Origin of the sequence: Carnobacterium sp. CS13 (assembly GCF_016653495.1) — a bacterium.
Taxonomy (GTDB): Bacteria; Bacillota; Bacilli; order Lactobacillales; family Carnobacteriaceae; genus Carnobacterium_A; species Carnobacterium_A antarcticum.
This window is the reverse complement of record NZ_CP067364.1, coordinates 498,529-729,214: the sequence shown is the minus strand read 5'-3', so window position 1 is coordinate 729,214 and position 230,686 is coordinate 498,529. Positions and strand designations below refer to the sequence as shown.

Sequence of the window (230,686 nt, the reverse complement as noted above, 5' to 3'; positions counted from 1 at the left end):
ACCGCTCATCGCTGATTCTTGGCCGATTAGCTGTATCTGTCACGATGACTAAAGCATCTTGGTAATCTTTATCCATTACGTCATCCATTGTCGCTAAGAACGCTAAATCTCCGACTGGCCCACCAGCTTTCAAGATCTTTTTAGCAGGAAAACTAGCTTTCAAGATTTCTACTAGCCCTCCTTGTGATCCAAGAGCATCTGGGTCAGGACGCATATGGCGGTGAACAATAATGGTTTCATAGGTTTTAATAACCTCTAGGACTTCTTCATAAGGTAAACGTGTCATAACTGCTTGCTCCTTTTAATTTCTTTGCATCATTTGGCAAATAACGATTGCTTTTGCAACCAATACATTTTCAACATAGACTTCAATATCAAACTTTGACGAACGTCTGCCTATTTCAAAGACTTTGGGTTTGATTTCTAAAACACTCTCTAATTGAATCATTTTAAAATAATGCAAATCCATTTGTTCAATCAACGCGTTCCGTTTCTGATAAACCAGCAACGAACGTTTCGCACAACTGGTTATGATTTCACTTAACACACCAAATGAAATGGTTCCAACGGAGTCCGTCATTTGCGGCGTTACACTAAACTTGTAAGATGGGATGGCTGAAGCCCAGTCATCGGGATCTTCACTGCTTAGTTCTATTTGTTCTTCGATTTGATCTGCGATCGTATCGCCAACTTGAGGTTGACGTTGTGCCGACTGCATAGCTTTCATAACGTCTTGTCTAGAAATAATCCCCATAAGAGTCAAATTATCTTCAACTACCGGCATGACTTCTAATTCGTCCCAAATCATCAAGTGCCCCACACTGGCGACACTCATATGTGTTTTTACAAGTGTCGGATCTTTGGTCATCACTCGTTCAATACTTATTTGATCAGCTTTTCCAATCATATCTTTAGCAGCCACAATGCCCACTAAACGTAAGTTTTTACTGACTACCGGGAAACGAGTATGACCGCTTTTTTCGTTTAATTTACGGTAATCCAATACAGTATCTTCTACATTCAAATACATTGTTTGCTCTAATTTCGTATAAATGTCTCCAACGACAATGATCTCTTTTTTTATCAGCTGATCCGTCATTGCTCGATTGATCATTGTCGCTACAGTAAATGTATCATAAGTAGTACTGATCAAAGGCAATGCTAATTCGTTGGCTAAATTGATAATTTTATCACTTGTATCAAAACCACCTGTGATCAAAACAGCGGCGCCTTTTTTCAAAGCCAGTTCCTGAACGCTTTCACGGTTGCCGACTATCATTAAAGAGCCAGGAGTGATGTAGCGGACGATGGCATCGTCTGTCATTGCACCAATGATAAATTTATTCAAATCATTATTTAAGCCTTTTTCACCGCCTAAAATATCTCCTTCGATAATCTTCACAACTTCTCCATAACTGAGGGTTTCAATACTTTCCTTCATTTTCCGTTCAATTCGAATGGTCCCCACTCTTTGAATAGTAGAAACCAATCCGCTATTTTGTGCATCTTTGATCGCACGATAGGCCGTTCCTTCACTGACTCGCAAATTTTTGGCAATGATACGGACAGAGATTTTTTCTCCAACAGGTAAAGTTTCTATATAAGCTAATATTTGATCGTGCTTCGTGGCCATTTGCTACCCTCCAAAAACTTTTGCTCTTTTAAACCTCTAAAATTTCTCCTACAGCTAATACACGACCTTGATTCCCTGCTAATTTTTGACAAAAAGCCTCCGGGTCTTGTTCAATCAAAGGGAATGTATTGTAATGAATCGGAACAACCGTTTTAGCCTTTAAATAAGATGCTGCTAGTGTAGCATCTTCAATGCCCATTGTATAATTGTCCCCAATCGGTAAAAAGGCTATATCGAGAGGTCTGTAGGCTCCAATCAACTGCATATCAGAAAAGAGAGCGGTGTCTCCTGCATGATAGAGCGTCTTTCCATCAGCATGAAAAATAATACCCGCAGCTAGTCCCAGTGTCGTTGGTTTTCCGTCTATTTCGTAAGACGAACCATGAATAGCAGGTGTCATTTTAATTTCTCCAAAATCAAAGGCATGTTTCCCACCCATCTGCATTCCATGTGTTTTCAATTTTTTTGATTCGAAAAATTCTGCGATTTCCACATTTGCAACAATCAAAGCATCTGTTCTGTGAGCAATAGCTTCTGTATCGCCGATATGATCAGCATGTGCATGCGTAATAATAATAACATCTGCTGCTACTGTTTCTGGATTCAAGTCACTCTTAGAATTACCTGTGATAAACGGATCGATTAAAATAGTATACCCTGTATCTGTCAAAACTTGTACACACGATTGTCCATGCCATGATACCTTCATTCTTGAGCTCCCCTTTCAATAGAACACTCCAGTAAAACTGTATTAATGTCTTTATTATACCCTTGTGAAAAAGAGATTGCAATTTAGCACTATGGGTCGCTTAGCTAACCCTACATTCTGATGTCATTTTCCCAAAGCGGCAAAACAATATTTTCAAATGTCAGCGGATCTAGGGTCGTAACTGTAATCCCTAGAAGCCTAATTCCTTTTTGAAGCTCTCCGATATCATCCCATAAACTTTGAATCTGGAAAAAAATTTCTTCAGCATCTTTGATCGAATTAGGCAGCGTGATTCGTTTCGTTACGGTTTCAAAGTTTGAATAACGAATTTTTAATACAACGGTTTTTCCATGTTTTTGTTCCTTCAGCAACGAACGTTCGACTTTTTTTGCTAAAAATCTTAATTCTGCCATTATTTCATTTTCTGTGGTCAAGTTTTTTTCATACGTATTTTCTCTACCGACCGATTTTCTTTCACGACTCGTGCGTACCGGTGAATCATCAATTCCTCTAACTTTACGGTACAAAGAATACCCCATCTTGCCAAAAAGATGGATCAATTCCATTTCATCTTTTTGGTATAAATCTTCTCCTGTAAAAATCTTCAATTCGTGCATCCGTTCCACAGTTTTTTTACCGACTCCATAAAACTTTTCAATCGGCAATTCTTTTAAAAAGAGTAAGGCTTGATCCGGTGGTATCACTGTAACACCAGCTGGTTTTTTATAATCCGAGGCTAATTTAGCAATAAACTTATTGTAAGACACTCCAGCTGAACAAGTTAGGCGGACACTTTCCCAGACTTCTTTTTGTATAGCGTAAGCCATATGCGTCGCACTCTTAAAGCCTTGCTTATTTTCAGTCACATCCAGGTAAGCTTCATCTAAAGATAGTGGTTCAATAATATCTGTATACCGCTTAAAAACCGCACGGACTTTTTCTGATACTTCTCGGTATAACTCATAATTTCCTTGGATAAAGACTCCATCGGGGCACAATTCAAAAGCTTTTTGAGCACTCATAGCAGAATGGACACCATATGTTCTTGCAACATAATTAGCGGTAGAAACGACACCTTTTCCGCTCGTTAATCTCGGATGTTTCGCAATAATAATAGGCTGTCCTTTTAATTCGGGATGTTCCCTTTCTTCAACAGAGGCAAAGAAGGCATCCATATCTACGTGAATAATTTTTCTTGATGTATCTCTGATCGGTTCGTCAAATTGCACTACCCCTATTTTCACCTTCTTCGCCTCCTTTCCTCTTTATTATACGCGAACGTACATTCTTGTTCAAGATACTCAAAAAAACTGCCAGATTACTTTCTTCCAAAAACCAAAAAAGCCTCCATAAGTTAGATGTTGAAATCCAATTTACGGGGGCGCTTCATTCCTTAATAGAAAATACTCTTCCTTATAGGATAGGCGCTACTTAGATTGCTTCTACATAAATGCTCGTAGCTGCCTTAAAACTAATCGGAATGCTTGCTTGTCCTTTTTCAATTGTAATGGGGCCTTCGTAAGCACCAATGTCGCTAATCGTGTATTCGTCATTGACTTTTACTCCTACTGATACTAAGTAATCAAGCAGATCTTTTTGGTCCGCTACGCGCTTGATCACAATTTTTTCATTTACCTTCTTTTCAGCTAGAGTTTGCAAAGGAGGTTCATTTAAAACACCCTCTTTGTTCGGTATCATCCCCCCATGAGGACAAACTGTTGGATAATCTAAATAAGCTTCCAAGCGATTGGTTAGTTCAGTGGATGAAACGTGTTCCAAAATTTCTGCTTCTTCATGAACTTGATTCCACGAATAGCATAAATGCTCCACTAAAAACACTTCCCATAAGCGATGTTTTCTCACCAGTATACTGGCTTTGCGCAGTCCTTCTGCTGTTAACTGTACGCCTTGGTAAGGGATTCGTTCAATAAATCCTTCTTTCAATAGTTTTGTCATCATTTCGCTAACGGATGCTGCTGAAACTTCCAACCCTTTCACTATTTCTTTGTTATTTATTTTAGTATCCGTCCCACCAAGTTCATATATTTTTTTTAAATAATCTTCCTTATTGGGTGTCATTTGTATCACCTGCTTTTCCTTTTTTTACCCTTGCTGAACTCCTTTTAATTATAGCTTTTCCTTCTTTTTAAAGCAACACATCCATAAATTAAGTTTAGGAAAGCCTAAAATTATTTTATGGACCATAAATCAAGATGTAAAGAGCCAGAACAAAAGTTGATTTTGTTCTGGCTCTTTCATTTATAAAAACGCTGAATTTTTATTCGCCTTCGTAGGCTTCAATAATAATTTGACGCAGTTCACTAATCAAAGGTTGTTTTGGATTAGCTGTCGTACATTGATCTAAGAACGCTAATTCAGCCATATGATCAACAGTAGCATCTAATACTTCTTGCGTTACTCCTTGAGATTTCAAGCTCATTTCAATGCCGACATCTTTTCCTAATTGAACGATTTCAGCAATCAACGATTCAACTAACTCTTGAGTCGTTGTGCCTTTGAATCCCATAAATCGTGCTATTTCCGCATAATCTTCATCCGCACGGAAATACTCGTATTTGGGAAATAGTGCATGTTTTGAAGGATCTTTTGCATTGTAACGAATGACATGAGGCAGTAAAATGGCATTCGTCCGACCATGAGGAATGTTGTATTCACCGCCTATTTTGTGAGCTATTGAATGATTGATTCCTAAGAATGCATTTGCAAAAGCCATACCAGCCAAGGTAGAGGCATTGTGCATCTTTTCTCGTGATTCTTCATTCGCGTACTCATAAGAATCCCTTAAATGTTCAAATACTAATTTGACTGCTTGTAAACTCAACCCTTTTGTATAGTCGCTTGCCATAACAGAAACATAGGATTCAATTGCATGAGTCAGCACATCCATTCCGGTATCGGCTGTCACTGATTTAGGAACACTCATTACAAATTGGGGATCAATAATCGCAACATCTGGCGTTAAAGCATAATCAGCTAACGGATATTTCACATGTGTTTTGCTATCCGTGATCACCGCAAAAGGAGTAACTTCCGAACCTGTACCAGAAGTTGTCGGAATACAAATAAATCGGGTTTTATCTAAAGTCGGAATTTTGTAAGTCCGTTTTCGAATGTCTAAAAATTTTTGTTTCGCCCCAAAAAATTCTGTTTCTGGTTTTTCATAAAATAGCCACATGCCTTTTGCAGCATCCATCGCTGATCCACCGCCGATAGCAATAATGGTGTCCGGTTGGAACTGGATCATTGCCTCTGTCCCTGCCATAACGGTATTGGTTGATGGATTAGCTTCAACCGCTGAAAAAACTTCTACTTGCACGCGATTTTTACGCTTGTAGAGTTCATTGATAATTTTGTCTGCATAACCGAATTCAACCATACCTGGGTCACAAACCAAGAAGACTCTTTCAACATTTTCCATTTCTTGCAAATAATGAATCGAGTTTTTTTCAAAGTAAATTTTTGACGGTAGTTTAAACCACTGCATATTATTTCTCCGTTTCGCAATTGTCTTGATATTCAATAAATCAATAGTGGAAACATTTTTAGATACAGAGTTTTTCCCATATGAACCGCAACCTAACGTTAAGGATGGAATCATATTATTGTACAAATCTCCTATGCCGCCTTGTGCTGTTGGTGAATTCACTAAAATACGGCAAGCTTTCATTTGTTCCCCGTATTTTCTCGCTAGCTTGTCATTTAACGTATGAATAGCAGCAGAATGCCCTAATCCGCCTAATTCCAACATCTTTTGAGCTAAGTCAAAGCCATGTTCAGTAGATTCTGCTTTTAACATTGCTAGTACTGGGGAAAGTTTTTCGCGTGATAATGGATAATCTTTTCCGACTCCAGCTAATTCAGCTACAATTATCTTCGTTTCTTTAGGTATTTTCAGCCCTGCAAGTTCAGCGATTTCCCAAGCCGATTGCCCGACAATAGCAGGATTTACAGCTGTTTTATCTTGATTCATCACTGCATTTTCTAATTTTTCTAGTTCATTAACTTTAACAAAATAAACTTGATGCTTTTCAAATTCTGATTTTACTGCTCCATAAATTTCTTGGTCCACGATAACAGCTTGTTCAGAAGCACAGATCATACCATTATCAAATGACTTAGAAGCAATGATATCATTGACAGCTCGTTTGATTTTAGCTGATTTTTCGATATAACTCGGTACATTTCCAGGACCGACCCCTAAAGCAGGTTTCCCTGTTGAATAAGCTGCTTTAACCATACCGGAACCTCCAGTAGCTAAAACGATTGCAACATCAGGATGATTCATTAATGCATTAGTTGCCTCGAGAGAAGGTTGCTTGATCCATTGAATGCAATCTTCAGGTGCTCCAGCTTCAACAGCGGCAGTTAAAACCGCTTGTGCTGCTGCTGCGGAGCATTTTTGTGCACTAGGATGAAAAGCAAAGACGATCGGGTTTCTTGTTTTGATGGAAATCAAAGCTTTGAATAAAGTCGTTGAAGTTGGATTCGTTACTGGAGTTACCCCACAGACTATTCCCACTGGTGTAGCTATTTCGATTAACTGTGATTGATCGTCATCACTGATAACTCCTACTGTTTTATTATCTTTAATCGAATTCCAAATAGATTCTGTTGAAAACATATTTTTAATGCACTTATCTTCATAAATACCGCGACCAGTTTCTTCAACAGCCATTTTTGCTAATGTCATGTGTTCACTTAATCCTGCCAAAGCCATTTGATGGACAATATGATCAATTTTTTCTTGATCAAATGTTTCTAACATAGTTAAAGACTTTTTCCCTTTACAAATCATTTCATCGATTTGAGTGCGAACCGTTCTTTCTTTTCCATTGGTCTTTTTTTCAGTTTTCGCAATCTTTTCTAGCGTGTTTGTAGAAGCTGTATTTGTAGAAGTCATCATTTACTCCCCCTATTTCTTATTGTTATCTTTTTCACAATACAAGCATAAGCTATTATTCAAAAATTGTAAAGCTTTTAATGGAAAGTTTTTAACATTTTACAAAAAACCTTTAAAACCCTAACGTATAAAGGTTATAATTGATTTTCGTCTATCTGAATTAGTTTGATTTCTAAACAACTCTTGTCGACAAGAATAGAACTTTATTCACAATTGAATATAAAAAAAAGGCCTTAGCCTTTTTCTTAAAATAAACTTTTTAAATCCATATCGTCTAATGAACTAGCTGGAGAAATCAGCGCTTCTACAGAGGCAAAATCTAAATAATCATTAGGAGTCAACGTCATGACTTGCCGAATTTGTTGGTAATAATGTTTGGGAATAGCTTTTTTCCAAGAAAAATACATTAAATAATGCCATAGATCTTCTTTTGTAATCTGTTGGTAACCCAGTGTGTGGAATTCTTGGATTTTCAAGTTTAACCAGGGTTCCAACTTTTCAAATAAAGGTGTTGAATCATTAGCCAAATCAAACACTCCTTACGTTGGGGGATTTTTTTGCCCAATTATTGATTCATTTTTAGTAGTGAAAAAAAACAAAAGAAAAGACTCTTCATCCTCTCTTTTGTTTCACTAAATGATCGCTTTTATTTTATTCTACGTCGTTGGTATCTTCTGGATTGGCTTCAAATGTTTCAATCGTTGAGGCAACAGCGACATCTTTGATGCGTGCAATTGCGCGTCTTTCAAAGGTTAAGAAAATGCCTTCACAATCAAGAACAACCGTTTTTTCTACATCGTTAATTTCATCAACGATTCCATGCAAGCCACCAATTGTTACAATACCGTCACCTTTTTTCAAAGAGTCCAACATGTTTTTAGTTTTTTCAGCCGCTTTTTTTTGTGGTTTGATCATCATAAAATACATCAATCCCATAATCGCAGCAAAAGGTAAAATAGTAATAATAAAATCCATTTCTTCACTCCATTCTTTCATCGATTCGATCTAGCCTAGTACTAACTGTACCAAACTTTGCCCTTCAGTACTACACATTTTTAAGAATTGTTAGAAATTCTTAGCATTTGGTTTATTGTACCCATATTCTTCAAAAAAGTTTTCTCTAAATTCAAGCAAGTTATCGTCCATGATAGCTTGTCTAACGTTTTTCATCACATTTAACAAGAAATAAAGGTTGTGGTAACTCGTTAAGCGTAAACCAAACGTTTCATCTGCTTTGATTAAATGACGAATATACGCTCTAGTATAGTTCTTACAAGTGTAGCAATCACATTTGTCGTCAAGCGGGCCAAAATCCCGTTCGTATCGTGCATTTTTAATAACTACTCGCCCTTTGCTGGTCATACACGTTCCATTACGAGCAATTCTCGTCGGCAATACACAATCAAACATATCTACACCGCGAATAACTCCGTCAATCAAAGAATCGGCTGTTCCTACTCCCATCAAATAACGAGGTTTGTCCTCAGGAATCAGCGGTGTAGTGTAATCCAACACTTCATTCATCAAGTGTTTAGGCTCTCCAACGGATAAACCACCGATTGAATAACCAGGAAAATCCATTGAAACCAAATCTCTAGCACTTTGCTGACGCAATTCTTTATAGCCCGCGCCTTGGATAATACCAAATAATCCTTGTTGGTTGGGTTTAGCATGAGCTTTTAGTCCACGTTCTGCCCAACGGCTAGTTCGCTCAACAGATTTTTTCACATAATCAAAACTTTCTTCAAAAGGAGCGCATTCATCAAAACTCATCATGATATCCGGACCTAACTTATTTTGGATGCCGATAGCTTTTTCTGGAGAAAGAAACATTTTCGAACCGTTCAGATGATTTCTAAAATGAACCCCTTCCTCTTCAATGCGGCGCATATCACTCAATGAGAATACTTGAAACCCACCAGAGTCGGTTAAGATTCCTTTATCCCAATTCATGAATTTGTGCAATCCACCCGCTTCTTCGACAATATCTTCTCCTGGTCTTAACCATAGATGATAGGTATTGCTTAAAATAATATTTGCTCCCATAGTTTCTAACTCTTCAGGTGCGATACTCTTAACGGATGCCAGTGTTCCTACTGGCATAAACATTGGTGTAGGGAAGGTTCCATGAGGAGTAATGATTTCTCCTAATCTAGCACCAGTATGTTTTTCTTTTTTTATTAAACGGTATTTAATAGCCGGTTCAGACATATTTATTTTCCTACTTTCATTGTTCTTGGCAATTTTATTTTTGTCAATCGTATTTTAACACTTTAGTAACTATACTAAGAATTTTCTTTTTTTGCAAACCCGCTTAGACCTTAAGAGGCTTTTATTACCACCTAATATAGCCTTTTATCGCAAAATAAGAAACAGATATTTTTGCGATCCGTATTTTAAAAATAAACGAACTACGACATTTTTCAATCTATTCAAGTTTTTAAACCGGTCTATTTCCGAAACCTAAAATAAATTGGTTTTCTTAAGCACTTAACTTGTAAGCGATACCTTTTCATGCTATATTATGAGTGTAAAGAGAGATGCACGTATGAGTGAACGACAAACTTTCTTTTTTGTTTAGCTTCAAAGAAACAAATAAAATCAACATTCAGTTTCGATTTACCAGTTTCAATAACCATTCAGTTAAGTCAATCAGTTAAGTAGGCGATTAAAAAAAACAAATCTTAGCTCGATAGTTAGTTTACGCTTAAATGAACGCAACGAATAAAGTATAAAAGAATCACATGTCGTTTTTTCAAAAGAAGTTTAATATCCAAACAGTTCGATTCTAAAAAAAAAGTTCACTCATACCTCTCTTAAAACAAAGGAGAAGTTGGCATTTTCAGCCCGCTTCTCTTTTTTGTTGTTTATTTTACAAACATCGCATCTCCAAAACTGAAAAACCGATATTTTTCTTTTACAGCATGCTCATAAGCTGCTAGAACCTGCTCTCTTCCCGCAAAAGCACTGACGAGCATAACCAAAGTTGACTTAGGCAAATGAAAATTAGTTGTAAAAGCATCAACTAACTTAAACTCATAGCCTGGAGAAATAAAGATACTAGTCCAGCCGCTATCTGCTTGAATGCTGCCATTAAATTTTGTCCCAATGGTTTCAAGAGTCCGTATAGAAGTTGTTCCTACAGCAACAATTCTGCCACCTGCCTTTTTTACTTCATTTAATTGGCTAGCGGCTTCTTCAGATAAACGGTAAAATTCAGAATGCATTTCATGGTCTTCAATGGAATCGACGCTAACGGGCCGGAACGTTCCTAACCCGACGTGTAATGTTAAGAAAACCAATTGAACCCCTTTAGCTTTAATTTTTTCTAATAACTCTTCAGTAAAATGCAAACCAGCTGTAGGAGCAGCTGCTGAACCATTTTCTTTTGCATAAACCGTTTGATAACGTTCATTGTCTTCGAGTCGTTCTTTAATATAAGGCGGTAAAGGCATTTCTCCAAGAGATTCTAAGACTTCCAAAAAAATACCGTCATAAGAAAAATCAATGATTCGTCCACCATGATCCAATTCTTCTTTGACCACAGCTTTCAAACGACCATCTCCAAAATGAATTTCCGTTCCAACTTTAGCTCGTTTAGCCGGCTTAACTAATGTTTCCCATTCATCATTTGAAGTGTTTTTTAACAACAACACCTCAACGTGTCCCCCTGTTTCAGGTTTGGTTCCGTAAAGACGAGCTGGCAAAACACGCGTGTCATTCATTACTAAGGCATCACCTGCATGTAACTCATCTAAAATAGCTGTAAAGTGCTTGTCTTCTATTTCACCAGTTTCTTTATCCAAAATCAAAAGTCTTGATCCGGAGCGATCTTCTAGTGGTGTTTGAGCAATCAACTCTTCAGGCAATTCAAAATCAAAATCATTTGTTGATAACATGTTTAAACGCTCCTGTCTTTATTAGTTGTTTATAGGGTAACCAAGATGGTCAAAACCTAACTGCGTTACAATTCTACCACGTGGAGTACGCTGAATAAAGCCCATTTGCAATAAATACGGCTCGACCATATCTTCGATCGTTTCCATTTCTTCCCCAATATTTGCTGCTATAGTAGACAGTCCTACTGGCCCGCCGCCATAGACTTCGATCATTGTCCGAACCATCTTTTGATCGACATAATCCAGTCCTTTTTGGTCCACACGCAGCATTGATAAAGCTGCATCAGCTACTTTTTGATTAACGATGCCGTCAGATTGGACTTGCGCATAATCCCGTACACGCTTCAAAAGCCGATTGGCAACCCGTGGTGTTCCTCTAGAACGTTTGGCAATTTCCAACGCTCCGCTATCATGAATCTCAGTTTGAAAGATATCCGCTGAGCGGATGACGATATCGCTTAAATCTTCGATCGTATAATATTCCATATGCGAGACGATTCCAAAACGATCGCGAAGAGGCGCTGATAGCATCCCAGCACGTGTGGTCGCACCAATCAAAGTAAAGGGCGGCAACGGAAAATGAACGGGATGAGCCGTCGGTCCTTGCCCAACAATGATGTCAACGAAATAATCTTCCATTGCAGAATAGAGCATTTCTTCTACCATTCTCGGCATCCGGTGAATCTCATCGATAAACAACACATCGCCTGCTTCTAATTCATTCAAAAGGGCTACTAAATCACCAGCTTTTTCGATAGCTGGCCCACTAGTGGTTCGTATGTTAACAGCCATTTCATTAGCAATAACCATTGCCATGGTCGTTTTCCCTAATCCTGGAGGACCATATAATAAAACATGGTCTAAAGCTTCTTCACGGCTTTTAGCTGCTTCGATATAAATGCCTAGTTCTAATTTTAATTTTGCTTGTCCAATGTATTGGTTTAAGTACTGTGGCCGTAAGGATTTTTCAATCGATAGCTCGTCCATACTATCGCTTTCTCCAGAAATAATCCGGTCTTCATAAGTCACTGTTGTTCACCCTTTCTGTATTTTGATCCTGCTTATTTCTTCATCAATAAGCGTAAAGCTTCTCTTAAATAAGCATCCGTTGTTTCCTTAGTTAATTTTCGAATCTCAGGTTCAACTTTTTTGATTTCTCTTGCGCTGTATCCCAACGCAGCTAAAGCTTCCAATGCTTCATTAGCCGGTTCATGGTTTGAAGGCAATGCTAATTCTTGCTGGATATTTCCTTCAGTCAGAACCGCTGGAATATCTAAATCATCCAATTTTCCTTTTAAATCTAAGATAATTTGAGAAGCAGTTTTTTTTCCGACTCCAGGAAATTTCATTAAGTAAGTGGCGTCTTCGCTTTCAATCGCATGCACTAAACCTGAATGGTCATCATTTGCTAAGATAGCTAACCCGCTTTTTGGTCCAATCCCTGACACACTGATTAATTTTAAATACAATTGTTTTTCATTGTAATCTTTAAATCCATAGAGTGTGATTGCATCTTCTCGTACAGCTTGATGGACGTAAATCGTCACTTCTTCATTTAGTTTGCTGGAAAAACGGAATGGGTTAGCTACATAAAGCAGATAGCCTAATCCTCCTGTTTCAACAACCACATAAGCTGGGGTAACAAACGTTACCACTCCTTTAATGTACTCATACATGTTTTTAGCTCCATTCATTTTACTAAGCTGCTAAACAGCACACTTGTTCCCTTAGTATTCTATCATATTCTAGGAAGGAATGGGAGATTCTCAAAAAATCTCCCATTCTATTTCTTGGAAACGTTCTATACTTCACAGCTCATTATGTATCTTTCGAATAAAGAAAACACCCTCTGCTCATAGTTGAGAGAGGATGTTGGATTCATTTTAGATCTGTTTTTCTTTACCGTTTTGAATCTAATACGGTTAAGCAAATAAGTTAAGGTAAGTGCCATACCCTTCTTCTTCTAGTTTTTCTTTTGGAACAAAACGTAAAGCTGCAGAGTTGATACAATAACGCAAACCGCCAGCTTCTGTTGGACCGTCATTAAAAACATGCCCTAAATGAGAATTTGCCTCTTTGCTGCGTACTTCTGTTCGAGCCATACCAAGTTTGCGATCCATTTTTTCAACAACTTCTTCAGAAGCAATGGGTTTAGTAAACGATGGCCAGCCACAACCAGCATCATATTTATCTGTTGAAGAGAATAGTGGTTTGCCGCTGACGACGTCTACAAAAATACCGTCATCGTAAAAAGCATCGTATTCACCAGTAAAAGGACGTTCGGTTGCTTCATTTTGTGTGACTTCATATTGAATAGGAGTTAATGTTTGTTTGAGTTCTTCTTGACTAAATTTTGTCATTTTAAGGCTCCTCTCTAGTTCTAAAAACACATTTCTGATTTGATTTTGCTTAAATCATCCATAGCGCCTCTATTTATTTTAGCTCATTTAATGCTAAGCTTCAACTTATCGGTTCGCTTTCCTATCTCATTCATTTAATGAGAATCTTGAATACGTTTAAACATTTTTTCCATATCATTTGTTGTGAATTGGATCAATACTGGTCGACCATGAGGACAATTATACGGGTTCTCGGTTTTTGCTAAGTCTACTAATAGCGCACGAGCTTCGGTATCATTCAGATAATGATTGGCTTTGATTGATCCTTTGCAACTCATCATAATAGCGGAAGCTTCGCGGAACTTAGCAACATTAACGGTCCCTTGCTCTAACAGCAAATCTATCATTTCTCTAACAATCGTTTCTTCTTCTCCTTGGTTGAACCAAACCGGGTGGCTTCTCAATAAAAAACTATTCTGTCCGAATGGTTCCAAATAAATACCGACTTTTTCTAGAGCTTCTTGGTTTTCTTTAATTTTGATGGCATCGTTGCTTGGGTAATCTAGCAAAAGAGGGACCAATAAATCCTGTAGATCAGTACTGACCTCTCCAATTTTCTTCCGGAAATATTCGTATTTGATTCGTTCTTGAGCCGCATGTTGATCTAAGATATATAACCCATTTTCATTTTGTGCGAATAAATACGTGCCATGCATTTGACCAACGTATTCTAACAATGGCAAATGAGCTACTTGGTCTTTTTCCGGAGATTCTGTTGTTAACATTTTTTCTGCTGTTTGCAAATAGGGTTGGCGATGTGCGTCTGATACGGAAGCGATTTTCTTCATGTCTTCTAGTTGATCGCTTGCTGAATAATCCGTTTTTTCATTAAACACAAAATCCTCTGGCTTCATTTCCTGTCCAGACGTGTCCTCAAATGCTACTGATCGACTTTGCTCAACAGCTGGTGGTGAGTGCATAGTGTGCCAATTATTTGACGGTATTGACCGCTCTGCTTTTTCATCGCTGCTAGATTGTGCAAAATCTAACCGTGTTTGTTCCGTAGGTTGCTGCGCTTGTTGCGTTTCTTTTTTAAAGCCCAAATTTCCCAATGCTTCAGGAATCAACTGCTCTCCGCTTAAACATTCGTTAATGGCGGCTTCAATAAGCTCCATCAATTCTTTTTCTTTGCTGATACGCACTTCTTGTTTTGTAGGATGAACATTAACATCAATCAGAAGGGGGTCAATATCAATTTCAATAACAGCTATTGGAAAACGCCCCACCATTAATTTTGAACGATAACCGGCGATAATCGCCTTATTGAGTAAATAATTTTTAATGTACCGGCCGTTAATAATAATAGAAATATAGTTTCGACTAGCTCGTGTAATTTCAGGCAATGAAATATAGCCTGAAATTTTGAAGTCTAAATCTTCTTTTTCTATTTTTCGCATTTTTTTTGCAGTTGAAACCCCATATATGCCAGCCAACGTTTGTTTTAAATCGCCGTTTCCAGCAGTGCGCGTCAACTGATTGCCATCATGAACCAAACGAAACGCTATTTGTGGATGACTCAAGGCCATACGGTTAACAATGTCTGTTACATTGGCAAGTTCCGTTTGCAGCGTTTTAACATATTTCAATCGAGCAGGCGTATTGAAAAACAAATTTTCTACAGTCAACGTCGTTCCTTTTCTAGCTTGGTTAGGCCGCTCTTCGATCACTTGTCCTCCTTTTAACTTAACAAATGTTCCTTGCTGACTACCAGTAGAGGTTTCTAATGTGATGTCAGAAACAGAGGCGATACTTGGCAAAGCTTCTCCTCGAAAACCTAATGTACGAATGCGAAATAAGTCATCGCGTGAATAAATTTTGCTTGTTGCATGCCGCTTAAATGCATTCAAGACCTCATCTGAATCAATTCCAACGCCATTGTCAATGATTTGAATTTTTCTCAACCCTGCTTCTTCAATAAGAATATCGATTTGCGTGCTTCCTGCATCAATAGCATTTTCGATCAACTCTTTTACCACTGAAGCTGGGCGTTCGATAACTTCACCAGCCGCTATTTGGTTCGCTAATATTTCTGACAGTTCTTGAATTTTCGCCATTTTCTCTCCTCCTTTCTTTACTCGCTGGAACAATCTGCTTAATTTAATTGTTGCTGGAGCTGATGTAAGGCATTCAACGCTTCTAAAGGCGTCATCGTGAGTAAATTCAACTCTGTTAGAGTTTTAATGACCGTTGATTCCGTTTCGTCTAGTGCTCCAAATAAAGACAATTGCCCTTCTGCTGCTTCCGATACCCCAACAGATGTAGGTTCTTCTTTCATCACATTGGAAAGTGGAACATTTTTCGGCTCTGTGTGATTTCCTAAAACGATTTCTTCTTTTTGTTCTAACCGCTCTAAAATAACGGCTGCTCTAGATAATAAGCTATTTGGCAATCCGGCTAATTTGGCTACATGGATCCCGTAACTTTTATCAACTGGCCCTGGCAGCATTTTATGCAAAAAAATCAATTCGCCGTCTTCTTCAACGGCGCCTACATGGGTATTGACCAGTCCAGGTAACTCTTCTTCTAGTACCGTCAATTCATGATAATGCGTTGAAAACAAGGTTTTAGCATGCACGTGTTTGTGAATGTATTCTATGATAGCTTCTGCTAAAGCCATCCCGTCAAAAGTCGCCGTTCCCCGTCCGATTTCATCGAATAAAATCAAACTATTAGAAGTCGCATGACGCAATGCTTGGTTAGCTTCCATCATTTCGACCATAAACGTACTTTGACCAGAAATCAAATCATCCGCTGCTCCGATTCGAGTAAATATCTGATCAAAAACAGGCAGATTAGCGGTTTCTGCTGGTACAAAACAGCCCATTTGCGCCAAGATAACCGTTAAAGCCAATTGACGCATATAAGTACTTTTCCCCGACATGTTTGGTCCGGTAATCAACATGATTTCTGTATTAGCATCCATCTCCACACTATTCGGGACGTACGTTTGTTGACCTAAAACTTTTTCAACCACCGGATGGCGTCCATTGACCAACATCAAGTCTTGGCTGTCAAATGTCAGTTCAGGACGAACGTAATGATACTTTTCACTGATGGTTGCAAAACTTTGCAATACATCAATCGTTGCTACTGTCTTCGCTAATAACTGCAACCGTTCAATATAAGCTTTAACAGTCTCTCTCACTTCTGTGAACAAACGGTATTCTAATGCTAACGATTTTTCTTCTGCTTCCAAAATCAAAGTTTCTTTCTCTTTTAATTCCGGAGTAATGAATCGCTCAGCATTCGCTAACGTTTGTTTCCGTTCATACGTTCCTTCTGGCAAATTGGCCAAATTGGACTTAGTAATTTCAATATAATAACCGAATACACGATTATAGCCGATTTTCAAGGTCTTTATGCCGGTTTTTTCGCGTTCTTCTGCTTCTAATTGAGCAATCCATCGTTTGCCGTTGCGCATAGCATCTCGGTACTGATCCAAGGTTTGATTGAATCCATCATTGATTACACTGCCGTCTTTCAACGATAAAGGTGCATCATCATTGATAGCATTCTCAATCAAAGACACAACTTCTGGCACCGTATCTAAATCAGACAACAACGAATCCCATTCATTTTTATTCATTAGTTCAATGATCTCTTTTAATTGAGGAATCTGTACTAAAGAGGTTTTCAACTGAATTAAATCACGGCCGTTTACATTCCCAAAAGCTACTCTGCCCGCCAGACGTTCTAAATCATATACTCGCGTCAATGCTTCATTTAAATCGGTTCGTTCAAAAAAGTGATTCACTAAACTTTCCACAATGTCTTGTCGAGCGCGAATCGCGGTTTCTTGAATCAACGGTCGGTCAATCCATTGTTTCAGTAAGCGTCCTCCCATTGCCGTTTTTGTTTCATCTACTAGCCAAAGCAAGGTACCTTTTTTTTGGCCCGTTCGAATAGATGTAACCAACTCTAAATTGTGTTTAGAATAATGATCCATTTTTAAGTAGTGTGTCGGTGTATAAACTTCTGCTTTTTGTAAATGCGCTAAACTTCTCTTTTGAGTCACACTTAAATAAGACAATAAAATTTTTAATACCGACAAAATACCTGTGTTTTCTACTTCACTAGACAAGTAGGCAAATTCAGCATTTTCTTCAATGTCTTTTTGTGTTGAGATCAGTATGCCTAATTTTGTCTGTAATTCTGTTTGCAGCTCAATATGCTCAGCTTCTTTAAAAACAACTTCTTTTGTTTTTAAACTGCTTAATTCATTGATAACATCATCAATTGAAGTTAGTTGGGCAGCCTTCAGCTCGCCGGTACTTAAATCAGCATAGGCGATAGTTATTTGTTGTTCTTCTGTGACCGAAAGAGCAGCCAAATAATTATTGGTTTTTGCATCGATCGTTTTAGAATCCATTGCCGTACCAGGTGTAATTAGCTGAACAACTTCACGTTTCACCATACCTTTAGCCGTTTTTGGGTCTTCTACTTGTTCGCAGATTGCCACTTTATAGCCTTTTTCAATCAAAACATCAATGTACCCTTTTGCAGCATGGTAAGGTACGCCGCACATTGGAATAGGATTTTCTGCATTTTTATTTCGTGTCGTTAAAGTAACTTCCAGTAATTGTGATGCTTTGATCGCATCTTCATTGAACAGCTCATAAAAGTCTCCCAGGCGATAAAATAAAAAGGCGTCTGGATACTGCTCTTTGATTCCTAAATATTGCACCATCATTGGGGTATGTTGTGTTTTTTGCGGCATGCTAATCCCCCCTTTTCATACTTTCCTTTTGTTTTTCCTGTTTTTATGTCCCTTTGATTAAAAGTCTCCGCCAAATGGTCGATCATCATTGATAACGATTGGTTCAATTTTTTTTGCTGCTCCCGTTGTATCATCAAGTTCAATAAAACAACCGGATAAAATTTTACGTCCTTCTTTAGGCACTTCAAAACGTGTCGGCATTTGGGTTAAAAAGCGTTTTATTACTGCATCACGGTTCATACCCAAAACTTCATCGTACGGTCCTGTCATACCTGCATCGGTCAAATAAGCTGTGCCTGCAGGTAGAATGCGCGCATCATTCGTTTGAACATGAGTATGAGTACCAACAACAGCCGATACGCGACCATCAAGATACCAGCCCATCGCTTGTTTTTCACTGGTTGTTTCAGCATGGAAGTCAACAAAAATCAAAGGTGTGCGTTGACCAGCTTCTTCAACAAGTTCATCTGCTTTTCGGAAAGGATCATCAACATCTGACATAAACACTCGTCCATGTAGATTGATAACAGCCAATTCCAATTGATTCACTTTAATATAAGCAATGCCTTTCCCAGGCGTACCTTCAGGAAAGTTAGCCGGTCGAATCATTTTTTTTGCATCTTCAATAAATTCGAAGATTTCTCGATTGTCCCAAGTATGGTTTCCCATGGTTACAATATCTACGCCATCTTGTAAAAAACCTTTATAAATTTTCTCGGTAATTCCGCGTCCTGCTGCTGCATTTTCGCCATTTAAAATGGTGACTTGAGGTTTGTACTTTTGCTTTAACTTTGCTAAATGATCGTGTACCATTTCCCGGCCCATCGAACCTACGACATCTCCAATAAATAATAATCTCATGTTTATTGCCTCTTCTCTATTAGTTGCATCTATTCTATTTTAACAATAAATCTGTGTAAAGAAAAGCCACGAAAAAACATTCCTTTCTTTTACAGCTTAAACGAAAAACGAGACAACTAAAGCATAGTCGTCTCGTTTTTTCATTGATTCTCATTTTATTTTGCGTACTCGATCGCTCGTGTTTCACGAATAACCGTTACTTTGATATGTCCTGGATAATCTAACTCATCTTCAATCAGATTGCGGACATTACGCGCCAAACTTACAGCTTCCAAATCATCAACTTTATCTGGTTTAACCATAATTCTGATTTCGCGTCCGGCTTGTATGGCGTAACTTTGTTCTACTCCTTCAAAACCATTAGAAATACTTTCTAATTTTTCTAAACGATGAATGTAATTCTCAAGCGATTCGCTTCTTGCTCCTGGTCTAGCAGCAGATAAAGCATCCGCAGCAGCGACTAAAACAGAAATCACAGATGTGGCTTCAATATCGCCATGATGAGAAGCAATAGCGTTGATCACAGTTGAGTTTTCTTTATAGCGCATTGCGATTTCTGCGCCAATCTCTACATGTGAACCTTCAACTTCATGATCTAAAGCTTTACCAATATCATGCAACAAGCCTGCACGTTTAGCCAAAGTCACATCTTCGCCTAATTCAGCAGCTAATACGCCCGCTAATTTTGCAACTTCAATCGAATGCTGCAAAACATTTTGCCCATAGCTTGTTCTGAAACGCAAGCGTCCTAATATCTTGATAATATCTGGATGAATGGAATGGACTCCCACTTCAAAGGTCGCTTGTTCTCCAATTTCTCTAATACGTTCATCCATTTCTTTACGTGATTTTTCAACCATTTCTTCAATTCGGGCCGGATGAATTCTGCCGTCTTGAATCAATTTTTCAAGCGTCATACGAGCAATCTCACGACGAATCGGATCAAAGCCGCTTAAAATAACCGCTTCTGGCGTATCATCGATAATCAAATCAATACCGGTCAATGTTTCCAAAGCTCGGATATTCCGTCCTTCTCGTCCAATGATGCGGCCTTTCATTTCATCATTTGGTAAGGTAACCACGGAAACTGTTGATTCGGATACTTGATCTGCAGCACACCGTTGAATGGCCAAAGCGATCAAGTTACGCGCACGGCGATCGCCTTCTTCTTTAGCTTTTTCTTCTGAATGTTTGACCATTACCGCAAATTCGTGTGACAGGTCATCTTCTGTTTCTTGAATAATAATGTGTTTCGCATCTTCTCTTGAAAGTGCAGCTACACGTTCTAGTTCGGTTTCTTGTTGCTCAACCAATTCTTTCGCTTTCTTCTCCAAATCGTCCACTAGTTGTTGTCTTGAACTTAATTTCTCTTCTTTTGCTTCAAGCAGTTGTTCACGCTTTTCTAAGCCATCATTTTTACGGTCGATGTTATCTTCCCGTTGTACCAAACGATTTTCTTGTCTTAGAACCTCATTTCTTCGCTCTTTCAGCTCAGTTTCAATTTCAGTTCGGTATTTGTAGTTTTCATCCTTCGCTTCTAACATCGCTTCCTTTTTCATGGTTTCTGCTTCTCTTTGTGCTTCATCCAATATTCCAGTTGCAGTGTTTCTAGCACCAGCCAGTTCTTTTTCATGGGTTGATTTGCGGATAGCATATCCTACAAAAAGACCGACAACTAAAGTAACGATAGCGAAGGCTATACTGATAAAATTCATTCTTCCACCTCCGTATCATATATTTAATTTGTCATTTATTATTTATCAATTATTTGGTAGAGCTACACACTTATTTACCAATAAAACCTACCTGTTATCTAAAGATAAAGTAATAGATATCTTAATTTTAATTGTCCTCATCAAACATGTCAACTTAATAATGTCTTTTAGAGGTGTTTCGGTCATTTTTGTTCCTGAAATGAGAACGCTATCCTATTTTATCGATTATTTTCCTTTATCTTTTTCATTTTTCTCTATAACAAAAAAACCAATCTAAACGAATGGTTTTTTTGTTAGGCTTATTAATAAAGTTTATATCTCTTCTGGTGCAATTTTCTTTTTAACAGTTGCTTTTGCTTCTTTTATTTCTTCTGGTTTAGCAGATTCAACAGGCTCTGCTGGTGCATCTCCAATACCATAAGCTGCTCGAACTTTTTCTTCGATTTCAGCTCGTAATTCAGGATGGTCTATAAAGTATTTTTTAGCATTTTCGCGTCCTTGACCAATACGTTCGCCTTCATAAGAATACCAAGCACCCGACTTATCAATGATGTCTTTTTCTGACCCCATATCTACTAACTCGCCGACTTGTGAAATCCCTTCTCCGTACATAATATCCACTTCAGCCACTCTGAAAGGCGGCGCTACTTTGTTTTTTACGACCTTGATTTTTGTACGGTTTCCCATAATATCCGTGCCTTGTTTAATTTGTTCTGCACGTCTTACTTCTAAACGAACTGTTGCATAGAATTTTAGAGCACGTCCACCAGGAGTAATTTCCGGGTTACCAAACATCACACCAACTTTTTCACGAATTTGGTTGATGAATAGCGCAATGGTTTTTGTTTTATTGATTGAACCGGATAATTTACGCAAAGCTTGAGACATCAAACGAGCTTGCAGCCCTACATGACTGTCCCCCATTTCGCCTTCAATTTCTGCACGCGGTACTAAAGCAGCTACTGAGTCAATTACAACGATGTCAACTGCTCCACTTGATACTAATGCATCAGCAATTTCTAGTCCTTGTTCACCGGTATCGGGTTGTGATAAAAGCAATTCATCAATGTCTACTCCTAATGCCGCAGCATATTTAGGATCTAGAGCATTTTCTGCATCAATAAAAGCGGCAATTCCGCCTTGTTTTTGAACTTCTGCCACAGCGTGCAGTGCTACTGTAGTTTTACCAGAACTTTCTGGTCCATAAACTTCAATGATTCGGCCTCTTGGGAAACCGCCCACTCCTAATGCAACATCCAGTGCTAAAGAGCCACTTGGAACAGTAGAAATACGGGTATCGATTTTTTCCCCTAGTTTCATTACGGAACCTTTACCAAAGTTTTTTTCAATCTTTTTCAATGCTGCATCTAATGCTTGTTTACGGTCTTCTGCCATTAATGTGTCCTCCTTGACTACTTTCTATCTGTCAAAATTCATTCAATTAGTTAGTTGTTTTAATTAGTCTCGCAAGTCTTATTATAACTTTTTTTTGATTTAAAAGCAAGAAAAAAGCGAACAAACATTCGGTTTGTTTTTCCAACAGGTTTTTTAATCTTTTAGATAAGTTTTTCCCTCAATAGGTTTCCCTAACAATTCTCGTCGGATCATATCCAGAGCCGATAAGACTGCTTGTTCGCGATTGCTGTTGCGCCCTTTTCCAAAATGGAAGCATTTAGCATAAGAAACGGTATCTTTAAAAGCATAGCCAATCCAAACCGTTCCTGATTTTTGTCCTTCTAATTCTGCAGGACCTGCAACACCGGTAAAGGAGACACCGATATCTGTTCCAAATTGATTCTTAACACATTGTGCCATTTCAATGGCGCAGTGTGCACTGACTACCCCATATTGTTCAATGGTCTCTTTTGATACACCGAGGATGTCTTCTTTTATACGATTGCTATATGTCACTACTCCCCCTTCAAAGTATTCAGAAACGCCAGCCGTCGTTGTCAACATACTTTGAAAAGCTCCACCTGTCAGGCTCTCTGCAGCTGTTAGAGTCAATTGTTGTTTTTTGATCAGCTCACCAACTACTTCGACCAAGCGCGTCTCTTCCCCATACCCATATAAATAGTCTCCTACACGGTCTTGGATCTTTCCCTCTAAGTCATCCAATAGTTTTTGACAATCCGTCTCAGTCCTTCCATTGGCCGTCAAACGCACGCTCACTTCATTGACTCCCGCATAAGAAGCGAGTGTGGGATTGGTTTGGGTTTCGATCAAATCATCTAATAAAGTAACTAAACGCGATTCTCCGATACCAAAAAAACGCATTACTCTTGACATTAAAACATCTTCTTTATCAGCATAACTTAGCAGTATTGGTTTTGCTTCTTGAACAAACATGGCTTTCAATTCATGCGGGGGACCAGGAAATAGTAAATAAGTCTGCTCATTGTGCTTGATAAACATCCCAGCAGCTAAACCATTCGGATTTTTCAAAACCATTGCACCTTCTATTACCAGTGCTTGCATCCGGTTGTTTTCCGTCATTGTTCGATTCATTTTTTTATGATAATCAGTGATGTTAGCCATAGTCTCTGAATCCAAAACCAACTCTTTGTTTAAATGTTCTGCCAGCACTTGCTTAGTCAAATCATCTTTAGTAGGACCTAAGCCACCCGTTAAAATTAGCAAATCGCTTCTTTGTTCTGCTATTTTGATCACTTCTTTTAATCGGGTCGGATTATCTCCTACAACAACTTGGTGGTACACATCAATTCCTAACGTTGCGAGTTGTTGCGATAAAAAAGCGGCATTCGTATTGACGATCTGTCCCAATAATAATTCCGTTCCAACAGCAATAATTTCAGCGTTCATCTTTTTTCTCCTTACTTTAGTATATGCACTATTTATTTATTTTTGTCTTTTTCCTCGTTCTTTAATGACCTCTGACTCAATAAAGGTGTTCTTAGTCAGATTTTACTTAGTAGTAGTTTAGCATAGGTTAGAGGCAACAAAAAAAGGAATGCTTCAATTAACTAAAAACATTCCTTCCTATTTTTTTTACATAGATCCTTTAAATACTGCACTGTTTTTAATAAAATAATCGATTCCCGAATAAATAGTGAAAAACAGACAGATGTACAGCATGATGCTAGCCATTGGAATCCCTAAAGCTGCAAATGGTAAATTGTCGATCTGCAACAAAATGATCGCAATCATTTGTGTTGCCGTTTTTATTTTTCCAGGCCATGCTGCTGCTAACACCGTTCCACCTTGTTCTACTAACAATAAACGTAAACCTGTCACAGCTAGTTCGCGGCAGACGATAATAGCTACTACCCATGAAGGAGCAAGTCCTTGTCCAACTAAAACAATCAAAGCTGTCATAACCAACATTTTATCGGCTAAAGGGTCAGCAAACTTTCCAAAATTAGTTACCAATCCTCTAGAACGGGCAATCTTTCCATCTAACCAATCGGTTAAACTAGCTAAAGCAAAAATAATTGCAGCACTCAGTTGGGTGATTTCAATGGTTGAACCCCACACATGCCAAACACCCCAATCCAAAGGAACTAAGGAAATAATAACAAATACAGGTATCATAATAATCCGAACAACCGTAAGTTTATTAGGTAAATTCAAAACATCGCCTTCTCTCTATTCTTTTTCTAAGTACGTTAAAATCAAAACAATAAGAATCCTCTCTGATGTATTCCATACATAAGGGACTCTCATTGTTCAATTTCGTTTATTCTGTTTCTTCAAATTGAAACTCAATTTTTTGGGTCACGGCGTTAGCTGCTTCAGGCGCATAATCTACGTTTTCATCATTTAATTTAACACCCGTTACAGATGCATTCCCCACGACGATGTTAACCGTTTTTGTATCAGCTGGAATAGCAGCATCCAAGACATCGCCATCTGTCAATAACGCTTGATCGATCATCGTTCCGTCCGCTTCAACACTAACCCAGCTTTCGCCGCCTTCAGCAGATAATGAAACAGTGTTTTCTGCAGTAGTTCCTGTTACAGAATAGGTTGTTTGAGAACCGGTTGATGACAGGACAGAAACAGCCTGTTTCGTTTCTTCTTTTTCTGATTCTGATGTAGCAGAGTCTTCAGTTGAGGGATCTTTTGCATCGTTCGAATTAGAAACAGCGCTTGAAACGACTACGCTTTCTGAGTTTTTCGTTATCAAACTTTCTTGAGAAGATTGATTGGTTTTAATAAAAGCGAAATAAATAGCTGCAGCAATAACCACAACGACCAACAGAATAACCAAAGTCGGCAAATAATCTTGAACTTTTCCGAGTAATTCGTTCCCTGTTTTATTTCCAGAACGTGTTTGGCTGCTGGATACTTTTTCAACATACTCTTCATCGTGTGTATGAGGCACGATATCAGTGTACTCTTCTAATAACTGATCCCCATTTAATCCAACTGTATCCGCATATTGTTTGATAAAAGCACGTGCATAAAATTTTCCTGGCATAACATTATAATTGCCCTCTTCAATTGCAATCAAATAACGTTTTTGTATTTTAGTCATCTGTTGTAAATCATCCAAAGTATACCCTTTGGCTTTTCTAGCCTCTTGTAACTTTTCACCGATTTCATTCATGAAGTCTTCACCTACCTGTTCTCTTGTTTAGAGAGCATAAAAAGCTCATATCATTGTAATTATAACACATCAAAACACTCAGAAACATCTCTTTTTATTTAACCTGTCCTTTTTAATCGGATGCTTTTACATTCGACAGCTCTGCGGCTCGTTATCTTAACCAGCCGCCGCTCACTACAATCGATTGTCCAGTCAAGTAAGCACTTCTTGGATCCAATAATTGATGGGCCCAAAAACTGATTTCCGAAATGGTTCCCATCCGACCAACAGGGATTTCTGCTTCCAGTTCCGCTACTTCTTCTAGACTGAAAGTTGCATTCATTTTAGTTGCAATAGCTCCGGGAGAAATTGCATTGACCGTAATTCCAAGGCTGGCTATTTCTTTACTGTAAGCTTTAACAAAAGCTAACTGTGCCCCTTTTGTCGTACTGTACAGCACCTCCATCGGGCTTCCGGCCTCTCCGTAAACAGAACTAATAAAAACGATACGGCCGTTACCTGAATAGGACAACTTAGTCTGCAATCGCTGGGCCAATAAAATAGGTGTTTTCACATGAACGGTCCACATTTGATCCATTGTAGCCGAAGTAACCTCCGTTAGCAGCTGAAAGGTTGTAAACCCGCTAGCAAAAATAATTGCATCCAACTGAAAAATGTTTTCGGTGAACACAGCAATTCCAGTCTCATCCGTCATATCTAGATGAATACCAAAAAAATCTTGTTTGGGATAAGCGAAACGGTACGTTTGCAGTTGCTGCTCTACACTTTCTTTATCGGAATGGTAATGCAGATACAATGACCAGCCATTTCCGGCTAATTCTTCAGCAATTCCTTTACCAATGTCGCCGCTTGCTCCCATGATCAAAGCTGCTTTCACGCTTCATCGGCTCCTTTAGGCAAAATATGAAAGACACTCATATGAGCTTCTTGCATAAAGCATTCTGCTAATGATTTCAATTGATCAAGCGTTATAGTTTCAATAATAGGAACCAAATCAAATAACGTTGCATCGCCATAAGCTTGTTGACTGTATTGATTGGCAATGTATTCTAAAGAATTTAACGATTGCAAAACTTGTCCAATCATCCGTTTTTTCACTAAGGTTAGATTTTCTTCCGTTAGTTCTGGACTTTCTTTGGCTGTTAATAGTATTTCTTTCACTACGGTACTGAAAGCTTCTGCGTCCTTTGCATCGCCCCCAATATCGACAAAATGGAATGTACGGTCTAAACTAAAATCGTATGAAAAACTGTCATCGATAATTCCACTATCATAAAGCTTCAAATAATTAGCTGAAGTCGGTCCGAATAACAACGTTAGCAAGAGATCCATAGTTGTTTTGTATGCCAAAGCCGCTTTTCCTTCCGGAGCCGGCCCAATTCCTTTAACGCCTACTATGCTTTTAGCACGGTTCACAGGCATGGTGATAGAAGCAAAAGGTACAATATCTGCAACAGTTTCTTCTGGAAAATGACGCTTGATTTCAGTCGCTGCAGGAAATTCTTTTTTAGCCTGATTTTCTCGAATCCAATCCATCATTTCTGCTGGATCCATTTTTCCTACAACAAACAAATTCATGTTGCTAGGATGATAAAACGTTTGATAACTTTCCATCAATAAGTCTGCTGTAATATCCATAATGCTGTCGACTGTTCCTGCAATATCAATGTGCAGTGGATGCTTTGGATAAAGGTTGCCCAAAATACCAAAGAACAAACGCCAATCGGGTTCATCTTCATACATTTGAATTTCTTGAGCAATGATCCCTTTTTCTTTATTAACGGTTTCTTCGGTAAAGTAAGGTTCTTGAACAAAATCTAAAAGAGTTTCCATATTTTTTAAAACGTGGCTAGTGCTGGAAAAGAGATAACTTGTCCGTGTAAAGCTAGTGAAAGCATTAGCCGAAGCCCCTTGCTTTCCAAATACATGAAAAATATCGCCTGTTTCTTTTTCAAACATCTTATGTTCTAAAAAATGCGCGATGCCATCCGGCACTTTAGTCATTTCGCTTTCGCCGAGTGGGACAAATTGATTATCGATCGAACCATATTTTGTCGTAAATAAACCGTATGTTTTATGAAATTCATTTTTTGGTAATAAAGTGACCGATAAGCCATTTTCCAAGGTTTCAGTGTAAAGCGTTTCATTTAGTTGTTTATAAACTTTTTTCTCCATTAGTTAACCTCCCCAGATAAGAAGAATGTCGCTTTTAATTTCACTTGATTAGCAACTTCGATAACTTGTTCCGTTGTCACTGCTTCAATATCGGCTATCCACTCTTCTAAATTAATAACTTTACCTATGGCCATTTGATTTGCATACATTCGCTCAATAATGGCTCCCGAATGATCTTCTGATTGCAATAATTGATTTTTCAGCATTTCTTTAGTTTGATTTAACGCTTCATCTGTAAAATTACCCGCTTGCATTTCTTTTAACTGCATGGTAATGATTTCTTTTACTTGGTCAACCTTTTTACTTTCAATACCTGTTTGAACACTCATCATGCCTCTAAACGTATCTAGAGAACTAGATGCATAGTAAGCCAAACTTTCTTTTTCGCGAACGTTCATAAATAACTTAGAATGAGGAAACCCGCCAAAAAGACCATTAAAAACTTGTCCTGCGTAATAATTTTTTTGATGGTAAAAGATATTCGTTGCATAACCTAAATTAAATTTAGCTTGTGTGATATCTTGTTCTTCTATTTTAGAAACCACTTTTTCGAATGTCTCCGTTGCATAAAAAGCCTCTTGTTTCGCTATGTTTCTAGCTTCAAATGGAAACAGTTTAAATTGCTCTTCTATTTGTTCTTTTTCAACATCACCTAAAACATAAATATCCACTTGATCTTCTTTTAAGGCTTTTTGATAATAATGATATAAATCAATAGCAGTAATCTCAATTAGATCTTCTTTTGTTCCGATACTAGGTGTCCGTTGCCCCTCATCGTCAAAAAATAAGTGTTGCAACTCTAAACTGGCATAAGTTTGTTTGTCATCTGCAATTGAATCATAATAATCGTTCAAATTTTCTTTTTCTCGTCTAAACGTTTCTTCGTCAAAATGCCCATCCGTCGCATTCGGTTTAAAAATAATTTCTTTTAAAAACGCAATGGCTTCCTTTAAAACAGAATCTCCCATCGTTAAATACTTCTCGTTTACTACATTCAACCCTATCGATAAAATATGAGACGTCCCTTTTTTACTGATAGAGGTGCCGAAACTAGCTCCATAAAGATTAGACAATTCGCTTCTTAAAGCTGTCTGTGTTGGGTATTTTTCACTATTGGTCTCCAGCAAACTTGAGAGTAAGGCTCTTTTTGTAATACTTTTTTTGTCTAGAGGCGTGCGTAATTTCACGACCATTTGTACGGTTTTGTATTTTTTAGTTGGCAGAACATGTAATTGAACGCCTTCGGCTAATTGGATTGACATCCTTTTTTTCCTCCTCGTTATAAAAACAATCTTCTCCTTATCATAGATTAAAAAAGAAGAAATGTGAAGCATCCCGTTCAATACGAAAAAAACAATCAGATAAATATCTCTGATTGTTTTTTCGTAAATTCCTTACTTCGATTTGATATAAGTCTTACCATTTGCTGCTGGACCTTCTGATTTTCCGATAACTCCTACCAATACGACGATCGTAATTAAATAAGGAGCAATTTGCAGCCAGACACTTGGAACATCCTGGATAAACGGTATATAATTGCCGATTACACCTAAACTTTGAGCAAACCCAAAGAAAATAGCTGCGCCCATTGCGCCTAAAGGATTCCATTTACCAAAAATCATAGCTGCCATTGCAATAAACCCTTGACCAGCAATGGTTGAAGCGGAAAAGTTCAATGAAATTGCTTGAGCTTGAATAGCTCCTCCCATTCCGCCTAAGAGACCGGATAATAGCACACCGGCATATTTCATTCCATAAACATTGATTCCTAAAGTATCTGCTGCTTGAGGATGTTCCCCTACAGCTCTCAAACGCAATCCAAAACGAGTTTTGAATAACACAAACCAACATAAAACAGCTATCAGAATTCCTACAAAAGCTGGTGCAGAAGTTCCTTTAAAGAAAATATCGCCAATAACGGGAATCTTTTCCAATAATGGAATATTCGCTTTTCCAAAGTTTTTAGGAATAATATCTGTTTGGCCGCGTCCATCATACAATACACGAGTTAAGAAGACCGCTAAAGCAGGCGCCATCAAGTTAATAACCGTTCCTGAAATAATGTGGTCTGCCCGTAAATTGATGGTTGCAACAGCGTGAATCAACGAAAACAAAATTCCGATCACTCCGCCTACAATAACTCCTACCCAAGGTGTCCAATTTCCAAATTGACTCGCAAAGGACAAGTTAAAGACTACGGAACCGAAGGCACCCATGACCATGATTCCTTCCAAGCCGACGTTAACAATTCCACTACGTTCAGAAAAAGTTCCACCTAATGCTGTTAAGATAAGAGGGGCCGAATAGACTAACGCTGAAGAAAAGACAAGTTGCAATACACTCATAACATCCATCTTATTTTACTCCTCCTTTGTTTACTCTAGCCCGTTTATCAATGAAGAAACGGATCAAGTAGTTGGCTCCAACAAAGAATATAATAGAAGCAATCACAATATCCACGACTTCAGTTGGCACACCTGCCATTAACGGCATACTATTTCCGCCAATTTTAAGAGCTCCAAACAACAATGCAGAGAATAAAATACCAACAGGATTTCCTAAACCAAGTAAAGCAACGGCCATCCCGTCAAACCCAATCGTCGGCATTGCTCCTTGAACAAATATATTTTGGAATGTGCCCATTCCTTCCATCGCTCCGCCTAAACCAGCAAGAGCTCCACTGATCAGCATAGAAACAATGATATTGCGTTTCGTACTCATTCCAGCGTATTTGGAAGCAAACGGGTTTAGTCCTACTGCCCGGATTTCAAAACCGCTGGTTGTCTTTTTCATCAGAATCCAAACCACTACAGCCATGAATAAAGCAATAAAAATTCCAGCATGCAATGTTGAGTTCTTCGTTAAAGTTGTCAACCATTCTACCCGAAGACTTGCACCTGCAGGGATACGAGACGTTGTATCTGAAGCATTTGTCAAAACGTTACGAATCAAATAATTAGTGGTATAAAGAGCGGTATAATTCAACATAATCGTTACAATAACTTCACTAGTGTTAAAATAAGCACGTAAAAATCCTGCAATGCCAGCCCATATTGCTCCAGCTACTGCTCCGACAACCAAACTTAAAAACAGCAATAGCAGACCGGGTAATTCCGGGAACGTTAAAGCGAACCAAACGGAACACAACCAACCTAACAAAGCTTGTCCAGCGACCCCAATATTAAAGAATCCAGCTGTATACGCTACTGAAAAGCCAAGTGCTGTAAAAACTAATGGGGTTGCTTGTCTCAATGTCTCACCGATATAAAAAGAATTACCAAAAGCTCCCTTGATCATAGATTGGTATCCAGCGATTGGATCATAACCAAATGCAAACATGATCAAAGCTCCCAATACTAATCCTAAGACAACAGAAAGCAGTGGAACCAATATATTATTCCATTTTCCTTTATTGTTCAATATGAGACCGCTCCTTTCCACTCTCTTGATCAGCAGCTGCTCTTGCTTTTTCAAGAGATGAACCTGCCATCAGCAGACCTAATTCTTGTTGGGTTGTTTCTTTTGGTTTTACAATGGCCACGATTTTTCCATCATACATAACCGCAATACGATCTGAAACATTTAAAATCTCATCCAATTCAAAACTCATTAATAAAACGGCTTTTCCATTATCCCGTTGTTCGATCAAACGTTTATGGATGTATTCAATCGCTCCAACGTCTAACCCACGAGTGGGTTGTGCAGCAATCAGCAATGATGGATCGCGATCGATTTCCCTGGCGATGATCGCTTTTTGCTGATTCCCGCCGGATAAGGCACTAGCCGGCACCATTTCATTTTGTGTCCGAACATCAAATTCTCCAATTAACTTTTTCGCATATTGTTTAATCGCCTTTGGATGTAAAAAGCCATGTTCGCTTAATGGTTTTTTATAATACGTTTGTAAAGCAATGTTTTCTTCCAAACTCATAGGCAGAATCAAGCCATATTTATGGCGGTCTTCAGGAATATGCCCTAACCCATTTTCCGTAATCTTGCGGGGTTGTTTATTTTGGATCTCTTCTCCATTTAAAAGAATCTTTCCACTTTCTATTTTAGCAAGTCCTGTGATCGCTTGAATTAATTCGCTTTGCCCATTTCCATCAATTCCAGCAATCCCTAAGACCTCACCAGCACGAACTTCTAAGCTCAATGCTTTAACTGCTTCTAACCCGCGATCTTCTTGAACTGTAATATCTTGGACAGAAAGAACAACTTCTTTTGGTTGTGCAGCTTTTTTTTCAGTCTTAAATGAAACCGAACGTCCAACCATCATATCTGCTAATTCTTGTTGCGAACTTGAAGCTACGTCAACGGTATCAATACTTTGGCCTCGACGAATAACCGTACATCTATCAGCAACTTGCTTGATTTCATCTAATTTATGTGTGATCAAAATGATCGACTTTCCTTCGCGAGTCAGAGCTTTCATGATTTGCATCAATTCTTTGATCTCTTGAGGAGTCAACACGGCTGTAGGTTCATCAAAAATTAAAACCTCTGCTCCTCGGTATAATGTCTTCAAAATTTCTACCCGTTGTTCCATTCCAACAGAAATGCTTTCAACTCTTGCAGCAGGATCTACCAATAAACCATATTTTTCTGATAAATCTTTGATGGCTTGTTTGGCTTTGTTTTTGTCTAGCACTCCAGCTTTATTAGGTTCACTGCCCAATATAATGTTTTCCGTTACAGTAAATTTCTTTACTAACATAAAATGCTGATGAACCATTCCAATTCCTAATTTATTCGCCATACCTGGAGAATTGATCAGAACTTCTTTTCCATTCATCAATATTTCACCTGATGTGGGTTCTAAAAGACCCGATAAGATATTCATCAAAGTTGATTTTCCTGCTCCATTTTCACCTAACAGAGCATGAATCTCGCCTTTTTTAAGCTGTAGATTAATGTTATCGTTCGCTTTAAAGGTACCAAACTCCTTGGTGATACCTTTCATTTCTATGACGAAATCGGTTTCCGACACGATGGACTCACTCCTTTTCAATTGCTTGAATTCATTATCTATTATACGTTATTTACTAAACAGGAGCTACAGTGAATTCTTTTTTTATTTAATTGCCATGCAAATAATAGGACTTTTTCAATTAGCAGCTCTCTTGTAAAACCTAAACCTCTTGTATCCTCTAATGGATAAGTCATTTTTTGTCCTAAGATGTGAAAAGACCGGAATGAGCATCCGGTCTTTTCACTGAAGTTCAATTGAATTTGGTTTTTTTATTTTTCAGGGGTTTCTGGTACTTCGATATCTCCGTTAATGATTTTTTCTTTGTAGTCTTCAATACTTTTCTTAACTTCATCAGTCAGACTGCCATCTGTCAAATCAACGCCGCCTTCAGCTAAACCAAAGTTCACCGTTTCTCCGCCAGTGAAGTTTCCAGCCATCGTATCGTTTGCAATATCTTTAACGGCTGCTCCAACACCTTTAAGCGTAGACGTTAATGTTAAGTTGCCAGAATCGTATTTACCTTCTTCTTCTTGGTCACGGTCAACGCCGATTACCCAAAGTTTTTCAGATGGATCAGCATTCATACGGTCTTTAGCTTCAGAGAAGACTCCGTTACCTGAATCACCAGCTGCTTGATAAATAATATCGATTCCGCTGCTATACATTGCTGCTGCTAATTGTTTTCCACGTGCAGCATCTCCAAAAGAACCTACGTATTCTACGTTTACTTCAATTGCAGGGTCAACTTCTTTGACACCGGCAACAAATCCAGCTTCAAAACGTGAAATAACTTCACTTTCTTGTCCGCCGATAAATCCGATCTTTCCAGTTTCAGTTGATTCTGCAGCAGCAACTCCAGCTAAAAAGGCTGCTTCTTGGTCTTTAAATAAAACAGATTCAACGTTTGGTGCGTCGATAACTGAATCAATAATGACGAATTGCTGATCTTCGTTTTGTCCAGCTACATCTGTCATTGCTTCTTGTAATTTAAATCCAACTCCATAAATCAAATCGAAATTGGCATTTACTGCACTATTTAAATTGGTAACAAAATCTGAGTCTTCGTTTGATTGAATATAAGTATATCCATCTGCGCCTTCTTTTTTACCGTTGTCTTCTCCCCATTCCTGCATACCTTCCCAAGCAGATTGGTTAAAAGATTTGTCATCCACTCCACCTACATCGGTAACCATTACGACAGAAAAATCATCGCCTGAATCTGATGCAGTATCTGAAGGTGTCGCTGAATCGTCTGAACCACAGGCTGCTAATGTCGCACCTGAAATTAATCCTAAAGCTAAAAGACTCATATAATTGCGTTTTTTCATTAAAAAAACCCCCAATATTTTTTTAGTGCGAATAAATAAACATTCATTCACCCTCGTATTTATAGTACCATCTTTATAAAATAAAATAAACCACAAAACGATGATTGCAAGCGTTTTACTCAAAAAATGTTCACTTTTTAATCGCCTTCTCATTTTACATAAACCTTGTTCTTTTAAACGACAAAAAAGGTTGAGCTAGATGCTCAACCTTTTCCCAGCTGGTGATTTGGCTTTTTATGAATAGCTACTGTTCTGCTAAATCATCGCCAGGCTCACCTGGAACTTCCGTAATGTTCACTTTTCTTGGCTTGCTTCCTTCAGATGGACCAACGATACCACGCATTTCCATCTCATCAATGAGTCGCGCTGCACGATTGTACCCAATTCTAAAACGTCTCTGCAATAAAGAGATACTGGCTGTCTGCATTTCTACGATCATTTGAACAGCATCATCATAAACTTCGTCTTGTACTTCACCGCTTGTAGTTTGAGGTTCTTCCGTCGGCATCATTGCCTCAACATAGTTTGCTCCTTGTTGTGTGGTTACAAACGAAACAACTCTTTCCACTTCAGCATCCGATATGAAGGCTCCTTGAACACGGACAGGCTTATTTTCACCCATCGGCAAATACAACATATCTCCACGTCCAAGAAGCTTTTCAGCCCCACTGCTGTCAATGATCGTCCGTGAGTCGATTCCGCTAGAGACGGCAAAGGCGATCCGCGATGGGACATTGGCCTTGATGATGCCTGTAATAACATCGACACTTGGTCTTTGCGTAGCTAAAATCATGTGGATCCCTGCTGCTCTAGCCATTTGGGCCAAACGAATAATGGCATCTTCTACTTCGTTGCTGGCTACCATCATTAAATCAGCTAATTCATCCACTATCACCACAATAAAAGGCAAAGTCGGATGACTTTCACCATTTTCTAAGTTTTGCTCTAAAATAAACTGATTGTACCCCGCAATATTCCGTTGACCACTAGCAGCAAACAACTCATAGCGTTGTTCCATTTCGGCTACGACTTTTTGTAAAGCTTGAGCTGCTTTTTTAGGATTGGTTACGACAGGTGTTAGCAAATGAGGAATCCCATTATAAATATTCAATTCTACCATCTTAGGATCAATCATCATTAATTTAACTTCGTTTGGTTTAGCTTTCATCAATAAACTAGTGATAATGCCATTGATACAAACAGATTTACCACTACCCGTTGATCCTGCCACTAATAAATGCGGCATTTTCGTTAAATCAGCCATGGCTACATTACCTGAAATATCTCTTCCTAGTGGAACTTCTAATAATTTTTCACTGTTTTTCACTTGTCCATCAATAACATCACGGAACGCCACAATACTGACCTCACTATTTGGTACTTCAATTCCAATAAAAGGTTTTCCAGGAATAGGCGCTTCTATCCGGATATCTTTAGCAGCCAAAGCTAAGGCTAAGTCGTCACTTAAGCTAACAATTTTGCTGACCTTTACACCTACTGCTGGTTGAACTTCATATTTTGTCACTGCTGGACCAAGATTGGCTTTGGTTACTTTTGCGTCTACTCCAAAACTCTGAAACGTTTCTTCTAGTTTTTTAACATTTCGTTGAATCAATGCATATTCATTGGTTTGATCCGTTTGTTTTACTTCATCTAGTAAAGACGAGGGCGGCAATTGGTAATCAGCATTTTCGGCTTCAGCTTGGATATCAAATTCCAGCTTACTACTGTCATCGCTTGATTCTTCTGGCTCTTCTGCTTTTGCCTCTTTCGTTCCTTCTGCTTGTAAACGACTCTGATAACTATCGATTTCTAGTTGCAATGGATCTGTTTTACTTGGTTGTTCATTGACTTTCGTTTCTGGCACATCTACTTTAAGTGGTTTAACGCGATTTTTTTTAGTATTTTCCTTTTCTTTAGCTGGATTCACGCCAGTTTCCGGCGTAAGCTTTTCTTGAGTTCGCAGCTTGTTCCAATTTCGAAAACGCGTACCCATTTGTGCAAAAAAGTCCTTAATGTTTTGAAATATTTTTTTCGATGTGAGACGAACAAAATCCATAAAATATTTAAATGACCATCCGAAAACGAAAAAGCTCCCAATAAACCAAAGAATCCCAACCATTAAATACGTTCCCCATTGGGCAAATAAAAAATAACTGAGTGCATATAGTCCGGCACCAATCATTCCACCACCTACCGATTGAGTAATCTCATTTTTAGTCATATCCGTCATAAAGAAACGCAATGTCGCAGAAAGGACATTTACATCAGCATGAATAATAGGTGCAAATAATAAAGCATGCAGCAACAATAACGTTCCGCCATACAATAAACCTAACCCAATTATCCGCTTATTTTTAAAAGGAGGCTCGGTTCCTTTGATAACTAAATAGATGCCATATACAGCCAACAATAATGCCGCAAATAAAAAGGTGTTACCAATAAAAAAACGAAATAAGTTGGCGCTCAATCTGCCAACAAAACCCAATTGAGATGCTGCAAATAAACTTAAAATAATAAAGATAACTCCGATGACTTCAATTGAAAGATTGCGTTTTGTTCTTTTTTTAGTGGTGCTTTTTTTTCTTGCTGCCACAACTACTCTACCTCCTCCGCATTCTTTTCCTATTATACACAAAATGAGCGAAAAGCGGAATTGCCGCTGTAGCCTCATTAAATAAAAGCCTTGCATCACACTGGATCGTTCCTGGATAAAAACAAACTTTGTCCAAGAATCCATATACAGTGAACGTGCAAGGCTTTCTTTTCAATTAATTCCCTTGTTTTTCCATGGCTGCTTTGAGGGCTAATGCCAGTGGACTTTCCATTTCTTCTTGCGCTTCTTGATTCATTTTTTGCATAATGCGTTTTGTTTCATGCTTATTTACTTTTTTGTTTTTTGTATCACTCATTTTTTCAGAAAGGTTGCAGTATTTGCATTTAAAAAATTTCCCTTTTTTCCCTTCATGAATCTCCATTTTACGATGGCATTGAGCACATCGGCGATTGGATACTTTTGGATCTTTTCGACGACGATAAGAACAATCCGTACTGCTGCAAACAAGCATTTTTCCATCACGACTATTGCGTTCTTTCAATAATTCCCCACAATCTGGGCACACTTTTGAGGTAAGCGAATAATCTTTATACGTTTGCTCACTCAGTTTGATCTCTTTGACCAAACGCTTAGCTTCAGTTGTGATTTGTTTTAAAAATTCGTCTTTTTTTAATGTTCCGGCTGCAATCTCTTCTAAAGATTTTTCCCATTTACTGGTCAATTCAGGAGTGACTAAAGCTGGATTAACTAATGTCAATAATTGTTTGCCTTTAGGCGAAACCGTCAACTTCGTCAATTGACGTTCCATTAAATCGCTGCTAATTAACTTTTCAATAATTTCAGCCCGTGTAGCAGCTGTTCCTAAGCCATTATTCTCCATTTTCTGCAGTAACGCAGCTTCTGTCAGCCGACTTGGTGCTTCCGTCAACCGTTTTTTGATTTGAACGGTCGTTTGGCTCAACCGTTCCCCTTTTTTGTAAATCGTTTGCGGTTTTTGAGCTTCCGTTTTGCGCCATCCCTTTTCTACAACAACAACTTGCTGCAAAGTAAAGGTCACATCAGCAGCAGCCAATGTATAAGTTGTTTTTACTTCTTTGTATGAAGGTAAAAACAAACCTAAGAAACGTTCTACGACCATACGATAGATTCGCAACTCATCCTGATCCATTTTTTCTGGTCGAGGCCTTTCTTCTGTTGGAATAATACCATGGTGATCTGTCACTTTAGCGTTATTAAAAACAGACTTTTGAGTAACAACTCCCCCTCGTTTCAAGATCCCTTTTACTTCTTCAGGAAAGAATCCGTGTATCGCTTGTAAACGATCTTTCATCGTTGCTGACATATCGTCAGTTAGATGTTTTGAATCGGTTCTAGGATAAGATAGGACTTTATGGCGTTCATAAAGAGTTTGCATCACGCTCAACGTTTTTTTAGCTGAAAATTGATAGCGTTGATTAGCTTCCCGCTGCAGTTCCGTTAAATCATAAGGCAGCGGTGCAGCATGTACTTGCTGCTTTTCTTTTACTTCTTGGACCATCACAGGTTCTGATGTCAACCGGCTGACTAATTCTTCCGCTTGTACACGTTCCTTAAATTTATGCGGAGCACCCTCTTTAAGTACAGCAGATTGCCCAGCTACATTTAATTCCACAGTAAAAAAAGTCTCCGGTATAAATTGTTCGATTAGCGCTTCTTGTTTTCTGATCATGGCTAAGGTAGGTGTTTGTACTCGTCCCGCTGATAGACTGTCTTGATATTTAACGGTTAAAGCTCTGGTGACATTCAAGCCAATCAGCCAATCTGCTTCTGAACGAGCAACGGCAGCGTCATAAAGTGCATCGTATTTCTTGCTCGGTTGCAGTTGTTTGAATCCTGTACGGATCGCTTGGTCCGTTTGCGAAGAGATCCAAAGTCGTTTGACCGGTTTATTGAATTTGATGTATTCAAGAATCCATCTAGCAACCAATTCTCCTTCTCGTCCTGCATCAGTTGCAATCACTGCTTGGTCGATGTCTTTTCTTTGAGCTAATTGTTTAATGGCTTTTAATTGGTGACCGGTATTCTTTAAGGGTTTGATTTGCATTTTGGCTGGAATCAATGGCAAGCTTTCCATATCCCATGTTGCCCACTCTTGTTTATAGTCTTCCGGCATTTTCAAGCCTAGCAAATGACCCAATGCCCAAGTCACGATAATGTCTTTGCCTTCGATATAACTTTTATTTTTCTGGTTAGCTCCCAATACTCGAGCGATTTCTTTTCCTACACTAGGTTTTTCGGCAATAATTAAAGTTTTCATTTAATTTCCTTTCTGTTTCTAAACTATTCAGTTGGATACTATTTCTTCCGCTTCAATCAATTGATACTCTTTTAACAGAATCAAACTATGAAATAATTGTATGTCATCTTCACATTCAATGCAATATTGATTCTGACTCTCATCCCAAAAAGCGGTTAAGTATCCTTTTTTTGTTTGATGATGAGGGTAGGTCTTCTGGAAATCCATGAACTGCGTTTGGTATTCGCGGATTGCTTCATCAAACGTTTCAAATGTTTGAATGCTCTTTATTTGTTTTTTCCAATCATCAAAAAACCACCAAGGTTCATATTCTCCTTGCAACTCCATTACTTGAAACATCTGCTTTCCCCCAATTTTGATTGTATTATAGCATACCTTGCTTCTTTTTAGCAGGGCCGCAGATTGTTTGACGGATTCGCATTTGACTTATAGAATGAAGGTAAACCCTTTTCAATCCATCTCTATCAACATCAGTCTTCAACAGAAAGTGAGGTTTTTAAAAGTGACTCTTTTTGAACGATTTAAAAGTGCTTTTATATTAACTCCTGATAAATCTTTCATACGTAAAAAGTAAAAAAACAACTATAATTGAAGAAACACAAGGAGGAGAATTAATGATGAAAAAAGTAACATTAACTGTAACTGGGCGTGTACAAGGTGTCGGTTTTCGCTATATGACTAAAATGGTTGCCGATCAAATAGGTGTTTTTGGTCTTGTTCGCAATGAAATGGATGGCAGCGTCTATATTGAAGCAAATGGAGAACCACAAAAAATAGATGCATTTATTGAAGAAATTCGAAAATCGCCTACTCCTAGCGGAAATGTTGAGCATTTAGAAATAACCGAAGATTCGTCTTTACCAGTAAAAGATAAATTTTCCGTAAGCAATTGAAATCGTTTCACGATTCCTGTATAGTTAATTGTGTTATCGGTAAAAAACATAATGAAGGATAGTGAACAATGAAAAAATTAAATAAGCTCCTTTTAACTGGATCGCTTTTGAGTATGGTGCTCTTTCTTTCCGGTTGTATGGGACAAGATAAACAAGGAAATCCTAAAGGCTTTATATATGAGTTTTTAGTCGTTCCAACGCAACAACTTATTCTTTGGTTAGCAGATGCATTTAACGGCAACTATGGTATTGCGATTATCATCATTACGTTAATTGTACGAGTCATCATCTTGCCTTTAAACCTGAGCCAATCTAAGAAATCTTTAGTTCAACAAGAAAAAACAGCCTTCATCAAGCCTGAAATGGATGTTATTCAAGCCAAGCAGAAAGCAGCACAAACACCAGAAGAAAAAGCTGCTGCGCAACAAGATTTGATGGCTCTATACAAAGACAATGATATGAGCATGTTGGGCGGTATCGGATGTCTGCCTTTATTGATTCAAATGCCTGTCTTTACGGCCATGTTTCAAGCTATCCGTTTATCACCAGAAATCGCAAACAGCACGTTTTTGGGCATCAATTTAGGTGATCGAAATATCCCATTAGCAATTGCAGCTGGTCTGATTTATCTAGTCCAAGCGTATGTTTCAATGATCGGTATCGCTCCGGAGCAAAAGAAACAGATGAAGACTATGATGTATATGAACCCTATCATGATAGTGATGTTTACTATTTCTTCTCCTGCTGGTTTAGGTTTGTATTGGTTAGTTGGAGGATTTTTCGGGGTTTTCCAAACTCTTATTACGAATTTCCACTTCAAACCAAGAATACAAGCACAAATCGCTGAAGAGATGAAAAACCGACCTAAAAAAGAACGGCCAATCAAAACAGTTGAGCCGCTTAAGTCAACTGAAGTTAGTACCGACCAACAGCCACCCGCAATGAAACGAAACGCTGGATCGGCTCGTGGACGAAATGCTGGCAAACAACAACGAAGATAGCTTTTAAACTTAACTAAAAAAGACTGCCTTTCCATTCCTTTAAGGGATTGGAAAGGCAGTCTTTTTTTGCATAACTAAACGAAAAACTATTTAATCGTTCGATTCTTCTTCATAAATAGGCAGTTTGATTCTAAAAATAGAGCCATATTCTAAGACACTTTCAACAGAAATAGATCCTTTATAGCCAAGCAATAATTCTTTTGCAATAGCCAATCCCAATCCGTTTCCGCCTTTATGCCGGCTCCTAGCTTTATCGACACGGTAAAAACGATTGAAAATTCTTTCCGTATCCTCATGCGTCATTCCTTCACCAAAATCTTGGATAGCAATATCTAATACGCGGTTCTCGACAGCGATCGATACATGGACTTCTTTGCGGTCAGTTGAATATTTCACAGCATTATCCAACAATATAATCAATATTTGCTCCAAATGGTTTCGATAAATGGAAACATAAACTTCTTCATCCACAGCATCATCTAAATTAAAGACAAAATCCGGATGAATCATTTTGAAATTATTGACGGTTTGCAAGACTAAAGGTTTAATAGCCGTCTTTTCATTTTTATAATGAATTTCAACTTGTTCTGCTCTTGATAAATCCAACATTTCCTGCACGAGGCTTTTCATCCGTTCAATTTCTTGTAAAGAAGCTGACAGCGACTCATCTAGAATTTCAGGATCTTTTTTTCCCCAACGGTCAAGCAATTTCAAATGCCCTTCCATAACCGCAACCGGAGTTCGCAGCTCATGGGAAACATCTTCTACGAACTGTTTCTGTTGCTCAATATATTTTTGCATTTTATCTAACATGTCATTGAAGACATTTGATAAATGGGTTAATTCATCATTGCTTTCAGCAATTTCAATCCGAGAAGTTGATTGAGTATCTTGTCGTATGTCATTCATGGTATTCGTGATTTTTTTGAGCGGCTTCAAGAAGTTGATAGCCAGCATATAGCCTATAATACTGCTGAATATCAATGCCAGGATGTTGATAGCAACCAGAGCCAAAATAATTCGTTCATTCATCCGATAATAGTTGCCCATCTCGCTTGTAACTTGAACATAACCAATCAGCTGTTGCGTTCTTTTGGAATAAATGGGCATGGTTCCTTGGAAGCCTTGTGTGCCATCGATATCGATCGACTCGATCAAAGGCTGAGCTGTTTTTTCAAAAGGGATGTCCTTTCGCTTAGACTCAAATAATAAACGTAAAGTAGGACTATAGACACGAACCATGATCCCTTCTTCGTTCATTTTAGCAAAAATAGTATCTTGGAAATTGTTTGGCTGTCCGTATACTAAATTTCGTTGGTCGAATTCATCATTCATTTCAATCGGAGTTGATGTATACGTACCGCTTAAAGCCATATAGACCGTTTCTTTTGATAAACTGGCAGATTCATTGTTCAATCGATTAGCGACTCCAAATAAAGTTTCTTTTACATCTTCGTTCTCTTGGGTCAATAAAATTTGTCTGAATCCTATAAAAATAGCGACAGAAAAAACAGAAAAAGTTAAGAAGATGGCCAATGCTGCTCCCATTGTCCATTTCCACTTCAACGAAATTCGTTTTCCTTTTTTTGTTTGTTCGTTTCCGTCAAAAGATGGTCGTTTCACGAACGCATCACATATCCCGTTCCACGAACCGTTTGAATGTATCCCTCAACGCCTGGAACATCAATTTTATTCCGTAAGTAACGGATATAAACGTCTACTACATTTGTTTCTACTTCTGTTTCGTAACCCCATACTTTATTTAATAATACATCCCGTGCTAATACAACATTAATGTTTTCCATTAGTTCTAATAATAGTTCATATTCTCTTTTGGTCAATTCAATCACTTCATCGCCACGGCGAACCACGCGGTTTTCTTTCTCAATTGTCAAGTCACGATACGTCACTGTTGTTTGTTTAGTGATGTTTTGTTCACTTTCAATTTCAATACGGCGGAATAAAGCACGCATGCGGGCTAATAATTCTTCAATGGCGAACGGTTTAACGATATAGTCATCTGCTCCATGATCTAAACCAGAGACACGATCGATCACGGAGTCTCTAGCAGTCATCATAATAATCGGCACACTGCTGACTTGTCTAATACGGCGGCAAACATCGATACCGTTTAATTCCGGCAACATTAAATCAAGTAAAATAACGTCCCATTCTTGCCCTTCGGCTAAAGCTGCTTCTAAACCTGAACGACCATCATAGCGAACTTCAGTTTCATAGCCTTCGTGTTTTAACTCAAGCTCAACAAAACGTGCTAAGTTTTTTTCATCTTCAATAATTAATATTTTATTCATCATATACCCACCTGTTCTTCTATTTTCACTGTTCTTTGCTTGTGTTACAATACCACGCTAATCTTAATTTCTCAATAAAATTCTCATCTTACTATTAGAATTCTACCATAAATTAGAAATAAATGAGAGTTTTTGATTTATGAGTCAATTTTTCTGCTTGATTTATTTTTATCCACAAATTAAGAGCTAGAGAAATAAAACTCTCTAGCTCTTAATTCACTCTATACAGTTGCTCTTAGCAAATCAATCATTAACTGATTTAAAGTTCTTCTTGTCCTTCATTGCCATACCAGTCGAAGTGGAAAGTTCCGGCTTTGTCGGTTCTTTCATAAGTATGAGCACCAAAGTAATCTCTTTGTGCTTGGATGATGTTAGCCGGCAAATCAGCTGTTCGATAAGAGTCGTAATAAGCAATAGCTGAAGAGAATGTAGGAATTGGAACGCCAGCTTTTACAGCAATTCCAATAACATCACGAACGGCATCTTGATAGTTTTTTGTGATATCCATGAAGTACCCATCCAACATCAAATTCTTCAAATTTGGTTCCTTAGCATAGGCATCCGTGATCTTTTGTAAGAAACGAGCACGAATGATACAACCAGCACGGAAAATTTTCGCAATTTCGCCATACTGCAAGTTCCAATCGTATTCTTCACTGGCTGTACGCATTTGAGCAAATCCTTGTGCGTAGCTCATGATTTTGCTGAAGTACAAAGCTTGTCGAATTTTTTCAACCAATTCAGCTTTATCTCCGTCAAATGAATAACTAGCTGGTGCTGGTAAGATCTTGCTTGCAGCAACACGTTCTTCTTTTAATGCAGAAATATAACGAGCAAAAACTGATTCTGTAATCAGTGGAAGAGGTACGCCTAAATCTAATGCACTTTGTGATGTCCATTTTCCGGTACCTTTGTTGCCTGCACGGTCTAAAATGATATCGACCATTGGTTTACCCGTTTCAGGATCTTTTTTCGTTAAAGCATTAGCGGTGATTTCAATCAAGAAACTGTCTAACTCGCCTTTGTTCCATTCAGCAAAAACTTCAGCAACTTCATCGACTGATAACCCAACAACTTTTCGCAATAAATCATATGATTCAGCAATCAATTGCATATCTCCATACTCGATTCCATTATGCACCATTTTAACATAATGGCCTGCTCCATTTGGTCCGATATAAGTGACACAAGGTTCGCCATCTTCGGCAACAGCAGCAATTTTTTCTAAAATCGGTGCAACTAAGTCATACGCTTCTTTTTGTCCGCCTGGCATGATGGCAGGGCCCAATAAAGCTCCTTCTTCTCCACCAGAAACACCAGTTCCAATAAAGTTCACGCCAGATTCAGCTAGCTCTTCGCTACGGCGTATAGTATCTTGGAAGAATGTATTTCCGCCATCAATCAGTACGTCTCCAGCATCAAGATGGGGCAATAGGCCTTGAATAGTAGCATCTGTTCCTTTACCTGCTTGAACCATCAGTAATATCCGGCGTGGTTTTTCTAGTGACTCCACAAATTCTTCCATTGTATAAGTTGGAACAAGATTTTTGTCAGGATTTTCTGCAATTACAGCTTCTGTTTTCGAACCGGTACGGTTAAAAATAGAGACGCTATACCCTCTGCTTTCGATGTTTAGCGCTAAATTTTTTCCCATTACAGCCATTCCAACGACACCAATTTGTTGTTTACTCATTCGTAAACTCTCCCCCTCGAAACTTCATTTTATTTTCCATTTTTTTATTTCTTCTATCTTTACTATCCTACCAAAAAAAAGCTGAAATTAAAAGGAAGGAATGCTTCATAACTCTTATTTGTTGGCCATGCCGACAACTAGTGCATAGGCCATTTCTAATCCCTTCAGTAATTCTTTAATTGGAAGGTATTCTTTAACCGTGTGTATTTTTTCGTAGCCAATGGCTAAATTAGTTGTTTGTTTGCCTTTTCCATTAAAAATATTAGCGTCGCTGCCTCCACCGCTCATCTCATAACTCGGTGTTCTGCCAATAGTTGAAATAGCTTTAGCGGCCATTTGCACAACTTCGGTCGATTCGTCAAAGCGGTAACCGTCATATTTTTTTTCTGTTATCACAATGGCTTTTCCACCCATTTCTTTTGCAACTCGTTCAAATGTTTCTTTCATGTGTTGAACTTGAGCAACACATGCCTCTTTAGACAAAGACCGAGCTTCAGCCACGACCTCTAGTCGTTCCATGACCACGTTAGTCGCTGTTCCTCCAGAAATCAATCCAATATTTGCTGTCGTTTCTTTATCGATACGACCTAATTGCATTTGACGAATAGCTTCAGCAGCAATTTGAACAGCAGACAACCCTTTTTCAGGTTCTAACCCTGCATGAGCAGAAATACCTTGAATCAAAGCTTTGATTCGGTATTGTGTTGGACTGCCGATAGTAATACTGCCCACAGGGCCACCTGTATCCAATACAAAACCCAGATTTGCTACCATCGGTGTTACATCAAACGCTTTTGCTCCTACTAAGCCGCTTTCTTCTCCAACAGTGATGATAAACTCTATGGTCCCGTGTTTAACGTGGTTTTCTTGGAGTGTTCTAATCAATTCTAACATAATAGCTAGACCGGCCTTATCGTCTGCCCCCAAAATAGTTGTTTCATCTGAATAAATAATATCATCTTTGATAATAGGCTTAATTCCCTTACCTGGCGTAACCGTGTCCATATGACTTGAAAAGAAAAACGGCGTGATGTCTGTTGCACCTTCTAATGTGCAAATTAAGTTATTTGCACCAAAACCCGTTTCTTCCATTGTTTGATCTTCTGCTACGGTTAGTCCTAAGGCTGTGAATTGTTCTTTCAAAAAAGCTTGGATAGCTTGTTCTGATCGCGTTTCTGAATCAATTCGAACCAATTCAAGAAACGTTTCCACTAATCTTTTCTCATTCCACTTTCTCATTTCTTTTTCCTACTTTCTATTCGGCTCTCAACCTTATATAGAGCCTTTTTTCATATCTGCCTGCTCTTTGTTAGCTCCTTTTGATCAAAATAGTGTATGATAAAGATAGATGATTCGATAAAAAATACATAATTGTAGTCGAACACCAACAAAGGAGGATTATTATGTACCAATCTTATCATACTGATGCTGATGGTAACATGGTAGTAGCTGAAAAAGGACAAATCACAGATTGGTTACATGTTTCTAAACCTACAGCTGAAGAAATCGATTATTTAGCTGAACACTTTAACTTTCCAAAAGATTATCTTACTAGTATTCAGGACCCAGACGAAGTTCCGCGGCAAGAAAAGTTAGGATTGAATCCAGCTGAAGATCCAAATTTGATTATATTTAACTATCCTTGCAAAGTAACAAATACATTAGGGTATGACGAATACATAACGATTCCATTTGGCATTATTTTAACTGAAAACACCATCATCACCGCTGCTGAAGATCTGCCTTTTTTTATGGAAAAGATAATCCGAAATGAAACAGATTATCCAGTCGATACCAAAAAACCAGCACAGTTCGCTTTGGAAATTGCTTGGCAGATTTCGTTTAATTACATCTCTTGTCTAAAAGAAATCATAAAAAAAACAGAAGCTATGGAACAACAATTAACGATCACAACTAAAAATGAACAGCTTTTTGCTTTGATGTCATTGCAAAAAAGCTTAGTTTATTTTAATACTTCTATTCATGCAAGCCACCCTATTTTTAATGATTTAAAAGAAATTGAACTGTTTACTCAACACACTGAAAATCGGAATTTGCTTCACGATGTGATCGTAGAAAACCGTCAAGCTGAAGTGATGATCGAAGAAACCGATCAATTATTAACACAGATGAGTGCTGTTTTCTCATCTGTTGTTTCTAATAATTTAAACAACATCATGAAGTTTCTAACTTCTGTTACGATCGTTTTAACCATTCCCACTATTATCGGAGGACTTTGGGGGATGAATGTCAACTTACCTATTGATAAAACCCCCGGAGCTTTTTGGATCATGATTCTCATTATTATTTTAATCAGTATTCTAACCACCTGGTTTTTGAAAAAAAATGATTATTTTTAAATACCACTTGATAAAGCTACCTGTTTCAGTGTAGACTATAAGAAATATCTGTAATGAAAGTAGGCGAATCAGCTCATGGCGAATAAAGATAAAAAGACGCCTGCAACCAAGAAATGGACTAAAGTTTTTGTTTGGGTAATGTTAGTTTCCATGCTTGGATCAGCATTCATTTCTGCGTTAGCTATACTCTGATTTTTTCACAAAACAAAAATAAGAGGTTGGGACAAAAGTCCCAACCTCTTTTGCATATCCGAATATTTATTCTAGAACGTGTTCCAAAAAGCAGACCCGACGTCCACTTCACGAATAATGCTCGATGGTCTGTGACCATACTGCGCTTATCCGTTCCAGTTTCCTTAGCCCTTGCAGCTTTAGCTGCTTAGGGATACGGTATGCGAAGTAGATGATTCGGGTCTAAACGCTTTTTGTCTCACTCCCTTTTTAGTTAGTTTAATTGTTTTGTTTTTTGATTTTTCGCTAATTCGCGCAGTTCTTTTGCATGTTCTAGCGTTAGCTTTGTAATTTCAGTTCCAGCCAACATTCTGGCAACTTCTTCTACTTTTTGAGGTTCTGCCAATGCTTCAACATGTGTTTCTGTCCGTTCAGCTACTATTGTTTTTGATATAAATAAATGATGATCCGCCATCGCCGCTACTTGCGGCAAATGGGTAATACATAAAACTTGCGAATGAATCGCAACCATATAAATTTTGTTTGCAATCGCTTGTGCCACACGCCCGCTGACACCCGTATCGACTTCATCAAAAATGATACTGGTAATGCCTTGTGACTTTGAAAAAATAGTTTTCAACGCTAACATCATTCTGGATAATTCTCCCCCAGAGGCCACTTTAGCTAGTGATTTTAAAGGTTCTCCTAAATTAGTCGCGATATAAAATTCTACATGATCTAATCCTATTTCTCGGGCGGTTTCTAACGTTGGTTCCGCTTTTCCATTAAAAAATTGTACCTCAAAAACAACTTTTTCCATGAATAATTCTTTTAGTTGTTCATGAATGGCCGCTTCTAATTGTTTTGCAACGCTTTGTCGCTTTTTCGTCAAGGCTTTGCCTTGCTGAATCACCTTTTCCGAAAGAGTATTCAGTTCTTTGATCAAATGATTAATGTGATCTTCTCGGTTTTGGATTTGAAGCAGTTCTACGGCAATTTTTTCATAATAAGATTTGATCTCTGCAATAGAATCTCCATATTTACGCTTCATTTGGTGAATCAATTCCAACCGTTTTTCAATATCATTTAACCGATTTTCATCATAAGCCATTTGATCCATTTCTCTTAAGATGTCGCTTGCTGCTTCTTGCAACTGAAAGTAACTATTTGCAATCGTTTCTGATAAAAGTTTGTACGTACCATCAATGTCTTCAATTGAACTCATTTCGGACATAGCTTGACCAATCAGATCGATCCCGCTGTTTTCTTCACCCTGTAAAGCATCATAACTGCCTGATAAAGCCGCTGTGATCTTTTGGTAATTCATTAATAGATTTTTTTCTTCCAACAACTCTTCTTCCTCATGATCGCCTAGCTCAGCCATTTCAATATCATTCACTTGAAACTGCAGCATATCCAAACGTTGCGCCAATTCCTGTTCACTATTTTGCCATTTATCATAGGCTTTTTTAACTTCTTTGTAAGCAGCATAAGTTGTTCCGTAAGCGGCTTTAAGCCGGTGCAGCTCTTTATCTCCAAATTGATCTAACATTGCCAAGTGCCGCTCAGGGTTCATTAGCTCTTGGTGCTCGTTTTGACCATGAATATCAATGATCGTTTCTCCTATTAAACGTAAAGTCGCAATATTCACCAGGCGTCCATTGATGCGGCAGACATTTTTACCATTGCGATGAATATCTCGTTGAATAATAAGGGTGCCATCTTCCATTTCAATATCATAAGAATTTAGCAACTCATAAGTCAGTTGATTGTCTTCAATTGAAAACAACCCTTCCAAGACACATTTGCTCTCACCATGACGAATGAATTCATTTGAACCGCGTCCACCAGCCAATAAGCCGACTGCATCAATAATAATGGATTTCCCTGCTCCGGTTTCCCCTGTTAAAACTGTCATACCCGATTCAAAACTTAGATTCAAATCATGAATGATGGCAAAGTTTTTAATGGTTAATTCTTGTAACAAATTGCTTCACTCCCATCAACTTGTCCGTTGCCTAGTATTAAATCAAACTAATAAAATGATTTTTTAAATTTTTTGCTTGTTCTTCAGAACGACAGATAATCAAAACATTGTCATCTCCTGATATGGTTCCAAATATTTCAGAGAAATCGGAAAGATCGATCAAAGAACCCAAAGCAAAAGCATTGCCTGGAATTGTCCGAAGCAAAAGAAAATAGTCCTGCACATCGATTGAAACAAAGGCATCTTTTAATAAACGCTCTAATTTTTTTGAGGTATTGTGCTGAACATCTGGGGGCAAACTATAACGATAGCCTCCGGTTGGAGCAGGAACTTTTACCAGCTGAAGTTCTTTGATATCGCGGGAAATAGTAGCTTGCGTCACCTCGATCCCCTTCTCTTCTAAAATACGCACAAAATCCTCTTGCTTTTCAATAATATGCTCTTGAATCAGATTTTGTAATAAACGATGCCGCTCTTTCTTCTTCATCATTTCACCTCATTTTAATATTCAGTATAAATATACATTATTTTCTTTATCATACCGTACATTATACAGATATAAAAGCAAAACCGTATACAGGAATCCAGCTATTTCCAAAAATCGCCTATAAAAAAACAAATTTTGTATAAAACTATACAAAATTTGTTTTTTTATTTATTGGTTGTTTTAAAAGCTTTATAAGCATCTATTAAAACCTGTTCAAGATTCACTGAACTAGCCATTGTCCCATGTTTTTTATCAGTCCATACAAAATGAGCTAAGAACTCAATATTGCCGTGTCCTCCAGTAATAGGAGAAAAATCCACTGCTTGAACATCGTATCCCAAATCAAGTGCAAATTGAACCATCTTTGTTAACACTTGTCGATGGATTTCCGGATCACGCACAATCCCTTTTTCGCCTACATCTGTACGATTTGCTTCAAATTGAGGTTTGATCAAAGCTAAGACATCGCCTTTTAAAGCAATAATATCTTTTAATACCGGCAAAATAACACGCAAAGAAATAAACGAAACATCAATTGAAACTAAATTAGGTTGTCCATAAACAAAATCAGTCAACTTGCTGTTTCTAAAATTTGTTTGTTCCATTACAATAACGCGAGGATCTTGCCGTAATTTCCAAGACAATTGATTGGTTCCGACATCTAATGCATAACTCAATTTTGCTCCATGTTGCAAAGCAGCATCCGTAAATCCTCCTGTAGAAGAACCGATATCCAACATAATTTTATCTTGGATTCTCACATTAAAAACTTCCATTGCCTTTTCTAGTTTAAAACCACCGCGACTAACGTAACGCAACTGTTCGCCTTTGCGCTTTAATTGTGTCGTAACCGGGATCTTCTCTCCAGCTGTATCAATTCGTTCGTCTTTATCCGTTAAAATAATCCCTGCCATAATTGCTCGTTTGGCTTTTTCTACTGAATCAAATAACCCTTGCTCCACAAGAAGAACGTCTACTCGTTCTTTTTTCATATTATCCTCCAAATCTTTTTATCGAACGGCTAATAAATCAACCATATCCGATAACAATTGAGTATCAATCGATTTACCCTTTTTCAGGAAAACTGCTTCTATTTCAGCTAAGCTTTTCTTGGCTGCTTTGATTTCGTATTCAAGAGCTTCTTTTGCTCCTGCTAATGTTAATAAAGCTGGGTACGTACTTTTGTTTAACTGAGCATCCATTCCCGTGTTTTTGCCTAGTTCATCAACATTTCCGGTTACATCAAGAATATCATCAAGAATCTGAAAAGCTAAGCCGAAATGGGTGGAATACTGGAGGAGAAAAGACTCGATTTCAATAGGTGCGTTCGCTATCACGCTGCCCGCATAAACCGCAAACGTTAATAACTCGCCTGTTTTCTTTTCATGAACGGCTTTTAAAGCCGTTAAAGATAACGAAGATCCTTCACCCTCCATATCAGCTACTTGCCCAGCAACCATCCCATTTGGCCCAGCTGCTTTAGCTAACGCCAGCACTAATTCAATTTTCTTTTTATCCGAAACGGGACTTTCAGCAAGGAGCTCAAATGCTTGAGTCAATAACCCATCACCTGCTAAGATAGCCAGATCTTCTCCGTAGACCACATGATTGGTTGGTTTTCCGCGGCGCAAATCGTCATTATCCATCGCAGGCAAATCGTCATGAATCAAAGAATAAGTATGGATAAATTCTAACGCTACAGCTGCTTCGTACCCTTGCTCAAGCTCACCGCCCAGCGTTTGGATCGTCGCTAACAACAATAAGGGCCGTATTCTTTTACCGCCAGCTGTTAAAGAGTAGTGCATCGCTTGATAAAGGGTTCCTTCAAACTCTTTTTCCTTGCTTAAATGTCTCACTAAAGCCGCTTCTATTTGAGGTTTTTCCTTTTGTTGAAAAAGACTAAATTCCATTTGCTCTGTCACTTCCCTTAGTTTTCTTCGTTTTCATTCTCGAAAATGGTTTCTTCCCCATTTTCATCTACAATCTTAGTAAGGGTCTTTTCAGCGTTTTGCAACGTTTCTTTGCAAATTTTGCTTAAGCCTACACCTTTTTGAAATTGCTCTAAAGCCTCTTCTAAAGGTACATCTCCACGTTCAAGATTGGTAACGATCTCTTCTAATTGCTGCATTGCTTCTTCGAACTTCAATTTTTCTTTTGCGCTCATGTTTGTTCCTCCATTTTTTTCAGTACTTTAGCTTCAAAACTACCTTCATGCAAGTGAACGCGGATTAAATCATCTGGTTCAACTTGTTTTGCTTCTTTAAGGACTTTATCGTCTTTCGTCACATAACTATAGCCTCGGTTCATAATTTTTAACGGGCTCAAGTAGTCAAGTGATTGCATTCTATGCTCCAAACGCTTAGCTTGATCATTCATAAAGCGATCCATTTCTAATTGCAGTTGTTGAGTAATTTGCTGTAAGTCTACCTGCTTTTGCTTCACAACTTGTTGAGGATTGCTGGACAGCAACTTGTAATGCAGCAATCGGAAATCTTGTTTTTCACTAGTCAATTTTTCTTCTAGTGAACGGATCAATCGTTCTGAAATAAGATCTAGGTTTTGAGCATAGCCTTCATAAAGCCGCTGAGGTTGTTTAAAAATATAAGATTCCAGACTACGGTTTAAGCGTTGGCTCAAAACTTCAATTTTTCGCATGTAACTTTGAATCAACCGCAGCCGCATTTGTTCGATCTTTAAAATTTCATCTGACAGCAATGGAACGGATAATTCAGCCGCTGCAGTGGGCGTTGCTGCTCGTACATCGGCAACTAAATCAGCAATCGTTGTATCTGTCTCATGGCCAACAGATGAAATGACGGGAGTTTTAGCTTCGAAAATAGCCCTTGCTACTTTTTCTTCATTAAATGGCCATAGATCTTCAATGGAACCACCGCCTCGTGCAACGATCATTGTATCAAAATTGCCTTTGTCTTCTACCATTTTAATGCTTTTAACAATGTCATCAGCAGCTTTGTTGCCTTGAACAAGCGTTGGAAACACAACTAATTGAACGATTGGATACCGTCTTTTGATGGTCGTCATAATATCGCGTATCACTGCACCGGTTGGGCTCGTTACGATTGCAATTTTTTTGGGGAAAGTAGAAAGCAATTGCTTCGGCGCTTCGAACAGCCCTTCTTTTTTCAACTTTTGTTTCATCTCTTCCAGCGCTTGGTACAACGCTCCCACACCATCAGGTTCCATATGTTCAATATAAATCTGATAATTTCCACTTGCTTCATATAAAGAAATACGACCAATCACCAGTACCTTCATGCCTTCTTCTGGTGTGAATTTTAATTTTTGATAGGCTCCCTTAAACATGATAGCGGCGATTTTCGCCCGATCATCTTTTAAACTAAAGTATTGGTGCGCATTCGGTCGGTTTCTAAAGTTTGAAATTTCTCCCGTTAGATAGATTCTTCCTAAATAAGGATCTTGTTCAAATTTTCGTTTAATGTATCTCGTCAAATCTGTGACGGTTAAGTATTGTTCTGACAAAAAACCCCTCCTGACTTTTACGTCACTTTAAATTCTTTTGGCGCTTTCGATCGTTTGGTACATTAACATCGTAATGGTCATAGGGCCAACACCGCCAGGTACTGGAGTTAAATAGCCGGCTACTTTAGCCACTTCATCTGCTTTAATGTCTCCGATCAATTTACCATCTGCGTCCCGGTTCATTCCTACATCGATCACCACTGCTCCTGGTTTGATAAATTCTTTCGTAACAAAATTGCCCCGCCCAATAGCAACAACTAAAATATCTGCTGTTCGGGCTACTTCGGCCAAATTTTGTGTTTTTGAATGAGCCATCGTTACTGTAGCATCATTCATCAGCAATAATTGCGCCATTGGTTTTCCTACAATAGTGCTACGACCGATAACAACAGCAGTTTTTCCTGCTATTTCAATTTGATGACGTTTCAATAATTTCATAATGCCATAAGGAGTACAAGCAATTTTATCTGGTTTCCCTATCAGTAATTTCCCCATATTAAGCGGATGAAAACCATCCACATCCTTTTTCGAATCCACAGCATTTACTACTTTTTCTGCGTTGATTTGTTTTGGCAACGGCAACTGAACTAAGATACCGTGGAAGTCTGCATCCCGGTTAAATCGATCAATTTCGTTTAACAACTCTTCTTCTGTAATAGTATTTGGGTAACGCTTGACCAGTGAATGGACCCCTAATTTTTCTGCTCGTTTGGCTTTATTGCGGACATAAGTTTGACTCGCTTGATCTTCGCCAACCAATAAAACAACTAAACCAGGTGTTATCCCTTTGGTTTTTAAGTTATTCACCATTTCCAACATTTCACTGTTCATTTCCTCTGCTAATGCTTTGCCGCTCATCATGATTGCACTCATCGAAAATCCCATCCTTTTTTCGTTCGTTTGTATCAGATACATTGATTGCACCTTCTTATTCTACCATATCAATCGCTAAAAAAAGAAACGAATGCAGTCTCGCTTTACACCATTTTAAAGAAAAAGAAAAAGAGGCTTACTCAGCCTCTTTTTCCTCTAGATCGTTGACAATGTTCGCTAAAACACCGTTCACGAATTTTCTCGACTTTTCATCACTATACAGTTTTGTAATTTCGAGTGCTTCGTTCAAAGCAACTTTTGCCGGTACATCTGATACATAAAGCATTTCAAAAATAGCAATTCGCATAATCACTAAATCTGTTTTTGCAAGACGTTTCATAGACCAATTTTCAAGATGCAGTTGGATTTTTTCATCTATAGCTGTTTGATGTTCGTTGACACCTGTTACCAGCAATTCTAAATATTTCGGTACAGATACAACTTCTACTTCATCTGCTAAATCTTCTCCGCTGGTCAAAGCTTGTTGCATCGCTTCTTCCGTGGATAAATCTTTATTAGCCGATAGTTGAAAAAGAGATTGTAAGGCTTTCTCTCTAATTTCACGTCTGGTTAAACTCACTCTTCTTCACCGTCTTCATCATCGTCAAGATTGAACAAATCTTGCAGTTCAGTTTTTTCTGGTACGATTCCTACTACATGAACATTAACTTCTTTTAATTCAATGTCTGTCATATGCACTAGTTGTTCTCGAACTTTTTCTTGTAGTTCCAAGGCTACTTTGGGAACTGAAACCCCATAATCTAAGTAGCAATAAATATCAACTTTTAATCCTTCATCATCAGCTGTTAAATGAACTCCTTTTTTATGATCCACGCGACCGAATAGCTCAGAAACGCCCGATCCCAGCTTACCTTGCATCGCATAAACTCCAGCTACCTTGCTTGCTGCAATTCCTGAAATGACTTCAATGACTTCTGGCGCTACTTCAATTTCGCCAAGAGTTTTTTTGGTCTCATTTACTGCAAAATTTGATTCTTCAGCCATAAGGCAGACCTCCTATAGTCAACTATTTTTTGTTTCTATTTCATGTGTTAAGCGCGTGAAACGTATGAACCATCTTGGGTATTTACCACCAATACATCATCTACGTTTACAAAGAACGGCACATTGATATTCGTTCCTGTTTCCAGCTTAGCCGTTTTAGTACCGCCTGAAGAAGTATCTCCACGAATTCCCGGTTCAGTTTCTGCAACTCTTAATTGAACGGTATTCGGCAGTTCGACTCCTAAAACTTCTGCATCAAACATCATAATGTGAACTTCCATATTTTCTTTCAAATACTTCAATTCATCTTTAATAGATTCTTCCGGCAATTCAAGTTGCTCATAATTCTCAGAATCCATAAACACATATGAACCACTATTTTCATATAAGTATTGCATCTTGCGGTTGTCAATTTGAGCTTTTCCTACTTTTTCACCTGCACGGAATGTTTTTTCTTGAACCGCACCGTTACGTAGGTTTTTTAATTTAGAGCGGACAAAAGCTGCACCTTTACCTGGTTTCACATGTTGGAAATCAATTACACGCCAAATTCCACCATCAAACTCTATTGTTAAACCTGTTTTAAAATCATTTACAGAGATCATTTAATTTCCTCCCAAAGTCGTTCCTATTTTCTGTCTTAGTGTATCATTTTTTTGATCAACTACCTAATAAATCATAGCTCTTTTTGCATCTAAAGAATGATTAACTCTTTTGGCGAATGAACGATAACGTCATTACCAAAATCAGTGATTACTAGATCATCTTCAATTCTGACTCCGCCGATTCCAGGCAAATAAATTCCTGGTTCATTTGTGATCACGTTCCCAGCTACAAAAGGTTTATCCGCTAGTTTTGAAACGTTCGGTCCTTCATGGATTTCTAGTCCTATGCCATGCCCAGTTGAATGGCCAAATGCTTCTCCATAACCGTAGCTTGCGATATGATCGCGAGCGACAGCATCTAATTCGATTCCAGTCATTCCTGGTTTAGCTGCATCAATAACTTTTAATTGAGCTTCAAGCGTGATATTGTAGATTTCTTTTAATTTTTCAGCCGGTTCGCCAACTGAAAACGTCCGTGTCATATCTGAAACATATCCTTCATAATAACAACCAAAATCAATCGTCACGAAATCCCCAGTTTCAATCAACTTCTGGCTAGCTACACCATGTGGCATAGCAGATCGAATGCCGCTTGCTACAATAGTATCAAAAGAAACTCCCGTTGCTCCTAATCCACGCATGTGGAAATCCAACAAATTAGCTACTTCAATTTCAGACATGCCTGGTTTGATTTCGCCTAAAATATATTGGAACGCTGCATCAGAAATCGAACAAGCTTTTTTGATTGTTTCTATTTCTGATGCATCTTTTACTTCACGCAACTCTTCTATCAATTTCGAAACAGGAATCAATTCACTTGAAATGATTTGTTCCAATACTTCAAAGGTACTGAAAGTAACATAATCTTGTTCAAAACCAAGTGCTTCAATTTTATCTGCTTCTACCAATCGAGCAACCTCATCGTATATCGGGCCACTGTTTTGAACGATTTCAAAACCAATTGCTTGGCTAGCAGCTTGTTCAACATATCGAAAATCTGTTATGAAATAAGCTTTATTCAGTGTAATGACACTTAACCCTGTTGTTCCAGTAAAGTTTGATACATAGCGTAAATTATAAGGGCTGGTTACCAGCAACGCATCCAATCCTCGTTGTTTCATGCCTTCACGTACCTTATTCAATCGAGTCATTTATCATCACTCCTCATCTATTAGATCAATGTTGCAGCTAGTTTGCTAATAAGCGCTGAACACAATTCAATTTATTATACCAAATTAAAGGCCAAAAGGAAATAACCCTTGGCTTTTAACAAGGGTTATTTCCTTTTTATTAAGATTCCAGTTCCGTCTCTACAAAAAAGTTTCTGTTCAAGATTCATTAAGAGACAGAGGGTCTAATCAGGATAATCTACTATAATACTAATTTGTTTTAAAAATGCCTTATTAGAGATTCCAGTAAATTGATACGTTTTCGTTGCTGTTTTTTGTACTCGAACAGTACCAGCAGCATACGTTAAAAACAGTTCCTGAATATCTGGTGTACTCTTCAGTTGATATTGCAGCTCTGCTTTTGACAATTCAATCATGCTTTGAACAATATAATAATCTTCAGTAGCTTTTAATTGCTGCATCTGGCGTTTATAAATTTGTGTCGTTCCCATTGAGACTGCTGATAGCAAGAAAACAAAAACGATCACCGAAGGCAAGATTGCTCCTTTTTGATTCATTTATCTGCCCCCTCGTTCAATTGTGACAAATTTACTTGTGCACTGTAGTTTTCATTATTTGTAAACGTAACCCGCAAGATCAAAAAAGTATCCTTTTTAGAAAAAGTTAGTTTGCTCACTTTCATCATTAACGGTTGATAGCCTCCAGAATCAGTTGTTTTAATAAAAACAGTTTTATTAGCATCTCTTTGATAGATATGAACGCGTTGCGTTTTTCCAGCAGCATCTTGTTCTTCAAATCTAACTTTGCTGGTCGATACATCTTTAAGCACCAGCCCTTTTATTTCATAGTTAAATTGATTTAAAAACAAATGCCATTCTAATTGTCGATCTTGAAACGTTTGATTGCGGATTGCACGAAATTGATTCACCGAAAAACCAATCAAAGAAACGCATGTTAATAGAACAAGGAGAGCAATCACTGTTTCTAACAATGTAAAACCTTTTGCATCAAGGTTCTGGGACTTTTGACGAGAGGATTTCAATAACCAACTGTTGATCTCCATCATTGATTTGAATGCCTTTTTTGTGTTCCTTTTCAATTGAATGAATCTGATAGGTCACTCCCCCTGTTTGCCAAGAGTCATCCACTGATTGGCCGAGTGAGATTTTTTGCGATTGCTCATAACAGATACGAGCTCTGTCTACCGCTTTCTTCTCTTCTTTAACCGTTAACAACAGTCCAGCGACCAATGGTAGATACAGACTGATACAAACAGTTAAGATAAAAAACGACAGTAAGCTTTCCAATAACAGATACCCTTTTTGATTAAGTTTTTTAATTCCAATGATAGCGCCCACTTCCTAACTGAAAAACTAATGAATGCCTTACGCCATCGATATCAAAATATAATGTAGAAAAGCTTTGTAAATTGCCGCTTCCGCCATTAAAAACGTACCGCTTACTCGTAGGCGTTGTGATGGTTTCAGGCAAAATCAATTGATGAGTCAAATAATGGTTCTCTTCTGTTAGTATGTTGAAAGAGATTTTGCCTGTGCTTGCTGAAATATCCATCATTGTCCAATTTCCAGATAAAACAGCGTAATTCTGAGTAGCTGTCAAGCTGCTTTGCAACTCCTCAATAAACAATTGCGTCTCTACATCTTTAATGATCGTTTTAGAAAAAACCGTTGGTATCATCAGCAAACTAACCGTTAATAGTAAAACCAGCAAGCTTTCGAAAAGCAGCATTCCTTTATCGTTTAGTTTCTTCATTCAGAAGACGCTTTAGCTGAAACTTTACCGTTGCTGATCACCAATTTATCTTTGGCTTGGGCCAATTGTTTCTCATTTAAATAGGCTGTTTTTAAATCATCAAAACTTGCAGCCTTTTTATTCGTATCCATTTCGTATAATTCTACTTGGGTTTGAACAACTGTGACCAAAGCTTCTGTACCTTTCTGATCCACTTTCTTTTTCTGTTCTACGACATTCGGAACAATCAGCAGCATCAACACAGAGATCACGAAAAGCACCAAAATCATTTCAATTAAAGTAAAACCATCAGCGTTTAATCTTTTTTTCTTTTTCATCAGACAACCTCTCCTATCATAGAGAACATAGGCAGTAATAAAGCCAGGTAAATACACAAAATAAAAAAAGCAACAAATAAAAAAATAAAGGGTTGGATCCAGCTAAAAACCTTTTGAATGTACTGCATCATTCTTTTTTGACAATCTTCACCATAGATCATTAATTCGCTTGCTAACTGACTAGTCGCTTCGCCATGTAAAATAATTAAACCCAATTCTGGATTGAAAAATGTCAGTGAACTCATCGATTCTTTAAAATTTCGTCCTGTTTTCAACTCTAATTCCATTACTTGTGCAACTTCTCGCATCAATGCTGTTGCTTCTTTTGCTTGCATCAGACCAATAATGGCGTTCATTTGATGTCCGCTTTTTAAAAGCTGACTCCATTCGTAACTAAAAGAATGGGTATGGTACAAACGTATCAAGGTATTCGCCAACGGAATCCGCATGTAAAAAGTCGTTCGCTCAATAGCAGACATTTTTTTCAGTTTAGTGTGTATCCACAAAAACAATAAGCTGGTGCATAAACCGGCAATCAGTAAAACAGTTGGAAAATATTCAATAAATCCGATTGCGAAGCGGTTGATCCACGAGACGCTTTGAGCAGATGTATCATACAATTGCCGAAAACTCGGCAATAAAACCAATCGCATGGCTATTAAAATGCCTACCATAAACAGCAATAGAACCAAGGGATATTGTAACAACTTCATTAATTGCTGTTTTTGTTTGTTTTTCGTTTCTAAATACTGTCCGCTTGCCCCTAGAGCTTCCGAAAATTGTCCATGAATAAGAGATAAATAAATTTGAGAGCTGATGCGCTCAGAAAATCCTTGGTTTCTGAGTGCTTCATCAAACCGTTGACCGTTTTCTAATTCATGTAAAATAAGTTGAATCCAATGAGCTTCTTTTGGCATAATGGTCGCTAAGAAAGTTAGGGCTTCTCGCAAAGTAAATCCTTCTTGGATCAAAGAAGCTAATTTCGTTAAAAAAGAAGCTTGCATCAATTCCGTTTGAGTTTTACGGAATGCGGTATTTTTGAAAGTTTTTTTGGGTAATAAAACCATAAACATACGCCTTTCTTAACAAGCAATTAAACGACCTGTTCATCTGTTCAGGTTGATTTAGAATTGCCGATTCATTCGACAAACACCCTTGCAAGTTTTCTCCAGATAATACTTCATAAACAGTAGCTCGTTTTTCATGAACGTTCCAATGGCTACAATCCATTTGGCAATCTCCTTTACAAAACGGGCAGTTTTTTGGAAGCAATTTTTGAAAAACGATTCCTAAAAGAGTTTGTTTCAATTGTTCATGGGTTATCCCTAATTCAATCAGTCTTGAGAGGACCCCTACAGCATTTTTAGCATGTATACTTGCAATGATCAAGTGGCCTGTTAAAGCTCCTCGTATAACCATTTTGGCCGTTTCTTCATCTCTGATTTCTCCTACGATCAAGGTATCTGGATGATGCCTTAAACTCGACTTTAAAAGCGTCTCATAGAAGACACCTGCTTTTTCATTTACTTCGGTTTGAAGAAATGCCGGTTCTTCTATCTCCACGGGATCCTCCACAGTGATGACTTGCTGATTATTTTTTGAATGGCATTCGCGAATCAAATGGTACATGGTGGTCGTTTTTCCAGATCCAACTGGGCCAGAAAATAAAAGCAAGCCGCTTTTAAACTGCACTAACTTTTCCATTTCATTAACTTCTTGGTGGAAAAAAGTTGTTTCTTTTAAAGGATGCACTTCCGTTTGATTCAATAACCGTATCACCATGGATTCTTGAGATTTGAAATTAGTGATCGTTGAAAATCGCAAAGCTTGTTTTGTCTTATTAAGCAAAAATTGAATCGATCCGCTTTGCGGACGTCTCCTTTCCCCGACATCCATATTGCATAAGTATTTAAAGTAGGAAATAAGGCGAACCCCTTCATCTGGTGTCAGATTAAAAAATTGAATTAAATAACCGCCAATTCGAAAAAATATTCTATAGTCATTTCCCTCGGGTAAAACATGAACATCACTTGCCCCTTTGTTTTGAGCCTTTAAAATAACGTGTTCAGCAAGTTGTTCTATCTCCATAACATGTGCCAATCCATTGTCTCATTCTCCTTGTTTTGTTTGAGCACACGGCATTCCCTCCTTATTTCAGAATATATGGTTTGCGATTTTCTAATAGGTTGTTCCCTCCTTTGATTGTTTTATGTTCCTACTCTAATTGTATGCTTTTCATCTTAATTTCCTTTTTTTATAAAAAAATATCCCTCCAACACTTTGCTGGAGGAACATCTTGTATATTTTGATTATAGTATCGCGTTGTGAAAAACTTCTGAAACGTCGTCATCTTCTTCTAATTTATCAATCATTTGTTCTAGTGTAACTCTTTTATCTTCAGATAATTCAACAGTTGTTTGCGGAATCATGGTAACTTCAGCTTGCGCTAATGTGTACCCTTCTTTTTCTAAGGCATCACGGACTTCTGGTAAATCGGACGGGTCTGTATAAACTTCAAATACTTCGTCAGATGTTTCCATTTCCTCTCCGCCAGCTTCCAGAACGCTCATCAGCATCGTGTCTTCATCAACATCTAAACCTTCGCGTGCGATAGCGATGTACCCTTTGCGGTCGAACATGTAACTCACTGAACCTTTTTCCCCTAGTGAACCGCCATTTTTATTAAAAGCGACACGGACGTTGGTTCCTGTCCGATTTAAATTATCTGATAAAGCATGCACTAAAACAGCTGTACCTTGAGGACCATAACCTTCATAAGTGACTTCGTCGTAATTTTCGTTCTCAGTTGTAGAACTGCCTTTTTTAATGGCTCTATCAATATTGTCGTTTGGCATATTGTTTGATTTGGCTTTATCCATCACCATACGTAATGAAGGGTTTGTGTCCGGATCAGGACCACCTTTTTTTACAGCCATATAAATTTCCCTAGATATTTTTTGGAAAATTTTGCCGCGTTTTGCATCTTGTGCATTTTTACGTCCTTGGATATTGTTCCATTTTGAATGTCCTGCCATCCATATTCCCTCATCTCACATTGTATTTTGGCAAATAAGCCCTTCTCATTCTACCAAAAAACAGGTTCTTGAGCAAATCTTTCTAAAAGTGATGGATCTTAGGAGAAATAGTCCTAACGGTAATTCTTTTTTGTTCTTTTTTTGTTTTTGTGGAAAACAAAAAAGAGAAGCGCTAGCCCAATAGCTGTTAATGCGCCGACACTATCTAGGGTCACATCTTGCAACAATGGTGTTCTGTTAGGCGTAATGCCTTGGTGAAATTCATCCAGTGCTGCATAGCCGGTAGCGAGCAGCCAAGAAATAAAGGCAGCTAGACTGATGCTCGTCATTTTATTCTTCAATCCTAGAAACCAAAACAACCCTAATAAAAAATAGGTGCCAAAATGGGCAGCTTTGCGAATAAAAAACTCTATAAACTCGCTATATCCCAGCGCATCAATGCTTACCTCTCCGCTAGCATATGTAAAGTGGATCCCGCTCAGCAGATTCTTAAGCGGTTCTTTTGCTAATAGTTGATTCAGCAAAGGGGTGACCGATTGTTCTTCATACGGTTGGGAAGAACTATAAAACAACACCCCCATAATTACTAAAGCCAACCCGATAAATAGATTATCTTTTGTGGATGAACGCATTTTTACACTCCTTTCTTTCTTTCTTTTAGTTTACCTCAATTTCTTTTCTTTTCACATAAAAGAAAGCCAAACCATATATAGTTTGACTTTCTTGCTGACAATAACATTAAACCATCATAGCCATTGTTTATTTATTTTAATATAAATATCTTTGACTACTTGAGTCAATACAATATAAGCTAAAACAATTAGGATCATCCATTTCCAGTAAGTTGCCGGTAAAGCTACAAAATCAAAGAATGTCCCGAATTTGCTTCCAGGGATCAATACAGCAGCCACTACAACAGCAAGGGTTGATAACGTTACGCTTAAGCTGGCTCTGCTTTGAATAAACGGAATCTTTTTCGTTCTGATCACATGGACGACAACAGTTTGAGTAATCAAACCAATCACGAACCAACCTGAATGGAATAAAGCAGCATCTTGGACCGTGTTAGCTTGGAAAACAAACCACATCAGTACAAATGTTAAAATATCAAAAATCGAACTGATCGGCCCAATGCTAAAAGTAAACTTCAATAAATCTGACGTTCCCCATTTAGCTGGTTTCATTAAATCTTCCTCATCCATCTTATCCCAAGGAATGGTTAATTGGGCGATATCATAAATAAGGTTTTGGACTAAGAGTTGAATCGAAAGCATTGGCAAGAATGGTAAAAAGGCGCTGGCTACTAATACACTAAATACATTACCGAAGTTTGAACTGATCGTCATTTTAATGTATTTCATCATGTTTCCAAAAACAGTCCGGCCTTCTAACACACCATCTTCTAAAACCGTTAAACTCTTTTCCAACAGAATGATTGAACTAGCTTCTTTCGTAATATCTGCTGCGGTATCAACAGAAATCCCTACATCAGCCGTTCTCAATGCGGGCGCATCGTTGATGCCGTCTCCCATAAATCCAACTGTGTGTCCTTTTTGTTGCAATAATTCAATGATTCGAGCTTTTTGAGTTGGATTTAATTTAGCAAAAAGATTGACTTCTTCTGTTGCATCCATCAATTCGTTGTCATCCATCGTTTCAAGTTCTGTTCCAAGAATCACACGGTTCACTTCGATTCCAACTTCTTTACAGATTTTTTGAGCGACTATTTCGTTATCGCCAGTCAAAACTTTTACATTCACACCATGTTCATGGAGCGACTTAATAGCTGTGATAGAAGATTGTTTTGGCGGGTCTAAAAATTCCATGAACCCTACTAGCACCATATCTGCTTCATCTTTAATTGAGTAAACAGCTGAATCATGAACGTTCAGTTTATAGGCGACACCTAGTGCACGCATGCCTTCTTTGTTCATTTTGATGCTGACTTCTTCCATCGTTTTTTGTAATTCTGGTGTCAACGGAACAACTTCACCGTTCAATTCTACATATTGACAAACTTTCAGCATTTCTTCTACGGCGCCTTTAGTGATCATAATTTGCTGATCCCCTGTTTTGACAGCTACAGTTAAACGGCGTCTTGAGAAATCGAATGGAATTTCGTCAATTTTTTCGACTTTTTCTAATTCAGCTTCTTCACGATTTTCACTGAAATACTCAATGACAGCGTGATCCATCACATTTTTCCAACCGGTTTGATAATTTGAGTTCATATACGCTAACTCTAAAACACGATTGCTTTCTTCGCCAATCGGATTTACATGACGTACCAAAACGACTTTGTCTTCCGTTATCGTTCCAGTTTTATCCGTACATAAGACATCCATAGCACCCAAGTTTTGAATAGCATTTAATTCTTTAACGATTACTTTTTTCTTAGACATCGTAATCGCACCTTTAGCTAAGTTGCTCGTAATGATCATCGGCAGCATTTCTGGTGTTAAACCAACAGCTACTGCTATTGAGAAGAAGAAAGCTTCGCCCCAATCGCCTTTTGAGATTCCATTGATTAAAAATACAATAGGAACCATGACAAGCATAAAGTTGATCAATAATTTACTAACATTTTTTACGCCACGGTCAAAGCTCGTTTCTCCTCTAGATTTAGAAGATTGAGTAGCAATATCTCCAAAGAAAGTATCTTCTCCTGTTTTTAATACGACTACTTTTCCTTGTCCGCTTAAAACATCTGTCCCCATAAAAGCTAAGTTATGAAGATCCAAAGCCGTTACGTGCGGATCTTCTTTTTCGCCTTCTATTTGGACAAACTTTTCAATCGGCATCGATTCTCCCGTTAATGACGATTGATTGACGAATAAGTCCTTAGTCCAAATCAAACGAGCATCTGCTGGAATCAAGTCTCCTGTCGACAGATTGACAATATCGCCAGGAACGACTTCATCAATGGGGATTTCTTTCGTTACCCCTTCTCTGGTCACTGCACAAGTGGTTTCGATAAGTTCTTTCAAAGCCAAACTGGCTTTTTGAGAACGATATTCTTGAATAAAATGAAGTCCTGCACTGAATAAAATCATCAAGCCCATAACGATACTGGCTTCAAAATCTTTAGTAGCAGCTGAGACAACTAATAAAAGTGCTAAAACATAAATAAATGGATCTTTAAATGCTTGGAGTAATAGTAGATACCAAGGAACAGGCTTTTGAGCAGCGACTTCATTTAACCCAAATTCTTCTAAGCGCTTTTCCGCTTCTGATTTGCTTAAGCCTGACTCTCCTGTATCCAACTGTTTTAAAACTGCTTCTTCTGTGAGGTAGCCTAATTCTTTTAATTGGTTGTTTTTAGATTTTTTTTCTGTATAAATGTGCTTCTTTTGATTTGCCATTATTTTTTCCTCCTTTTGCCTTACCGGAAAAAACAAGTTTGCTACACTATTATCCTAATTAAGAGGGTCATGGCAGGCTTACTTATTTTTTCTTCATCTCTCCAACAATCATCACCTGGACTATCACTACTAGAGCCTTTTTCCATACCATTCACCTCGCCTTTTTTTGATAGGTCTGCGCATTACTCTGAAATGACAATTCAAAAACTCGAAATTACGATTGAAACCCTTTTAGAAAGCAAACAATAAAAAAGCATACACTCCATTCTGCGATAGAGTATATGCTTGAATATCCATTCTAAATAAACGATAAACGATTCCATATTTAAATACAGCTTTTTTGCACCTCAAAAAAGTTCCTTGTATTCCTTCTCCATCGTCGAGTTTTAGCACTATATGGCGTAGATTATTCATCAGCTACATTAAAAATGACCTTAATTCGATCATTCCTGTTGACCCATTGGTGTCTCTCGACGTTTTTGGGCAGCAGCGTTTTTCCATATAGGAGCCTCACCTAACAGAAGCTTTATTCATTTCATGTCATTTACTATGCTAGCTCAAAGATTTTTAGAAGTCAAGTTGCTCGATTTCTCTTCTTCTATTCTTTTAAAAGTTAAGTTTATTTCAAGTTTAATCCCCTTACTGATTGGCCATTTGAATGGGTTTGTCTTAAAATCAGCGGATTATTTTTCTTTTCCAACTTTTTCACCGATAATGGTTATTTTCAAAATAGAAGCAACTGGACTATAATAAAGAAAGCGGCAATTAGAAAGGGAGTTTTTAAATGAAATACAGTATAAATTGGGATTTAGAATCTATTTTTCCTGGAGGCAGTCGTTCAACTCAACTCCATGAAAAAATGGCTCTCCTTCAAGAACAGTTAGAGGAATTATCAAAAAATGTAACCAGTTGGAACAGTGAACAAGATGGACCTGATTTCAAACACTTTACACAATTATTAGCTTTACAAGAAAAAGTAACTTTTGGTTTGTCTCAAGTCCATACTTTTATTGAAGCTGTTCAATCTGCTGATATCAATAATAAACAAGCCAGTGCTCTATTGGGGAAAGCATTCGAATTAAGCAGCTTTTCGAGCACGGTTCAGACAATTTTAGCTAAAAAAATAGTTGAGATACCTGACTCTGAATGGACTAACTTAACAAATCTGCCTGAGTTTCAACCGATTCAATTTGTTTTAAATGAAATAAGAACTCAAGGTAAAGAATTATTGAGTGAAGCTGAAGAGGCCTTGATCAATTCTCTTTCCATTGATGGATTCCAAGGCTGGAGCGACCATTACGATACATTAGTTGCAACAATTGAAATTCCATTTGAAGATAAAGATGGGCGTGTAACCAACTTATCTGCGGGACAAGCCTACAATAAAATGAATGCGGATCCTGATGCTGAAGTTAGAGAACAGCTCTTTCAGAAATGGGAAGCAACTTGGTCAGCAAAAGCTCCTTTATTCAGCGATACGCTTAATCATTTAGCCGGATTTCGTTTAGCAGATTATCAAGCTCATGGCGTGACCGATTACTTAAAACGTCCGTTAGAATACAATCGAATGAAACGTGAAACATTAGATACCATGTGGCAAGCCGTTAGCGATCATAAACAGCCTTTTATAGATTATTTAAACCGAAAAGCCCAATTATTAGGAAAAGAAAAATTAGCTTGGCAAGATATTGAAGCGCCTGTTTTAGTTGGGAACGCAGAACCTCAAGTTTATCCGTATGATCAAGGGGCCGAGTTCATCATCGAAAACTTCAAAAAAGTGAGTCCAAAAATGGCTGATTTTGCTCAATATGCTTTTGAACACAATTGGATCGAAGCTGAAAACCGCAGCGGCAAACGTCCTGGCGGCTACTGTGCAGAATTGCCAGAAAGCAATGAATCAAGAATTTTTATGACTTATGCCGATTCACCAAGTGAAGTTTCTACTTTAGCACACGAATTAGGCCACGCTTTCCATAGCCATGTAATGAATGACTTGCCTGCTTTAAACCAACAATATGCGATGAATGTAGCTGAAACAGCTAGTACCTTCGCTGAAATGATCGTTGCCGATGCAACTGTAAAAGAAGCTAAAACAAAAGAGGCTAAAATTGGTTTACTAGATACGAAAATTCAAAACGCATTGGCAATGTTCTTGAACATTCATGCTCGTTTTATCTTTGAATCTAATTTTTATAAAGAACGCCAAACCGGTATTGTAACAGATGAACGCTTGTCTGAGTTAATGGAGGCTGCCCAAAAAGAAGCCTATCAAGATTCTTTAAGCAGCTACCATCCGCATTTTTGGGCTAGCAAATTACACTTCTTTATTGCGGATGTGCCTTTTTATAACTTCCCTTATACGTTTGGATACCTTTTCAGTCTAGGAATCTATGCTCAGTCTCTTGAAGAAAGCCAAGGATTTGAAGAGCGTTACATCGCTTTATTGAGAGATACGGCTTCTATGTCTACGGAAGATTTGGCAATGAAACACTTAAACGCTGATTTGACTAAACCCGAATTCTGGGAGGCTGGAATAGCGATTATGAAAAATGATGTTGAAACCTTTTTGACATTGACAGAAGATTTTTTAAATTAGTTTTCAAATAAAACCCGTTGCTTACACGCAACGGGTTTTTTATGGTGTTTTATGGAAACTGTTAAAATCAACTAGGCACAAAAACAGTTATGTGAGAAGCTAACACTTCAAGAGTTAAGGGCAAGTCATCTCCTGGGTCACCGTCAATATTCGTTCCTAGTTTTTCTTTTTTAGAGACAGCCACTTGGCCTGTTTTGAACCTTTCATATAAAACATCACGTGTATCATTCGTTTCTCCCTTAAGTAATTTAAGAAGCAAGGGTAATTTCTTTAGCAAGCTCGTTTTTTTTAATAAAACCAAATGCAAATACCCATCATCTGCTTTAGCTTCTGGTAACAGAGATGAAAAACCGCCTACTGAATTGGTGAGCGCAACTAAAACCAATTCAGCTTCTTGTGAAAAAGTTTTTTCATCTAAGGTTAATTTGAATGAGTAGCTTTTATTCTTTTTTGCTGCTTTTAAGCCTTCCAAAATATAAGCAAAAAAACCTAATTTAGTTTTTTGTTCTGTACTAACATTCTGAACAGCTTCAGGGATGCTTCCGATTGCAATGACATCAATAAAGTAATCATCATTGACTTTTCCAACATCTATCTTGCATTTAGCAGCTGTAGGCAGCATGGCAATGGCTTCCGCGGGATCCATAGGAATACCAAGTGCATGACCTAAATCATTAGCAGTTCCCATAGGGATAAAACCAAAGTCAGGACGATAAGCTTCTCCTGCGATGCCATTAACACATTCGTTTATTGTGCCGTCTCCACCCATAACAAAAACAGCTTCCACTCTATCTTTTGCTGCTTCATTAGCAAATCGTTTAGCATCTCCGGCTTTCTCAGTCTTTTTTACTATTAGTTTATCAAACATTTTCTCTAATGTTGCTTGGGCATTTAACGCGTACTGTTCTCCTTCTTCATTTCCTGAAGAAGGATTTATGATTAATACAGCTAAGCTCATTTTAGCCCTCCTTTATTCTTGGTATACCTTTCAAAAAAATAAATAATACGTTTTTTCAAAAGATTCTTTTACTCGCCTACTATCAGTATACTAAGTAAGTGTTCTTATTTATACAAAAAAGACCCGAACAAAACCATGGCTGGCCTTATTCGAGTCTTTTTATTTTCATTATTGTTTTTAATAACGTCCGTAACCGACAACTTTGCTTGCCCAATATCCAGAAGTATATGAAGCATAGGCAACACCGGTACTGCTTTGAGAGCCAACAAATTGTCCGCCGCCAGAAACGATTCCTACGTGGTCAATAGTTGAACCACCAAGTGAGAAGAACACTAAGTCTCCTGCTTGTGGGTTAGATACTTTCGTTGATGCATTGTATTGTGCAGAAGCTACACGCGGCAAGTTGATGCCCGCTTTAGCAAAAACATACGATGTAAAACCAGAACAATCAAAACCTGAGGTTGTTGTACCGCCCCATAAATATGGTGTTCCTAACACGCTATTTGCAGTAGACTGCAATGCAGACCATGAAGTTCCGCCTGTTGAAGGAGCTGGAGCTGGTGTTGGTGCCGGTTTTGGTTTTGGTTTTGGTTTAGACACTGGTTTACTAGGCGCTGGCGTAGTTGCAGCAGTGTTATTCGAGTTAGAGCTATTCGAACTAGACGAATTCGAACTAGTCGTATTTGAGTTAGCTGTTGTTGCTGGATTACTATTCGTTGATGCAGGTTGAGACGCTGTTTCCGTACTTGGAGCTGGTGTTTCTGCTTGTACTTCTGTTACAGCTTCGTCATTGCTTTGTTCTGAAGTTGCCGCAGATGCAGTTTCGTTTGCTGCTACTTCAGTAGAAGCGGCTTCTGTTGCAGCTGCTTCTTCAGCTTTTTCTTCTTCAACTTTTTTCTGTTCAAAAGCTACTTGGACAGCTTTTTCTGCAGCCGCTTGAGCTGTAGTATATTCAGTAACAGCATTTTCTGCAGCTGTTTTTTGAGCTAAGAAAGCATCTTTATCTTCTTGAGCCGTGGCCATTTCAGAAGCGAGTTGCGAAACAACTACTTCTTTTTCCAACATTTGTTGCTCAAGAGAACTTTGTGCATCTTCCAGCTGAGCAGCTAATGCATTTTGTTGAACGATTGTTTGTTCCGTTGCTGTTTTCTTTTCAATCACTAATTTTTGATCGGCTACTTGTTCTTCAACAAGGTTTTTATTGGCATCTACTAATTTACTAACCACATCTAAGCGGCCTACTACGTCTACTAAAGATTCTGCTTCAATGACGAATTCTATGTAGTTTTGAGTATCTCCATTAGTTTGGACTGTTCGAGCTTGTTGATCCAATTGTTCATTTCGTTGTTCAATTTTTTCTTCTAGTGCTTCAATTTCTGTTTTCAACGTATCCATTTCTTTTTGAGATTTTTGGATATCAGCTACTAATTTTTGAGATTTTTCTTTATTTACACTAATAGTATTATTGATCGTTTCTAATTGCTCTTGTGTAGTAATTTTTTCTGTTGCTAAACCATTTATTTTTTGTTCTGCTTCTTCAATATTTTTTTTATTTTGGTTTACTTTTTGTTCTGCTTCTTCGATTTTGTCTGTATAGGATTCAGCACCAACCGCTGTTGGCAATATAAGAGAGCTAAAAGTCATTGTTCCTAAAATAGCAATTGAAAGTAATTTTTTATTCACTAGTCTCTTTCCTCCAAATTTCATTTTTTAATCTTAAGTAAAATTTACTCTTACTTCACAAGTCATAGTATAACATGAAAGACAAGTCAGTAAGGTTTCGTTTAGATTACAATTAAGTGTCAACTCTTTTAACGTTCTTTGTCTGATTATTCCTCTTCTTCTTCATTCCCCTCTTGTAAAGCATAGGTTTTATTTAAATTGACAACCTGCTTCATGATCGTTAATCAACCCAGCAGCTTGCAAGTAAGCATAACACGTCACTGGTCCAATAAAAGAAAAGTTTCTTTTTTTCATATCTGCTGCAAGTTTTTCGGATAATTCAGTTTTCACAGGAATTTGTTCCCCAGTGCTGTAGTGATTGACGATTGGTTGATAATCCACAAAAGACCATAAGTAGCGATCAAAGGTTCCCCATTCTTCTTGAACCGCTAAAAAGGACCGTGCGTTTTTGATAATGGCTTTTATTTTTAATTTATGGCGTATAATGCCGGGATTAGCCAGCAGTTCTTCTATTTTTAGTTGATCATAAATTTGGATTTTTAGTGGATCAAACCCATCTAAAGCCTCACGGTAATTCTCTCTTTTCGCTAATATAGTAGACCAGCTCAAACCAGCTTGCATGGTTTCAAGAATCAGTAATTCAAACAACTCTTTGTCATCATGATGTGGCTCCCCCCATTCATAATCATGGTAATGTTGATCTAATGGCGTTTTTGTTGCCCAAGTACATCGCATCCTATCATTCATCCTTTCTATCTTCCTGTCTTTTACGATCGGTTTAGTACATTGATTTTTTTAAAATCGGGTCAGCTCAATTCATTTTAGCTTAAAAAAACACTCTCTGCTATTTTTTTTAGGCCTTGCTTTCTTAAAATAAGTTAGTGTATAATATAGTGTCAGATAGTTTGTTTATTTCATTATAAAGTTTATCAAGTAAGTTATTTAGGAGGATTTACAATGTCTAAAGATTATCGTGTATTGCTTTATTACCAATACGTTCTTATTGAAGACCCAGAGCAATTTACAAAAGACCATTTAGCATTTTGTAAAGAAATTGGTTTAAAGGGTAGAATCTTAATCGCTTCAGAAGGTATCAATGGCACCGTTTCGGGAACGTTCGAACAAACTCAACGTTACATGGATGAAATGCATGCTGATACTCGTTTTGCTGATATGGTTTTTAAAATTGATGAAGAAAGTACAGAAGCTTTCAAAAAAATGCATGTTCGCCACCGGCAAGAATTAGTTACATTAAACTTAGAAGATGACATCGACCCCAATGAAATCACCGGGGAATATTTGGACCCTAAAGCCTTCCGGGAAGCCATTTTAGATGAAGGTACAATTGTCATTGATGCGCGTAATGATTATGAATACGATTTAGGACACTTCAGAGGTGCAGTTCGACCGGATATCCGCTCTTTTCGTGAACTCCCTCAATGGATTCGCGACAATAAAGAAGAGTTCATGGATAAACGTGTTGTAACTTATTGTACAGGCGGGATCCGTTGTGAGAAGTTTTCAGGTTGGCTAGTCAAAGAAGGATTTAAAGATGTCGGTCAATTACATGGCGGCATTGCTATGTATGGTAAAGATCCTGAAGTCCAAGGCGAGTTATGGGACGGTCAAATGTATGTATTCGATAGTCGAATCAGTGTACCTGTAAACCAAAAAGAACATGTGATTGTTGGTCGGGATTGGTTTGATGGTTCTCCTTGCGAACGGTATGTTAACTGTGCAAACCCTAAGTGCAATCGTCAAATTTTAACTTCAGTTGAAAATGAGCACAAATACTTGCGCGGCTGTTGTTACGATTGCCGAGTTGCATCAGAGAATTTGTATGTAAAACACAATCATCTAAGCCAAGAGGAAGTTAGTGAGCGTTTAGCTGGAATTGGTGAAAAACTGCCAACTTCTAACTTCTAACTTCTAAAAAAATAAGGAACTGGGACTTATCCCAGTTCCTTATTTTTATACAATTTTTTCGGTGCAATCATATTTTTTATTGCCTGCTTTTATTATCCTAAAATCAGCGCATCATCACTAACACGGTTGCCGCTGTTTTTATGAAACAATTCCAATAAATCAGGAACTGTCATTTTCTTCTTTTCAGCACCCGAAACATCAACAACAATTCGCCCATTATGCAACATAATCAACCGGTTGCCATATTCAATCGCATTTTCCATATTATGTGTGATCATCATGGCTGTCAATTTTTCTTCTTGAACGATTTTATCGGTCAACTCTAATACCATCTGACTTGTTTTAGGATCTAGAGCTGCCGTATGCTCATCTAAAAGAAGCAACTTCGGTGTTTCTAAAGTAGCCATCAACAATGTTAACGCTTGGCGTTGCCCGCCAGATAATAAGCCAACTTCCATTTTTAAGCGGTTTTCTAGCCCTAAATCTAGCTGTCTCAATCGTTTTCTAAATAGTGTCCGTTGCTTTTCTTTAACACCTAACGAGAGCCCTCTTTTTTTCCCGCGATTATAAGCAACAGCTAAATTTTCTTCAATGCTTAATCTTGTGGCCGTCCCCATTTTAGGATCTTGGAAAACACGACCGATATGTTTCGACCGTTCTGCTGTTTTTTTGTATGTCACGTCTTCCCCGTCTAAGAAAATGCGCCCTTTATCAACAAAGAAGCTTCCTGCAATACTATTTAATAACGTTGATTTCCCTGCTCCGTTTCCACCAATGATCGTCACAAATTCTTCTTCTTTAATCGTTAAATCCAACCCTTTTAACACATGGTTTTCATTGATCGTTCCTGTCTCAAAGCTTTTGTGAATAGCTTGTACTTCTAGGATAGCAGCCATTTTATTGTACCCCTTTCTTTTTTGCGTACGGAGATTTTTTCAAGATTTTTCCAGACTTCTTTTTCAGCAAGGGTGTTGAAAGAGCAATCGCTAAAATCAGTGCTGAAAACAATTTGATATCTTGAGGATCAACTCCCAGCTGCAGCACCAAATCGATGATCAAGCGGTAAACCACAGCTCCAATAACGATCGTCACTAAACGTTTTGCAAATGATAAGTTATGGAAGATGACTTCTCCGATAATAACGGAAGCCAATCCAATAACAATTGTGCCAATTCCCATGCCAATATCCGCATAACTATTGTTTTGCGCAATCAATGCACCGGACAAAGCAATCAAGCCATTACTCAACATATACCCGATAATTTTCATAGCATTAGTATGAATGCCATTTGCTTCACTCATGTCTTCATTGTCTCCTGTTGAGCGAATAGCTAAGCCTGTTTCCGTATTAAAAAATAAGTATAAAACTAAAATCACCAGCAGTGCTACCAGTGCTCCAACTGCTAATACAGCTGTCCGGCTGTTCAAACCAAAGCTTTGCATAGTCCGCATCAATGTTCCTTGTCCAAGTAGCGTCACGTTAGCTTTTCCCATGATTCTTAAATTAATGGAATAGAGAGCCGTCATTGTCAGTATTCCGGTCAGCAGAGCGGGAATTTTCAGTACTGTATGCAAAAGTCCAGATACCGTTCCGGCCAACATCCCCGCAATCAGTGCTGCAATGGTAGAAAGCCAAGGCGGAATTCCAGCAACGATCAGACTGGCACAGACAGCTGCCCCTAATGGAAAACTACCTTCAGCTGTTAAATCGGCAATATCTAAAATTCGAAAAGTTAAATACACTCCGATTGCCATGACCGACCATAATAACCCTTGTGAAATACTTGATAATATTATACTCATAACTGTAAAACTCCCCTTTTTTCTTCCTTATTCCGGACTGACAATACTTGCCGGATCGATTCCTAAAGCTTCAGCGATTTCTTCATTAATAACGAGTTCCAATTTATTCGATGTTTCTACGGGCAGTTCAGCTGGATCTGCTCCATCTTTAATAATTTTCAATGCCATCTTGGCCGTTTGTCTTCCTAAGTCTTCATAATTGATTCCATAGGTAGCTAAAGCTCCCGTTTCAACCATCTCTGCTGCACCGGCTACAACTGGTAATTGATACTCCAGAGTAATTTCTTTGATCGTCGGCATTGTGCTGGCCATTGTATTATCCGTTGGAATATAAACTGCCTCAACTTCTTGAGCTAGTGTGGTCATAACTTGCTGCACATCATTCGTTGTCGTTACAGTCAATACCTTTACATCTACTCCTTTGGCTTCAATTGATTTTTGGGCCATGTCTGCTTGGATTTTCGAATTAGGTTCACTCGAATTGTAAATGATGCCAACTGTATTTGCTTCAGGTGCAATGGATAGTAATAAGGCTACTTGTTCTTCGATAGGAACAATATCGCTTGTCCCTGAAATATTCATTCCAGGCTCTTCGTTGCTTTCTACTAAACCAGCATCAACTGGATCAGTAACGGCTGTAAACAAGATCGGATCTTCTGTAGTTACATTGGCTAACGCTTGAGCTGCCGGAGTTGCAATGGCTAAAATAGCATCATTTTCACCAACTAAGCGTTCACTCATGCTTTGCAAGTTGGCTTGATCTCCTTGTGCATTTTGATAGTCAACCGTTAAATTTTCTCCTTCAACATAACCTTCTTCTTCTAATTCTTTCAAAAACCCTTCACGAGCTGATGATAATGAATCATGCTCCATATATTGTAAAATTCCAATAGCCATTTCGTTATCTTGACCGCTCTCGGTCGAATTCCCACATGCTGCTAATACCAAGCCTGTTGCTAACGTTATTAATCCCATTGCTAACTGTTTCTTCATTATATTTTCCTCCTAGATTAACGTTCTTTTTCTTGCTTTGCTTCACGGTACCTCAATTTTCCTTTTCGGCCTAAAAAAGAAAATATAAAAAATTAAAACCCCCACTTAGATTTAGTACAATCTAAGTGGGGGTTTGGGATTATTTTTATAAAAAAAATAAGCTCATCATACATCACCTAGACTTCACTATCATCTATGTGACGCATTAAGCTCAATACAAAATGCTTTAGCCATCATAGATACAAACATCGCTGTTTCCTGTTTGCATCCATAATAAATTATGTTTACAAACAGTCTATAAAATAGCTAAAGAAATAATTATTCAATTGGAGGTGGATTTTTGGTTGACAATTCATAATGAATCCCTCACAATCTGCATTTGATGTGTTTAAGTATAGAAAATAACTTTCACTTTGTCAATTGTTTTATTAAAAAATATTAATCTGACTGTTACTTAATCTTTACTTACACAGCTTTAAGCAAGGTCTTTCATTGCGTTTTCTATTTTTAATGGTGCTTTTTTTGCTATTCCTTTTTTTCAAAAGTTAGGTTTTTTTATGACTTTTTGATATAATCAACAGAGTAACTTTGTTTAAATTATGAATATGAGGTGAACTTAATTTGAAAGAACCAAAAAGGAGTACCACTTCTTTGCTCTTAGAAAAAGTTAAAACTTTTTTCATTGATGCTAAACAAGCCGCTAAGAAGAAGTGGGTTGCTTTCAAACAAAAACAAGCTGCTAAAAAAGAGACAACTGATAAAAATTCGTCTCAACCATCAAATGCAGCAGAACCGTCAGTTGATTCTGCTTATCGCAGCAAGCCAAAAACACACCAAACCGAACCAGAAACACTTGATGATAAATTCATCGCATTTTTATTAGCGATCAAAGGATGGGTTGTAATGAAATGGCGAGCTCTGAAGAAAAAATTCGGCAAAAAAACTTCTAAAGGAAAACACCGGCAAACTAAAGATGAAAAGAATCCAACATCTTCTGAAAATTCTTTATTTTTTGGATTTAATGTAGGGTACACTGTTTTCAAAAACCTTTTTATCACACTTATTGTCGTTATCTTGATGGGTGTGGCCTTCGGAGGCGGAGCTGGACTAGGTTACTTTGCTTATCTCGTTTCTAATGATGAGCCCCCTACTTATGAAGAAATGAAAGCTGATATCGAAAATCTCGAAACCACTTCATCTGCTTATTATGCCGGAGGAGAATTGATCAGCGATTTAAAAACGGACTTAAAAAGAATAAAAATCCCATTAGCGGATATGTCTCCTCTAATTCAAAATGCCATTATTGCTACTGAAGATGAATACTTTTATGACCATGAAGGAGTTGTTCCAAAAGCTGTTGTTCGTGCGTTAGCTCAAGAAGTCAGCGGAGCTACTAATGTTTCTGGAGGTTCAACACTTACTCAGCAACTCGTAAAACAACAAATCCTAACAAATGAAGTTTCATTTAAACGAAAAGCAAATGAAATTTTACTTGCTTTCCGACTTGAAAATTACTTTTCAAAAGATGAAATTTTAGAAGCCTATTTAAACGTTTCCCCATTTGGACGTAATAATCATGGTGAAAATATTGCTGGGCTTCAAGAAGCTACATCCGGTATCTTCGGTGTTGCTCCAAATGAAGTCAGTTTACCGCAAGCTGCTTTTATAGCTGGGCTGCCTCAGAATCCGATCGTCTATAGTCCTTATACCCAATATGGAGAAATTAAAGAGGATTTAACAACGGGTATGGCACGTAAAGACGAGGTTTTGTTCAGAATGTACCGTGAAGGCTATATCAGCGAAGATGAATACAATGAAGCAAAAAATTACGACTTAGCACAAGATTTTATCCAACAAGATACTTCAACTCAGCAAAAAAATTCTTATCTTTATGACAAAGTTGAAAAAGAAGCACGGAAAATCATTATGGAAAAACTGTACACTGCTGACAAATTGACGGCTTCTGACTTAGCCGCAGATAAAAGTTTGTATGATGAATATTACGAAAAAGCCGATCAAGAAATACGAATGAAAGGTTTTAAAATTAACACGACGATCGATAAGCCCGTTTATGAGGCTATGCAAAATGTCGTAACAAATAATGCTGGCAATTTAGGTTACCAAAAAGAAGTTGAATGGACAAACCCAGATACAGGAGAAGTTGTGACCATTATCGAACCGGTCCAAAACGGCAGTGTTCTAATGAATAACGCTACTGGTGCTATCCTTTCCTTTATTGGAGGAGTAGATTTTGAGGTCTCACAAGTCAATCACGCCTTTGACACTCAACGTTCTCCTGGTTCAACGATTAAACCTTTATTGGTGTATGCACCTGCACTTGAAAACGGCACGATCACACCAGCAACCATTGTACCGCAAACAACATTAGTGGTACCTGATGGAGTTAATGGAACTCATGAGATCACCAATGATGGCGGCAGCGTGCCGAATACATGGATCAGTTCCAGAGAAGGGTTGGCTAAGTCTAGTAACCTTGTAACCAGCAGAATCTATCTAGAGATGCAAAAATCATTTGTGCCTGGAGAATACTTGCCTAAGATGGGTATCGGAACCGATTCGATTTCTGAAGAAGAATACGCTAACCCGTCATTAGCTATTGGTGGTACTGAACATGGTGCAACTGTTTTAGAACAAACCAACGCTTTTGCGACATTAGCTAATAATGGTACCCATACTGAAAGTTATATGATCGAATCCATTGAAAATTCAGCTGGAGATGTCATTTATCAACACGAAACTAAATCAAATCAGGTTTTCTCTCCCCAAACCGCATACCTGACAATTGATATGATGCGTGATGTTTTGGATGCTGGAACAGCGACCGAAGTTAAAGGTCAATTAAACTTCAGTGCTGACTTAGCTGGGAAGACCGGAACTTCTGAAGAACAAAAAGACATCTGGTTTATCGCGAGTACTCCCGAAGTTACTTTGAGTTCTTGGATAGGTTACGATAATTCAATTGAAGGCGTCACAAACTATTTGAACGAATACTCAGGTGTTGGGAGTGCTGGCAGGCGTAACCGGGCTTTCTGGTCACAGTTGGCTAATGCTATCAATAGTGCTAACCCTTCTATCATGGGCGCAAACAAATCTTTCCAACAACCAGAAGGCATTGTTTCGACTACGGTCAATGACAAAACAGGTATGAAAGCCGGCAAAGTAAAATTAGGCAATGGAAAGGAAACTACTGTCTCTGGTGAAACGAAAACTGAGATTTTTAACAGCAAGTACCTTCCTGGAACAACCACTTACAATTTTGCAATTGGCGCAAATGCAAAAGAATTACAAGATTATTGGGGAGGCCTAGCGAGCTCAGAGGCAAAAGCAAAGATGGAACAAAAAGGTAAAGCCGATGCGAAAGCTAAGGCAGAATCCGAAAAAGCGAAAGCTGATGCAGATGCTAAAGCCAAAGCAGAATCTGAAAAAGTGAAAGCCGATGCAGATGCCAAAACCAAAGCAGAGTCCGAAAAAGCAAAAGCTGATGCAGATGCTAAAGCCAAAGCAGAATCTGAAAAAGCAAAAGCCGATGCAGATGCCAAAGCAAAGGCTGAATCTGAAAAAGCGAAAGCCGATGCAGATGCTAAAGCCAAAGCAGAATCTGAAAAAGCGAAAGCCGATGCAGACGCCAAAGCCAAAGCAGAATCTGAAAAAGCAAAAGCCGATGCGGATGCCAAAGCAAAAGCTGAGTCTGAAAAAGCGAAAAAAAATTCTACTCCTTGATACTCTTGGAAATAAAAATCCCGACTAAGAAGAATGTATCTTCTTAGCCGGGATTTTTTGATTTTTTATTTAGTTGTTCCTCTGTTCGCAACGTTATGCGGTAAGATAATCGTTTTTTCATCTACTTCTTCTTTGTTCATTAATTTTGTTAACAACCGCATTGAAACGGCTCCGATATCGTATAAAGGTTGAGTAATGGTACTCATTTTAGGTCTAACCATTTCAGTTAATTTTGAATTGTTTGCAGTAACCAATTCAAATTCTTCTGGAACGCGAACGTCGTGATCTAATGCTCCATTTAAAACTCCAACAGCTAGTTCATCGTCTCCTACAAAGACAGCCGTTGCACTTGCTTCAGCTAATTTGCTGTAAATTTCTTCTCCAGCAGAAAAAGTGTATTCTGTTTCAAAAATCAAGCTTTCATCAAATGTAATTCCTGCGTCTGCTAAAGCTTTTTTATAGCCTTTCATTCGGTAAATGCTGTTGATCGGCTCTTCTGTTTGCGAACCAGAAACAAAAGCAATGCGTTGATGTCCTTTAGCAACCAACTCAGAAACAACCTGTTCTGTTGCTGCTTCATAATCAATGTTAACACTGCCCACTTGCTCATCTGGATCAACTGTTCCTGCCAGCACTACTGGAATTTTAGAACGCGAAAACTCTGCACGTAATTCATCCGTAATTTTATGCCCCATGTAAATTAATCCATCTACTTGTTTCGCTAATAATGTATTCAATACATTCACTTCTTTTTGATCATTTTGATCCGAGTTTGCTAAAATGATGTTGTATTTATACATTGTTGCGATGTCGTCTATTCCTCTTGCTAATGAAGAAAAGTATAAGTTGGTCACATCAGGAATAATCACGCCGACAGTCGTTGTTTTTTTGCTTGCTAATCCCCGAGCAATCGCATTAGGCCGGTAATCTAAACGGTCAATAACTTCTAAGACTTTTTTTCTGGTTGTTGGTTTGACATTCGGATTGCCATTTACAACCCGTGAGACTGTTGCCATAGATACATTTGCTTCTCTTGCTACATCGTATATTGTAATTGTTTGTTTTTCCATATATTTAATCCCCTTTAATTTTCGGATTTTATTGATACAATTTCATTCTTATACAATTTATCAAATTTCCGCAAATAATGCAAGCGTTTTAATTCCGTTTTCATGAAAATTTCATAATCTGTTTCATTAGTCTGAATTCTTAACTTAAAATTTATCCTTCACAGCAAGAAGACTAATGGTACAATTAAGATATCTAAACAAAATTTTTTTATAGAAAGTAGGAATAGTTATGAATAAACGGTTGTCAGAATTACAACAGTGGTTAAGAGAAACAGGTACAGATTGTCTGTTTATCAATGATCCAGGAAATGTAGTCTATTTCAGTGGCTTTGAAAGCGAACCTCATGAGAGAATTTTAGGACTCGTCCTCTTTCCTTTTGCTGATCCATTTTTGTTTACTCCTTCCTTAGAAATGGAAGATGCTAAAAAAGGCAGTTGGCCTTTTGATGTGATCAGTTATTTGGATAATGAAGATCCTTGGGCGATCATAACCAATGAAATGAATCAACGGGCCGCACAATTGAAGCAATTAGCTATTGAAAAAGATTTCTTAACGGTAATGCGTCATGAAAAATTAGCACAATCCTTAGAAATCAGCCAGTTTATTGATGCTACTCCTAAGATTCAAGAAATGAAACTAATTAAAAGCTCAGATGAAATCGAACGAATGAAAGAAGCAGGAAAATGGGCTGATACAGCTTTGACCATTGGATTTAACGCAATTAAAGAAGATGTCTCCGAACAAGAAATCGTAGCAGAAATTGAATACCAATTAAAAAAACAAGGTATCAAAGAAATGAGTTTTGAAACAATGGTTTTGGCAGGAGATAATGCAGCCAGTCCTCATGGCACTTCAGGTTCTCGCAAAATAAAAAAAGATGAGTTTGTCTTATTTGATCTCGGTGTAGTACATAATGGATACACCAGTGATGTAACACGCACAATAGCCTTTGGAACTCCTTCTCAAAAAGCGCAAGAAATATATGCTCTTGTCCTTGAAGCTCATCACGCAGCTATTGCCGCAGTAAAACCTGGCGTAACTGCTGGAGAACTTGATGCGATCGCTCGAAACATTATTTCTGAAGGAGGATACGGTCCTTACTTCACTCATCGCTTAGGTCATGGGTTAGGCAGCAGCGTCCATGAATATCCTTCCATTATGCAAGGCAGCAACTTGGTGATCCAAGAAGGAATGTGCTTCTCAATTGAACCGGGTATTTATGTTCCAGATATTGCCGGAGTTCGCATTGAGGATTGTTTATATGTAACCAAAGACGGCTGCGAAGTTTTTACACACACTCCTACTGCTTATACTTCGATTCTCTAAAACAAGAAACAAAATCCCAGGAAGCAGAGCTCCCTGGGATTTTTAGTCTACATACCTTTAGATTCCAACATTTGTGTTGGTAGATTTACGATCTTTTGGATCAGAATCTTCTTTGCGTTGTTCTGTTCCAGTATTAACTGATGATAATTTTTCATCTTCAGCTGCTTTCTTTTGATCGTACGTGTAGTCCATTGTGTTTCTTTCAACTTCTTCTTTTAATGAATCAGAATCTAATTTCAATCCTTTTGTAAACTGTTGGCTATCATTTTTTGCTTCAGCTGATTTTTTCTTAGCATCTTCTGTTGCCTCTTCCGCTGTTCCTTTAGCGTCTGCTGCTGCGTCTTTTGCAGTATCTTGAGCATCTTCAGCTGCATCTTTGGCTGTTTCTTTGACTTCTGCAGAAGCGTCTTTAACTTTTTCTTTAGTATCAGCTGCGATATCAGTTGCTTTATCTTTTGCATCACCCATCGTTGAGCTGAGGTTTTCTTTTGTTTCGGAAGCTGTATAGCTTAAATCTGATTTCACTTTTTCTGTACTGTCCATTACTTCAGAACGAATATTTTTTAAGTCTTCTCCTACTTCTTTTGAAGTATGGCTTAATTGTTCTTTCATTTGTGATGCTGTATCTTTTAGGTTGATTTTAATGTCTTCTGTTGCATCTTTAGCTACATCTTTAATTTCTGTTCCTTTTTCTTTGGCAATATCTGTGTAATCTTTAGCGTTGTCTTTAGCCATTGAAGCTTGATGTGCTAAATCATCACGTAATTCTTTGCCGGACTTAGGAGCAAATAACAATGCTGCGATACTAGCTGTTGCTGCCCCGATAAGAGTTCCTAATAAAAAACCATTTTTCTTTGCCATAATTAATTTCCCCTCTTCTGTATGATTATATCGTGTCTTCTTTTCTGCTTTTACATGACGTTAATTAAATTTATGCTTCTTTTTTAGTTTTACGTTTCCGGTTTAGATTTAAAGCTGTTTTACCAACTTTTGTAACCATTCCGGTTTGTACTGTTTTTTTCGTAGTTCCTGAAACATGTCCTGCTAAGTTCCGTGTTGAGGAATTTAAACTTGATACTGAAACGCCTAAATCTCCAATTGCTTGGAATAGTGGATCGGTTTTACCCAATTTCCCATTCACATCGTCTAACGTCGCATTGGATTTATTTAAGAGACCTTCAACCTCGATCAAAAGACTATCAGCATCCTTAGTGATTACTTCGATGCTGGTATTCGCTTCCTTAATCGTTTTTGACACCTCTTCGATTACTTTTGAAACTTTTAATAATACTACAATTAGAAAAACGACTAATGCAGCAAATGCTATTGCAGCGATTAACGCTGCTATTTCTCCACCTGTCATCTTAATTCCTCACTTCCTCCAATATACTGGTTTTTTCATTTCCTATAACTTTTAAGAAAAACAAACGCTCATTTTATTAAATGAACCAATAAAAAAAGGCTATCTTTCCGGCAAGCAATAGTAAATCTTACTTCATGTTTAGAATACCATTAAAATTTTACCACTTCAAATAATATGATACCGATTTCTAGAAATTCCTTCTCTTTCGCTCTTTTCTGTTTTAAATAAAATTGTCATTACGCGAATAGGTTGTAAAAAAAGGCTTCTGTTTGTTTTCCTTTCTTTTATTAATTTGGTATGATTAAGAATAGCAGCTTCATGTTGCAAATTGTTAACTAAAGGAGTTTTTTTTTGAATAACCAAATGGACAGTTCGGTTACTACAGAAGTAGTAGAATCCGTTACCCAACAAACAAATGTTTTTATGGAATTCTGGCATAACATCAATTGGAATAAAATTTTAGCTTTTGGTGTGTCTAAAGCTCTGCAAATTCTTTTTTTCTTATTGATTTTTTTAGTGATAAAAAAGATAGGGAATGTCTTTATCCAGAAAACATTCCAAAATTACCGTAAAAAGAAACACATCTCTTTAAGCCGGTTAGACACGCTAAATACCCTTACTCACAATCTTTTTAATTCTTTGCTGGGTTTCTTCTTAGCCTATGCCATTTTATCTGCTATAGGTATTCCAGTCGGTACATTGCTTGCTGGTGCCGGAGTTATCGGGTTAGCTTTATCTCTAGGCGCCCAAGGGTTCGTTAGCGACATTGTCAATGGATTTTTCATTCTGCTTGAAAAACAAGTAGATGTAGGCGATGTAGTGGAATTCGATGAAATTTCTGGAACAGTAGTCGATGTTAATTTAAAAACCACAACTGTAAAAAGTTTTGATGGAACATTGAATTTTGTGCCCAATCGTTACATCACTATCGTCAGCAATAAGTCGCGAGAAGATATGCGTGCTCAAATCGATATCCGTCTCTTTCCTGATGCTGATATGGGTTTGGTCAACTCATTGATTGAACAAGTAAATGAACGTTTGGTACCGAAATACCCAGAAATCACACAAGCGCCTAATAATTTAGGTCTGCTCGATATTGGAAATGGGCAATTTGCCGTTCGGATCATCCTTTTTACGCTTAATGGTAGCCAATATGATATTCAAAATACGTTTTTCCAGGAATACCTCTCTGCTCTGACAAAAGAAGGTATCGCTATTCCTGTCACTAATATCAACTTTCCAGACTGAATCTGTCTTGGAGAAAAGCTACGCAACTCAGATTCACTTTAGGGCAAAAGTCGCATAGACTTTTGCGACAAAAAGAAATAAACTTGTTTTGAAGAGTGCTTAGACTTAAACTAAAAATAAATAGCTGATTTGTTTGCTTTCTACTTAATGCACCCCAGTTATAGAGCTTAACAATGAATTAATTTTATTAGGAAAGGAGGAACAAAAAGTGTTAAAACCGCCAAAAGTCCTGCTGTTAACAGGAAGCTACGGTAATGGTCATCTTGAAGTAGCTCATGCTTTGGTCGCTGAATTAAATAAGCGCGGCATAGCCGATATTGTTGTGTCTGATTTATTTTATGAAGCCCACCCTATCTTAACCAGTTTCACTAAACAACTTTACCTTAAAAGCTTTACTAAAGGACAAAGCATCTATGGCTTTTTATATTACAACTCCGATTACCGCATGACTGATTTCCGAATTGACCGAATCATTGACCGTTATGGATATGTTCGAATTAATCAATTGATGAATACGCATGATTTCGATGTCGTCATCAATACTTTCCCCATGCAAGCTTTGCCGATTTACAAACAAAAAAATCAGCACACTGTTCCTTTTGTAAACGTGTTGACCGACTTTTGTTTGCATACACGCTGGGTATCAGATGAAATCAATCATTTTTTCGTTGCTTGTGGTTCTTTAAAAGAAGAACTCTTGGAATTAGGTATTGATGGAAAGAAAATAACCATATCTGGCATTCCGATCAAAGAAGCTTTTTACCAAACTGCTCTTCAACCATTGGACTCTTCCTCGGTCAACCAAAATCAAGCTGCACAGCATGTCTTGATTTCTGCGGGAGCCTTTGGTGTACTTAAAAATCTACCTGCACTCATCAATAAACTAAGTGTTCAAAGCAACCTGATCTTAACTGTTATTTGTGGTAGAAACGAAGAACTTTATCATTCGCTGTCTAGCCAGTATGACGGAGTTCCCACTGTCCGTATCTTAAGTTATGTGAACGATATGGCTGCTCTCATGAAACAGGCTGACGTAATGGTTACCAAGTCTGGCGGCATTTCTCTTTCCGAAGCGCTGGCCCTTCAAGTCCCCTTAGTTTTGACGCCTGCTGTCCCAGGGCAAGAACGCGACAACGCTAACTTATTTGAACAAGAAGGTATGGCTATCACTACTCGTTCAGAAGATGAAATCGTTCCGGCGGTGCTTCAGGTGTTGAAGCAACCTTTCTTGGCCGATCATTTAAAAACGCAAATGAGTCGACATTTTTATCCTTATGCTGCTGCCACTATTGTTGACAGCGTCTTAGACATAATTGAAGAAACAGCTGGTGTAAAGGAGAATAATAATGAAAACAGCTAAATTAGTAATGGATAAAGAGTTTATTTTTCTGCTTCTAGCACTAATGCTAGTTGAGTACGTCCGCGCAGCTTATGTTATTAGTTACTTGCCTGTCCAAGCTGCCGTGAGCAACCAATTTTCTGTGGCTTTTGTTGGTTTAGCTGTCAGTTTGCATTTTATCAGTGATGCTTTTTCTAATTTTCAAATCGGTTTTCTAATGAATCGGTTTGGGGTCAAAAAAGTTGTTTCACTGTCGTTTATCCTATGCACATTGGCTTTGATCAGTGTTCCATTGCTCCAGTTTAATTCTTTTTCTATTCTGATGGCGGCAATTGTGCTTGGTTTCGGAGCTTGTCCGATTTGGATCATCGTTTTAGCACGAGCAAGCAACGGTGCACGTGGTTCGAATATGGGATTGGTTTATTTTTGCTGGTTGGTTGGAATCGCTGGCGGAGTCATTTTGATGAATTACTTAATGGACATCCATTTGCTCTTTGCTTATTGGCTATTGCCTGTCTTGATGTTGATCGGTTTTATTTTCTTTAAATTCTCTGGAGAACACCCCAGCCCTAACAAAGAAAATCAATCGTTTAAAGAAGTTTTGCTTCAAGCTGCTGTAGTCTTAAAAAGAAGCCGAAATATATTACCCGGCACATTGATGCAGAGTATTGCAGTAGGGATGATGATTCCTATCCTTCCTACATTTGCTTTACAAGATCTTCAATTTAAATACAGTCAGTATACACTTTTAATTGTGTCCGCTGGTTTGACAGCAGCCGTTTTTATGATTCCTTTAGGCCGCTTGACAGACCATTTTAAGACCAAAGGAATGTTCATCAGCGGGTTTGCTCTTTTTGGAGCTGGCTTGATTCTATTGACAACGACTCTCTCTTTAAACCTTGTTTTTCTTACTGTGATCGCTTTAGCCCTTGCCTATACAACGTATCTTCCATCTTGGAACGCTTATGTAGCGAGCAGTATCCATCATGAAGATCAAAATGTCAGCTGGGGAATCATTTCTTCTTTTCAAGGAGTCGGCACTATGCTAGGACCGATTATTGGCGGTTTGATCGCTACCTTAGGCTCAGGGGTCACGATTTTAATCAGCGGTTTGCTTTTTATCGTTATGGCTCTTTTTTATTTCGTTTTAAAATAAACAACAAAAAGGCAGACCACTTGTTGATTCGTCAACAGGCAGTCTGCCTTTTTGTTGTGTTTAAACACATTCAATTTTTCTTTTAACTTCATATTTATTTTCAAATTCGTGAGCAATTCGGTTTGTTGCTTTAAGAATTTCACTGCGGGTCACAATTCCTGTGAAACTGCCATCGTCACTAGCCACACAAACAAAAGAATAGCGAACCAATAGATGAAGCACTTCTTCAAGTTCATATGGATTATCGATGACGGGAAAATCGGTTTGCATAACCTCTTCAACCCGAATGTCTCCCAGCTTGTCAAAATTAAGGTTTTCAATCCCTGTTATTGCATCAATGATCATCGGCATCGAAATCAACCCTCTTAATTTATATTCTGTATCTAATACTGGAATCACGTTATAGCCTATTTTTGTCAAGACCAGCAAAGCATGATCTAAGCGGTTCGTCATTTGGATATGCGCTACCCGTTCTGCTGGAATCAAAAAACTTTCTTGATTTTCTAGTAACATTTTCGCCATTTCTTTCCCTATCATGTCTATCAGGTTCCTTCCTTATGAGTAATAAACTCCCTATTCATTTTACGCGAAATCATTTAAAATGAATAGTAAAACCTAATCTTTTTAAACTAAAATTAACGCTTGCGTCTTCGAACTAAAAATGCTGTTTTCTAGTCGTTCAGCTTTTATATTCTAGAAAAAGTTTGTTCTAATTCACCTATAGGATGATTTTTACGATCGTAGTAAGTCACTTTGACCGCTTCTTTCGATGCTTCGACAATAGCGTACGTCTTTAAAGGATAAGCCCCACGCGGAAGCAAGATACTGCCTGGGTTTAATAACACCATACCATCGACCATTTCAACACCCAGTTCATGAGTATGACCAAAAAAGGCAAGTTTTGCTTGAGCTTCTTTTGCTGCCGTCAACAGCGTCTGCATTGAGTTCTTTACATCATGCAAATGCCCATGGACCCACAATATCCGTTCGCCGTCTATTTCTTCCACTCGTGAAGGCAGATAAGGTTCATCAAAATCCATATTTCCTTTAACGGACATCATTTCTTCCCACACAGAGTCCGTTGTGGCCAATTCTGAATCGCCACAATGAATCATAGCATCTACTTTTCCTTTGTATCGGTTGATCAATTCAACTAAGATATCTCTATCGCCATGACTATCGCTAACAACAAGAACTTTCATTCTTATCCACCTCATCCATTCCGCTAATTTTTTATCCACTTATCCCATACTTCTTCTAATTTCATTAAAGCGACCGCACGGTGACTCATCTTATTTTTTTCATCTTCTGATAACTCTGCCATTGTCTTTTCTTTGCTGGGCACATAAAATAAGGGGTCATAGCCAAACCCGTTTTTACCGCGGGGAATGCTTAAAATCGTGCCTTCTACTTCGCCTTCAACGACCAAACTTTCTTTTCCAGGAAGTGCTAAAGCCAATGTGCAATGAAACTGAGCTGTTCGTTCTGCCGCAGGTATCCCTGTTAATTCATGCAGCAGTTTGGCATTATTCGCTGCATCACTCTTTGGTTCGCCTGCAAAACGAGCCGAATAAACACCAGGTTGACCATCTAAAGCATCTACTTTCAAACCTGAATCATCTGCTAACACCAACATGTTAAACGTTTCAGCAATCGTTTCAGCTTTTAACAATGCGTTTTCTGCAAACGTGGTACCCGTTTCTTCAACCTCTGGAATCTCTGGGTAATCGCGCATCGTTTTGACTTGCAATCCTTTTTTAGCAAAAAGTGCTTCAAACTCACGAGCTTTCCCAGGGTTATTGGTCGCAATTAAAATAGTATCCGTTGGAATCAAAGGCTCCTGAGGTTCCGCCATTTTAATTTTTTGGTTGGCTTGGATAGCTTGATTCTGTATTTTCACCAATTCATCAATGCCTTTTTCTCCTAAAGCCAGCATTTCAGATAATTGTGTATTGGAAAATGTGGCTTCTTCCCCTGTTCCTTGGATCTCAACAAATTGACCACTAGCGGTCATAACCAGATTCATATCAACGTCCGCAGAACTATCTTCTACATAGTTTAAATCCAAAATGGCTTCTCCTGCTTTAGATATTCCCACACTGATAGCTGCAATATTTTCTTTAATAGGATCTTCAACAAGCTGTCCGCTCTCTAACAGCGTTTGTACGGCCAATTTAAGCGCTACAAAAGCCCCTGTAATGCTCGCTGTTCTAGTTCCTCCATCAGCTTGGATAACGTCACAATCGACTGTGATCGAGCGTTCTCCTAATTTTTCTAAATCTACGACTGAACGCAAGGAACGTGCAATCAATCGCTGTATCTCCATTGTCCGTCCCGTCAATTTACCTTTAGCGGCTTCGCGAATGGTACGTGTGTTGGTTGCTCTGGGCAACATACTGTATTCTGCATGTACCCATCCACGACCTTGTCCGCGCATAAAAGGCGGAACTTTCGTTTCAATTGTTGCATTGCAAATCACTTTTGTATCGCCAAAAGAAACCAATACGGAACCTTCAGGATGTTTCAAATAATTTGTTTCTATGGTAACCAAACGAAGTTCATCGTTTTTTCGTTCATCTATTCGCATGTTTCTCCTCTATTCCCAGTACGGTTTTACCGTCCCAATGTGATGTGTTCTACCGTTATTTTTTCCATGTCCAACCACTCTGAAGCAATTTCATGAAACATTTGCGTAGAGCCTGTTGTATAAAAGTTATGTTCTATATGTGTTCTACTCTTACTATCATCTGCCAAATCAAAATAATCTAGAATCGTGCTCACTTCACTAACCGTCTCAGCCCCTGAATCGATCAACGTTACCGAATCCCCCATAACGTTTTGGATAATCGGCCGCAGTAAAGGATAATGTGTGCAGCCCAAAATAAGAGTATCCAAATTGTCTTTCTTTAAAGGCCGCAATGTTTCAGCTACGATTTTTTTAGCAATGGCGCTATTGTATTCATTACTTTCAACGATTGGAACAAACTTAGGACAAGCTAAACTCGTGACAATTGCTTTAGTATCTTTTGAATGGATCATTTTTTTGTATTGATCGCTTTTAACCGTCCCTGCTGTTCCAATCACACCAATTCGATTATTTTTGGTCGCTTTGATGGAGGCCCGACTTCCTGGCAAAATCACACCGATTACAGGAATAGCTAATTTCTTTTTGATATCTTCTAAAGCAGCAGCTGTCGCTGTATTGCAGGCAATGACTAACATTTTGATGTCTTTATCCAGTAAAAAATGAGTCATTTCCCAGGTAAACTTACGTACTTGTTCTTCAGGTCTAGGACCATAGGGGCATCTGGCTGTGTCGCCGACATAATAAATGGACTCGTTCGGCAATTGACGCATTGCTTCTTTGACTACCGTTAGACCCCCTACACCAGAATCAATAAAACCTATCGCTTGTTTTTTCATCTCTAACAACCTTTATGTGAAATCATTTTTTTCTTACCTCTATCTTCCCTTTTTTTCAAGAAAAATTCAAGCGCAATAGAAAAATACTTATTGTTTCTTCGCTTCTTCTACTATTTAGGTACCTCCATATTAAAGCTTGTAAAAAAGATAGGCTTCTTTCGGATTCCACGTTATAATAGAATCAGAAGATTAATGAGGTGAATAGAGAACAATGAAAGATCAAAAAACAACTATCGACTTAAATGAATTACACGGAACTGTTCCATTATTTGGTTATGCTTTAATCCGTGACGCTCTTATTCCAAACTTATTAGGCAAAGAGACCAATGAAATGTTGTATTGGGCAGGTAAAGAACTCGCCAGACAATATCCGTTGAGCAGTTTTCAAGACAACGTCCTTTTTTTTGAAAAGACTGGTTTCGGAACTTTATCTTTAATGAATCAACGGAAGAATACAACACTTTATAGTCTTTCTGGTGCTATTGTCACAGAACGCTTAACGGCTGTTTCACAACCTAGTTTTAATTTAGAAGCCGGTTTTTTAGCTGAGCAAGTCCAGCAGCAAGAAGGCCTTTATACAGAAGCTATCTATGAAGTGAATGTGAAAAAGAAAGAAGTGATCCTCACTCTTCAATGGGATACAAAAGACCGCGTTTCAATTACAGAATCAATAAATCCGTTCATTATCAGTGAAGCAGAAAACAAACCAGCAGAAATGGTGGATTCAGTTTTAGCTGGTGTTGCTGATAGTAATGAAAAGAAAGAAAGTACGCTTGAGAAAATGGATAAAGAATTTGCTGAACCGATTGCTGAGGCCATTGATGAAACACTGGAAGAACTGTTAGACGAGAACGGCGAATCAGACTCTCACCCAGCAGAAGACACAGAGTTCACCGCTGAAGAGTCCTCTGTATTTGAACATTTCCCTACTCGTTCTTCAAAGCATAAAAAAATATAAAAAAACTCTCAACTCCGTCTTTCCCTAAGAAAAGATGAGGTTGAGAGTTTTTTGTAACCTTCATTTACACATTTTTTTCGCTGCGCATGATTTTCCAAGAAGCCTTCATCGTCTTGAACATACCAGCATCTGAATAAACCAACACATTTGAACGGTAAAGCATCAGTGATAAATAAGTACACAATACAGTAAATACCACCATCAACCCTATAGCGATCCAATTGCCGCTAGTTGAGACAGTTTCACTGGCCACCCGAAAAGGCATGATCATCGGTGTAAAAAATGGAATGTAAGATCCAATTTTTACAATCATTTGAGTTGGGCTAGCAAAAGCAAACATCCCTCCGTAAAAGCCAATCATCGAAAGAAAAATCAATGGGGTAACGGCTTTATTGACATCTTCAATTTTTGAAACTAATGATCCTAAAAAGGCTGCAATAGCGGCATATAAAATGATTCCTAGAACAAAGTAAATGACTGAATACCCTAGCAATCCTTGCAGTAATACCCCAATATCGATTCCCTTTAAGAGTTCTTGAACAATATCAAAAGATTTTCCAACTTGATAAGCCACCACACCTACAATTGCATAAATAATAACTTGTGTCAGACAGACCAGAAGAATTCCGACTAACTTTCCAAAAAAGTGGACGGAAGAACTTACACTGGACAAAATAATTTCCATAATCCGTGTTCCTTTTTCTGAAGCAATTTCTTGTGCAATGATGCTGGCATAATTAATAATAAAAATAAAAACAGCAATTCCCACCACATAAGCGCTCCACATTTTAATAGATGTGTCCGTATTATTCTGATCTGAAATAACGTCTCCTTCAACCCGTACAACTTGGTCTTCTAACTGAGCAGGAGACATCAACTGCATCACTTCTTCTTGCGACAGCCCTAACTCAAGAGCCGTGCGATTCAATTGAATGCCAGACAATAAAGACTCTAGCGTCGCAGTATCTAACGACTGGTTAGAAGACGTGTGAACATATCGTCCATTGATTGTATTGTTTTCGATCGTTACCTCTAAATAGCCATCCAGCGTATCTTCTCGTATGGCTTTCTCCGCTGCTTCTTTGGTCGTTATTTTTTTATCTATTTCGAACTCTTCTGGTTCATTTTCTAGAATCGTTTTGATTTCTTGATCATCTGTCAATAGTGCAATTTTAGAAGACTCGCTAAAAGATGAGCCAACAAAATAAATGACTAATCCAACAATCGCCAATATCACGATTGGAGATAAAACCATTGATATAAAGCCTACTGACTTTACATTTTTTTTATATACTTCTCCAACGATCACTTTAAATTTATTCATGAAGAGCACCTGCTTTCAATCTGAAGATCTCCTCTAATGTCGGCGGTTGTTGACTGAAAGTGGAGATATAGCCCTCTTTTGTGACGACTCCGAAAATTTCTTTTCCATATTCTGCATCCGATAAATCCAATACAGTTAAGCCATCCTTGGTTTTTTTAAGATGAGTAACTCCAGGCAAGGCTAGTAAATCCTCATCTTTAATCGTTGTTTCTAAGAATAATTTCGTTCGGCCAAACTTCTCACGGATGTCGCGTACACTGCCTTCTAACACCATTTCCCCATTGCGCAGCATAATCAAATTGTCGCAGATTTCTTCGACATTGTTCATATCATGGCTAGAAAAAATGACGCAAGATCCATTTCGTTTCAACTCTTTAATACCTTCTTCTAGTAAACTAGCGTTGACCGGGTCCAAACCACTAAAAGGCTCATCTAAAATCACCAATTTAGGTTGGTGGATCAAAGTAGAAATCAATTGAACTTTTTGCTGATTGCCTTTAGATAAAGATTTAACTTTATCTGTCTTTTTGCCTTTAACTTCAAATTTTTCCATCCACCCATCTATCAAAGGCTGGATTTCTTTTTTTGTTTTTCCTCGTAGCCGAGCAAAATAAATAAGTTGATCTTCAATTGTAACTTTAGGGTATAATCCCCGTTCTTCTGGCAAATATCCTATAATATCATAATCAGACTTTTTCAATGGCTGCCCGTTCCAAAGCACCTCTCCTTGATCTGCCATCAAGAAGTTTAGGATCAAACGAAATGTTGTTGTTTTTCCTGCTCCATTTTGGCCAATCATTCCCATAATTTCACCGTCTCGAATAGTAAAGCTGACACCATCAACAGCCGTTACGGAACCAAAAGTTTTTTTCAAGTTCTTTACTTCCAGCATTTTGTCTCCTCCAATTTGTTCTTATTTCAGATAACAACCTTTTTCTTTTACATTTTAGCATACATCTTTTTGGTTTTGAATTGATAAAGAAAACCCTGTCAGCTTTCAAGGGTTAAAAAGATAACATTTGACGAAAAATTTCTGTTTTTGTATGATGTTTTTAGGCATTCTTTTTTAGTTGGATGCCACAACAAATGAGAAGGAGAATTTTATGTATATTGAAGAAAAAATTGGTGTAAACAGTGGTTTGCCTAGTTTTATGTCAAAAATCTACGCTTGGATGGCAGGAGGTATTTTGCTTAGTGCCTTAACCGTTTATACCATTCTTTATACTTTTACACCGCTCGCTAATGCTTTTTGGTGGTTAATGACCGTCACAAATGGTTGGGCCATCTACGGATTTATTATTTTAGAATTGTTTTTAGTTTTTAGTTTTCGTTTTAATCCAGAAAAAGTACAACCTACTTCTAATTATGCTTTGAAGTTTATTGCCTATTCGTTCGTTAATGGGCTGACACTCGCCATTGTTCTATTAATGTATACGGAAGCCAGTATTTTTAATGCCTTTATTTCAACTTTTGCTCTTTTTGGAGCTATGAGTATTATTGGTTTTATTACTAAAAAAGACCTATCTAAACTAGGTGGGATTTTGTTAAGCATGCTCATTGGATTGATCATTTCTTCTGTGGTCAACTTGTTTTTATTTAGAAGTTCTACGGCTGATTTTGTTCTTTCGATTATTACGGTCCTTATTTTCACAGGGTTAACTGCTTATGACACACAAAAATGCAAAGCCATCTATGCAACATATGGCGGTACAAAATCCATCAATGGTTTGGCAATCGTGTGTGCTCTAGAATTGTATTTAGACTTTATCAACTTATTTTTAGGGCTGTTACGCATTTTTGGCAAACGCAGATAAAAAAGCAAAAAGAAGCGACTAAAAAATCTAGTCGCTTCTTTTTTTATCATTAACGAAATAAACTCACTCTAGTTGATAAATTTTCACTTTGCATCGTTCCTTCCTCCAAAACTTTTATTTCTTCTTTTGATGAATAATAAATTGCGTTTAATTGTCTGATTGATTTTGGTTCTCAAATAATTGAGCTCCCAAGCACATGCGAAATCATTCACGCGACCTTTTACTTATTACTATAGGCATTTTAAAAAAACAGCCAACATGGATTTTATAACTCATTTGTTTTTTCTTTGACAAATAAAAAAGACACTACTGAAAACATTATTCAGCAGCGCCTGGTTAATCGTCTTTTTCTATGGATAGTTCAGGAGTTTTTTGTTGCAATTCAGCTAAAAAGAGAGCTTTGTTCGTTGGCGATATTTTGATGCTGCTTGCTCCATAACGGTAATACAGAATAAGGCCGTCTCTAGAAGACAATACTCGATAACCCGACAATAGATCTGTCATTGTAAACTGGACTGATACTGCTTTCGAAATTTGTTCGTAAGGGATCTTTTTAAAAAAGAAGCCGTTTCGAATAAACAAACATGTTTCGCGGCATTCGTAACTAATAAAAAGAACGCTAGAAACCAACAAACCTCCGGTGATGATGATTAATCCTCCTAAAAATGCTTTTTCTAATGAATCAAGGTTTAAAGTTGTTAACACGACAATTAAAGCAATTAAAATAAGAAAGATGTTGGACGAGAATAGTGCAATTAAAGCTACATCACGTTTAGATTTAAAAACCATTTTTTATTCCCCTTCCATTTAACGAATACTTGGCTCCTGTAAAAACTGGTCTGCTAACTGATTAAATAATTCGTATTCTTCAACCATCAAAAAATGGGTTGCTTTTGGTACAATAACGAGTTGACTAGTTGCAATCAAACGGTGCACCTCGTTCGTATGCTGCCGTTTGATCACATCAAATTCACCCGCTACAATGAGCGTTGGTGCTTGAATCTTTTTTAAATCTGTTTCCTTTAAATCCAATTGGTGAAGCATCAAATCAATCACTTCTTTTCGTCTACGGCTGGCGGGAAATATTTTTCCTAATCCATTAAGATAGCTATATTGCCATTTAACCTGTAGCCAGGCGTTTAGCTTCAATCCGTTGGCTTTAAAATTTGCTCCAATAAGAATCATTTTGTCGACTTTTTCAGGGTAATGACTGGCTAAATAGAGCGCTAAGTTTCCTCCATCGCTAAAGCCTATAACTGAAACGCTCTTAATTTTCAAATAGTTCAAAACTTCTACAATATCCTGTGTCATTTGTTTGAATGTTAATGGACCAGTACCATGATCTGAACGGCCGTGTCCGCGGCTATCCAAAACAATCACTTGATAATGCGAACTAAAGTAAGCCATTTGTTTTTCAAAAATTTCGTGGTTTTCTTCACTGCCGTGCAACAATACTAGTGGTTTTCCTTTCCCAATCGTCTTACAAAATAAATATCCTGCTTCTACGGGGATATACATCGATTTCATGGTTATAACTCCTTTTTTCTACTTTATTACTCTAGAGTCAATTACATGACTAACGGCTCTTCGAGAACTCCGGATGATCATGCCTACAGTATTATTTCCATATTCTATACCTGAAATGAATGGTCCTGTACTTTTCGAGTTTCCAAACTCCATACAGTAGCAGCGATAGACATTTTCCTGCTTCCAGTCTTTTTCTCATCTTATCAAAAAAAAGGCACCTCACACAACTTAAAGTGGTTTTACCTTTTTTAATGTATATACATATCAGGAATAACAATAAAAAACAAAAAAAAGCATTAATCTCTCTCCAAAGATTAATGCTTAAACTCATTTATCTAAACACAGGGGGTGGTTTAGATAAAATTGTTTTTTTATAAGTTAAAAATTTACATTTAAACAGATGTTTCTCAAAATGATCGTTGTTTTGTTTACAATTTTAACAAACGATAACCGCGTGATTCCCATGCTGTTTAAGTCAGTTAAGGAGAGGTTGTGTCTTCTTAATACTCCATCAAGAGGACAATCAAGAACCCCATCTGCATTTTCGATCAAATCTTCCTTAGCTATGGTTAAAATATTTTTCGCATCTTTTCCCTCAATAATATAGGCATATTCTACTTTCGACAGACTGTGGTTCATGATTTCCCCTCCCACTTCTTGATTGTGTTACACTAAATTCATTATTTCATCTTTTCTCTAATAGAAGTTTTCTGATTCAAAATAATTTGCAGCCCCTCCTATTCAACGAATAAGTCCTTTACATGTCACTTGACCTCCAACCAGAAAGTGGTTTGAAAATGGCGCATAAGAAATATCACGGCTTTTTTTAGCCGCCTCCTCCAACAAACCAAAGCACTGGTAAGATTGCCATAAGATTTTTCAACAATTTGATGTAGTTTCTCTTCATGTAATCCCTCCGTTCTTATTTATATTTATAGTATAGCAAATGAAATAGAGTTTAGTATATAATGTGCATATAGTAACATTATTTTTTTCTGACAGAAAGGTAGGGGAAGAAAATGCCAGACAATACAAAACCTTTTGGATATGATTTAAAAAAAATACGCGAAAACAAAGGCTATACTCAAGAAATCGTTGCTCAAAATGCCATGAGCCGATCTACTTATACTCGGTTTGAAACAGAAGCAATCACCACTACCGTCACTAAATATTTAAAAATACTTAATAATTTAGATATGACGCATAAAGAATTTTCTTATATCCGAAACGGTTACCACTTAGATGAAAAAGAAGCTATTTTATATCATTTTAATTCTGTAGCGACTAATTCCGACAATACTCTTTTACAGCAGTTAAAAAAACGTGCAGAAGTTTATCTGTTAGAAAATAACGATCATGTCATCAAAGACATTGTGGAAATTTGTCAGGCCTTATTGACGTTGTCTCAAACTCATGATTTAAAATTAGCTTATACTCATGCTGAAAAAGTTTGGGAACGGCTCTCGAAATTAGATAAATGGTATTTAACCGAATTGCGTCTGCTCAATAATATTTTATTTTTATTTCCTCCTGAGACTTCTCTTTTCATTTCTAAACGAGCTTTGATTGATTTGGATCATTACCGGCATTTTGAAGAAGCCACTAAATTAAAAATGGCTTTTTCGATGAATCTGGTCTACCTATTAATGGAGGATGGGGATTTCACACAGTCTTTGTTCTACGCTGACCCATTGATTGAAGAGAGCAAAAAAGAAACAAAGTATATAATGTTAGCTGTTTTATACGTTCGAAAAGGAATCATTCTAGAAAAACTGGAATCTGAGAAAGATGCACAATTTTTCATTCAAAAAGGTTTTACGATTCTTGAAGCTATCGAGGAATGGAATATCAAGAAAGAATTAGAGCAAGAATTGAACTACTATCTCCATCCAGACAAAAAAAATAAACTGCCGAGATAAAAACCGGCAGTTTTTTTGTTTATTTATATTTAGCAATAACTTCTTCGATTTGTTCTTTGCCGTGATAACCGATTAATTTTTCGACAACTTCGCCGTCTTTTTTAACCAGTAATGTAGGAATACTCATGATTCCGAATGAAGCAGGTACGGTCGGATTTGCGTCAACATCCATTTTCACGATTTTTACTTGATCACCAATCTCTTCATCTAGTTCTTCCAATACAGGAGATTGCATACGACAAGGGCCACACCAAGTTGCCCAGAAGTCTGTAATCGTTAATCCTTCTTTAGTTTCTTCTTCAAAGTTTGTATCTGTTACTACTTGTACCATAATATTTCCTCCTAAAGCTCTAAAGCTTATTAATAGTAAGTTTCGTACTCAATAATTATTATAGCAGAGATTGTTCTCTTTTTCTAACATCTTGCTTAAGATTTGAATTCAACGATCGTGGCTCCGTTTCCACCTTGATTTGCCGGTGCATAACCAAAACTTTTTACGGAACGGTGTTTTTTCAATGCTTCCGTCACTGCTTGTCTGATTGCACCCGTTCCTTTACCATGCACGATGGTAACTTGCGGATAGTTTGCTAACAATGCTGCATCCAAATAACGGTCTAATTCAGCTAAAGCATCTTCATAACGCTCCCCGCGTAAATCTAATTGAGGAGAAACATGACTGTTTGACGATGAACGAACTGAAGCAACCATCCGGCGAGTCGGCTCTTTTTCAGGTGCTGTTAATGTTAAATCACTTTCTTTGATTTTCATTTTCAACATACCCATTTGAACGACCCACTGATGGTTATCCGCTTTTTCTACTAACGTACCTTTTTGTCCAAATGAGGTCACTTGGACATCATCTCCAACTTTGAAAGATTGTTGTTTTTTAGCTTTTTTCAAAACTTTATTTTTAGCTAGTTTTTCTTCATGACGCAAATTAGAGATATTCGTTTTAGCATCAATTAATTCATGCTCTTTTACTCCACCATCATAAGGTAGTTGCAGTTGTTTTTTACGCAAATCCGTTATAATTTGTTCCGCTTCTTCTTGGGTGTCTTCAACCAGTGCGTTGGCTTTTTCACGCGCTTTTTTCAGCAGTTCTTCGCGTTCACTATAAAACTGTTGGACCGCCGTTTGAAGGTCAGCGTGTAATTGTTCCGCTTCGTCTACATAATGGCGTACTTCAAGGTATTCTGTTTCTGCCATTTTCCGACGATTTTCTAAATCCGTGATCATTTCATTTAAATCCTGGCTTTCGGAATCAATCAGTTGGCGTGCCGATTCGATGACATCATTGCCTAAACCTAAGCGTTTAGAGATTTCAAAAGCATTGCTGCGGCCCGGTACACCGATCAATAAACGGTAAGTTGGGCTCAACGTATCGACATTAAATTCCATACTTGCATTAATGGTTGCTGGACGGTTATAGCCGTAAGCTTTCAATTCTGGGTAATGAGAGGTTACCATCACGTAGCTGCCGATAGACCCGATTTTGTCCAGTATGGCTATGGCTAATGCAGCTCCTTCTTGCGGATCTGTTCCAGCTCCGAGTTCATCAAAAATCACCAAACTATTGCTATCGATCCGCTCTAAAACGGAAACAATATTAGTCATATGTGAAGAAAACGTACTTAAGCTTTGTTCAATCGATTGTTCATCACCAATATCTGCAAAAACTTCAGTGAATAATCCCATTTGACTTCCCTCAGCTACTGGCAGTTGCAGTCCTGATTGACCCATCAATTGCAACAAACCTAGCGTTTTCAAGATAATCGTTTTCCCGCCTGTATTTGGTCCGGTAATGATCACGGCTTGATGTTCGCCGCCAATCAAAATATCATTAGCTACTACAGTTTCAGGGTTTAACATCGGGTGACGGGCACTTAACAGCTTCACATCATTAGTTTCACTAATAAGCGGACGTGTCGCTTCAATGCTTTTACCGTAACTCGCTTTAGCTCCGACAAAATCTAACTTGCCTAATAAAAACATATTATTTAAAATCTCATTGCCGTAAGGTGCAATTTCATTCGAAATTTCAGCTAGGATCCGGTCGATTTCTTGACGTTCTTCGATCTGCAATTGACGCAGACGATTATTTAAATCTACTACGACTTGCGGTTCAATAAATAGTGTTTGCCCAGTTGAACTTTGATCGTGGACTACGCCGCCAAATTGTTTACGGTGCTCAGGTTTGACGGGAATAACATACCGATCATTCCTCATCGTAACCACAGCGTCTGTCAAATATTGGGCATTTTTCCCGCGCACCAGACTGTCTAATTTTTCACGAATCGCACTTTCTCCACGCTTGATTCCTGAACGGATCCCTCTTAAAGCCGGGCTGGCGTCATCCAGTACATTACCGTCTTCATCTACTGTTTCTCGAATTTGTTGGTTTAGCGTTGGAGTAGTGATAAAGTTATCGGCTACTTGATATAAGGTATTCAATTCAATGCCCGTTTCGTTCAGTGTCTCAAAAAAACGGCTTACTTCAGAAGTAGTCCGTAAAATCTTGCCGATTTGAGCAACTTCCAATCCGTTTAATGAAGCACCGATCTCCAATCTTTTCAAATGTGGACGAACATTTTGTAATCTTGGAATCGGCATACCTCCGCGCAAACGCAAAATAGTTGCGCCATCTTCTGTTTCATCTTGCCACTTCATTACGTCTTCTATAGAAGTTGATGGTTTTAACTCCATCACTTGTTCTTTTCCTAAATCAGAAGCTGTAAAACCAGCCATCGTTTGAATGATTTTAGTAAATTCAAGCGTTTTGAATATTTTTTTATTCATGTTTCCCACCTCTTTCTTAAAGGTCTTTCTGCTGACTAGAATAGATGGCAAGAAACCGTCCACACATAAAAAATGCAGAACGATTTCTTAAGTGGAACTATTCATTTATTATTGCTGAGAATACTTAAGCGGCAGTCCCGATCCACCAATCGTAAATTTGTTGCGATAATACTGGTGTTTTTTCAACGATCGTACTTGCCAAAGAGCTGTTGCTGAACGCTGTTTGAACGCTGTCCATCGGCAGCATGGTCAATAATACAAGAATCAAAAAGATTCCTACGTAAGTGACCGCAAAAGCTAAAGCAGCACCACCGAGCGTATTTAATTGCTTTAATACAGGTATGAACATTATTGAATTTAACAAGCCGCCGATAAAACGAGTCAACAGCCAGCCAATGAACAAAATCAAGACAAAAGCAATTCCATTATAAAATGCTTGATCTAAATTAAAGCCTATTGTTTGATTGTAAAATAAAAATTGACTGTTTTCAGCTGCTGCCGGATAAGGTATCAATAGTTCCAAGTGTGAACCTAACTCTTTATAATAGCGGCCTGCTACGATATAAGCAGCAACATAGCCTACCGTCATTACAAGTTGCAAAAGCAATCCTCTTCTAGCTCCGCCATATACTCCAATTGCTAAAATCACTATTATTGCTATCGTCATTAACATCTTTTCACCCTTTTCGCTCAGGATAATAGCGTCTTTATTCCTGAATCTCTTTTAATTTCAACTCTAATTCATCTAGTTGATTTTGCATTTCCATCATTTTAATTTGCATTTCAAGTTGGTCTGAGACAGCATTAACCGCTGCTAGCACAGCGCGTCTCTCTGGATCCAAATCCTTTGATAATGATTCAATTTGACGCATTTGTTCATCTACCGTTTCGGCTACCATTTTCAAATGGACTTCAGGTCTCGAACCAATGATCGTGTAGGATTTCCCTGCAATGGTTGCTTTATACCTAATTTTATTTTGAGACATTGCAACTCCTCCTAAAAATTACATTTCCCTTATTTTACCATGAAAGTCATAGGAGTAACACTTTTTTCAGGTATCTTTTTGGTTTTTCATCAACATCGATTCTCGTAACTCTGAAAAAAAGAAATTCTGCTCAAGAATGACTTAAAAGCGGGTTGACTTCTCCGCTGATCACCAGCCTATGTTATAATAAACAACGTATTCTCTCCTGTTCCTAGCTAGCGTTTCTTGATATGCTCTAGAGAACTGCAACAAAATATATAGACCCACTTTTTAATTTACGCTAGAAAGGATAGTACCCATATATGGCAAACGAAGTGCTAACGGTTTCTCCAAAAACCTTACAAGAAATGAAACAATATTATGAAGATTATTTAAAACCCAAAACACCACCAGGCGGAAAATTTGCTGCTAAAAAAGCAACCGTCAACATTACAGCGTACAATTCTGGAAAGGTTTTATTCCAAGGACAGACAGCACAACAAGAAGCTGCGCTTTGGATAAGCAAAGCAGTGCAATCCATTCCTGGAAAAGCTAAAAAAAATACTCCTTCTCTGAATACCCCTTTACCAAAAGGCTTTAATACTTGGTCTGTCATTGGCAGTGACGAAGTCGGAAACGGCAGTTACTTCGGACCGTTGACTGTAGTGGCTGCTTATGTCGATAAATCACAATTGCCTTTATTAAAAGAATTAGGTGTTCGTGATTCAAAAGATATGAAAGACCCAGAAATTATACGAGTCGCAAAAGATTTGGTCACTTTTTTACCTCATAGTTTGCTGAATGTAATGCCTCAAAAATACAATGCGATTCAACCGACTATGACACAAGGAAAAATGAAAGCCGTGCTCCATAATCAAGCATTGGGACACGTCTTAATGAAGATCCAACCTGTTGTACCAGAGGCCATTTTAATCGATCAGTTTGAATTGCCTGCAACTTATTTTAAACACATTCAAGATCAACCCAATCAAATTAAAGAATCGGTTTATTTTCAAACTAAAGGCGAAGGCCATCATTTAGCTGTAGCTGCTGCTTCGATCATTGCACGTTTTGCTTTTTTAAAAGGGTTAGAAGACATGTCAGCTGAGACTGGCCTACGGATACCGTCTGGAGCTGGCAGTAATGTCGATTTAGTTGCTGCTAAATTATTAAAACGAGGCGGATTATCTCTCTTAGGCAAATATGCCAAATTGCATTTTGCCAATACTCAAAAAGCTCAAAAAATAGCTGGTTTTTAACCATTCCTTTAGACCAATAAAAAGGGAGTGAGACAAAAAGCGTTTAGACCCGAATCTTCTACTTCGCATACCGTATCCCTAAGCAGCTAAAGCTGCAAGGGCTAAGGAAACTGGAACGGATAAGCGCAGTATGGTCACAGACCATTGAGCATTATTCGTGAAGTGGACGTCGGGTCTGCTTTTTGGAACACGTTCTAGAATAAAAATTCGGATATGCAAAAAAGGTTGGGACTTTTGTCCCAACCTCTTTTTAAATTTTCTGATTTTTTTTAGTACAATAAAGGTAAACTGGAATACCAGACAACGTCAATACTATTCCAAGCAATGCATTTTGAGGCTGAACGATAAGCGTATTGATAATAATGTAACTTCCGCCAATAATGGCAATTAAAGGAATGATCGGATAAAAAGGAACACGATAGGGCCTTTTAATATGCGGCTGCGTTTTTCGCAAGATGATAACCGCCACAAATGTTAAGGTCGTAAATGTCCAAATGACAAAAACAATCAAATCTGTCAATTGGTTAAATTGACCTGTTAAAATCATAATGATTGAAATGGCTAGAATAACTAAACCGCCATTTACAGGCATATTCGTTCCGTTAGTTAATTTGCTAAACCAGTTACTAAAGGGCAATAATTTTTGAGTAGCTAATACATAAGGAATACGGATACCAGAGATGATATACCCGTTCATTCCTCCAAAAACAGAAATCAAGATGCCGATAGTCACCAATTTGCCACCGAACTCACCGAATAAGTGAGACGCTACTAAAGCTGCTGGGGTATTGGTGCCTGCCAATTGTGTGCTGTCCAGAACAAATAAATAAGCCACATTGATCATTAAATAAACGGACATGACGATCGATAATCCTCCGACAATTACTTTAGGCAGCATTTTCCCCGGATTTTTCATTTCTCCTGCCAATGCTCCTACGTTGATCCAACCATCATAAGCGAACAAGGTCGCCACTAAAGCAGAACCCAAGCTAGTCGCAACAGGATGACTTTCCATTGAAAAAGGAATCAATCGAATCGTCCCTCCCCCTGGATAAGATAATCCTGCAATAATAATAACTGCGATCGGAATCAATTTTAATAGAGTAGCGGCCGTTTGGAGTCGTCCGCTGTATTTCGTTCCCATAAAATTAATGGCCATTACAAACATCGCTGTTACAATAGCGATCGGGGCAATAACGTGATCAGGTAAATCAAATAAACTGCTGACTTGCGTTCCAAAAATAATAGCTAAAGCGCCAAAATTGGCTGGATAATAAATAATCATTTGAGCCCATCCTACTAAAAAACCAAGCCATCTTCCATAAACCTTTTCCAAATAAATCATCATGCCGCCTGTTTCAGGATAAATGGTCCCAATCTCTGCAACCGTTAAACCACCCGCAATCGTGATGATCCCTCCAATGAACCAAGCCAGCAGCCCTAAACCTGGCGCTCCTGATGCACTATAAACAGCAGTCGGCTTGAAAAAAATTCCTGCTCCAATAACGGTTCCGACTACGACTGTTAAAGCTGTGAGTCCTGTAACTTCTTTTTTTAACTGTTTAGGTTCCATTTCTTTATCTCCTTGCTTTTTAAAATTGCATTTCACTAGTTTACCATATGCTTTTTACCCCGACTATCCTTTTCCGTCTCAAAAGCGAATCTTTACAGGTATAAAAAGCTGGCGACAGACAGAACTGATAATACCAAAGCAAAACAAACAACTATCGCTTGGCTTGTTTTCCTTTTCGAACATTTAAAACAACTGATTTCAGTAGCAGTAGATAGACTTCACAACAGAATTTGCTGCACATTTTCACAATAATAAAGGCTGAGAAAAAAGGGATATACCCGTTTTTCTCAGCCTTATTTTTTTACTAATCAAATGAAATCTTCTTACCTGACGACCACGTGATACGTTTCAATTAAAGCCGTTGTTACTTTTTCAAATGCTTTAGTGACTTCTTCTTCGACTAAAGTATCTGCAGGATTTAAATAAGATAATGTATACGCCAATGATTTTTTACCAGCTTCAATGTTGCTGCCTTGGTAAATATCAAACAACCGTACACCAGTCAAATACTTGCCGCCTTTTTCAAGAATCAAATCAGTCAATTGTTGGTTGGTTACCGTTTCTTCGACTAATAATGCAATATCGCGCGTCATGCCTGGATATTTTGGAATCCCAGCATAAATCGTCGGATGTTTATCTGCGTCTGCAATGGCCTGCAAATTAAGTTCAAAAGCATACGTTTCTTTCAACTCATAAGCTTTAGCCGTTAAAGGATGCAGTTGTCCGATAAAACCAATTTCTTTTTCACCCAAGTAAATCGCCGCAGTGCGGCCTGGATGCATACCTTCGCGGTTTTCATCAGCAACAAACGTTACCGCTTCTGTTAAACCGTAAGTGGCAACTAAGCCTTCAAGAATACCTTTGATGTCAAAGAAATTCACTTTAGGCGCTTTCCCCTGCCAATTGCTGTCTTTCAAAGAGCCGGTCAGTACACCAGATAAATGATCTTCTTCCAATGGCAATAACTGCCCATCTTCTTGATAGAAAACATGACCTATTTCATAAAGTGCCACGTCCGCATTTTTCCGGGCAATATTGTAGTGAGTATTATCCAATAAGCCGCTCAATAGGTTCATGCGCAATGTGCTGCGATCTTCGCTCATTGGCATCTCTATTTGGGTCATTTGGCTTTCACGCAACATAAATTGACTCGCTTTTTCAGGCGTTGTCAAAACATAACTGATGGCTTGTGACAGCCCTGCTCCCTCTAAATAATGTCTCGTATGGCGAATTAACCGCTGTTTGTCATTTAGTTTTCCAGGAACAGATTCAGTCGTCGGCAGAGTAGACGGTAAATTATCGTAACCATAAATGCGCGCTACTTCTTCTACCAAATCAGCTTCAATCGCAATATCCCAACGACGCGGCGGAACAGCTACTTCAAACAAACCATTTGTTTCAGTAGATTTGAAACCAAGACGATCAAAAATTGCTGTTACTTCTTCAGCGGTGATTTCAGTGCCTAAAGAGCGGTTCAATTTATCTAACGTAATGCTGACAACACAATCTTTTGCTTCAACTGTATTCTCTGAAGCCTTGCCGGTTACCACAGTGCCGCCCGCTAATTCAGCTATTAAAGCAGCCGCATGGTCTCCAGCGGTCATAATGGTGGCATGGTTGATGCCTTTTTCATACCGGGAACTCGCTTCGCTGCGCAAATTAAATTCTTTAGCCGTTTTACGAATGGCGATTGGCTCAAATAATGCTGCTTCAAGCGCTACGTTTACCGTATCTGCTTGGATCTCTGAATCCATTCCGCCCATAACTCCCGCTAAAGCAACCGGTTTTTCACCATTAGTAATGACAATGTTTTCAGGAGACAAGTTGCGTTCTTTGCCGTCTAAAGTCGTCAATGCTTCACCATTTTTAGCTCGGCGAACCAGAATTTCCTTAGAGTTTAATCGGTCATAATCAAAAGCATGTAAGGGCTGGCCATATTCCAATAAAATATAGTTTGTGATGTCTACAATATTGTTTAATGGACGAATTCCGGCATTCATTAATTTTGTTTGCAGCCATAACGGGCTTTCCTCGACCTTGACGTCTTTAATCACTCGGATGTTGTAACTAGGTGTATCTTCACTATTTTCAACCGCTACTTTGATGTAATCTTCAATATTTTCATCCGTTGTTTCTGTCAAAGTGAACCCTTTGAACATTGGTTTTTGATTGTAAATTGCTCCTACTTCATGGGCGACTCCTCGCATGCTTAAAGCATCGGCACGGTTAGGTGTGATCGACAATTCTAAAATAGCATCATCCATTGCTAAATAAGGAAACACACTTTCACCAGGAACAGCGTTTTCTGACAAAACATAGATGCCTTCAGCATATTGTTTAGGCGTTACTTTTTCAGAATAACCCAACTCTTCCAACGAACAAATCATTCCATTGGAAACTTTTCCGCGCATTTTGCCTTTTTTGATTTTAACGTTGCCTGTGATTCTTGAACCAGGCAAAGCCACAATGATTTTTTGGCCTGCAGCAATATTCGGTGCTCCACAAACAATTTGTGACAATTCTGCTTCGCCGATATCAACTTGACAGACATGTAAATGATCAGAATCTGGATGGTCTATCACTTCTGCTGCATATCCCACGACGATTTTTTTCAAACCTGCTTCTGGAATAGTCACGTCTTCAATTTCAATACCTGTACGAGACATTTTGTCCGCCAGTTCCTCAGGTGTAATATCTGTTAAATCTAAATATTCTTTTAACCATTGATAAGATACGTTCATTATTCTACTCCTTCACTTTGAATTGACTTAAGAACCGTACATCATTTTGATAAAAATGACGGATATCGTCAATCGCATATTTTAACATCGCGACACGGTCTGGTCCTAAACCAAATGCAAATCCACTGTATTCAGCTGCGTCGATTCCTGACATTTCCAGCACATTCGGGTGAACCATGCCAGCACCCAATATTTCGATCCAGCCTGTATGTTTACAGACATTACAGCCTTTACCGCCGCATTTGAAACAACTAACATCCACTTCAACCGAAGGCTCAGTAAAAGGGAAGTAGCTAGGCCGTAGACGAATTTCTCGTTCCGCGCCAAATAGTTTTTTCGCGAAGACTTCTAACGTGCCTTTTAAATCCGCCATTGTAACGCCTTTCGAAATTACTAACCCTTCGATTTGGTGAAATTGATGCGAGTGAGTTGCATCATCACTATCGCGACGGTACACTTTTCCTGGACTGATCATTTTTAATGGTCCTTTAGAGAAATCATGTGTATCCATCGTTCTCGCTTGTACTGGAGAAGTATGGGTCCGCAATAAAACTTCATCCGTAATATAAAAAGTATCTTGCATATCACGAGCTGGATGATTTTTTGGCAAGTTCATTCGCTCAAAGTTGTAGCTGTCTTCTTCCACTTCGGGCCCTTCAATAATTTGATACCCCATGCCGATAAACAAATCTTCAATTTCTTCCATGATTTGCGTTAAAACATGAGATTGTCCTTCAGGCACCGGATTTCCAGGTAATGTAACATCAATGGCTTCATTAGCTAAATCACGATTGATTTTTTCCATTTCCAATACGCCTTTTCGTGCTTCTATCGAAACCGCAATGGCATCACGAATCTCATTAGCCATTGAGCCGACGACCGGACGTTCCTCAGCTGAAAGATCCTTCATTCCTCTAAGAACTTCAGTAATTGGGCCCTTTTTACCTAAATAAGCAACACGAACTTGATCCAGCATCGGCAAGTCGGCAGCTTCTGAAATTTTTGTCAGAGCTTCTTCTTTTAATAAATCTAGTTTATCTTTTAATTCCATGCTTCTTCTCCTTTTGACTGCATATTGATGTTCAACATTATTTTTAAACGCAAAAAAAGCCTTATCCCTAAAAGGGACGAGGCTTCGATTCGCGGTACCACCCTTGTTTAGATTCATAAAAAAACAAATCCACACTTGATTTACATAACGGCGTATACCGGAACTTTTTTCATTACCTTAACAGTAATTCCCAAAGTCAATTCAGGAAGTGAACGTTCATCTGGTTGTCTAGACAAATGCTCTCAACCTATGGCATTTGTTCTCTTGTTTAGACCTGTCCAAATTACTTTTTTCCATCATCATTTTTAACGTTTATTTTATTTTCGCTTCTTGTTTAGTTTACCCAACTGTCATAAGAGAGTCAAGCAGTTCTTAGAATTAAGCTTCTTCCATACAGACCCATTCATCGGCCCAAGTTTGAACTTCATTCATAACACTTTTTAATCCTTCGCCTTTTTCCGTTAAGCTGTATGCTACACGCATCGTTGCTTCTGGATCGACTGTTCGAGCCACTAGTCCTTCTTGTTCTAGCTCTTTTAAGCGTTCTACCAATACGCGGTCACTCACACTTGGAATGGTTGCGGCAATATCTTTAAAACGTTGAGGGCCTTCTAATAACACATCGATGATTAGACCCATCCATTTTTTTCCTAAAATAGAAAAAGTACGCTCAAACTTTGGACAAATTTCTCTTTGTCTTGTTTCACAGCTAATATCTTGGTTCACATCTTTTACTGTCATTGTGATTCTTCACCTCTTTTGATTTATATTATAGCATAATTGGTTATAAATAGTAAGTGATATACTTCCAGTTGTCAACTACTTTTTGTATTATACACTACTATTAAAAAAAAGCTGTAAAAAGTTCACGTTCAGCTAGAAAAATTAGTCCGCTGACTCGATTTATACCTGCTGTGCTTCGATCAAAAGAACGGGTAGCATTCGTGTATAGTCTAGGTTGTGGCCAATAAATATTATTAAACTATTTAATGGTTTGATAATTAAACCAAACAAAAAAAGAACGACGATTTGAAATGAAACAATTCCAATTCGTCATTCTTTTAAAAGCTTTATTTCCATTTTGTTTTAAAATTTACTTGAGTGCTCTAACTTCAAAGGGAATCAAATTCGAGACAACTTGATTACGATGTGCTTCAAGTTGTTCTGGCAACATTAATTTTTCCCCCATCGTTTCATAGGACTCATCATGCGCAAAACCGGGTGTATCTGATGCTATCTCGAATAAAATCCCGCCTGCTTCTCTGAAATACAAGGCTTTAAAATAATTGCGGTCCTTTACAGGGGTTGGGCGTTGCCCTTTATCCATTACTTGCTGTCTCCAAGCTAAATGATCGGCTTCATCTTGCGCACGCCAAGCAATATGGTGAACCGTACCAACGCCTTGTAGCCCAGCACCAACGGAAGACATATTCAAATCAATGATATTGCCGATATCAGCAGATGATTGAAACCGCCATAAGCCGTTTTCTTCACCAATTTTTTCTAATCCCATAGTAGATTCAAGAACTTTTGCTGTTTCTAGTGGATCATGCGTGAATAATGTTGCTCCGCCAAAACCTTTGATTGCCACATCGCTTGTAATTCCAGCGAACTCATAAGCATTTTTTTCACCTGCTTCACGAGCTACAAGCTCTAACTGCAAACCATGTACATCATCAAATGCTAAATAGTCTTCTCCAAAACGACGATACTTTTCAAAATCAATATTAAATTCAACTAAACGCTGCTCCCAAAAAGACAAAGCGCCTGCTGGGACAACGTAAGTAGTCACACCAACTTGTCCATCTCCAATCTTTCCTTGCTGTGCATTTGCCCAAGGGAAAAACGTAATAATCGTTCCCGGCTTTCCCCCTTCGTCTCCAAAATATAAGTGATAGACTTCAGGGTCGTCAAAGTTAACCGTTTGCTTGATCATACGAAGACCCAGTACTCCGGCATAAAAATCAACATTTTCTTGCGGATGTCCGACTATAGCGGTTATGTGATGTATTCCGGCTGTTTTTTTCATCATTGACTGCTCCTTTAATGTAAAATTTCATTTTTAATTTTTAATTCTAATTAATATATCTCTAATTAAAGGCAATCGTATCATTATGCTTACTTTTTGTCAACACACATTAAGTTAATAAAAAATAAGTTCAGTCAAAAACTAAGTCTTTGACTGAACTTATTCCTATTGATTTGGTTAGAAAGTGGAGGCTAGTTTCTCAACGTACTTTTCAACAAACAACATCGAATGATCAGCTGCTAAGTCCAGATGATCATTAAAAGACTCACCGGCTTCTTCACCTGCTATATCTGATAATGCCCGAATATTAATAAAGGGGATACCATATTGATACGCTACTTGATGGATCGCTGCACCTTCCATTTCAGCTGCTCTAGCGCTCGGAAAATTTTTGCGTATTTCTGCTACACGCTTTTTATCATCCATAAACGCATCAGCAGTAAGGATCAGCCCGTTTACAACACGATGAGGCCATTTTGTATCGGAAAGAATCGTTTGACTTAATGCCACATATTTTTCTTCTGTCGTAAAACTGGCTGGCATTTCTGGAACTTGTCCTAAAGCATAATCAAAAACAGTTGCATCAACATCGCTATATCTAGACTCTGATGAAACGACAATATCTCCAACTGAAAGAGATTTATCCATCCCTCCTGCTGAACCTGTATTAATAATAAAGTCAGGAGCAAACCGTTCAATTAATATCGCAGTGGACATAGCAGCGTTTGCTTTGCCAATTTGAGATTGAACTAAAACCACTTCTTGGCCATTTAGTAGTCCTTCCTCCAAAACGGTTCCTGCTACTTGAATTGTTTTGGGATTTATTAATTTTTCGCGCAAAGGCCGAACTTCTTCTTCCATCGCAGCTATAATGGCTATCTTCATTAGTAAATTCTCCTTTTTAAGCTTTCATTTTTAAAATCTTCTTTTGCTTCCTACTTGATTATAACCAAGAATTAACCTAAAGGGCTACTCCTTTTATTTTGGACTAAAAAAACAACCCTACTTCCAATGATAAAGGAAATAAGGTTATTTGGATTGCATTCAATTTTTATTGGATCGTTACTGGCTTTAATCTAGCCCACGCACTCTTCACACGGTTGCGTGCTTTCCCCGTTAAAGGTACCGCTACTTCTTTGATTGCACAGTATTTGTCTACAAACGTGACGACATAACTTTCTTTGTACTTAGGTAAAGCAACAGTTGCCAACCACATATGTTTGATGATGATATCGCACTCTAAATCGCTTAATTCGGTTAATTTTTTAGCATTTTCACAAGCCATCCGCGGATGAACGTATGCATGCGTACCTTCGTCAAATTTAGTGGTTCTCCAATCATAGTAAAATAAGTCATGAAGTAAGCCCGCACGTGCAGTTGCTTTTGCATCCCAGCCATATCGTTTCGCAATACGGTAACTGAGATAAGAAACGCTAATTGAATGTTCTAATCGCGTTGTAAAGTGGTGTTGAGTGTATTCATTCAGTTTTTGAACTTCTTCGCGATTAAGCAAGTCTTCAATTAAAGCCACATATTCTAAATCTTGTTTCCATTTTGGTTCGATCATTCAAAGACTTCCTTTTCTATGAGCTTGTGTCACCTTTCGACTTGCCACCTATCATACACTCTTTTATCATAGATTTGAAGTAGAACGCTTCAGATGTAAGATAAAAAAGAAAAATTTGATATTTTAGACACAATTGTGCAACAAACATGTTTCTTCTATAAAGAATACGAAGAACGTCTTTTGTTTTTAAAGTCGATCAGACAAAGCAAACATTAAGATTCCGGCAGCAACTGCTACGTTTAACGATTCGGCTTGGCCTTTAATAGGAATATATACGTTTTGTGTTGTCTTATCCAATAACTCACGAGCCATTCCATTGCCTTCATTGCCCATCACTAGAGCGAAAACTTTTTGTGCTGGAATGTCCTGATAAGCAGCTGCATCTTTATTCAATTCTGTGCCGTAAACCGGAAAACCATTTTTTTGAAATAAAGAGAACCATTCTAATAAATCCCCTTGATAAATAGGCAAGTGAAAATGACTGCCTTGCATTGACCGAATGACTTTGCTGTTATACAAGTCGACCGTTCCTTTTCCTAAGACCACACCGCCAAATCCAGCAGCATCGGCTGTACGCACCATTGTTCCTAAGTTTCCTGGATCTTGCACATTGTCTAAAAACAAATAAGGTTTCTCTAACATAGGAGCATTGGTTAATAACTCTTTTTGAACGACTGCAAAAATACCTTGCGGCGTTTCTGTCTCGCTTAATTGTTTTGAGATTTCATTTGATACCATAAACGTTTTTTCTTGAGGAAAGTTCACTGCGTCAGTTTCTTTGCTGGTTTCGCTGATGATCAGTTCTAAGATCGTTGCTTGATTTTTTAACGCTTCATCAATCAAATGAAAACCTTCAATCAAGTATGCTCCAGATTTTTCGCGTCCTTTTTTTGTTTGCAGCTTTTTCCACTGTTTCACGCGTTCATTTTTTGTCGATAGAATTTTTTCCATGGGTATTTTGGCCTCCGCAATTTATAATTCGCTTCACTATCAGTTTACTGAAAAAGCCTTCCTTTTTAAAGGGAAGGCTTAAAAAAACATATTTTATTACATTCCTAGATAAGAAGCTGGATTAACGCGAGTACCATTTACATAAACTTCAAAATGCAAGTGAACTCCTGTAGCAGTACCTGTCATTCCCATTGTTCCAAGGTGTTGCCCTTGAGAAACTTGTTGACCTGGAGCTACAGTCAAACTTCCGGATTGCATATGAGCATACAACGTTTGAAGACCATTTCCATGATCGATTTTAACGTAATTGCCCCATCCGCTGTCGTATCCAGCTACCATGACTGTTCCGCCTTGAGCAGCAACAATTGGGCCACTTCCGCCGAAGTCCATCCCGCCATGTAATTTATGAGCGCCCGTAACCGGGTGGACACGGTAACCGAATGGCGAAGTAGTGACACCGTTACTTGGACGAATGAAACCTGAGCTGTTTGATGAACTCGCAGGTGCACTTTGGCTTGACTCTTGTGGTGCAGAAGGAGCCGGTGTTTCAGTGCTTGCTTTCGCCTGCTGTTGTTGTTGAGCAGCTGCTGCTGCTTCTGCTGCCTCAGCTTGTTCAGCTGCTTCTTTTGCAGCTTTTTGAGCTGCTGCTTGACGCGCTTGTTCTTCTTCAATGATTCGTTGACGTTCTTGTTGCAACTCTTCCGACAAGACACTAGTTTGCGTAGCAACAACTTGTTGTTCTTTCACAAACGTGTTCTTTTCATCTTCTGTCATATCGTATTGGACAGCAAGTTGAACAATTTTATCATCCATTTCGGCTTTCTGGGTGACTAAGTTATTCTTAGTTACTTCAATTTCGCCTTTTAATTTTTCAATCGCTACTTTTTCTTTTTCAGCTTCTGCTTCATTTGATTCTAATGTTTTTTGATCATTTTGCTGTTCCGTAACAATATCCTTATTTGCAGATACTAACTGGTTTATGACTCCAACACGACCAATTAAGTCAGACAAGCTTTCAGCTGTCATGATCATTTCCATCATATTTTCTGAGCTGCCATCTGTTTGAACGACGCGAGCTTGATTGTCTAATTTTTCTTCTCGTTGTGCAATCAATTCTTTTAGCTCTTCAATTTTCTTTTTAAGCTTTTCAATTTTCTCTTTAGATTCAGTTAATTTTTGTTCTTGCTCGTGTAATTTTATGACCACTTCATCAATTTCTATTTGGAGCTGTTTCACATCTCCTTCGAGATTAGCCTTTTCAGATTCTAAGTTATTTAATGTGTCTTCTTGTTTTTTAATTTTTGAGTTCAAGTCATTTGATTTAGATTCAAGTTCTTGTTTTTGCTTTTCTAGTTCTTGGATACTATCTGCTTTAGCTATTGTAGGCAACACAAATGGGCTTGCGAACATCATCGCTGCAATTAATCCAGTAGTTAATTTCTTTTTCAATGCGAACCTCCTATAAATTTAAACGGTCTTGTTTTTTTCCAACTTTAAAAGTATACCATAAATAATTCTTTAGACGATGTTATTCTGTTAACAAAATCTACTGAATATTACATAGCTATTACATGATTTCGCTTCCATATGTTGTTTAGTTTAAAATACACGAGTTTTGAATTTTTATTCAAATAAGAAATGATCATAAATGAAAATATGACTGCATTGAGCTCGCTTATTTGCAGTCGCTCAATACAATCATATTTATTCATTTTTCGGTTTTTTATGGTGTTACATTTTCACTTTGACTTGGCTTCCTTGCGAAGTTTTGGTTACATCGATATGAACCGGTATACGCATCTTCAACTCTTCAACATGAGAAATAATGCCGACCAGTCTGCCTCTTTGGTTTAATTCAAACAATGTTTCGATCGCGCTATCTAAGGAATCAGAATCTAATGTCCCAAAGCCTTCATCAATAAACAAAGTATCAACACTGACTCCGCCGCTATGATTTTGAATGACATCACTTAATCCCAAAGCTAGTGCTAAAGATGCTTTAAAACTTTCACCGCCAGATAGAGTCCGGACACTTCTTGTTTTTCCTGTATAATTATCAAAAACATCCAAATCCAATCCTTTTGCGCCTGTTCCTTTGACTTTTTCCTCACGTCTCAGTAAAGAATATCGATTGTTCGTCATTTGTGTGAAGCGCAAATTTGCAGCAAGAATGATTTCTTCAAAATAAATCGCCAATACATATCGTTCAAATGATACGTAGTCTGTCTCTTTCGAACCATTGGCTAATTCGGCTAATTCACTGTACAGACGATAATTTTCTAATTGTGCTTGTTTAGCCTCATAATTTTTGCTGATTTCTCCACTGGCCGTTTCATAATTTTTTACAGTTCCGACTAATTCTTGATATCTTTCTGCCAAATTTGCCAGTTCTTTTTGTTTTTCTTGGTTTTCTAACTGATAGTCTTCAATGGTTCGACTATCGCTTGCTGCTAATTTTTCTTTCTGCTTTTGATAGTTTACACGGTTGACCCAGACTTTTTGATCATAAGCAGCAACTTCTTCTGTTAAAGTCTTTGCTTGTTCAGCATCAATCAAATGCTCTTCAAAAGCCTCATTTAAATTAGCTGCTTTTAACTGCTTTTCAAATTCAGCCGTTGCTTCTTCATATCGAACAACCAGTCGTTCGTGTTGAGCTTCTAAAGAAAGTGTACTGGTCTGGTACTGCGTTTCTGATTTTTCTAATGCGATTTTTTTATCTTGGTGTTTTTTATAAGCTGCTTCGATTTGCTGCAATTCATCGATCAACTGCCGTTTAGTTGCTTGTACTTGTTCGAGCTCTTCATAGGTCAGTTGAAGCCGTAATTCCTGAATTTCTTCTTTTGTTTCCTGGATTCTTTTGCAGTTATTTTGACAAACTGAGCTCAATTCTTGGATAACAGACTCCAATCGGCGTTCGGCTTGTTGAATTTCTTCTAGTTGATGTTGAAGTTCCTTTTCCTGCCCCGCTAATTGTTCTAGTTGCTCGATATCAATGGCAAGTTTCGTTCTTTCGTCAGCTAATGCTGTTAATTCTTCTTGCAGCTGGTTCAATGCTCCCCCTGCTTCACTAGCATGCAATTCCAATAATTGTTCATATTCTTGGATACGCTCGTTTAAATGGCGGACTTCATTGGAAGCAGAGTTGTAAGCTTGATAATTCTGGTTTTTTTCTTCTTCAAATGCCTCTAATTGTTCTTGGGAGACTATATCTTCCGTCAAAACCGCTGTATGAGGATGTTCCATTGAACCGCAAACTGGACAAGCAGAATCTGCTTCTAACTCATCAGCCAGCATTCCTGCGATATTTCGATTGTAGGCCAAACGTTGCTGCTTGTAGTCTTCTTCAATCGCTTGGTAAGCAGCTTCCGTTTCTTTAAACAAGGCCAACTTCGTTTCTTTTTGTTCTACTGTTTGAGCTAACACCGTTACACTCTTTTGCTTGGATGACAATGCATTATTTTTTTCCTGCAATTCATTTGCGCTTTTTTGTTTTTCCAATAAATCCGTTCTAGCTTGGTAGCTTTCTGTTAACAGATTCTTTATCTGTTCTACTTGTTTTTTATAATCAATTAATGTTGCTGCTTGTTTTTCAATATCAGCTTCATGATGCTGATTGTCTTCTTCAAAACCCTTTATCTGGTTTTCTTTTGTTTTAATTGTTTTTATGGTTCGTTCTTCCTGTTCCAATTGATTGACGGCTTCTCTTTTTTCAGGTAAAAGAACATACTTTTTTTCAACCGCTGCAAAATCTTTTTTATTTTCTTTAAGCGCCTGTCGTGTTTCTCTTAACGCTTGTTTATCCGCCTCTAAATGCTGGTATATTGCTGTCTTATCCGTCGCTTCTTGCTGTTGTTGTTCTTTTAAATCAGCCAGCTTTTGCGCTTTTTCATTCAATGCTAAGGTTGTTCGTTTTTGATCCACAGCTGTTTTTAAAGTTTCCAACTCATTTTTTGTTTGTTCTAACTGAGCCAGTTCTGTTAACCATTCCACTCTCTCTTGATTGTCATGCATTTTTTTACGCAATTGATCCATTTCAGACGTATATTGTTGCATTTTATCTCGATAAGTATCCAATGCCATTTCTAATTCTGTTAATAGGTATTTGATGTCCAATAACTGGATCGCTTCAGCCAATGACTCGTTTTCTTGGGGTTGGATCATGCCCACAAATTGTTCCATCATTTTATCGCTTTGTTCGACTTCTGACTTTAAGCGACGAGCTTCTTCTTTTAAATCCAATTGAAACGCTTTGATTGTATCCGTTTGAAAAATATTACGAAAGATTTTTTCTTTATCTGCACTATTGGATTCCAGCATTTTTTTGAATTCGCCTTGCGGCAGCATCACGATTTGTTTGAATTGCTCATAAGAGAGCGACAGCAAATCTTGAATTTCTTTGTTCGCTTCATTTATTTTAGTGGTTACGTTAGTGCCATGAATCAATTCAACTTCCGGACTGTATTTTTTAATTCTGTGTTTCCCAGGCCCCATTTGAGCAGGCGTACGTTTGATGTAATACTTTTTGCCCGCTAGTTCGAATTCCAATTCGACATAACAGAGGACTTCATCCGATGCAAATTGGGATTTGAACGTATCTTTTCCGCGGCTTGTTCCACTGGCATCATCATATAAAGCATAGGCAATGGCATCAAAAATCGTTGTTTTCCCAGCACCCGTTGGTCCGCTTACTAAAAAAAGCGTTTTTTGGTTAAATTGGGTGAAATCAATTTCTACCTTACCTTTATAAGGACCAAAAGCGTTCATAACTAATTTTAAGGGTCTCATGTTACTCTTCCTTTCCAATCTGATGTAAGAGTTGTTCAACGATTTCTTTTCGATCAGCATCCAATTCTTTTTGTTTATACTGTTGATAGAAATCACCAAAGAGATCTTGCAAAGGTGTTTCTTGCAAACTGGCTTGATTATGCGTTAAATGAGTTTCATTTTGTTCTTTTCTGGCTGCATACTCCAAGCCCATTGCATTTGGAAAGCGTCTGCGCAACTGATTCATCGCATCCATCACGAAATCCTCGTCTTCCAATTCAAAAAATACATAATCTTCAGATTTTTGTGTCATCAAATCGTGAAACAACCCTTTAACAATACGCATATCGTGTTTCGTCTCTAAATAAATCGGTTCGATTTCTACTTTGCCTTTTTCAAGCGTCACCAAAGAGACTTGTTTTTTTTGGATCGCTTCTGATTTAGAATACTTTAAGATTGAACCGCTGTAACGAATCCTTTCGTGTTTAACCTTTTGCGGCTTATGTAAATGCCCTAAAGCTACATAATCAAAGTCCTCAAACAGTTCAACGTTGACGTATTCTGCCGTTCCAATGCTCAATGGTCGCTCTGAATCCGTCGTTTCAGAAGTATCATTATTGAAATTGATGACATACCCATGAGCTATCAATACATTAGTTTCATTGGGATCCATTGTTTCTTTGATTTTCTCAATTTGGATGCGAGTCGCATCTTCGATATTTTTGATCGTATCGTCTTTTAACAATTCGCGGATGTAAACATGATCTGCAAATGGCAGCAAATAGAAATTTGTATCCTGAATCGTAACCTTCCGAGTAGTCTCTTTAACGGTTCCTTCTATATAAAGCTGACTGGACTCCAACAAACTAGCTCCATATTCAACTCGTTCATTGCTGTCATGATTGCCTGCAATGACGAATACCGGAATTTTTACTTCATGGATCAATCTCGTCAACACCGAATTCACCAAGGCCACTGCTTCTTTTGGCGGAAAAGCACGGTCGTATAAATCGCCTGCCATAATTAAAGCATCAACTTTTAAAACCTTTAACTGTTCAATTAATTGGTTCAGAAAAAATTCTTGGTCGTCTAACATGGAAACTTCATTAACGATTTTCCCAATATGCCAGTCAGCTGTATGTAATATGCGCAAAATAACCGCTCCTTTATCTCATATCCTTAGTTTAACTAAACTTGTCTATCTTTACTTGAATGATTCTTCCAACCTTTCTAGTTTACCATGCTTGATTTGAATACAAAAGTTTCGTTTTTGATGAACTAAACTCTTATCTCTTTCTCCTATTCTTACTATCTGTTATTAAAAAAATATTCATTAAATAGGCTAATACAATGATTTTAATCTATTTTTCAATAAAAGGAAAAGTTCATTTGAGTTTAGTTAACCCCAAATGAACTCTCTTTTTTAATATCCTTTTACTTGATTTCAACGAAAAGATAAAAGCTTCCGTTATATTGGTCTTCATAAGCATCCATAGACTCAACAAGTATCTTTACTTTAGCTCGCTTATTTTCCTTCACAATAGTCGCTTCATCCATCGTCAATGTTCCTTTTTGAACATTTTCGTCTGTCAGTATTTCATCAAAAATCTCTTTCATATCTATTCGAATAAGTTCTTTGTCTTCCTCGTCCGTTAAACTAAGACTGTAGTAGCCATCGTCTTTAAGCTGTTGCATTAGTGTATATGCTGACCCGTCTTTCTCAAACGAGATGACGCCTTCTTCTGATGAACCAGCTTGAGAACCATACAGATTCAAACGAATCAATTGATCATAGCCTTCGACAGATAAGTTTAAGCCATTATCCCAATCTAGGCTAACATATTGGCCGCTCTGAAAGCTATTTTGGTTTTCATACTCTTTTGCAAAACCAAAAGTCGTTTCAAATTGTTGATAAGTTGCAGCGTCACTAGGCAACCACTCAACGTCTTTCACATAATCCATTCTTTCCAGATAATCGAATGTTTCTGTAACGCGCACTTTATCTTTTTCAGAAATAGAAGGATTAGGGATAACTTCATTGTTTTCAAGCATTTTATTTTTTACAAGCACATCTTCTAACAAATGCGTTTGGTTCACACGGCTTACCGTAAAAGCATCAATCGGCGGAATAATCGAGATGAGACAAAAAACAATCAATACGGCAGCTACTAGGCCATTTTTTCTGACAGGCAAGAAACTAAAAACTAGTCCTGCAATCGTAGCAAATACCCCAAAAAGAATTACATAGTAACGTCCTTGTGTGATACCCATTTCACGAATTTTCAAGATAGAAGCAATTGTTTGAAACAAAACAATCGGGATCAATACTTTCGGAAATATTTTTCTAAATACGACTGCAAATTTATTTTCAATGGTACTTGCCAAGATATAAACGAGAATCACAGTGACCGCATAAGAGACCAATAGCGGCTCTAATAAATTATCCGTCCAAAAACTGCTGCCTATGTTTAAAACGATATAGGCTAACAGAATAGCTGTATAAATCACCGTTAAAGGAATAACTACATATGAAAGTAAAATTTCCAAGTTTCTAGGACAGCTTACCGCTTGCCGAACTTGTTCTTGTTTTGCTAGTGTATCTTCTTTGGCAATGTCGTTCTTTTCCATATCTACGTAAGGAGGTGTGAAAGATAAAAAGTATAAGGGCGCAAACAAAGAAAAAACAACATTTAACAAATGAAGCGTCGCTTTATAATCTACTGAAAAGAGCAGCCGATCAATAGCAAATAAAATCGAACTGACACCAATAGCTATAATGACTGTAAAGAGAATCGTAATAAAAAAAGCTTTGAATGCAGACATGAAACTTTCATTAAAAGACAGTTTTTTCTTAATCGTCGGAACCCAGATAAAAGCAAATATCAAAGCAAAAGCTGCCACACCTGTTTTTATACTTATTTCTAAACTATACTCTGCTGTTGTTCGAATAATAAAATAATAGCCAATGGATAACAGGATAGCCCCGCCCATCAATAAAAAACGATCGCTTTGCTTTTTAGAAAACCTTTCATAGACATGTTGAGCAACCCCGCTAAGAAGCGCTCCAATTAAAAATGTAAAAAGGTATCTCGTATAATTTTCCTGTTCTTGCTGAATTGAGATGGCATTTACTACTAAAACAGCTGCAAGAAACAAAACCGTTAAAGGATAACGACTGCCGGCATGAAGCAATCCTTGAAATGTCTGCTGCAAGTTTTTTATTAATTTCATTTTAATCACCCCTTCTTCTAGATTATAGTCTACCGCTTTCTAAAAGTATATTAGTTCGATTTTCAATCTCTCGGTTTTTCTAGCACAAAAAACCATGAAAAAAAGGCACCATCCGAAGATGGTACCTTTTTAGATTGCGCGGCAGCGTCCTACTCTCACAAAGGGAAACCCTTCACTACCATCGGCGCTAAGAAGCTTAACTGCTGTGTTCGGCATGGGAACAGGTGTGACCTTCTTGCCGTCACCACCGCACATTTTTTCATCAAGAGAACGGTGTTCTCTCAAAACTGGATAGTGTTTTTCTCTTGCAACATCGTGTCGAAACCAAGACACCGTTTAAAAAATTGGTTAAGTCCTCGACCGATTAGTATTGGTCCGCTCCATACATCGCTGTACTTCCACTTCCAACCTATCTACCTGATCATCTCTCAGGGGTCTTACTCACTTACGTGATGGGAAATCTCATCTTGAGGGGGGCTTCACGCTTAGATGCTTTCAGCGTTTATCCCGTCCACACATAGCTACCCAGCGATGCTCTTGGCAGAACAACTGGTACACCAGCGGTGTGTCCATCCCGGTCCTCTCGTACTAAGGACAGCTCCTCTCAAATTTCCTGCGCCCGCGACGGATAGGGACCGAACTGTCTCACGACGTTCTGAACCCAGCTCGCGTACCGCTTTAATGGGCGAACAGCCCAACCCTTGGGACCGACTACAGCCCCAGGATGCGATGAGCCGACATCGAGGTGCCAAACCTCCCCGTCGATGTGGACTCTTGGGGGAGATAAGCCTGTTATCCCCAGGGTAGCTTTTATCCGTTGAGCGATGGCCCTTCCATGCGGAACCACCGGATCACTAAGCCCGACTTTCGTCCCTGCTCGACTTGTAGGTCTCGCAGTCAAGCTCCCTTCTGCCTTTACACTCTACGAATGATTTCCAACCATTCTGAGGGAACCTTTGGGCGCCTCCGTTACTCTTTAGGAGGCGACCGCCCCAGTCAAACTGCCCGTCAGACACTGTCTCCCAGCCAGATCATGGCTGTGGGTTAGAGTGGTCATACAGCAAGGGTAGTATCCCACCAACGCCTCCACCAAGACTAGCGTCCTGGTTTCATCGGCTCCTACCTATCCTGTACAAGCTGTACAAACACTCAATATCAAACTGCAGTAAAGCTCCATGGGGTCTTTCCGTCCTGTCGCGGGTAACCTGCATCTTCACAGGTACTATAATTTCACCGAGTCTCTCGTTGAGACAGTGCCCAAATCATTACGCCTTTCGTGCGGGTCGGAACTTACCCGACAAGGAATTTCGCTACCTTAGGACCGTTATAGTTACGGCCGCCGTTTACTGGGGCTTCAATTCTGAGCTTCGCTCGAGAGCTAACCCATCCTCTTAACCTTCCAGCACCGGGCAGGCGTCAGCCCCTATACGTCATCTTTCGATTTAGCAGAGACCTGTGTTTTTGATAAACAGTTGCTTGGGCCTATTCACTGCGGCTGACCAAATGGTCAGCACCCCTTCTCCCGAAGTTACGGGGTCATTTTGCCGAGTTCCTTAACGAGAGTTCACTCGCACACCTTAGGATTCTCTCCTCGACTACCTGTGTCGGTTTGCGGTACGGGCCGTTTGTTTCTCACTAGAAGCTTTTCTTGACAGTGTGACATCAGGAACTTCGGTACTTAATTTCCCTCCCCATCACAACTTGTCCTTAGAGAAGCAAGCATTTGACTCGCTTCAAGACTTGTTGCTTGGACGCACATATCCAACAGTGCGTATTCCTTAGCCTACTGTGTCCCTCCATTGCTCAAACAAAACAAACGGGTACAGGAATCTCAACCTGTTATCCATCGTCTACGCCTATCGGCCTCGACTTAGGTCCCGACTAACCCTGGGAGGACGAGCCTTCCCCAGGAAACCTTAGTCATTCGGTGGACGGGATTCTCACCCGTCTTTCGCTACTCATACCGGCATTCTCACTTCTAAGCGCTCCACCAGTCCTCACGGTCTAGCTTCGACGCCCTTAGAACGCTCTCCTACCATAGAACCTAAGTTCTATCCACAGCTTCGGTGTTATGTTTAGCCCCGGTAAATTTTCGGCGCAGGGTCACTCGACTAGTGAGCTATTACGCACTCTTTAAATGATGGCTGCTTCTGAGCCAACATCCTAGTTGTCTAAGCAACCCCACATCCTTTTCCACTTAACATAAACTTTGGGACCTTAGCTGGTGGTCTGGGCTGTTTCCCTCTCGACTACGGATCTTATCACTCGTAGTCTGACTCCCGGATATAAATCAATGGCATTCGGAGTTTATCTGAATTCGGTAACCCGAGAAGGGCCCCTAGTCCAAACAGTTGCTCTACCTCCATGATTCTTATTCCGAGGCTAGCCCTAAAGCTATTTCGGAGAGAACCAGCTATCTCCAAGTTCGATTGGAATTTCTCCGCTACCCACACCTCATCCCCGCATTTTTCAACATACGTGGGTTCGGTCCTCCAGTGCGTATTACCGCACCTTCAACCTGGACATGGGTAGATCACTTGGTTTCGGGTCTACGACCACATACTCATTCGCCCTATTCAGACTCGCTTTCGCTACGGCTCCGTCTCATCGACTTAACCTCGCATGGGATCGTAACTCGCCGGTTCATTCTACAAAAGGCACGCTATCACCCATTAACGGGCTCTAACTACTTGTAAGCACACGGTTTCAGGTGCTGTTTCACTCCCCTTCCGGGGTTCTTTTCACCTTTCCCTCACGGTACTGGTTCACTATCGGTCACTAGGGAGTATTTAGCCTTGGGAGATGGTCCTCCCGGATTCCGACGGAATTTCTCGTGTTCCGCCGTACTCAGGATACTGATCAGAGTGAACGGGGTTTCAGTTACGGGGCTTTTACCCTCTTTGGCGGACCTTTCCAGGTCGCTTCTCTTACACCGTTCATTTATGACTCTATGTGTTCAGTCCTACAACCCCAGAAAGCAAGCTTTCTGGTTTGGGCTTTTCCCGTTTCGCTCGCCGCTACTCAGGGAATCGAATTTTCTTTCTCTTCCTGCAGGTACTTAGATGTTTCAGTTCTCTGCGTCTACCTCTACGGACCTATGTATTCAGTCAGCAGTAACACCCTATCAAAGGTGCTGGGTTTCCCCATTCGGAAATCTCTGGATCACAGCTTACTTACAGCTCCCCAAAGCATATCGGCGTTAGTCCCGTCCTTCATCGGCTCCTAGTGCCAAGGCATCCACCGTGCGCCCTTATTAACTTAACCTATGGTCGTTGTTAATAGCGATCCAACATCAATTGATGCGAATCGTAAAAAATAAAACGCGGTTTTTACTTGGTTTCTTACTTTGTTACAATTGTTAAACACTATCCAGTTTTCAAAGAACAACATTTTTGATGCATTGAGAAGATTAGACCTCTCAAAACTGAACAAAGCCAAAACGAATGTGTGAGGTTCCGTAATATTCCTTAGAAAGGAGGTGATCCAGCCGCACCTTCCGATACGGCTACCTTGTTACGACTTCACCCCAATTATCTATCCCACCTTAGGCGGCTGGCTCCTTTGCAGGTTACCTCACCGACTTCGGGTGTTACAAACTCTCGTGGTGTGACGGGCGGTGTGTACAAGACCCGGGAACGTATTCACCGCGGCGTTCTGATCCGCGATTACTAGCGATTCCGGCTTCATGCAGGCGAGTTGCAGCCTGCAATCCGAACTGAGAATGGCTTTAAGAGATTAGCTTGACCTCGCGGTCTTGCGACTCGTTGTACCATCCATTGTAGCACGTGTGTAGCCCAGGTCATAAGGGGCATGATGATTTGACGTCATCCCCACCTTCCTCCGGTTTATCACCGGCAGTCTCACTAGAGTGCCCAACTGAATGCTGGCAACTAGTAATAAGGGTTGCGCTCGTTGCGGGACTTAACCCAACATCTCACGACACGAGCTGACGACAACCATGCACCACCTGTCACTTTGTCCCCGAAGGGAAAGCTCTATCTCTAGAGTGGTCAAAGGATGTCAAGACCTGGTAAGGTTCTTCGCGTTGCTTCGAATTAAACCACATGCTCCACCGCTTGTGCGGGTCCCCGTCAATTCCTTTGAGTTTCAGCCTTGCGGCCGTACTCCCCAGGCGGAGTGCTTAATGCGTTAGCTGCAGCACTGAGGGGCGGAAACCCCCCAACACTTAGCACTCATCGTTTACGGCGTGGACTACCAGGGTATCTAATCCTGTTTGCTCCCCACGCTTTCGAGCCTCAGCGTCAGTTACAGACCAGAGAGTCGCCTTCGCCACTGGTGTTCCTCCACATATCTACGCATTTCACCGCTACACGTGGAATTCCACTCTCCTCTTCTGCACTCAAGTTCCCCAGTTTCCAATGACCTTCCCCAGTTGAGCTGGGGGCTTTCACATCAGACTTAAAGAACCGCCTGCGCTCGCTTTACGCCCAATAAATCCGGACAACGCTTGCCACCTACGTATTACCGCGGCTGCTGGCACGTAGTTAGCCGTGGCTTTCTGGTTAGATACCGTCAGGGGATGAGCAGTTACTCTCATCCTTGTTCTTCTCTAACAACAGAGTTTTACGATCCGAAAACCTTCTTCACTCACGCGGCATTGCTCCGTCAGACTTTCGTCCATTGCGGAAGATTCCCTACTGCTGCCTCCCGTAGGAGTCTGGGCCGTGTCTCAGTCCCAGTGTGGCCGATCACCCTCTCAGGTCGGCTACGTATCATTGCCTTGGTGAGCCATTACCTCACCAACTAGCTAATACGCCGCGGGTCCATCCATAAGCGGTAGCCGAAGCCACCTTTCATCCAACGATCAGGAGATCACTGGAATTATGCGGTATTAGCAGCCGTTTCCGGCTGTTATCCCCCACTTATGGGCAGGTTACCCACGTGTTACTCACCCGTCCGCCACTCTTCTTCTCTGGTGGGTGCAAGCACCCGGTAGAAAAGAAGCGTTCGACTTGCATGTATTAGGCATGCCGCCAGCGTTCGTCCTGAGCCAGGATCAAACTCTCATAAAAGTTGGCTCCGTCCGTTAGGACTTCACCCTTTTAATGATGCTTGAAGCTCATTAATTGAATTGCTAGCGAATAATTATTCACTTTGTTTCTGTTGGTTTAACCCTTGGTTAAACCACCTTACACATTTGGTTCGTTTTGCTTTGTTCAGTTTTCAAAGGTCTAATTTGGTTGCGTTGCCGTTTTGACAACTTCTAAATATTACCAGAAGCTGACTTGCTTGTCAACAACTTTTTTAATTTGTTTTTCTCGTTGCTGCGATGTATCGCTGCGACATCTACTAATATAACAGGTTCTCAAACTTCCGTCAACAGTTTATTAAAAAGAATTTCAACTTATAAAACAAATGCTAAACAAAAAAGACATAGTTGTATGGTTATTTCCAAATTTCTCTGCCCTCCGATATCGAGACTAACAGCTTGCTCAGAACGTTTTTCATGTTCTTTTAAAGGGGATTTTCTTAACGATCAATCCTCGTTTCCCGTGTATAAAAACTTGTTTCATACGTATATTTATACTCACTAATCGTTACTGCTTCTTTTTAGTCCTTCTTTTATAGAAGAAAGTATTTTCTATACACAACATAAAATAAGAAAAGGATATGATCAAAGTTATCTAAATCAACTCTGTCCGTATCCTTCTTATGTATCTAACTTCTTTATTTAGCAAAATCATTCAGCAAGATAGCTATATGCTCTATTCCTTGGTAATAATCCGCTAATCGAATGGACTCGTTTGGTGCATGTGCTCTGGAATTTCCCCAGCCGACCCCGCTGCTTAATATCGGCAATTTTAAATAGTGGTAAAAGTGGTACATCGGACCTGAACCAGCGCTGTTCGGCGAAAGAACGATTTCTGTATCTGATCCATAAGCTTTTTGAGCTGAATCAGTAACAGTCGCAACAAATGAATCGGTCATATCTGAACGAAAAGCATGCATGCCTTTGATTAATTCTAGTTTCACATCTTGGAAACCATGATCATCCAGATGTTTACGCAAAACTTCGTAAATATGTTCTGGTTCTTGACCAGGCACCAGCCGACAATCAATTTTAGCAGCAGCAACTTTTGGCAAAACCGTTTTGATACCCGGATCTGTATAGCCGCTCATTAACCCGCTAATAGTCAATGTTGGTTCAAAGACCAGAGCTTCACTAGGCGTCACTTCTTTATCTTTTGTAATCAGATCGCCTGTCAATCCATAAATATCTTTAGTTGCCGCTTCATTAAAAGGCAGTTGACTGACGATTTCCTTTTCCAGCGAAGTAGGAGGCGTGATATTATCATAAAAGCCTTTGACCACAATTTCATTGTCAACCGTACGCATCGTTGCTAGAGCTTGGACCAATCGCCAAGCCGCATTGTCTACCACGGCTGCCATTGAAGAATGAACATCGACTTTGGCACTTTCAACAGATACATCAAAATAAGCAATGCCTTTAACCCCGGCTTCAATCACAAAACGTTCGTCTTTATCTTTACCGCCAAACTCCCAAATACAGGCATCAGCTGCAAATAAATCAGCATATTTTTCTAGGTATTTTTGTAAATTTGGACTGCCATTTTCTTCTTCGCCTTCGATTAAGAATTTAACATTACACGGCAAGCCGCCTTCTGTTTCCAATAAAGCCGAGAGGGCATTCAGACGAACCATAAAATTGGCTTTATTATCAGCTACTCCGCGAGCGTACAAAATACCATCGCGAACAGTTGGTTCAAAAGGCTCAGTTTCCCATTCGCCGATCGGATCTTCAGGTTGAACATCATAATGGTTGTAAAACAACAATGTTTTAGCAGCGTTCCCATTTGAAGCGGCTTCAAAGTAACCATAGACCACTGGATGTCCTCCTAAGTCATCCAACACTTGTACCGTTCCTCCTGTTTTTTCAATCATTTTTTTCACATATGCTACTGTTTCCGGGATTTGACGATGTTGGGTCGAAACAGATTGCAGGCGCAGATAATCATAAAACTCTTCCATTCGTTCATCAGCTATTTTTCTAAAGGTTTCTTTGGTCGTCATCGGCTTCTCTTCCTTCCTGTCAGCTTTGGCAAATTAGATCAATTGAACTTAAAGGCAAACCAGTTAACGTCAGCTGCATCAATACCGCTATTTTTTGGCTTTCCTTACCCTTTTTCCTTTAAATAGATCAGGCCTGCTGCATTTTTTGCTGTTTCTTTTTCAAAAATGGAATTTCATCGATATGGCAATAGACATAGTGTTCTGGAGAAATTTCATGCAGTCCGACATTTGTTTCATCCTCATATTCATGGTAAGTCGGATCATAAGCCATCCTCGAACGTTTTCGTTCTTCAATCGGATCGGGAGTAGGAATAGCCGACAACAATGATTCTGTATATGGATGCAGCGGAGCGTTGTATAAGTCGTCTGCCGGACCTAATTCTAAGATCCGACCATTATTCATCACCCCAATGCGATCGCTGATGTATTTTACCATCGACAAATCATGAGCAATAAACAGGTAGGTTAGATTTTTTTCGCGTTTTAATTTCTTTAACAAATTAACGACTTGTGCTTGAATGGAAACATCTAACGCAGATATAGCTTCATCAGCAATAATAAATTTAGGACTGACAGCCAAAGCACGCGCAATCCCGACACGTTGGCATTGTCCGCCTGAAAATTCACGTGGGTAGCGGGTCGCATACTCTCGGCTCAAACCCACCAAGTCCAATAACTCATAAACCATCTCAGCGCGTTCTTTTTTGTTTTTTGCTAAGCCGTAAACATCAATGCCGCCAGCAATAGTATCCATCACAGTCATTCTGGGGTTTAGCGAAGCGTATGGATCTTGAAAAACCATTTGAACGGATTTCCGAAATTCTAACAGTTGTTTTCGGTTTTTGATGTTATTGATTTCTTTCCCTTCAAAAAGAACTTCTCCGCCGGTAGCATCTAGTAATTTAGACAACATTTTTCCGGTGGTCGATTTTCCTGAACCGGATTCTCCAACTAACCCAAATGTCTCGCCTTCATACAGATGAAAAGAAAGATCGTTTACTGCACGAACTTCATTCTTTTTATTGGCATTAAAATACTGCTGCAAATTTCTGATCTCAAGAATTTTCTTTCGTTCAGGTATTGCTGCCATCTACCCCACCTCCTGTTTTTTCAACTTAGCATACAATTCTTTGCGTCTCACGATTTCATTCGGCGGCGTTACAGCTGGTGCATCTGGATGCAATAGCCAAGTAGCGGCGAAATGAGTCGGTGAAACTTGAAAAACTGCTGGCTCTTCTTCGAAATCAATTTCTAATGCATATTCATTTCGCGGAGCAAAAGCATCGCCGATAGTTGGGTACAATAAGTTCGGCGGATTTCCCGGAATAGCATACAAGTCCGTCTCTGTAGTATCTAAGGTGGGCATCGAAGCCAACAGTCCCCAAGTATATGGGTGTTGCGGATTATAAAAAATTTCATCCACTGTTCCGGTTTCTACGATTTTCCCAGCATACATAACCGCCACACGGTCGGCCATATTGGCAACAACACCTAAATCATGTGTGATAAAAACAATGGATGTATTGATTTTTTCTTTCAATTCATTCATTAAGTCAAGAATTTGAGATTGAATGGTCACATCCAATGCAGTGGTCGGCTCATCAGCAATCAAAACCTGCGGATTACAAGCCAAAGCCATCGCAATCATGACTCGTTGACGCATTCCGCCAGAAAATTGATGCGGATAATGATGCATTCGGTTCTCTACATCTTTGATCCCAACTAAGTGCAGCAATTCTTTCACACGCTCAGATGCTGCAGCTGCATCAATTTTTTGATGTTCGATCAGCGGTTCAGCAATTTGTTTGCCAATCGTCATCGTTGGATTGAGCGAGGTCATCGGGTCCTGGAAAATCATTGCTATCTCTTTTCCTCTGACCTTTTGCATTTCTTTATCGGAAATAGACAACAAATCTTGATCACCGAATTGAATCGACCCGCTTTTGAGCAGCGTGTTTTTCGGCGGCAATAACCGCATGATCGCTTTTGTGGAGACGGATTTTCCAGATCCAGATTCTCCTACGATCGCAAGTGTTTCTCCTTTGTACAAATCAAAGTTCACACCACGAACGGCGCTCACTTCTCCTTCAAATGTTTTAAACGAAATTGCTAAGTCTTTGACTTCCAGTATCTTTTCTTTTCCCATCTCTCCACCTCTTCTCATTATTTTTAAAGTCTTTTTAAAACTGGCAGCTGCTCTTATTGAGCGCCTGATAATGTCCATTCGGATATGTCAGACAAAGACCCTGCCCAAAATTCTTTCGCTCCTCCTGTTAATTCATTCCGCTTCACAGCAAACTGACTATCAGAATACAGCGGCAGAACATACATTTCTTTTTGCCATAAGACTTGAAATTCATTGTAAATTTCTTGACGTTCTTCAAATGTCGTAGCTTTTTTACCCGCTTCCAATAAAGCGTCACTTTCAGGATCGTTATAGCTTGAATAATTAGAAGCACCATGAGAAGCAAAATACGTTGAAACATCCGGATCAACGGTAAATGCATAACCCATCAGCATTAAGTCGTATTCGCCTTTTTGAGCAAGTTCCAAGGTTGTTGGGAAATCATAGGTGGTTTGAACCACATTGAATCCCACTGCTTTTAGGTCTTGTTCAATCAAATTCGCGTATTGTTCTCGAACTTTATTGCCAATCGGAACAACTAAGCGGATTTCTTGGCTCATATCAAAATCGGATTCAGCAATGAATGCTTTAGCTTTTTCCGGATCATACGGAGTGGGTTTTAAATCCTCGTTTTTATAAGGACTAGCCGATGTATAGGCACTTTCTAAAACTTCTCCTTCGCTTTTCAACAAACTATCCACAATTTGTTGGCGATTGATAGCATGCGCGATCGCTTGCCGAATGGAAGTATCTGCGAAAACATCATTGTTGAGTAACGCAAATTGTTCGGAATAACTTGGATTTGTATCCACTGTTAGTTCATCGATTTCTTTCAAAATAGCGACATCTTGAATCGGAACGACTCCAATACCGCCGCCGGCATTAGCTTGAATGCCTCCCGACTGAAATTCAGTCACTAAATTGGTACCATTCATAATTCGAATAAAAAGCTGTTTGATTTCTGGAGCACCTTTGTAATACTCCTCATTGGCAACCAATTCTAAGTGATCGTCTTTTGCATAATCAACAAATTTGTAGCTTCCGCTTGTGACCGTCGGCTGCGTTACAAAATCAGCATTCGCTAACTCTTTTTTGGGAATATCTTTTAAAACATGCTTCGGTACAATGAAAATTTCAAAGCCTAAGATTTCTTTTAAATAGTTGGGATCCACCGGAGTTTTAGTTTTTAAGGTAACGGTCTTATCATCGACAGCTACCAAATTTGGCAGTTCGGTTAATCCGGCTTCACGTTTTCCAACATCATTTGTTCCTTCTAATGAAGAAACCGCCATTCCACGAACCGACTCCACTTCTGGATCGGCAATCAAATTATACGTAAAAACTACATCATCCGCCGTAATTGGCGTTCCATCAGTCCAAGCAGCTTTTTGGTTTAATTTGATCGTGTAATGTTGATTATCTTCTGTTTCGAAGCTGTCAGCCAATGCAGGTTCAAAAGTAAGAGGTTCAGGCATTTCTAATAAACCATCATAGAAAAAACGTTGCGTCCAACGGCCAGAAACGCCGGGAGTGTTTAAAGGATTGAAACTATCGGGAGCATTGGTCAGCCCCATATAAAGAATATCTGAGGGTACTTTCTTAGATGCGCCAGCTTTTTCAGTATCCACATTTGTACCACATGCTGCCAGCACCGACAGAATCATTAAATACCCTACCGCTAATTTCCACTTATTTACTAATTTACCTTCTTTCATATTCATCCCCATTTCTTTTGTTTGCACCTGAATTGCTGCTTTTACTTCGTTTCTCCTTCAACAGCGTCGCGAAGACCGTCTCCAATAAAGTTGATTGCTAAAACAGCCAGTAAAATCATGATGCCGGGTGGAACCCAGCGCCAAGGCTGATTAGCCAAAACCGTCAGCGATTGAGCATTTGACAACATATTTCCCCAGCTCGATGTCGGCGGGCGAACACCCATTCCTAGGAAACTGAGTGAAGCTTCCGTTAGAATCGAATTGGCGATACCGAATGTGGCGTTAACCAAAATCGGAGAAAGCACATTCGGCAAAATTTGTTTAAATAAGATATGCGGAGTCGAATACCCTACTGAAACAGCTGCTTGAATAAAATCCGTGTCTTTGATCGACAACACGCTTCCACGGACCAACCGGCACACTGTCGGCCAACCGAGTAACCCTAATACAATGGTCACTGTCCAAATGCTGGGACCAACCAAACTAACTAACACTAAAATAACCATAAAATAGGGAAAAGACATAAATACTTCTGTAAGCCGCATGATAAAAGCATCCGTCATGCCGCCAAAGTAACCGGAAATCAGCCCTAAAGTTGTCCCGATAGCGATATAAATCGCTACTGATCCTAACCCTACGATCAAGGAAACACGAGCACCATAGATCAAACGGCTAAAAACATCTCTTCCTACTTCATCTGTTCCTAACAAGAAGTCGCTATTTGGAGCAGTCTCAAAGAAACCAGTCGTTTCATAAGGCGAGTAATTCACGATCAAAGGTGCAAAAACGGCCATTAAAATCACAAGACCAAAAACGACCAGACCGCCCATCGCTACTTTGTTCCGCATAAATCGTTTAGCAATAGTTTTGAGATAGCCTTCATCTTGAGATACCAGCATCCGTGCTTCTGCCTCTTGTTCAAGTTGTTCCATTTTCTTTGTCGAAACTAGGTTAAAATTTGCTGCCATTTTCTCCTCTCCTTTCAATCGTATTTTATCCTTGGATCCACAACAGCATAGAGAATATCTGTGGAAATATTAGCTGCCATGACCGCAACAGCTGAAAGCAATGTAATGGCCATTAAAACTGGATAATCTCTGGAGTTGATCGAAGTGATCATTAGTTGACCTAAACCTGGCCATTGAAAAATTTGTTCGGTGACAACAGCTCCTCCAATCAACTTAGGAATATCCATCCCGATAATAGTGATAATTGGAATCAATGCATTGCGAAGCCCGTGTTTCGTTAAAATATCTCTTGCCTTCAGACCTTTAGCAGTTGCTGTTCGTAAATAGTTTTCTCCCAAAACGTCGATCATACTGGAACGGACATATCGGATCATATTTCCCGAGATACTCGTTGCTAAGACAATCACTGGTAAAACCAAGTGTTGGATTCTTTCCAATACTCCTCCATCGCCGCCTAAAACTTGCATCCCCCCAGTTGGCAACCACGCTAACTGCAGTGAAAAAATATAGATCAAACCTAATCCTAAAAAGAAGTTTGGAACAGATACGCCTAAGAATGAATTGCTTGTAATCAGATAATCCACCCAAGTATTCTTTTTAACAGCACTATAAATCCCTAATGGAATAGCTACCAAATAGCCGACCGCCAAACTAATCCCCATTAATTGGAGCGTTGGCGATACACGGCTGAAAAGGATAGCCGCCACCGGTTGTCTAGTCGAATAAGAAAAGCCCAAATTTCCTTGAAGCAAATTCGTGATCCATTTAATGTATTGAACGGGCAGCGGCTGATCTAATCCCAATGCCGTTTTAGTCGCTTCAATTTGCTCTGCCGTTGCATCCGGCGCAACATACAAGTCAACTGGATTTCCAGGTGCCAGATTAATAATAACAAAAGAAAAAATGGATACCATAAACAATACCGGTACAGCAATCATTAATCTTTTTAGTATATATTTTTTCATAAAAGGACCTCCTTTTGTTTCTGATTGCTCAATCAGCTGTCTTTAATAAGTAATCCTCTGCAATAGCTAAAAAAGCTTCTCCAGAATGCAATAACGCTGTTTCATCAATTTTAAATTTCGGATGATGATGAGGATAATTCGCCCCAATCGCTGCATTTTTAGCACCTACATAAAAGAATGTGCCCGGTTTTTCTTGTAAGTAATAAGCAAAGTCTTCGCCGCCCATCCCTGACTCAACTTCGAAAACTTCAGCTTCGCCAAACTTTTCTTGCATCACTTTCGTCAATCGTTTGGTTTCCAGCGGCGTATTCATAATGGATGGGTATCCCCTAGTGTAGCGAATTTCAACAGACCCTTGATTAACCGCAGCAATGCTTTGGCTCATTTGCTTGACTTGCGTTTCCATTAAATCGCGGATTTCTGGATTTAATGTCCGAATCGTGCCTCGCAATACAGCTTTATCCGCAATAATATTATTGGCTTCCCCACCTGCTTGAAAGCCTGAAAAAGTTAATACTGCAGGCTGTACAGGATCTACTTGACGGCTGACCAGCGTTTGCAAAGTCGTCACGATTTGCGTCCCGATCATAACCGAATCAACAGTAGTATGAGGTGCAGCACCATGTCCGCCTTTTCCTTGGATCTGCATTTGGAAAGAATCGGATCCGGCTGAACCATACGATTGACAATAAGCAATTTTCCCTGCTTCTAAATCAGACATGACATGAATGCCGAAAATATAATCGACCCCCATCAAACAACCTGCTTCAATCATGCTCTTTGCTCCGCCCGGGACGACTTCTTCCGCGTTTTGGTGCAGCAAGACTACATTTCCATGCAAATCGGCTTTGTTTTTGCTCAAAACTTTTGCAACACTTAAGAGTGAAGCAGTATGTCCATCATGTCCACATGCATGCATGATGCCTGGATTTTTCGACTGGAAAGGAACATCCGTTTCTTCATGGATTCGCAAAGCATCGAAATCTGCTCGAAAAGCAATCGTCGGGCCTGAGTGATCTCCATAAATTTTAGCAACAATTCCATATCCATTGCCTACATTTGTTTGGATATCTTCAATTCCCATCTGCTGCAATTGCGCTACAATAAAAGCCGCTGTTTGCTTTTCTTCATAAGACGGTTCTGGGTATTCATGCAGGTGCCGTCTCCAAGCGACGGTTTCATCAAAATTCGCTTTTAGTTCTTCTGTCCATTTTTCATAACTCATTCCATCCACTCCTCACAAATTAAGTTGCAATTATTCTGCTGCTGCTTCAATGGCTGTTTTATGCTTTATCGCTGTTTCCGTTTGAGCAGCCAAGTAATGCTCCGCAATGGTCAAAAATGCTTTTCCGCCCATTAACAATGCCCGCTCATCAATATCAAATTTAGGATGGTGATGCGGATAAACAATGCCTTTCTCGGCATTACCTGAATTGACAAAGAAAAATGAACCGGGTTTCTTTTCAAGGTAATAAGCAAAATCTTCGCCGCCCATCCTTAACGAGGTTGTTTCAACTGTTTCAGCACCAAATTTGTCAGTAAATATTGTTTTGATTACTTCCGTTTCAGCCGGATGATTGTAAACTGCAGGATACCCTTTTGTATAAGTAACGGTACATGTCGCATTATAGGCTGCACAAATGTGTTCAGACATTGTCTTGATTTTCTCTTCCAGCAAACTACGCAAGGTCGGTTCAAAGGTTCGAACCGTTCCTTTTAGATAAGCCGTATCAGGAATGACATTATTTGCTTCACTGCCAGCTTGGAAAGTCGAGATGGTTAAAACGCCTGCTTGCATTGGATTTTTCGTTCGGCTAATGAGCGATTGCAGCTGATTGGCTAAATGAGAACCGACAACAATTGGATCAATCGACGTATGCGGACTTGAACCGTGTCCGCCTTTTCCTTGGATCGTAATTTCAAAAAAATCTGCTGCTGCCATCGAGAAACCGCTGCAATATTGAACTTTTCCGTATTCCAAAGGCGAACGCAAATGCAAACCGTAAACATAATCGACGTCTGTTAAAGCGCCATCCTCGATCATGGATTTTGCCCCGCCCGGCAACACCTCTTCCGCGTGTTGGAAAATAAAAACGACTTCGCCTTTTAACTCTGCTTCAAATTGTTTTAAGACTTTTGCAACACTTAAAAGAATTGCAGTATGTCCATCATGACCACATGCATGCATAACACCATCATTGACTGAAGCAAAAGGCAGCTGAGTTTCCTCTTGGATGCGTAAAGCATCGAAATCCGCTCGAAAAGCAATTTTAGGCCCCGGTTGTGCTCCTATTAAACGTGTAACGAGACCTCCGCCGCCCACATTCGTGCGGATGTCTTCATAACCAAATTCAGTTAATCTGTCAAAAATATAGGCTCTCGTAGCAGTCTCTTGAAAAGAAATTTCTGGATAACGGTGTAAGTGTCGTCTCCAAGCAACCGTTTCATCAAAATTGTTTGCTAAGCTTTTTTCCCATTCGTTGTATCCCATTCAAACTCCTCTTTTCTTTTTTAATTCTGTTTAAGGTATCCAAGCATTAATCGTATGTGAGGTTTTCTAACTCGTCATTAGTTGGAAATGAAAACTCAACTATTCCTTAACGTTTTGAAATGTTTTTTAAAGTTTACCCGCTAAGATTAGATATGTCAAATTTTATTTTAATCTAATCTTAACGAATATTCTTCACTTCCTTAAAACACTAAGGGATACGTGTTACAAAACCTAACAAACTTTTTTTTGTATCGTTTTATTCTTGCTGTAATGTCCAAGCTTCGACATCGGTTAATGAACCAGGCCAAAACTCAGTGATCCCACCATTTAAGGTTTCATTTTTCACTACGATATCCAATGCAGAATAAAGCGGTACGATAAACATATCGTCTTGCCAAATCTCTTGTGCTTCATCATAGATAGCTTTTCTTTTTTCTGGATCGGTTTCTGCTAGACCCGCTTCTAGTAATGCAGTGTTTTTAGGATTTTCATAATTGGAATAGTTTGAAACTCCTTCTGGACCAACGTAATTGGTTACATCTGGATCAATATTCAATGCATATCCATACATCATCAAATCAAAGTCACCTGAACGGCCTTTTTCCATGACGGTCGGGAAATCAAAGTTAGACAGCTTGACTTTAAACCCTACAGCTTCCAAGTCTTGTTGAATCAAAACAGCCGATTGTTCTCTGACTTTGTTGCCGACCGGAACAACGATTTCTATTTCTTGGTTCATATCAAAGTCTGATTTAGTAATCAATTCTTTAGCCAATTCTGGATCATAGGCGATGGGTTCTAGTTCTTCGTTTTTATATGGACTGACAGATGTATAAATGCTTTCGATGATTTCACCTTGTCCTCCTAACAAACTTTCCACGATTTGATTTCGATTGATTGCATGTGCTAATGCTTGGCGGATATATTTATCTTTAAACACTTCTGTATTGATTGGCATCATTTGCACCGTTAAACTTGGCTGCACGTTAACTTCTAGTCCTTCAATGGCTTCAACTGTTTTTAATTCCTGTGTGGGAACTTCACCGATGCCTCCGCTGGCATTCATATGCAAACCACCTGATTGGAGCTCAGTTACAAGGTTGGTGCCATTCATGATTTTCAAAAAGACTTCTTTGATTTCAGGTTCTCCACGGTAGTAATCAGGGTTAGCGGTTAGCTCGATGTGTGAATCTTTTGCATATTCAACAAAAGTATACGGACCGCTCGTTACTTCAGGTTGCGTGACGAAACTAGCATTTGCCAATTCGCTTTTAGGGGTATCTTCCCATACGTGTTTCGGCAAAATGAAAATACCATAAGCAAGAAATTCTTTTAAATAGTTCGGATCAACTGGCGTTTCCGTTTTTAATGTGACTGTTTTATCGTCTACAGCGACTAAATTGGGAATCTCTGTTCGACCTTCTTCCAGTTTCCCAGAAGATGTTACGCCTTCCAATGAAGCTACCGCTACACCGCGTGTTGTTTCTACTTCAGGATCCGCAATCAGGTTGTAAGTGAAAACAACATCTTCTGCCGTAACGGGTGTACCGTCGGACCAATTGGCATCTGGATTTAATTTGATCGTATAGTTTTGATTGTCTTCTGTTTCAAAGCTATCTGCCAATCTCGGCGTAAATGTCAAGGCATCCGGCATATCCAACAGAGCATCATAGAAGAAACGCTGTGCCCACCGAGCAGATACACCAGCTGCATTTATCGGGCTGAAATTATCTGGCGGGTTAGTCATCCCTATGTAGAGAATGTCTTGAGATGCAGCTTTAACTTGTGCTCCTTCCTTCTCTGCGTTATTGCCGCAAGCAGCCAAGAATAAGAATGCCGCTAACCCCATCAAGATACTCCATTTTCTCATTCCACTATTTTTTTGCTTTTTCATTGTTGTTCTCCCCTTTTTTATGTTATTTTCTCTTTCTTTTTCTTCTACTTCTCTTTCTCTTGCTAGCTTACTTTCCTCCTTTAGCATTAATCGCAACCATCTTCTGCCACTTCGCGTTTTTATTTTTAAAAATAAAAAAGCAAGCCCTTCAAAAAAGATGAAGGGCTTGTTTATCGAACTGAATCGATCGAGCCCTAGGATACGAAAACTAGGACTCAACTAATTGAATAGTTCGAATCCTAGGGCATAATTAAAATTAAGACGCTTTTAGTCAGAAGAGCAGCAGGCATAACAGATGCGAATGTCAATTTAGTTTCTTTTCTCATAGTGTTTTCCCACTCCTTAAATGTATTTGTAGCTGAATAATACCTGTTAAAATTAGAATAGTCAAATGTTATATTCATCTAAATCTCATCTAAAAACCACCAATAAAAAAAGTAAGCGTGTTCAATAATCAATGTTCTGTTTTCTTTAATAGCGTAAGGTTAACCTTTTGATAAAAATACAAACAAACGAAAAATGTTTTTTCGTTTGTTCATTTTTTTATTATTTTTTCGTCAGTATTCCATCTTTCATCACATACACGCTATCACAATGTTCAATCAGCCGTTCATCATGTGTGACCATAATTGTAGCTTTTTTTTGTGCTTTGGTTTCACGGGCTAAAATTTTTACTACTTCAAAAGCTTTTTCGGAATCTAAGCTAGCTGTCGGCTCATCTGCTAAAATAACAGACGGCCCATGGTAAATTGCCCGTGCGATCGCTGCCCGTTGCCGTTCTCCACCTGATAAGTCGCTTGGGTATTTCTTTTTCAGTTCTTTTATTCCAAGTTCGTCTAATAAAGCATCGCTTTTAGTTGTATCCATTTTAGTTTTGTTTACTTTATTCACCAAACGCAGCTGATCTTCTACAGTTAGAAACGGAACTAAATTTGAAGCTTGTAAAATAAATCCAATTTCTTTAAACCGCAAAGCAGCTCGTTCTTTTTCAGGTACCTCACTAAATTTATGATTATTTATCAATACTTTTCCTTCTGAAGGAGTTTGCAATCCGCCGATGATCGTTAACAATGTACTCTTACCTGAACCGCTCGGCCCAATGATCGCTGCAAACTCACCCGCTTCAACCGAAAAATTCGTTTTTTTCAATGCTTCAACTTTCGTATGCCCTTCACCAAAAGTACGCGTTACATCAACTAATTCAATTAATTTCATCTTCTTCTCTCCTAACCGATCGCTTCTAATGGATCAATATTGACCACTGTTCTGACTGAAAACAGAGCACCTAACACAGCTACTAAAACCAACAAAATTGTTATCCCCGCTAAAAAAACGACATTCGTTCGATAAGGTACCGCTGCCGGCAAGACTAAAGCTGTCAAAACAGTTAAAATCAAACCGATTCCCACGCCCACTGCTGCTAATAAGAAAGTTTGCGCCACGACAGATGCAGATATGTAGCGAGTTGAAATCCCTTGAGCTTTCATCACTCCAAACATGCTTGTTTTTTGCAGGGTTAAGACATAGATAAAAATGCCGATCACTACAGCTGCGATCACGACTAAGAAACCGATCATCAAGCCAAAGGTTAAAACTTGTGCAGTATATCCTGGTATTTTATTGATATAATCTTTAATAGGGTAGGCTACTAATTCGTCATTGTCGATTTGAATATTATCCAATGAACCTGCTTCACCACGGACGACCACTGCACTGATACGGCCGTTGTCAGAATCATCCACTGCTTCAAAACGTACTTCTTGGAAAGCCGGTATAGTCGTATACAAAACCGGCGCTACATTGAATTTAGCATTTTCCGTAAACCCTACAACGGTTACTTCTTTGTCGTTTCCAGCCAACTCTAAGACGTCTCCTATTTCAATGCCTTCTTCTTCTTTCAAACTAATGTCAGCCACGACTTCATCTTTTCCGCTAAATGCTTCGCCTTCGATTACTTCCGGCATAATGAACTGATTAGCATCGATGCCAAAAAACGTGACATTTATTTTAGCATCCTCACCAGTCTTTCCGGCTTTTCTGACAACACTAGGAGCTTGTCCTAAAAAAGCAATTTCTTCGCCAGAAACTTCTTTAGCTTGTTCCAATGTCATCATCGACATATTGATATTCGTATTGGACTCATCCGTCAATACAATTCCATCTGCTTCCCATTTGTCTATACTCGTACGGTTATCTTGCGCTAGCCCATATGCTAAACCCACTAAAAAATAAACCAAATAAGAGACCAAAACTAGGACACCAATAATCAACGCAAATCGTGTTTTTGAATAGTTCATTTCTTTCCATGCTAAAAACATTTTCTTCACTCCTTTTCTTGATTTTACTCAACTAAATATACCACAAATCAACTGTTATCTTATAACACTTTGATTATTTTACTTGAAGAAGCAAAGTGGTTAGTACAACAAAAAAATTGATTAGTTTTTTTGAACTTACCAGTTCTTTCTATTTTAATTATTTAACTGCTTGTTTGCTTTACTTACAGAACGTTTGTTCGTATAATATAACTATAAACAATAGAACGATCAAGTAAAGGAGCTGCTAATATGAATTTCGCCATTATTACTGGAAAAGTCATTTCTGAAATCAAAGTTATCAACACCACTCATGGAGCACCATTATGCCGCTTCACACTCGAAGCGGACGACCGTCAATTTAACTGTTTGGTCGCTGGAAAAAAAGCCTATCGATTTGTATACGATATTGAAGAATATTCTGTTATCACAATAGAAGGAACCATTAATCATCGGATGCAATTGGTGGTGCAAAACTATCGGACTGAATCAAAACCAAATTATTTTGGGCACATCTTTGATTACAAAGGCAGAAAACTGCCACACAAAAAAGTGATGTTCTAACTCTATTGAACTGCAAGAAACTTAATCTATTTCCTTAACCTAATTTATACTAACTGCTGTTGGCCAAAAAAAAATAAGACGGAAGATTTTTTGGATTGCGAGTTATCTTATGCCATCCTTGATTTTCTTCCGTCTTGCTTTTTAGTTTACTTCACCAACTCGTATATCGCTTCAGCGTAAATACTCATGGCATTCATCAAGTCATCAATGGCCATAAACTCGTTAGCTTGGTGCATGGTATCGATGCTATCAGGGAACATAGCACCATAAGCTACACCGCGTTCAAATAAACGTCCATATGTGCCGCCGCCGATCGTTTGTTCATGAGCTTCTAAACCTGTTTGTTTTGCATAAACATTTAACAACGTTTTAACCAATGGATCATCCGCTGGAACGTAGTGAGGCGCTTGTGCTTTACCGCGTCCCAGAGTTACTCCATATTGGCCTAATTTAGCATCTAAGCCTATTTCAATGCTTTCAGCACTGACGCCTTTAGGGAAGCGGAAGTTTAACGCAATCAATCCGCCGTCTTCTGGTGTGAATGTGAAGACTCCTGGATTCATCGTTAAATCGCCCATTATGTCATCTACATAGTTCAATTCCAGTTTTTCAGCTCTAGAATCATCATGGAAATACTCTGCTGTCATTTCTAGATAGTTTTTAGCATCTCCGCCAAATGAATACCCGTTTAAGAAGATTGCCAAATAAGTTGCTGCATTCACTCCTCCACGAGGTTCCATCGCATGTGCTGCTTTCCCGTTAACTTCAATCGTGACTTGTTTCCCATCAATGGTCACTGTTCCAGTCACAGGAGATTTTTCGATAAAGTCATAGAAATCTTTTTCAATTTTTTCAGCTTCTTGGCTGTTAAATACAGCTGTTGCATCTTGAGGAACCATATTTTCACGTAATCCAGCATCAAAACTGGTCAACTCGTTTTTTCCGCCTGCATTCGTACCTTGCGTACTGACATAGACAGTCAAAATACCTTTTTCACCATTAATGATTGGAAATTCTGCATCTGGTGAAAAACCAAAATCAGGTTTTTCTTCTACTTCAAAGTAACGATCCATACACATCCAGCCGCTTTCTTCATCAGTTCCAATAATGAAACGGATGCGTTTAGAAACCGGCAATTCCAATTCTTTGATCATTTTCAGTGCATAATAAGCTGCCACTCCGGGACCCTTATCATCGCTCGATCCACGAGCATAGATACGTCCGTCTTTGATCACCGGATCAAACGGGTCTGTTTCCCAACCTGAACCAACTGGTACAACGTCAACATGTGCTAAAACGCCAAGTGTTTCGTCGCCTTCTCCATACTCGATGTGACCTGCTAAGTTATCAATATTCTTGGTAACAAAACCATCACGATCTCCAAACGCTAAAAACGCTTCTAGTGCTTCTTTAGGTCCGAACCCAACAGGAGCTTCTTCTGTTGCTTCACTGTCATCGCGAACACTATTAATTTTCAATAAAGAAATCAAATCCGCTAAGAAATCTTCTTTACGTGCCGCCGCTTCTTTTTTCCAATCGATTGTCATACCCTGAACACTCCCATCCTTCATTTTCAACATCTCTATCATATCACTTTTTGACTTGCATACCAATATTCCTATCTCATTTTCTTATGTCAAGATACTCTCGGTAAAGATATAAAAAGGGAAAACTGCTATTTTATTGTCCAATTATTAGATAGATAGGCTCTACTTAACCATTTCCTCCTATTTTTCTACCCAACTATCAGATAGACAGACTCTTCTTAACAATTCACTCCATTTTCTTCATCAAACTGTGAAGTAGAACGTCCCTCGTGCACCTCTACTCATCACACATTGATTTTCGTATTCTATTCAATGGCAACTATCCACTATAAGACCTCAAAAAATAGTTTTTTTAATGCAAGGTCAAAGGAGGCGAAGGATGAAAAATAATCGTTTTGTCTTTATAATAAGTTTCAAGGAGCTTTAAGTATCTGAAGGAGGAAATTCTTATGAAAAAACTGAATCAAGAAAGTATCCAAGGTTTGATTCCAAAAAGAAAAGATGACAGCTACAAAGGCGATTACGGCAGAATTTTAGTCATCGGCGGAAACGAATCAATGGGGGGAGCTATTATAATGGCTACTAGTGCAGCGGTAAACAGCGGTGCCGGGTTAGTCAGTGTTGCCACTGCAAAAACCAACCACATTGCCTTGCATGCTCGTTTGCCAGAAGCTATGGTGCTGGACTGGAATAACCGTCAAACACTCGCACAACAAGTAAAAGCAGCCTCGGTTCTTGTCATTGGACCGGGGATGGGTGATTCAAAAGATTCTTTAGAATTATTAAAATCTGTTCTCTCTCTCGTTACAGAAAACCAACAAATCGTGGTTGACGGATCAGCGATCACCATGATGGCAGAACACCAGCTTTCAACGCCTAAAGCCAAAACTATTTATACTCCTCATTTAGGCGAGTGGGAGCGATTAAGTCATTTAAAACCATCTGAACAAAAAGAATCTCTAAATCAGACAGCCCGAGCTGAACTAAATGCAACGGTCGTTTTGAAACAACATCGAACGGAAGTTTATTTTGAAGAAGACGTTTGGAAAAATCAAGCCGGTAATCCTGCAATGGCAACTGGCGGGATGGGCGATACTTTAGCTGGGATGATCGCTGGATTTTTAGCACAATTAGAAAATTCAAAGTCAGCCGTATTGGCGGCAGTTTATTTACACAGTCACATTGGCGATAACCTAGCTAAAAAGCAATACGTTGTCTTACCGACCCACATCATTGAACAACTGCCTTTTACTCTAAAAGAATTTTCCGAAAACTAAATCCAAAAAAACCTGACGAAGCCATAATGGCTATCTGTCAGGTTTTTGATTTCTTATCGGTAATCTTCCATCACTTTCATCTCTGCTTCAGTCAATGGTCGATAATGGCCGATTTTTAAGTCTTTATCTAAAGTTAAAGGGCCCATCGATAAACGTTTTAAATAAGTCACTTTTTTATCCACCGCTTCAAACATACGTTTAACTTGATGAAACTTGCCTTCATGAATCACGACTTGGATAGTCGACGTTTGTGACTCTGCATTTGTTGATAAAACCGTTAGCGCCGCTGACCGACAGACAAAACCATCGTCTAAAGTGACTCCCTCATCAAACGCTTGGATATCTTTTTTGTCAACGATTCCTTGGATCACCGCTTCATAACATTTATCGACTTCTTTTTTTGGCGATAATAAATTATGAGCTAAAACCCCATCGTTCGTCAACAACAATAACCCTTCTGTATCTTTATCTAATCGGCCAACTGGGAAAGGGTCCAATAAACGGTCTTGTGAATGAAGCAAATCAATCACCGTTTTATGCAGTTTATCTTCCGTGGCACTGATTACCCCTTGAGGCTTATGCAGCATCAAATAAATAAATTCTTGGTAATGAACTTTTTCTCCAGCAACCTGCACTTGATCGCTTTCCGGTTCGATATGAACTTTCCCATCTTTAGCAAGCTTGCCGTTTACTTCGACTTGTTTGCTTTTCAACAATTCTTTAACTGTTTTTCGGGTGCCATATCCTGTATGTGCTAAAAACTTATCTAATCTCATTGTACCTGCTCCATTCTCTTTTTAAAAAAGGGACTAAAAAAACTAGGTGGCATCTCTATATAGATGCCAGCTAGCTCTCTTTATCTGTTTTTTGTTTATTTTATTCTTAACTTTCTTCGTAAACCTGCTACCCGTGACCCTAGCAACCGGTCTGCTAACCTAGTTTTTAATGCGGCATACAAGTACACAAATCCACCGATAGAGGCTGAAACGCCCATGTTGATCAATGAGCCTATTCTGTCTTTTGGTTCAAATAATCGATACATCCCTTGTTGCACAATAAAAACAACTAAGGCCATGGCGGCCGTAATGATTGCCATCAATAAAAGGCGTCTTAGCAAGAAACCGATATTCAAGTGCGTCATTTTGTAGATAGCGCGTAACATTAAATAGGTTGTCGCCCCAAAACCAACAATGTTGGATAACAGCATACCATGCGTACCAGCTATAGCCAGCAACGGGTATTGAACCACCAGTTTAACCACTAACCCAACTGCCATTGCTACCAAAGCTCGCTTTGTTTGGTTGGCTGCTTGAAGAGTCGATCCCAACAAGACAAACAATCCTAGAAAAATGCTCATATAAGAAGACAGTTGCAAAATGCTTGCTCCAAATGCACTATAACCATAAACAACGGTATAAAGAGGTTTGGCAACGACTGCCATACCGATTGAAGCCGGCAGCATAATGAAGAAAAATAGTTGGATACTATCGCTCATTTGTGCTCTTACATCAGCCATTTTATTTCGCGCTAACAAATCAGCAATCAGCGGCACAGAAGTAATCGCCATCGAACCCGCCAAAGAAATAACGACCATGATCAGTTTATTTGCATTCCCTGCAGCGATAGCATAATTGTTTTCAATTTGCTTCGCTGTCATATCACTGACCGCATTCATAATTGGTGCAAATGTAAATTGATCGATCAGCTGAAAGAAAGTGATTCCTGAACCAATGATAATAAACGGTATCGCTGTTTTAATAATGGATTTGAAAATCTCATTAGTGGAAACAGATATTTTGTTTCTGCTATTTGCAACATTTATATCCAGTTCCGGCTTTTTCCGCCAAATAACGTACAGCAAGTAGCCGATACTGAACACCGCTCCAATAAAGGCTCCAAAAGTTGAAGCCGAAACAGCGTTAACGACACTTCCGTCTGATACCACTCGGATAAGATAGACAGCAGCCAGCATAAATATGACTCGGCCTAATTGTTCAATAAATTGTGAAATAGCTGAGGGTGCCATTGTATGATGACCTTGAATAAAACCGCGTGTGACACTCATACAAGGAATAATCAACAAGGCCCAGCTTAACGATCGGATGACTTGCGTTCCATCACTTACCGAAGCAGTAGGACTATTGGCTGCAATAAATGGTGCAATCATATACATTAAGATGGCTGCAACAATTCCGGTAATGGCCATTACCTGCAGCCCTTTTTTATAAATTTCACGACTGATTTTATATTCCCCTAAAGCGTTGTAATAAGAAACTTGCTTGGCAATAGCGGAAGGAACTCCGGCTGTAGCAATATTTAAAAACAATGCGTAAGGCGTATACCCTACCATGTAAAGAGCATTGGCAGAGTTTGCTACATCTTGCGTACCCATCCATGCCATCCAAGGGATAATGTATAAAACCCCTAAAAGCCGAGATAAGATGCTGCCGCCGGTCATCCAAGCGGAGCCGCTGACCATTTTGTCTCGTGAGCTTTTTTCATTCACCGATGCATTTTCTTTCGTAACATCCTTTGACATTTTCCATAACCCTACTCTCATACTTTTATGTACTAATATCTATTCTACTTCTTTCCCAATACCGTTGCAATGCTTTGCAGAGCGTCTTAGAGGATATTTACAAAAATTTAAGGTTCTCATTTTTGACCCCATTAGAAAAGACCACTGTTTTTTAAGCCAGTGGTCTGATCCCTTATTCTAAAACTAATTCGCTACAATATTAACCAATTTCCCAGGAATAACGATTACTTTTCGGACTGTTTTTCCTTTAATGGCTTCTTGAATTTTCTCATTAGTCATTGCTAAAGTTTCCAATTCGTCTTTCGTGATTTCTTTAGATGCTTGGGCTTTAGCTTTTAATTTTCCGTTCACTTGAAAAACCACTTCTATTTCATCTTGTACTAAGAATGCTTCATCATACGTTGGCCATGCTGCATAAGAAATGCCTTCGTCACTGTTTGTCAAAACGGCCCACAACTCTTCACCTAGATGAGGAGCAATCGGAGCTAACAACTGTACAAAGCCTTTCATGTACTCTACCGGTAAAGCTTTGGCTTTATAGGCTTCGTTCACAAATACCATCAATTGTGAAATAGCTGTATTAAAGCGCAGTTGCTCAAAGTCTTCCGTCACTTTTTTTACAGTTTGGTGGTAGGCTACATCTAATGATTGATCATTGAATGTGGTTACGCGGTCACGAAGTTGCCCTTCTTCATCCATCAATAAACGCCAGACTCGGTCTAAGAACTTGCGACTGCCTTCAAGGCCGTTTTCATTCCATGCAATCGAAGCATCCAACGGTCCCATAAACATTTCATACATCCGTAATGTGTCTGCTCCATATTTTTCAACCACATCATCAGGATTTACGACATTGCCTTTTGACTTAGACATTTTTTCGTTGTTTTCTCCCAAAATCATTCCTTGATTAAATAATTTTTGGAAAGGTTCTTTCGTTGGAACTACACCGATATCGTATAAAAATTTATACCAAAAACGTGCATACAACAAATGTAAAACAGCATGTTCGGCCCCGCCAATATAAATATCAACCGGCAACCATTCTTTCAGCTTTTCAGGGTCTGCTATCATTTCATCGTTAGCAGGATCGATAAACCGTAAATAATACCAAGAACTTCCTGCCCATTGCGGCATGGTATTTGTATCACGGCGGCCTTTCATCCCTGTTTCTGGATCGGTAACATTGACCCAGTCGGTAATATTAGCCAGTGGCGATTCGCCAGTACCGCTTGGTTTGATTTCATCTGTTTTTGGCAGTAACAACGGAAGCTCTGATTCAGCTAACGTAGTTGATGTGCCATCTTCCCAATGGATAACCGGAATCGGTTCGCCCCAGTAGCGTTGTCTTGCAAATAACCAGTCACGCAAACGATACGTCGTTTCTTTTTTACCTAAACCTTTTTCTTCTAGCCAAGCATTTATTTTAGCAATGGCTTCTTCTTTGCCCAAACCATCTAGGAAATCTGAATTGATGTGTGGACCATCTTCTAAAAAGGCCTCTTTTTCTATTTGACCGCCTGCTAAGACGGGGGTAATTTCTAAGCCAAAAGTTTTTGCAAACTCGTAATCCCGTTGATCGTGTGCTGGAACAGCCATGATTGCACCTGTACCATAAGACGCTAAGACATAATCAGAAATCCAAATCGGTATTTCTTTCCCGTTTACTGGATTTACTGCGTAAGCTCCTGTGAATACGCCAGTTTTTTCTTTGCTTAAATCCGTCCGGTCTAAATCACTTTTCAGACTAACTTTTTCAATATAAGCTTTGATTTCTGCTTCTTGTTCAGGAGTCGTAATTTTTTCCACTAAGTCCAATTCTGGTGCCATGACACAATAAGTTGCTCCAAATAATGTGTCTGGACGAGTCGTAAAAATAGTGAAGTCTTGTTCTGTATCTTTAACTGTAAAAGAGACATTTGCTCCAACCGATTTTCCGATCCAATTGCGTTGCATATCTTTAATACTATCAGGCCAATCAACCAATTCTAAATCTTCTAATAAACGTTCAGCATAAGCTGTTATTTTCAACATCCATTGTTTCATTGGTTTGCGGAAAACAGGATGTCCGCCACGTTCGCTTTTTCCATCGATAACTTCTTCGTTAGCCAATACTGTTCCTAGAGCAGGACACCAGTTAACCGCAACTTCTGCTTCATAAGCTAATCCTTTTTCGTATAATTTAATAAAAATCCATTGGGTCCATTTGTAATAACTTGGATCAGTCGTATTGATTTCACGTTCCCAATCGTAACTAAAACCCAATGAGTTGATTTGACGCCGAAATGTTTCAATATTATGAGCAGTAAACTCCGCAGGATCATTTCCGGTATCTAACGCATATTGTTCAGCCGGCAAACCAAAAGCATCCCATCCCATTGGATGCAATACATTGTAACCTTGTGCACGTTTCATACGTGAAAGAATGTCTGTCGCAGTGTAGCCTTCTGGATGTCCAACATGTAACCCTTGTCCAGATGGGTACGGAAACATATCCAGAGCATAAAATTTTTCTTTTGCCGAATCTTCAGTTGTCTGGAAAGTTTTATTATCTGCCCAGTACTTTTGCCATTTTTTTTCAATAGTCTTATGATTGAAACTCATATCGTTAATCCCTCTTCCTCAGTTTAATCGTTTAATAAATTAAAAAATCGCCCTATGAGCGCAGATAAATGATCTGATACTCATAGGACGATTGAACAGTTTACTGATCGTGGTACCACCTATGTTTTCTACAAAATTTCTGTAGACTCTTCTTACCTTTAACGCAGGCGTTACGGCTTTACTTACTGATCGATTTCAGTAAAGCAACATCCAAGGCGAGTTCAAAAGCTTTCTTTATGCATTTCCACCAACCATGCACTCTCTTTAAAAGAAGTATTTCTACTATTCCTTTTCTTTGTTTTTAACTATTGATTCTATTCTATCAAATAAACAGCTAGCGAGCAATAGCAAAGTGCCCTTCATCTCTTAAACAAAGGGCACTACTCAATTCATTTAATTATTTTTTTAATTTAGTCATTTCATCAGCAACAAATTGAACTTCGGTTCCGACGATAACTTGGATGTTATGGTCAGAAACTTTGTTGATGCCAATTGCTCCGGAAGATTTGATTTTCTTTTCATCGACTTTAGACATGTCTTTAACCTCGAGACGCAAGCGCGTTGTACAATTGTCGATTGAGGTTATGTTTTCATCGCCGCCTAAACCAGCATAAATCATTTCAGCTTGACGTTTAAATTTATCATTTTTTGACGAAGAAACAGCTGCGTCATCATCTTCCACGATTTCTTCATCTTCGTCATCTCCTCGGCCTGGCGTTGCCAAGTTGAATTTAACGATCACAAAACGGAAAACAAAATAATAAATAGCAAAAAAGACTAATCCTTGAAGGATCAACATATACGGTTGGTTTGCTAATGGCAATCGGAAGCTTAACACAAGGTCGACTAAACCAGCACTAAATCCAAAACCAGCTGTCCAATGGAAAGTTGCTGCAATAAATAGTGAAATCCCAGTTAAGACCGCGTGTACCAAGTACAATAACGGAGCTGCAAACATGAATGAGAATTCCAGCGGTTCAGTAACACCTGTAAAGAAGGCAGCAAAACTGGCTGCGATCATTAAAGATGCTACTACTTTTCTCTTGTTGTCTTTAGCTGTGTGGTACATCGCTAACGCTCCGCCTGGCAGACCGAACATCATGATCGGGAAGAAACCAGCTTGATACATACCAGTGATTCCTTTTGTCCCTGTACCTGCCCAGAAGTTCCCAATATCATCAATACCGGCCACATCAAACCAAAATACAGAATTCAATGCGTGGTGTAAACCTGTTGGAATCAATAAACGGTTGAAGAATCCGTATAAACCAGCACCTATAGCACCTAATTTACTAATACTTGTACCGAATGTTACTAATGCAGAGAACACTACCGGCCAAACGAATAATAAGATTAATGAAACAACCAGCATCGCCATTGATGTCATGATCGGCGCAAGTCGTTTTCCACTGAAAAAGGCCAATGCTTGCGGCAGCTTAACATGACTAAAGCGGTTATACATAGAAGCTGCAACTAAACCAGATATGATCCCAACAAAAGCATTATTAATTTTGTCAAATGCAGGGCTGACTGCCTCGATATCAATACCTTGCAGCATAGACACAGACTCTGTGCTTAATAAAGTCGTGACTACTAAGAAAGCTACCAGTCCACTAAGCGCGGCTGCTCCGTCTTTGTCTTTTGACATGCCCAGTGATAACCCAACAGCAAATAATACAGGTAGGTTATCGATTACTGCTGAACCTGCTTTAATGAGAAATGCTGCATAGACGTTTTCTCCGCCCCATCCGCTTGGGTCGATCCAATAACCGATTCCCATTAAAATCGCAGCTACAGGTAAAACCGCAACTGGGAGCATTAACGAACGTCCAATTCTTTGAAAATATGATTTCATTATTTTTTCCTCCTAGAATAAATGCATATATAACAGAATAATGATAGATAAGCAAAATAATATGTTTTCCATTCTTGCTAGTTAACGTTTGTTCATTAGCACTTCCCCTTTTTCACCAAATCAAACTGTTTTTAATTAAGCGGTTTGATACAGTTGAGTAATTTTTGATACTTTACATTCTAGATTAACCAACTTTTTACTCAACGCCAAAATCATACCAATTTAGAAAACTCTTGTCAAATGAGAATTTAATTACAATAATCCCCTCTCATTAAACCAGACCACTGCTGCATTGGTATCCATTTCAACTCTCCTTTACTTTTTAGAAAAAAATCTCTAAATACCATATATACCAATTTCATAAAACAAACATATATTAACATAAAAAAGTGCTTAAACATTAGATTTCTCTACGTTTAAGCACTTTGTTTACTCTTTTATTTATTTGATTAGAAGGGTTTGTCCTACAAAAATGACATCAGATTTCAAATAGTTCCACTCTTTTAAACTGGCTACTGAAACTCCGACTTTATTTGCGATTGCCCATAATGAGTCATCACGAACAACTGTATAGGATGTTAACTGTTCTGGCGTTTTAGTTACAACATCAGATTTTACAGATGTTATAAGAGTTAAGTTTTGGCCAACAGAAAGACTATCCGAATTCAGATCGTTCCATGATTTTAAATCTGAAACTGATACACCATTGCTATTGGCTATTCCCCATAATGTATCGCCACTTTTAACAATGTGGTTGGATTGAGCAGCACCACTTGTATTTTTATTAGTGGTTGGAACCGGAACTGTTGGTGTTTTTGCAGTCGCGGTTGAATTTGCTTGATTGCCGACTTTAACTGTCAACGTTTGACCAACATAAATAGTATCCGTGCTCAATTTATTCCATGATTTTAAATCAGATAGAGAAACTCCATATTTAGAACTAATTGCGGATAATGTATCCCCGCTCTTGATCGTATAAGAAACAGCTAGATTCGAAACTGTTGCATCTGTTTTATTCGAATTTGTTGTAGCAGTTGATCCACCTTTGATGGTTAAGTTTTGACTAACCATAATCGTATCAGATGTCAAATTATTCCATGACTTCAAGTTCGCTACAGATACACCTTTGCTGCTCGCTACTCCCCACAATGTATCGCCGCTCTTAACAGTGTAAGAAGACGTTGTTGTATTAGAAGGTGTCGACGTATTTGGTGTTGAGTTATTGTTTGTTGAACCCGTACCGCCTTTGATCGTCAAGTTTTGGCCGATATAGATCGTATCAGAGGTCAAATTGTTCCATGACTTCAAATTCGCTACAGAAACACCATTACTGCTCGCCACTCCCCACAAAGAATCTCCATTCTTAACGGTGTAAGAAGACGTTACTGTGTTGGATGGTGTCGATATGTTTCGTGCTGTATTAGCGCTGGATGAATTTGTACCGCCTTTGATCGTCAATTTTTGTCCAACAAAAATTGTATCGGATGTCAGATTATTCCATGACTTTAAATTCGCTACAGATACGCCATTGCTGCTTGCTACTCCCCACAATGTATCGCCGCTCTTAACGGTGTAAGTAGACGTTGCTGTATTCGTAGGTGTTGATGTTGTTGGCGTTGTATTCGTTGAACCTGTGCCGCCTTTGATCGTCAAGTTTTGTCCAACAAAAATCGTATCGGATGTTAAATTATTCCATGACTTCAAGTTCGCTACAGACACACCTTTGCTGTTCGCTACTCCCCACAACGTATCGCCGTTCTTAACGGTGTAAGTAGACGTTGCTGTATTAGAAGGCGTCGACGTGTTTGGTGTTGAATTATTATTCGTTGAACCTGTGCCGCCTTTGATCGTCAATTTTTGGCCGATATAAATCGTGTCGGATGTTAAATTGTTCCATGACTTCAAATTCGCTACAGATACGCCACTGCTGTTCGCCACTCCCCACAATGTATCTCCGCTCTTAACAGTGTAAGAAGACGTTGCTGTATTGGATGGCGTCGACGTGTTTGGTGTTGAGTTATTGTTTGTTGATCCCGTACCGCCTTTGATCGTCAATTTTTGGTCGATATAAATCGTATCGGATGTCAAATTGTTCCATGACTTCAAGTTCGCTACAGATACACCTTTGCTGCTCGCCACTCCCCACAACGTATCGCCGCTCTTAACAGTGTAAGAAGACGTTGTTGTATTGGATGGCGTCGACGTATTTGGTGTTGAGTTATTGTTCGTTGAACCTGTACCGCCTTTGATCGTCAATTTTTGGCCGATATAAATCGTATCGGATTTCAAATTATTCCAAGATTTCACATTCGCTACAGAAACACCCATACGGTTCGCAATTGCCCACAACGTGTCGCCATTTTTAACGGTATAAGAAGAAGCCGTTGTATTCGTATTAGGCTTTTCAGATGATGAAGAATCAGATCCAGTAGAACCTGGATTAGGATTTACCGGTCCAGTATACCCACTGTCAAATCGTGTTAAATTATAAGAGTTAATAATATTGTTTAGCTTAGAAGCATAACTTGGATCGGTAGCGTAACGTCCCTGCAACCATGCAGTTGCATCGTAAACACTAGTACTATTGCTTTTCCAAGCTCCTGAGTAAAAGTTTGAATCCCAATTCGTTCCATTTTTTAACAAGTTAGCATTATCTTGTAATGATTCTGCATGAGATGGATATTTTTTAAAGTTTTGAGGAATGTAGACCCATCCGCCACTTGCGCTCCATTCGGAAGTATACATAGTAGCTGTTTGACCATTGTAGCTTCCTTTAATTCCAAACAAATTGTGGTTTGGAGAAGAAGATAATTTACTGGAACCCCAACCACTTTCTAAAGCTGCTTGAGCAATCATCAGAGAGGCATATAAGTCATTTTTTGGTGCTACCTCAGCAGCATAAGCGCCAATGAACTCTACAAATTCTGCATTCGACATTTTTTCAATTGCTTTATTTGAAGTGATAGCTGTCGTTACTGTCTGAACAGCCCCTACTGCAGCTTTATTCACTGCCAAAACTTGTCCCGGATGAATCAAGTCTGAAGATAAGTTATTCATCTTTTTCAATTCAGCTACAGAAAGGCCATTTGCTTTTGCAATTTTATTTAATGTGTCTCCTGATTTGATGGTATACAGTTTAGCAGTCTCTGCTTTTGCTTTGTCCGCTGCTGCTTGATCTGCTTTTGCTTTGTCTGCTGCCGCTTGATCTGCTTTTGCTTTGTCTGCTGCCGCTTGATCTGCTTTTGCTTTGTCTGCTGCCGCTTGATCTGCTTTTGCTTTGTCTGCTGCCGCTTGATCTGCTTTTGCTTTGTCTGCTGCCGCTTGATCTGCTTTTGCTTTGTCTGCTGCCGCTTGATCTGCTTTCGCTTTGTCCGCTGCTGCTTGATCTGCTTTTGCTTGATCCGCTGCTGCTTGATCTGCTTTCGCTTTGTCTGCTGCTGCTTGATCTGCTTTTGCTTTGTCTGCTGCCGCTTGATCTGCTTTTGCTTTGTCTGCTGCTGCTTGATCTGCTTTTGCTTTGTCTGCTGCCGCTTGATCTGCTTTTGCTTTGTCTGCTGCCGCTTGACCTGCTTTTGCTTTGTCTGCTGCTGCTTGATCTAGTTCAGCTTTCTCTGCTGCCGCTTGATCTGCTTTAACTTTGTCTGCTTCAGCTTGATCTAGTTCAGCTTTCTCTGTTGCTGCTTGATCTGCTTTCGCTTTGTCTGCCGCTGCTTGATCTAGTTTAACTTTGTCTGCTTCAGCTTGATCTAGTTCAGCTTTCTCTGTTGCTGCTTGATCTGCTTTCGCTTTGTCTGCCGCTGCTTGTTCTATTGCAGCTTTCTCAACATCACTAACTTCTTCACTGTCTTCAACAATTTCAGTAGTTAATGACGCTTCAGCTTCGCCTGCTGATACTGGTGTTTCACTCATTTTATTTTCTGCTGCAGATGTTTCTTCAACAACCGCATCAATCTCGCCAGTTTCTTCTGTTTGTGCGTATGTAGCTTCTGTTTCTTCTTTATCAGTTACAATTGTAGTTGCAATTGACATTTTTGTAATGGTTGCTTCGATTGCCTCTTCAGAATTTACAGTATCGTCGTTCTTCACATCTAACGCTGTTTCAATTAATTCATCGATATCTTCCATATCTAATTCTTCAAATATTAATGTATCAAATACTTCAGCTGTTAAGAGGCTTTTCAATTCTTGTATTTTTTGTTCTTTTTCAATTGCTTTATCTTCAGCCGCGTTCTCTGTAGTATCTGAACTTTTCTCTGTCGATTGAATACTTGTTTCTGATTCTTTGGCTACTTCTGTTCCTTCTGTAGTTCCCTCTGTGACTACTTCTGGATTATTTTTTAAATTCTCTTCAAGTTCTTTGCTACTTGAATTTGCCAAATCATTCGCACTAGCTGATGCAGAAAAAGAAGGAAAAGCCAATAAGCTAACTAATAAAGTTGTACTTAAAACTGCTGTCCCTCTTTTATACACAGCATTCGATAGATCCTTTTTCCCAAACAACTTTTTACTATTTGCAGCGACAATTCTTTCTTTTCTAGTTTTTTCCAACGCTATACCTCCTGATTTAAACAATCTTTTGGATAAGGAGCTGTAATCGCCCTTATCAATGGTTTATAATGAGTCCTTCTTCTATTATAGCGTTGAATTCGTCCATATGATAGAAAATTGCAGAGATAAGCTGCTTTTTAATATACGTTACACAATCGTAATATTTTATGCAAAAAAAAATAGGCAGATAAACCATTATCCGCCTATTTCCGTCTTTCTTATATTACAATTTTGTTTACAGTTATTAAGTAAACTGTGGATCTCCAAGCCAATCAAAATCCAATAAGTACTGTACTTCTTTTTGATACGGCAACCAAATTTCAGCTTCTTTGATATTCATGATTGATTCCCAAAAAATAAGATCAGCTTGTTGTTGCTTAGTTGTTTTTATTTTTACTGTTTGTCCAGTTTCAGATTGCAAGATTATATTTGGAAACTCAATACTTTTTACTTGACCTGAACCAATTGCATCATTATTTTCCATGTCATCAAGCAGCATTTTGTCACACTCCTATCTCTTAACTATCTCTAGTGTACTCAATAGAGATTAAGGAAGTAATAAGAAAGTATGAATGTTTAGTTATTTCACGAGAAAATAATTTAAACGAAACTTGACATTGCTAGATACCGAGACTGATTGTACCTCGGACTTTAGTCTTGTTTGTGGACTCTCGCCTTGTAATGCCTTGAAGCTGGCAGTATAGTCATTTTAAAGATACATAATAAAATGAAATCATTGATACGAAAGAGGTTAAAGTATAATGAACAAAGAACATTTTTTAATCGAATTAAAACTGAACTTAACCGACTTGCCGCCAGAAAAAGTTTCTGCTATTTTAGCTGAATACGAAGAAAAATTTGCAGCAGAACTTACAGATGGAAAATCTGAAGAACAAATAGCAAACGAATTAGGGCATCCAAAACAGTTAGCCGCCGAACGGTTAATTCAATTTGGCATCAAACCAAAACCAAAAGAAGCCAGCTATAGTCAAGGCGATTGGGTAGAATTAGACTCTGAACCAGAAGTATTAAATGATGAAATTGAAGCGCAGCAGTCTTATTCGCCTTTTGTTCAGTTTATCAAAGCTGTTTTCATCATTGGCTTTAATCTGTTTTTTGTTTTAACCCCAATGATCGTCTTGCTTTTTTGTCTCTTGGGGGCTTGGATAACCGGCATTGCATTTAGCTTCGCTCCTATTTTCGGTATTTTTGCTTTGCTTGGAACTTATTCCGTTGCAACAGTCTTCCAAACGTTTATGACTATTTTGATTTGCGGAATCGGCTTGGTAATGCTTGCTGTTTGTTATTCTTTCACACGCGTATTAACTAAACTGTTTAGACGTTATCTAGTATGGATGAGACGCGCTATAGTAGGAGGACGATTAGCATGAAGAAAAATACACTTGCGTTATTAGCTGTAGGACTGTTCTTTATTGCCATTGGCGGCATAGGCGCAGCTCTTACTTATCAAAAAGCTTTTGATTCGGTTCATTTTGATTACCAAGAAACTGTAGCTGTCGAAGACATTCAAAACCTCTCTATCACTGGAACTTCAGCCGCTGTCTATCTTACAAAAACAAACGCCAAAGAAATATCTGTTAACGTTGAAGGCCTAAATGCAGATTCGAAAGTATACACACTAGATTCCAACAAAAACAGCGAGACCTTGCACTTAAACATCAATGAAATGGAACAATCTTCCAATACCATTTTAGACTACCTAAACACCGGTATTGTTCGGGTGACCATCGAAATTCCTGATTCCATCGAGACCCTTTCTCTCAGTACAGAAACAGGAACTGTTTCCATAAATCATTTGACCCTTTCTGCTCTTGCGATCAAAACTGAAGTAGGTTCTATAGATATAAACGATAGTCAGCTAGATCAGTTGAACGTCAAAAACACAGCCGGATTTACTGACATCACTCAATCTATTTTTCAACAGTTGACGATTGATTCGGACGCTGGTTCGGCTAATCTGACTAAGGTTGTAGCTGATGAAACAGAGATAACCACCGACGTTGGGCAAATCGATTTTTCTCAAGTAACTGGAAAATTAACAGCTCAAACAAATGCTGGCGCTATCGTGCTATCGAATCCAACGATTGACCAAGATGCTACGCTCACAACCAACTTTGGAACCATTACTGTTTTAACTGAAAACACTCCAGAAAATCTAACAATTGAAACGTCTCACCAGCTAGGGAGGGTCTCTCTTTTTGACAAAGCAGAATCTAAGGCTCTTTTTGGGGATGGGACCCATCTTATGAAGTTGACTACAGATACTGGTACTATCTCTGTTTCTACTGCGCCTGATGAAGAATACACTTCAGAATACAACTAATGCAACTGGTTATTGCTCTCTCTTATTTGTGAACGATACTGTCTTATGCTAAAATAAAGCGACTGTAGGATACGGTTAATTTTCTTAAAAAAATGACAGGAAGTACAAGATAATGAACTCAAAAAAAAATTCTTTTTCACTTTCGCCTTGGCTAAGTACCTGCCTTTTATTGTTGCTGCCTTTTAGCATCATTGCTTCAAGTATTTATCTGAATAGTAAGTGGATCATTTCATTTGATCAACTGATCAGCAAACCGATTTTAGCTAGCATGACCAATATGAAAACAGCATTCTTTATTTCATTAACGAATCTCGGCGGTGTGCCAGCGTTATTTTTAGTTGTTTCTCTTTGCAGTTTGTTTCTTATTTGGCATTATAAAGACTTGGCTGCTGCCCTTTGGTTCTTTATACAATCTGCTCTCGGAGCTGGCTTATTAAACCAATTTGTTAAACTGGTATTGCAACGGGAACGTCCGACCATTGAACATTTAGTGGTCCAGGGCGGTTACAGTTTCCCAAGCGGTCATTCAATGGGGTCTTTGATTTGTTATGGCGGGCTTGCTTTCCTCTTCATTCAATTCTCAAAAAACAGCCGTTGGAACTGGCTTGTGATTGCCGTTACGGCCATTCTTGTCTTCTTGATCGGTATGAGCCGGATTTATGTAGGTGTTCATTTTCCTTCTGATGTCATTGGGGGGTATTGTTTAGGAGGCTCTTGGCTAGCTCTATCCATTGGTCTTTACCCTAAATGGAAACAATGGACCAAAAATAGACAGAACACTCAAAAACGCTAAACCTTTCCATCTTTGAGAAAACTTTCAAAGATGGTTTTTTGTTTTTAAATAAAAGCAGAAAACATGGTAAACTATGAAGTGTACAGTTAGGAGGGATACTATGATTGAAAACGCCTTGCGTTACAGTCATACGCTTTTGAAAAATACAGTAGTTAGAGGCGATAAAGTCATTGATGCGACCGTAGGAAATGGCGGCGACACCATTTTGCTAGCTACTCTAGTTGGACAGACCGGTACCGTCTATGGTTTTGATATCCAGGAGCAAGCAATCCAGACGACTAAAGAAAAACTTATGCTAACCGGACTTAGTGAACAAGTTGAACTTTATCAACAAGGACATGAAACAGTTGCGGATATAGTACCCGAAAAGACAGAAATCGCTGCGGCTATTTTTAATCTTGGGTATCTGCCTAAAGGCGATAAATCGATTATTACACAAGGGAAAACAACGATTCAAGCCCTTAACGAAATTTTACTTCGGTTGCGAAAAAGCGGCTTAGTATTGATCGTCGTTTATTATGGTCATGAAGGCGGAAAAACAGAAAAAGAAGCTGTCCTAACGTTTGCTGAACAATTGCCTCAAGAATCATTCAATGTGCTGCAGTACAACTTTATCAACCAGCGCAATACACCGCCTTTTTTACTGGCTATCGAAAAGAAATAAAAAGAATCTAGCAGAAGCCGCTAAGTAGCTTCCTGCTAGATTCTTTTTACTTTTCTTAAATAATCTCTTCTTTTTTAGCAAATTGATTAAATATCAATGCTAGTAAAACGGTCATAAATCCATAGAAGAAAACATTATGAATTCCATCGTATAGAATGCCTCTTAATGTAGGCAATAAATTAGGGTCAAGATGAACAGCTGTCAACGGATTAATCAATTCATTCATCATGTTGCTTTCAACTCCGGTTGATTGATGAACCGTTAGTTGCTCAGCCATCTTGTGATTTAAGATAATTCCATAAAGGGAAACCATGATCGTTTGTCCCAAAATTCTAAACAAAGTATTGACGGAAGTCGCTACACCTATTTGATTTTTAGGTACGACGTTCTGTACCGTTACGGTTGTCGTTGTGATGGTCAATCCCATACCAAGACCAATCAATGCTGTAACTAGAAGAAACACATAGAAAGGAGTGGTGATTGGCAATAGTACAAGGATAAAAGCACTTAGACTGACGATGGTTAAACTCGTTGTTAAGATCGTCTTAACTGGTCGTTTTAACAACATTTGTCCGGCTATGAATGAACCTACGATCCAAGTCAACGACATTGGAGTGATGGCAAATCCACCCATGGCTGCTTTTAAGCCTTTCAATCCTTGCATCCACATAGGGATATAAACGTCTACTCCAATCAGAAAACCACTTACTAAAGCTGCAGCTAGGTTTTGAATAACGAAAGTTCGATTGCTGAATAAACTCAAAGGCAAGATTGGATCCGCAGCTCGTTTTTCTACAAAAATGAAACTTGCGAAAGATACTGCCGCTGCACCAAACCATATCAGCATTGGAGCTTTGAACGTTCCGGCATCTCCGAAAACTTGAATGCCATAAAGTAAGAACAATAATGTTCCGGTTAACGTTATGCTGCCTAAATAATCGACGGCTTTTTTCTCATACGTAAAGTCTTCATGTAAGAATAGAGAAATTAAAATAATGGTCACAATGCCGATAGGAACATTAATATAAAAGATCCAGTGCCAGCTTAAGTGGTCAACGATAAATCCTCCGAATAGAGGACCAAAAATTCCTGCGATCCCCCAAGCAGCTCCGTTTAACCCCATAATTTTTGCACGCTTTTCAAAAGGATAAATATCAGCGATAATCGTTGAAGTTACAGGCATGATTGCCCCTGCTCCGATTCCTTGAATAGCTCTAAATAAAATTAATTGTTCCATTGATTGTGCAAGTCCGCATAATGAAGACCCAATAACAAAAATAAGCAATCCTGTAATAAAAATAGGTTTTCTACCAATCATATCGGATAGCTTTCCATAAATTGGTGTCATAATAGCGTTTGTTAATAAATAAATTGAAAATACCCAGTTCATGATCGACATTCCTTCAAGACTGCCGATGATGGTTGGCATTGCTGTAGATATAATCGTTCCTTCAACTGCAGTCATAAATGTCGCAACAAAAATTGCGATCGTTATAATCACTACATTGGTTTGTTTTTTGTTCTTCTCCATATTTGCCTCCATTCTATTCCTAGCTTACGGGTTTATTACCCCTTCAGCTCAAAAAAAATATACTTAAAGCGCCTCTATCTTTATCTTCTAAAGATAGAATGCGCTCTTTGATTCCTTAAGCTAAAGATGCTTTTAAAGCATCGACTTTATCTGTGTGTTCCCATGTTAAATCAATATCTGTCCGGCCAAAATGTCCGTAAGCAGCTGTTTGCTTATAAATAGGCTTTTGCAAGTCCAGCATTTTTATGATTCCGGCTGGCCGTAAGTCAAAATTAGAACGTACAGCTGCAATTAAATCAGCTTCAGATACCGTGCCCGTCCCAAACGTATCGATTGCAATGGAAACCGGTTGAGCTACTCCGATAGCATAAGCTAATTGGACTTCACATTTTCCAGCGAATCCAGCTGCAACAATATTTTTAGCAATGTACCGTGCTGCATAACTAGCTGAGCGGTCAACTTTTGTTGGATCTTTACCTGAAAATGCGCCTCCGCCATGGCGAGCATATCCACCGTACGTATCAACAATGATTTTACGTCCTGTTAGCCCTGAATCGCCCTGAGGACCGCCAATAACAAAGCGTCCTGTTGGATTAATAAAGTATTTAGTCTTTTCATCCAACAGCTCTTGTGGAATTTCATGCTTGATAACCAGTTCCATCATGTCTTTTTTCAGCTCGTCTTCAGTTGTATCAGGATGGTGTTGAGTACTGATAACTACTGTATCCACACGTAGCGGCTTATCGTTTTCATCGTATTCAACCGTTACTTGCGATTTCGCATCAGGTCTTAAATAAGAAAGAGTTCCTTCTTTTCTAACGCTTGCCAAACGTTTGACTAAACGATGGCTTAACGAAATTGGTAAAGGCATCAGTTCAGGTGTTTCATCGATAGCAAATCCAAACATCAAACCTTGGTCTCCTGCTCCGATTTGGTCTAATTCGTCTTCATCAAGTGACTTGTATTCAACTGAATCATCTACGCCTTGAGCAATATCCGGCGATTGTTCGTCAATTGCGACAATAACGGCACATGTATCAGCATCGAAACCAAATTTTGCACGCGTGTATCCAATCCCGCGAATCGTTTCCCGAGCAACTTTTTGGATATCAACATAAGTTGAGGTTGATATTTCTCCAACAACTAAAACTAACCCCGTTGTTACGGTCGTTTCACAAGCTACACGTGCATCTGGATCCTTTGCAATGATTGCATCTAGAATAGCATCGCTAATTTGATCAGCGATTTTATCTGGATGACCTTCTGATACTGATTCAGAAGTAAATAATCTTCTTTCTGTCATTCTATTGTTCCCCCTTTATCTTTTCGGTTACAAGGCTTCTCCACTCTTTTCATCAAGTGAATCCTTTCGGGACTCCATTTGCAAACCTTATATATTTTAACATACTTCCATGTAATTAGGTGAACAATATTTTAGAACTTTAAGATAGTTAGCAATCAGCAGGAGTTTAATCTTCATTAGCTTTTTTTAAGTTTCTTTTTATGCTGTTCCTTCGATTGATTTTTGGTAAGATAGAAGGGCACAACACGTGAAAGGAGATTTTCCAGTGGCAAATTTTACTTATCAACGTTTTCAAGCTTTCTTTAATCACTCACTTTTTATTATTTTCGCTACACCTTTAACCTATCTATTCGTCGGAACCCTGTATGCTGCTCAGATAACCAGAGTTCATTTCCTTCCTTTCTTTCTTCTTTACTGTTTCATTTTATTAAATCAGTTTTTAGAAAAATTCCTTGAAAGGTGGATAAAAAAAACAAGCAGACATTCGACCATCTTCTTACTTATCTTCGAACTGTTAAATTTAAGCTTGGTTGTTTACTTTACCTTTTCTTTGCATTATTTAATTGGGATGCTTTTATTATTTTACTCCTTGCTTGTCCATGGACAATTTTACTTAATCAAAATAGGACTAGCGTGGTTTTCTATCGCTATGCAAGCTGTCTTTAAAGGGGCCATCATGACTTATATCAGTTTTTCCATTCAAGTGTTGTTTATTCCGAACACACTTTTCTTGTGGAGTATTCCTTTAGTACTGTTGGCTTTATTTGTAGAACTAGGCAAGTATCAAACGTCTTTAAAACCATTAGTTTCTGTTACGACTAATGAACTCTTCACTGACCGGACGACTTATCTTGCGTTGAACAGTGTGCTTGTTCTTCTCTACTTCAGCAGTTTTCTAATGTTGTGGCCTTCTTTTTCATACTTTACTTGTTTGCTCCTTTTAAGTATGCCGGCTGCATGGACAGCTATACAATCTTATGATCCAACTAAAGCTGTTAAAAAGAATACGAATACACTCAAACAGTTATCCCTCTATTCCTTACTGTATTTGTTTTTATTTGCCTGTATTATCAGCACGCGCTTTTTCATTCACTAAATGGACGAATAAAGACCCCGTTTTAGTTACGCGGGGGCTTTATTTTTTCTTCTAACAGTACAAATTACAAATACAAAAAAACTCCTCAACCTTATTGAAAGGCTAGGAGTTATAGTATATTCAGATGACCCGTACGGGATTCGAACCCGTGATACCGCCGTGAAAGGGCGGTGTCTTAACCACTTGACCAACGGGCCTTATGTACAAAAATGTAATTTTTTATTTAATGGGCCTAAATGGACTCGAACCATCGACCTCACGCTTATCAGGCGTGCGCTCTAACCAGCTGAGCTATAGGCCCATAAAAAAAAAGCGGGTGACGAGAATCGAACTCGCATCAACAGCTTGGAAGGCTGTGGTTTTACCACTAAACTACACCCGCATAAATAATGGCCCGGGACAGAATCGAACTGCCGACACCTTGAGCTTCAATCAAGTGCTCTACCAACTGAGCTACCGGGCCATAGTATTCAATTAACGGTCTCGACGGGAATCGAACCCGCGATCTTCTGCGTGACAGGCAGACATGTTAACCCCTACACCACGAGACCTTTTTGCATTGTACTATTTATTTATCATATATGTTCTATGATAATAATTGCGGGGACAGGATTTGAACCTGTGACCTTCGGGTTATGAGCCCGACGAGCTGCCAACTGCTCCACCCCGCGATAATAAGAATAAAAAATGAAGATAAGGAGGATAAGAGATTCGAACTCTTGCGTGCTTTTACACACCTGACGGTTTTCAAGACCGTTCCCTTCAGCCAGACTTGGGTAATCCTCCATAATTCCAACTGTTATAACAACTTACTGCATTCAATTATAAGCAATTCATTGCTATGACCCGTACGGGATTCGAACCCGTGATACCGCCGTGAAAGGGCGGTGTCTTAACCACTTGACCAACGGGCCTTGTTTCAAATATTAAAAACGGAGAAGGAGGGATTCGAACCCTCGCGCCGCGTTAGCGACCTACACCCTTAGCAGGGGCGCCTCTTGAGCCTCTTGAGTACTTCCCCAAATCCAATAACTAAAATATATATTTCAATGGGCCTAAATGGACTCGAACCATCGACCTCACGCTTATCAGGCGTGCGCTCTAACCAGCTGAGCTATAGGCCCATAAAAAAAGCGGGTGACGAGAATCGAACTCGCATCAACAGCTTGGAAGGCTGTGGTTTTACCACTAAACTACACCCGCAAAAACGGTCTCGACGGGAATCGAACCCGCGATCTTCTGCGTGACAGGCAGACATGTTAACCCCTACACCACGAGACCTTTTTTTGCATTGTACTATTTATTTATCATATGCGTTCTATGATAATAATTGCGGGGACAGGATTTGAACCTGTGACCTTCGGGTTATGAGCCCGACGAGCTGCCAACTGCTCCACCCCGCGATAATAAGAATAAAAAATGAAGATAAGGAGGATAAGAGATTCGAACTCTTGCGTGCTTTTACACACCTGACGGTTTTCAAGACCGTTCCCTTCAGCCAGACTTGGGTAATCCTCCGTTATAATGTATACAAGGTAATCAATCATAAAAGATACGACTAATGGACCTTGCAGGACTCGAACCTGCGACCGGACGGTTATGAGCCGTCTGCTCTAACCAACTGAGCTAAAGGTCCAAGCTCTTTCAATTGTAATAGCGGCGAAGGGGATCGAACCCCCGACCTCCCGGGTATGAACCGGACGCTCTAGCCAGCTGAGCTACACCGCCAAAATATCTAATAATTAAAAACTTAAAAGTGGAGCCTAGCGGGATCGAACCGCTGACCTCCTGCGTGCAAGGCAGGCGCTCTCCCAGCTGAGCTAAGGCCCCAACATTTTAAATCGGGAAGACAGGATTCGAACCTGCGACCCCTTGGTCCCAAACCAAGTGCTCTACCAAGCTGAGCTACTTCCCGTATGTTGAAATCTGGTATTTCCATTCTTGATTATGTAAAATGGAATGCACCCAAGAGGAGTCGAACCTCTAACCGCCTGATTCGTAGTCAGGTACTCTATCCAATTGAGCTATGGGTGCTGAATAATGGTGCCGAGGGCCGGAATCGAACCGGCACGGTGATCACTCACCGCAGGATTTTAAGTCCTGTGCGTCTACCTGTTCCGCCACCCCGGCATTTAGAACAAGCAATGATTTTTTCAAATCTTGCTTACTAGTTGGTCTAGTAAGCGGAAGACGGGGTTCGAACCCGCGACCTCCACCTTGGCAAGGTGGCGTTCTACCACTGAACTACTTCCGCAAATGGTGCCGGCTAAAGGAGTTGAACCCTCGACCCTCTGATTACAAATCAGATGCTCTACCAACTGAGCTAAGCCGGCTAATACAGTAAAAAGAATAAATGGTGCGGGTGAAGGGACTTGAACCCCCACGTCTCTCGACGCTAGATCCTAAATCTAGTGCGTCTGCCAATTCCGCCACACCCGCTAAGCGTAGCATAACTATCCATCATAGATGTTTAGTTATGAGTCATGCAGGATTCGAACCTGCGACCCTCTGATTAAAAGTCAGATGCTCTACCAACTGAGCTAATGACTCATGGTGGAGGTTAACGGGATCGAACCGCTGACCCTCTGCTTGTAAGGCAGATGCTCTCCCAGCTGAGCTAAACCTCCATGGGATAAATTAAATTTAATGAATCAATGCGCGGCAGCGTCCTACTCTCACAAAGGGAAACCCTTCACTACCATCGGCGCTAAGAAGCTTAACTGCTGTGTTCGGCATGGGAACAGGTGTGACCTTCTTGCCGTCACCACCGCACATTTTTTCATCAAGAGAACGGTGTTCTCTCAAAACTGGATAGTGTTTTTCTCTTGCAACATCGTGTCGAAACCAAGACACCGTTTAAAAAATTGGTTAAGTCCTCGACCGATTAGTATTGGTCCGCTCCATACATCGCTGTACTTCCACTTCCAACCTATCTACCTGATCATCTCTCAGGGGTCTTACTCACTTACGTGATGGGAAATCTCATCTTGAGGGGGGCTTCACGCTTAGATGCTTTCAGCGTTTATCCCGTCCACACATAGCTACCCAGCGATGCTCTTGGCAGAACAACTGGTACACCAGCGGTGTGTCCATCCCGGTCCTCTCGTACTAAGGACAGCTCCTCTCAAATTTCCTGCGCCCGCGACGGATAGGGACCGAACTGTCTCACGACGTTCTGAACCCAGCTCGCGTACCGCTTTAATGGGCGAACAGCCCAACCCTTGGGACCGACTACAGCCCCAGGATGCGATGAGCCGACATCGAGGTGCCAAACCTCCCCGTCGATGTGGACTCTTGGGGGAGATAAGCCTGTTATCCCCAGGGTAGCTTTTATCCGTTGAGCGATGGCCCTTCCATGCGGAACCACCGGATCACTAAGCCCGACTTTCGTCCCTGCTCGACTTGTAGGTCTCGCAGTCAAGCTCCCTTCTGCCTTTACACTCTACGAATGATTTCCAACCATTCTGAGGGAACCTTTGGGCGCCTCCGTTACTCTTTAGGAGGCGACCGCCCCAGTCAAACTGCCCGTCAGACACTGTCTCCCAGCCAGATCATGGCTGTGGGTTAGAGTGGTCATACAGCAAGGGTAGTATCCCACCAACGCCTCCACCAAGACTAGCGTCCTGGTTTCATCGGCTCCTACCTATCCTGTACAAGCTGTACAAACACTCAATATCAAACTGCAGTAAAGCTCCATGGGGTCTTTCCGTCCTGTCGCGGGTAACCTGCATCTTCACAGGTACTATAATTTCACCGAGTCTCTCGTTGAGACAGTGCCCAAATCATTACGCCTTTCGTGCGGGTCGGAACTTACCCGACAAGGAATTTCGCTACCTTAGGACCGTTATAGTTACGGCCGCCGTTTACTGGGGCTTCAATTCTGAGCTTCGCTCGAGAGCTAACCCATCCTCTTAACCTTCCAGCACCGGGCAGGCGTCAGCCCCTATACGTCATCTTTCGATTTAGCAGAGACCTGTGTTTTTGATAAACAGTTGCTTGGGCCTATTCACTGCGGCTGACCAAATGGTCAGCACCCCTTCTCCCGAAGTTACGGGGTCATTTTGCCGAGTTCCTTAACGAGAGTTCACTCGCACACCTTAGGATTCTCTCCTCGACTACCTGTGTCGGTTTGCGGTACGGGCCGTTTGTTTCTCACTAGAAGCTTTTCTTGACAGTGTGACATCAGGAACTTCGGTACTTAATTTCCCTCCCCATCACAACTTGTCCTTAGAGAAGCAAGCATTTGACTCGCTTCAAGACTTGTTGCTTGGACGCACATATCCAACAGTGCGTATTCCTTAGCCTACTGTGTCCCTCCATTGCTCAAACAAAACAAACGGGTACAGGAATCTCAACCTGTTATCCATCGTCTACGCCTATCGGCCTCGACTTAGGTCCCGACTAACCCTGGGAGGACGAGCCTTCCCCAGGAAACCTTAGTCATTCGGTGGACGGGATTCTCACCCGTCTTTCGCTACTCATACCGGCATTCTCACTTCTAAGCGCTCCACCAGTCCTCACGGTCTAGCTTCGACGCCCTTAGAACGCTCTCCTACCATAGAACCTAAGTTCTATCCACAGCTTCGGTGTTATGTTTAGCCCCGGTAAATTTTCGGCGCAGGGTCACTCGACTAGTGAGCTATTACGCACTCTTTAAATGATGGCTGCTTCTGAGCCAACATCCTAGTTGTCTAAGCAACCCCACATCCTTTTCCACTTAACATAAACTTTGGGACCTTAGCTGGTGGTCTGGGCTGTTTCCCTCTCGACTACGGATCTTATCACTCGTAGTCTGACTCCCGGATATAAATCAATGGCATTCGGAGTTTATCTGAATTCGGTAACCCGAGAAGGGCCCCTAGTCCAAACAGTTGCTCTACCTCCATGATTCTTATTCCGAGGCTAGCCCTAAAGCTATTTCGGAGAGAACCAGCTATCTCCAAGTTCGATTGGAATTTCTCCGCTACCCACACCTCATCCCCGCATTTTTCAACATACGTGGGTTCGGTCCTCCAGTGCGTATTACCGCACCTTCAACCTGGACATGGGTAGATCACTTGGTTTCGGGTCTACGACCACATACTCATTCGCCCTATTCAGACTCGCTTTCGCTACGGCTCCGTCTCATCGACTTAACCTCGCATGGGATCGTAACTCGCCGGTTCATTCTACAAAAGGCACGCTATCACCCATTAACGGGCTCTAACTACTTGTAAGCACACGGTTTCAGGTGCTGTTTCACTCCCCTTCCGGGGTTCTTTTCACCTTTCCCTCACGGTACTGGTTCACTATCGGTCACTAGGGAGTATTTAGCCTTGGGAGATGGTCCTCCCGGATTCCGACGGAATTTCTCGTGTTCCGCCGTACTCAGGATACTGATCAGAGTGAACGGGGTTTCAGTTACGGGGCTTTTACCCTCTTTGGCGGACCTTTCCAGGTCGCTTCTCTTACACCGTTCATTTATGACTCTATGTGTTCAGTCCTACAACCCCAGAAAGCAAGCTTTCTGGTTTGGGCTTTTCCCGTTTCGCTCGCCGCTACTCAGGGAATCGAATTTTCTTTCTCTTCCTGCAGGTACTTAGATGTTTCAGTTCTCTGCGTCTACCTCTACGGACCTATGTATTCAGTCAGCAGTAACACCCTATCAAAGGTGCTGGGTTTCCCCATTCGGAAATCTCTGGATCACAGCTTACTTACAGCTCCCCAAAGCATATCGGCGTTAGTCCCGTCCTTCATCGGCTCCTAGTGCCAAGGCATCCACCGTGCGCCCTTATTAACTTAACCTATGGTCGTTGTTAATAGCGATCCAACATCAATTGATGCGAATCGTAAAAAATAAAACGCGGTTTTTACTTGGTTTCTTACTTTGTTACAATTGTTAAACACTATCCAGTTTTCAAAGAACAACATTTTTGATGCATTGAGAAGATTAGACCTCTCAAAACTGAACAAAGCCAAAACGAATGTGTGAGGTTCCGTAATATTCCTTAGAAAGGAGGTGATCCAGCCGCACCTTCCGATACGGCTACCTTGTTACGACTTCACCCCAATTATCTATCCCACCTTAGGCGGCTGGCTCCTTTGCAGGTTACCTCACCGACTTCGGGTGTTACAAACTCTCGTGGTGTGACGGGCGGTGTGTACAAGACCCGGGAACGTATTCACCGCGGCGTTCTGATCCGCGATTACTAGCGATTCCGGCTTCATGCAGGCGAGTTGCAGCCTGCAATCCGAACTGAGAATGGCTTTAAGAGATTAGCTTGACCTCGCGGTCTTGCGACTCGTTGTACCATCCATTGTAGCACGTGTGTAGCCCAGGTCATAAGGGGCATGATGATTTGACGTCATCCCCACCTTCCTCCGGTTTATCACCGGCAGTCTCACTAGAGTGCCCAACTGAATGCTGGCAACTAGTAATAAGGGTTGCGCTCGTTGCGGGACTTAACCCAACATCTCACGACACGAGCTGACGACAACCATGCACCACCTGTCACTTTGTCCCCGAAGGGAAAGCTCTATCTCTAGAGTGGTCAAAGGATGTCAAGACCTGGTAAGGTTCTTCGCGTTGCTTCGAATTAAACCACATGCTCCACCGCTTGTGCGGGTCCCCGTCAATTCCTTTGAGTTTCAGCCTTGCGGCCGTACTCCCCAGGCGGAGTGCTTAATGCGTTAGCTGCAGCACTGAGGGGCGGAAACCCCCCAACACTTAGCACTCATCGTTTACGGCGTGGACTACCAGGGTATCTAATCCTGTTTGCTCCCCACGCTTTCGAGCCTCAGCGTCAGTTACAGACCAGAGAGTCGCCTTCGCCACTGGTGTTCCTCCACATATCTACGCATTTCACCGCTACACGTGGAATTCCACTCTCCTCTTCTGCACTCAAGTTCCCCAGTTTCCAATGACCTTCCCCAGTTGAGCTGGGGGCTTTCACATCAGACTTAAAGAACCGCCTGCGCTCGCTTTACGCCCAATAAATCCGGACAACGCTTGCCACCTACGTATTACCGCGGCTGCTGGCACGTAGTTAGCCGTGGCTTTCTGGTTAGATACCGTCAGGGGATGAGCAGTTACTCTCATCCTTGTTCTTCTCTAACAACAGAGTTTTACGATCCGAAAACCTTCTTCACTCACGCGGCATTGCTCCGTCAGACTTTCGTCCATTGCGGAAGATTCCCTACTGCTGCCTCCCGTAGGAGTCTGGGCCGTGTCTCAGTCCCAGTGTGGCCGATCACCCTCTCAGGTCGGCTACGTATCATTGCCTTGGTGAGCCATTACCTCACCAACTAGCTAATACGCCGCGGGTCCATCCATAAGCGGTAGCCGAAGCCACCTTTCATCCAACGATCAGGAGATCACTGGAATTATGCGGTATTAGCAGCCGTTTCCGGCTGTTATCCCCCACTTATGGGCAGGTTACCCACGTGTTACTCACCCGTCCGCCACTCTTCTTCTCTGGTGGGTGCAAGCACCCGGTAGAAAAGAAGCGTTCGACTTGCATGTATTAGGCATGCCGCCAGCGTTCGTCCTGAGCCAGGATCAAACTCTCATAAAAGTTGGCTCCGTCCGTTAGGACTTCACCCTTTTAATGATGCTTGAAGCTCATTAATTGAATTGCTAGCGAATAATTATTCACTTTGTTTCTGTTGGTTTAACCCTTGGTTAAACCACCTTACACATTTGGTTCGTTTTGCTTTGTTCAGTTTTCAAAGGTCTAATTTGATGCGTTGCCGTTTTGACAACTTCTAAATATTACCAGAAGCTGATTTGTTTGTCAACAACTTTTTTAAATAAATATTTTTTGTTTTGTATATTTATTCAACTTTGTTTTCGCCGTCTTCTTGACGACTTCAATATAATATCATGTTTCTCTACAGACTGTCAAGCATATTTTTGATTTTTCTTTGCTTGTTTTATTATCTGTTAGTTGTGTCAGCCGCAATAGCGTAACAACATGTATTAATATAACAAGTTTCCTCTTGCTGGTCAATAGAAAAGTATCTTTTTTTTACATTTCTTTTATAAACCGTACATTCTAACGATTTTACTCAACTATATATGTTTTACACCATCCAACATTCGGATAAACCGCATTTATATACAATCAGCTTTCACTATCGTTCGTTTTTTAATTTATATCAAATTGGTAGAGATTAAAATTTGTTTTATGACCATCTGCCTCGATTTCTTTAGCTTGTCCTTTATAACTAAACCCTGCATGTTGATACAGTTTATTTAAATGTGGATTATCAGCAATACAATCTAATCGAACAGCTTTTTTCCCCATTGCTTTTGCATAAGCTTTAGCTTCTTTCAATAACAATTCCGAAACTCCTTGGCCCGCGAACTCACGTACGATCGTTAAACGGTGTAGATAGCTATAATCCGTCGTTGGGTTTTCTTTCCAGAGAGCAGCGTCCCATTCACTTTGTTGATCCCATAAAATAAACATACCCGCTGGTTGATGTTCTATTGTCACATAAAATACTTCTCCACGTTCTATTGCCTCTGAAGTGTTGTGGTTATCTTTCCCTTCTAAGATACCCGACCATTGTGTCGATCCACGAGATTGCAGCCATTGGACCGTCTGAACCAATATACTGTTTATTAGTGCTCCGTCTTTGCTTTCTGCTTGATGAAGTTCTATTTTTCCGCTCACATTATTCCTTCTTTCTTCTATAAGATAAAGAAGAAAAATCGCTCTTGCAAATGAAAGTCTCAATTTTGACAAAAGGATCAACCTTATCATCAAACTTAATGCTCTATTTGCCTGAACGATTCCTCATTTAATCTAATTTTCTATGATCGATTACAGACGTGCGTTTAATTCTTTTGCTAAGTCTTCAAATCCAGGTTTGCCTAATAAAGCAAACATGTTCTTCTTATAAGCTTCTACTCCTGGTTGGTCAAATGGATTTACGCCATTTAGATAACCCGAAACCCCAACGGCAATTTCAAAGAAGTACATTAGGTAACCTAGTGTATAAGCATCTGTTTCAGGAATCGTTACTAAAAGATTCGGAACGTTACCATCTGTATGAGCTAATAACGTACCTTCAAATGCTTTTGTATTAACAAAATCAATTTCTTTACCTTGTAGGTAACCTAATCCGTCTAAATCTTCTTCAGTAGTTGGAATAAGTACTGTGTGTTTAGCTTTGTCTACTTTAATGATCGTTTCAAAAATATTTCGTTGTCCATCTTGAATAGATTGTCCAATCGAATGCAAATCAGTAGAGAAATTAGCACTTGCTGGGAAAATGCCTTTTTGGTCTTTCCCTTCAGACTCGCCAAATAGTTGTTTCCACCATTCAGAGAAATATTGTAAGTTAGGTTCGTAATTAACCAATATTTCGGTTACTTTGCCTTTACGGTAAAGTGCATTACGAATCGCTGCATATTGATAAGCTTCATTTTCTTCTAATTTATCACTGCTGTATGCATCTGCTGCATCTGCTGCGCCTTGCATCAATGCGTCAATGTCTGCTCCGCTTGCTGCGATAGGCAATAGACCAACTGCAGTCAATACAGAGAATCGTCCCCCAATATCATCAGGAATAATGAAAGATTCGTAGCCTTGTGCTATCGCTTCTTCTTTTAAAGCTCCTTTTGCTTTATCCGTTGTCGCATAAATACGTTGTTTAGCTTCAGCTGCACCGTATTTCTTCTCTAATAATTCTTTAAAGACACGGAACGCTATTGCTGGTTCTGTAGTTGTACCAGATTTTGAAATAATGTTGACTGAGAAGTCACGGTCTCCGATCACTTCGATCAAATCGCTTAAGTAAGACGAACTGATACTGTTTCCTGCAAAGAAAATTTGTGGAGCTTTACGTTCTTCTTTATTAAGTAAATTATAAAATGAGTGGTTCAGAAAATCTAAAGCTGCTTTCGCGCCTAGATACGATCCGCCTATTCCAATAACAACCAATACTTCAGAATCGCTTTGGATTTTTTCCGCTGCTGTTTTAATGCGAGCAAATTCTTCTTTATCGTAATTTTTAGGCAAATCAATCCACCCTAAGTAGTCGCTTCCAGCTCCTGTGCCTTTACGCAACATTTCATCTGCTGCAGACACTTGCTGTTGCAGATTTGAAATTTCATGCGGCTGAATAAATTTTTCGATTTTTGAATAATCAAATTTGATATGTCCCATGTAAATCCCTCCATCATCCTGTTTTTGTGAATCCACCTTCATTGCTTCCGTTCAGACTTAACTTTAGTAGTTTTAGATTAAAAATGCAAGAGAAAAACAGTATTTCATGGTGAGAAATACTGTTCGGGTCTTTTTTGATTAGAATTGCGGTACTCCCGATATCTTCCAGTTTTCTAATGTCTCTATCAGCACACCAGATTTTTCCCATGAAAGAAGCGGCAAGTCGCTTTTTAATACATCAGTTAATTGAATAGTAGCATCAGGTATTTCGAATACAAACAAAGGCACATTGGTACCATCAACGACAGCATTGGTTAATTCAAACAGATTTAATGAATGGATGTCGATGGCTAGCTTTTTCTTTAGTTCTTCTAGAATACAAGCTAGTCCTGTTTGTTCGCTAAGAATTTGAGTTGAAGGAAAGGAGAATTTGTCGTTTGCTTTTTTTACCAAAAACACATATTTACCTTCCGGGTTGTGAGCCATTACGGTTCCGGCTACCCATTGTTTTTCTGTCATTTTTCAAGCACCTCACACTTAAATTTTTAAGTTTAGATATCATAAAGTTAAGTTCTCCAGGTATAGATTACAAAAAGAAACCTTTTTTAGCTGAAACGTTTTTCTTCATCTGCTTTTGCTTCTTGAATCCATTGCGGCATTAAATCATGAATGGTTTTAAATCCAATCTGCCCCATTTTTTCTTGACGATACCTTCTTTTTTTAGAATGATAATGAAAATCGCTTTTTTCTTCCAACGTTCTTAACGACAAACTGATTTTTTTTGTGTATTCATCGATATCCAAGATCATGACATCCATTTCATCTCCGACAGTCAGAATCTCGTCTAAATTTTTTACGTATCCATGTCTGCACTCTGAAATGTGGATCAGCCCTTGTGTCTCTTTATCTAATGAAACAAATGCGCCGTAAGGTTGGATGCCGGTTACTTTGCCTTTAACAATCATTCCGATTTTGTAATCCATTTCTCCACCTCATCACCTTTCTACTGTCGTATGGTTTCAACTATATTATATCATGATTGTATCATAACCGGAAAGCTTATGAAAATAGTATTCGCTTTCATTAACTGCACAATTTTCAACGTCTGGTTTCGTGAGCGCTTCACGTCAATAATTGGCAAGAAACATTGTTTCACGTATACTGAATATGTTGATAAATGCTATTTATTTATTTTGAAAAGGATGTGTTTGTATGAATCATCATTTTGATGAAGTGATTGATCGCAAGAACCCGTTTAGCATTAAATGGGGCAGCTTGGAAAAACTATTTGGTTCCGAAGATGTATTGCCGATGTGGGTTGCCGATATGGACTTTGAAAACCCAGAACCGGTTTTAGCAGCTTTAAGAAAAGTACTTGATAATCATGTGCTAGGATACATGATGCCTCCTGATTCATTATATGAAGCTATTATCCATTGGCAAAAAGAACGCCATCAAATGATCTTAGCCAAAGAAGATATCTTATTCTCTCCCGGTGTTGTACCTAGTATCGGGTTGATCATTCAAACGTTTACTCAAGTGAACGATGCCGTCATGATTCATAACCCTGTCTATACGCCTTTTTCAAATATGATTGAATTAAATCAACGCCAATGCATTTCGTCTACTTTAACCATTCAGGACAATCAATTTAAAATGGATTTTGCTGATATAGAGAAAAAGATGGTCGACCAACAAGTAAAACTGTTCATTCTTTGTAATCCCCAAAATCCCGGTGGTCGTGTCTGGTCAAAAAAAGAATTGACTCAATTAGCAGAGCTGTGTAAAAAACATGGCGTTTTAATGATCAGTGATGAAATTCACGGTGATTTAGTTTTTCAGCCAGAATCTTTTACTTCATTAGTAACCTTAGATTCTAGTTACCAAGATTTTGTACTGACACTTTCGGCAGCTACGAAAACATTTAATTTAGCAGGAATCAAACTATCCATGGTATTTGTTCAAAATCCTAAGCTTCGTGACCAGTTCATTCAAGCGCAAAATAAAATCGAGCAAAGCGCCTTGAATACTTTTGGCTATGTCGGAACAGAAGCTGCCTTCTCTGAAGGGGGACCTTGGCTCAGCGACCTGATGCAGTACCTCAGCGCTAACTTAGAACTTATTTGCACATTTTTTGATAAGGAATTGCCTCAAGTGAGATACATGAAACCAGAGGGCACTTACTTGTTCTGGTTTGACTGTTCTACTTTAGGCATGACCGATGCTGAATTAGCCGATCATTTTGCAAAAGTCGGCAAAATCGGTTTAAACGCCGGAGCTGCTTACGGTCCGGCTGGCTCTAACTATATGCGTTTAAACTTTGCTGCACCTCAATCTCTTATTGAAGAAGGATTGAAGCGTATCAAGTATGCTTTCGAGCAGCCACATTAAACCCCAAAAAGACCTTTCTCCATTCATTCTGGAAAAGGTCTTTTTGATTATTCTTATTTTACTTGTTCGGCAGCTAATAATAAGCTTCCGGTAATTCCTGCATCATCGCCCAAAGCCGGGCCTACGATATATTCTTCTAAAGGCGGCAATTCAATATAACCCGCTATCAGTTTTTCAAACTCTTGACGAACCAATGAAAAAAGTTGTTTTTGTTTCATCACGCCTCCGCCTAAAACGATTCGCTCTGGGCTCAACACTAACGTATAGTTCATTAAGGCTTGGGCCAAATAATAAGCTTCCATTTCCCAAACGTGCTGTTCATCGGCCAATTCATGTCCTTTTTTACCATAGCGCTTTTCAATGGCTGGACCAGCTGCAATGCCTTCTAAACAATTGCCATGGTATGGACAAAAACCCGCGAATGTTTCATCTGGATGCAAACGCACCATCATATGTCCCATTTCCGGATGCCCATACCCTGTCAATAATTCGCCATTCACAACAGCTCCTCCGCCAATACCGGTACCAACGGTTAGGTAGACACAACTAGACAGCCCCAGAGCAGCCCCTTTTCTTAACTCCCCGAGTGCCGCAGCATTAACATCAGTTGTCCAACCAACTGGAATAGTATAACGCTCTTTAACGGCTCCCAAAAAATCGAAATTTTTCCAAGCAGTTTTTGGAGTAGTGGTCACATAGCCGTATGTAGCAGAATCAGTGTTTACATCAATTGGGCCAAATGAACCAATGCCAATCGCCGATAAATCGTATTGATCAAAGAAATCAAAAACTTGTTCCAACGTTTCTTGAGGGGTGGTCGTTGGTATACTCACCCGTTCTTTAATATCAAATTTTTCATCGCTCACTGCACAAACAAATTTTGTGCCTCCCGCTTCAATTGCACCGTATATCATCTTGCACATCCCCTTCTTCATTTCATTTTCCTTTTTATTGTAGCATAGACCCTTTAGATTGTGTGCGTTTTCAAACATTTTATCAACAAAAATACCCAACACTGTTTGTGTTGGGCATCCGAATCATTCTTTAAGCAATTTCAACCGATTCGATAATAACACCGTGGACCGGTTTGTCTTGTGCATCGCGTCTAACATTTTGAATTTCGTTTACTACGTTCATACCTTCAATCACATGTCCAAAAACAGTGTGTTTGAAGTCCAACCAAGGAGTTCCGCCGTTTTCTTTGTAAGCTTCGATTGCTTCAGCTGGATATCCTGCTGATTCCATTTGACTTAGCATATTAGCTGGAGTTGTTGGAGCTGTTACAATAAAGAATTGACTGCCGTTCGTACCAGGGCCAGCATTGGCCATTGAAAGAGCGCCATTCAGGTTAAAAACATCTTTTGAGAATTCATCTTCGAATGATTCTCCCCATAGACTTTCTCCGCCCATTCCAGTTCCTGTCGGGTCTCCGCCTTGAATCATGAATTCAGGAATAACACGGTGGAAAACAACCCCGTTGTAATAGCCTTTTCCAGCTAAACCGATAAAGTTTTCAACTGTTTTTGGTGCGATTTCCGGGAAAAGTTTAACTTTGATATCACCCATATTGGTCTTAATTGTTGCTGTTTTTTCATTTCCAGCTACTTCTGCTGATAATTGTGGCAATTGTGTCATATAATATCCTCCTCTTTTTTACTTACTTGATAATCATACTCAAATCAGAACAAATTTGCTATGATTTTAATTAATATGAAGAAAATTCTTACTTTTCTTCGCAAAACAGCTCTTGATCGGCTCATTTTTAAACCCAAAAATCTTTTTAATAAGATATCTTTCTTTTCGTGGTATGATAAAAGAAATAACTGTTTAATTTTTTAAAGGATGGTATGCTATGGCAATTTTATCTAATTTTCCCCTTATCGCTGCATTGACAGCTATTGTCTTTGCCCAATTAATCAAAGTTCCCATTGCTTTCTTCTTACAGAGAAAAACGACTTGGGCGCTTGCCACTTCTACTGGCGGAATGCCCAGCTCACATTCTGCAGCTGTTTCAGCGTTGATCACAGCATTAGCGTTACAAGAAGGGGTAGCATCTCCGCTTGTCGCCATTGCGAGTACATTTGGAGTTATTGTTATGTTTGATTCAATGGGAGTTCGGAGACAAAGCGGCGAACAAGGAATCCTTTTGAACCACTTAATGCTTGATTTTCAAAACCTTAGCAACAAGGTACTGAGATTATCACAAGAACCCGGTACGGTTAAGAACGAACAAAAAGAGCGTCATTTAAAAGAATATTTAGGTCATAAACCGATTGAAGTCTTTTTTGGTATTTTGACTGGCATTGGTGTTGCTTTTGCGGTTCGCGAGATATTATTCTTCTTTAATCTTTAATCTTTACTGTTTTTTCATTTTTAAAGATTTGGACCGATCCCCAAAAATCTCTTTCCCTATTCCTTGACGACCTTTTTCTCTAACTTTTGTTACTAGAGAAAAAGGAGCGTCTTTTTTTATTAACCAAACATTCATGCCCCTTAACCTTTTGTATGCTATACTTTAACAAAATTTACTGAACAGATTTACTACTATGGAGGAATCATTTTGGAAACAAATAATGAAATCTTTGATATCACTATTATTGGCGGCGGACCTACAGGGATGTTTGCTGCGTTTTACGGCGGCATGCGCAATGCAAAAGTAAAAATCATTGAGAGCTTACCGCAACTAGGCGGTCAATTGTCCATGTTGTATCCAGAAAAGAACATTTTCGACATTGCAGCTTTGCCGGTCGTTGGCGCACAGGAATTGGTAGATAACCTTTCTGTCCAAATGTCGCGCTTTGAACAATCGATTTGTTTAGAAGAAGAAGTGATTGATGTTAAAAAAAATGCTGCTGGCGTATTTGAATTAACCACCAACAAAGCAATCCACTACTCGAAAGCGGTGATCATTACTGCAGGGAACGGTGCATTTCAACCAAGAAGATTGGAAATTGAACATGCTGATCATTATGAAGGAAAGACTCTGCATTATTATGTCAATAATATTGAACGGTTTAAAAACCGGACCGTGGCAATCTGCGGAGGCGGAGATTCAGCAGTAGATTGGGCATTAACGTTAGAACCCATTGCCAAAAAAGTTTATTTGATCCACCGGCGCAATAAATTCAGAGCCCTTGAACACAGTGTTTCTTTATTAGAACAGTCGAGTGTCGAGTTGAAAACACCTTTTGTCCCAGAATCGGTCAACGGTGAAGGCCAGGCCTTAACCAGCGTCACTTTAAAAGAAGTACGCGGCGACAAAACAGAAACGCTTGAAATTGATGACTTCTTGGTCAATTATGGGTTTACTTCTTCTATTGGTCCAATGAAAAATTGGGGCTTTGACGTTACGCGGAACGAAATCATGGTCAACACTAAAATGGAAACGACTGTGCCCGGTATTTATGCAGCAGGTGATATTTGCACATACGAAGGAAAAATAAAGTTGATCGCCACTGGATTTGGCGAAGCGCCAACAGCTATCAACAACGCAATGAGCTACATCGATCCGGACACGCGCGTTCAACCAATGCACAGCACAAGCTTATTTTAATTTTCTCTCCAATACTTCTGTTCCTTTTAAATAAGACCAGAAGTATTTTTTTGAAAAGGGATTTCAACCGACTATTTTACTGAGTTAAGGTATAATAGAAGCAGATTATAGGAGGGATTCTCAAAATGGTTAAAACAAGTAATGAATTACATCAAAAAGCACTTGAATTGATTCACCAACGTGGTGTGAAATTAACAGATATTGCCGAGTTGGTTCTCTTTTTACAAACACCTTATATTGAAAATTTAACGCTCGATGAATGTTTGGTCAATGTGGAAGCCGTCTTGTTAAAACGAGAAGTCCAAAACACTATTTTAACGGGTATTCAGTTGGATATATTAGCTGAACAAAAAGGATTAATGGATCCTTTACAAGATATCATCACCGATGATGAAGGACTTTACGGCATTGATGAAATTCTTGCTCTTTCCATTGTCAATGTCTATGGCTCTATTGGTTTTACCAATTACGGCTATATTGATAAGCTGAAACCAGGTATCTTAGCTAAGCTGAATGAGCATAATGACGGCGAAGTTCATACCTTTATGGACGACATCGTTGGCGCCATTGCAGCTGCTGCCGCGAGCCGGTTGGCACATGCTAACCCATCAAAAAGCGATATGATGAAATAACTGTTTTTTTCAATTTAAAATAGCGTTCGTTTTATTTGGCTTTATGTGCTAAAGGGGTATACTTTGATGTGTAAGAAGAAATGATACTAAAAGGAGAGATAGACGATGCCACATGATTTACGAAAAAAAAGTGATTTCCCTGACTTCTCTGACTTCTTCCCAACTTTGTTTGATGACGAAAGCCCATTTTGGGACAAGTTATCATTAGCCCATGAAAAAAACAACTTCAAAGCAGATGTCCATGAAACCGATAAAGAATATGAAGTTAAAGTGGACTTGCCTGGCTTTGATAAAGACAATATTTCCATTGAATTCGACCACGATGTTTTGACTATCCATGCTAAACGCCATTCAGAAGCAAGCGAAAAAAACGAAGAAGGACAATATATCAAACAAGAACGATCTTACGGCAGCATGACTCGTCAATTTTATCTTAAAAATGCTGATGAAGAAAACAGTAAAGCCAGCTATAAAGATGGAGTACTGACGTTAAAAATGCCTAAAATCGCCCTTGAAGATAGTAAAAATAAACAAATTTCAATTGAATAAAAAACTAAATGAACGATAAATAAGCGCCATTCCAATTTACTCCTGGGAATGGCGCTTATTTTTAATTCTTTTTAAAAGCTGTTCGTTTAGCAATGAAATAACCGCTGATAATCGCTAGTTCAATCAAAATAAAGGCTAATACAAAACAATGCATAAAGAAGGTTTCCGGCAAAGCCAAGATAATAGGATCTGTCGATGGATTAAACATCCATGCATCATTATTAAAGAAGATCTTATGAAACCCAATAAACAATTGATCAAAGTTTAAAGCAATCATAAACAGAACAACAAACGGTACGATCATACCCCATTGAAAAGGATGAATCAATTTCCATGAAGAATAGGTCCGTTTGATAAAACGCAAATAGACGATAGAACCAATCAACGTAACCAAAGCAATCGCATAATCCAACATAAACAAGCGTTTAACTTCATAAAAATGAAAGAGGCCATTTTCTGAACTTGGAAAGTTTGGCAATTTCAACTCCGCTATCCATGGTTTGTTTAAGTAATCCATTAAGATACGGTAGTTTGCCATCAACGTTTCTTTGCTAAGTCCAAGTTTCTCCGGGAGTGCTAAGTAATCAATATCAAATGCATATAGTGGTGTAAAATTTATCGTAATAACGATGGCCATACTAAGGATGCACAAAAACAAGCTGGCGATACCCAGAAAATGGATGATCTTGGTTTTCACTACAACACCCACTCATCTAGGGATTGTACTTGATAAGTCGGTTGGGCCATATCTGCGGTCAAATCTTCTGGTTTGGTAAACCCTGTATAAACCAATAAAGTATCAATACCGTTATGGATCCCCGCTAAAATATCTGTTTCGTAATTATCGCCCACCATCAATACCTCTTTTTTATCTAAACCAATAGTTGCTACCGCTTCTTCCATAATGATGGCTTCCGGTTTACCAATAAAAGTCGGTTGAACGCGAGTAGCTGCGATCACTAAAGCCGCCAATGATCCCGCTCCGGGAACCATGCCTTTTTCTGTCGGCATATTCGTATCTTTGTTGGTGGCGATAAAACGGGCTCCTTTATGAATCGCTAAAGTCGCTGCTTCAAAATCAGCATAGGTAGCTTTTCTGTCTAAAGCTACTACAACAAAATCCGGCTGCTCTCTCTCTGCCACAAACCCTGCATCTGCTAACGCACTTTTCAGTCCTGTCTCCCCGATTGCAAATACCTTATTCCCAGCATTTAACCCTTTCAGATATGCTGCTGTTGCCAATGATCCAGTGTACACTGTTTCTGTTGAAACAGTGATACCGAAGTTTTCACGTAAATCCCTTGCAACCTCTGCTTGTGTTTTTGTCGTATTATTGGTCACAAATAAAAATGGTGTCTGACTGTTTTGCAGACGTTCAATAAAACGCGGTGCTGCTGGAATAGGATCTTTCCCTCGGTACATTGTTCCATCTAAATCAATTAAGTAACCTTTGTATTTCATTTAAAGCTTACACATCCTTTAGTTTTTATTCTTTGCTTCGTCTGCGTCTTTACGGCGTATACTAAAATGCCGCTTGCCTTTATTGTCTTGCACCGTTTCAAATACGGCTTTTTCTTTCTTTTCTATCTTTTCAACTTTTTCAGTCGACTGAGGCGTAATTTCTTTTTTTATAAATTCTCTTTTCGGCTTAGTCGATTTTGTTTTAGGCGCAGTCTCTTTAGCAACATGCGTTTCAGTTGATTTAGTTGGACGCTCTGATTTCTGATTGGTTGGGTTTTTAGCTTTTTGACTTCTGCGTTTGCGGGCAGGACGTTCAGCTTTATCAGCTCGCTCCGTTTTTGATTTTCCTTTTTTTGCTTCCAGCCGTTGCAACACAAAATAAGGACAACCAAAATTACAATATTCATATAAGTAATCTTCCAGATTGCTGATTCTTTGGTCTTGCGGAACTTTACGATTGCGGTTATCATAAAAGCCCTTCAACCGTAATTGTTCAAATCCCCAATCCGCTACTACATAATCATACTTATCTAAAATTTCACTGTATCTTTCACCCAAGCGCTCAGCATCAAAAGCATCTCGGTAATCTTTTACAATTTCGTATTTGCTGCCGTCAATGGTGATCATAGTCGCATCCAGTCGATGCACCAGTTGTCCTTCAGTGGTGGCGCCCGCAACTTCTTGTAAACTTAAATCTATCGTTACGGTTGAATTAGCGCTGTTCTCTTCGTCAGTTGTTTTAGTTGTTTCTTTTTTCGTATTGGCTCTGCGGCGAGATTCATTGACCGCTTTTTTTCTAGAACGACTTTGCTTCAGCTGTTTCTCTTGTTTTTCAGTCGTGCGTTTAGTCCCTTGCTTTTTTTCTACTGCTTTTTTTTCAGCCGTTTGTTTGTCTTGCTGTTGTTTTTGTTCTACCATTTCTTTCACCTACATTTTCTGTTCTTATTTGATTACAGGATAAGTTTTGCTTAAATACTGCCCTAAGACATTTCGTATAAAGTAAGGGAACAATACTTCGTTCTTTCCTTTGATCTCAATCGTTGGAAAAAACGGGATATAAAGAAAGTGATCGACCGAAGCGAAAGTGTACGTTTTACTGTCATCAATCGATTCTCCTAGCCAGGTCACTAATCCGGTTTTCTTATCATAAGAAACACCGTCATAACAAAGCTCGCCAAACACTTCTCCTCTGAATCCCATTCCTTTTATAGGGAAGTTACGCAAAAAGTCACGATTTTTTTCCATTTCATAAATGACACGAATCATGTCAGCTCCATCTAATGTACATCTTAATACTCTCATTGGATGAGGTAAAACTTGATGCAATTCATCATTGGTTACGACCCCTTCAATCAAAGGCTGCATAAACAGTCCTGCATTTAAAATAGCCACATCTGTTTTTGCATAATCTTTAACGGCTGCTAATCCCACTTCCACTAATTTAGAGTTTTTTTGCCAACTGACAGGAAAATTAGCGGGGATTGCAGCTATTTCTTGTTCATTTAATAGTTGATGCCCGATGGTTTCATAGCCTAAGATTAACGCTTCTTCATCTTTCGGAGCTGGCAGTTTTCCTGTTTCTACTACACTCGCTTCTGCTGATACTAATTGTGTTCCTTCAACTTCCAAAACTACTTGTCCCACATATTGGCCAAATTTACCAGCCGCTGCCAGTAACGTATTACGAACTTTTTCGCCTTTTGGCAACAAGTGATGCGTATGAGAACCTAAAATGACTTTGATCATGGGGTATTTTTCTGCAATTTTTCGGTCTTCAATAATTCCTAAATGAGACAGCAAAATGATGGTGTCTGCAAAAGGCGTTAATAACTCTAACATTTCTGGAATGACATCTTCTGGCTCTTTAACAGTCCAGCCTATTGGTTCATAACTGGTTGGAAAAGGAGCGGTTAAGCCAAATAAACCGATTTTATGCCCTGTTTTTGTTTTTAAGATATCAAAGGGCTGAGCCCATTCAGGGTAATTGCCGGTTTGCCGATCCATCACATTTGACAAGATTACTTTAAAGTTAGCTTCATCATACAAATGATTCAACTCTGCTTTTGAGCTACCGATTCCTTCATTGTTGCCGATCGTCACAGCGCTATAGCCTACTTCGTTTAAGAGGCGTACATTTGCTTGTCCATCTGTTGCTTCTGTTAATGGATGAACACGATCGCAAGCATCTCCTAAATCGAAAGTAAAAGACGTTTCTTCTAGCTCAAATAACCTGGATTGCTCCGAGCGTAAATAAGCAGAAATTCTCGGCCAGTTTTCAAAATGAGAATGGATATCATTGGTATGGTAAATATGAATGCGCTCCATAGTTTTTCTACCTTCTCTTCCTAAAATGTATATAGATCTATTATAACAATATTCCCAGCTTTTATCTTGATTTTCAATAAAAAACTAGGATTCTCTGTGGTTCTCGCTACTTTCTTTCCAAAAACCAAGGGAAATTTGTTTTCCTATCATTGGTTTTGTAACCGTTCACCACAAATTTTAATATATTTTTATTTACAACTCATCTAAATTAATGCTAATCTTAGAGGTAGCACATTTATAAAGAGCCATAATAAACGAACAATACTGATATATTTTTTATGATTGATTAGGTTGAAGAAAGAGAAACGACTGTTCAGAAATACCCAGACGTTTATTGTTCTGAAATAACTGCTGGATAAGAAAGTCCCTTCTTTATTCCCAGCTGTTTCACAATCTATTCCAGTAGAAACCCAATTTACGTTTCATTATTTTGCAATCATACTCTCATAAAGCGTATGATGTAACCAATCGTTCATTTTGTTTTAAAATAGATTTATCTTTTTCAGTTATCCCAACAGTTTAAGTAGTCCTTTTATTCCAGCTATTCAGCTCTGCTGATAGCTCTTTTATTTGAATAGAGGATTGCTTTTTAAAACCATTCAGCAATGAGGAAAATCTCTGCAGTTTACAAAATATGTATAAATTTACAGGAAGCACATAGAGTGTTTAAAAAAACATTCTATGTACTTCCTACTTTACTTACTGCCATTAAATTTTATTAAGGAGTGTTTCAAATGATTGAATTTAAAAATGTCGAGAAATATTATGGTGATTTTCATGCTTTAAAAAACATCAATTTAACGTTCAATAAAGGCGAAGTTGTCGTCGTTATTGGTCCATCTGGTTCAGGTAAAAGCACCATGTTGCGCTGTATCAACGGATTAGAGGAAATTAGCAAAGGCGATTTAACGATCAACGGCTTAAATATCCATGATAAAAAAACCAACATCAATTTGATTCGTAAAAATGTAGGAATGGTTTTCCAACACTTTAATCTCTACCCGCATAAAACAGTTTTGGAAAATATCATGTTAGCTCCCACAAAAGTATTGAAACAGTCTCCAGCTGAAGCACAAAAAAAAGCAGAACTGTTATTGGATAAAGTTAACATGCTTAGTAAAAAAGATTCTTATCCTGTTCAATTATCAGGCGGACAACAACAACGAATCGCCATTGCTCGTGGATTAGCTATGGATCCGAGTGTGTTGCTTTTTGACGAACCAACTAGTGCTTTAGATCCAGAAACGATTGAAGATGTTTTGGATGTTATGAAAAAATTAGCAAAAGAAGGCATGACAATGATCGTTGTTACTCATGAAATGGGATTTGCACGTGAAGTAGCAGATCGGGTTGTCTTTATGGCCGATGGCGAGGTCTTAGAAGACCGCGAAGCTGGAGCTTTTTACGAAGACCCGCATGATGCTCGTGCCAAACAATTTTTAAGCAAAATCATTAATCATTAATCAATAGGAGGATGTTTAGATGAAAAAAACGTTTAGACGATTTGCTTTTCTACTTCTACTCCTGCCCTTATCTATTCTAGCTGCATGTGGTGCAAAAAGCATCGCAGCAATAGATATTACAGAACGTTTGGAAAATGATCCAACCATTACTTGGGGGGTAAAAGTAGATACAAATTTATTTGGACTTTATAATATTGCAACAGGCGAGATTGAAGGATTTGATATCGATATCGCCAAAGCCTTAACGGAAGTCATCACTGGCGATGCGGCTAATGCAAATTTTGTTGAAGTGACTTCTAAGACCCGTATTCCTTTGTTAAAAAACGGCAACATTGATGCCATTATTGCTACGATGACCATCAGCGAAGAACGTAAAAAGCAAGTTGATTTTTCAGAAGTTTATTTTGACGCAGGACAAGCTTTATTAGTACCGGAAGACAGCTCTATTCAAAGCGTTACAGACTTATCTTCTGAAACAACTGTCCTTGCTGTTAAAGGCTCAACTTCAGCTACTAATATCCGGAAACATGCTCCGGATACTCATGTTTTAGAATTAGAAAACTATTCTGAAGCCTTTACTGCCTTACAATCAGGACAAGGAGATGCAATGACGACAGACAGTGCTATTCTTCTAGGCATCATTGCTGAGAATCCTGGCTACCGCTTAGCTGGCGGAACGTTCACGGATGAACCATACGGCATCGCCATCAACCACGGGCAAGAAAACTTTGTTGATGCGGTAAATGCTGCTTTCGAAACGATTAAAGAAAACGGCGTCTATGATGCCATTTATGCTAAATGGATCCCAGAAACCGATGACTGATTCAGCAATAGAGTTTAGCTAGACTTTACTCGGATTAAATTAAGTGAGGTGCACAGAATGATAACTATTTTTACTAACTACTCGGATATTTTATTCGAAGGGTTCAAATATACCCTGTATTCAAGTTTTATTGCTTTATTCCTCAGCTTGATCGTTGGTACTTTATTTGCTATCTGTCAAGTATCGCAAAATAAAATTTTAAGAGGAATCGCAACAGCTTATGTTGAGTTTTTCCGCAACATCCCTCTACTGATCGTTGTGATGTTCTTTTATGTCGTTGTTCCTCTTTATTGGTTCCAAATTGACGGGTTTACAGCTGGTACGATTGGCTTGACGATTTATACTTCGGCTTTTATTGCTGAAACTGTGCGTGCTGGTATTATCAGCGTTCCTAAAGGACAAATGGAAGCTGGACTTTCGACTGGATTTACCTATAACCAAGCAATGCGTTACATTGTCTTGCCGCAAGCGTTTAAAATCGTGATTCCGCCGCTTGGCAACCAGTTCATTAACTTAGTTAAAAATTCATCTGTTTTAGCAATGGTTGCTGGCCTTGATTTGATGTATCAAGGAGACTTGATTGCCAGTGAAACCTTTAATACATTTGACACATATATCTTAATTGGTTTGATTTATTTAGTGATCACGTTACCGCTAACTTATTTAATGGCTTATATTGAACGCCGTTTAGAAATCAAAGCATAGAAGGAGGAATTTCATTTGAATTTTGCAGAAGCTTTTTCATGGATCAACATCCGCTTTTTATTGGATGGGCTCCTGATCACTGTAGAAGTAGCCTTACTCTCAATCCTCTTCAGTTTTGTGATTGGCAGTATTTTAGGCTTGATCCGCTATTTAAAAATACCCGTCGTTTCAAAGATTTTTGGCTTGATTATTGATTTGATTCGTAACCTGCCGCTCTTATTGATCATCTTTTTTGCTTACTTTGCTTTGCCGCAGATTGGCATTCGTTTCGATATCTTCTGGTCAGCAGTTGCAGCCATGACGATTTTCGAATCCGCCATGTTGTCGGAAATCATTCGTGCCGGATTAAACTCTGTCCCAAAAGGCCAAACAGAAGCTGGACTTTCAACTGGACTTTCTTATGCTCAAACGCTGCGGTACATTATTATTCCACAAGCGTTTAAAGCAATGGTTCCTCCGATTTTAAGCCAATTTATCTCGTTGATCAAAGATACGTCGTTAGCGACCATTATTTCTTTACCTGAACTCACGCATAATGCGAGAATCATTTACGGACAAAATACGACTTATGTTATTCCAATGTTTATTGCCATGGCTTTATTGTATTTCTGTATCTGTTTCGCCTTATCCAGAGTCGTCAAACGGTTGAAACTAGGATTCTAATCATTAAGCAATAGCAAAAAAGTTCCCATCAAACAGAGTGTTCTGTTTGATGGGAACTTTTTTGCTCATTAAACGCTTGTTGCTGCTAAATCAATTAGGTATATAGTTAAGCACAAAATCTTGAACTTTTTGCTGGTATTCTTCTTTGTTTTCCTCATAAGAATCTGCATGATCAGCATTCGGTGCAATATATAATTCTTTAGGCGACGGATTAGCTTCATACACATCATAGACCATTTCTGTCGGTACAAATTTATCTTCGGCCCCATGAATAAACAGCATTGGAACAGTGTTCTTTTTGATTTGTTCGACTGTGTCGGCTTCTCCGAACCAATAATCAGAACGTACTTTCGTTACTAGACTAGTTACTGGAATTAAAGGAAACTCAGGCAGGTTGTACATATCTTTCAATTGATAAGCCAGTTCTCCATTTACAGAACTATAACCGCAATCTTCCACAATAACTTTTACATTCGACGGCAACTCTTCGCCGCTGACATTCATGACCGTTGCTCCGCCCATACTGATTCCAAATAAAGCCAGTTCCGCATCTTGGCCTACTTTATCGATCATCAGTTGGATCCACTGCAAATAGTCTTTCCGTTCATGCCAGCCAAAACCGATATAGTCCCCTTCACTCGTTCCATGTCCACGGGCATCCGGTATAAGCACATTAAACCCCATATCGTGATACAATTTAACATAAGGCGCCATTTGTTCTAAACTGCCTGCATATCCATGAGCCAATATAGCTACTTTTTTAGAAGAAGGTTCTCCTTCAACATAAACCCCAGAAAGCTTTAATCCATCAGCAGATTCAATCGATAATTTTTCACGGTCGACCTCATCGTACCATCTTTTTTCTTCCAGCCATGGATCTTTTGGATCATAGTCTCCATCCACATCTGCTGCTTCTATGAAATCCTTTTGATTTATTGCTACTGCTACATCATAGAAATAATTTCCTGCGAAGCCTAACCCGATACTAATCAAAACAACCGGCACAGCTAAACCAATCCACCATTTTCTTTTCACTCGATCACACTCCACTATTTTTTGTTGGTTCTTCTACTTGTTCAAATCCTAAAACTATTCAACTTATTTTTGAATGGCACCGCCTGTATGTATATCTTCCATCATCGCTGTAATAAGAACAGTACAAATCATACTGTACCATTTTTCTTCTATTCTATTCAATATGTACTGGATATTTCACCGCAAATTAAAGTTCTCCTTCAACCGTTTCTTCCTATTTGGCTTTTCTTTTCCAATGCCTTCTTTTTGTAGTTTAAAGCTGTGACTGGTATACTGAATAGCGAAGAGGTTATATTTGATTGAAGGATTATATAAATTAAATGTAACGTTCAACAAATTATCTAAGGAGCTGGTATTATGCAAAAAGAACAATTAGAAATCGTAAAAAATGGACAAGGTTTTATTGCGGCACTCGATCAAAGTGGTGGTAGTACTCCAGCAGCTTTAGCGCTTTATGGCGTTTCAGAAGATTCCTATTCAGGCGAAGATGAGATGTTTGATCTCGTTCACGAGATGAGAACGCGCATCGTTACCTCTCCTGCTTTCAATTCTGATTCTATTTTAGGCGCTATTTTATTCGAACAAACGATGGACCGTAAAGTTGAAGGTCTTTTTACTCCGGATTATTTATGGGAAAAGAAAGGCATTGTTCCTTTCTTAAAAGTTGATAAAGGATTAGCTGAAGAAGCTGACGGTGTTCAATTAATGAAGCCCAATCCTGGATTAGACGAATTATTAAAGAGAGCAAATGAAAGACATATTTTTGGCACTAAAATGCGTTCTGTTATTAAAGAAGCCAATCCTGAAGGTATTAAGAAAGTTGTCGACCAACAATTCGAAGTCGGCAAACAAATCATTGCTGCTGGTTTAGTTCCAATTATTGAACCTGAAGTAGATATCAACAGCAAAGACAAAGAAAAATCTGAAGAACTCTTAAAACAAGAACTTCTAAACCATTTGGATAAATTAGGCGAAAATGAACCGGTTATGTTGAAACTTTCCATTCCATCTGTGGACAACTTCTATAAAGAATTGATCGAACATCCAAAAGTTGTCCGAGTCGTTGCTCTTTCCGGCGGCTACACACGTGAAAAAGCCGATGAAAAATTATTAGCCAATCACGGTTTGATCGCCAGCTTCTCAAGAGCCTTATCTGAAGGGCTAAGTGTTTCTCAATCAGACGAAGACTACAATAAATTATTGGAAGAATCCATCGAAAAAATCTATGAAGCTTCAATAGCGTAACTCATAAATCGAAACAAAAAAGAGTTGAGACTTAAATCTCAACTCTTTTTTTATTTGCCTAAGTTTTATTACTTATCTTCCTTACTTTGTTCCTCTAGAAAACTCAGCAGTTTAAGAGTCGTATTTCGATTCCTGATGGTTACCTGCTTATAGTAAGGACGACTGGCTAATTTGGAGTAATACGTTTTACTGTAATTATTTTGAAAAGAAGAAGACCAAAAAACGGCATGCTTCCCGATATGAATTCTTTCATAAGGTGTATCAATAGCCGCTAGCAGTTCAATAATCTTTTCCTTATCCGCTGAAGGCAGCAAGAATAAGGCGTTGTGTCTGTAACCTTCTTCTGCTCCCCACCAAGCTGGGCTATCAGCCAATTCTGCTTGGTACTTTTCTGCAGAAAGGACCAAAACTTCAACCGGAAAATCAAAGTGTTCAGACAAGATTTTTTGGCATTTGGCTAATACATCTTGCTCCGTATCTTCCTCGCTGTCGATAATCAAATTGCCGCTGTTAATATGAGATTTGACATTCGTAAAACCAGCGTTGACCAGGTATTCTTTTAACTCGCCCATGGGAACTCTATTTTTCCCTCCAACATTGACCCCTCGCAATAAAATAATAAACCGCATAGTACCGAACTCCTTTTTAGTTTAACTAGCTTATTCGCTTCAACAGATAAACTTCTTTCTGATACTGCTTTTAGCTGCTCAATTGCTCCATAAAAATTCAGCGACCAACTTATCCACTTTAATATTCTCGTGCAGCTGACTGTGATGAGCATGCGCTCCCGTTATTTCTTCATCATGGTAATCAAGCCCATTTGTTTGCATTAAATAACCGATCGCCAACCCGCTTCTGATCGGAACGGTGCCGTCTCCTTCAGAACCATCTTGCAAATCGCCAACAATGTTCAGCATTTTAGTTGATGAGGGGTACTGTTGAATAGCGGCTGAAAAGTCGCCATACCGCTCGCTGATAACCGATGGGCCATCCTGACTTAACGCATCAAGTGTTTGCGTTTCATTGCCCGTCACAAAATCATTAAACGGAGCACCGATGGCAATAAATTTGTCAACGGTTGGCAGTGAGTCATCATTCCCATAGGTGACGAGGTACCGGAAACTGCTCACACCCCCCATCGAGTGACCGACCAGATTAACTTCATCGATTTGATAGGTTTGTTTTAAATAGGATAGAACAGCTTTGATCCAATCGGCTTGGTTCCATTCATTGTTTTTATTATCCGCAAACAATACCTGAATCAATGGATTAATTGCTTGGTCCTGCCAACTGCCTGTTTCAGAAACACTGCCATCCGGTTGAACGGTTACCGTTAAAGCTTTTTCCCCGAGTCCGCTGACTTCCAAACGAGACAGCATACCATCAAACGTACCTTTCGTTCCTTCATAACCATGGATAAAGAGCGTTGGAACAGTCGTCTGATTTGTGGTCAATGGATCCGTTGACTCGCTACTGGAAATAGCTGCTTCACTCGTGCTAGGAGTTTTCGATTCAATTGAAGAACGTCCTTCATTAATCGATCCAGCTGACCGTTCACTTTGACTTTGGCACCCCAAACTCACAATACTTAGCAAGGCGACCATAAACGTAAACAGAAATGTCTTTCTCATGCATTACCACTCCCGACAAGTTTGAATTTATTGCAGTGAATCATTTTATCTATCATAAAACAAAAACAGGCTTTTTAGTACCCAAATCTGCACTTCCGAGGGGCAGTTTGCCTCGTTCTTACGCTTTCGGGGAAAACACACCTTGTTAATATGAGTTCGTTCAGTTTACCCACAAAAATAGACAAGTCCTCTGATTTATACGAGTGACTTGCCCCAAATAAGAAAAGGCTGACTAAAGAGTCAACAACTAGTTGTAAAAGTGTTCCATCGAATCAGACATTTAGAGTGATTCAATAACCGTTAGATCGTCTTTTGACAATTCAAAATCGAATAACTCCAGGTTTTCAGCTTGGTGTTTGCTATTATGCGATTTTGGTATAACTGCAACGCCTCTTTGGATTTGGTAGCGCAGCAAGACTTGTCCCCAGTTTTTATCGTATTTTTCGCCGATTGCCGTTAACTTGGCAGTCTGTTCTTCGTTCACTTTATTTAATGGGCTCCACGCTTCCGGAAGAATATCATTTTTGAGTAGATACTCAATCAGTTCATTATTCCAAGTATGCGGATTTGATTGAATTTGGTTAACAACAGGTTGAATGCGAGCAAAAGTTTTTAACAATTCTAATTGTTCAATACTAAAATTCGATACGCCGATCGATTTGATTTTTCCTTGATCAACGAATGATTCCAACACTTCCCAAGTCTGTTTTAATGTATCTTTATCTTCAATGGGGTGATGGATCAAATACAAGTCGATATAGTCCGTTTTTAAATTTTCGAAACTTTGTAAAATCGTTTGCTCTACTCGTTCTTTAGAACCAATGTATTCTTCTTTTGCTGGAATTTTTGTCGTAAGATAAAACTCGCTACGATCGACCCCGCTTTCGTAAACTGTTTTTCCAACTCCCGCTTCATTCCTATAAGAAATAGCCGTATCAATCAAACGATAGCCGGCTTTGATCGCAGTTTGCAGTGCACTAAAGTCGCCATTCAGTTCACCATTGTATTGATTGTCTTCTTTTCCATAGGTATTCGTTCCGGTTCCGATTACCGGGATGTCTGTTCCATTTGCTAAAGTAATAGTTTCCATTGGCTTATTCCCCTTTACTATTTCATTAACTGTACTCTCATCCATAATAGTAAAGATTTTTACTGTACTAAGTCAAGTTTTTAGGTGCTCCTCACTACTAGAGCCTATATCATTTTTGACAAATCATCCATTTTCAAAGAAAAAACACCTCACCTCTTAATTAATAAAGAGGTGAGGTGTTTTACAATTTCGTTAACTACTCAGCTATAGCAGTTTCTCCAGTTACAGTGCCTTCATCTAATTTTGCGGAGTCCATTAATTCTTGAGAATCGAATGTAACGTTTCCTTCAACTGTTGAGTTAGCAAGGGTGAAGCCTTCAGCTTTCACTTCAATGTTTCCAATAACGGTTCCATTTTCCACTTTAAAGTTTGGCGATTCAACGACCATTGTCGGCACTGTTAATGTATATTCAGCAGTCACTTTATGATCTGCATCTTGTGCATACAAAGCTAATTTACGGTAAACGTCTGCACTTTCATCGTCTTTGTCATGGAAGGTTCCAGAAACAACTAGGTCTTCAGGTAATGTAACGTCATCTGTTATTGCAAAAATCCAATTGCCGTCTGCGCTAAGTCCTGCAACTACATCTTCTGGTTTGCTGCTGATCGATGCTCCTGAAACAACTTCAGTACTTTCAGCAACTGAAGAAGCCGTCGATTCTTTTTCAGCTGTGTTATCGTTATTTCCGCAACCGGCTACCATAATGATAAATGATGCACAAACTCCTAATAAAAGGCCTCTTTTTCTATTTGATTTATTCAACATATTTTTTTACCTCCGTTTTTTTATTCGTTTATAAAGCTACGAATACCTTTTTACAGAAGAATTAAGCAGTATTAATAACTTCATCAATAGTATACAACTACTTTGTGAATTATTCAACATGTTTCGTCAAAAAAATAAAAAAGGGAGTGAGACAAAAAGCGTTTAGACCCGAAGCACTGGAACGTATAAGCGCAGTATAGTCACAGACCATTGAGCATTATTCGTGAAGTGGACGTCGGGTCTGCTTTTTGGAACACGTTCTAGAATAAATATTCGGTATGCAAACGAGGTTGGGACTTTTGTCCCAACCTCGTCTCTTTTAATCGTCCATAAAAATGAATAGCAAGTACATTAATTGACTTCTTTGCCATGGTCAAATTGCGCTTCTTTCTCAATCTGTCCATTTTGATGATACCGAATCCATTTTCCATCCTTAACATCATTATCTAAGTGACCAATTTGCCATAACTCTCCGCTTTTGCGATAAAACTTCCATTCTCCTTGCATTTGACCATCAAAAAGACCGATTGCTTTGGTTTTTCCATTTTCAAAATAATGCGTTCGTATTCCGTCTTCGGTCACTTGTTTGATTTGTCCATTTTTATAATAACCGTTCACAATTGCTCCTCCTCGTAAATGGGTTGCAGCTTCAATTCATTAAAAGCAGCAGCTCTAAGTTACACCTCTTCGACCGTTAGTTCAGGCATTGCCTTTTTTAAATATTCTCCAGCAAAATCATCGTTGGTCAAATAGCGTTTGATCTCTGATTTTTCAATCAGCAGCGGCATGCGATCGTGAATAGGCAAAACCGATTGATTTGGTTCTGTTGTCATAATAATACTACGCGAACCTTCTTTAAATGTTTTGTAGAATCCGCAGATATAGACCGGTTGAGCAGATAGCGTAAAAAGATATTTTGATTTTTCTTTATTCCATTCAAAGAATCCAGTTGTCGGAAACACACAACGAGTGGTCTGAAAGGCTTTTGAGAACATCTTTTTCTCTTTAACAGTCTCGCTGCGCGCATTGATGATCAATTGACTTGGTTTAAACCCAGGAAAACCCCATTGCATTCCTGTTACCTGGATATTCTTTTCTTCGTCTGCCAAAATAAGGGCCGTTGTATCAGATGGGAATACTTCCCCTGTTTTAATTTCACTCGAACTCTTGCTTGCCAAATCATAGATCCGCTTGATCTCATCATTCTCGTTAGGTGAAAATCGATACCGACCGCACATGCAAACCCCTCCCGCTTCTTTTATAAGCATAGTATAGACAATTAGCAGAGGAGATTCTATTATAAGACCTTTTTTTCTAAAAATGCATGATCTTGTCACAACTCTTGGCAGCCAATTCCTGATCATGAGTAATCACAAAAATGATTTTCCCCATCGCTTTTAATTGCTTCATGAGTTTCGTCACGTTTTCCATGTTGGTGTAGTCAAGACCACTGGTTGGTTCATCAAAAATCAAAATATCTTTTCCAGAACAAATGGCGGCAGCAATCAGTACCCGTTGTTGTTGACCGCCCGATAACGAAACCGGGTGCCGGTTTTCTAACTTCCGCAAGTCCAACAAGTCGATTACCTCATCATACCGTTCAGGATTTTGAGCACCTAATAAAACTTCATTTTTCACGCTTTCAGAAAACAACTGGTAATGAACATCTTGCATCACTAAGAAGCAGCGTTTCAGCATTTGTTTTGCCGTTTGTGGCTTGCCTTTCCAATACACTTGTCCATGCTTGAATTTCAGCAAGCCGGATAGAGCTTTGATGAATGTTGTTTTCCCAACCCCATTGGCGCCCATAATGCCAATAATCATCGGTTCATCGATTGAAAAAGATGGGATTTCTTTTAGTACTTCTTGCTTTTTATACCCTATCGCTAACTCTTCTCCGGCCAACAGACTTTCTGTTGTAAAGTCGAATGAACCGATCAACTCTTGCACTGCTTTTTTGTAGGGTTCTAAATCAGTAGAACGCAGGCCTTTTTGATGCAGCTGTTCATTGCTTAACGCTAAAAAATCTTCTTGGCTATAAACGGTTCTTAATTCTCCCTCTTCAAAGTAACAGTAACGATCGGCAATCCCATTCAAGTATTCTAACCGATGTTCAGCAACAACAACGGTGATTCCTTTAGCTTTTAACTGATGGATCGTATAGGCGACCATCGCGATTGCGTCTGCATCTAAGTTGCCGGTTGGTTCGTCTAGAACAACAATCTTTGGTTCGTGGATAGCAGCAGCGCCAAGTGCAACTTTTTGCCGCTCTCCCCCTGACAATTCAAACAGATTGCGATCCAACAAATTCTGCAACTCTAAATTTGTACTGACGATATCTATTTTTTTAAAAATCTCAGCTGGTTCTATTCCAGCATTTTCACAAGGAAAAGCAATTTCTTTCGTGCTATTGATATGGAAAAATTGCGTGTTTGGGTTTTGGAAAACAGAACCGACGATACTCGCATAGTCTTCAATCTGAGATTTCCCCAACTCCAGTGTATCTGTTCGAAAGCTGCCGCTCCATTCGCCTTCATACACTTCTGGTATCAAGCCATTGATTAATCGCGTAAATGTTGTCTTACCACTGCCGCTTTTCCCGCAAAGAACGATACACTCGCCTGCTGTTATGTTTAATGCTGAGGCAGCAACAGCCTTTTCGTCGGAAAAAGGATAATGAAAAACAAAGTTCGTTAAATTGATCACAGCAATCCCCTTTCTACAGTACTTGGTGTAAATACACAAACCCGATGATCAACGTTAGACAGAATATATCTTGAATGTTAAAACCTATCCGTTCGATACTTGTGTGTTTATTCTTACGACTGATTCCCTTCGCCAATGAAGCAATCGTTAAATCTTGTGCCGTATTTCCAGCAGACATCATCATGGGAATAATGATGTATTCAAAAAAGCGGACCGGCTGCTTAACCATGTCCCCTTTTGAAAGAAAGATGCCGCGAAACTTCATGGCATCCCGAATATGCTGATAATCTTGCTTGATTGCTGGTAAAAAACGGACCATCACAATGACTGGAATAAGAATACTTTCTGGTGTCCGTAATTTTCGCAATCCCAGAGTTAATTCTCCCACAGTGGTAGTTTGCATCAAATACGTTCCAGCCATAATGCACGGCAGCATCAATCGCAAACTTACCGCAAAGAAAATAAGGACCATTGAGACTCCATCGGAAACTTGGTCAATGACATATTTATCTACCAAAATCATCCCTAAAAAAATCAGCAAATACGTTACCCCGGTTTTTCCTTTATCCGCTAGAATAAATAACAGTGCTAAAAGGAATATCGTTATTACTTCTAATATACCTTGGACCTGGCTCAGCAAAATGTAGTTGCACCAAAGCAAAATGACCATTTTAGTCCTTGGATCAAGTTGCATTACACTAGACCAGCTTTGCTAAAATGTTTTTTCACCATTTTTTGGCCAAATACCCCGCCAATAATAGAAAAGAGAACCAGTGATACTAAAACAGTCGCAATAACGGGCCATTCGAAACTAGCTAGAACCTTTGTGATATAACTATTATCTTTTCCTCTTTCAACCAAACTCTGAATATAAGCTTCTTTCATAAACCACATTGGCAAAATCGGCCCCAAATTGCCTAATGAAAAGACAAAATAACTCGCTAAATTCCATTTGTCGCTTACATAATGTCCTTTTTTAGCAACAAAATCTGCTAAAAAGCCAAAGACTAAACTCGCTAAAAAGGTCGGTCCGAAATGACCAGAACTAAAGTAAAACAGCGCCAATAAGATTCCTATGATTGAAATCGCACCAAACTTTTTCACTTTAGTCACTAAAAACATATAAACAACTCCGGAAAGAAGAGCTGCAAATGAAGGCGCGAAAATATGCGTTCCTCCTGGAATCAACACTACTCCTAGCAGCGTTCCAACCGATAGACAAACAAAATACAGCGCACTAAAAACGCCGATATTAATTAAATCTCCTACTTTTAGTTTTTCCATCTTCTTTTCTCCTTCTTAAAACGCATTTCTCCAAACTGTCTTGCTTTCATAAAAACAGACAAATTCTTCAACTAGACGTTTTTATTTTAATTAATAGATCAAATTTGTTAAATGAATCACAGATACATTTCAACCTATCTATTCTAACAGAAAACGGGAAACTTTTTATAGTGATGTTTACTTTTTTTAAAATTACTTATTTACTACCATAGAAAATCAAATGATTTTCTAATCAAAATCAGCTCTTTAAACAGTTCTATAACTGTCATTCGTTTTTAAAGCGTCAATGAACAGTCGCATAATGATAGATGAACACGACAGCACTAAATACCCAAGTAAAAATGCTGCAGCAGCAATTTTTTACTTGGGCAGCTTAATGTTATTGGTACTACATCTTTTTATCTCTAAGCTAACAGGATAGTCTGCTTATTCCTGAGAGTCAATATCAGCTTAGCCGTTAATAGTCTATTATACATGTATACGTGTTTGTTTAAATTTCAGCCAAACCTAATTCTTTTTTTGCCATTTGTACATAGTCATTAAGGCCAGATATCAAAGCAAATTCAGCAATTCCAACTGGATAGGCAGCATTTAATTCAAGGATATGTTCTTTCATCTTCGGCCAATGATAGCCTCCAGCTTCTTTATAGGCTTTGATGAGTCTATCCAGACTTTCTTCGCCAAACACTCTGTAATGACCAACGAAATCAGTGGCTGGATCCGCTACCTTAGCTTCTGTCCAATCAATCAATCCTGTTACATTACTATCTTTATCTATGAGGATATGGCCTGGATGCAAATCTCCATGAATCAGTGCTGTTTCTTTTGGCCACATCTCATCATCATTTAACCATGTCTGCCATCTATTCCACAATATCTCTCCGACACCAAACTTTTTTTTAACCTCAGCTATTCGATTTTTCATTACTTGCTTTACTTCCTCCGGTGTTTGAACACTAACTCCAGCTTCAGCTGCCTGTTTTCTTGGAATACGGTGAAGTTTAGCCAACACTTTTCCAAATGTCTGATAAAAGCATTGAGGAATATTTTTATCATCAATCTTAAAAACATACGCTTGCATATCAGGATCAATGGTACCTGCTGGGATACCCTTCAATTTTTTATACGTTATCAATTCTTCTGTATAAACCTCCCAATTGGGAGCTTCAAAATCAGCGTAGCGGTTGATAATGTCCAATGCAACTTTTTCAGCCGTTGTTCTAGGAAATACATCTGGACGTCTTGGCATGCGGAGCACCCATTCTTTTCCTTCCTTATCTGTAGCAAAAACAACTTGAAAATCTAGTCCCGATTCATTAAAAATGAAACTATCCTCTTTTAATTGGAATCCATGGTTTTTTGAAATTTCTATAACTTCTTTTTTTGTTTTACTCATTGCTTATCACATCCAAATCAATTTATTTTACTGCTGAATAAGGTTGCCTTCGTTATTGGTACTTCATCTCAGCATAACCCCTTCACCAAAGAGAGTCTTTGGTCAGTTATTTGCCAGATTTGATCGGCTGTTTTTTTTACAAAGTACTGATCATGAGAAGTAAAAATAACCGTCCCAGGATAATTCTTAATAAAACCTTCCAGAGCTTCTATTGTTTGGATATCGATAAAATTTGTCGGTTCATCTAATATGATGACATTTGAGGGACGGATAAACACTACGGCCAGAGAAATCCTTGTAGCTTCTCCACCGCTTAAAGCACAGACTGGTTTTGAGAGTTCTGTTTGTCTAAATCCTAAATGGTTCAATACAGACCTTACTGTGTTTTCTGGGTAATCGGTTTGTTTCATTAAATAATCAATGACCGGCATGGTATCCGTTAATTTATAACCCATCTGCTTATAAGAACTCACACGGACTTTTTGAGAAACGGCTATCCCTTCTCTAGCAGTTAAAATATGCTGCAACAAAGTTGACTTTCCTGATCCATTATCTCCGGTAATCGCAATTTTCTTGCCAAGCGAAAATTGAAAGTCTACACGATTCAGCAATAGCTTCTCTCCTGCATACAAGGTAACAGATTGCCCCATAATCGGGAACCGGTTATGCATTTCAAATGCTGGACTTGACGGAAAACGGATAGGTTTTAAAGCTGCAATTTTTTCAACTTCTCCCAATTGAGTCACTCGCGTTTCTAACGCTTTAGCTGTTTTTTGAACAGCTTTCTGAACACTGTCTTTTTGTTTAGAGGATGAAAGACGATCTGGTTTAATACTTTTGTTTTTATTCTTTTCACTAACCGTACTCATTTTTTTCGCTTGTTTTCTTTTTTGCTCAATAGCTTGTTCTAATCGCTGTTTTTCTTTGTTTACTTTTTCCGATGCCTTTATCGTCTCTACTCTTTTTTGTTCTTTTTGCACAACATAATCACTGTAATTTCCAGGATATTCAATGATGCTGCCATCCTCTATTTCCCATATTTTGGTCACTAATTGATTTAAAAAATCCCGGTCATGGCTAACGATAATCAGTGTGCCATAATAATACTTTAACTCATCGATTAAGAACCGAATGCTCTTTCCGTCTAAATGAGTTGTCGGTTCATCCATTAACAACCCCATTTGATAATCAGATAGCACACGGGCTAAGCGAAGTTTAGTTTCTTCTCCGCCACTCAAACATTCTGACATATTTATTGGAACGTTTAAACGATTCAGCAGCGCAGTATCAAGTTTTTCACTAATAAACAACTCACTCGTTTCTTCAATTTGTTTAAAGTAATTAAAGTCCACCAAACGATTTACTTCGCCAGAATTTGGAGCCAAGCTCCCTTGAACAAGATTTAACAACGTTGTTTTCCCTTGCCCATTCCTGCCGACAACCCCTATGCGATCATTTTGGTACGCAGTTAAATAATCAACAGCCAGTAGTTCCTTATTTCCAAAATTCATTTCTATATTTTTTAATTCTAAAGACAGATTTTCCACCATTTTTTGCACTCCTTTAATTTAGGCCGTGCAATCAACAGATTATTTGGGTACGCAAAAAAGAGATAGTCCCCTATCTCTTTTTGACAATTCTCATATACATCTTTTAACCAGATAGAATTTGAAAAAATGGGCAGATTGCGCCCCTGTTTCTGTCAATATAACAGGACCTTTTGAATAATATTTAATTATTGATTCAAAAGGTTAAAACGCAATTTCATAGATGCTGTCATTTTCCAAATCCTCCTTAGTTTACTTGTTTCTCTTTTAACACACTAAAACAGCGATTCAGCTGAATGCCTCTAGTTCTGTTAATGTCTTATTGAGCTTAATTTATTTGCTGCAAATAGTCAAGTCACAGTTATTTATTGAACGTAAATTTTCTTTTGTTCTTGACTTACCAGTAATCAGACCTTACATACCTTTCAACAGATTAGCCATTTCAATTGCAGAAACGGCTGAGTCATACCCTTTATTTCCAGCTTTGGTACCAGCACGCTCAATAGCTTGCTCGATATTGTCAGTCGTCAAAACACCAAAAATAACAGGTACACCTGTATTCATTGCAGCTGCAGCTACTCCTTTCGAAACTTCTGCACATACATAATCATAATGTGAGGTAGAACCCTTTATGACTGCACCTAACGTGATAACAGCATCGTAATCTCCTGATGCTGCCATTTTTTGGGCTACTAACGGGATTTCATAAGCTCCCGGTACCCACGCAACAGTGATTTCTTCCTCTGACATACCATGTCTGCTCAACCCGTCCACTGCACCGCTCAATAATTTTGACCCGATAAATTCATTAAACCGTGCAACCACGATCCCTACTTTTAAATCTTTTGCAATTAAGTTTCCTTCGAATACGTTCATTTGAATTCCTCCATTTAAGTTATTTTTAGCAGCTCTTGATGCCTTTTCTTAATAGTTCAAAAAGTGCTTCATTTTTTCTTGTTTGATCTTTAAATAAGCTTCATCCTCTGCATAAGCATCCATTTGAAGTGAAATTCTTTCTACGATGTCCAAACCGTATTTCTCCATGCTTTCAACTTTCAGCGGATTATTGGTCATCAAACGTAGTTGATAGATGCCTAAATCATCAAAAATTTGTTTGCACTCATAATACTCTCGCAAATCTATTGGGAAACCCAGCATCAAATTGGCTTCAATCGTATCGTGTCCTTGATCTTGCAATGCATAAGCTCTTATTTTATTGACCAAGCCGATCCCGCGCCCTTCTTGCCGCATATACACCAAAACACCACGACCTTCGTTTGCAATATGTTTCATTGCCGCGTCCAACTGCTGACCGCAATCGCATTTTTTAGAACCGAATACATCCCCGGTCAAGCATTCTGAATGAATCCGGCACAATACTGGTTCTCCGTCACTGACCTCTCCCATAACCAAAGCCACATGGTGTTCCCCGGTAATAGCGTGTTCATATGCGTAAATGTCGAACTCTCCATATTTGGTAGGCAATTGCGCTTTGGATTGGCGAAAAATAACCGCTTCTTTGGCTTTCCGGTAGTCAATCAAATCTGCAATTGTCCCGATCTTCAATCCATACTCTTTGGCCAACGATAGCAAATCATCTCTTCTTGCCATCGTTCCGTCTTCTTTCATGATTTCACAGCACAATCCCACTGGCTGCAAGCCTGCCAATCGCATCAAGTCAACCGTAGCTTCAGTATGTCCATTTCGAGTTAACACGCCTCCTTCCACCGCTTCTAACGGGAACATATGCCCTGGTCTTCTAAAATCTTCCGGTTTCGCATCATCCGAAACTAATTGCATAGCTGTCAATGACCGTTCTCCCGCTGAAATCCCCGTTGTAGTCTCTACGTGGTCCACTGAAACGGTAAAAGCTGTTTCGTGATTGTCTGTATTGTCCAAACTCATTTGCGGCAAGGCTAACTTCTTCGTATACGTTTTAGTCATTGGCATACAAATCAAGCCTTTAGCATAGGCAGCCATAAAGTTCACATTTTCTGCCGTCGCAAATTCAGCAGCGCAGATAACATCCCCTTCATTTTCTCGGTCTTCATCATCCACCAATAAGATGTTTTTCCCAGCCTTTAAATCAGCCAATAATTCTTCAATTGTATTAAACATGGTTTGCTCCTATCTGTTCTAAAAGAACCCGTTTTCCTGCAAATAATCTTGCGTTATTCGACTGCTCTCTTGAGGTTGTTTTTTCGAATTCAGTCCTAATAATTTCTCGACATACTTTCCAATCATGTCGCATTCCAGGTTTACAGTATCCCCCGGTTGCTTACACAGCAACACCGTTTCCTCTCCTGTATGCGGGATAATAGAAACTTGAAAAGATTGATCATCCACCGCCGCGACAGTCAAACTTACACCATCAATAGCAATGGAGCCTTTTTCAATAATGTACCGTAATATCCCAGGATCAGTTTCAATTGTGAGCCAAACAGCATTATCGTCGCGTTTAAATTCGCTGATCTGTCCAGTTCCATCGATGTGGCCGCTAACGATATGTCCGCCAAGCCGAGTTTCCAAACTCAGTGCCCGTTCTAGATTGACGAAACTTCCGGGAATCAATGTTCCGATATTCGTCCTTTTTAATGATTCAGACATAACATCTGCTTCAAAAGAATCGTTTTCTATCTTCGTCACAGTCAAACAAATACCGTTTGTTGCGATACTGTCCCCAATACGCGTTCCTTGCACTACTTTTTGCCCTTTTATTCTGAGAACTGAAGAACTTTTGCCGCTTTGGATCGACTTAACGGTTCCCACTTCTTCAATAATTCCAGTAAACATGAGACTTCCTCCAATCGATTGCTTCTCTTTATTTATCCAGATAGCCTTCTACAACTAGATCCTCTCCAACCATCCCAGCTGTCATCCGATTCAGTTGAAAAGCCTCTTTCAAATCTGCAACGCCTGCCCCTTCAACAGCTGTTTTAGCATGCTTTCCTCCGATGATTTTTGGCGCAATATAAACCTGCATTTTATCCACAATGCCTTCTTCCAAGGCTGAAAAATTCAATGCCGCACCGCCTTCCAGCAAAACACTGTCGATTCCCATGGCACCTAGTGTTTTCATTAATTCCCGCAAATCAACTCTCCCAGACTTCTCTTTAGTCACAATGACTTCAACGCCCATTTTCCTCAGTATTTTTATTCTTTCGCTATCGGCTCTTTCAGTAGCCGCTACGATTGTTTTAGCTGTATCCTCCTGGGTCAATACCGTTGACGCCAGCGGAATTCTGAGCTGACTATCCACCACAATTCTAATGGGATTTTTGCTATTTGGCCCTCGGGCAGTTAGCTTCGGATCATCTCTGATAACCGTTTCGACCCCGACCATGATCCCAGACAATTCATGACGCAAATTATGTACCTGCTGCCTGGAAGCTTCTCCAGAGATCCATTGAGATTCACCCATCACTGTCGCTATTTTTCCGTCTAGTGACATCGCCGTTTTCATCACAACAAAAGGTTCTTTAGTGATAATGTATTTCATAAAAACTTCATTCAATAGTTGGCATTCGTTTTCCAAGACACCTACGTCCACTTCAACTCCAGCATTACAAAGCCTTTCAATCCCTTTTCCAGCTACTAATGGATTCGGATCGAACGTCCCAACCACGACTCGTTGAATCTTTTTCTCTATCAACAAGTCTGAGCAAGGAGGCGTTCTTCCGAAATGCGAACAAGGCTCTAGCGTGACATACAACGTTGCTCCTGACACATCTTCTTTTGCTGATGCAACCGCATTTACTTCCGCATGAGGCTGTCCATATATTTCATGATATCCCTGACCAACCACTCTTCCATCTTTAACAATCACAGCACCCACTAAAGGATTCGGCGACGTCCAACCTTTGCCTTTCTTGGCTAAATCCAATGCAAGCTGCATATATTTTTCATCCAACCCTCTCACCCCTTCCAAAATAAAAAGCCCTAAGAATTTCTTCTCAGGGCTTTCGTCAGTTTTGTTTATAAAGACACCACAAATAAATCCGCATACTATGTACTCGGTTGCTTTTGTTCTTTAAAACTGATGTCTTCTTTTATCCAGACTATAACTGTCGGCTTCGGAATCTAACCGAATCTGCCTCGCGGCTCGTGGGCTTTACCACCGGTAGGGACTTTCGCCCTGCCCTGAAGACTATTTAATTTTTCAAACACTATACAAAAAAGCCCTAGATTTACATCCAGGGCTTGGCTTATCGTTAAATAAGACGGTTTAATAGCTGCATCATAAACTCACGATTTCCATCCATCTCAAATAAGACTTCAATCATCTTCATTGTTCAGCAATTAGTTTGTCTTCGCTTTATCCAGACTATACTGTCGGCTTCGGAATCTAACCGAATCTGCCTTGCGGCTCGTGGGCTTTACCACCGGTAGGGACTTGCACCCTGCCCTGAAGACTTATTTACTTTTGTACTGTAAGAGTATAGTGAAACAAAACTAATGTCAATAGTGATTTAATTTTTTGAAGCAGTTGGTTAGCTGTATTAATTAAGTATGGTAGAATCAATTCAGATTAAAAAATGAAGGAGATTTGAGTATGAGCTCAGTAATAGAAATTGCACTTATTTTACTCCCTATGATAATAGTAGGGGTAATCGGGATATTTGTAGTTACAAAACTTAAACAAAAGCACGATCATGGTACCTTGGGTAAGAAAAAAACCAAAGGCGCTCAAGATTTACTAAATAGTTTGATACCACTAGGCATGCTTCTTGGTTGTATTATTGGTATGATTTCAAGCTCATTTTTTCCCATTTCTTTATTATCTACACTTAGTTTAGGAGCTGGAATCGGCTTATTAGGCGGATATTTTGCTTATGAAATTTACAGCAAGAAAGAAGAGTAGTAACAAAAAAGCTCGTCAAATGAGCCTTTTTTGTTACTTTTCTTTTCTAAAACTGAACTTCTTAAAAATAAACAGTGAGCTTTATTTATCCTTGTTCGTAAACAAAAGAATTAAACACCAATTCAATTTCTTTATCTAATGTGAAAGATACTCGTTCTGCGAAATGCGGCAAGGACTGCACATGAATACTGTTCTCCAATACATCAAATACAACAGGCGAGACATCTCCAAAGTTTTTTGACTTAAGAATGATTGCAACTTTACCATCGTTATTTTGAAGCAAGTCAGCTTTGTCAGACAAATTAATTGTCCAGCCATGTGGTAAAAGATACTGCGTTGTCGGTCTATCTTTTTGTTCATTCGTCATATAAATCACTCCTCTAAAAAAATAGTTGCTCTTATTATATCGATTATAAATACTGATTCCTAGAACAACTAAATTATTCCTACAACACGATAGAAGACACTCTTCCTATTCAAGATTATTCAACTGTTGTATTCGTTAGTTCATTCTTATTTGATTCGCTTTATTCCTTGAACAAATGCATTTTTTCCGCCTTGAGCAGGATGTCTTACTTTCAGACACTCTATTCCCAGCTGATGAAGGCTTTCTTCCGCTTTATTGCCTACCGCAACAACCTTTTCAATCTGAAACATTTCAATCATTTGAATAAGAAACATTTCTCCCATCAAAAGTTCTTTCTTTGTTGGCATCCGATTGCTTTTGCCGTTGTCTTTTTTATGAGGGTGAAAAGGAAAAGCATTCCATCCTAATGAGACAATATCCTGTTCTAAAAGTGTATTCCATATAATGGTAGCCGTTGCTTCTTTTAACAGCTTGTCTTTTTCCGAAGGCAGTTTATAACCGTTTTCCTTGCCAAATAGTTCTAACCCCTTCACGTTATTCATCAGCAAATGTTCACTGGTAAAAGGAACTCCGGTAAGTCGGCTACCTCTATACCCTGGTGCTTCTCCAACAAGTATCAGTTTAGGTTTGATTTTATCCATTTGCTTTAAATAAACCAGCAGATTCTCTCTCCTAACAGCATTCTCTTGATTAGCATAAGAATACTGATTGTAAACATTTTGCGAGACTTCCGTCATTGCCAGTTCATCTATGAAGCTTTCAAATTTATGTGCCATTTCGTCCGTCCTTTTTATAAAAGTGTGAGTCTAAGAATGGTAATCACAGTCAAACTAACTTAGATGAAAATACAGAACTATTAAGTGGTTTTTCGATTTTAGTTTATTTGCTGCTGTTCTGTCAATATGCGCACCCATTCTTCTTGTGCCGCTTTATCTTCTGAGACCTTAAACACAAAATTTTCAACTGCTTCTGCCCCAGGCTTAGTTAATCCATCATCAGCATATTCATCATAGCCCGCGCTAAAACTCCCTATCTCTTCCACTGTTCCAATTAATTCATACACTACCCCGTTATCCCCTAATAAATATTTGTGCATAGAAAAATCAGGGTCTGCGATTTCATGGAACCCAACTGCCGTGGCCTGTGTTTCCGGGGTTTCATCATACCCTGTGATACCTGACAGTGACGTATAAAATACTACTCCTCCGAGAGCATGGATGTCGAAAGCATCATACCCTGGCAAATTTTCGTCAGGAATTGTTTCTTGGACCTGAATTTCTCCATCTTCTGTTAACGCATACCAATCGCCTTTGCCAGCGGCACCATGGTTAAAAAAGAAACCAGATACGGCCATATTACCTGTCTCAGCTCTGGGTGCAGTCCATTCTAAAAAAGCTGCTGTTTTTGTACTAGCCTCTTCAGAAGAATATTTTTTAACTACATCTATCGGCTGATCATTTTCAGTAATTTTATCCTCTTTTTCACTCTCTTTTGTTTCTTCGTCAATAGAATTGGCGCTTTCCGCTACTTCTATTTTTTCGGAAGAAGTTACTTGTTCTTCTGAATCGTAACTATTAGTGCTTTCTTTTAGATTGGTATCCTCTCCTGAACAACCAACTAAACTTATGCTTAACCCTACAGCCAGTCCTGCTAACAAGCTTTTCTTTTTCTTTCCAAAAGTTCTATTGAAATTCATCTTTCCTCCTCCATTCTTCAAACGAAACAATTTCAACTCCAATTAAGAACTTACTCTTCATTCTTTAATTCTATCATTTCCACTAGTTTCTTCATCACAATTTGCTTGCTGTTATACAGGGACTTCTGCTTCAGCTGATCTCCGGAACAGCTCTTACTCTATTAATTTACTGCTGAACAAGTATTTTTCTAAGCCCTTTCAATTTATACCCAGAACTATTCTTGTTAGGATTAAATTACATCTATTCGAAAGGAGGGATTCCTCATGAAAAATAGCCTTACAGCAAAAATAATTTTTCTTAGTACATCTGCGCTTTTATTATTTGGCTGTGGAAAAAATGAAGATAATAATAGTGAAAAAGAAGTCATAGAAGACTCGACACAATCTAGTCAGCCTAACGAAAGCCTACAAAATGAAGATACGACAGAACACGAAAAAAACAATGATGAAGCAGCGAATGGTATGAGTGAGAGTGATTCACAAACAGAAAATGAACTTGGTGAAAAAGAAATGCATGAATACGTGCGTTCATTAGCTGAGAATCCTGAACTTATTGAAAAACATGCTTTAGAAAATATTGAATTGAGAGGCATTCACCAAAACACCTTTATTTATAACGGCCGAATCCACCCAGACAATAATGCTTTCATGCAATTTGAGGGAGATGAAGGGTATTCCGACGATAGAATAGATTTAGAAGTGAATGAAGAAGGCTATTTTACAGTTGTCTTTGATGAGTGGGATCTCGAATCACATGCTGAAATTCTTTTAACGATAGCTGTTCCAGGAACTCATCGAGAAGATGTTTTTCATTTGCCTATCCACGCTGCTGAAAATGGCATGGAAGTGATTGAAGCTCATAATGCACCAAAAAGCGTAAAAAGTGACCTTTCTGAATCTTTAGAATTAAATGTTATTTATCCAACCACACTTATTTACAATAGCCCCTTTGATAGATATGGAAGAGGTCTTGCATACCAGATGAATGATACATTCTATACGTTATCCACACCAAAAGGCAGCGGCAGCAATTCTACTTATTTTCAAACACCATTTGAAGAATATCCTGAGGCTGGTCAGCACATTACGTTCTTTATTCCTATGAACGGGTTCATTGTCACTGTAGAAAAACAAGTACAGGAGATCTCCGAAGAAGCTCAAGAAGCGATTGATCGTATGCATGACCAAACAGAATTTCCTGAAATCGGTAAAGACAAAGGCGATCCTGGAGGAAATGGTGACTCAACAGACTTTTATGGAAAAACCGTGCCTAATGCTCACATTGCTATTGGCGGAAAAAATCAAAGCGGACTGGCTTCGACTGGATCAAATGACACTGGTGAATTCACATTATCTCTTTATGATCCGTTTCCTGAAAAAGATGATACCCTCTATTTTACTATTCGAGATGAAGATGGCTACACAGAAACCTTTGAAGTCAAAGCTGAATAAAGCTCCCCTAATTGATAAGAAGAACCTGGGGAATTTTCTAACTTGGATAAACACTAACTTTAGGAGACGATATGCACACTTAAATCTACAAATATTTTGATACAAAAAAGCCTAGAACTCAATAGTTCTAGGCTTTTTTGTATCACTCAAGAAGCAATAGTTAAACTAGTACTCCCTTACTTCTTTTTACTCGTTTTTGGTTTCTTTTTCCCTATCGACTTAAAGGCACGTTTCAGGACATCAAAGAAACTTAGAGATTGTACCATATGGTCTGGATCTACATATTCCCGTATAGCTCGAAGAACTTTCTTCGGTTTCTTAGAAGAAAAGGTAAAAGTTCCTGACTTCTTTGTTTCAATTGCATAGCGCGGAATCCATTTCCCCTTAAACATTACAGAGGCGATGACTTGTTCTACTTCCTCCCACGGAATTTGAATAAATTTACGTTTATCACGAGAATGATAAAATTCAAAACCTTTATCCCCAATCATGATTTTCCCATAATCCGTTAGTCCCGTAAAAGCGGTGGCATCTATTACCAAATCTACCTTTGTGTTAATTGATTCAACCATTCTATCCGCTCCATTTCATTTAACTTGTTTCATTCATTATACGTTTCTTGAAGCGATTAAGCCAATACAAAAAGCGGCTGAGGTGATAAACCCCAGCCACTTTTTATTGTGTGAACTATTATTAGTTCACACATTTCAAACGGATTTTTTTACACCTTTGATTATAATAGTCCGATTACATGTCCGCCTATTCCAACTACGAATAAGCCAAGGATAATAACGATTGGGCTAACATTTTTCTTAAGCAGCCACATACATCCTAATGTTAAAAGCAATGCAGCCAAACCTGGAATTAATTCATCTAAGTTATTTTGTAAAGTCGTTACTTTCGTTGGTGAAAGTGCCAATCCTGAGTTTACTTGTTCAAAGGCTTGACGAATGCCTTCACCGCCATTAGGAAGTTTGTCCCATTCAATATAGGCTCCTTCGTCTAACTGAACTCTGGAGACAACGGGTAAGAAACTGATTGATACCCATCGCTGTACCAGCGCGGCCAGTACGAACATTCCGAGAATGGAGGCACCTTTTGTGATATCTTGCAACAAGCCTCCTGAAAGGTCATCAGTGATTTTAGAACCGGCTTTATAACCAAATTCTTGCGTATACCACATAAAGCCCCAACGAATCAAGTTCCAAGCTACGAAGAAAATAATTGGTCCAAGGATATTTCCACCCATTGCTAGTGATGCTCCTAAAGCACCTAACATCGGACGTACAGTAAACCAGAAGACTGGGTCACCAACACCAGCTAAAGGACCCATCATCCCAACTTTAACCCCTTGAATCGCTACATCATCAACTGGAGAACCATTTGCACGTTCTTCTTCAAGTGCTAAAGTAACTCCTAAAATTGGGGAAGCAATATACGGGTGAGTATTAAAGAATTCCAAGTGCCGTTTTAATGCTGCTGCACGATCTTCTTTTGATGTGTATAATTTTTTGATTGCTGGAATCATTGAGTAAGCCCAACCACCATTTTGCATCCGTTCATAGTTCCAAGAACCTTGGATAAACGTAGAACGCCATGCAACGGCTAAGCGATCTTTTTTTGTTAATTGAATTTTTTCTGCCATTTCTCTTCTCCTCCTTCAGGATTAATAATCGTTCAAGATATCGCCAAGCGGGTCACCAGAGTTGCTTCCTCCGCCACCATTAGAAGAGCCTCCCATTTTAGAAAGGTTCAAGTAAATAAGGGCTAAAGCTACACCCAATGCTCCAAGAGCGATAAGGGTCAATTGAGAAATTGCAGCTACTACGAAACCAATAATGAAGAATGGCCATACTTCTTTTGTTGCCATCATGTTGATAACTAATGCATAACCAACCGCAACGACCATTCCCCCACCAATAGCCATACCATCTGTTAACCATGCTGGCATTGATTCTAAGAATGATTGAACGGTTTGTGCCGGGATGAATAAAAGTGCTCCTGCAGGAATTGCAATACGAACCCCTTGCATAGCTACTGCAGATAGATGCAATAGTTCGATTCTTCTGAAATTACCTTCTTCAGCTGCTTTATCCATCAAGTGTACGATAGGTACAGCAAGTGTACGAACAACCATTGTTAAGAAAAGTCCTGCTACTGCAAGTGGAACCGCAATTGCGATTGCTGATGGAACACCGGCAATACCTTGTCCACCTAATACTAAAATAATTGCTGATGCAACTGATGCTAATGCAGCATCTGGCGCTACCGCTGCTCCGATGTTTGCCCAACCAAGTGCGATCATTTGAAGTGTACCGCCAAGAACGATACCTGCTGTCAAATTACCGGTTACTAAGCCGATTAATGTACATGCCACTAATGGTTGATGGAATTGAAATTCATCTAAGATTCCTTCCATCCCAGCTAGAAAAGCAACAAGTATTACTAAAATAATTGATATAACAGACATAATAGCCCTCCTATTTACTTTATTTTTTTCATTTTGCGCGTGCTAATTCAGTTTTTGCCTTTTTAAGAATATCATCCATATTTCCGCGATTATCATTTGGTACTTTACGTACATCAAATTTGATGCCTTTTTCTTTCATTTTTTCAAAAGCTGCTACATCATTTTGTCCCATAGAAAGCACATTGCTAACCACTACTTTTCCAACTGAATGGGCTAATGAACCAACGTTGACTTCTTTAATGTCTACGCCGCCTTCAATTGCTCTTAAAACATCTTCTGGACCTTCAAATAATAATAACGCTTTCGTATTGCCGAAGCGAGGATCCTTAGAAATTTCAATCATCTTATCGACTGGAATAACATTCGCCTTAACTCCAGGTGGTGTCGCTTGTTCGATCAACCTCTTACGAAGATCATCTTTAGCTACTGCATCTGAAACAACGATAATGCGGTTTGGCAGTGTCGATTTCGTCCATGCTGTTGCTACTTGTCCATGCAGTAAACGAGAGTCCACACGTACTAAAGCAAATTTGATTTGCCCATCCCCAACAACTGTATTTGGAGCAAGCGGTTTTTTAGGTTGTCCATCTTCAGAAAGTGCCGCAGATGCTTGTCCTTTAGGCTCTAACTCTTCAGGTTTGATTCGAATACCTTCTTTTGCCGTATCTATGATATGTGCAGCAATTTCTTGAGCTGAATCCATTGATAAACGAGATGCATAAGCTTCGATCACCATCGGCAAATTCAAACCAGCAACGATTGCCCATTTGTCTTTGTGTTCTTCATACAAACTGTTCGCTTGATTGAACGGAGTACCTCCCCACAAATCTACTAAGAACAATACTTCATCTTGATTATCAAAAGAAGAAATTGCATCTGTCATTTTTGCTTTCACATCTTCTGGGCCTTCGCTTGGCATTAAGGTAATCGCTTTAACGTTTTCTTGTTCTCCAAAAATCATTGCGCCGGATTGCAAGATACCTTCAGCAAATTCGCCATGGCTTGCCAGTATAATTCCTACCATATTTCTACCTCCTAATTAATTTATTTGTAATTTTCCATTTAACCGTCATCCGCAGTGTATCTAATTGGTTGATCCACACTGTAATTTCTTGTCTGTCGATTACCCAATTATTAATTCTTACTTAGCGGATAGTGATATACCCACACAATCCCTTCCTTCTCAAATGCCTATTATTTGCCGTCACCTAATATAAAGCAATTTTCGTGCCAACTATAGTGTATCGCTTAAGAGTCTTGTATTAATGGGATTTAAAACAAATAGAAAAGACAGTGTCCGATACACTAATTAGTGTATCGGACACTGTCTTTTCTCAATCATCTTCTGTTTTTAGTGTATTATTTAGTATTAAGAATAATTTTAAAAAACACTTAGAAATATTTTTTGTTTTATGACAGGATTAACTTACAAATAAACAAAAAAATAAATTGCGTATAATTGATCAGCAAACCTCCTTGAGGTTTGCTGTTTTTTTGCGTAAAAATGGAGGAATTCAGTTGGACTTTTTTATGCGTTTACCTAGATCAAAGAAAGAATTCGCCCTATTTCTGGGGATTGTTTCCATTCTTTCAGTCACTATTATTGCACCATTGATTACGGCTTTTGAGATTGGCTTTACTATGGAAACTTGGAAACAAACAGTGACGATACTGCCCATTATTTGGATCGCGGTTATTATTTAGTCTTGTTGGTGCACGCATCTGCAGACAAATTGTCAGCTAGCATCGTAGATAAAAACGACAGCTTTCGCTCACAAATCACTATCAACATCCTATGCAACGTCTTATTAATGTCTATTTTTATGACCGTTATCGGATCATGGATCGGACAACGCGGCATTTCGCTAGAACCCATTTAGTTATTTTTCTACAAATGGCCTCGTAACTTCGCCATTTCATTTGCAGTAGAAGCTTTAATTGCACAACCTATAGCCAGACAAGTTTTGTTTATGCTCCATACAAAAAAGGATGCTAATAACCCATCTGTTTCTGAAGAACCTCAAGAAAAGTAATAGATTAAAAACAGCCCCTGCTAATAATTGGGGCTATTTTTGATTTACATAGCTTACTTTTAACTTAATTTTATGAAAAACGTATTGAAACGCTCTGATGTTTTCAAATTTCATTTCTGTCTTTAGTGTGTTATTTAAAATTTTTACGAGATGCTCTACCTATTTTGCGGAATAACATTTAACTGATAATCTATTATTAAATTTTTCAACTAGTAAGATCTTCATAGGTTTATGTTTCCTAAAGTTAACGCCTACCTATTTTCCTTTATTAATTATCTGTTACAAGCTAATTAATAAAGTCGATTACGGCTGAGTCTCATGATGTTTTTTTAATAAAACAAAAGCAGATATCCCAATCAAGTATTACACCCAAGATGGCTGGTGTGGTCTGGCATGGCTAATTAGTGAATACAACTGCCCACCAATAATCGGGCCAATAACTCGAGCTAGAGATTGAATGCTTTGAGAACCACCTTGGATACGGCCTTGCTCGCTGGCACTAACAGATTTTGAAAGCATACCGTTAAATGATGGCCCAAAGATAGAATCACCAAAATCAAAGAAAATCATGCCTATAATAAAGACTGGATAACATACGGTCAAAGCAGAAACAGCAATAAAAACATATCCTATGATTTCACTTATCATACCTAAAAGAGCAATTTGCTTATCTGCCAATAATTTAAGTAATCGCGGCATAATGATGGCTTGCGAAAAAATGTCAAGCACTCCAATGATAGAAAACGTCAGACCAATAAAAACAGGCTGCCATGCGAATAAATCTATTGAACATTGTGGAAAAATAGCTTGTAATGATCCATTAGGAATCCAGTTTAGAAATCCAGAAATTAGTAGCCATTTAACCGATTTAAAAGAAAATTCGTTCGATAGTTGCACAAATGGATTAAGCTGTTTAATTGAAATGTTAGAAGAACGTTCAGACTTTTCAAGACTCTCAGGCATAAAGAAATAGCCATATACGGCATTGATCAATGAAATTATTTCTCCGCCGTACATAGGAACACTATTCCCAAAATTAGCAAGCACCCCTCCTTTTACAGGTCCCAGAGCAGTACCAACTCCCACAATAGCACTTATCCAACCAAAGTATTTAGTTCGTTCTTTTGGGGATGTGATATCGGAGAAGTAAGCTAAAATAGCGGAAATTTGCCCGCCTGCTAAGCCTTCAATGATACGACCAAGAAAGAGAATCCAAAGTGCTCCTCCAGCCCAAAAATAAAATATCCAAGAGCAGAACCAATTAAGCTAAAAACTAATACTGGACGACGACCGTATCTGTCACTTACCGCACCTAGGATCGGTGCAGCTAAAGACACAGTAAAAGCATACATTTTCAGCAATGTTTCTAACTTTTTGGTTATATAATTTTTAATCTACAATAAATGTTTGCTAACAAAAGTATTTATTTATTCAGTTCATTAAACTTTTGGGCATATTGACTAGCTATTTTTGTTACTTCCGTAAAATCACCTTTAAATGCAGGAGCGATCAGATTTCCACCTACACCAACAGCTATGGCACCTGCTTTAAACCAGTCCTGCATATTTTCAAGATCTACTCCGCCAGTTGGCATGATATTTAACTGAGGTAATGGCGCTTTTAATGCTGAAATAATTTTTGGCTCATACGCACTTCCAGGAAATAGTTTTACAATATCAGCTCCGCTTTTCAATGCATTTTTCATTTCTGTAATTGTCATACATCCTGGCAAATAAGGAATTTGATAAAGGTTACAGATTTCAGCAGTCTCTTGGTCAAAAGTTGGACTGACAATGTATTCGGCTCCTGCCATAATGGCAATTCTTGCAGTCACAGCATCCACGACTGTACCTGCACCAATTACGATGTCTGTTTGCTTTTCATATAAAGAACGTAACTGTCTGATGACTTGATCGGCTTCTGGAACAGTGAAAGTCAGTTCAATACTTTTTATGCCACCTTTGATAATGGCTTCGCTTGCTGCTAAAGCTTCCTCTTTTGTTCCTCGTACAACAGCAATAACACCTGCATTCTTCAAGCGAATCAATGTCTCTACTTTTTTCATATTGATCTCATCCTCCTACTCAATATTTACATGTTCATGAAGTGCATCTTCATTTGACGTTTGATCGCGATGAGCTAATTTTAATGTTAACGCATCAAGAACAATATGAACTGTTTGGTCGAATAAAGAAGATAACAACTGAACAGATTTGATGCCGGATCCCGTTTTTGTTGCACCAGGTACAACAATCACTTGATCAGCTAGCTTAGCTAAAGGGGATTCAATATTGCTAGTCAATACAACAATGTCTAACCCTAATTGTTTCGCTTTTTCAGTATCAGAAACGATTCCTTTTGTCGTTCCTGAACCAGAAATTGCGACCCAAGTATCGCCTTTTTGGATTGAAGGCGTAATGGTTTCTCCCAGAACGTAATCAGTATAACCAATATGCATCAAACGCATCGCAAATCCTTTCGCTTGAAAGCCGCTTCTTCCAGCACCAAGGACAAAAATCCGTTTATCTTTTTGAAAATAAGCCATAGCTTTCTCTAGTTGGTTTTCATTGACTAAATCCATAACTTGTTTAATTTCGGTCATAATGGTTTCTATTGTACTCATTGATGAATCGCCTCCATAAAAATTTCCACTGCTTTAGCAGGTTCTTGGCTTTTTGTGATTTTTGAACCAACAATGACAATTTCTGTCAGCCCTTGTTCAGCTAGTTCTTTTGCTTGTTCCAAATCGATTCCTCCAGCAATAGCAATTCGTTTCACTTGAGGAAAATTCTTACGAAATTCAGCCACACTAGCTGTTGCATCTAACTTGTCTTTTCGATCAATGGAATGATGCAAGCAGAAAATAGCTTCTTCAAATTCTAGAATTTGTTCTATTTTAGCATTGTTGACTTCCAATAAATCAATCAGCATGGTTTTGCCTTTTTCTTGACTTACTTCGTAGCAAGCTTTTAGCGTATCATAAGAAGCTGCGCCCATTACGGTCAAAATATCCCCACCATAAAAATAACCTTGTTGAAATTCGTATGCTCCTTCATCAATTGTCTTGATATCTACTAATAATTCACTTTCTGTTAACACTTGGCGAATTTTCTCAATGGCAAGGTTTCCGTAATCTTTAACTAAAGAAGTACCCATTTCAAGAATATCGGTTTTCCCATTTAGTTCTTGGGCTAACCTTATGGCATCTTCTAATGAAACACGATCAATAGCTGTTTGTAATTTCATTATTTCACGACCTTATGTTCATTTAAAAAGGTTTCCAATTCTGCTGGTGTTGGGTAGCCGTCATTGTCGCCGGGCGATTGAACAGCTAAAGCCCCTATTGCATTCGCTCTGATAACTGCTTCTTTTAATGTCTTATCTTCAATCAAAGCAGTAATCAACCCTGCCGCAAAGCCATCTCCAGCGCCTACTGTATCAACAACTTCTTTTACCTTGAATCCCGGAACCGTAAAACTTTTTCCGTTTTTTTGTTTCACAAATGCCCCTTCTTCTCCTAGTTTAACGATTACCGTTTGCGTTACTTCTCCATTTTGCAAGTAAAAATCAGCAATTGTTTCTGGGTCGCGACTTCCCATTAAAATTTCCCCTTCATTGATTCCAGGTAAAATGATTTCTGCATGAGAAGCTAATTCATTGATCGTCTCCACCATTATCGCTTGGCTTTCCCATAACTGCGGACGCAAGTTAGGATCAAAAGTTGTACGAATCTGATGTTCTTTTAGTAATTGAACTAAATAACGGAAACCTTCTAATGCTTCTTTAGAAATAGCTGGGAAAATTCCTGATAGATGAACAAATTTAACATCTGAAAAATCGATACGATCTAAAATCGTTTTATCAAAGTGAGCAGCAGCTGATCCTTTGCGGAAATAGAAAATATTTGGATCACCTGTACTGACTCGGTCTTTTAATTGAAAAGCTGTCCAATGATCTTTGGTTTCATCAATATAGTCTGTACCGATTTTATTTTTATTCAACTGGTCAATAATAAACTCTCCAAAAGGATCTTCACCTAATTTTGTAATGTACTGTGTGGTATGGCCTAATCGTGAAACACCTACTGTCACATTAACTTCTGCGCCTGCTAAAAACTTTTGGAAATGACTAGCATCTTTCAAGCTCTTATCTACTTCTTCTGATCCAAATAATGCGATTGGTTCTCCAATTGTTAAAAATTCGCTCATGATTCATTCCTCCATTTAACTATTTTTTTATAATAAAATATAAGCGGCAATGAGATTGATAACTGTCGCACCCCAAGCCCAAGGCAAACCTGTTAATAAAAATGTTTTTGTATCGATTTTAGCGTATTGAACAGACCATAAATTCCATGATTGAGTAATACAAGCTGAGATACCCATCATTGAAGGTACTACTAATAAACCATACAAGAAATATTGATCAAACATTCCTGTACCAACTAATATTGCTGCTGTGGCAGCTCCTGCGCCATAAAGCATCAATGGCCCACGGAAATAAGATAAAGGCGCAATAATAGCAATAATAATTACTAAAATTAACTTGTTATCCGGAATAATTTGCTGGAAGATAGGAGTAAACCCTGACATTGCATGTATAGCAGCTGATTGGAACATCGTCAAAACAAATAACATAATCAACAAACCTGCAATATCACTGATTGCGTGTTTAGCGGTTTCATTCATCATCATAACGAAGCGAGTGTAACTTTTCATATTTCCTGTCGCCGCAAAAGCAATGATCGTAGATAACAACAACGCAGGAACAGCATCCCATTTTGCAAAAATACTTAAAGCTACTGGCAAGACAGGCAAAATATATGTCCAAATTGGAACCTCTACTATTTCTTCTGATTCTTCGCTTTCAACGATTTCAGGTTTCCCATTTCGGATCTTTTTAGCATGAAATAAGATGAAAATAAACACAATCATCATTTGAACAGCCATCGCCACAAAGCCAAAGCGTTGATAATGCAATCCCCATTCAACTTTAGGGAAGAAAACTTGGAACTGAACGAATAAAACATTGTTGACATACATTGCTGCTCCAATGGACATAGTAAAAATGGAAACAGCAATATTTTTAGGAACACCAATCGAAAACAGAATAGGGAATAAAATAACTCCAACTGCGATTGCCGAACCAACTCCATAAGAGCTGGTGAAAATCAATGCAATAACCAAAGCAATTAAAATCGTTGCTAATACAGGACTTTTTTTCCCGATTTTTTCTGTTCGTCGGCTAATGCTTCCTGCAATTCCTGTATCGACTAAAACTCGCCCAAACCACGACCCAAAAATAATATAGGCAGCTGTCTTTCCATAGTTTAGAACAGGATCAGTAAAAATTTCTTTGATTGCTTGGTTAAAAGGTACCATTCCAATAATTGTCCATAAGACTGCCATTACGAAGAAACCAACTGTTAGATTTCCACCTTTCATCGCATAAACAATAAAAACGAGAAAAGTAGCGGCTAATAGAATACCTACAATTGCACTGCTCATAATTTGTCACCTCCCTAGTACTGATTCAGCTCACTTAAGATTTTTTGATACGTTGATACTTTATGATGACTGTCTTCAGTAAAAAAATTATTTTCTAATTTGTTGAAACGTTGAACAAGATAATAAGCTGTTAAGTAAGCAGCTAGTGATTCTTTCGCTGCAACTTCCATTTCTTTTGTAGAAAAATCTGGTTGTTTCATAGTATCCATAAAATGATAGGCAAATTTTTCAGGATCGATTTTTGTTTGTTGTTCAGACATGGTTATTCCTCCTCCAATAAAGCTTTTGCATCAAGAATTTCTTGTTTTTCTGTAGTTGGATATTCAATAGCTACCGGGACGTTTCCAGGTAAAACGCTTAAAATTTCTCGCCAATCAATCTCTCCATGATCTAATCCAACTGCTTGTGGTTTACCTTCCATGTAAATGACATCTTTTACATGAATATAGCTGACATATTTTCCTAATTGTTCTGCAGCTATTTTTTCGTCTTCACCAACAAACCGCCAATTTCCAAGGTCATAAACATAACCAATAGTCAAACCTTCTTCTTCAACCGCTTTCATAAAAGTGTCAATAGCTGAAATAGTTCCAGAAGTTTGCGTCTGGTCATTTTCAATATTCACTTCAATCCCCTGCTCAGTTAGTGGTTTTAATTCTCTTAAATCACCTGTAAAACCTGCAAAATCCCCAATGTTCCACTTGATATGTGTAATTCCCATTTGTATTGCTTCTAATAGATAATCACCTAGTTTAGAATTTACTTTTCCGTCTACGAACACTTCATCAGGAACACTGTAAAATAATTCTAATTCGTACTTTTCTACTAGTTTTTTAATATCAGCCATTTCGTTTGCTAAATTTTTAAAATACTCTCTTCGCACTTCAATTTTTCTAAAGCCTAATGCAACAGATTCTTCAATCAAATCACTTTGAACTGCCCCATTTTGAACCTTTCCAGCAAACACTAACATGTTCAGTACTAACCCTTTATCTATCATAAAAATCATCCTTTCAAATTTAGTTAACCGGTTTCCATAAATAAATTGTAAACCGGTTTCCTAAATAAGTCAAGCGCTTTCAGTCACGAAATGTTTACTCTGCTTTGAACAAATAAAAAAAAGCCTGAGAAACTGGTTCTCTAAGCTCTTTCGTTTGCTAAAAATATATATAAAAATTATATGGAATTACGCCACTGTAATTTAGCTGGAACGATATGTCTTTCTATAGAAGTTTCGTTGTGATTAATAAATTTCATCATCTGCTCTCCAGCAGTCTCTCCAATAAGTCTTGTTTGCTGTTCAATACTAGTAATTCCAGGTCCTACCAAAGCAGTTAAATTCCAATCATCAAATCCTGTAATTCCAATTTCATCAGGTATCTTTATCTTTTCATTAATTAGAATGGTAAGCAGTTGCATTAGAACTCGTCCATTTGAAGCAAATAACACAGTTTTTTTAGGATCTTTGACGAATGTCACTATTTCTGATTTTAAACTTGCCTCAAAATTTGTTTCTATCAACACCAATTCTCTATTTGCTGCGTCTGTCAATTCTTTGACTGTTTGATAGCGCAACTCTCGAGTAACGATATCTGCTAATGGTTCACTAACGACAACGATTTTTTCATACCCTTTATCCAATACGACTTCCATCAATCTTTGAGTAGCTTCCACATTATCAGAAGCAATCAACGGCCACTTAAGCGGTTCTGTTTGTCTGTCAACTAAGAGTAAAGGAATGTTAGCATCTTCTAAAAAGTCATAATGTGAGGCATCACGTGAAGAAGCTTGAAGAATAATCCCTTCTACTCCCTGGTCAACCAGTTTTTCTAAAAGCTCTCTTTCCTGCTTAACTGAATTAGCAGCATCAACAATAATCATTTGATACTCAACTTTTCCTAAAACTTCCCCAATTCCTTTTAGTAATAAAGAAGAATACATGTTTGAGATGTCGGCTACTACGATACCAATTAAATAGCTGCGCTTAGACTTTAAAGCTTGTGCTTGGCGGTTAGGCCGGTATTTCAAATCCACAATAGTTTGAGCAATGCGCTCTTTCGTTTCTTTAGACATATTGCCATAATGCCCATTTAAAAATCGAGAAATCGTTGTTTTAGATACACCCGCTTTTTCGGCAACTTGAGAAATCGTTACATTTTTCCTCATCCATCCACTTCCTTACTGAAGCTTTTTCAATCTTCCTTCACCTAACATTATCGCTAATTTCCAGCTACTTATCAACTGCTATCTGATAGCAGTTCTGCAAAGCTTGTTCTTTCATTTTACTGAGTAGAATACATTCTAAATTAATAAGCCATTTTTCTAACTACTCCACTCCTAAAAGGTATTTCAAGGTTATCTTAATTAAGTAATTAAGATACTCATTTATTCGTTATACTTTCGCTTCTCTTAATTTTTTATTTCATTAGTTATGCCCTCCAAGCTTTAGTTTAAACATCTATCAACTACATACTACCTATTTTTACTCGTCCTGTTTAAGCATAATTTAAATATACATTCAGTAAAATTAGAAGCAATACCGGAGAAATAAACAGCTACCACAATCGTGATGGCGCTTCTAGGAATTCTTACATTTTTGCTATACAATTGAAAGATAAAGCTTCATTTTTTACCTATAGATAAAAAATCTCTACTAAAAAACAAATTAATTTAATAGTAAGGAGAAAAAATGATGAAAAATGGTTTAGATGCAATCTATGATGAAAGTACTAAAATCTTAATACTCGGCAGTGCCCCAAGTGTGAAGTCATTAGAATTGCAACAATATTATGCCAATAAAGGGAACCAATTTTGGAAAATTATCTCTGAATGCCTAAACACTACTGATCCACTCGACTATGAAAAACGGTTGGAACTACTGTTACAAAATAAACTCGGCTTATGGGATATTTATAGTCATTTTGATAGAATGGGGAGTTTAGATAGTAACTTTAGACAAACGAAATTAAATGACTTTGATACATTACTTTCAACTGCTTCCATTAAACTTGTCATTGCAAATGGGAACAAAGCTTATCAAGAAGTTGTAAAGTCAACTATTTTTGAGCACTACACTGTTATAAAGTGTTTATCCACTAGTGGCGCAAACAACGGTAAAGCAGAAGAAAGAAAAATAGAATGGAAAGAGACTCTCCAAACTACTTTTCTTTCTTAGAGAACGATTCGTTGATAACAAAAAAGGTTTTCTGTTTTTTTACACACTAAAATGATATTTTTCAAAGCTTTTAACATGTATTTTATAGCCGATATGGAGGAAAGAATGGAATGAATCGTTTTACAGAAGAAGTGATTACTCAGCTGGGTTATTATATTTATGTGTTAGTTAATCCTATTAACCATACAGTTTTTTATATTGGTAAAGGAACTAGGAACAGGGTATTTGCTCATGAACAAGATTATCTAAAAGTTGACTTCTCTAATGACCTTGTGGAAAAGAAAAAATTAAATGAAATAAAGAATATTCACTCAATTGGTATGGAAGTTGAGAAGTATATTTTGACTTTTGGATTAAGTGAAGATGAAGCTTTCCACGTAGAAAATGCGGTTATTAATTTTTGTAAACTAATTGATGATCAAAATCTTAACGTTAAAAAACTGACCAATATTATGAGTGGACATCGTTCTGATAGTCAAAAGGAAGCACTACAAACATTTGGAAGAGCGGAGCTATTGCAAGATGCACTTAGTCCAAAACCTGTTGATATCAATCAACTAAGTCATCATAAAATTATGTTTGTAAAAATCAATCCTACAAAAGATAGATCTGATTCTAATCGAGATTTAAAAGCTGAAGAAATGTATAATCCCGAATCCAAAGCCTTGAAAAAAAGAACTTTAGGTAATTGGGTAATGAGTTTAGATAAAGCAAGCAATATAGAATATATTCTAGGGGTCTACCCAGGAAGCGGCATGATCGTAAGTGCTTTTAGAATCATTAAGGATAGCCCTAGATACAAAGCAATCCAAGGAGAAACTACATCTGGAAGAAAGCAAATAAGATATGATTTTTACCAGTATGCCGAACCAGTCACAGAAATAGATGGGGTTCAACTTTTCCCCGATCATATCAAACTGACAGGCTATCAATACGTTGATAGCAATGGAGTACCTTGTAATATTCAAAGTGAAAGAGTATATATAGGATTTGATTAGAAATGCAATAAACTAAATTAATAACAGCAAAAAGACAAAATACCTTTATATGATATTTTGTCTTTTTTTATTTAAAACTAATTAACATACATCTAACTATAAAGAGATTCTCCGCTTACCGAGCCCCTCCGCCGCCTCCACCACCGGCACCTGCTCCTCCACCAAATGAAGTTGAGCCTCCTGTTCCGGATACTGCTGATGAAGCACTTGAATGGAATCCGCCGCTAGCTAATCCAGTGGACCAATTTTTTCTGAATCCTGTCATACCGTTCCAATACCAGTAATAATAGATAAAGTTATTCTCTCCAGAGACATTATTCGGATTTGGAATCATTTCCTTGAATTCCTTTGTTATTTCCTCACTTTTAAAGTACAAGGTATTCCAGAATAAAAATTCTTCAAAAGAGAAAGGATTGGTGTTGTCAGCAAAACCGTCTAATTCGATTTCTTCTAAATAATTATCAAATTGAACTAGACGATCAAACAACTTGTCGCCTTCAGGACTAGCAATAGCCACCTCATGTTTCGTGCTCCATACTTCGATTTCTTTAAATGAAATGAGGTTTTCTTTTTCTAGATACTCTTTTGAGTAATCGATCAAATAATCTGCAAAGGTTTCTACTTCTTTGGCATGTTTTTTTGCCCATTTCTTCATTTTATCGTCTTCAATGAAACCTCTACTGTTTGAAGCATCCAATAACATGAGCCACAATCCGGTCTCATAACTTACTTTATGATTCGTCTCTATTTTATCCACAAAATCAGTAAACGATTGAGGATAACGTGCATGCTCTTCTTCAAAATGAATAATTTCTATTTCCGTATCAAAATCATCCCCAAACATCGTTTTATCTTCAGTTGTATGGATAAGGATCCGTTCTTCTGATAACCATTTCAATAAATAAGCTGAGAAGTAATCTTCGAAATACCCTTTTTGAATGTCTTGCAGCAAATAAGCAATTCCTGCAAAATCTTCGCCATGATACGGAACTTCTTCTAAAAACACCTCACTATTCTCTTTGATCCTCTGTGCTCCTGAACGCATTTGCCCAGCTTCTTCTTTCGCTTTTTTTAAATTCTTGTAATACTTGGTTCCCAAAACAACACTTCCTCCGCCAGCAACCGCTAATAGAGAAATAATAACTATCGGAACCGTATTAGAAGAAGCCCCGTCATTATAAGCTGAGCCATCCATGGCCATTTCGCGCTGTTCTTCCAAAGTCATATCTACACTGGCTTGTGTATTAAACAGTCCTTGGGGAAATTGGAGCAGTGCCGTTACATCTTTACTGCTGTCCACTTCTTCCTCAGCTCTCCAAACGACCGTATCGCCTTCTAATTGAAGATCCCCTTCAAAACCAAATCCCCAGAAGCGGACATTTTCTTCTGTAAAGGGTTCAACCCCCGTAATTTCAACCGTTAAATTTTCTGCTGGAATATCAGAAAAGGTATCAAAATTCCATAGCAATGCCTGCCCATCTTCCAATTCACGAACTAAATTTGATAAAGTATAAGACACTTCGTATTCATTTTCTCCATATTCGCCAATACCCCAGATGAGCTCTAATCCGCTACCCGTTTCTACAGTGCCATAGTGACCAGCCTTTTCCTCTAATGAAGCATCTGCATCCCAATCTTTCACCTCTTGAAAACCAGCTACTGAAAAATCAAGCAATGCAGAATCCTGCAGATCATCCAACACAATATACAATTCAGTACCATCGTCCATAATCATTTTTCTATGTTCTGTGACAATCCCAGATCCGTCTTCTTGCAACTCAACTTCAATGGTCATATCCGATAGTTCATTTTCCGCAAAAACCGTTTCACCAAAAGTCATACTAAACAGAAAAGCAACTCCAATACCCAACAACCTTCTTACTCTTTTATTCATCTCTATATCCCCTCTTTCTTTTGTCTATAAATTCATTTCTTTTAACTGTATAACTGTTTTCAATTAGTGCTGATAACCGTTTCATGTCCATTAGTTTCTATGTACGTATAGTATACACAATATTCATACACTCTAGGAAACGTTATCCTAAATAAAAGCTGATAGAGAGTTTTTATTTGTTCTGATTATGCAAAAAAAAAAGAGCTTTATCGTTATCTCCTTGGTCATTAGCGTATAACTAATGCATAGGAATAACATTAAGCTCTCTTTCAAATATTTGTATATTAATTTAATGGGTTGTTAGTCACAAATCCATTTGCCATCAACCATGTTGCACGTTGCAGCATCTGACCCCATTAAGGTTAATCCTTTTAATTGAAACCCTTCTTCTTCAGCAATTTTTTCAATCGTTTGTTCGATCACTTCTTGAGGCTGCGCCCCGCTGATCAAATATTTTTGATTTACCACTATTGCAGGAGCTCCTTGGATACCATAAGCTTTTACTCGTTGCAAATCTTCCATAACAGCTTGTTCAGTTTCCGGACTCTCGAATTGTGCTTTCCAAGCATCAAAATCAACAGCCGTTTGCTTCACCACATTTTCAATAACCGCCAAGTCAGATACATTTCTGTTTTCTACGAATAAAGCCTGTTGTAAACCATCAAAAACAGCCCAATACGCTTCTTGGTCAGCGATCATTCCAGCAGCTTTCGAGGCTTTTAATCCATTTTTAGATGTTGGGAATAAGAAGTCTTGCTCTTTCATTCCTTCAATATTGAAACGATGTTCGTCATCGTTTTGGTTAGCCTGTTCCCAATGGTGAATCACTTCAGGTTTGACCGCTTCATGAGAACCAAACATTTGAATGAATTGCTCTTTTTCCCATCCTAAAGCAAATGAACGATGAATAATCTCTAGTTTTGGGTACTTTTTAGCCACTTTCCTCATACGGTAAGACATGGGAAAACAAAAACTGCAAATCACATCATGAAAAAATTCTACTTGCATTTCAACACTCCTAGTCGTTAACTTTTTTATTTTTATCGGTTTAAGGTATTTATATTCACTTACTTATTGTAACTTAAATAAAATCTCGTATCAACTTATCTATTCCATTCAAACATATTTTCCAAAATAGATAAAGCTAAAAAAGCTTTACAAATGGTAAAATAAGTCATAGACTATTGTCGAAAATGGTTCACTTGATAAGGGAGATGTCTAATTGAAGAAAAAAGATTACAAATGGAGAGCTCTTGTTTTTAATCCCATTATCGTAGTTGTATACGGTATCGGTTGTTGTTCCTTATCTCTGCTTGCTAAATATGGTGGAGTTGCACTAAGAGCGCCGATTATCTTAATCGCTTTTCTTAGTTTGTTCATTTGGTTTGCTTGGTGCTTGTATCGGTCTAAACGGAAGAGAAGCACAACTAAAAAGCGCACTTCTTCTGCTTTAGAAAAGATCAGCAAGTTATGGGTGATGGTCAGCACGATTTCTTTAGTTGTCATTACATTTGCCACTGGAATAAATATCTACCAAAGCGGCACAAATCTTCAAGGAAAATTAGCGTTTGTCATTGAAGACTTATTCAATAAGCGTAAAGTAGAATTTGTTCATGATAATGTATACAAAGATGACTTAGATGGACTATTTGCAGACCTTCAAACTAAAATTGATTTGCCAAATGAATTGTATCTCAGCAATCATTTCGACTTAACGTTCACTAAAGACGGTCAAATCACTTCTCTCTACAGCTTTTTATATGGCTTAAATGACGATGGTGAGATAAAGAGTTTTTTGATTGATTATGACCGTTCGAAAAGCAATGACATCACTGTGTACTTAAATGGTTATACGGATACACCTTTTGATGAAACTATGAAGCTCCGACCACTGATCAATAATGTGAAGAACCTTCCTATAAAAGAAACTGTTGATGACTGGAACGAAGAGACACTTGGCATCTATTATGCCGGTTACCGGAGCTGGGGGTACAATACTGAAGGAATTCTTTATTTTGACGAAGAAGGCGATACCTTCCCAATAGAAACCGCCAAGGATGAAATTACAGGTTACACTATTTCGGTCTATGCGCCGAATAGCAGCGGAATCACCCCCGTCCGTTTTGTTGATTATTCCTCGATATCCGATTCATTACAGGATAAAGTAAGCACAGCCAATCAGGATAAGAATGATGAGGAGACTTACTTTATAAATGAGTATTTAGGCTATCAATTAAGTGTAGTCGATGCTGCTGCAGGTTCTCGTTTTTATACCTTGAACCAAACCTTAGATGGCGGGAATACTTGGGAAACATTCAATCCTGATCCATTTTCAGGAGAAATAGGTACTTCAACAGGTATAACTTTTATTGATGAAAAACTTGGGTTTATTGGACTGGCTCACGGCGGTTCAACCTATGCAGATTTATATCGGACAACCGACGGCGGCAGCACTTTTGAAAAAGTAGACCTGCCAACTATTGAAGTTCCTTTAACAGATACTGAGAAATACGCTCCTTTTGATTTTCCAGAAATGCCCTCTAAAGAAAACGGAAATCTTTTCCTTCTAGTCGGACAAGGAGAAGACGGTGATCATAACGGAGGCAGTAAAGTCCTTTATCGGTCAACCGATGATGGTGCGACATGGGAATACGCAGAAGAGATTATATAAATATAAAAGAAAGCTAAAAACACTTTTAGTCTGTGTTTCTAGCTTTTTTATTTTACTCTACTGCCCTCTTCAACTAATCAACTGGTCAAGCAGAGAACAGATACAGCCATAAATAGGTTAATTAATATAAAGAGAAAAACACTGAATACCAATCATAAAACTATTATTTTCGTTCTTTGCTATAACCTGCTTTATTGTCATTAAAAGGGTTCTTTTCTTACTCTTATAAAGTTGGCTTAACCTTATAAGAATAAGCATAATTTAATCGACTATTTTTGACAAACATATCCCCTCGTGAGATGCTATATTCGTAGTAGAACCAAAAAATGAAAAGAACGGAGGATTTTTATGACAACAATGGTTTTTGTCAATTTTCCTGTCTCTGATGTCAATCGTTCGGCTGCATTTTATGAAAAATTAGGATTTACTAAAAACAAAGAATTTTCAACAGACGAAGCTGTCTCAATGGTTTGGGATGATCACTTTTGGATTATGCTGCTTAACCACGAATTTTACAGCTGTTTTATTAAAGACAAAACAATTGCAGATACTCAAACAACCAGCAGTTCTCTCATTGCATTCAGCATGGATAGTGCTGATGCAGTTAAAAAATTTGCTGAAACAGCTAAAGCCAATGGCGGTGATTTTTACAAAGTAGATATGGGGATACCCGAGGATCAAATGTTCGGACTTGAAGTGGAAGATCCAGACGGAAACATTTTAGAACCCAATTGGATGGCGATGTAAATAAGTAGTTTTCGAACCGTCAGAGAAAACCTCTGACGGTTTTTTGAAGTAAATAATTGCGTTCTTAACTGCAAAATTCCTCTTATATAAACACTCCTTCATCTCTTTCTATTGGTTGTTTTAAAGAAACCGAATCATTACGTGAGCATACATAACTTCTCCTACAACGAGAACGATACTAATTGGTAAATATTCTTGTTCTACATGAATATTTTTATGAATGTCTTTATCATTTCCAGATGAAGTAAAACAAGAAATAATAGACCTTTTTCCTTTTAATACATACACTCGTTGTTTGCTTAAAGGCAACAAATAATTTAAAAAAAGTAAAAAAACACCTAAAGCAGCAGCTAAATTCCGCCTTAGATGTCTACTACAAACACTGTATCAAACTGATTTGACACAGTGTTTCTTTATGTTTATTACCCCACTGACCCTTCCATCTCATAAGCAATCAACCGATTCAATTCCACCGCATATTCCATCGGCAGTTCTTTGGAGAAGGGTTCGACGAAGCCCATGATGATCATTTCAGTGGCTGCTTCTTCGGTCAAACCGCGGCTCATCAGGTAGTACAGTTGTTCTTCGGAAATTTTGGATACTTTAGCTTCGTGTTCCAGCGACACATTGCCGTTATGGATTTCATTGAAAGGAATCGTATCGGATTTAGACAAATCATCCATAATGATCGTGTCGCATTCGATATGTGAAATCGATCCGCCTGAGTTTTTCCCGAACGTCACTTGTCCGCGGTAGTTGACTTCTCCGCCGTCATGAGCAATTGATTTGGAAACAATTGAGCTGGATGTGTTGGGAGCATTGTGAATCATTTTTGCTCCGGTATCTTGGTTTTGTCCGGCACCGGCCATCGCGATAGACAGCATAGTACCGCGAGCTCCGTTCCCGTTTAAGTAAACGCTCGGGTATTTCATGGTGGTTTTCGCGCCTAAGTTGCCGTCGATCCATTCCATCGTACCGCCTGCATCGACTGTGGCTCTTTTAGTCACTAGGTTGTAGACATTGTCAGACCAGTTTTGGATGGTCGTGTAGCGGCAGTAAGCGTCTTTTTTGACGACGATTTCTACGATCGCGGCATGTAAACTGCTAGACGAAAAGGTTGGTGCCGTACAGCCTTCAACATAATGGACACTGGCTCCTTCATCCACTACGATCAATGTCCGTTCAAATTGACCCATACCTTCGTCATTGATGCGGAAATACATTTGCAATGGGACTTCGCAGCGGACGCCTTTGGGTACATAGATAAACGTTCCGCCTGACCAAGCAGCTGAGTTTAAGGCGGCTAATTTGTTATCAGTCGGCGGGACAACCGTTGCAAAATGTTCTTTGAATATTTCTGGATACTCTTTTAAGGCGCTGTCCGTATCTAAAAAGACGATGCCCATTTTTTCGAATTCTTCTTTCATATTGTGGTAAACGACTTCTGATTCGTATTGGGCTCCGGCACCGGCCAAATATTTGCGTTCCGCTTCAGGAATTCCGATTCGTTCAAAGGTTTCTTTGATTTTATCCGGTACATCTTCCCAGCTGCGTTCCGGTTTGTTGCTGGATTTTTTATAATACGTAATTTCATCAAAATTGATCTCCGACAAATCTGCGCCCCATTTCGGCATTGGCCGGCTCTCATAATGACGGAAAGACTTCAACCGAAAATCCAGCATCCATTCCGGTTCGTCTTTACGACCAGATATTTCTCGAATGATATCTTCTGAAATCCCTTTTCCAGTGGTATAAACCGATTCGACATCGTCATGGAAACCAAATTGGTACTCTTGTGTTTCTGGTACGTCGCTCATGTTCAAGAACTCCTTTCGCTCTTCTTCTCTTTTACTTGTTCTTTTGTTCTTGGGCTTCAATCAAAGCTTTTTCGAGCCCTTTCCATGCTAATGTTGCACAACGGATACGGGCAGGAAATTTTGAAACCCCGCTAAGAATAACAGCGTCTCCTAATGTTGCCGTGTTCTCGTCTTCTTTGCCTTGGACCAGCAGCGAGAACTGGTCGACTAATCCCAAGGCTTCTTCTGCTGTGCGGCCGATCACTGCATCGGTCATCATACTGGCACTGGCTGTACTGATGGCACAGCCGCTGCCTGAAAAGCGAATATCTTTGATTCGGTCTTCCTCAAGTATCAACTGCAGCTGGATCACATCGCCGCAAGTCGGGTTATTCAATTCGATTTGGTTTGTCGCGCTTTCCAATTGGCCATGATGGTGAGGATGGCTGGAATGATCGAGAATTACTTGCCGGTATAATTGATCTAATCTAGATAGTGCCATGATTGAAAAACTCCTTTGCGGCTATCAGTGCTTCTACTAAACGGTCTGCATCCGCGGTTGTATTGTATAAGTAAAAGCTGGCACGAACCGTTGACGAAACCTTTAAGTACTGCATTAACGGCTGTGCACAATGGTGTCCAGCACGAACGGCCACGCCTTGTATATCTAATGCCGTGGCCAAATCATGCGGATGAACGCCTTCCAAGTTAAACGTCACAACTCCGGTGCGTTCAATTGCATCGATTGGTCCGTAAACCACTACATCTGGAATGGCTTGAAGTTTGGGCAGCAAGTAAGCGACCAGTTCTTGTTCGTGCGCATAAATGTTATCTAAACCTGCTTGGGTTAAATAATCTATCGCTGCACCTAAGCCGATCGCTCCTGCGATATTCGGCGTCCCCGCTTCGAATTTCCACGGCAGTTCGGTCCACGTGCTTTCTTGCTCATGGACAAAGTCGATCATCTCGCCGCCAAATTCTACAGGTTCCATTTGTTCTAATAAAGCCCGTTTGCCATACAAAATGCCAATGCCAGTCGGTCCCAGCATTTTGTGGCCGCTAA

Annotated in this window: 197 protein-coding genes, 25 tRNA genes, 6 rRNA genes, 2 pseudogenes, 4 riboswitches and 2 other annotated features (2 of these 236 running past the window's edge); of the genes and pseudogenes, 40 read left to right on the top strand and 190 right to left on the bottom strand. The window is 38.9% G+C overall.

Annotated elements, in window-relative coordinates; genetic code table 11:
• The 31 genes from JHE06_RS03520 to JHE06_RS03370 all read right to left on the bottom strand — a co-directional run.
• Nucleotides 1-286, bottom strand: partial view of a DHH family phosphoesterase gene (locus JHE06_RS03520; RefSeq protein ID WP_058920151.1) — the beginning only. The gene continues 668 nt to the left of window position 1, outside the view; only the first 286 of its 954 coding nucleotides appear in the window; it begins with the start codon at nt 284-286; the stop codon falls past the left edge of the window.
• A 15-nt stretch (nt 287-301) separates the two neighbouring features.
• Nucleotides 302-1,633, bottom strand: coding sequence for a DRTGG domain-containing protein (locus JHE06_RS03515; protein WP_058920150.1), 1,332 nt, complete (start codon nt 1,631-1,633; stop codon nt 302-304).
• A gap of 28 nt (nt 1,634-1,661) precedes the next feature.
• Entirely contained in the window at nt 1,662-2,342 is a 681-nt protein-coding gene (locus tag JHE06_RS03510) for a metal-dependent hydrolase (RefSeq protein WP_201089495.1), read from the bottom strand.
• Between the two features lie 110 nt (nt 2,343-2,452).
• Nucleotides 2,453-3,586, bottom strand: coding sequence for a DNA polymerase IV (gene dinB / locus JHE06_RS03505; protein WP_058920148.1), 1,134 nt, complete (start codon nt 3,584-3,586; stop codon nt 2,453-2,455).
• 187 nt (nt 3,587-3,773) lie between these two features.
• Nucleotides 3,774-4,421, bottom strand: coding sequence for a metal-dependent transcriptional regulator (locus tag JHE06_RS03500; RefSeq protein WP_201089493.1), 648 nt, complete (start codon nt 4,419-4,421; stop codon nt 3,774-3,776).
• Nucleotides 4,422-4,620: 199 nt separating this feature from the next.
• The gene (adhE, locus tag JHE06_RS03495; protein ID WP_156413325.1) at nt 4,621-7,263 is read right to left on the bottom strand and encodes a bifunctional acetaldehyde-CoA/alcohol dehydrogenase; all 2,643 of its coding nucleotides are present in this window, start codon (nt 7,261-7,263) and stop codon (nt 4,621-4,623) included.
• A 245-nt stretch (nt 7,264-7,508) separates the two neighbouring features.
• Nucleotides 7,509-7,790, bottom strand: a complete 282-nt coding sequence (locus tag JHE06_RS03490) for a post-transcriptional regulator (protein WP_201089491.1) — start codon at nt 7,788-7,790, stop codon at nt 7,509-7,511.
• A 124-nt stretch (nt 7,791-7,914) separates the two neighbouring features.
• Entirely contained in the window at nt 7,915-8,238 is a 324-nt protein-coding gene (yajC, locus tag JHE06_RS03485) for a preprotein translocase subunit YajC (protein ID WP_082664248.1), read from the bottom strand.
• A gap of 90 nt (nt 8,239-8,328) precedes the next feature.
• On the bottom strand, nt 8,329-9,474 hold the full coding sequence (tgt, locus tag JHE06_RS03480) for a tRNA guanosine(34) transglycosylase Tgt (RefSeq protein ID WP_058920145.1): 1,146 nt from the start codon (nt 9,472-9,474) through the stop codon (nt 8,329-8,331).
• A 656-nt stretch (nt 9,475-10,130) separates the two neighbouring features.
• Nucleotides 10,131-11,162 carry a tRNA preQ1(34) S-adenosylmethionine ribosyltransferase-isomerase QueA gene (queA, locus tag JHE06_RS03475; RefSeq protein ID WP_201089489.1) on the bottom strand — a complete coding sequence of 344 codons (1,032 nt, stop codon included), beginning with the start codon at nt 11,160-11,162 and terminating at the stop codon, nt 10,131-10,133.
• A 21-nt stretch (nt 11,163-11,183) separates the two neighbouring features.
• Complete coding sequence (ruvB, locus tag JHE06_RS03470) at nt 11,184-12,149, bottom strand: Holliday junction branch migration DNA helicase RuvB (protein WP_058920328.1); 966 nt, start codon at nt 12,147-12,149, stop codon at nt 11,184-11,186.
• A gap of 74 nt (nt 12,150-12,223) precedes the next feature.
• Nucleotides 12,224-12,838: a Holliday junction branch migration protein RuvA gene (gene ruvA, locus JHE06_RS03465; protein ID WP_058920143.1), complete on the bottom strand. Its 615-nt coding sequence runs from the start codon at nt 12,836-12,838 to the stop codon at nt 12,224-12,226.
• A 246-nt stretch (nt 12,839-13,084) separates the two neighbouring features.
• The gene (gene msrB / locus JHE06_RS03460; RefSeq protein ID WP_058920142.1) at nt 13,085-13,522 is read right to left on the bottom strand and encodes a peptide-methionine (R)-S-oxide reductase MsrB; all 438 of its coding nucleotides are present in this window, start codon (nt 13,520-13,522) and stop codon (nt 13,085-13,087) included.
• Between the two features lie 134 nt (nt 13,523-13,656).
• Nucleotides 13,657-15,615, bottom strand: coding sequence for a DNA mismatch repair endonuclease MutL (gene mutL, locus JHE06_RS03455; RefSeq protein WP_201089487.1), 1,959 nt, complete (start codon nt 15,613-15,615; stop codon nt 13,657-13,659).
• Between the two features lie 38 nt (nt 15,616-15,653).
• Nucleotides 15,654-18,278: a DNA mismatch repair protein MutS gene (gene mutS / locus JHE06_RS03450; protein ID WP_201089485.1), complete on the bottom strand. Its 2,625-nt coding sequence runs from the start codon at nt 18,276-18,278 to the stop codon at nt 15,654-15,656.
• 57 nt (nt 18,279-18,335) lie between these two features.
• Nucleotides 18,336-19,139 carry a TIGR00282 family metallophosphoesterase gene (locus JHE06_RS03445; protein WP_058920139.1) on the bottom strand — a complete coding sequence of 268 codons (804 nt, stop codon included), beginning with the start codon at nt 19,137-19,139 and terminating at the stop codon, nt 18,336-18,338.
• Between the two features lie 155 nt (nt 19,140-19,294).
• The gene (gene rny, locus JHE06_RS03440; protein ID WP_058920138.1) at nt 19,295-20,854 is read right to left on the bottom strand and encodes a ribonuclease Y; all 1,560 of its coding nucleotides are present in this window, start codon (nt 20,852-20,854) and stop codon (nt 19,295-19,297) included.
• A 312-nt stretch (nt 20,855-21,166) separates the two neighbouring features.
• Entirely contained in the window at nt 21,167-22,249 is a 1,083-nt protein-coding gene (recA, locus tag JHE06_RS03435) for a recombinase RecA (protein WP_058920137.1), read from the bottom strand.
• Between the two features lie 153 nt (nt 22,250-22,402).
• Complete coding sequence (locus JHE06_RS03430; protein ID WP_058920136.1) at nt 22,403-23,677, bottom strand: competence/damage-inducible protein A; 1,275 nt, start codon at nt 23,675-23,677, stop codon at nt 22,403-22,405.
• 186 nt (nt 23,678-23,863) lie between these two features.
• A complete protein-coding gene (pgsA, locus tag JHE06_RS03425; protein WP_058920135.1) occupies nt 23,864-24,445 on the bottom strand; it encodes a CDP-diacylglycerol--glycerol-3-phosphate 3-phosphatidyltransferase in 582 nt (193 codons plus the stop codon).
• 106 nt (nt 24,446-24,551) lie between these two features.
• On the bottom strand, nt 24,552-25,424 hold the full coding sequence (locus JHE06_RS03420) for a helix-turn-helix domain-containing protein (protein ID WP_201089484.1): 873 nt from the start codon (nt 25,422-25,424) through the stop codon (nt 24,552-24,554).
• A gap of 151 nt (nt 25,425-25,575) precedes the next feature.
• Entirely contained in the window at nt 25,576-26,301 is a 726-nt protein-coding gene (gene ymfI / locus JHE06_RS03415) for an elongation factor P 5-aminopentanone reductase (protein ID WP_058920133.1), read from the bottom strand.
• Complete coding sequence (yfmH, locus tag JHE06_RS03410; protein ID WP_058920132.1) at nt 26,298-27,599, bottom strand: EF-P 5-aminopentanol modification-associated protein YfmH; 1,302 nt, start codon at nt 27,597-27,599, stop codon at nt 26,298-26,300. Before yfmH ends, ymfI begins: the two co-directional genes overlap by 4 nt.
• Nucleotides 27,599-28,861, bottom strand: a complete 1,263-nt coding sequence (yfmF, locus tag JHE06_RS03405; protein WP_201089482.1) for an EF-P 5-aminopentanol modification-associated protein YfmF — start codon at nt 28,859-28,861, stop codon at nt 27,599-27,601. The genes yfmH and yfmF overlap by 1 nt, the downstream gene beginning before the upstream one ends.
• Before the next feature lie 132 nt (nt 28,862-28,993).
• Nucleotides 28,994-29,953: an ABC transporter permease gene (locus JHE06_RS03400; RefSeq protein WP_058920130.1), complete on the bottom strand. Its 960-nt coding sequence runs from the start codon at nt 29,951-29,953 to the stop codon at nt 28,994-28,996.
• A gap of 1 nt (nt 29,954) precedes the next feature.
• The gene (locus JHE06_RS03395; protein ID WP_058920129.1) at nt 29,955-31,019 is read right to left on the bottom strand and encodes an ABC transporter permease; all 1,065 of its coding nucleotides are present in this window, start codon (nt 31,017-31,019) and stop codon (nt 29,955-29,957) included.
• Entirely contained in the window at nt 31,009-32,559 is a 1,551-nt protein-coding gene (locus JHE06_RS03390; protein WP_376821378.1) for an ABC transporter ATP-binding protein, read from the bottom strand. Before JHE06_RS03390 ends, JHE06_RS03395 begins: the two co-directional genes overlap by 11 nt.
• Before the next feature lie 278 nt (nt 32,560-32,837).
• Nucleotides 32,838-33,896 carry a BMP family lipoprotein gene (locus JHE06_RS03385; protein WP_058920127.1) on the bottom strand — a complete coding sequence of 353 codons (1,059 nt, stop codon included), beginning with the start codon at nt 33,894-33,896 and terminating at the stop codon, nt 32,838-32,840.
• Nucleotides 33,897-34,140: 244 nt separating this feature from the next.
• Nucleotides 34,141-36,492, bottom strand: a complete 2,352-nt coding sequence (locus tag JHE06_RS03380; protein WP_201089480.1) for a DNA translocase FtsK — start codon at nt 36,490-36,492, stop codon at nt 34,141-34,143.
• Nucleotides 36,493-36,667: 175 nt separating this feature from the next.
• Nucleotides 36,668-38,749: a DNA topoisomerase 3 gene (locus JHE06_RS03375; RefSeq protein WP_201089478.1), complete on the bottom strand. Its 2,082-nt coding sequence runs from the start codon at nt 38,747-38,749 to the stop codon at nt 36,668-36,670.
• A gap of 27 nt (nt 38,750-38,776) precedes the next feature.
• Nucleotides 38,777-39,088, bottom strand: coding sequence for a DUF1033 family protein (locus JHE06_RS03370; protein WP_058920124.1), 312 nt, complete (start codon nt 39,086-39,088; stop codon nt 38,777-38,779).
• A gap of 278 nt (nt 39,089-39,366) precedes the next feature.
• Here JHE06_RS03370 and JHE06_RS03365 point away from each other — a divergent pair, with 278 nt between their 5' ends.
• Nucleotides 39,367-39,642, top strand: coding sequence for an acylphosphatase (locus JHE06_RS03365; RefSeq protein ID WP_058920327.1), 276 nt, complete (start codon nt 39,367-39,369; stop codon nt 39,640-39,642).
• Between the two features lie 68 nt (nt 39,643-39,710).
• A complete protein-coding gene (gene yidC / locus JHE06_RS03360) occupies nt 39,711-40,643 on the top strand; it encodes a membrane protein insertase YidC (protein WP_058920123.1) in 933 nt (310 codons plus the stop codon).
• A 90-nt stretch (nt 40,644-40,733) separates the two neighbouring features.
• Here yidC and JHE06_RS03355 read toward each other — a convergent pair whose 3' ends face one another.
• The 4 genes from JHE06_RS03355 to JHE06_RS03340 form a co-directional block, all read right to left on the bottom strand.
• The gene (locus JHE06_RS03355) at nt 40,734-42,266 is read right to left on the bottom strand and encodes a HAMP domain-containing sensor histidine kinase (RefSeq protein WP_236253545.1); all 1,533 of its coding nucleotides are present in this window, start codon (nt 42,264-42,266) and stop codon (nt 40,734-40,736) included.
• Nucleotides 42,263-42,955, bottom strand: coding sequence for a response regulator transcription factor (locus JHE06_RS03350; RefSeq protein ID WP_058920122.1), 693 nt, complete (start codon nt 42,953-42,955; stop codon nt 42,263-42,265). The genes JHE06_RS03355 and JHE06_RS03350 overlap by 4 nt, the downstream gene beginning before the upstream one ends.
• Nucleotides 42,956-43,214: 259 nt before the next feature.
• Nucleotides 43,215-44,648, bottom strand: a complete 1,434-nt coding sequence (gene gndA / locus JHE06_RS03345; RefSeq protein ID WP_058920121.1) for an NADP-dependent phosphogluconate dehydrogenase — start codon at nt 44,646-44,648, stop codon at nt 43,215-43,217.
• Nucleotides 44,649-44,762: 114 nt separating this feature from the next.
• Nucleotides 44,763-45,887: a M20/M25/M40 family metallo-hydrolase gene (locus JHE06_RS03340; protein ID WP_058920120.1), complete on the bottom strand. Its 1,125-nt coding sequence runs from the start codon at nt 45,885-45,887 to the stop codon at nt 44,763-44,765.
• Nucleotides 45,888-46,051: 164 nt separating this feature from the next.
• Here JHE06_RS03340 and JHE06_RS03335 point away from each other — a divergent pair, with 164 nt between their 5' ends.
• On the top strand, nt 46,052-47,008 hold the full coding sequence (locus tag JHE06_RS03335) for a magnesium transporter CorA family protein (protein WP_058920119.1): 957 nt from the start codon (nt 46,052-46,054) through the stop codon (nt 47,006-47,008).
• 75 nt (nt 47,009-47,083) lie between these two features.
• Complete coding sequence (locus JHE06_RS12390) at nt 47,084-47,200, top strand: DUF4044 domain-containing protein (protein ID WP_082664247.1); 117 nt, start codon at nt 47,084-47,086, stop codon at nt 47,198-47,200.
• 253 nt (nt 47,201-47,453) lie between these two features.
• Here the strand turns inward: JHE06_RS12390 and recN are convergent, their stop codons facing one another.
• The 21 genes from recN to mgtA form a co-directional block, all read right to left on the bottom strand.
• Complete coding sequence (recN, locus tag JHE06_RS03325; RefSeq protein WP_201089476.1) at nt 47,454-49,166, bottom strand: DNA repair protein RecN; 1,713 nt, start codon at nt 49,164-49,166, stop codon at nt 47,454-47,456.
• A gap of 37 nt (nt 49,167-49,203) precedes the next feature.
• Entirely contained in the window at nt 49,204-49,653 is a 450-nt protein-coding gene (gene argR, locus JHE06_RS03320) for an arginine repressor (protein ID WP_058920117.1), read from the bottom strand.
• 164 nt (nt 49,654-49,817) lie between these two features.
• A complete protein-coding gene (locus JHE06_RS03315) occupies nt 49,818-50,645 on the bottom strand; it encodes a TlyA family RNA methyltransferase (RefSeq protein ID WP_201089474.1) in 828 nt (275 codons plus the stop codon).
• Nucleotides 50,646-50,663: 18 nt separating this feature from the next.
• The gene (locus JHE06_RS03310) at nt 50,664-51,563 is read right to left on the bottom strand and encodes a polyprenyl synthetase family protein (protein WP_058920115.1); all 900 of its coding nucleotides are present in this window, start codon (nt 51,561-51,563) and stop codon (nt 50,664-50,666) included.
• A 17-nt stretch (nt 51,564-51,580) separates the two neighbouring features.
• Entirely contained in the window at nt 51,581-51,817 is a 237-nt protein-coding gene (locus tag JHE06_RS03305) for an exodeoxyribonuclease VII small subunit (RefSeq protein ID WP_058920114.1), read from the bottom strand.
• On the bottom strand, nt 51,814-53,154 hold the full coding sequence (gene xseA, locus JHE06_RS03300) for an exodeoxyribonuclease VII large subunit (RefSeq protein WP_201089472.1): 1,341 nt from the start codon (nt 53,152-53,154) through the stop codon (nt 51,814-51,816). The genes JHE06_RS03305 and xseA overlap by 4 nt, the downstream gene beginning before the upstream one ends.
• Nucleotides 53,155-53,181: 27 nt before the next feature.
• The gene (gene folD, locus JHE06_RS03295; protein ID WP_058920325.1) at nt 53,182-54,027 is read right to left on the bottom strand and encodes a bifunctional methylenetetrahydrofolate dehydrogenase/methenyltetrahydrofolate cyclohydrolase FolD; all 846 of its coding nucleotides are present in this window, start codon (nt 54,025-54,027) and stop codon (nt 53,182-53,184) included.
• Between the two features lie 136 nt (nt 54,028-54,163).
• Nucleotides 54,164-54,607: a transcription antitermination factor NusB gene (nusB, locus tag JHE06_RS03290; RefSeq protein ID WP_058920112.1), complete on the bottom strand. Its 444-nt coding sequence runs from the start codon at nt 54,605-54,607 to the stop codon at nt 54,164-54,166.
• Entirely contained in the window at nt 54,604-55,032 is a 429-nt protein-coding gene (locus JHE06_RS03285) for an Asp23/Gls24 family envelope stress response protein (RefSeq protein WP_058920111.1), read from the bottom strand. Before JHE06_RS03285 ends, nusB begins: the two co-directional genes overlap by 4 nt.
• Nucleotides 55,033-55,079: 47 nt before the next feature.
• The gene (gene efp / locus JHE06_RS03280; RefSeq protein ID WP_058920110.1) at nt 55,080-55,637 is read right to left on the bottom strand and encodes an elongation factor P; all 558 of its coding nucleotides are present in this window, start codon (nt 55,635-55,637) and stop codon (nt 55,080-55,082) included.
• 89 nt (nt 55,638-55,726) lie between these two features.
• Nucleotides 55,727-56,788: a M24 family metallopeptidase gene (locus JHE06_RS03275; RefSeq protein WP_058920109.1), complete on the bottom strand. Its 1,062-nt coding sequence runs from the start codon at nt 56,786-56,788 to the stop codon at nt 55,727-55,729.
• Between the two features lie 203 nt (nt 56,789-56,991).
• Entirely contained in the window at nt 56,992-57,324 is a 333-nt protein-coding gene (locus JHE06_RS03270) for a hypothetical protein (RefSeq protein WP_058920108.1), read from the bottom strand.
• On the bottom strand, nt 57,321-57,758 hold the full coding sequence (gene comGF / locus JHE06_RS03265; protein WP_058920107.1) for a competence type IV pilus minor pilin ComGF: 438 nt from the start codon (nt 57,756-57,758) through the stop codon (nt 57,321-57,323). Before comGF ends, JHE06_RS03270 begins: the two co-directional genes overlap by 4 nt.
• A 16-nt stretch (nt 57,759-57,774) precedes the next feature.
• Nucleotides 57,775-58,074 carry a type II secretion system protein gene (locus JHE06_RS03260; protein ID WP_156413296.1) on the bottom strand — a complete coding sequence of 100 codons (300 nt, stop codon included), beginning with the start codon at nt 58,072-58,074 and terminating at the stop codon, nt 57,775-57,777.
• Nucleotides 58,075-58,102: 28 nt separating this feature from the next.
• Nucleotides 58,103-58,540, bottom strand: coding sequence for a competence type IV pilus minor pilin ComGD (gene comGD / locus JHE06_RS03255; RefSeq protein WP_058920105.1), 438 nt, complete (start codon nt 58,538-58,540; stop codon nt 58,103-58,105).
• On the bottom strand, nt 58,537-58,857 hold the full coding sequence (gene comGC / locus JHE06_RS03250; protein ID WP_058920104.1) for a competence type IV pilus major pilin ComGC: 321 nt from the start codon (nt 58,855-58,857) through the stop codon (nt 58,537-58,539). The genes comGD and comGC overlap by 4 nt, the downstream gene beginning before the upstream one ends.
• On the bottom strand, nt 58,857-59,924 hold the full coding sequence (gene comGB / locus JHE06_RS03245; RefSeq protein ID WP_058920103.1) for a competence type IV pilus assembly protein ComGB: 1,068 nt from the start codon (nt 59,922-59,924) through the stop codon (nt 58,857-58,859). Before comGB ends, comGC begins: the two co-directional genes overlap by 1 nt.
• Entirely contained in the window at nt 59,878-60,957 is a 1,080-nt protein-coding gene (gene comGA, locus JHE06_RS03240) for a competence type IV pilus ATPase ComGA (RefSeq protein WP_328706707.1), read from the bottom strand. Before comGA ends, comGB begins: the two co-directional genes overlap by 47 nt.
• A gap of 209 nt (nt 60,958-61,166) precedes the next feature.
• Entirely contained in the window at nt 61,167-61,892 is a 726-nt protein-coding gene (locus JHE06_RS03235) for a YebC/PmpR family DNA-binding transcriptional regulator (protein WP_058920101.1), read from the bottom strand.
• A gap of 113 nt (nt 61,893-62,005) precedes the next feature.
• A complete protein-coding gene (locus JHE06_RS03230; RefSeq protein ID WP_058920100.1) occupies nt 62,006-62,524 on the bottom strand; it encodes a VanZ family protein in 519 nt (172 codons plus the stop codon).
• Between the two features lie 114 nt (nt 62,525-62,638).
• Nucleotides 62,639-65,254 (bottom strand): magnesium-translocating P-type ATPase, encoded by a 2,616-nt coding sequence (mgtA, locus tag JHE06_RS03225; RefSeq protein WP_201089470.1) that lies wholly within the window; start codon nt 65,252-65,254, stop codon nt 62,639-62,641.
• Nucleotides 65,255-65,617: 363 nt separating this feature from the next.
• A riboswitch (M-box (ykoK) riboswitch) is annotated at nt 65,618-65,783 on the bottom strand.
• A gap of 255 nt (nt 65,784-66,038) precedes the next feature.
• On the opposite strand from mgtA, the gene JHE06_RS03220 reads away from it, so the two are divergent.
• Nucleotides 66,039-67,850, top strand: coding sequence for a M3 family oligoendopeptidase (locus tag JHE06_RS03220; RefSeq protein ID WP_201089468.1), 1,812 nt, complete (start codon nt 66,039-66,041; stop codon nt 67,848-67,850).
• 67 nt (nt 67,851-67,917) lie between these two features.
• On the opposite strand, the gene JHE06_RS03215 is transcribed toward JHE06_RS03220, so the two are convergent.
• The 3 genes from JHE06_RS03215 to JHE06_RS03205 all read right to left on the bottom strand — a co-directional run bounded on the left by JHE06_RS03215 (nt 67,918) and on the right by JHE06_RS03205 (nt 71,238).
• Nucleotides 67,918-68,808: a diacylglycerol/lipid kinase family protein gene (locus tag JHE06_RS03215; RefSeq protein ID WP_058920095.1), complete on the bottom strand. Its 891-nt coding sequence runs from the start codon at nt 68,806-68,808 to the stop codon at nt 67,918-67,920.
• A gap of 177 nt (nt 68,809-68,985) precedes the next feature.
• Entirely contained in the window at nt 68,986-70,491 is a 1,506-nt protein-coding gene (locus JHE06_RS03210) for a C40 family peptidase (protein ID WP_201089465.1), read from the bottom strand.
• A 189-nt stretch (nt 70,492-70,680) separates the two neighbouring features.
• Nucleotides 70,681-71,238, bottom strand: a complete 558-nt coding sequence (locus tag JHE06_RS03205; RefSeq protein ID WP_236253544.1) for a DNA-3-methyladenine glycosylase I — start codon at nt 71,236-71,238, stop codon at nt 70,681-70,683.
• Between the two features lie 210 nt (nt 71,239-71,448).
• On the opposite strand from JHE06_RS03205, the gene trhO reads away from it, so the two are divergent.
• On the top strand, nt 71,449-72,417 hold the full coding sequence (gene trhO, locus JHE06_RS03200) for an oxygen-dependent tRNA uridine(34) hydroxylase TrhO (protein WP_201089463.1): 969 nt from the start codon (nt 71,449-71,451) through the stop codon (nt 72,415-72,417).
• 92 nt (nt 72,418-72,509) lie between these two features.
• Here trhO and JHE06_RS03195 read toward each other — a convergent pair whose 3' ends face one another.
• The 3 genes from JHE06_RS03195 to JHE06_RS03185 are packed head-to-tail and all read right to left on the bottom strand — an operon-like array spanning nt 72,510 to nt 75,213.
• Nucleotides 72,510-73,313 (bottom strand): ABC transporter ATP-binding protein, encoded by an 804-nt coding sequence (locus JHE06_RS03195; protein WP_201089461.1) that lies wholly within the window; start codon nt 73,311-73,313, stop codon nt 72,510-72,512.
• A gap of 1 nt (nt 73,314) precedes the next feature.
• Complete coding sequence (locus JHE06_RS03190) at nt 73,315-74,220, bottom strand: ABC transporter permease (RefSeq protein ID WP_058920090.1); 906 nt, start codon at nt 74,218-74,220, stop codon at nt 73,315-73,317.
• Between the two features lie 27 nt (nt 74,221-74,247).
• Nucleotides 74,248-75,213, bottom strand: a complete 966-nt coding sequence (locus JHE06_RS03185; RefSeq protein ID WP_201089459.1) for an ABC transporter substrate-binding protein — start codon at nt 75,211-75,213, stop codon at nt 74,248-74,250.
• A gap of 621 nt (nt 75,214-75,834) precedes the next feature.
• Between JHE06_RS03185 and JHE06_RS03180 the strand changes: the two genes are divergently transcribed.
• Nucleotides 75,835-78,954: a transglycosylase domain-containing protein gene (locus tag JHE06_RS03180; RefSeq protein WP_236253543.1), complete on the top strand. Its 3,120-nt coding sequence runs from the start codon at nt 75,835-75,837 to the stop codon at nt 78,952-78,954.
• A 65-nt stretch (nt 78,955-79,019) separates the two neighbouring features.
• On the opposite strand, the gene ccpA is transcribed toward JHE06_RS03180, so the two are convergent.
• A complete protein-coding gene (gene ccpA, locus JHE06_RS03175; protein WP_058920088.1) occupies nt 79,020-80,024 on the bottom strand; it encodes a catabolite control protein A in 1,005 nt (334 codons plus the stop codon).
• 229 nt (nt 80,025-80,253) lie between these two features.
• On the opposite strand from ccpA, the gene JHE06_RS03170 reads away from it, so the two are divergent.
• Nucleotides 80,254-81,351: a M24 family metallopeptidase gene (locus JHE06_RS03170; protein WP_201089457.1), complete on the top strand. Its 1,098-nt coding sequence runs from the start codon at nt 80,254-80,256 to the stop codon at nt 81,349-81,351.
• Between the two features lie 57 nt (nt 81,352-81,408).
• On the opposite strand, the gene JHE06_RS03165 is transcribed toward JHE06_RS03170, so the two are convergent.
• Together JHE06_RS03165 and JHE06_RS03160 are read right to left on the bottom strand one after the other, a co-directional pair.
• Nucleotides 81,409-82,212, bottom strand: a complete 804-nt coding sequence (locus JHE06_RS03165) for a YtxH domain-containing protein (RefSeq protein WP_201089455.1) — start codon at nt 82,210-82,212, stop codon at nt 81,409-81,411.
• A 70-nt stretch (nt 82,213-82,282) separates the two neighbouring features.
• Entirely contained in the window at nt 82,283-82,714 is a 432-nt protein-coding gene (locus JHE06_RS03160) for a DUF948 domain-containing protein (protein WP_058920085.1), read from the bottom strand.
• Between the two features lie 351 nt (nt 82,715-83,065).
• Between JHE06_RS03160 and JHE06_RS03155 the strand changes: the two genes are divergently transcribed.
• From JHE06_RS03155 to JHE06_RS03145, 3 genes are all read left to right on the top strand, one after another.
• Complete coding sequence (locus JHE06_RS03155; RefSeq protein ID WP_236253542.1) at nt 83,066-83,962, top strand: mechanosensitive ion channel family protein; 897 nt, start codon at nt 83,066-83,068, stop codon at nt 83,960-83,962.
• A gap of 208 nt (nt 83,963-84,170) precedes the next feature.
• The gene (locus JHE06_RS03150; protein WP_201089453.1) at nt 84,171-85,322 is read left to right on the top strand and encodes an MGDG synthase family glycosyltransferase; all 1,152 of its coding nucleotides are present in this window, start codon (nt 84,171-84,173) and stop codon (nt 85,320-85,322) included.
• Nucleotides 85,309-86,457, top strand: coding sequence for an MFS transporter (locus JHE06_RS03145; protein ID WP_236253541.1), 1,149 nt, complete (start codon nt 85,309-85,311; stop codon nt 86,455-86,457). The genes JHE06_RS03150 and JHE06_RS03145 overlap by 14 nt, the downstream gene beginning before the upstream one ends.
• Before the next feature lie 60 nt (nt 86,458-86,517).
• Here the strand turns inward: JHE06_RS03145 and cbpB are convergent, their stop codons facing one another.
• The 4 genes from cbpB to racE form a co-directional block, all read right to left on the bottom strand.
• Nucleotides 86,518-86,994, bottom strand: a complete 477-nt coding sequence (cbpB, locus tag JHE06_RS03140; protein WP_058920082.1) for a cyclic-di-AMP-binding protein CbpB — start codon at nt 86,992-86,994, stop codon at nt 86,518-86,520.
• 149 nt (nt 86,995-87,143) lie between these two features.
• Complete coding sequence (locus tag JHE06_RS03135) at nt 87,144-87,659, bottom strand: metallophosphoesterase (protein ID WP_201089451.1); 516 nt, start codon at nt 87,657-87,659, stop codon at nt 87,144-87,146.
• Between the two features lie 23 nt (nt 87,660-87,682).
• Nucleotides 87,683-89,044 carry a ribonuclease PH gene (gene rph, locus JHE06_RS03130; RefSeq protein WP_201089449.1) on the bottom strand — a complete coding sequence of 454 codons (1,362 nt, stop codon included), beginning with the start codon at nt 89,042-89,044 and terminating at the stop codon, nt 87,683-87,685.
• A 26-nt stretch (nt 89,045-89,070) separates the two neighbouring features.
• Nucleotides 89,071-89,880: a glutamate racemase gene (gene racE / locus JHE06_RS03125; protein ID WP_058920079.1), complete on the bottom strand. Its 810-nt coding sequence runs from the start codon at nt 89,878-89,880 to the stop codon at nt 89,071-89,073.
• 211 nt (nt 89,881-90,091) lie between these two features.
• Here racE and JHE06_RS03120 point away from each other — a divergent pair, with 211 nt between their 5' ends.
• Nucleotides 90,092-90,838: a YslB family protein gene (locus JHE06_RS03120; protein WP_201089447.1), complete on the top strand. Its 747-nt coding sequence runs from the start codon at nt 90,092-90,094 to the stop codon at nt 90,836-90,838.
• Nucleotides 90,839-90,902: 64 nt separating this feature from the next.
• Here JHE06_RS03120 and JHE06_RS03115 read toward each other — a convergent pair whose 3' ends face one another.
• From JHE06_RS03115 to JHE06_RS03110, 3 genes and pseudogenes are all read right to left on the bottom strand, one after another.
• Complete coding sequence (locus JHE06_RS03115; RefSeq protein WP_201089444.1) at nt 90,903-92,162, bottom strand: ABC transporter permease; 1,260 nt, start codon at nt 92,160-92,162, stop codon at nt 90,903-90,905.
• The gene (locus JHE06_RS12385) at nt 92,155-92,364 is read right to left on the bottom strand and encodes an ATP-binding protein DrrA1-3 family domain-containing protein (protein ID WP_442861673.1); all 210 of its coding nucleotides are present in this window, start codon (nt 92,362-92,364) and stop codon (nt 92,155-92,157) included. Before JHE06_RS12385 ends, JHE06_RS03115 begins: the two co-directional genes overlap by 8 nt.
• A 2-nt stretch (nt 92,365-92,366) precedes the next feature.
• Nucleotides 92,367-93,054, bottom strand: a pseudogene (locus JHE06_RS03110) (ABC transporter ATP-binding protein); the annotation flags it as partial.
• A gap of 211 nt (nt 93,055-93,265) precedes the next feature.
• On the opposite strand from JHE06_RS03110, the gene JHE06_RS03105 reads away from it, so the two are divergent.
• On the top strand, nt 93,266-93,976 hold the full coding sequence (locus JHE06_RS03105; RefSeq protein WP_201089440.1) for a Bax inhibitor-1/YccA family protein: 711 nt from the start codon (nt 93,266-93,268) through the stop codon (nt 93,974-93,976).
• A 336-nt stretch (nt 93,977-94,312) separates the two neighbouring features.
• On the opposite strand, the gene JHE06_RS03100 is transcribed toward JHE06_RS03105, so the two are convergent.
• The 3 genes from JHE06_RS03100 to JHE06_RS03090 form a co-directional block, all read right to left on the bottom strand.
• Complete coding sequence (locus tag JHE06_RS03100; protein WP_058920075.1) at nt 94,313-94,765, bottom strand: PH domain-containing protein; 453 nt, start codon at nt 94,763-94,765, stop codon at nt 94,313-94,315.
• Nucleotides 94,766-94,783: 18 nt separating this feature from the next.
• Nucleotides 94,784-95,503, bottom strand: coding sequence for an alpha/beta fold hydrolase (locus tag JHE06_RS03095; protein WP_058920074.1), 720 nt, complete (start codon nt 95,501-95,503; stop codon nt 94,784-94,786).
• Nucleotides 95,504-95,881: 378 nt separating this feature from the next.
• Nucleotides 95,882-96,142, bottom strand: coding sequence for a hypothetical protein (locus JHE06_RS03090; protein ID WP_058920073.1), 261 nt, complete (start codon nt 96,140-96,142; stop codon nt 95,882-95,884).
• A gap of 380 nt (nt 96,143-96,522) precedes the next feature.
• Here JHE06_RS03090 and JHE06_RS03085 point away from each other — a divergent pair, with 380 nt between their 5' ends.
• Nucleotides 96,523-97,422 carry a helix-turn-helix domain-containing protein gene (locus JHE06_RS03085; RefSeq protein WP_201089438.1) on the top strand — a complete coding sequence of 300 codons (900 nt, stop codon included), beginning with the start codon at nt 96,523-96,525 and terminating at the stop codon, nt 97,420-97,422.
• Between the two features lie 19 nt (nt 97,423-97,441).
• On the opposite strand, the gene trxA is transcribed toward JHE06_RS03085, so the two are convergent.
• The 4 genes from trxA to JHE06_RS03065 all read right to left on the bottom strand — a co-directional run bounded on the left by trxA (nt 97,442) and on the right by JHE06_RS03065 (nt 101,204).
• Nucleotides 97,442-97,753, bottom strand: coding sequence for a thioredoxin (gene trxA / locus JHE06_RS03080; protein ID WP_058920071.1), 312 nt, complete (start codon nt 97,751-97,753; stop codon nt 97,442-97,444).
• Between the two features lie 95 nt (nt 97,754-97,848).
• On the bottom strand, nt 97,849-100,218 hold the full coding sequence (locus JHE06_RS03075) for an endonuclease MutS2 (RefSeq protein WP_058920070.1): 2,370 nt from the start codon (nt 100,216-100,218) through the stop codon (nt 97,849-97,851).
• Nucleotides 100,219-100,342: 124 nt separating this feature from the next.
• A complete protein-coding gene (locus JHE06_RS03070; protein ID WP_058920069.1) occupies nt 100,343-100,891 on the bottom strand; it encodes a CvpA family protein in 549 nt (182 codons plus the stop codon).
• A 34-nt stretch (nt 100,892-100,925) separates the two neighbouring features.
• Entirely contained in the window at nt 100,926-101,204 is a 279-nt protein-coding gene (locus JHE06_RS03065) for a cell division protein ZapA (protein WP_058920068.1), read from the bottom strand.
• 302 nt (nt 101,205-101,506) lie between these two features.
• Here JHE06_RS03065 and rnhC point away from each other — a divergent pair, with 302 nt between their 5' ends.
• Entirely contained in the window at nt 101,507-102,442 is a 936-nt protein-coding gene (rnhC, locus tag JHE06_RS03060) for a ribonuclease HIII (RefSeq protein ID WP_058920067.1), read from the top strand.
• Nucleotides 102,443-102,692: 250 nt separating this feature from the next.
• Here rnhC and JHE06_RS03055 read toward each other — a convergent pair whose 3' ends face one another.
• The 26 genes from JHE06_RS03055 to JHE06_RS02930 all read right to left on the bottom strand — a co-directional run bounded on the left by JHE06_RS03055 (nt 102,693) and on the right by JHE06_RS02930 (nt 139,878).
• Complete coding sequence (locus JHE06_RS03055; RefSeq protein WP_201089436.1) at nt 102,693-104,015, bottom strand: APC family permease; 1,323 nt, start codon at nt 104,013-104,015, stop codon at nt 102,693-102,695.
• 323 nt (nt 104,016-104,338) lie between these two features.
• Complete coding sequence (gene pheT, locus JHE06_RS03050; protein WP_201089434.1) at nt 104,339-106,756, bottom strand: phenylalanine--tRNA ligase subunit beta; 2,418 nt, start codon at nt 106,754-106,756, stop codon at nt 104,339-104,341.
• Between the two features lie 4 nt (nt 106,757-106,760).
• Nucleotides 106,761-107,807: a phenylalanine--tRNA ligase subunit alpha gene (pheS, locus tag JHE06_RS03045; protein WP_058920064.1), complete on the bottom strand. Its 1,047-nt coding sequence runs from the start codon at nt 107,805-107,807 to the stop codon at nt 106,761-106,763.
• A 69-nt stretch (nt 107,808-107,876) separates the two neighbouring features.
• Nucleotides 107,877-108,116, bottom strand: a binding site (T-box leader).
• Between the two features lie 69 nt (nt 108,117-108,185).
• Nucleotides 108,186-108,548 (bottom strand): winged helix-turn-helix transcriptional regulator, encoded by a 363-nt coding sequence (locus JHE06_RS03040; RefSeq protein ID WP_058920063.1) that lies wholly within the window; start codon nt 108,546-108,548, stop codon nt 108,186-108,188.
• 352 nt (nt 108,549-108,900) lie between these two features.
• Nucleotides 108,901-109,839 carry a ring-cleaving dioxygenase gene (locus JHE06_RS03035; protein ID WP_236253540.1) on the bottom strand — a complete coding sequence of 313 codons (939 nt, stop codon included), beginning with the start codon at nt 109,837-109,839 and terminating at the stop codon, nt 108,901-108,903.
• A gap of 174 nt (nt 109,840-110,013) precedes the next feature.
• Nucleotides 110,014-110,721, bottom strand: coding sequence for a 5'-methylthioadenosine/S-adenosylhomocysteine nucleosidase (gene mtnN, locus JHE06_RS03030; RefSeq protein ID WP_058920061.1), 708 nt, complete (start codon nt 110,719-110,721; stop codon nt 110,014-110,016).
• A gap of 166 nt (nt 110,722-110,887) precedes the next feature.
• The gene (locus tag JHE06_RS03025) at nt 110,888-111,403 is read right to left on the bottom strand and encodes an HD domain-containing protein (protein WP_058920060.1); all 516 of its coding nucleotides are present in this window, start codon (nt 111,401-111,403) and stop codon (nt 110,888-110,890) included.
• A gap of 186 nt (nt 111,404-111,589) precedes the next feature.
• Nucleotides 111,590-112,354: a TrmH family RNA methyltransferase gene (locus tag JHE06_RS03020; RefSeq protein WP_201089432.1), complete on the bottom strand. Its 765-nt coding sequence runs from the start codon at nt 112,352-112,354 to the stop codon at nt 111,590-111,592.
• Between the two features lie 96 nt (nt 112,355-112,450).
• The gene (locus tag JHE06_RS03015) at nt 112,451-113,803 is read right to left on the bottom strand and encodes a peptidoglycan DD-metalloendopeptidase family protein (protein WP_058920058.1); all 1,353 of its coding nucleotides are present in this window, start codon (nt 113,801-113,803) and stop codon (nt 112,451-112,453) included.
• Between the two features lie 282 nt (nt 113,804-114,085).
• Nucleotides 114,086-117,139 (bottom strand): AAA family ATPase, encoded by a 3,054-nt coding sequence (locus JHE06_RS03010; protein ID WP_201089430.1) that lies wholly within the window; start codon nt 117,137-117,139, stop codon nt 114,086-114,088.
• Between the two features lies 1 nt (nt 117,140).
• Nucleotides 117,141-118,271 carry an exonuclease SbcCD subunit D gene (locus JHE06_RS03005; protein ID WP_058920056.1) on the bottom strand — a complete coding sequence of 377 codons (1,131 nt, stop codon included), beginning with the start codon at nt 118,269-118,271 and terminating at the stop codon, nt 117,141-117,143.
• Between the two features lie 281 nt (nt 118,272-118,552).
• Entirely contained in the window at nt 118,553-120,349 is a 1,797-nt protein-coding gene (locus tag JHE06_RS03000; protein WP_201089428.1) for a DUF4153 domain-containing protein, read from the bottom strand.
• 136 nt (nt 120,350-120,485) lie between these two features.
• A 5S ribosomal RNA gene (gene rrf, locus JHE06_RS02995) occupies nt 120,486-120,601 on the bottom strand.
• A gap of 92 nt (nt 120,602-120,693) precedes the next feature.
• Nucleotides 120,694-123,613: ribosomal RNA gene (locus JHE06_RS02990) — 23S ribosomal RNA — on the bottom strand.
• Between the two features lie 207 nt (nt 123,614-123,820).
• Nucleotides 123,821-125,382: ribosomal RNA gene (locus tag JHE06_RS02985) — 16S ribosomal RNA — on the bottom strand.
• Together the 16S, 23S and 5S rRNA genes form the textbook arrangement of a ribosomal RNA operon.
• A gap of 655 nt (nt 125,383-126,037) precedes the next feature.
• Nucleotides 126,038-127,402 (bottom strand): M20/M25/M40 family metallo-hydrolase, encoded by a 1,365-nt coding sequence (locus JHE06_RS02980; protein ID WP_201089426.1) that lies wholly within the window; start codon nt 127,400-127,402, stop codon nt 126,038-126,040.
• Nucleotides 127,403-127,529: 127 nt separating this feature from the next.
• Nucleotides 127,530-128,492, bottom strand: a complete 963-nt coding sequence (locus JHE06_RS02975; RefSeq protein WP_201089424.1) for an ABC transporter ATP-binding protein — start codon at nt 128,490-128,492, stop codon at nt 127,530-127,532.
• On the bottom strand, nt 128,493-129,548 hold the full coding sequence (locus JHE06_RS02970; RefSeq protein WP_058920052.1) for an ABC transporter ATP-binding protein: 1,056 nt from the start codon (nt 129,546-129,548) through the stop codon (nt 128,493-128,495). It lies immediately after the preceding gene.
• A 53-nt stretch (nt 129,549-129,601) separates the two neighbouring features.
• Nucleotides 129,602-131,269 (bottom strand): ABC transporter substrate-binding protein, encoded by a 1,668-nt coding sequence (locus JHE06_RS02965; protein WP_201089422.1) that lies wholly within the window; start codon nt 131,267-131,269, stop codon nt 129,602-129,604.
• Nucleotides 131,270-131,283: 14 nt separating this feature from the next.
• Nucleotides 131,284-132,210 (bottom strand): oligopeptide ABC transporter permease, encoded by a 927-nt coding sequence (gene opp4C / locus JHE06_RS02960; protein ID WP_201089420.1) that lies wholly within the window; start codon nt 132,208-132,210, stop codon nt 131,284-131,286.
• Between the two features lie 14 nt (nt 132,211-132,224).
• Nucleotides 132,225-133,175, bottom strand: a complete 951-nt coding sequence (locus JHE06_RS02955) for an ABC transporter permease (protein WP_201089418.1) — start codon at nt 133,173-133,175, stop codon at nt 132,225-132,227.
• A 28-nt stretch (nt 133,176-133,203) separates the two neighbouring features.
• Nucleotides 133,204-134,400 carry an amidohydrolase gene (locus tag JHE06_RS02950; protein WP_201089416.1) on the bottom strand — a complete coding sequence of 399 codons (1,197 nt, stop codon included), beginning with the start codon at nt 134,398-134,400 and terminating at the stop codon, nt 133,204-133,206.
• Nucleotides 134,401-134,430: 30 nt separating this feature from the next.
• The gene (locus JHE06_RS02945) at nt 134,431-135,666 is read right to left on the bottom strand and encodes a M20 metallopeptidase family protein (RefSeq protein ID WP_201089414.1); all 1,236 of its coding nucleotides are present in this window, start codon (nt 135,664-135,666) and stop codon (nt 134,431-134,433) included.
• A gap of 256 nt (nt 135,667-135,922) precedes the next feature.
• Nucleotides 135,923-137,560: an ABC transporter substrate-binding protein gene (locus JHE06_RS02940; RefSeq protein WP_201089412.1), complete on the bottom strand. Its 1,638-nt coding sequence runs from the start codon at nt 137,558-137,560 to the stop codon at nt 135,923-135,925.
• 546 nt (nt 137,561-138,106) lie between these two features.
• A complete protein-coding gene (locus JHE06_RS02935; protein WP_058920045.1) occupies nt 138,107-138,775 on the bottom strand; it encodes an ABC transporter ATP-binding protein in 669 nt (222 codons plus the stop codon).
• 11 nt (nt 138,776-138,786) lie between these two features.
• Entirely contained in the window at nt 138,787-139,878 is a 1,092-nt protein-coding gene (locus JHE06_RS02930; protein ID WP_058920044.1) for an ABC transporter permease, read from the bottom strand.
• Between the two features lie 249 nt (nt 139,879-140,127).
• Here JHE06_RS02930 and JHE06_RS02925 point away from each other — a divergent pair, with 249 nt between their 5' ends.
• The gene (locus tag JHE06_RS02925) at nt 140,128-140,439 is read left to right on the top strand and encodes an ssDNA-binding protein (protein ID WP_201089410.1); all 312 of its coding nucleotides are present in this window, start codon (nt 140,128-140,130) and stop codon (nt 140,437-140,439) included.
• Between the two features lie 146 nt (nt 140,440-140,585).
• Here JHE06_RS02925 and pepV read toward each other — a convergent pair whose 3' ends face one another.
• A complete protein-coding gene (pepV, locus tag JHE06_RS02920; RefSeq protein ID WP_201089408.1) occupies nt 140,586-141,986 on the bottom strand; it encodes a dipeptidase PepV in 1,401 nt (466 codons plus the stop codon).
• Between the two features lie 449 nt (nt 141,987-142,435).
• Here pepV and JHE06_RS02915 point away from each other — a divergent pair, with 449 nt between their 5' ends.
• On the top strand, nt 142,436-143,263 hold the full coding sequence (locus tag JHE06_RS02915) for an NAD(P)H-hydrate dehydratase (protein ID WP_201089406.1): 828 nt from the start codon (nt 142,436-142,438) through the stop codon (nt 143,261-143,263).
• 53 nt (nt 143,264-143,316) lie between these two features.
• Here JHE06_RS02915 and JHE06_RS02910 read toward each other — a convergent pair whose 3' ends face one another.
• The 6 genes from JHE06_RS02910 to JHE06_RS02885 form a co-directional block, all read right to left on the bottom strand.
• A complete protein-coding gene (locus tag JHE06_RS02910) occupies nt 143,317-144,039 on the bottom strand; it encodes a pseudouridine synthase (RefSeq protein WP_058920040.1) in 723 nt (240 codons plus the stop codon).
• A 95-nt stretch (nt 144,040-144,134) separates the two neighbouring features.
• Entirely contained in the window at nt 144,135-145,802 is a 1,668-nt protein-coding gene (locus JHE06_RS02905) for a putative polysaccharide biosynthesis protein (protein ID WP_058920039.1), read from the bottom strand.
• A 183-nt stretch (nt 145,803-145,985) separates the two neighbouring features.
• Entirely contained in the window at nt 145,986-148,403 is a 2,418-nt protein-coding gene (gene leuS / locus JHE06_RS02900) for a leucine--tRNA ligase (RefSeq protein ID WP_201089404.1), read from the bottom strand.
• Between the two features lie 80 nt (nt 148,404-148,483).
• Nucleotides 148,484-148,708 (bottom strand) — a binding site (T-box leader).
• 92 nt (nt 148,709-148,800) lie between these two features.
• Nucleotides 148,801-150,258, bottom strand: coding sequence for an N-acetylglucosamine-specific PTS transporter subunit IIBC (gene nagE / locus JHE06_RS02895; protein ID WP_201089402.1), 1,458 nt, complete (start codon nt 150,256-150,258; stop codon nt 148,801-148,803).
• Nucleotides 150,259-150,699: 441 nt separating this feature from the next.
• Nucleotides 150,700-154,806, bottom strand: a complete 4,107-nt coding sequence (locus JHE06_RS12360; RefSeq protein ID WP_201089400.1) for a LysM peptidoglycan-binding domain-containing protein — start codon at nt 154,804-154,806, stop codon at nt 150,700-150,702.
• Between the two features lie 244 nt (nt 154,807-155,050).
• Complete coding sequence (locus JHE06_RS02885) at nt 155,051-155,305, bottom strand: hypothetical protein (protein ID WP_058920036.1); 255 nt, start codon at nt 155,303-155,305, stop codon at nt 155,051-155,053.
• Between the two features lie 262 nt (nt 155,306-155,567).
• Between JHE06_RS02885 and JHE06_RS02880 the strand changes: the two genes are divergently transcribed.
• The 4 genes from JHE06_RS02880 to JHE06_RS02865 all read left to right on the top strand — a co-directional run bounded on the left by JHE06_RS02880 (nt 155,568) and on the right by JHE06_RS02865 (nt 158,607).
• A complete protein-coding gene (locus JHE06_RS02880; RefSeq protein WP_201089398.1) occupies nt 155,568-156,197 on the top strand; it encodes a DUF1700 domain-containing protein in 630 nt (209 codons plus the stop codon).
• Complete coding sequence (locus tag JHE06_RS02875; RefSeq protein WP_201089396.1) at nt 156,194-157,150, top strand: DUF4097 family beta strand repeat-containing protein; 957 nt, start codon at nt 156,194-156,196, stop codon at nt 157,148-157,150. Before JHE06_RS02880 ends, JHE06_RS02875 begins: the two co-directional genes overlap by 4 nt.
• A 112-nt stretch (nt 157,151-157,262) precedes the next feature.
• Nucleotides 157,263-157,943 (top strand): phosphatase PAP2 family protein, encoded by a 681-nt coding sequence (locus JHE06_RS02870; RefSeq protein WP_201089394.1) that lies wholly within the window; start codon nt 157,263-157,265, stop codon nt 157,941-157,943.
• A gap of 100 nt (nt 157,944-158,043) precedes the next feature.
• Nucleotides 158,044-158,607, top strand: a complete 564-nt coding sequence (locus JHE06_RS02865; RefSeq protein WP_201089391.1) for a tRNA (mnm(5)s(2)U34)-methyltransferase — start codon at nt 158,044-158,046, stop codon at nt 158,605-158,607.
• Between the two features lie 55 nt (nt 158,608-158,662).
• On the opposite strand, the gene JHE06_RS02860 is transcribed toward JHE06_RS02865, so the two are convergent.
• Together JHE06_RS02860 and metK are read right to left on the bottom strand one after the other, a co-directional pair.
• Nucleotides 158,663-160,138: an MDR family MFS transporter gene (locus JHE06_RS02860; RefSeq protein WP_201089389.1), complete on the bottom strand. Its 1,476-nt coding sequence runs from the start codon at nt 160,136-160,138 to the stop codon at nt 158,663-158,665.
• A 115-nt stretch (nt 160,139-160,253) separates the two neighbouring features.
• On the bottom strand, nt 160,254-161,441 hold the full coding sequence (gene metK, locus JHE06_RS02855; protein WP_058920030.1) for a methionine adenosyltransferase: 1,188 nt from the start codon (nt 161,439-161,441) through the stop codon (nt 160,254-160,256).
• Nucleotides 161,439-161,530: riboswitch (SMK box riboswitch) on the bottom strand. It overlaps the preceding gene by 3 nt.
• Nucleotides 161,531-161,706: 176 nt before the next feature.
• Between metK and JHE06_RS02850 the strand changes: the two genes are divergently transcribed.
• Nucleotides 161,707-162,537: a hypothetical protein gene (locus tag JHE06_RS02850; RefSeq protein ID WP_156413295.1), complete on the top strand. Its 831-nt coding sequence runs from the start codon at nt 161,707-161,709 to the stop codon at nt 162,535-162,537.
• A 125-nt stretch (nt 162,538-162,662) separates the two neighbouring features.
• On the opposite strand, the gene JHE06_RS02845 is transcribed toward JHE06_RS02850, so the two are convergent.
• The 32 genes from JHE06_RS02845 to JHE06_RS02690 all read right to left on the bottom strand — a co-directional run bounded on the left by JHE06_RS02845 (nt 162,663) and on the right by JHE06_RS02690 (nt 173,674).
• Nucleotides 162,663-162,734: transfer RNA gene (locus JHE06_RS02845), tRNA-Glu, on the bottom strand.
• 30 nt (nt 162,735-162,764) lie between these two features.
• Nucleotides 162,765-162,838 (bottom strand) — tRNA-Ile (locus JHE06_RS02840).
• A gap of 10 nt (nt 162,839-162,848) precedes the next feature.
• Nucleotides 162,849-162,919: transfer RNA gene (locus JHE06_RS02835), tRNA-Gly, on the bottom strand.
• A gap of 8 nt (nt 162,920-162,927) precedes the next feature.
• Nucleotides 162,928-163,000: transfer RNA gene (locus JHE06_RS02830), tRNA-Phe, on the bottom strand.
• A gap of 15 nt (nt 163,001-163,015) precedes the next feature.
• Nucleotides 163,016-163,088, bottom strand: a tRNA-Asp gene (locus JHE06_RS02825).
• Nucleotides 163,089-163,135: 47 nt separating this feature from the next.
• Nucleotides 163,136-163,208: transfer RNA gene (locus JHE06_RS02820), tRNA-Met, on the bottom strand.
• Nucleotides 163,209-163,233: 25 nt separating this feature from the next.
• A tRNA-Ser gene (locus JHE06_RS02815) sits at nt 163,234-163,323 on the bottom strand.
• Between the two features lie 56 nt (nt 163,324-163,379).
• Nucleotides 163,380-163,451 (bottom strand) — tRNA-Glu (locus JHE06_RS02810).
• Between the two features lie 19 nt (nt 163,452-163,470).
• A tRNA-Ser gene (locus tag JHE06_RS02805) sits at nt 163,471-163,558 on the bottom strand.
• A 29-nt stretch (nt 163,559-163,587) separates the two neighbouring features.
• Nucleotides 163,588-163,661: transfer RNA gene (locus JHE06_RS02800), tRNA-Ile, on the bottom strand.
• Between the two features lie 8 nt (nt 163,662-163,669).
• Nucleotides 163,670-163,740 (bottom strand) — tRNA-Gly (locus tag JHE06_RS02795).
• Nucleotides 163,741-163,745: 5 nt separating this feature from the next.
• Nucleotides 163,746-163,818: transfer RNA gene (locus JHE06_RS02790), tRNA-Asp, on the bottom strand.
• A 49-nt stretch (nt 163,819-163,867) separates the two neighbouring features.
• Nucleotides 163,868-163,940, bottom strand: a tRNA-Met gene (locus JHE06_RS02785).
• 25 nt (nt 163,941-163,965) lie between these two features.
• Nucleotides 163,966-164,055 (bottom strand) — tRNA-Ser (locus JHE06_RS02780).
• A gap of 44 nt (nt 164,056-164,099) precedes the next feature.
• A tRNA-Ile gene (locus tag JHE06_RS02775) sits at nt 164,100-164,173 on the bottom strand.
• Between the two features lie 18 nt (nt 164,174-164,191).
• Nucleotides 164,192-164,265 (bottom strand) — tRNA-Met (locus tag JHE06_RS02770).
• 29 nt (nt 164,266-164,294) lie between these two features.
• Nucleotides 164,295-164,367 (bottom strand) — tRNA-Ala (locus JHE06_RS02765).
• Between the two features lie 11 nt (nt 164,368-164,378).
• Nucleotides 164,379-164,452: transfer RNA gene (locus JHE06_RS02760), tRNA-Pro, on the bottom strand.
• Nucleotides 164,453-164,497: 45 nt separating this feature from the next.
• Nucleotides 164,498-164,571: transfer RNA gene (locus JHE06_RS02755), tRNA-Arg, on the bottom strand.
• Nucleotides 164,572-164,578: 7 nt separating this feature from the next.
• Nucleotides 164,579-164,667 (bottom strand) — tRNA-Leu (locus tag JHE06_RS02750).
• Nucleotides 164,668-164,719: 52 nt separating this feature from the next.
• Nucleotides 164,720-164,791: transfer RNA gene (locus JHE06_RS02745), tRNA-Gly, on the bottom strand.
• Between the two features lie 3 nt (nt 164,792-164,794).
• A tRNA-Thr gene (locus tag JHE06_RS02740) sits at nt 164,795-164,870 on the bottom strand.
• 21 nt (nt 164,871-164,891) lie between these two features.
• A tRNA-Leu gene (locus tag JHE06_RS02735) sits at nt 164,892-164,976 on the bottom strand.
• Between the two features lie 38 nt (nt 164,977-165,014).
• A tRNA-Lys gene (locus JHE06_RS02730) sits at nt 165,015-165,087 on the bottom strand.
• A gap of 1 nt (nt 165,088) precedes the next feature.
• A tRNA-Val gene (locus tag JHE06_RS02725) sits at nt 165,089-165,164 on the bottom strand.
• 29 nt (nt 165,165-165,193) lie between these two features.
• Nucleotides 165,194-165,309 (bottom strand): 5S ribosomal RNA (gene rrf, locus JHE06_RS02720).
• Between the two features lie 92 nt (nt 165,310-165,401).
• Nucleotides 165,402-168,321 (bottom strand): 23S ribosomal RNA (locus JHE06_RS02715).
• A gap of 207 nt (nt 168,322-168,528) precedes the next feature.
• Nucleotides 168,529-170,090: ribosomal RNA gene (locus JHE06_RS02710) — 16S ribosomal RNA — on the bottom strand.
• Nucleotides 170,091-170,663: 573 nt separating this feature from the next.
• Nucleotides 170,664-171,194 (bottom strand): GNAT family N-acetyltransferase, encoded by a 531-nt coding sequence (locus JHE06_RS02705; protein ID WP_201089388.1) that lies wholly within the window; start codon nt 171,192-171,194, stop codon nt 170,664-170,666.
• A 150-nt stretch (nt 171,195-171,344) separates the two neighbouring features.
• The gene (locus JHE06_RS02700; RefSeq protein WP_201089386.1) at nt 171,345-172,691 is read right to left on the bottom strand and encodes a glucose-6-phosphate isomerase; all 1,347 of its coding nucleotides are present in this window, start codon (nt 172,689-172,691) and stop codon (nt 171,345-171,347) included.
• 138 nt (nt 172,692-172,829) lie between these two features.
• Entirely contained in the window at nt 172,830-173,210 is a 381-nt protein-coding gene (locus tag JHE06_RS02695) for a hypothetical protein (RefSeq protein WP_201089384.1), read from the bottom strand.
• An 86-nt stretch (nt 173,211-173,296) separates the two neighbouring features.
• Nucleotides 173,297-173,674 (bottom strand): CvfD/Ygs/GSP13 family RNA-binding post-transcriptional regulator, encoded by a 378-nt coding sequence (locus tag JHE06_RS02690; protein WP_201089382.1) that lies wholly within the window; start codon nt 173,672-173,674, stop codon nt 173,297-173,299.
• 229 nt (nt 173,675-173,903) lie between these two features.
• Here JHE06_RS02690 and JHE06_RS02685 point away from each other — a divergent pair, with 229 nt between their 5' ends.
• Nucleotides 173,904-175,082: a MalY/PatB family protein gene (locus tag JHE06_RS02685; protein ID WP_201089380.1), complete on the top strand. Its 1,179-nt coding sequence runs from the start codon at nt 173,904-173,906 to the stop codon at nt 175,080-175,082.
• 53 nt (nt 175,083-175,135) lie between these two features.
• On the opposite strand, the gene JHE06_RS02680 is transcribed toward JHE06_RS02685, so the two are convergent.
• The gene (locus JHE06_RS02680; RefSeq protein ID WP_201089378.1) at nt 175,136-175,996 is read right to left on the bottom strand and encodes an ROK family protein; all 861 of its coding nucleotides are present in this window, start codon (nt 175,994-175,996) and stop codon (nt 175,136-175,138) included.
• A gap of 130 nt (nt 175,997-176,126) precedes the next feature.
• A complete protein-coding gene (locus JHE06_RS02675) occupies nt 176,127-176,717 on the bottom strand; it encodes a peptidylprolyl isomerase (RefSeq protein WP_201089375.1) in 591 nt (196 codons plus the stop codon).
• 217 nt (nt 176,718-176,934) lie between these two features.
• Here JHE06_RS02675 and JHE06_RS02670 point away from each other — a divergent pair, with 217 nt between their 5' ends.
• On the top strand, nt 176,935-177,435 hold the full coding sequence (locus JHE06_RS02670) for a divergent PAP2 family protein (protein ID WP_201089374.1): 501 nt from the start codon (nt 176,935-176,937) through the stop codon (nt 177,433-177,435).
• 3 nt (nt 177,436-177,438) lie between these two features.
• Here JHE06_RS02670 and JHE06_RS12290 read toward each other — a convergent pair whose 3' ends face one another.
• On the bottom strand, nt 177,439-177,570 hold the full coding sequence (locus tag JHE06_RS12290) for a hypothetical protein (protein WP_257721135.1): 132 nt from the start codon (nt 177,568-177,570) through the stop codon (nt 177,439-177,441).
• Nucleotides 177,571-177,642: 72 nt separating this feature from the next.
• Between JHE06_RS12290 and JHE06_RS02665 the strand changes: the two genes are divergently transcribed.
• From JHE06_RS02665 to JHE06_RS02655, 3 genes are all read left to right on the top strand, one after another.
• Nucleotides 177,643-178,635 carry an NAD(P)/FAD-dependent oxidoreductase gene (locus JHE06_RS02665; protein ID WP_201089372.1) on the top strand — a complete coding sequence of 331 codons (993 nt, stop codon included), beginning with the start codon at nt 177,643-177,645 and terminating at the stop codon, nt 178,633-178,635.
• Between the two features lie 125 nt (nt 178,636-178,760).
• Nucleotides 178,761-179,267, top strand: a complete 507-nt coding sequence (locus JHE06_RS02660; protein WP_058920019.1) for a phosphatidylglycerophosphatase A family protein — start codon at nt 178,761-178,763, stop codon at nt 179,265-179,267.
• A gap of 105 nt (nt 179,268-179,372) precedes the next feature.
• Complete coding sequence (locus tag JHE06_RS02655) at nt 179,373-179,816, top strand: Hsp20/alpha crystallin family protein (protein WP_201089370.1); 444 nt, start codon at nt 179,373-179,375, stop codon at nt 179,814-179,816.
• Between the two features lie 61 nt (nt 179,817-179,877).
• Here the strand turns inward: JHE06_RS02655 and JHE06_RS02650 are convergent, their stop codons facing one another.
• The 4 genes from JHE06_RS02650 to JHE06_RS02635 are packed head-to-tail and all read right to left on the bottom strand — an operon-like array spanning nt 179,878 to nt 183,602.
• Entirely contained in the window at nt 179,878-180,513 is a 636-nt protein-coding gene (locus tag JHE06_RS02650; RefSeq protein WP_268905523.1) for a TIGR01906 family membrane protein, read from the bottom strand.
• Entirely contained in the window at nt 180,513-181,277 is a 765-nt protein-coding gene (locus JHE06_RS02645) for a TIGR01457 family HAD-type hydrolase (RefSeq protein WP_058920017.1), read from the bottom strand. Before JHE06_RS02645 ends, JHE06_RS02650 begins: the two co-directional genes overlap by 1 nt.
• A gap of 18 nt (nt 181,278-181,295) precedes the next feature.
• Nucleotides 181,296-182,195 carry a YutD family protein gene (locus tag JHE06_RS02640; RefSeq protein WP_201089368.1) on the bottom strand — a complete coding sequence of 300 codons (900 nt, stop codon included), beginning with the start codon at nt 182,193-182,195 and terminating at the stop codon, nt 181,296-181,298.
• A 24-nt stretch (nt 182,196-182,219) separates the two neighbouring features.
• The gene (locus JHE06_RS02635) at nt 182,220-183,602 is read right to left on the bottom strand and encodes a bifunctional metallophosphatase/5'-nucleotidase (RefSeq protein WP_058920015.1); all 1,383 of its coding nucleotides are present in this window, start codon (nt 183,600-183,602) and stop codon (nt 182,220-182,222) included.
• 734 nt (nt 183,603-184,336) lie between these two features.
• Here JHE06_RS02635 and JHE06_RS02630 point away from each other — a divergent pair.
• The 4 genes from JHE06_RS02630 to JHE06_RS02615 are packed head-to-tail and all read left to right on the top strand — an operon-like array spanning nt 184,337 to nt 187,256.
• Nucleotides 184,337-185,065: an amino acid ABC transporter ATP-binding protein gene (locus JHE06_RS02630; RefSeq protein WP_058920014.1), complete on the top strand. Its 729-nt coding sequence runs from the start codon at nt 184,337-184,339 to the stop codon at nt 185,063-185,065.
• A gap of 19 nt (nt 185,066-185,084) precedes the next feature.
• The gene (locus tag JHE06_RS02625; RefSeq protein ID WP_058920013.1) at nt 185,085-185,888 is read left to right on the top strand and encodes a transporter substrate-binding domain-containing protein; all 804 of its coding nucleotides are present in this window, start codon (nt 185,085-185,087) and stop codon (nt 185,886-185,888) included.
• Nucleotides 185,889-185,945: 57 nt separating this feature from the next.
• A complete protein-coding gene (locus tag JHE06_RS02620) occupies nt 185,946-186,593 on the top strand; it encodes an amino acid ABC transporter permease (protein ID WP_201089366.1) in 648 nt (215 codons plus the stop codon).
• A gap of 15 nt (nt 186,594-186,608) precedes the next feature.
• A complete protein-coding gene (locus JHE06_RS02615) occupies nt 186,609-187,256 on the top strand; it encodes an amino acid ABC transporter permease (RefSeq protein WP_058920011.1) in 648 nt (215 codons plus the stop codon).
• A gap of 90 nt (nt 187,257-187,346) precedes the next feature.
• Here JHE06_RS02615 and JHE06_RS02610 read toward each other — a convergent pair whose 3' ends face one another.
• The gene (locus tag JHE06_RS02610; RefSeq protein WP_201089364.1) at nt 187,347-188,291 is read right to left on the bottom strand and encodes an alpha/beta hydrolase; all 945 of its coding nucleotides are present in this window, start codon (nt 188,289-188,291) and stop codon (nt 187,347-187,349) included.
• Between the two features lie 357 nt (nt 188,292-188,648).
• On the opposite strand from JHE06_RS02610, the gene JHE06_RS02605 reads away from it, so the two are divergent.
• On the top strand, nt 188,649-189,536 hold the full coding sequence (locus JHE06_RS02605; RefSeq protein WP_201089362.1) for a fructose bisphosphate aldolase: 888 nt from the start codon (nt 188,649-188,651) through the stop codon (nt 189,534-189,536).
• A 68-nt stretch (nt 189,537-189,604) separates the two neighbouring features.
• Here the strand turns inward: JHE06_RS02605 and JHE06_RS02600 are convergent, their stop codons facing one another.
• From JHE06_RS02600 to ribD, 15 genes are all read right to left on the bottom strand, one after another.
• On the bottom strand, nt 189,605-190,165 hold the full coding sequence (locus JHE06_RS02600; protein WP_201089360.1) for a DUF1697 domain-containing protein: 561 nt from the start codon (nt 190,163-190,165) through the stop codon (nt 189,605-189,607).
• Between the two features lie 78 nt (nt 190,166-190,243).
• Entirely contained in the window at nt 190,244-191,167 is a 924-nt protein-coding gene (locus tag JHE06_RS02595; protein ID WP_201089358.1) for an alpha/beta fold hydrolase, read from the bottom strand.
• Nucleotides 191,168-191,447: 280 nt separating this feature from the next.
• Nucleotides 191,448-192,257 (bottom strand): aldo/keto reductase family protein, encoded by an 810-nt coding sequence (locus JHE06_RS02590; protein ID WP_201089356.1) that lies wholly within the window; start codon nt 192,255-192,257, stop codon nt 191,448-191,450.
• Between the two features lie 196 nt (nt 192,258-192,453).
• Nucleotides 192,454-193,023 (bottom strand): polymer-forming cytoskeletal protein, encoded by a 570-nt coding sequence (locus JHE06_RS02585; RefSeq protein ID WP_201089354.1) that lies wholly within the window; start codon nt 193,021-193,023, stop codon nt 192,454-192,456.
• Nucleotides 193,024-193,374: 351 nt separating this feature from the next.
• Nucleotides 193,375-193,641 carry a toxin-antitoxin system YwqK family antitoxin gene (locus JHE06_RS02580; protein ID WP_201089352.1) on the bottom strand — a complete coding sequence of 89 codons (267 nt, stop codon included), beginning with the start codon at nt 193,639-193,641 and terminating at the stop codon, nt 193,375-193,377.
• Nucleotides 193,642-193,700: 59 nt separating this feature from the next.
• Nucleotides 193,701-194,261: an SOS response-associated peptidase gene (locus tag JHE06_RS02575; RefSeq protein WP_201089350.1), complete on the bottom strand. Its 561-nt coding sequence runs from the start codon at nt 194,259-194,261 to the stop codon at nt 193,701-193,703.
• Nucleotides 194,262-194,337: 76 nt separating this feature from the next.
• Nucleotides 194,338-195,729, bottom strand: a complete 1,392-nt coding sequence (locus JHE06_RS02570) for an ABC transporter ATP-binding protein (RefSeq protein WP_201089348.1) — start codon at nt 195,727-195,729, stop codon at nt 194,338-194,340.
• Between the two features lie 13 nt (nt 195,730-195,742).
• A complete protein-coding gene (locus JHE06_RS02565; protein WP_201089346.1) occupies nt 195,743-196,423 on the bottom strand; it encodes an energy-coupling factor transporter transmembrane component T in 681 nt (226 codons plus the stop codon).
• Nucleotides 196,423-197,013, bottom strand: a complete 591-nt coding sequence (locus JHE06_RS02560) for an MptD family putative ECF transporter S component (protein ID WP_201089344.1) — start codon at nt 197,011-197,013, stop codon at nt 196,423-196,425. The genes JHE06_RS02565 and JHE06_RS02560 overlap by 1 nt, the downstream gene beginning before the upstream one ends.
• A gap of 490 nt (nt 197,014-197,503) precedes the next feature.
• Nucleotides 197,504-198,409, bottom strand: coding sequence for a macrolide 2'-phosphotransferase (locus JHE06_RS02555; RefSeq protein WP_201089342.1), 906 nt, complete (start codon nt 198,407-198,409; stop codon nt 197,504-197,506).
• Nucleotides 198,410-198,477: 68 nt separating this feature from the next.
• The gene (abc-f, locus tag JHE06_RS02550) at nt 198,478-199,956 is read right to left on the bottom strand and encodes a ribosomal protection-like ABC-F family protein (RefSeq protein WP_201089919.1); all 1,479 of its coding nucleotides are present in this window, start codon (nt 199,954-199,956) and stop codon (nt 198,478-198,480) included.
• A gap of 414 nt (nt 199,957-200,370) precedes the next feature.
• On the bottom strand, nt 200,371-200,832 hold the full coding sequence (gene ribH / locus JHE06_RS02545; protein WP_201089340.1) for a 6,7-dimethyl-8-ribityllumazine synthase: 462 nt from the start codon (nt 200,830-200,832) through the stop codon (nt 200,371-200,373).
• Nucleotides 200,833-200,880: 48 nt separating this feature from the next.
• Entirely contained in the window at nt 200,881-202,074 is a 1,194-nt protein-coding gene (locus tag JHE06_RS02540; RefSeq protein WP_201089338.1) for a bifunctional 3,4-dihydroxy-2-butanone-4-phosphate synthase/GTP cyclohydrolase II, read from the bottom strand.
• 18 nt (nt 202,075-202,092) lie between these two features.
• Entirely contained in the window at nt 202,093-202,749 is a 657-nt protein-coding gene (locus JHE06_RS02535) for a riboflavin synthase (protein WP_058919998.1), read from the bottom strand.
• Between the two features lie 28 nt (nt 202,750-202,777).
• Nucleotides 202,778-203,851 (bottom strand): bifunctional diaminohydroxyphosphoribosylaminopyrimidine deaminase/5-amino-6-(5-phosphoribosylamino)uracil reductase RibD, encoded by a 1,074-nt coding sequence (gene ribD / locus JHE06_RS02530; RefSeq protein ID WP_201089917.1) that lies wholly within the window; start codon nt 203,849-203,851, stop codon nt 202,778-202,780.
• A gap of 142 nt (nt 203,852-203,993) precedes the next feature.
• Nucleotides 203,994-204,108: riboswitch (FMN riboswitch) on the bottom strand.
• A gap of 150 nt (nt 204,109-204,258) precedes the next feature.
• A riboswitch (FMN riboswitch) is annotated at nt 204,259-204,373 on the bottom strand.
• Between the two features lie 135 nt (nt 204,374-204,508).
• Here ribD and JHE06_RS02525 point away from each other — a divergent pair.
• The gene (locus JHE06_RS02525) at nt 204,509-204,817 is read left to right on the top strand and encodes a hypothetical protein (protein WP_156413294.1); all 309 of its coding nucleotides are present in this window, start codon (nt 204,509-204,511) and stop codon (nt 204,815-204,817) included.
• 85 nt (nt 204,818-204,902) lie between these two features.
• Here the strand turns inward: JHE06_RS02525 and JHE06_RS02520 are convergent, their stop codons facing one another.
• The 3 genes from JHE06_RS02520 to JHE06_RS02510 form a co-directional block, all read right to left on the bottom strand.
• Nucleotides 204,903-205,184 (bottom strand): hypothetical protein, encoded by a 282-nt coding sequence (locus tag JHE06_RS02520; RefSeq protein WP_058919996.1) that lies wholly within the window; start codon nt 205,182-205,184, stop codon nt 204,903-204,905.
• A gap of 146 nt (nt 205,185-205,330) precedes the next feature.
• The gene (locus JHE06_RS02515) at nt 205,331-205,960 is read right to left on the bottom strand and encodes a uracil-DNA glycosylase (RefSeq protein WP_201089335.1); all 630 of its coding nucleotides are present in this window, start codon (nt 205,958-205,960) and stop codon (nt 205,331-205,333) included.
• A gap of 98 nt (nt 205,961-206,058) precedes the next feature.
• On the bottom strand, nt 206,059-206,880 hold the full coding sequence (locus JHE06_RS02510) for a hypothetical protein (protein WP_201089333.1): 822 nt from the start codon (nt 206,878-206,880) through the stop codon (nt 206,059-206,061).
• A gap of 264 nt (nt 206,881-207,144) precedes the next feature.
• On the opposite strand from JHE06_RS02510, the gene JHE06_RS02505 reads away from it, so the two are divergent.
• Nucleotides 207,145-208,332, top strand: a complete 1,188-nt coding sequence (locus JHE06_RS02505) for a hypothetical protein (RefSeq protein WP_201089331.1) — start codon at nt 207,145-207,147, stop codon at nt 208,330-208,332.
• Nucleotides 208,333-208,508: 176 nt separating this feature from the next.
• Here JHE06_RS02505 and JHE06_RS02500 read toward each other — a convergent pair whose 3' ends face one another.
• From JHE06_RS02500 to JHE06_RS02485, 4 genes are all read right to left on the bottom strand, one after another.
• The gene (locus JHE06_RS02500) at nt 208,509-208,904 is read right to left on the bottom strand and encodes a DUF956 family protein (protein ID WP_201089328.1); all 396 of its coding nucleotides are present in this window, start codon (nt 208,902-208,904) and stop codon (nt 208,509-208,511) included.
• Nucleotides 208,905-209,065: 161 nt separating this feature from the next.
• On the bottom strand, nt 209,066-209,977 hold the full coding sequence (locus tag JHE06_RS02495; RefSeq protein WP_058919991.1) for a PTS system mannose/fructose/sorbose family transporter subunit IID: 912 nt from the start codon (nt 209,975-209,977) through the stop codon (nt 209,066-209,068).
• A 21-nt stretch (nt 209,978-209,998) separates the two neighbouring features.
• Nucleotides 209,999-210,802: a PTS mannose/fructose/sorbose transporter subunit IIC gene (locus JHE06_RS02490; RefSeq protein ID WP_058919990.1), complete on the bottom strand. Its 804-nt coding sequence runs from the start codon at nt 210,800-210,802 to the stop codon at nt 209,999-210,001.
• A gap of 28 nt (nt 210,803-210,830) precedes the next feature.
• Nucleotides 210,831-211,826, bottom strand: a complete 996-nt coding sequence (locus JHE06_RS02485; protein ID WP_201089326.1) for a mannose/fructose/sorbose PTS transporter subunit IIA — start codon at nt 211,824-211,826, stop codon at nt 210,831-210,833.
• A gap of 494 nt (nt 211,827-212,320) precedes the next feature.
• Between JHE06_RS02485 and JHE06_RS12135 the strand changes: the two genes are divergently transcribed.
• Both JHE06_RS12135 and JHE06_RS12130 read left to right on the top strand, forming a co-directional pair.
• A complete protein-coding gene (locus tag JHE06_RS12135) occupies nt 212,321-212,506 on the top strand; it encodes a hypothetical protein (RefSeq protein WP_236253538.1) in 186 nt (61 codons plus the stop codon).
• Nucleotides 212,452-212,682 (top strand): hypothetical protein, encoded by a 231-nt coding sequence (locus JHE06_RS12130; protein ID WP_236253537.1) that lies wholly within the window; start codon nt 212,452-212,454, stop codon nt 212,680-212,682. The genes JHE06_RS12135 and JHE06_RS12130 overlap by 55 nt, the downstream gene beginning before the upstream one ends.
• A gap of 516 nt (nt 212,683-213,198) precedes the next feature.
• Here JHE06_RS12130 and JHE06_RS02475 read toward each other — a convergent pair.
• The 9 genes and pseudogenes from JHE06_RS02475 to JHE06_RS02435 all read right to left on the bottom strand — a co-directional run bounded on the left by JHE06_RS02475 (nt 213,199) and on the right by JHE06_RS02435 (nt 220,508).
• Nucleotides 213,199-214,187, bottom strand: a pseudogene (locus JHE06_RS02475) (MFS transporter).
• A gap of 71 nt (nt 214,188-214,258) precedes the next feature.
• Nucleotides 214,259-214,900 (bottom strand): bifunctional 4-hydroxy-2-oxoglutarate aldolase/2-dehydro-3-deoxy-phosphogluconate aldolase, encoded by a 642-nt coding sequence (locus JHE06_RS02470; protein ID WP_201089324.1) that lies wholly within the window; start codon nt 214,898-214,900, stop codon nt 214,259-214,261.
• Nucleotides 214,901-214,915: 15 nt separating this feature from the next.
• Entirely contained in the window at nt 214,916-215,458 is a 543-nt protein-coding gene (hxlB, locus tag JHE06_RS02465) for a 6-phospho-3-hexuloisomerase (RefSeq protein ID WP_035029721.1), read from the bottom strand.
• Nucleotides 215,455-216,081: an orotidine 5'-phosphate decarboxylase / HUMPS family protein gene (locus JHE06_RS02460; protein ID WP_201089322.1), complete on the bottom strand. Its 627-nt coding sequence runs from the start codon at nt 216,079-216,081 to the stop codon at nt 215,455-215,457. The genes hxlB and JHE06_RS02460 overlap by 4 nt, the downstream gene beginning before the upstream one ends.
• A complete protein-coding gene (locus tag JHE06_RS02455; protein WP_201089320.1) occupies nt 216,081-217,043 on the bottom strand; it encodes a sugar kinase in 963 nt (320 codons plus the stop codon). The genes JHE06_RS02460 and JHE06_RS02455 overlap by 1 nt, the downstream gene beginning before the upstream one ends.
• Before the next feature lie 27 nt (nt 217,044-217,070).
• Nucleotides 217,071-218,342, bottom strand: a complete 1,272-nt coding sequence (locus tag JHE06_RS02450) for a hypothetical protein (protein ID WP_035029732.1) — start codon at nt 218,340-218,342, stop codon at nt 217,071-217,073.
• Nucleotides 218,343-218,356: 14 nt separating this feature from the next.
• Nucleotides 218,357-218,602, bottom strand: a complete 246-nt coding sequence (locus JHE06_RS02445) for a hypothetical protein (protein WP_201089318.1) — start codon at nt 218,600-218,602, stop codon at nt 218,357-218,359.
• Nucleotides 218,603-218,604: 2 nt separating this feature from the next.
• Nucleotides 218,605-219,342: a sugar phosphate isomerase/epimerase family protein gene (locus JHE06_RS02440; protein WP_201089316.1), complete on the bottom strand. Its 738-nt coding sequence runs from the start codon at nt 219,340-219,342 to the stop codon at nt 218,605-218,607.
• Nucleotides 219,343-219,518: 176 nt separating this feature from the next.
• Nucleotides 219,519-220,508 carry a LacI family DNA-binding transcriptional regulator gene (locus JHE06_RS02435; protein ID WP_201089314.1) on the bottom strand — a complete coding sequence of 330 codons (990 nt, stop codon included), beginning with the start codon at nt 220,506-220,508 and terminating at the stop codon, nt 219,519-219,521.
• Between the two features lie 526 nt (nt 220,509-221,034).
• Here JHE06_RS02435 and JHE06_RS02430 point away from each other — a divergent pair.
• Complete coding sequence (locus JHE06_RS02430; protein ID WP_201089312.1) at nt 221,035-221,517, top strand: DNA-deoxyinosine glycosylase; 483 nt, start codon at nt 221,035-221,037, stop codon at nt 221,515-221,517.
• Between the two features lie 110 nt (nt 221,518-221,627).
• Nucleotides 221,628-222,515, top strand: a complete 888-nt coding sequence (locus JHE06_RS02425) for a GIY-YIG nuclease family protein (RefSeq protein ID WP_201089310.1) — start codon at nt 221,628-221,630, stop codon at nt 222,513-222,515.
• A gap of 115 nt (nt 222,516-222,630) precedes the next feature.
• Here JHE06_RS02425 and JHE06_RS02420 read toward each other — a convergent pair whose 3' ends face one another.
• Nucleotides 222,631-224,409, bottom strand: a complete 1,779-nt coding sequence (locus JHE06_RS02420) for a DUF2207 domain-containing protein (RefSeq protein ID WP_236253536.1) — start codon at nt 224,407-224,409, stop codon at nt 222,631-222,633.
• A 300-nt stretch (nt 224,410-224,709) separates the two neighbouring features.
• The gene (locus JHE06_RS02415; RefSeq protein WP_058919982.1) at nt 224,710-225,417 is read right to left on the bottom strand and encodes a DsbA family oxidoreductase; all 708 of its coding nucleotides are present in this window, start codon (nt 225,415-225,417) and stop codon (nt 224,710-224,712) included.
• Nucleotides 225,418-225,631: 214 nt separating this feature from the next.
• On the opposite strand from JHE06_RS02415, the gene JHE06_RS02410 reads away from it, so the two are divergent.
• Together JHE06_RS02410 and JHE06_RS02405 are read left to right on the top strand one after the other, a co-directional pair.
• Nucleotides 225,632-227,080, top strand: coding sequence for a WD40/YVTN/BNR-like repeat-containing protein (locus JHE06_RS02410; protein WP_236253535.1), 1,449 nt, complete (start codon nt 225,632-225,634; stop codon nt 227,078-227,080).
• Nucleotides 227,081-227,428: 348 nt separating this feature from the next.
• Nucleotides 227,429-227,827: a VOC family protein gene (locus JHE06_RS02405; RefSeq protein ID WP_201089308.1), complete on the top strand. Its 399-nt coding sequence runs from the start codon at nt 227,429-227,431 to the stop codon at nt 227,825-227,827.
• A gap of 422 nt (nt 227,828-228,249) precedes the next feature.
• Here the strand turns inward: JHE06_RS02405 and sufB are convergent, their stop codons facing one another.
• The 3 genes in view from sufB to JHE06_RS02390 are tightly spaced (at most 31 nt apart) and all read right to left on the bottom strand, a layout consistent with a single transcriptional unit that may run on beyond the window.
• Nucleotides 228,250-229,644: a Fe-S cluster assembly protein SufB gene (gene sufB / locus JHE06_RS02400; RefSeq protein ID WP_201089306.1), complete on the bottom strand. Its 1,395-nt coding sequence runs from the start codon at nt 229,642-229,644 to the stop codon at nt 228,250-228,252.
• 31 nt (nt 229,645-229,675) lie between these two features.
• A complete protein-coding gene (gene sufU, locus JHE06_RS02395; RefSeq protein WP_201089303.1) occupies nt 229,676-230,125 on the bottom strand; it encodes a Fe-S cluster assembly sulfur transfer protein SufU in 450 nt (149 codons plus the stop codon).
• A protein-coding gene (locus tag JHE06_RS02390; protein ID WP_201089301.1) for a cysteine desulfurase crosses the window boundary here: on the bottom strand, nt 230,112-230,686 show its end. It continues 664 nt past the right edge of the window; 575 of the gene's 1,239 nt are visible here — the last part of the coding sequence; its start codon lies beyond the right edge, outside the window; its stop codon occupies nt 230,112-230,114. The genes sufU and JHE06_RS02390 overlap by 14 nt, the downstream gene beginning before the upstream one ends.

Excerpts from the sequence above, each read along its gene's own strand:
- cbpB (WP_058920082.1), bottom strand. The coding sequence starts at position 86,994 with ATGATAGGGAAAGAAATGGCGAAAATGTTACTAGAAAATCAAGAAAGT.
- comGB (WP_058920103.1), bottom strand. The coding sequence starts at position 59,924 with ATGGTTTTATTACCCAAAAAAACTTTCAAAAATACCGCATTCCGTAAA.
- comGC (WP_058920104.1), bottom strand. The coding sequence starts at position 58,857 with ATGAAAAAGAAAAAAAGATTAAACGCTGATGGTTTTACTTTAATTGAA.
- nagE (WP_201089402.1), bottom strand. The coding sequence starts at position 150,258 with ATGAAATCATATTTTCAAAGAATTGGACGTTCGTTAATGCTCCCAGTT.
- JHE06_RS03510 (WP_201089495.1), bottom strand. The coding sequence starts at position 2,342 with ATGAAGGTATCATGGCATGGACAATCGTGTGTACAAGTTTTGACAGAT.
- JHE06_RS02945 (WP_201089414.1), bottom strand. The coding sequence starts at position 135,666 with ATGGGATACAACGAATGGGAAAAAAGCTTAGCAAACAATTTTGATGAA.
- JHE06_RS02680 (WP_201089378.1), bottom strand. The coding sequence starts at position 175,996 with ATGATATACGGTGCAATTGAAGCGGGAGGCACAAAATTTGTTTGTGCA.
- JHE06_RS02505 (WP_201089331.1), top strand. The coding sequence starts at position 207,145 with ATGAAAAATAGCCTTACAGCAAAAATAATTTTTCTTAGTACATCTGCG.
- argR (WP_058920117.1), bottom strand. The coding sequence starts at position 49,653 with ATGAAGAAGAAAGAGCGGCATCGTTTATTACAAAATCTGATTCAAGAG.
- JHE06_RS03430 (WP_058920136.1), bottom strand. The coding sequence starts at position 23,677 with ATGAACGCTGAAATTATTGCTGTTGGAACGGAATTATTATTGGGACAG.
- JHE06_RS03370 (WP_058920124.1), bottom strand. The coding sequence starts at position 39,088 with ATGTTTCAAGTAATGGAGTTGCAAGGAGAATATGAACCTTGGTGGTTT.
- JHE06_RS02915 (WP_201089406.1), top strand. The coding sequence starts at position 142,436 with ATGAAAAAACTGAATCAAGAAAGTATCCAAGGTTTGATTCCAAAAAGA.
- ribH (WP_201089340.1), bottom strand. The coding sequence starts at position 200,832 with ATGAACGTATTCGAAGGAAACTTAATTGCAAAAGATTTAAAAGTAGGG.
- JHE06_RS02435 (WP_201089314.1), bottom strand. The coding sequence starts at position 220,508 with ATGAGGAAAAATGTAACGATTTCTCAAGTTGCCGAAAAAGCGGGTGTA.
- JHE06_RS03160 (WP_058920085.1), bottom strand. The coding sequence starts at position 82,714 with ATGACAGGTGGAGAAATAGCAGCGTTAATCGCTGCAATAGCATTTGCT.
- JHE06_RS03335 (WP_058920119.1), top strand. The coding sequence starts at position 46,052 with ATGTACCAATCTTATCATACTGATGCTGATGGTAACATGGTAGTAGCT.
- ruvA (WP_058920143.1), bottom strand. The coding sequence starts at position 12,838 with ATGTATGAGTACATTAAAGGAGTGGTAACGTTTGTTACCCCAGCTTAT.
- JHE06_RS02460 (WP_201089322.1), bottom strand. The coding sequence starts at position 216,081 with ATGAAATTACAAACAGCTATTGATCGTGTTTCATTAGAAGATGCCATA.
- sufU (WP_201089303.1), bottom strand. The coding sequence starts at position 230,125 with ATGGCACTATCTAGATTAGATCAATTATACCGGCAAGTAATTCTCGAT.
- racE (WP_058920079.1), bottom strand. The coding sequence starts at position 89,880 with ATGAAAAAACAAGCGATAGGTTTTATTGATTCTGGTGTAGGGGGTCTA.
- JHE06_RS03135 (WP_201089451.1), bottom strand. The coding sequence starts at position 87,659 with ATGAAAGTTCTTGTTGTTAGCGATAGTCATGGCGATAGAGATATCTTA.
- JHE06_RS03165 (WP_201089455.1), bottom strand. The coding sequence starts at position 82,212 with ATGGCAAAGAAAAATGGTTTTTTATTAGGAACTCTTATCGGGGCAGCA.
- JHE06_RS03020 (WP_201089432.1), bottom strand. The coding sequence starts at position 112,354 with ATGGAAAAAATTCTATCGACAAAAAATGAACGCGTGAAACAGTGGAAA.
- JHE06_RS02670 (WP_201089374.1), top strand. The coding sequence starts at position 176,935 with ATGGCAATTTTATCTAATTTTCCCCTTATCGCTGCATTGACAGCTATT.
- JHE06_RS03365 (WP_058920327.1), top strand. The coding sequence starts at position 39,367 with ATGAAAAAAGTAACATTAACTGTAACTGGGCGTGTACAAGGTGTCGGT.
- JHE06_RS03070 (WP_058920069.1), bottom strand. The coding sequence starts at position 100,891 with ATGTTAATGACGATAGCAATAATAGTGATTTTAGCAATTGGAGTATAT.
- rph (WP_201089449.1), bottom strand. The coding sequence starts at position 89,044 with ATGCGAATAGATGAACGAAAAAACGATGAACTTCGTTTGGTTACCATA.
- JHE06_RS03305 (WP_058920114.1), bottom strand. The coding sequence starts at position 51,817 with ATGAGCGCAAAAGAAAAATTGAAGTTCGAAGAAGCAATGCAGCAATTA.
- opp4C (WP_201089420.1), bottom strand. The coding sequence starts at position 132,210 with ATGGCAGCAAATTTTAACCTAGTTTCGACAAAGAAAATGGAACAACTT.
- JHE06_RS03500 (WP_201089493.1), bottom strand. The coding sequence starts at position 4,421 with ATGACACCCAATAAGGAAGATTATTTAAAAAAAATATATGAACTTGGT.
- JHE06_RS03170 (WP_201089457.1), top strand. The coding sequence starts at position 80,254 with ATGAATAAACGGTTGTCAGAATTACAACAGTGGTTAAGAGAAACAGGT.
- rny (WP_058920138.1), bottom strand. The coding sequence starts at position 20,854 with ATGAATTTTATCAGTATAGCCTTCGCTATCGTTACTTTAGTTGTCGGT.
- mgtA (WP_201089470.1), bottom strand. The coding sequence starts at position 65,254 with ATGGCAAATCAAAAGAAGCACATTTATACAGAAAAAAAATCTAAAAAC.
- JHE06_RS02910 (WP_058920040.1), bottom strand. The coding sequence starts at position 144,039 with ATGAGATTAGATAAGTTTTTAGCACATACAGGATATGGCACCCGAAAA.
- JHE06_RS03195 (WP_201089461.1), bottom strand. The coding sequence starts at position 73,313 with ATGGCTGCTATCCTAGAAGTACAAGCTATTCACAAAAGCTTTGAGACA.
- JHE06_RS02600 (WP_201089360.1), bottom strand. The coding sequence starts at position 190,165 with ATGCGGTTTATTATTTTATTGCGAGGGGTCAATGTTGGAGGGAAAAAT.
- rnhC (WP_058920067.1), top strand. The coding sequence starts at position 101,507 with ATGGCAAACGAAGTGCTAACGGTTTCTCCAAAAACCTTACAAGAAATG.
- JHE06_RS03230 (WP_058920100.1), bottom strand. The coding sequence starts at position 62,524 with ATGCGTTCATCCACAAAAGATAATCTATTTATCGGGTTGGCTTTAGTA.
- JHE06_RS03385 (WP_058920127.1), bottom strand. The coding sequence starts at position 33,896 with ATGAAAAAACGCAATTATATGAGTCTTTTAGCTTTAGGATTAATTTCA.
- JHE06_RS03085 (WP_201089438.1), top strand. The coding sequence starts at position 96,523 with ATGCCAGACAATACAAAACCTTTTGGATATGATTTAAAAAAAATACGC.
- JHE06_RS03220 (WP_201089468.1), top strand. The coding sequence starts at position 66,039 with ATGAAATACAGTATAAATTGGGATTTAGAATCTATTTTTCCTGGAGGC.
- JHE06_RS03270 (WP_058920108.1), bottom strand. The coding sequence starts at position 57,324 with ATGAATCAAAAAGGAGCAATCTTGCCTTCGGTGATCGTTTTTGTTTTC.
- JHE06_RS02415 (WP_058919982.1), bottom strand. The coding sequence starts at position 225,417 with ATGCAAGTAGAATTTTTTCATGATGTGATTTGCAGTTTTTGTTTTCCC.
- JHE06_RS03090 (WP_058920073.1), bottom strand. The coding sequence starts at position 96,142 with ATGAACCACAGTCTGTCGAAAGTAGAATATGCCTATATTATTGAGGGA.
- JHE06_RS03010 (WP_201089430.1), bottom strand. The coding sequence starts at position 117,139 with ATGAGACCCTTAAAATTAGTTATGAACGCTTTTGGTCCTTATAAAGGT.
- JHE06_RS02980 (WP_201089426.1), bottom strand. The coding sequence starts at position 127,402 with ATGACGACCAAAGAAACCTTTAGAAAAATAGCTGATGAACGAATGGAA.
- JHE06_RS02455 (WP_201089320.1), bottom strand. The coding sequence starts at position 217,043 with ATGAGCGAATTTTTAACAATTGGAGAACCAATCGCATTATTTGGATCA.
- JHE06_RS12290 (WP_257721135.1), bottom strand. The coding sequence starts at position 177,570 with ATGAATGTTTGGTTAATAAAAAAAGACGCTCCTTTTTCTCTAGTAACA.
- recA (WP_058920137.1), bottom strand. The coding sequence starts at position 22,249 with ATGGCAGAAGACCGTAAACAAGCATTAGATGCAGCATTGAAAAAGATT.
- JHE06_RS02905 (WP_058920039.1), bottom strand. The coding sequence starts at position 145,802 with ATGTCAAAGGATGTTACGAAAGAAAATGCATCGGTGAATGAAAAAAGC.
- JHE06_RS02525 (WP_156413294.1), top strand. The coding sequence starts at position 204,509 with ATGAGCTCAGTAATAGAAATTGCACTTATTTTACTCCCTATGATAATA.
- mutL (WP_201089487.1), bottom strand. The coding sequence starts at position 15,615 with ATGGCGAAAATTCAAGAACTGTCAGAAATATTAGCGAACCAAATAGCG.
- ribD (WP_201089917.1), bottom strand. The coding sequence starts at position 203,851 with ATGCAGCTTGCATTGGATTTAGCCAAGAAAGGCAAAGGTTGGACGTCG.
- JHE06_RS03095 (WP_058920074.1), bottom strand. The coding sequence starts at position 95,503 with ATGAAATCGATGTATATCCCCGTAGAAGCAGGATATTTATTTTGTAAG.
- JHE06_RS03400 (WP_058920130.1), bottom strand. The coding sequence starts at position 29,953 with ATGGATGTTATGAGTGTATTGCAACTTGTCTTTTCTTCAGCGTTAGTC.
- JHE06_RS03055 (WP_201089436.1), bottom strand. The coding sequence starts at position 104,015 with ATGGAACCTAAACAGTTAAAAAAAGAAGTTACAGGACTCACAGCTTTA.
- JHE06_RS02430 (WP_201089312.1), top strand. The coding sequence starts at position 221,035 with ATGAAAAATGGTTTAGATGCAATCTATGATGAAAGTACTAAAATCTTA.
- JHE06_RS03390 (WP_376821378.1), bottom strand. The coding sequence starts at position 32,559 with ATGAAAGGTATCACCAAGGAGTTTGGTACCTTTAAAGCGAACGATAAC.
- JHE06_RS02970 (WP_058920052.1), bottom strand. The coding sequence starts at position 129,548 with ATGGGAAAAGAAAAGATACTGGAAGTCAAAGACTTAGCAATTTCGTTT.
- JHE06_RS02440 (WP_201089316.1), bottom strand. The coding sequence starts at position 219,342 with ATGATAGATAAAGGGTTAGTACTGAACATGTTAGTGTTTGCTGGAAAG.
- mtnN (WP_058920061.1), bottom strand. The coding sequence starts at position 110,721 with ATGAAGATAGCCATTATAGCTGCGATGGAAGAAGAAGTTCGGCCTTTG.
- JHE06_RS02955 (WP_201089418.1), bottom strand. The coding sequence starts at position 133,175 with ATGAAAAAATATATACTAAAAAGATTAATGATTGCTGTACCGGTATTG.
- JHE06_RS02425 (WP_201089310.1), top strand. The coding sequence starts at position 221,628 with ATGAATCGTTTTACAGAAGAAGTGATTACTCAGCTGGGTTATTATATT.
- JHE06_RS02950 (WP_201089416.1), bottom strand. The coding sequence starts at position 134,400 with ATGAGTTATGAAAAATGGACAGAAGAACTAAAAGCGAATTTTGATGAA.
- JHE06_RS03215 (WP_058920095.1), bottom strand. The coding sequence starts at position 68,808 with ATGAGCTTAGCTGTATTAATCATAAATCCTTCTTCAGGAAATGAAGAA.
- JHE06_RS02620 (WP_201089366.1), top strand. The coding sequence starts at position 185,946 with ATGATAACTATTTTTACTAACTACTCGGATATTTTATTCGAAGGGTTC.
- JHE06_RS03285 (WP_058920111.1), bottom strand. The coding sequence starts at position 55,032 with ATGGCTGAAGAATCAAATTTTGCAGTAAATGAGACCAAAAAAACTCTT.
- JHE06_RS02660 (WP_058920019.1), top strand. The coding sequence starts at position 178,761 with ATGGTTAAAACAAGTAATGAATTACATCAAAAAGCACTTGAATTGATT.
- JHE06_RS02885 (WP_058920036.1), bottom strand. The coding sequence starts at position 155,305 with ATGCTGCTTGATGACATGGAAAATAATGATGCAATTGGTTCAGGTCAA.
- JHE06_RS02655 (WP_201089370.1), top strand. The coding sequence starts at position 179,373 with ATGCCACATGATTTACGAAAAAAAAGTGATTTCCCTGACTTCTCTGAC.
- JHE06_RS03000 (WP_201089428.1), bottom strand. The coding sequence starts at position 120,349 with ATGAAATTAATAAAAAACTTGCAGCAGACATTTCAAGGATTGCTTCAT.
- pheS (WP_058920064.1), bottom strand. The coding sequence starts at position 107,807 with ATGGAATTAAAAGATAAACTAGATTTATTAAAAGAAGAAGCTCTGACA.
- hxlB (WP_035029721.1), bottom strand. The coding sequence starts at position 215,458 with ATGAGTACAATAGAAACCATTATGACCGAAATTAAACAAGTTATGGAT.
- JHE06_RS02925 (WP_201089410.1), top strand. The coding sequence starts at position 140,128 with ATGAATTTCGCCATTATTACTGGAAAAGTCATTTCTGAAATCAAAGTT.
- trhO (WP_201089463.1), top strand. The coding sequence starts at position 71,449 with ATGTCTAAAGATTATCGTGTATTGCTTTATTACCAATACGTTCTTATT.
- JHE06_RS02690 (WP_201089382.1), bottom strand. The coding sequence starts at position 173,674 with ATGGATTACAAAATCGGAATGATTGTTAAAGGCAAAGTAACCGGCATC.
- JHE06_RS02520 (WP_058919996.1), bottom strand. The coding sequence starts at position 205,184 with ATGACGAATGAACAAAAAGATAGACCGACAACGCAGTATCTTTTACCA.
- JHE06_RS02595 (WP_201089358.1), bottom strand. The coding sequence starts at position 191,167 with ATGAGAAAGACATTTCTGTTTACGTTTATGGTCGCCTTGCTAAGTATT.
- JHE06_RS03445 (WP_058920139.1), bottom strand. The coding sequence starts at position 19,139 with ATGAGATTATTATTTATTGGAGATGTCGTAGGTTCGATGGGCCGGGAA.
- JHE06_RS02865 (WP_201089391.1), top strand. The coding sequence starts at position 158,044 with ATGATTGAAAACGCCTTGCGTTACAGTCATACGCTTTTGAAAAATACA.
- JHE06_RS02630 (WP_058920014.1), top strand. The coding sequence starts at position 184,337 with ATGATTGAATTTAAAAATGTCGAGAAATATTATGGTGATTTTCATGCT.
- JHE06_RS03315 (WP_201089474.1), bottom strand. The coding sequence starts at position 50,645 with ATGAAAAAAGAACGAGTAGACGTTCTTCTTGTGGAGCAAGGGTTATTT.
- pheT (WP_201089434.1), bottom strand. The coding sequence starts at position 106,756 with ATGAACGTATCTTATCAATGGTTAAAAGAATATTTAGATTTAACAGAT.
- JHE06_RS02450 (WP_035029732.1), bottom strand. The coding sequence starts at position 218,342 with ATGAGCAGTGCAATTGTAGGTATTCTATTAGCCGCTACTTTTCTCGTT.
- JHE06_RS03120 (WP_201089447.1), top strand. The coding sequence starts at position 90,092 with ATGAAAGATCAAAAAACAACTATCGACTTAAATGAATTACACGGAACT.
- JHE06_RS02515 (WP_201089335.1), bottom strand. The coding sequence starts at position 205,960 with ATGGCACATAAATTTGAAAGCTTCATAGATGAACTGGCAATGACGGAA.
- adhE (WP_156413325.1), bottom strand. The coding sequence starts at position 7,263 with ATGACTTCTACAAATACAGCTTCTACAAACACGCTAGAAAAGATTGCG.
- JHE06_RS02860 (WP_201089389.1), bottom strand. The coding sequence starts at position 160,138 with ATGGAGAAGAACAAAAAACAAACCAATGTAGTGATTATAACGATCGCA.
- ruvB (WP_058920328.1), bottom strand. The coding sequence starts at position 12,149 with ATGGACGAGCTATCGATTGAAAAATCCTTACGGCCACAGTACTTAAAC.
- JHE06_RS03075 (WP_058920070.1), bottom strand. The coding sequence starts at position 100,218 with ATGAATAAAAAAATATTCAAAACGCTTGAATTTACTAAAATCATTCAA.
- JHE06_RS02500 (WP_201089328.1), bottom strand. The coding sequence starts at position 208,904 with ATGGTTGAATCAATTAACACAAAGGTAGATTTGGTAATAGATGCCACC.
- JHE06_RS03065 (WP_058920068.1), bottom strand. The coding sequence starts at position 101,204 with ATGTCTCAAAATAAAATTAGGTATAAAGCAACCATTGCAGGGAAATCC.
- JHE06_RS02875 (WP_201089396.1), top strand. The coding sequence starts at position 156,194 with ATGAAGAAAAATACACTTGCGTTATTAGCTGTAGGACTGTTCTTTATT.
- JHE06_RS02495 (WP_058919991.1), bottom strand. The coding sequence starts at position 209,977 with ATGGCAGAAAAAATTCAATTAACAAAAAAAGATCGCTTAGCCGTTGCA.
- JHE06_RS03205 (WP_236253544.1), bottom strand. The coding sequence starts at position 71,238 with ATGAATGATAGGATGCGATGTACTTGGGCAACAAAAACGCCATTAGAT.
- JHE06_RS02405 (WP_201089308.1), top strand. The coding sequence starts at position 227,429 with ATGACAACAATGGTTTTTGTCAATTTTCCTGTCTCTGATGTCAATCGT.
- JHE06_RS03145 (WP_236253541.1), top strand. The coding sequence starts at position 85,309 with ATGAAAACAGCTAAATTAGTAATGGATAAAGAGTTTATTTTTCTGCTT.
- sufB (WP_201089306.1), bottom strand. The coding sequence starts at position 229,644 with ATGAGCGACGTACCAGAAACACAAGAGTACCAATTTGGTTTCCATGAC.
- JHE06_RS02590 (WP_201089356.1), bottom strand. The coding sequence starts at position 192,257 with ATGGAAACTATTACTTTAGCAAATGGAACAGACATCCCGGTAATCGGA.
- comGD (WP_058920105.1), bottom strand. The coding sequence starts at position 58,540 with ATGAAGAAACTAAACGATAAAGGAATGCTGCTTTTCGAAAGCTTGCTG.
- yfmF (WP_201089482.1), bottom strand. The coding sequence starts at position 28,861 with ATGTCAATCCAATTAGCCGAAGGCGTTCAATTACATGTTCTGCCAACT.
- JHE06_RS03275 (WP_058920109.1), bottom strand. The coding sequence starts at position 56,788 with ATGACTCGATTGAATAAGGTACGTGAAGGCATGAAACAACGAGGATTG.
- gndA (WP_058920121.1), bottom strand. The coding sequence starts at position 44,648 with ATGAGTAAACAACAAATTGGTGTCGTTGGAATGGCTGTAATGGGAAAA.
- JHE06_RS02675 (WP_201089375.1), bottom strand. The coding sequence starts at position 176,717 with ATGACACAATTGCCACAATTATCAGCAGAAGTAGCTGGAAATGAAAAA.
- msrB (WP_058920142.1), bottom strand. The coding sequence starts at position 13,522 with ATGACAAAATTTAGTCAAGAAGAACTCAAACAAACATTAACTCCTATT.
- JHE06_RS02940 (WP_201089412.1), bottom strand. The coding sequence starts at position 137,560 with ATGAAAAAGCAAAAAAATAGTGGAATGAGAAAATGGAGTATCTTGATG.
- JHE06_RS02510 (WP_201089333.1), bottom strand. The coding sequence starts at position 206,880 with ATGAATTTCAATAGAACTTTTGGAAAGAAAAAGAAAAGCTTGTTAGCA.
- JHE06_RS02575 (WP_201089350.1), bottom strand. The coding sequence starts at position 194,261 with ATGTGCGGTCGGTATCGATTTTCACCTAACGAGAATGATGAGATCAAG.
- JHE06_RS03105 (WP_201089440.1), top strand. The coding sequence starts at position 93,266 with ATGTATATTGAAGAAAAAATTGGTGTAAACAGTGGTTTGCCTAGTTTT.
- JHE06_RS02560 (WP_201089344.1), bottom strand. The coding sequence starts at position 197,013 with ATGGAAAAACTAAAAGTAGGAGATTTAATTAATATCGGCGTTTTTAGT.
- yidC (WP_058920123.1), top strand. The coding sequence starts at position 39,711 with ATGAAAAAATTAAATAAGCTCCTTTTAACTGGATCGCTTTTGAGTATG.
- pepV (WP_201089408.1), bottom strand. The coding sequence starts at position 141,986 with ATGACAATCGATTGGAAAAAAGAAGCGGCGGCACGTAAAGAAGATTTC.
- JHE06_RS02420 (WP_236253536.1), bottom strand. The coding sequence starts at position 224,409 with ATGAATAAAAGAGTAAGAAGGTTGTTGGGTATTGGAGTTGCTTTTCTG.
- ccpA (WP_058920088.1), bottom strand. The coding sequence starts at position 80,024 with ATGGAAAAACAAACAATTACAATATACGATGTAGCAAGAGAAGCAAAT.
- leuS (WP_201089404.1), bottom strand. The coding sequence starts at position 148,403 with ATGAGTTTCAATCATAAGACTATTGAAAAAAAATGGCAAAAGTACTGG.
- JHE06_RS02870 (WP_201089394.1), top strand. The coding sequence starts at position 157,263 with ATGAACTCAAAAAAAAATTCTTTTTCACTTTCGCCTTGGCTAAGTACC.
- JHE06_RS03190 (WP_058920090.1), bottom strand. The coding sequence starts at position 74,220 with ATGAGTATAATATTATCAAGTATTTCACAAGGGTTATTATGGTCGGTC.
- JHE06_RS03035 (WP_236253540.1), bottom strand. The coding sequence starts at position 109,839 with ATGATGAAAAAAACAGCCGGAATACATCACATAACCGCTATAGTCGGA.
- JHE06_RS03310 (WP_058920115.1), bottom strand. The coding sequence starts at position 51,563 with ATGGAATTTAGTCTTTTTCAACAAAAGGAAAAACCTCAAATAGAAGCG.
- JHE06_RS02685 (WP_201089380.1), top strand. The coding sequence starts at position 173,904 with ATGAATCATCATTTTGATGAAGTGATTGATCGCAAGAACCCGTTTAGC.
- JHE06_RS03040 (WP_058920063.1), bottom strand. The coding sequence starts at position 108,548 with ATGACAGTAAAAGATGTGAACCAAGATATTAGCTGTGAAACAAGACAA.
- JHE06_RS02625 (WP_058920013.1), top strand. The coding sequence starts at position 185,085 with ATGAAAAAAACGTTTAGACGATTTGCTTTTCTACTTCTACTCCTGCCC.
- JHE06_RS12390 (WP_082664247.1), top strand. The coding sequence starts at position 47,084 with ATGGCGAATAAAGATAAAAAGACGCCTGCAACCAAGAAATGGACTAAA.
- JHE06_RS02555 (WP_201089342.1), bottom strand. The coding sequence starts at position 198,409 with ATGAGTAAAACAAAAAAAGAAGTTATAGAAATTTCAAAAAACCATGGA.
- folD (WP_058920325.1), bottom strand. The coding sequence starts at position 54,027 with ATGAGTGCAATCATGATGAGCGGCAAAGCATTAGCAGAGGAAATGAAC.
- JHE06_RS03375 (WP_201089478.1), bottom strand. The coding sequence starts at position 38,749 with ATGAAAACTTTAATTATTGCCGAAAAACCTAGTGTAGGAAAAGAAATC.
- JHE06_RS03185 (WP_201089459.1), bottom strand. The coding sequence starts at position 75,213 with ATGAAGAAACAGTTAGCAATGGGATTAATAACGTTAGCAACAGGCTTG.
- JHE06_RS02645 (WP_058920017.1), bottom strand. The coding sequence starts at position 181,277 with ATGAAATACAAAGGTTACTTAATTGATTTAGATGGAACAATGTACCGA.
- queA (WP_201089489.1), bottom strand. The coding sequence starts at position 11,162 with ATGTTATCAACAAATGATTTTGATTTTGAATTGCCTGAAGAGTTGATT.
- yajC (WP_082664248.1), bottom strand. The coding sequence starts at position 8,238 with ATGGATTTTATTATTACTATTTTACCTTTTGCTGCGATTATGGGATTG.
- JHE06_RS02565 (WP_201089346.1), bottom strand. The coding sequence starts at position 196,423 with ATGCAACTTGATCCAAGGACTAAAATGGTCATTTTGCTTTGGTGCAAC.
- trxA (WP_058920071.1), bottom strand. The coding sequence starts at position 97,753 with ATGGTACAAGTAGTAACAGATACAAACTTTGAAGAAGAAACTAAAGAA.
- JHE06_RS02635 (WP_058920015.1), bottom strand. The coding sequence starts at position 183,602 with ATGGAGCGCATTCATATTTACCATACCAATGATATCCATTCTCATTTT.
- JHE06_RS03115 (WP_201089444.1), bottom strand. The coding sequence starts at position 92,162 with ATGAATAAATTTAAAGTGATCGTTGGAGAAGTATATAAAAAAAATGTA.
- JHE06_RS02585 (WP_201089354.1), bottom strand. The coding sequence starts at position 193,023 with ATGTTGAATAAATCAAATAGAAAAAGAGGCCTTTTATTAGGAGTTTGT.
- JHE06_RS03350 (WP_058920122.1), bottom strand. The coding sequence starts at position 42,955 with ATGAATAAAATATTAATTATTGAAGATGAAAAAAACTTAGCACGTTTT.
- JHE06_RS02930 (WP_058920044.1), bottom strand. The coding sequence starts at position 139,878 with ATGTTTTTAGCATGGAAAGAAATGAACTATTCAAAAACACGATTTGCG.
- JHE06_RS02470 (WP_201089324.1), bottom strand. The coding sequence starts at position 214,900 with ATGAAAAAAGTAGAGACATTGATTCGCTTGAAGAATGCAGGTGTTATT.
- JHE06_RS02880 (WP_201089398.1), top strand. The coding sequence starts at position 155,568 with ATGAACAAAGAACATTTTTTAATCGAATTAAAACTGAACTTAACCGAC.
- JHE06_RS03235 (WP_058920101.1), bottom strand. The coding sequence starts at position 61,892 with ATGGCAGGACATTCAAAATGGAACAATATCCAAGGACGTAAAAATGCA.
- JHE06_RS02540 (WP_201089338.1), bottom strand. The coding sequence starts at position 202,074 with ATGTTTAATACAATTGAAGAATTATTGGCTGATTTAAAGGCTGGGAAA.
- JHE06_RS02700 (WP_201089386.1), bottom strand. The coding sequence starts at position 172,691 with ATGGGACATATCAAATTTGATTATTCAAAAATCGAAAAATTTATTCAG.
- JHE06_RS02975 (WP_201089424.1), bottom strand. The coding sequence starts at position 128,492 with ATGGCAGCAATACCTGAACGAAAGAAAATTCTTGAGATCAGAAATTTG.
- JHE06_RS02445 (WP_201089318.1), bottom strand. The coding sequence starts at position 218,602 with ATGTCTGAACAACAAACAAAAATCGATCCTGAAAAATTTGCCTATCAT.
- JHE06_RS03100 (WP_058920075.1), bottom strand. The coding sequence starts at position 94,765 with ATGGTTTTTAAATCTAAACGTGATGTAGCTTTAATTGCACTATTCTCG.
- JHE06_RS02535 (WP_058919998.1), bottom strand. The coding sequence starts at position 202,749 with ATGTTTACTGGAATTATTGAAGAAGTGGGAACCGTTAAGTCGATCCAA.
- JHE06_RS03340 (WP_058920120.1), bottom strand. The coding sequence starts at position 45,887 with ATGAGAAAGTGGAATGAGAAAAGATTAGTGGAAACGTTTCTTGAATTG.
- JHE06_RS02935 (WP_058920045.1), bottom strand. The coding sequence starts at position 138,775 with ATGAAATTAATTGAATTAGTTGATGTAACGCGTACTTTTGGTGAAGGG.
- mutS (WP_201089485.1), bottom strand. The coding sequence starts at position 18,278 with ATGCCGCAAAAAACACAACATACCCCAATGATGGTGCAATATTTAGGA.
- JHE06_RS02695 (WP_201089384.1), bottom strand. The coding sequence starts at position 173,210 with ATGACAGAAAAACAATGGGTAGCCGGAACCGTAATGGCTCACAACCCG.
- tgt (WP_058920145.1), bottom strand. The coding sequence starts at position 9,474 with ATGTCTGAACCGGCTATTAAATACCGTTTAATAAAAAAAGAAAAACAT.
- JHE06_RS03420 (WP_201089484.1), bottom strand. The coding sequence starts at position 25,424 with ATGAATGAAATCGGTGAAAAGTTACAAGAGGCTAGAAAAGCCAAAGGG.
- metK (WP_058920030.1), bottom strand. The coding sequence starts at position 161,441 with ATGACAGAAAGAAGATTATTTACTTCTGAATCAGTATCAGAAGGTCAT.
- JHE06_RS03025 (WP_058920060.1), bottom strand. The coding sequence starts at position 111,403 with ATGATCGAACCAAAATGGAAACAAGATTTAGAATATGTGGCTTTAATT.
- JHE06_RS02640 (WP_201089368.1), bottom strand. The coding sequence starts at position 182,195 with ATGGTAGAACAAAAACAACAGCAAGACAAACAAACGGCTGAAAAAAAA.
- JHE06_RS02485 (WP_201089326.1), bottom strand. The coding sequence starts at position 211,826 with ATGGTAGGAATTATACTGGCAAGCCATGGCGAATTTGCTGAAGGTATC.
- efp (WP_058920110.1), bottom strand. The coding sequence starts at position 55,637 with ATGATCTCTGTAAATGATTTTAAAACAGGTTTAACAATAGAGTTTGAT.
- JHE06_RS02605 (WP_201089362.1), top strand. The coding sequence starts at position 188,649 with ATGCAAAAAGAACAATTAGAAATCGTAAAAAATGGACAAGGTTTTATT.
- JHE06_RS02490 (WP_058919990.1), bottom strand. The coding sequence starts at position 210,802 with ATGTCTGTTATATCAATTATTTTAGTAATACTTGTTGCTTTTCTAGCT.
- JHE06_RS03515 (WP_058920150.1), bottom strand. The coding sequence starts at position 1,633 with ATGGCCACGAAGCACGATCAAATATTAGCTTATATAGAAACTTTACCT.
- yfmH (WP_058920132.1), bottom strand. The coding sequence starts at position 27,599 with ATGGAGAAAAAAGTTTATAAACAACTAAATGAAACGCTTTACACTGAA.